This window comes from Prescottella equi, from assembly GCF_020171745.1.
Taxonomy (GTDB): Bacteria; Actinomycetota; Actinomycetes; order Mycobacteriales; family Mycobacteriaceae; genus Prescottella; species Prescottella equi_A.
Genome location: NZ_JAIVAH010000005.1, coordinates 56,299 through 237,594, shown reverse-complemented (window position 1 = coordinate 237,594; position 181,296 = coordinate 56,299). Strand labels below are relative to the sequence as shown.

Genomic DNA, 181,296 nt, shown 5'->3' with positions numbered 1-181,296 from the left:
ATCGGTGACCGCCCCACTTTCGTGTTCCGGGGAGAAGCTCAGAGCTTCTTCAGCGTCTTCATCGCCCGCTCGACCTCCCAGAAGGCGCGCAGCGACTGCAGCTTGCCCTCCGCGTTGACGCGGTAGATGAACACACCCTCGGCGTCGACCTGGTTGCCGGCGATGACCGTGCGGATCGAGCCGATGTTGACGTTCTCGTCACCGCACACCAGCGAGTCGTTCACGATGAACTCGAGCGAATCGGTGTTGGCGATCGTCATGTCGTAGAACTTCGAGATCGCCTCGCGGCCGTGATGGCCCTTGCCCTCGGGATCGAAGCCCGACGGGCCGACCGGGTCCTCGACCCAGCCGTCCTCGGCGAACAGATCGAGCCACTCCTCCTTGCGCTTTCCGCTCGCGGCGGACTGCGACGCCTTCGCGGCGACACGCGCGGGATGCTCGGTTCCGGTGGTCGTCATACTCGGCTCCCTAGTGGATGTACTGATCGGCGAACTTGCGCATCGAGTCCTGCTTGGCCTCGAGCGGCGCGTCGAATCCGAGTCCGTCGAAGATCCACGGGATCACGATGCTGTCGGTGATGCCGGCCTCGGCCATCTCCGCGTAACCGTCCTTGCCGAACCGGTCGATGCACACCGCCTGGATCTCGAAAGGCAGGTCGGCGCGGCCGTATTCGGCGCGCAGCTCGTCGAGCCGGGCCATCGTCGAGACGAGGTCGTCGAACTTCATCATCGCCGACGTCCAGCCGTCACCGATCCGGGCCGCGCGCTTGAGCGCGACCTCGGTGTGGCCGCCCACGTAGAACGGCACCGGCTTGCTCGGTGCCGGGCTCATCTGCAGGCGGTCGAAGTCGAAGAACTCGCCGTGGTACTCGACCATGCCGCCGTCCAGCACCAGCTTGATGATCTCGATCATCTCGTCGACGCGGGCGCCACGCTTCTTGTAGGGGGCGCCGCACCACTCGAACTCCTCGGGCGCCCAACCGATTCCGACGCCGAAGCCGAACCGGTTGCCGGTCAGGTTCGCCACCGAACCCACCTGCCGCGCCAGCAGCAGAGGATTGCGGGAGCCGAGCTTGAGGACGTTGGTGTAGAAGCCGATGGTGCTCGTGACGGCGCCCATCGCGGCCGCCGCGATCAACGGGTCCACCCACGGCGTCTCGGCATTCCACATGCGCGAGCCGTCGGGGGTGTACGGGTAGTCCGCGGCGGCCGTCTCCATGAAGAACAGGGAGTCGGGCAGCGCGATGTTCGCGAAACCACACTCCTCAGCGGTCTGTGCCAGGGCGGTCAACTGGTCCAGCGGGCTCATCGCGATGCCGACTGTGAACTTCATGGTGGGAACCTCTCCTAGTTGGTCGGACGGTCGGCGCCGACCACCCACATCGCGAAGTACTGCGAGCCGCCACCGTAGGCGTGGCCGAACGCCTTTCGGACGCTGTCGACCTGGTGGTCACCGGCGCGCTCCATGACCTGCATCGCCGACTCGGCGTAGCGGATCATGCCGGAGGCGCCGATCGGGTTGGACGAGAGCACGCCACCCGACGCGTTGACCGGCAGTCGCCCGCCGATCGCGGTCTCCCCGGCCTCGGTGAACTTCCAGCCCTCGCCCTCCGGCACGAACCCGAGGTTCTCGAGCCACATCGGCTCGAACCACGAGAACGGCACGTAGATCTCGGCCTCGTCGATCTCGGTGAGCGGGTCGGTGATGCCCGCGGCCTTCCACAGTGCGGCCGAGGCGTCGCGGCCGGCCTGCGGGTTCGCGACGTTGCGGCCGGCGTACGACAGCGGCTCGGTGCGCATCGCGGTCGCGTGGATCCACGCGACCTTGCGGCCACCCGAGACGACCTCCTCCGCAGCGGCCTCGTTGCCGATCACGATCGCGCACGCGCCGTCCGACGACGGGCACGTCTCGTCGAAACGGATGGGGTCCCACAGCATCTGGGAAGCCATCACCGACTCGACGGTGATGTCGGACTGCTTGAGGTGCGCGTACGGGTTCAGCGCGCCGTTCCGGCGATCCTTCACGGCCACCATCGCGCCGATGTGGTCGGGGGCGCCCGAGCGGCGGATGTACGAGCGCACGTGCGGTGCGAAGAAGCCACCGGCACCCGCGCCGACCGGCATCGTGAACGGCACCGGCGTGGACAGTGCCCACATCGCGTTGGACTCGGACTGCTTCTCCCACGACACCGCGAGCACCCGCTTGTGCACGCCGGCCTGCACCAGGCTGGCCGCGACGTTGCCGGTCGAGGCGCCGACCGAGCCGGCGGTGTGCACGCGCAGCAGCGGCTTACCGTGAGCGCCCAGCGCATCCGACATCGCGAGCTCCGGCATCATCGAGCCCTCGAACAGGTCGGGGGCCTTGCCGATGACGATGGCGTCGATGTCGTCCCAGCCCACCTGGGCGTCGGCCATCGCGCGGTCGATCGCCTCGCGGACCATGCCGGCCATCGTGACATCGTGACGCTTGGCGACGTAGTACGTCTGGCCGGTGCCGAGGACGGCGGCGAGTTGCTTGGCCATATCAGTTGCGTCCTTCCATGACGGCGACCAGGTTCTGCTGCAGCACAGGGCCACTGGTGGCGTGGGCGAGGACGCGCTGCGCGTCGCCGCTCATGATCGAGCGGGCCGCGTGGCCGATGCGCTCGAGACCGCCGGAGAACATCGGGTTGCCGGTGAGGGGGCCACCCGACGGGTTGATCGTGGTGGCGTCGGTGAGGCCGATCGCCTCGCGCAGGATGATCTCCTGGTGCGTGAACGGCGCGTGCAGCTCGGCGACGTCGATGTTCGACACGTCGCCGCCGGTTGCGGCGCGCGCTGCCGATGCCGTCGACGGCGACGTCGTCAGGTCGCGCGAACCGATGTTGGGGGAGTCGATCCGGTGCTCGATGCCGGTGATCCATGCCGGGCGCTCGCACAGTTCGCGGGCACGGTCGCCGCGGGCCAGGATGATCGCGGCCGCACCGTCGGTGATCGGCGCACAGTCGTGGGCCCGCAGGGGGTCCGCGACGTACTCGGACGCGAGCAGCGCCTCGATGTCGACGTCACCGGAGATCTGGGCGTCGGGGTTGGACTTCGCGGCGGCGCGGCTGCGCTGAGCGATGGCCGCCATCTCCTCGGCCGTCCACTTGCCGGCGTCCAGGCCGAGACGGGCCTGCAGGCCCGCGACCGAGACCGAGTCCGGCCACAGCGGCGAGACCAGGTACGGATCCATCTGCATCGCGAGGATCTGGCGGAGGTTGCCGGCGGAGGACTTGCCGAAGCCGTACACGAGGGCGGTGTCGACCTCGCCGGTCATGAGCTTGACCCAGGCTTCGTACAGCGCCCATGCCGCGTCCATCTCGACGTGCGACTCGTTGATCGGCGGCACGGCGCCGATCGAGTCGATCGCCGAAATGAACGAGAACGAGCGTCCGGCCAGGTAGTCGGAGGAACCGGAACACCAGAACCCGATGTCGGACTTGGTGATTCCGAGGTCGGAGTACAGCTCCTGGAAACAGGGGACCAGCATCTCGACACCGTTGGTGGTGCCGCTGGTCTCGCGCACATGTGGGGCCTGTGCGAAGCCGACGACTGCAATGTCTGTCATGTTCTCGAGGCTCCTAGAGATGGTGCTTGTAGCTGTCGTAGTCCGCATCCGGCTCACCGCTCGGGCGGAAATGGGAGACGTTGCGGAGCGAGTACCCCCACTCCTCCTTCGGCCGCCACACGGCCTCCACGCGCATGCCCATCCGGACCTCGGCCGCGTCGACCTCGAGGATCAGGTGCAGGAACGGGATGTCGGCGCCGTCGAGCAACACGTAGGCCGCGACGTACGGCGGCTTGATCTGCTGGCCCATGAACGGCACATTGACGATGCAGAACGTGGTGATGGTGCCCTTGTCGGACACCTCGACCTGCTCCTTGGTGGGGGCGCCGTCGGTGGGGTTCGCGCCGCGCGGCGGCACGTAGACCTTGCCGTTCGCGTCGGTGCGGCCGCCGATGATCTTGCCCTCCATGAGGCCGAGGAGGTAGTAGGTCTCCTCGAACGACGCGGTGTGCGTGTAGTGCAGGTCGATCGGGGTGACGATGTCGGTGACCGGATCACCGGCGGAAACGGTTGCGGTGGAGTCGGAATCGCCCTCACCGGGCTCGAAGCACGCGATGTCCTGGATTCGGCCGGTGCGCTCGTCGGCCCAACGGACCCGCACCCGCATCCCGGTGCTCATCGCGTCGGGGGAGCCGGCGTCCACGGCATGCAGGATCGAGGTGTCCGCGCCGTCGAGCTTCACCAGCGCCCACGCGAACGGGTGGGTCAGCGGCTGGCCCTCGATGGGCTCGGACATCCACGACCAGCTGACGACCGTTCCGGTGGCGGAGACGTCGACGAAGTCGGTCATCGGTTCGTGGGTGGTCGGGTCGAATTCCGGTGGCGGCACATGAACTCGGCCGTCGGAACCGCGGGCGCCGATGACCTTTCGGTCACGGAGAGCCGTCACGAACGCTCCGATGGTCGGCCCCACCGATCGGGTGTAGTCGAATTTCAGATTAAGTGGTGCTCTCAGTGGCTGCTCGGCCACTCCGCTCTTTCCAGGGGTCACGGAATCGAGTAGAACAGGTTCTTATTAATGTGGCAAGGGACACATTCGGTCCAGGGAAAACACGGAGGCGCGCGATGAAGCTGGGGTTACAACTCGGGTACTGGGGTGCGCAGCCACCGGCTAATGCGCAGGAACTGGTGAACGAGGCCGACGCCTCCGGATTCGACGCGGTCTTCTCCGCCGAATCGTGGGGTAACGATGCCTTCACGCCCCTCGCGTGGTGGGGATCGAGCACCGAACGGATCCGCTTGGGCACCTCGGTGGCTCAGATGTCGGCGCGCACGCCCACCAACTGCGCCATGCACGCCCTGACGCTCGATCACCTGTCCGGCGGACGGGCGATCCTCGGTCTCGGCGTCTCGGGCCCGCAGGTGGTCGAGGGCTGGTACGGACAGCCGTTCCAGAAGCCGCTCGCCCGTACTCGTGAGTACGTGTCGGTCGTGCGTCAGGTGCTCGCCCGCGAGGCGGCCGTCCGCAACGACGGGCCGCACTACCCGTTGCCCTACACCGGGTCCGGATCGATGGGACTCGGGAAGCCGCTCAAGCCGATCACGCACCCGCTGCGCGCGGACCTGCCGATCTGGCTCGGCGCCGAGGGGCCCAAGAACGTCGCGCTGACCGCGGAGATCGCGGACGGCTGGCTGGCCATCTACTACACGCCCCGACTGGCACCGATGTACAACGAGTGGCTCGACGAGGGCTTCGCCCGCGCGGGCGCGCGACGCAGCCGCGAGGACTTCGAGATCGCCGCGACGTGCCAGGTGATCGTCACCGACGACCGGCAGGCCGAGATCGACAAGCTCCGGCCGATCACGGCGCTCTACGTCGGCGGCATGGGTGCGGCCGAGATGAACTTCCACGCCCAGGTCTACACCCGGATGGGCTACGGCGACGAGGTCAAGGAGATCCAGAAGCTGTTCCTGTCCGGCCGCAAGGCCGAGGCGGCCGCGATCGTGCCGGACCAGATGGTCACCGACACGATGATCATCGGCAACCGGGACGAGGTGCGCACCCAGGTCAAGGAGTGGGAGGACGCCGGAGTCACGATGCTGCTGGTGACGTGCCGCAACGTCGAACACATGCGCGAGCTCGCAGAGGCCGTCGGAACCGTCTGATCCGGCCATGTGAAAAGGCGCGGCCCGTGACGGATCACCGTCACGGGCCGCGCCTTTCGCTGTTGTGCTCCGAGATCAGCGCGGCGCCATGCGGATCGCGCCGTCGAGGCGGATCACCTCGCCGTTGAGCATCGGGTTGGAGACGATGTGTGCGGCGAGCGAGCCGTACTCGGCGGGGTCGCCCAGGCGCGACGGGTGCGGAACCTGCTGGCCGAGCGACGCCTGTGCGGGCTCCGGCAGGCCGGCGAGCAGCGGGGTCTTGAACAGGCCCGGCGCGATGGTTACGACGCGGATCAGCATCGACGCGAGGTCGCGGGCGATCGGCAGCGTCATGCCGACGACGCCGCCCTTGGACGCGGAGTACGCGGCCTGGCCGATCTGACCGTCGAACGCGGCGACGGACGCGGTGTTGATGATGACGCCGCGCTCGCCCTCGATCGGGTCGGTCTTCGCGATGCGCTCGGCGGCGAGGCGGAGCACGTTGAAGGTGCCGACGAGGTTGATGTTGACGACGCGCTGGAACTCCGCGAGCGGGAACGCGCCCTGCTTGCCGACCGTCTTGATCGCGTTGCCGATGCCGGCGCAGTTGACCGTGACCCGCAGCGGGCCGAGGGATTCGGCGAGATCCAGCGCCGCGACCACCGAGGCCTCGTCGGTGACGTCGCCCGCCGCGAAGCGAACGCGGTCGCCGAGTTCCTTCGCGACGACCTCACCGTTCGACGACGGCAGGTCGAGGATGACGACGCTGGCCCCCTGGTCGTGCAGGGCCTTGACGGTGGCCAGGCCGAGGCCGGAGGCGCCGCCCGTCACGAGTGCAACGCTGTCCTTGACGATCATGCGTGTTCCTTTCGGATCTGCTTGTGTTTCAGAGTCGTTCGATGATGGTGGCGTTGGCCATGCCCGCGCCCTCGCACATGGTCTGCAGACCGTAGCGCCCACCGGTGGTTTCGAGGTGGTTCACGAGCGTGGTGAGCAGGCGTGTCCCGGACGAGCCGAGCGCGTGGCCGAGCGCGATGGCGCCGCCCAGCGGGTTGAGTTTGGCGGGATCGGCGCCCAGTTCGTGCGCCCACGCCAGCGGGACCGGCGCGAACGCCTCGTTCACCTCGTACGCGTCGATGTCGTCGATGCCGAGTCCTGCTTTCGCGAGTGCCCTGCGTGTCGCGGGGATCGGAGCCGTGAGCATCATCAGTGGATCGTCGCCGAGTACCGCGAACGAGTGGAAGCGGGCGCGCGGCGTGAGATTCAGTTCGGCCGCGGCCTTCTCGCTCATGATGAGCACCGCGGACGCACCGTCGGTGAGCGGCGACGAGTTGCCGGGGGTGATCTGCCAGGGTGCCTCGGGGAAGCGGGCGGCGAACTCGTCGGTGCGGAACGAGGGCTTCAGCCCGGCGAGTCCGTCGGCGGTGGTGGAGGCACGCACCGTCTCGTCGACGGCGTGCGCGTACTCGGTGCCGTCGGGTCCGGTGACGGTGATCGGGACGATCTCCCGGTCGAAGGCGCCGCTCGCCGCGGCCGCCGCGGCCCGCTGGTGCGACTGTGCGGCGTACGCGTCGAGGCTCTCGCGATCCAGCTTCCACCTCGCGGAGATCAGCTCGGCCGAGATGCCCTGGTGGACCAGGCCTTCCGGGTAGCGGGCGGCGATGCCGGGCCCGGAGGCGTCCTGGCCGATCGGGGAGGTGCCCATCGGGATCCGGCTCATGGATTCGACGCCGCACGCGATGACGATGTCGTAGGCGCCCGCGATCACGCCCTGCGCCGCGAAGTGCGCGGCCTGCTGGCTCGATCCGCATTGCCGGTCGATCGTGGTGGCCGGCACCGACTCGGGGAAGCCTGCCGACAGCAGCGCGGTCCGCGAGATGTTGAGGGCCTGCTCGCCGACCTGCTGGACGCAGCCGCCGATGACGTCGTCGACCCGGACGGGGTCGAGACCGTTGCGCTCGACGATCACGCGCAGCACGTGCGCGAGCAGTTCCACCGGGTGGGTTCCGGACAGGGCGCCACCGGGCTTGCCCTTTCCGGACGCGAGTCGAACCGCGTCGACGATGACTGCCTCGGCCATGGGCCCATCCCTTCCTCGAAACCAGCTTACTTATCGCTCGCTAAGTGGGTACCACGTGAGAACGTGCCAGGTCAACGGTTGGCGAGGTCAGCGCGCGGGCGCGACCATCTTGGACGCGATCGCGGCGTACTTGGCGGCGACCGCCTCCGGGCCCAGTTCGCCCTCGGCGTGGTACCAGCGGGGGATCGCCTGGCACATGCCCAGGATCGCGCGCGTCGCCTCGGCGGGGTCGTCGACGTCGAACGCGCCCGACTCGACGCCGTCCCGCACGATGTCCAGGACGATCGTCTCGATGCCCTTGCGGACCGTGCGGTAGCGCTCGTGGTTCTCGCCGGTCAGGTACCGGGCCTCGCCCTCGATCGCGGCCAGGCGGGCGCGGTCGGTCATCCGCAGGACGATCGCGGACACCACGTTGGTCAGACGCCGACCGGGATCGCCGTCGCCCGCGTCGTCGGCGGCCCGGGCGCGGGCGAGGACGTCGCCCGTGCCCAGTTCGACGAGCGCGACCAGCAGGCCTTCCTTGCTGTCGTAGTGGTAGTACAGCGCGGGCACCGTGACCCCCACTCGGCGCGCGATGTCGCGCACCGACGCACCGTGGAAACCCTTCTCGTAGAACGCATCGAGCGCTGCGGACAGGATCGGCGACAGCTCGAGGGGTTCGAGCCGCTGCCATTCCGGCCGGGACTTCTCACCTGCGGCAGTGCCCATCGGCGGTCCCACCTGTCGATCGTCGGTCAGTGCCCGTCGAGGATACGCGCGTTCGCGCGCAGGCCCCCATAACGGCTGAAGGGTCCCTTCGCGCTGCGAACGCACGAAGGGACCCTTCAGCTGAAAGTGGTGGTGCTACTTACCGGTGAACTTGGGGGCGCGCTTCTCGGCGAACGAGCGCGGGCCCTCCTTGGCGTCGTCGCTCTTGAAGACCGCCATGCCGATCTGGGCCTCGAGCGCGAACGCGTCTTCCTCGTGCATGCCCTCGGTGACGCGGATGGTCTTCAGGATCGCCTGCACGGCGATGGGGCCGTTGGCCGCGATCTGTTCGGCAATCTCGAGCGCCTTGTCGAGCGCTTGGCCGTCGGGGACGACGTGTCCGACGAGGCCCAGTTCCTTGGCCTCGGGGGCGGGCACCGTGCGGCCGGTCAGCAGGATCTCCGCGGCGACGGTGTACGGGATCTGGCGCACCAGGCGCACCGCGGATCCACCGAGCGGGAACAGTCCGAGGCGGGCCTCGGAGACGCCGAACCGAGCGCTCTCGCCCGCGACGCGGATGTCGGTGCCCTGCAGGATCTCGGTGCCGCCGGCGATGGCCGGGCCCTCGACGGCCGCGATGAGCGGCTTGGTGAGGCGACGACCCTTCAGCAGCGCCGGCAGCTTCGTCACGTCCATTCCGCCCGTGAACTTGTCGCCGGGGGCGTTGCGGTTCATCTCCTTGAGATCCATTCCGGCGCAGAACGTGCCGCCCGCGCCGGTGAGGATCGCGACCCGGATGTCGGGGTCGGAGTCGATCCGGTCCCAGGCCTCGACCATGATCTCCATCATTTCGCCCGAGAGGGCGTTGCGGGCCTCGGGACGGTTCATCGTCACGATCAGGACGTGGCCGCGCTTCTCGACCAGGCAGTGGGGCGATTTCGCCGAAACGTCTGTATTTTCCGCGGTTCCGGTGGACACTGGTGACTCCTGATATTCGTGTGAGCTGAGTCTCTAATTGGGTCTTGTCAGCGACAGTAACACGTTCTACTTTGTTGACGTGGCCATTAATATCGCAGACCTTGTAGAACACTCGATCGACCTCAACCCGGACCGCGTCGCCCTGGTGGACGCCGACCGTGAGGTGACCTTCGCGCAACTGGAGGAGAAGGCCAACCGACTGGCCAACTACCTGCGGGATCGGGGCGTCGCGCCCGGCGACAAGGTGGGCATCTACAGCCGCAACACCATCGAGGCCATCGTGTCCATGGTCGCGATCTTCAAGGCCCGCGCCATCATGGTCAACGTCAACTACCGGTACGTCGAGAACGAGTTACAGTACATCTTCGAGAACTCGGACATGGTCGCGCTCATCCACGAGCGCCGCTACAGCGACAAGGTCGCGGGCGTCCTGCCGAACACCCCGCTCGTGAAGACGGCGATCGTCGTCGAGGACGGCACGGATCGCGACTACTCGTCGTACGGCGGTGTCGAATTCGAAGAGGCGCTGTCCCAGGGGTCGCCCGAACGCAACTTCGGTGAGCGCAGCCCCGACGACATCTTCATCCTCTACACCGGCGGCACCACCGGCATGCCCAAGGGCGTCATGTGGCGGCACGAGGACTGGTGGCGCGTGCTCGGCGGCGGCGTCAACTTCGTCACCGGCGAGTACGTCGAGGACGAGTGGGAGCTGGCGAAGGTCGGTGCCGCGCACCCCGCGATGGTCCGCTTCCCGATTCCGCCGATGATCCACGGCGGTTCGCAGTCGGCGGTGTTCCACAGCCTCTTCGGTGGCGGCACGCTCGTCATGCACCCCGAGTTCGACGGCCACGCGGTGTGGCAGGTCATCGACCGCCACAAGATCAATCTCATCTTCATCACGGGCGATGCGATGGCCCGTCCCATGATCGACGCGCTGATCGCCGGAAACCCGGAGACCGGTGAGCCGTACGACCTTTCGTCGCTGTACGTCATCGCCAGCAGCGCGGCGCTGTTCTCGCCGGCGCTCAAGGAGCAGTTCCTCGAGCTGCTCCCGAACCGCCTGCTCACCGACTCGATCGGCTCCTCCGAGACCGGCTTCGGTGGTCTGGCCACCATCACCAAGGGCTTCGAGCACACCGGCGGTCCGCGTGTGAAGATCGACGCCGCCACCGTCGTCATCGACGACGAGGGCATCCCGGTCGTACCCGGTTCCGGACAGGTCGGCATGCTCGCCCGCAGCGGCCACATCCCCGTCGGCTACTACAAGGACGAGGAGAAGACCAAGGCGACCTTCAAGACGCTCAACGGAATTCGGTACTCGATCCCGGGCGACTACGCCACGGTCGAGGAGGACGGCACCGTCACGATGCTCGGCCGCGGATCGGTCTCGATCAACAGCGGCGGCGAGAAGATCTACCCCGAGGAGGTCGAGGGCGCCGTCAAGTCGCACCCCGACGTCTTCGACGTCCTCGTCGTCGGTGTGCCTGACGAGCGTTGGGGCAACCGCGTCGCGGCCGTCGTGGCCCCGCGCCCCGGAACCCGCCCGAGCCTGGACGACATCGTCGAGGCGGCCCGTAAGGAGATCGCCGGCTACAAGGTGCCGCGCAGTCTGTGGCTCGTCGATGCGATTCAGCGCTCGCCCGCCGGCAAGCCGGACTACAAGTGGGCCACCGCGCAGACCCAGTCGCGCGAGGCCGACGATCACTACACCAACGGCAAGGACGCGTGATGCACACCGATCTGGCCGAGAAGTTCGGCATCCAGTACCCGATCTTCGGATTCACCCCCTCCGAGCACGTCGCGGCGGCGATCAGCCGCGCCGGCGGTCTCGGTGTGCTCGGGTGCGTGCGGTTCAACGACCCGGACGAGCTCGAGGCCACCCTCACCTGGATGGACGAGAACACCGACGGCAAGCCGTACGGCGTCGACATCGTGATGCCGGCCAAGGTGCCCACCGAGGGCGGCGCGGTCGACCTCGACAAGCTCATCCCCGCCGAGCACCGCGCGTTCGTCAACCGCACGCTCGACGAACTGGGTGTCCCGCCGCTGTCCGACGACGTCGAGCACGCCACCGGCGTCCTCGGCTGGCTGCACTCGGTGGCCCGTTCGCACGTCGACGTCGCACTGAACCACCGGATCGCGTTGATCGCCAACGCTCTCGGCTCGCCGCCGAAGGACGTCATCGACCTGGCACACGAGAAGGGTGTTCCGGTGGCCGCGCTCGCGGGCGCCGTGGAGCACGCCCGCAGCCACGTCGCGAACGGTGTCGACATCGTGATCGCACAGGGCTACGAGGCCGGCGGGCACACCGGTGAGATCGCCTCGATGGTGCTCGTCCCCGAGATCGTCGACGCGATCGGCGATTCCGCGGGCGTCCTGGCGGCCGGCGGCATCGGCAGCGGACGCCAGGTCGCCGCGGCCCTCGCGCTCGGAGCGTCCGGCGTCTGGATGGGCTCGTACTGGCTCACGACGAGCGAGTACAAGCTCGGCAGTGCGGCCGAAGGGCCGTCGTCGATCCAGCGCGCGCTGCTCGGTGCGACGTCGGCGGACACCGTTCGGTCGCGGATCTACTCGGGTAAGCCGGCCCGCCTGCTCAAGACCAAGTGGACCGACGCCTGGGCCAAGCCCGATGCGCCCCAACCGCTTCCGATGCCGCTGCAGAACATCCTCGTCAGCGAGGCGCATCAGCGCATCTCCGCCGGCAGCGACCCCGAGGTCGTCGCGATGCCGGTCGGCCAGATCGTGGGCCGGATGAACGAGATCCGCCCGGTCGCCGAGATCATGGCCGAACTCGTCGCCGAGTTCGAGTCGACGGTCTCGCGCCTCGATGGACTGAAGGGCTGACCAGAGCCCGACGCGACAGCGCCCCCGGAACGATGTTCCGGGGGCGCTGTCGTTGTGTCAGGAGGCCGGGGTGATCAGGCGTCCGCGGTCTGACGCTCCAGCGTGAGCGCGAGTTCCGGTGTGAGCAGCACGAACTCGTCCTGGCCACGATCGCGTAGCCAGACCGGTTCGGCGCAGTGCCAGCGTTCGGCGCTGAGTGTGCGCGTCACGACCTTGAACGTCGCGGTCCGAGGGAACTCGCTGCACACCCGCACCAGCGTCGGCCGCTGCTTCGGTCCGAGGTCGGACTGCTCGTCGAGGAAGCGGGCGAACGCCGACGGGTCGAAGTCGTCCACGTCGCCGGTCGGGATGACCGCGGCCATCACCCGGTCGCCGACCTCGCTGTCCGGCACGCCGTACACCGACACCTGCGCGAAGCCGGGGTAGCGGAGCAGGATCCGCTCGATCGGTGCGGCGCCGAGGTTCTCGCCGTCCACCCGCAGCCAGCCCGAACTGCGGCCCGCGAAGTACACGAATCCGTCGGCGTCCCGGTACGCCTGGTCGCCGCTCCAGTACATGCCGTCACGCAGACGCTCGGCGTCCGCCTCGGGATTCTTGTAGTAGCCCGCGAACGCGCCCGGCCCCGTCACGTTCACCATCTCGCCCGTCGCCTCCTCGGCGTTGACGAGGCGGCCGTCGGCGTCGAACTCGGCAGGCGGGCAGACGGTTCCGGTGTCGGGATCGCGGATCTCGACGGTGGGCGGCAGCATGCCCAGCGCGCCGACCGGAGCGTCGGGGTGCGCCGAGATGGACACGCCACCCTCGGTGGAGCCGAAGCCGTCGACCACGCGGGTGCCGAAGCGTCGGACGAACTCGCGGGCGACCGGCGCCGAACCCTCGTTCCCGTACATGACGCGCAGCGTGTTGTCGGCGTCGTCGGGCTGTTCCGGGGTGGCGAGGATGAACGACAGCGGCTTGCCGACGTAGTTGGCGTAGGTGACGCCGAAGCGGCGGATGTCGGGCAGGAACCCGGACGCGGAGAACTTGCGGCGCAGGGCGATTGCGCTCCCGCCGCCGAGCGCCACCGACCACGCCGCGATCATGGCGTTGGAGTGGAACATCGGCATCGCCATGTACACGACGTCGTCGGAGGACAGTCCGAATCGTTCCGCCAGCATGATGCCCGGCTCGGTGAACTTCCGATGTGTGCAGCGCACCGCCTTCGGGTCACCGCTGGTGCCCGACGTGAAGATCAGCATCAGTAGGTCGTCGAGGTCCGCGGCCGGCGCGATCTCGGGGCTGCCGACGAACGGCTGGAGAAGTTCGGACCATTCGGGGGAGTCGACGTTGATCACGCGGACCCCGCCGAGATCGATCCCGTCGAGCAGGTGTGCCTGGGTGTTCTCGGTGAACACGATCTGGCAGTCGGAGAGCGTGATGTCCCGCGCGAGGGCGTCACCGCGGCGGGTCGTGTTGAGGCCAGCGAGGACGGTGCCGGAGAAGGCTGCCGCGCCGAGGAGGGACGAGAACTCCGGGGTGTTGTCGAACAGCACGCCGAAGTGGCGCGGACGATCGGCGTCGAGCAGCGAGTCGAGAAGTGCCGCACGGTCGTACATTCCGTGGACGTGGTCCGTCCACGGAATGTACGCATCCTCGAATCGGATTCCGTGCGTGTCGACGTCGCGAAGCTGCGCGAGCAGATCCGCGACGGTGGGGGTCACTGTCATGCCCACATCATGACCTGTGTGACGCCCGTCATGGTATCTCGTTTCACTGTATGGGACTGGCTGCGCGCGTGTCGGTTACGCGGGCGTCGCGGCGAGTTCGGCACCCAGCCGGCGCAGCTGGTCGCTTGCCGAACCGAGCAGGAACTCCTGGCGCTTGGCGGCGAGGAAGTACCGGTGCACCGGGTGGTCCTCGTCGAGTCCGACGCCGCCGTGCACGTGCACGACCGTGTGCGCGACGCGGTGGCCCGCATCCGCGGCCCAGAACTTCGCGGTCTCGATCTCGCCCTCGATGGGCAGGCCCTCGGCGAGGCGGAAGGCCGCCTGCCACAGCGTCAGTCGCACACCCTTGACGTCGATGTACCCGTCGGCGAGACGCTGCGCGACGGCCTGGAAGCTACCGATCGGACGGTCGAACTGGACGCGCTCGCGGGCGTACTCGGCGGTCATCTTCAGCGCCTGGTCGAGCACGCCGAACTGGAAGGCGCTCGAGCCCACGGAACCGCGGTCGACGATCCACTCGACGATCTCCGTACCGCGCTCGACCGATCCGAGGACGCGGTCGTCGGCGACGTGGACGTCGCTCAGTTCGACGATGCCGGTGCAGCCGAAGTCCGTCGTCTGCTGGCGGGTCACCGTGACACCGGCGTCGGCGGCCTCGACGAGGAACACGACGGTGCCCTGGTCGGTGGCGGCCGGGACGAGGAACAGGTCCGCGATCGGTGCGCCGTCGACGACGATCTTGGTGCCGCGCAGCGTCCAACCGTCCGCCGTCTTGTCGGCACGGGTGACCGGTGCCGCGGGGTTGTCGTTGAGTTCCTCGGCCAGAGCCACGGCGAGGATCTTCGCGCCTGCGCCGGCCGGTGCTGCCCAATCGGAACGCTGTGCGTCCGAGCCGAACTCGGCGATCGCACCGGCGGCCATGACGATCGACGACAGGTACGGGACGGGGGCGACGCCGCGGCCCAGCTCGATCAGGATGCTGCTCTGCTCGAGGATGCCGAAGCCGTCACCGCCGACGGACTCGGGCAGGGCGGCGCTGAGCACGCCGGAGGATGCGAGGGTGTCCCAGAGCTTGCGGTCGAAGCGGTCCTCGGCGGAGTCGAGTTCACGCAGGTGCTCGTTGGTGACGATGTCGGCGACGATGCCGCTCGTCAGGCCGGCCAGGTCCTGCTGGGCCTCGGTGAGGGTGAAGTCCATGTTGGTCGTCCTTCCTTATCGCTTCGAAGCCGGCTGGCCGAGGGCGGTCATCGCGATGATGTCGCGCTGGACTTCGTTGGTGCCGCCGCCGAAGGTGAGGATGAGTGCCGAGCGGTGCATGCGCTCGAGGCGGCCGCGGAGCTGGACGCCGGGGGAGTTCTGCCGGATGGTGGCCGACGGACCCATGATCTCCATGAGCAGGCGATACGCCTCGGTCGCGAACTCGGTGCCGAACACCTTGTTGGCGGACGCGGCCTCGGGGCCGGGGGCGTGGTCCTCGGCGGAGGCGATCTCCCAGTTCATGAGCTTCAGGTACTCGGTCTTGGCGTGCACGCGGGCCAGATTCATCTGCACCCACTCCTGGTCGATCACCCGGCGGCCGTCGGCCAGCTTGGTGTTCTGCGCCCACTCGCGCACTTCCTGGAGTGCGGTCATGATCGGTCCCGCGGAGGTGAGCGCGACGCGCTCGTGGTTGAGCTGGTTCGTCACGAGACGCCAGCCGCCGTTCTCCTCGCCCACCAGCGAGCTCTGCGGGACCCGCACGTCCTGGTAGTAGGTGGCGCTGGTGTCCGGGCCGGCCATCGTGTGGACCGGGGTGGACGAGAAGCCCTCGGCGGTGGTCGGCACGATGAGCATGCTGATGCCGCGGTGCTTCTTGGCGTTGGGATCGGTGCGGCACGCCAGCCACACGTAGTCGGCGTACTGGATGAGGCTGGTCCACATCTTCTGGCCGTTGATGACGTAGTCGTCACCGTCCTTGACCGCGGAGGTGCGCAGCGACGCGAGGTCGGTGCCGGCTCCCGGCTCGGAGTAGCCGATCGAGAAGTGCAGTTCGCCGGCCGAGATCTTGGGCAGGAAGAACGCCTTCTGCTCGGGGGTACCGAAATGCATGATGGTCGGCGCGACCGAGTTGATCGTCAGGAACGGCACCGGTGCACCCGCGATCGCGGCCTCGTCGGTGAAGATGAGCTGCTCCATCGGGGAGCGTTCCTGTCCGCCGTACTCCTTGGGCCAGCCCAGGGTGAGCCAGCCGTCCTGGCCCATCTGCTGGACGACCTCGCGGTAGACGTTGCCCTCGCCGTACTCGCCGGTGGTCGCGGCGAGCGCCTCGCGGCGTTCGGGGGTCATCAATTCGGCGAAGTAGCTTCGCAATTCCTCCCGCAGCTGCTGCTGCTGCGGGGTGTAGGTGATATCCACGTGCGTTTCTCCATTCCAGGACAATCGTCGGCGTCGATTTCGACCGATACGACACGGATTTCTGGAATGATCGCGGGCACTGCTGATCGTGTACGAGGCTGTGACAGCGGCCTTTCCGTGACCGGTGCGGACCGTGTGGTCGGCGCCTACAGGAGGGTTGTCCGAATCATTGCACAGCAGTGAAACGGGTTCTAGTCTTATGGCGAAGTCTCGTTGCGTCACAGCCCGACGCGTCGGGCTTCGGTCCAGTCTTTCGAACGAACGTGAAATGAGGAACCGTCATGGAGGTAAGGGTCGACAGGGACCGCTGCGAGGCCAACGGTGTCTGCGTCGGAATCGCTCCCGACATCTTCGATCTGGACGACGACGAGGAGCTGATCATCTCGGCCGCCGTTCCTCCGGCCGACCGGGAAGCGGATGTGCGTTCGGCGATTGCGCAGTGCCCGCGCGCAGCGCTCACCGAGCACTAGAGTCAACCTTGCGGCCAATGTAGAACACGTTCTACATTGGCCGCTGTCGTCGGCAGCCGCGGCGATGAGGTCCGATCGGCACGAGGCCGGTCGACGTCACGGTTACGGGAGTGCGTAGATGAGTGCAGGAAGCAATCGCGAGGTCAGCTTGGAGGGCAAGGTCGCGATCGTGACCGGGTCGGGATCCGGACTCGGACGGGCCGAGGCGATCGGCCTGGCCCAGTCGGGTGCTGCCGTTGTCGTCAACGATCTTTCGGTGAACGACACCGTCGAGTCCACGCTCGACGAGATCCGCACCCTCGGCGGCAAGGTCGAGTTCGTGGCGGGTGACGTCGGCGAACGGTCCACGGCGGACGCCCTCATGGCGGCGGCACAGGGCCTCGGCGGCGTCGACATCGTCGTCAACAACGCGGGCATCGTCCGCGACCGCATGCTCTTCAGCATGTCCGACGAGGAGTGGGACCTCGTCCTCAAAGTGCACCTGCGTGGGCACTTCCTCCTCTCCCGCAACGCGGCCACGTTCTGGCGCGACAAGTCGAAGGCCGACGGTGCCCCCGTCTACGGCCGGTTGATCAACACGTCGTCTGAGGCGGGACTGCTCGGCCCGGCCGGGCAGCCGAACTACGGCGCCGCGAAGGCCGGCATCACCGCGCTGACGCTGTCGGCCGCGCGGGGTCTGTCGCGCTACGGCGTGCGGGCCAACGCCATCTGCCCGCGCGCGCGGACGTCGATGACGGAGTCCGTCTTCGGTGACGCCCCCGAGGGGCAGATCGATCCGCTGTCGCCCGAGCATGTCGCGGCGCTGGTGTCGTACCTGGCGTCCCCGGCCGCCGACGCGGTCAACGGACAGGTCTTCGTCGTCTACGGCCCGATGGTCGCGCTCATGGCGGCGCCGGTCGTCGAGCAGCGCTTCGATGCGGACGCGCAGTGGACGCCCGCTGGTCTCGCCGACGAGATGGGCGCGTACTTCGACGGCCGCGATCCGGAGCGCATGTTCTCGGCCTCGGAGGCACTCAAGTCGCTGGGCTGATCGCGCCCCGCTGTGAACCCGACGATCCCGTAATTCCCCACGTAACGGGGGATTACGGGATTTTCGATACACGAGGTAGGAAAGGCGACAAGATGGGTCGGACGCCGCCGCGTCCACGCGTCGTCGCCGGTGAGTGGTCGCTCGGGGGAGGGGCTTCCGCGAAACGCTGTACTGGTGTCTAGAACGTGTTCCAATTCGGTGATTGCGGCGAGGTCTCGGAACGGTAACCGGCGTTGCGGGGTCTCGGTCGGCGGTGCGCAGTCCTCGCGCCGGGTGCGGGTTGCGAGCGCAACGGTCCGCGCGGTACGCCCGTCGGAAAATTTTGCACGTCTGTGCAGCTGAATGCGGGTGATCGCCCACCTCGATGAGTGTTCGCGTCGACGCGACCTCTGGCTCGTTCGGTAGCGCGCGACCCTTACTTCGTCTGGCCCGGTCGTTGCTTGCGGCCGGATTCGGAACGCGTCCACCGAAATCTTTGACAGGTGAACACGTTCTAGTTAATATGACCTGGGTCACAGAGCGTTTGTCCTGTTCGGACGCCCTGGGGGGCGCGTTGTGCCGCGAGTGCGCGGCCGCGCATCGAACGTCCATGACAAGGATTGGTGAGGAGGGAAACGTGGTCGACCTCCTCGAGGTACCCCTGCGGGCCGCAGGCGGATTCTTTGCGATGTCGGCGGACACGCTGCGGGCGGTCTTCTCGCGCCCGTTCCAGCGGCGCGAGTTCGTCGATCAGGCCTGGTTCGTTGCGCGGGTCTCGATGGTTCCGACGGTGCTCGTCGCGATCCCGTTCACCGTGCTGGTGAGCTTCACGATCAACATTCTCCTGCGCGAGATCGGCGCGGCCGACCTCAGTGGCGCGGGTGCGGCTCTGGGTGCCGTCACGCAGGTCGGTCCCATCGTCACGGTGCTCATCGTGGCCGGTGCCGGCGCGACCGCGATCTGTGCGGATCTCGCGGCCCGCACCATCCGCGAGGAGATCGATGCGATGCGGGTGCTGGGCATCAATCCGATTCACCGCCTCGTCGTGCCGCGCGTGCTCGCGTCCACCGTCGTGGCGCTGCTGCTCAACGGCCTCGTCTGCACCATCGGCATCCTCGGAGGTTTCCTCTTCTCGGTGTACGTCCAGGACGTCAACCCGGGAGCGTTCGTCAACGGCATCACGCTCCTCACCGGTTTCGGTGAACTGATGATCTCGATGCTCAAGGCCGGTCTGTTCGGCATGATCGCCGGTCTGATGGCCGCGTACCTAGGTATGAACGTCCGCGGTGGTGCCAAGAGTGTCGGCGACGCGGTCAACCAGACCGTCGTGTTCTCGTTCATGGCGCTGTTCGTGGTCAATGTGCTCATCACCGCCATCGGCATCAAGTTGACGTCCGGGTGAGTGACAGGGTGGTGAATTAGATGGCTCTCGTGGCATCGGGACGCTTCGTCCGCACTCGGCGGCGTCTCTCACGCGCATCGCGCTCGGTGGACCGGGTCGGCGAGCAGGCGCTGTTCTTCTGGCGCGCGCTCGCGTGGTCCCCGCGCGCCCTCCTGCACTACCGCCGCGAGGTTCTGCGCCTCATCGCCGAGATCAGCATGGGCACAGGCGCACTCGCCGTCATCGGCGGCACCGTGGTCATCGTCGGATTCCTGACGCTGTTCACGGGCGGCACCATCGCGGTCCAGGGCTTCGCCTCGCTCGGCAACATCGGTGTCGAGGCGCTCACGGGCTTTTTCGCGGCCTTCATCAACGTGCGCATCGCCGCACCGGTCATCGCGGGCATCGGCCTGGCCGCCACCATCGGCGCAGGCTCCACCGCGCAGCTCGGTGCCATGCGGGTCTCCGAGGAGATCGACGCACTCGAATCGATGGCTATCCCGTCGATTCCCTACCTGGTCTCGACACGCGTCATGGCCGGCATCATCGCGATCGTCCCGCTGTATTCCCTGGCAGTCATCGCGTCGTTCGTGGCGAGTCGCTTCGCCACTGTCGTGCTCAACGGACAGTCGGGTGGCGTCTACGACCACTACTTCTCGACGTTCCTGATACCGACGGACATTCTCTGGTCGTTCGTGCAGGCGATAGTGATGGGTGTGGCCGTGATGCTCATCCACACCTACTACGGCTTCAACGCCAGCGGCGGTCCCGTCGGCGTCGGTGTCGCGGTCGGCAACGCCGTTCGTGCATCGCTCATCGCCGTCGTGACCGTGACCCTGCTGATCTCGCTGGCGATCTACGGCCAGTCCGGCAACTTCAACCTCTCGGGATAGGCGGAGGAGCGTTGACCGAATCAAGGTGGAAGACGAAGATCGCTGCGGCCGTGATGGTGCTCAGCCTGGTCGCGATCGTAGTGGTGGCCCTGACGATGTTCGTCGGCGGCTTCACGAAGAGCGAGCCGGTCACGGTGATGGCCTCGCGCTCCGGACTGGTCATGGAACCCGACGCCAAGGTCAAGCTCCGAGGTGTCGAGGTCGGCCGGGTGGCCAAGATCGACGAGGTCGACGGCCAGGCTCGGATCCAGCTGAACATGGATCCGTCGCAGATGCACATGATCCCGTCGAATTCGGCCGTCCAGATCGATTCGACCACGGTGTTCGGTGCCAAGTTCGTGAACTTCGTGGTGCCCGAGTACCCGTCGCCCAACTCGCTGCAGCCGGGAACGGTGATCGACGCCGACTCCGTCACGGTGGAGTTCAACACCGTCTTCGAGCACCTCACCGAAGTGTTGAACCAGGTGCAGCCCGAGAAGCTCAACGCCACCCTCGGCGCCATCTCGTCCGCCCTGCGGGGGCGGGGCGAGGAACTCGGCATCCTGCTCGAGCAAAGCGACGAGTACCTGAAGAAGATGAATCCGACTCTGCCGCAGTTGGAGTACGACGTCCGGGCCACCGCCGAGGTGTCGAACATCTATGCCGACACCGCTCAGGATTTGTTGAAGGTGGTCGACAACGCGACCGGCACGAGCGGTTCGATCGTCGAGGAGCAGGCGAATCTCGACCTGTTGCTCATGAACGTCACCGGCCTCGCGAACACCGGCAACTCTGTCCTGCGGGAGAACGAGAACGCCGCGGTCACCGCGCTCGACACGCTCACCCATACGACGACCCTGCTGGCCGAGTACTCGCCCGAGCTGACGTGTTTCATCACCGGACTGAACCAGGCCCGTATCAAGTTCGAGCCGATGGCCGGTGCCGGCAAGTACGGATCGCTCATGCTGAGCACGAACTTCCTGCTCGGTGCGGAGACCTACCGGGCTCCGGACGAGTTGCCGAAGGTTGCGGCTTCGGGCGGCCCGAACTGCTACGGACTTCCCACGTTCGATCCGAAGACGGATGGAAATGCGCCGTTCGTAGTTGCGAACACCGGAGCGACTCCGTACGTCCCGAGCGAGCAGGCCCGCCTGTCGGTGCCGACCATCTTCCGGTTCCTGTTCGACGGTTACACACAGGCGGACCAGTGATATGAGAGCCACAACAGTCAAACTGCTGATCTTCACTACGGTGATGGCCTTGGTCTTCGCGGGTCTGGCGATCGTGTTCAGCCAGTTCCGGTTCAGTAGTTCGGAGGGGTACCACGCCACGTTCGCCGATTCCTCGGGGCTCAAATCCGGCGACAAGGTTCGCATCGCGGGTGTCCCCGTAGGGGCGGTCAAGTCCGTCGGTGTCGACGACGACAACCACGCCGAGGTGAAGTTCGCCGTCGATTCCCAGTTCACGTTGCTGAAGAGCACCAAGGCGACTGTGCGCTACGAGAACCTCGTCGGTGACCGGTACCTCGAGCTCCTCGAGGGGCAGGGCTCGGTGGAGCCGCTCAGCGGGGGCGGATCGATTCCCCTCGAGCAGACCTCGCCGGCCCTGGACCTCGACCTCCTGCTGGGCGGCTTCAAACCGCTGCTGCGTTCGCTCGATCCGAAGCAGGTCAACGATCTCTCGGCCGCGCTTCTGCAGGTGTTTCAGGGGCAGGGCGGAACCCTGGTCTCGCTCCTCGGTAGCACCAGTTCTTTCACGAACACGCTGGCGGATCGCGATCAGCTGATCGGAGAGGTGATCACCAACCTGAATACGGTCCTGGGCACGATCAACGACAAGGGCGATCAGTTCTCGACCACGATCGACCAGTTGCAGCAGCTAGTCAGCGGACTCGCTCAGGATCGTGGCCCGATCGGCGCGGCGATCCCCGAGATCGCCGGGGCCACAGGCTCGCTCGCGAACCTGCTGCAGGGTACGCGACCGGACATCCAGGCGCTGATCGAGCAGACCAATCGCACGGCGAACCAGTTGGTGTTGGGGCAGGACGACATCGACACGGCACTCTCCAGGCTGCCCGGCGACTACAAGAAGCTGATCAGAGTCGGTTCCTATGGTGACTTCTTCCAGTTCTTCCTGTGCCAGAACACCTTCAAGTTCACCGCATCAGATGGCTCGACGGTCGTTCTGCCCACGGCGGAACAGACCACGGGGAGGTGTGCAAAAGTCGAATGAGTCCACATCGTGAAAGAAATCTGGTGCGGGTCGGCATCATCGGCGTCGCGGTCGCGAGCGCGACCGTGCTGGCGACGCTGCAGTACGACCAACTTCAGTTCCTCTCGGGCGGTGCCCGCTACTCGGCAGCCTTCGCAGACGCGGGTGGTCTGGCGGTCGGCGACAACGTCACCGTTGCCGGTGTCAACGTCGGCAAGGTCGAAAAGCTGGAGCTGGACGACCAACAGGTCCTCGTGACCTTCACGGTCTCCGACGGAATCGTCCTCGGTGGCGCCACCGGCGCGGATATCAAGACCAACACCGTTCTGGGGCGGAAGTCGCTCGCGGTGGCACCGGAAGGCTCCGGCACGCTACGGGTCGGCGATACGATCCCGCTCGAGCGGACCAATTCGCCGTACTCGCTCACCGACGCCCTCGGCGACCTCGGCACCACGATCTCCGACCTGGACACCGGCCTGGTGGACGAGTCGCTCGACGCGATCTCCGGTGCGCTGGAGGACACCCCGCCGGAGCTGCGCTCGGCGCTCGACGGCATCACCCGGCTCTCGCGCAGCATCAACGAGCGGGACGAGAGCCTGCTCGAGTTGCTGAAGCGCGCGGAGGGTGTCACCAAGGTGCTCTCCGACCGGAGCGATCAGATCAATGCGCTGATCGTGGATGGGAACGACCTCCTCGGCGAACTCGACCGCCGGCGTGATGCGATCAACGAGTTGATCGTCAACACGTCCGCCGTGTCGCGTCAGCTGTCGGGACTGGTCCAGGAGAACCAGGCCCAGATGGGGCCGACACTGGACAAGTTGAATCAGGCGACCGCAGTGCTCCAGCGCAACAAGCAGAACATCGCCGATGCGCTCGACGGTCTCGGGCCGTACATCGGTGCGCTCGGCGAAACTGTCGCGAGTGGCCCGTACTTCAAGGCGTACGTATCCAACGTCTTGCCGAGCATGTGGTGGAAGACCGCGATCGACGCCGGGCTCGCGCCGGAGCAGCTGCCACAGGACCTGCAGGATCTCATCCCTGAGTCCAAGCCGTACACGAGGGAGCCGGGACAATGATCTACGACTCGACCGGACCCTCGGAATCACCTGCGGCGGAGGGAGAAGACGTGCACGCGCTGCAGGATTCCAATCCCGATCCCGTGGATCGCGACATCGATGTGCAAACGTCGAGGACGCCCACGTGGCGCAAGTGGCTGGTTCCCGGCCTCGTGATCGCGCTCGTCGCGGCAGTGGGACTCGGTGCCGCGGTGCTCCTGCTGCCCGGGTTCGGTAAGAACAAGGTGTACGCCCACTTCGTCTCCACGACCGGTCTGTACGAGGGCGACGACGTCCGTGTCCTCGGCGTCAAGGTCGGGAAGATCGACAAGATCGAGCCCAGCGACAGCGACGCCAAGGTCACGATGTATGTGGACAGCAACGTCCGAATCCCATCGGATGCCAAGGCCGTCATCGTGGCGCAGAACCTGGTGTCGTCCCGATTCGTGCAGTTGACTCCCGTGTTCAGCGGCGGCGAGGAGTTGCCGGACGGCGCAACGATTCCGCTCGAGCGCACCGCGGTGCCCGTCGAATGGGACGAGATCAAGACGGAGCTGACGAAGCTCTCGACCGCCCTCGGGCCCGAGGGTATGGACGATCAGGGATCGCTCGCTCGCTTCATCGACACCGCCGGCGCCAACCTCGAAGGAAACGGCGACGCATTGCGCCGGACCCTTCGGGAGCTCTCGGACACGATGCACACTCTGTCCGAGGGTCGGACGGACCTGTTCTCTACCATCCGTAACCTGCAGGCATTCGTGTCGGCGCTGGCGTCCAGCAATCAGCAGATCGTTCAGTTCGGTGGACGTCTCGCATCGGTGTCGGATCTGCTTGCGACCAGTTCCGACGAACTCGGCACCGCGCTCAGTGATCTCAACCTCGCAGTCGGCGACATCCAGCGATTCGTCGCGGACAACCGTGACGGGCTCTCCGAGTCGGTGCAGCGCCTCGCCGATGCGACGCAGGTTCTTGCGGACAAGCGCCCGGAGATCGAGCGGGTTCTGCACGCCGGGCCGACATCGCTCGCGAACTTCTACCAGATCTACAAGCCGAGGCAAGGCAGTTTGACCGGTGCCCTGGCATTCAGTAACTTCCGCAACCCGGTGGCATTCCTCTGCGGCGCCGTCGAGGCGGCGGCGACGCCGACCGCGGAGCGCAGCGCTGATCTCTGCAAGCAGCAGTTGGGGCCGGTCCTCGAATCGATGACGATGAACTACCCTCCAATCCTTACGAATCCGGGGATCGGCGAGTTCGCGAATCCCGGGGACGTGCAGGCGACGGAGCCGGGGCTCCCGGCAGGCGGTGGAACGACTGCCGCTGCCAAGAGCCCACTCGACCTGGCACCGAGCGCTTCGGTGCCGAAGGATCTGACCGGGCTGATGCAGCCGGGAGGTGGCCAATGACCAGGTTCTCCACCGCGCGACGCGCGGGACTTACCGCGACTGCGCTGGCGGCAACGCTGGTGTTGTCCGGGTGCGAGTGGTCGGGACTGAACTCGGTGCCCCTTCCCGGCGCGCAGGGGCACGGCGAGGGCGCCTACGAGGTCCAGATCCAGATGCCGAATGTGACTACCCTGACGCAGAATTCACCCGTCCGGGTCTCCGACGTCGCTGTTGGTAGCGTCTCGAAGATCGAGGTCCAGGGCTGGCACGCTCTGGTCACTGTGTCGCTCAACGGCGACGTCGACCTTCCGGCCAACGCGACGGCGAGCATCGGGCAGACGAGCCTGCTGGGCTCCCAGCACGTTGAATTGGCACCGCCCGTCGGTATAGCCCCGCAGGGCCGCCTCTCCGATGGTGACCTGATCCCGCTCGACCGGGCCGGCACGTTCCCCACGACCGAGCAGACGCTGTCGTCGCTGTCGGTGGTGCTGAACGGCGGCGGTATCGCGCAGCTCCAGGACATCACCTCCGAGCTCAACAAGGCGCTCGACGGCCGCGAGGACTCGGTGCGGGACCTGCTTCCGCAGTTGGACACGCTCGTCGGGAGTCTCGACAAGCAGCGGAACGAAATCGTCTCGGCGATGGAGGGCGTCAACCGACTCGCGGCTACCGCCGCGAAGCAGACGGACACCATCTCGAAGGCGCTGGAGGGAATCCCACCGGCGCTCGAGGTCCTGGTCGCTCAGCGTCAGGACATCACCAACGCGATGGTGTCGCTCGGTGAGCTCAGTGAAGTCGCGAATCGTTTGATCGAGAAGAGCGGTGAGGATTTCACGACCAACGTTCGTGCGCTCGTCCCCACTCTGGCGGCATTGGCGAACTCGGGGGAGAACCTCACCGGCGTGCTCGGCGTGCTGCTGACCTTCCCGTTCCCGCAGGCGGGCATCAACAACGTCATCCAGGGTGACTACGCGAACCTGGCGATGACGATCGACCTGACGGCACCTCGAATCGAAAAGAACTTCCTGTTCGGTACGACGATGGCGGGCAAGTTGAGTGGGCCGGAGGGCATTCTCGCGAAAGACGCGGGTGTGGCAGGCCAGGCGCAGGATCCGCTCCGCAGCCCATTGCAACCAGCCGCCGCGCCGGCGGAGTCTGCGGCACCGCAGCCGGCTGAGCCCGGCGCTATCCAGATTCCCGGCCTGCCTCAGATCAACATTCCAGGTCTACCGATGGGGGCGCCGGCACCATGATGCTCTCGAAGTTCGTCAAGATTCAGTTGGTGATCTTCTCGATACTGACCGTTATCGGTCTGGTCGTGATGGCTACCCAGTACGTCCGGTTGCAGGACATAGCGGGAATCGGGCGGTACAAGGTGACCGTCGAGTTGCCGTCGACCGGTGGTCTGTACCGCAACGCGAACGTCACCTTCCGTGGCACGACGGTCGGCAAGGTCGAGCAGGTTCGACTGTCCGACAACGGAGTCGAGGCCGTTCTCAACATCGACGGCGGTTACCCTATCCCGGTCGATGTCGATGCCCAGGTGAAGAGCGTGTCTGCCGTCGGCGAGCAGTTCGTGGATCTCATCCCGGCGGAGGGGGCCGACAGCTCCGACCGATTGTCGGGAGGGGACGTGATTCCGGCCGACCGCGCCAGCGTGCCGCAGGACGTGGGCGCGATGCTCGACCAGGCGGACCTGCTGTTGGCCAGCATTTCCGACACCCGGCTCAAGACGGTGATCGACGAAGCGTTCAAGGCGTTCAACGGTTCCGGTCCGGATCTGCAGCGGCTGATCGACTCGGCCCGTTTGTTCGTCGAGGAGGCGAACAAGAACAGCGACGCCACCAAGACGCTCATCGAGCAGGCGGGGCCGCTGCTGGATACCCAGGTGGTGAGCAGTGACGCGATCCGTTCGTGGACTCGGAATCTGGTCACGTTCACGGATCAGCTTCGCGTCAGTGATCCGGATCTGCGCGCGGTGATCGAGAAGGGTCCAGGTGCGGCCCAGGAGGCGAATGCGCTCCTGCAGGATTTGAAGCCGACGCTTCCGCTGCTACTCGCGAATCTCGTGAGTGTGGGTGAGGTGGGCGTGATCTACAACGCGGGTCTGGAGCAGATCCTCGTGCTCTACCCGCCTCTGACCGCGGCGCTCGCAACTTCGGCGGGCCAGGGGCCGCCGGAGGACGGTGCGGTAGTCGACTTCCATCTCCAGCTGAACGACCCACCGCCGTGCACCACAGGCTTCCTGCCGGCCGATCAGTGGCGTAGCCCGGCGGATCTCTCGGTGGTCGACACTCCGGGCGACCTGTTCTGCAAGGTCGATCAGTCCGATCCGAACGCCATCCGTGGTGCTCGCAACTTGCCGTGTATGGAGTTCCCGGGTCGGCGCGCGCCGACGCCTGAGGATTGCCGCAACGGCTATGTGCCCGAGGGCACCAACCCGTGGCGCGGGCCGCCACAGCCGGTGGCATCGGCGAACGACAAGCCGGTCGCAGGTCCGGTCTCGCCGGGTGCCACAACGGCCGCGCGTCGGTACGATCCGGTGACGGGTACATACATCGGCACCGACGGGAGGACTTACTCGCAGCCGAATCTCGGTGGGAACACGGGTGAGTCGTTGGAGGATCTTATGAAGGGCCAGCAAGGGCGATGACGATCGACAAGGCTGCCGAGCGCGAGGTGGGCGGGCGGGCTCGCCGCCGTTCCTCGCGTCCGGCGGGTCCCTCGGGGGCCGAGCCGACTGATTCAGAGGTCAAGGCGCCGACACCGTCGGCAGGTGGTGTGGTGCTCGAGAAGAATTCGAGTTCGGCGTACGCGCAGCCAGCAGCGGCGGATCACGGTGGGGAGGAGGCGGCCCCGCAGGGTACGCAGTTCCCTTCCCCTGCAGAACCGAATCGCGACGGCGAGTTCGTCTCGGTCGAGCCTTCGGCCGGGCGTTCACGGGCGCATGTGGTGCTGGCAGTGCTGGCGGGTGTCGTGATCGTGGCTCTCATCGCGGCGATCACGGTAATGCTGATCGACCGCAAGCAGGCGTCCGACCTCGCGGCGGAGCGAGCCGACTACGTTTCGGTGGCACGGCAGACTGCGATCAACATCAGTACGCTGCGCTCGGATTCGGCGAAGGAGGATCTCGACAAGCTGTTCGAGGGCACCACCGGGCCGCTACGTGAGGATCTCGACGCTCGGCTCAACGACTTTGCCAACGTTGTCTCCAAGCTCAACGTGAGCACGACGGGCGAAGTTGTCGAGGCCGGCCTGGAGAGCGAGGACGGTAACTGCAAGACGTCGCTCGTCGCGGTGAGCGCGAATCAGAAGAACGCAGACGCTGCTCCGGTCGGCAAGTCCTTCCGCCTCCGCGTCGTGATCTGTGACGAGGGCGGCAAGCTGCTCGCATCGAATGTGGAGTTCGTGCCGTGAAAAGCAATGTGACGCAACTGCAGAAGATCCTGACCATCGTCGTGGCGGTCACCATCGTGGCGCTGGCGGGCGTGGCCGGTTGGTTGTATTGGGGCCCCGGTGGGATGCGCGAGACCGACGCGACGGAGCAGGCACGCAGCGAGGTTCTCGACGTCGTCGACGGCAAGGTCGTCGCGATGCTCGCGTACAACCACAACACCGCTCGGGACCAGTTGCACGCGGCTGCGGACGGACTCACCGACGGCTACAAGACCGAGTACCTCAAGCTGGTCGACGAGACGATCGCCCCAGGTGCTCAGGAGAAGGCCATCGACGTCCAGGTGACGTCGTCGGCCAAGTCGGTGGTCGAGGCTGAACCAGACCGTGTGGTGACCCTGCTCTACCTCAACCAGATCACCACGAGTTCCGAGTCGCCCGAGGCCGTCAGCAGCGGCAGCCGTGTGCGCGTCGAGATGGTCAAGGACGGCGATGACTGGCTGATCAACTGGCTGACACCGATCTGACCGAGCTCCCCAAACCCGACAACGGGCTCCCGTGAAAACGCGGGAGCCCGTTGTCGTTGGTGCGGAGTGCTACTCGGCGTAGTCGCCGTCCGCGGGCAGCAGTGCCGATCCGGCGACACCCTGCTGTGAGAGTGCGTCCAGGAACGAGCGGGCCCAGCGGTCCACGTCGTGCGCGAGGACCTGGCGCCGCAGGGCGCGCATGTGGCGTCGGCCGTCCTCCTTGTCCTGGTTCAGTGCTTCCTCCATCTTGTCCTTGACGTCGTCGAGGTCGTGGGGGTTGCACAGGAACGCCTGACGGAGTTCGGCTGCGGCGCCGGTGAATTCGCTCAGCAGCAGGGCGCCGCCGAGATCGCTGCGGCACGCGACGTACTCCTTGGCGACGAGGTTCATGCCGTCGCGCAGCGGCGTCACGAGCATGACGTCCGAGGCGACGAAGAACGCGATCAGTTCGTCGCGGCCGATGGGGCGGTGGATGTAGTGCACCACCGGACGGCCAACCTCGGCGTACTCGCCGTTGATGCGGCTGACGGTCTGCTCGATCGCGCCGCGCATCTGCACGTAGCTCTCGACGCGTTCGCGGCTCGGCGTGGCCAGCTGCACCATCACGGTGTCGGCGGGATCGACGCGTCCCTCCTGGAGGAGCTCGTACAGCGCGTCGAGGCGGACGTCGATGCCCTTGGTGTAGTCGAGGCGGTCGACGCCGAGCATGATGTGTTTCGGGTTGCCGAGTTCCTTGCGAATCTGCTTGGCGCGGTCCCGGATCGACTTGCGGCGCGACAGCTCGTCGAGCTTGCCGGAGTCGATGGAGATCGGGAAGGCGCCGACGCGGACGGTGCGGAAGCCCACCTGCACGACGCCCAGCTTGGAACGGACGCCGACGGTGCCCCGCGAGGTCTGCTGGCCGGCGAGACGGCGGGCCAGGAACATGAAGTTCTGCGCGCCGCCGGGGAGGTGGAAGCCGATGAGATCGGCGCCGAGCAGGCCCTCGACGATCTCGCGCCGCCACGGCATCTGCATGAACAGCTCGACCGGCGGGAACGGAATGTGCAGGAAGAAGCCGATGGTGAGATCGGGCCGCAGCATCCGCAGCATCTTGGGGACCAGCTGGAGCTGGTAGTCCTGGATCCAGACGGTGGCGCCCTCGGCGGCCGCCTTCGAGGTGGCCTCGGCGAAGCGACGATTCACCTCGACGTAGGCGTTCCACCACTCACGCCGGTACTCCGGCTTGACGATGACGTCGTGGTACAGCGGCCACAAGGTGGCGTTGGAGAAGCCCTCGTAGTAGTCGGCGACCTCCTGCGCGCTCAGCGGCACGGGGTAGAGGTCGAGACCGTCCTCGACGATCGGGTCGAGTTCCACGTCGGCCACGCCGGGCCAACCCACCCACGCGCCCTTGTTGCTGCGCAGGATCGGTTCGAGAGCGGTGACGAGCCCGCCGGGGCTGCGCTTCCAGCGGGTCGTGCCGTCGGGGAGTCGCTCGAGATCGACCGGAAGGCGATTGGCGACGACGACGAAGCCTGAGCCTCCGTGGTCGGTGCCGCCTTGCTCGGCGCTCGCTGCGCCCTCGGAACTTGTCGATAATTCCGAAGGCTCAGCCACGGATACCCCTACTCTTTCCTCGGTTTGTGGTGCGTCAGTCGAGCTTGGCGGCCGGCGCGATGCCGAGCATCGAGAGCAGCATGCGGCACTCGTCGGCATCCGTGGCGTATGCGGCGACGACCCGCTGAGCCTGTCGAGCGGTTTCGTCGGCTACGGGTTCGAGGTCCTCGTCCGCGATCTCGTTCTCGGCGGTCGTCTTCGCGGCCATCTTGTTCCTTCCGGCTTGCTGCTACTTGACTAGCAGGTAGTTCCTGACTGCGACTCTATGAGAACCGCCCCGGTCGGCGCCACTCACCGTCGGGTTAGGGTCTACTTACCTACGCTGTTGTCGAGGGCTGGAGGGTTGATGGCAGGTGGTACCGCGGTTCTGCGCCGCACGCTGGCACGGAATCGGGGGCGCCTGCTCGCGGGGACGGCCCTGGTCAGCCTGCATCAGGTCGCCGAGACGGCGGTCCCGATCGCGATCGGCGTGATCGTCGACCGTGCGGTCGAGACCGGGGACGTCACGGCGCTGATCGTGTGGCTGTCCGCGCTCGCCGTTCTCTTTGTCGTGCTCACCTCGGCGTGGCGGTTCGGCGCACGCTTCATCGTGCTGGCCGTCCAGCAGGAGGCGCACCGGTTGCGGGTGGAGGTCGCGGGCCGAATCCTCGACCCGCGCGGCGTGCGGACCGACCTGCGCGCGGGTGAATTGCTGACGGTCTCGACGTCCGACGCCGACAAGGAGGCGTGGATCCTCGACGTCGTGCCCCGCGTCGCGGCGGCGCTGACGGCGATGGTGGCGTCGGCGATCGCGCTGCTGTGGATCGACGTGACGCTCGGTCTGGCGGTGCTCGTCGGTACGCCCGTCATGCTCGGTCTGCTGCAGTTGGCGGCGCCGCTGATCACGCGTCGGGCGTCCGCTCAGCAGGCCACCACCGCGCGGGCCGCCGGAATGGCCACCGATCTGGTCAGTGGCCTGCGGCCGCTGCGCGGGATCGGGGCGGAGGCGACCGCGGCGCGGCGCTACCGCGATGTCAGCCGGGACGCGCTCGCCGCGACGATGCGGGCCGCGAAGGCGACCGGGGTGTTCGTCGGGGTGTCGATGACGGTCAGCGCGCTGCTCGCGGTGTCGGTGGCCGGGTTCGCGGGCTGGTTCGCGCTCGACGGCCGCATCTCGGTCGGTGAGCTGATCACCGTCGTCGGTCTGTCGCAGTTCATCGTGGAACCACTCGGCATGCTGGCCCGGGTGCCCGGCTTCTACGCGAACGCGCGGGCGTCGGCGGATCGGTTGGCACTGGTGCTCGACGCCGAACCGCTGCTGCCGGCCGGCGGCACCGAGCCGTCCGGCGCGAGCGACGTCGAACTGCGGTCGGTTGCCTACCGGTCGTTGACCGACGTCGATCTCACCGTCGCTCCGGGCGAACTGCTGGGCGTCGTCGCGTATCGGCCGGAGGACGCCGAGGCGCTCGCCGACGTCCTGTCCGGGCAGGTTCCCCCCGATCGCTACGACGGGGAGATCCGGGTCGGCGGCGTCGCGCTGGCCGATCTGGGCCTCACGCACGCGCGCAGCACCGTGCTGGTCGAGCCGCACCACACCGACCTGTTCGCCGGGACCGTGCACTCCAACGTCACCGCCGGGGCGCCCGACGCCGACCACGACGCGGTGCGGGACGTGTTGCGGGCGTCGGCCGCCGTCGATGTCGTCGATGCGCATCCGGAGGGTCTCGAGCACGAGGTGACCGATCGGGGCGCGAGCCTGTCCGGTGGTCAGCGGCAGCGCGTCGCGCTCGCCCGGGCGCTCGCGGCGCAGGCGCCGGTGATGGTGCTGCACGACCCGACCACCGCGGTCGACGCCGTCACCGAGCACGCGATCGCCGACGGCATCGCCACCAGCCGGCACGACGGCGCCCGCGCCCACTCGACGATCCTCGTCACCAGCAGTCCCGCGCTGCTGTCGGTGACCGACCGCGTCGTGGTCCTCGTCGACGGCCGCGTCGCCGCCGAGGGCACCCATGCCGGGCTGTCCGCGACCGATGAGAACTACCGGAAGGCGGTGCTGCGATGAGCGCGCCGGAGCAGCAGTTGCTACCCATCGCGTCGGCGTCGGACAGTTGGCGTTGGCTGCGCGACGCGCTCGGCCGCCGCAAGGGGATGGCCGCGCTGACGCTGCTCGTCGGGCTGATCGCGGCCGCCGCCGCGGTGGTGCCGGTGTACGTGTTCGGTGTCCTGGTGGACCGGGTGCGCGAGGGCGCCCCGGCGTCGACGATCGTCGGTGTCGTCGCGGTCATCACGGCCGCCGCGGTCGTCGCCGGCGCGCTCACCGGCCTCGGGTCGTATCTCATTGCGCGGCTCGGGGAGGGCGCGCTCGCCGGTCTGCGTGAGCAGGTGGTGGGACGCGCGCTGCGCCTGCCCATCCCGACGATCGAACGGGTCGGCAAGGGCGATCTGCTCTCCCGCGTCGGCGACGACGTCGCGGTGATCGGCAAGGCCGTCGCGGACGTCGTGCCGAGCCTGGTCTCGTCGCTGCTGCTGGTGGTGCTGAGCATGGCGACGATGGTCGGCATCGACTGGCGACTGGGCCTGGCGGGCATGGTCGCGCTGCCGATGTACATGCTGGCGCTGCGCTGGTACCTGCCGCGGTCCGGCCCGCTGTACGCGCAGGAGCGTGTCGCGATGGGCCGGCGGTCGCAGGCCCTCGTCAGCAGCATGCAGGGCGTGCGCACGGTCCGTGCGTACGGCCTCGAGGAACGACACCTGGGGGACATCGACCGGGCATCGGGCGACGCCCGCGACCTCTCGGTCGGCGTGTTCGGGTTGTTCACCCGGTTCGCCGGACGCGGCAACCGCGCCGAGTTCGTCGGGCTCGCCGTGATTCTCGCGGTGGGCTTCGCGCTGGTGAAGCAGGACATGGTGACCGTGGGCCAGACGACGGCGGCGGCGCTGCTGTTCCATCGTCTGTTCAACCCGATCGGCGCGCTGCTGTACACGTTCGACGAGGTGCAGTCGGCGGGCGCGAGCCTCGCCCGGCTCGTCGGCGTCGTCGGGATCCCGGAGACGGAGGACGCCGCGACGGGCGCCGAACCCGCCGACGCGTCCCTCGAATTGATCGGTGTGCGGCACAGCTACGACGGCGGCCACGAGGTGCTGCACGGCATCGACCTGCACATCGCGCCGGGGGATCGGGTGGCGCTGGTCGGTTCGACGGGCGCCGGCAAGTCGACCCTCGCTGTGCTCGCGGCCGGATCGCTGCCGCCGACGTCGGGGACGGTGCGGATCGGTGGGGTGCCGTTGGGCGAGTTGGGCGCCGAGTCGCTGCGCCGGCACGTCGCGATCGTCAGCCAGGAGGTGCACGTGTTCGCGGGGCCGCTGGTCGAGGACCTGCGGCTCGCCTGCCCGGACGCGTCGGACGCCGAGGTGACCGCCGCGCTCGACACGGTCGGTGCGTCGTCGTGGGTAGACGCGCTCGAGCACGGACTCGACACCGTCGTCGGCGAGGGCGGGCACGCGCTCACGGCGGCGCAGGCGCAGCAACTGGCGCTGGCCCGACTGGTGCTGGCCGATCCCGCCGTGGCGATCCTCGACGAGGCGACCGCCGAGGCCGGCAGCGCCGGGGCCCGCGAACTCGAGCGCGCCGCCGACGCCGCTACCCGGGGCCGGACCACGCTCGTCGTCGCGCACCGGCTCACCCAGGCGGCATCCGCCGACCGGGTCGTGGTGCTCGAGCACGGCCGGATCGTCGAGCAGGGCACTCCCGCCGAATTGGTCTCGGCGGGTGGGCGTTACGCGCAGCTGTGGGCGGCGTGGGAAGGCGCGGCAGATCGGGTCGTCTCTCCCACCTAGCGGTCCTCGGAGAGGTGGTCCAGGAGGTCGTCGAGGGACCCGACCTCGACGACCTCGGTGTCGTCGTCCTTCTCGTCCACGGCGACCTCGTCGACCGCGAGCTCCTCGTCGAGCTGGGCGCGGATCCAGCTGTCGGGGAACTGTTTCGGCGATGCGAAGCACAGTAGGACCGCGTCGTGGAAGACCACTGTGGACTCCAGTGACAGGTCGTCGCGCAGGTCGGTGGTCTCGTGAATCGGCTGGTCACCGACGGCCTCTTCGATCTCCTCGGCGATCGAGTCGACGATCCGGTGCCACTGGTGCGGCGTAACCGTGAGGAGTCGTTCGACGGCGGCCAGCAGCACACCGGTGTCGAGGTCGGACCGGTCGTCGAGTTCGGGGTCGACGTTGACGGTGACGTCGGCTCCGAGGGACCGCATCCGGCCGGTACCGAAGACGAATCCGTCGGCGCTCTGCGGCGCGGTGAGCAGTTCGCTCCGCGCGATCTCGTCCCGCAGTCGGTCGATCGGATCCATCGGGTCACGCCCTTCCGAGGCTGTGGGGGTCAGACGAGCAGACGAGCCCGCAGGGTGTCGATGGTCTGCTGATCGACGCCGAGGCCCTTCCGCACGTAGTTCTCGACACCACCGTACAACCGGTCGACCTGAGCGAATGCGGCGTCGAGCCACGACTTCTCGACGGCGTCGTCGCGACCGAGGTACGTGTTGCTGGCGAGGAAGTCCTGGTAGACGGTGGCCTTCGGGACGCCGAGCAGGCTGAGCAGGACGGCGGTGCCCCAGCCGGTGCGGTCCTTGCCTGCGCTGCAGTGGTAGACGGTGGCGCCGTCGGTGTTGCCGGCGATCGCGGTCAGCAGGTCGCGGAAGGCGACGTCCGCGCCGCGGTAGGTGACCATGAACGGGTAGCCGATGGACTGGCCGATGTCCGACGACCCGTTCACCGCCGCGTCGACCAACGCGCGGCCCAGCGTGAGCGGCACGAACTCGTGGAACGCGATGCCGTGCTCGAACGAGACGACGTCGGCCACCTGATAGCGGACGCCCTCGGGGAGGCGGTCGGGATCGTCCTTGCGCTCCCACATGTTTCGCAGATCGACGTCGAGCGTGACGTTCGCGGCGGTGAGCTTCGCGAGATCGGCGTCGGTGAGGGAGGTGAGCTTGTTGGCCCGGTAGACCAGCCCGGTGCGGACCGTTCTGCCGTCGGACGTCTCGTAGCCGCCGATGTCGCGGAAGTTCTTGGCGCCCTCGAGTCGGATCGCGGTGGGGGCGACAGGGTCGGCGCTTGCGAGCGGTGCGGCGACGATCGGCGCGACCAGGGCGAGTACACCCACAGTCAGCAGTAACAGTCGGTTGAACGCAGTACGTGTGGATCGCATGGGTCCTCGTCGGTGCCGGTCGTGCGAACGGCCCGGTGCCGCCGCGGATTCGCTGGGAGGCTAGCTGCTCACGGCCCGTTCTGTCCGCCGAATGGGCAGGCCCCGCCGTCAGCCGAAGTTGCGGGCGATGATCGTCTCCACCAGCGCGGCGGTCGGGAAGTCGGCCATCACGGCGCCGGTGCGGCCGGTGCCGGTCGCTCGTAGGTAGTCCTCGGCGCGGGCGAGCATCCCCGGTGTGCCGGGAACCCCCTTGGCAACCGTGATCGGCACGGTGCCCGTGGCCATCACCGCGGGGGTGGCGCCGGTGGCGCTCAGGTGGTTGATGAAAAGAGTGTGCGACGCGCCGACGGCCGCCCGCTCGAACTGGGTGCGCGCCTTGTCCCACTTCGCCTCGACCGCGGCAAGATTCGGCAGCTCGAAGTCGTCCTGGATGTCCGTGTGCGGGCCCGCCCACCTCGGTCCGTACGCGGTGGTGGCGGTGAAGTCCTGCAGCACGACGATCTTGCCGCGGATCCCACCGAGCCCCGGGATGCGTCCGTCGTAGCCTGCGGATGGCGTCCACAGGTGTACGGCCAGCAGATCGCGGGTCTCGGGGTTGTCGTGGATGTACCAGTCCAGGGTTGCCTGGTAGGTCCGGGTGTTCTCCTCTTCCGTGTGCTCCCTCTTCAGCCGCATGAGCACGGTCTCGCTCGGATTCGCCTGGAGGAACGCGGCCACGGTCCGCACGACGTCGGTGAAGTTGGCGTGCAGGTACTCGGGGCCGTGATGGATCGGGAACACGTCCCGGAAGTGTCGGGTGCGGATGTCGAGCACACGCACCCCGGACCGGAGCTGAGTGGACAGATCGAAGTCCTGGGTGAGTGTCGGAATCGACGCGTTGTGCGCCATCGAGTCGTGGGTGCCGGGAATCGAGAGCTCCGCAAGATTCGCGCTGTCGGGCACGAGACGCATCCAGTCGGGGGCCGACGCCGTGTCGAGGTCGCCGCGGCCGAAGCTGCCCGCCGCCAGGTCGGCACTGCTGACGCTGGATGCGGCCGATGCGACCGGGAGGTGCGTGGGAAGGGTGAGCAGCAGTGGGCTCGCCGCGAGTGCCCGAAGCACGGTGCGACGTCCTGTGCGAGGTGCGGCGTCGGGCATGGGGCCTCCTTCGGGGGACCGATCCGCCTGGGGAGTGCTGTCCCGCCGGGCGGCGAAGCGCGCCCAGTATCGCAGGGAAGTCGCTGCGGCGGAGCTGGTTTGGGTGCTCGAAATCGGTTGCATCCGTCCGGTGTTCGAGGTGGGGCCGTCACGCGACCGGCATCGATGCCGGATTTGCGATGTTCACCCTTTCTTCACCGGGTGGTCGGAGCGGGCACAACCGTCTCGTGCCCGAGGCCGCCTAGCTTGATTGGTCCAGACCAATTGGCGGTTCGAGTTGGTGCCGCAGCCGAAGACAAGGAACTCTCGTGAAACGCAAGACACTTGTGATTGCCGCAGTGACCGCGGCGCTGGCCGCACCCGGCGTAGCCCAGGCGGGCCCCGTGTGGGGTAGCGCCGGAAGCCTCGGAAGCGAGTGGGGTGGCTCGGTCGGAGAGAACGACGCGGTGCCCGCCGCGCCGGGCGTCAGCGTTCCCGGCGGACGTTACGAGCACCCTGTCGAGCTGAAGTTCGACACCGAGTGGGGGACGACCGTCCGCTACACGCTCGACGGCACGACGCCGACCGCGGACAGCCAGGCCTACGTTCCGGGCCGCGCACTGAAGATCGCCGCAGACACGAACGTGACCGCGGTGGCGTTCCGTGGTGAGAAGGCCAGCACGCCGGTCTCGTTCGGATACCTGATCCGGACGTCGGAGAAGCCGATCGCGCAATTGGTCGTCATGTCGGACGTCCACATCGGCGACTACGAGAACAACACCGAGAAGTACAAGAGCTTCTTCGACACCATCGGGTCGATCTTCCCGAAGCCCGACGCGATCCTGTCCAACGGCGACATGATCAACGACAACTGGAACGGCAAGGGCGCGGACCACGAGATCGTCTCGCGAATCTTCCAGGAGAACCTGGAGCGCAAGGGCATGACCGACACCCAGGTGCTGATGTCGTACGGCAACCACGACGCGTACCTCGACGATGTCCGGGCAGGCTATCCGCGGGAGTGGTTCCCGGATTCGGGCGGCGGCTACTACGAATCGAACGTCAACGGCGTGCCCGTCTTCACCGTGAACACCGAGACCTACAACGGTGACACCGCGCAGCGCGACTGGCTGAAGGGCCGGCTGGCGGCGATCACTGCCGACCCGGCGAACGTCGCCAAGCCCATTCTCGTGCAGGGGCATCGACCCACCACCGGTACCACGATGGACGGTCAGCAGGCGTCCAATCCGCGGCTGGCGGAGGACCTGAAGGCCTACCCTCAGGCCATCGTGTTCTCCGGTCATTCGCACCTGAACAACAACGACGACCGGGCGATCCATCAGCGGGACTTCACGTCGGTGAACGACGGTTCGATGTCGTACATCGAGATCGACCACGGGTACCAGATGGTCACCGAGTCCGGTCTGGCCGACCGATTCGAATCACCCACCGCGCAAGCGTTGTTCGTCGACGTCTACGCGGATCGCACCGAGATCGGTCGGATCAACATGGCCGCCGACGAGCACGACATCTACACCGGCGGGCAGTGGTCGGCCAGCTGGCAGCCGCCGTACGCGAGCGCGGGCACGCTGAGCGGCTCGAGTTGGACGGTCGAGCTGAACGGGGCGACGAGCCAGCAGATCAAGGACAACTTCCGGTACACGTCCGCGGCGCGCAACACGGTGGCTCCGGAGTTCACGACGCCGACCCCGCTGTCGATGGTGGCAGGCGAGGACGGTGCCACGGCCGTCCGGATAGCCCAGGCGCGGGACGACCAGATGGTGCACCACTATCGCGTCGACATCACGAATACGACCACCGGCGCCAAGGTCGTGTCGTCGAAGGTGCTGTCGGACTTCTACTTCATGCCGCGCCCGAACAGCCTCGACATCCCCGTTCCGGACGCGGCGGCAGGCGACACGTACGAGGCCAAGGTCGTTGCGGTCGATGCGTACGGCAACGCCTCACCCGAGGTGACGTCGACGTTCACGCGCTGATCGAGGGCAGATCGCCGGGGTGGCGGGCGATGCGTCCGCCACCCCCATGCAGGCCCGCTCGACGACTCGCGATTCGGATGGGCGATGGCGCCTGTTCGTGAGCAAGCCGGGGGCGTTGGACCGTCCGGGGCGAGTCGAGGTGGTCGAGGCGGAGCCGCTGCGGGTACCGGCGCTTCCGGTCATGCCGCCGCCGGACGTCGGCGACCCGGAGGTGTACGCCTACCGCGAATGCGACCGGCTGATCGCGGAGAATTCCGATCAAGGACTCCTCGATGCGCGTCCCGTCGGACGCTTTCCCTTCACCGAGATCGTCGTGCTCTTCTCCCTGTCGGAACTACCGGCGGTGGTGTGCGCCCGCAGGGTTCGCCTCTTCGGCGGGGATGGGCGACCGGCACTGTGGCGCGGTGCCCCGACCCTCATGGAGCACATCTCCCTGAGCATTCTCGAGTCCGGAGGAGCCGAACGGGTGCGTCGGATCGAACCGGGGATCGACGGCTGGGTATGGGTGTAGATCGTCGACGCTGCATCGGGAATGATCGCCACATGACAAGTGGCGGTGAGGATCTGATCCGGCAGATGCGTCGTCTCGACGGACTGCACGACACGATTGCGTCGGCGTACGTCGGGGCCTGGGAGGTCATGGTCGGCGGCGGCCCCGACCGGTACGTCGTCACCGCTACCGGGGGCGCCGGGGTCGCCAACGCCCTCAGCGGTGACCAGACAGGTGCCGCGGACGACACCGTCGACCTGACCGTCGGTGGCCAGGCCGTCGACTATCCGACCCGGTACGTGCTGAGCCGCGCCGAGGCCGAGGAGGCGGTGCGCGATCTCGGGACCGGTGATCTCCGCGCCGGTCGGTGGGAACGCCAGTCCTGGTAGCGGCCGTTCGTCGGGCTCAGCGCCCCAGGTAGCCGCCGCCGTGCGGGAAGAACTCCTTGCCCGACATCTCGGTTCCGTCGTCGAGGCGCACGCGCTCGATCACCAGGCCCTTGTTCCGTCCGGTGCGGGCGTCGGGGCCGGCGACGATGACCATGCCGTCGCCCTCGTGGATGAAGACGCGACCGGGGGTGCCGCCGTAGTTGCCCGTCGACACCGACGACTGCAGCACGCGAATCCGCTGCCCCTTGAACGTGGTGAACGCGTTGGGGTACGGGTCGGACTGGGCACGCACGAGGCGTTCGATGGCGTCGGCCGGCCACGTCCAGTCGATGCGGCTGTCCTCGTCGGAGCGCTTGTGGAAGAACGTCGCCTGTGTGCGGTCCTGCGGGGTCCATTCGGTGCGGCCGGACTCGATGAGCGCGAGCGCGTCGAGTGTGATGGGGCCGATCATGTCCACGGTGCGGTGGAACAGGTCGGTGACGGTGTCCTTCGGCCCGACCGGCGTCGAACGCTGGAGGACGATGTCGCCGGCGTCGAGTTCCTCGTCCATCAGGTGCGCGGTGAGGCCCACCTCCTCCTCGCCGTTGATGAGCGCCCAGATCAGCGGCGAGAAGCCGGTGTACTTGGGCAGCAGCGAGTCGTGGATGTTGAGGGTGCCGTAGCGCGGGGCGTCGAACACGTCGCGCGGCAGCCACGTGCGCCAATTGTTGGCGACGATGATGTCGGGCTGAGCGGCCTTCAGTGCGGCCTTGAAGTCCTCGTCGGGCTTGTTCGCGATGTGCACCGGCACGCCGTGTTCGGTGGCGAGGTCCGCGACGGAGTCGGCCCACATCTTCTCGTAGGCGTGGTCGCTCTTGGGATGGGTGATCGCGAGCACCACCTCGTGATCCGAGTCGAGAACGGCCTGCAAGGTACGGTGGCCCCAGGTTTGGTAGCCCAGCGTGGCGACTCTCAACACGATCCTCCGGGACGAGTTGGACAGTTTCAGCCGCCGGTCGCGACGACCCAGGAGTTTTAGGTTACCCAACCCTATTTGCCGCAGTGTCACCGCAGTGAGGAAGGCCGCCATGCCCATCGCCACCATCAACGGGATTCCTCTGAACTACCAGGTCAAGGGCGACGGCGATCTGGTCGTCCTGATCATGGGCACGGGAAGCCCCGGCCGGGTGTGGGACCTGCACCAGGTGCCGGCGCTGGTGGCGGCGGGCTATCGCGTGTGCACGTTCGACAACCGCGGCATCGCGCCGTCGGGGGAGAGCGTCGACGGCATCACCATCGAGGCGATGGTCGCAGACACCGCGGGACTGATCGAGCTGCTCGGCGGTCCGGCGCACGTCGTCGGCACGTCGCTCGGTGCGCGCGTCGCGCAGGAACTCGCGCTCGCCCGGCCCGACCTGGTCCGCAAGGCCGTCTTCCTCGCCGGGCACGCCCGGATGGATCAGTTCCAGCGCACCCTCAACGAGGGCGAGCGGGCGCTCGAGGAGTCGGGCGTCGAGTTGCCGGCCAAGTACCGCGCCGCGGTCACCGCGGTCATGAATCTCTCGCCCGCGACGCTCGCCGACCAGCACGCGGCCCGTGACTGGCTCGACGTCTTCGAGTTCTCCGGCGGTAAGACCTCGGCCGGGGTCCGGGCGCAGCTCGCGATGAACCGCGAGTTCGAGCGGGCGCAGGCGTACCGCGCGATCACCCGTCCGTGCCTGTCCGTCGGGTTCGCCGACGACCGGATGATCCCGGCCTACCTGTCGAAGGAGGTGGCCGACGCGATCCCCGGCGCCGTCTACCAGGAGATTCCCGACACCGGGCACTACGGCTACCTCGAGCGCCCCGAGGCCGTGAACAAGGTGGTCCTGGACTTCCTCGCCGGCTGATCTTTCCCCCACGTCTTCCCTCGCGTTTTGCGCACTTATCGCGGTCCGCGGCTTCGCCTCGGCGCGATAAGTGCGCAAAACGCGAGGGGTGGGGGCCGGAAGGGCGTGGCCGGGTGACGACGGAGGGGCGAGTTAGCCTATCCTAAGGGCGCACGAATGCGTCCGACTCGCGCGGTCGCGCCACGACGGACGATCGGATTTGTATGTCTGCGGATCACCTGCCGGCTGCCCCCATGCTCGACGACGCCGTCACCGGTCTGCCCGTCACCGCCGCGCAGTCCGAGATCCTGGTAGCGCAGCAACTCGATCCGCACAGCACCGTCTACAACCTCTCGCTCGTGGTGGAGGCCACCGGTCCGATCGACGTCGAACGGGCCGAGGAGGCGATCCGCCGCACCGTCGCGCACGCCGAGGCGCTGCACGTCCGATTCCGGGTGGGGGAGGACCGGACGATCCGCCAGGTCGCCGCTCCGACGGACGCGTGGCCGTTCGAGGTGGTCGACGTCCGCGACGCCGCCGATCCGGAGGCCGCGGCGCAGGAATGGATGGACCGGGATCTCGCGACCGTCGTCGACGTCACCGGCGACGACGCGCTCTTCGGGCACGCGCTGATCCGCCTCGCCGACGATCACACCCTCTGGTACCAGCGCTACCACCACAGCGTCATCGACGGCTTCGGCATCTCGCTGATCGTCGCCGACATGGTCGCCCGCTACGACGACCCGGACCTCGAGTCGAAGGCCGGCGCATGGGCGCTGCAGGATCTGGTCGACGCAGACCTCGACTACCGGGGCTCGGCCCGCTTCGAGTCCGACCGGGACTACTGGCTCACCGAGATCCTCGAGGCGCCCGAGCCGCCGCAGATCTGCGCGGCCGGCGCCGACGCTTCCGCCACCCCCGAGTCCACGACCGTCACGATCGACGGCGAGATCGCCGACGCGATGTACGGGTTCGCGTCCGCGGCGGGCATCCGACGCACCCGGTTGCCGATGGCGCTGATCCTCGCCTACCTGCACCGCATCTCGGGCCTGCGGGCCCTCACGGTCTCGGTCCCGATGGCGGCCCGGGTCGGCCGCGCGATGCGCCGCACGCCCGGCATGGCGTCGACGATCCTGCCGGTGACGTTCCACGTGGATCCGGCGGCCACCGTCGGCGACCTGGCCCGCGCGATCGACGCGCGACTGGTCGCGACGCTGCGGCACGGCCGATTCCGCGGCGAGGACCTCGCCCGTGAGGTGCGCGCGATCGACCCCGACCGCCGCGTGTTCGGGCCCGGCATCAACTCGATGATGTTCGAGCACGTGCTCGAGTTCGACGGCAACCCCGCCCGCATCCGTGGTTCGGTCACCGGTCCGGTCAGCGATCTCGACTTCTCGATCCAGGGCGGCGAGGACGGCGAGCCGATCCGGATCGACCTGCGCGCCCCTGCCGGCCAGCGTGAGGAGCTGCTGCGTCACGAGGAACGGTTGGCGCACTTCGTGTCCCAGTTCCTGCGCAACCCGATGGCCGCGGTGGGCGAGCTCGAGCCGATGACCGACGAGGAGCGCCACAGGGTGCTGTTCGACTGGAACGACATCGCCGAGCCGCAGCCGTCGCGCACCGTCCCCGAACTGTTCGCCGAGGCCGTCCGGCTCGATCCCGACGCCGAGGCGCTCGTGTCCGGTGACCGCCGGTTGACGTACCGGGAGCTGTCGGAGCGGGTCGCCCAGCTGGCGCACCACCTGCAGGTCCGCGGCCTCGTCCCGGAAGATGTTGTGGCCGTCGGTCTTCCGCGTTCCGCGGAGATGATCGTCGGACTGCTCGCGGTGCTGTGCGCCGGCGGTGCGTTCGTGCCGCTCGATCCGTCGTGGCCGCAGGAACGCCGCGATTCCGTCCTCGCCGACGCCGGGGCCCGACTGGTGCTCACCGGTCCGGGCGGGGTGGACGCCGGAACCGACTCGGTGCAGGTCGATCTCGCTGACTGGGCGCACGGTGACCAGCCGTCCGATCTGCCCGGCGGCGACCTCGACGGCCGCCGTCTCGCCTACGTGATCTTCACGTCGGGCTCCACCGGCCGGCCCAAGGGCGCGATGATCCGACACGAGGCGATCTGCGCGCGGCTGCTGTGGCAGCGCGAGCGGGTGCTCGGATTCGGCGTCGACGACGCGTCGCTGTTCAAGGCGCCGCTGTCCTTCGACATCTCCGTCAACGAGATCCTGCTGCCGCTCGTGTCCGGCGGCCGGCTGATCGTCACCGAGCCCGGCGGCGAGCGCGACCCTCAATACCTGCTCGATCTCATTGCCCGCGAACGGGTCACGTTCGTGTACCTGGTGTCGTCGATGCTCGACGTCCTGCTCGACCTGGCCCGCGGCACCGACCTGCTGGCCGGGCTGCGGCACGTGTGGTGCGGCGGCGAGGTGCTCACGCCGGACCTGTTCGACCGGTTCCGTCGCCAGCTGTCGACGACGCTGTACCACGGCTACGGCCCCGCCGAGGCGACGATCGGTGTCTCGCACGTGATCTACCGCGACGACGCCGCCCGCATCGCGACGTCGATCGGCCGCCCCAACCCCAACACCCAGCTGTACGTGCTGGATTCGCAGCTGCGTCCGGTGCCGGAGGGGATCGGCGGCGAACTGTACGCGGGCGGCTACCTGCTGGGCCGCGGCTACGTGGGCGCACCCGGGCTCACCGCGTCGCGCTTCGTCGCGAATCCGTTCGCCGACGACGGTTCCCGCCTGTATCGCACGGGCGACCTGGCGCGCTGGAGCGCGGACGGCAGCCTCGACTTCCTCGGTCGCGCCGACAACCAGGTCAAGATCCGCGGCATGCGCCTCGAGCTCGAGGACGTCGAGGCCGCGCTCGCGTCCAACCCTGCCGTGCGACACAGCGCCGTGCTGGTCCGCAAGACCCCGGCCGGTGCCAACTACCTTGCCGCGTACGTCGTTCCGGACGGCGACGGCGCACTCGACGCCGACACGCTGCGGGCGTGGGCGTCGGACAAGCTGCCCGAGTACATGGTGCCGTCGGCGTTCGTCGTCCTGGATGCGTTCCCGCTCACCCCGAACGGCAAGCTGGATCGCCGGGCGCTGCCCGAGCCCGACCTGGCCGCGGCGAGTGAGCACGTCGCGCCGCGCACCGAGCTCGAGGCGACCCTGGCCGGGCTCATCGCCGGCGTCCTCGGTGTCGAGCGGGTAGGCGTCACCGACGACTTCTTCGCGCTCGGCGGCGACAGCATCGTCGCCATCGCCCTCGTCAACCAGGCTCGGCGCGAGGGCTTCTCGATCAGCGCGCGTGACATCTTCCAGCTCCGCACCGCGGCGGCGCTGGCCGCCGCCCTCGACGGCCGGGTCACCGATGCCGCCGACACGAACGACGTCGCGCTGGGCGTCGTCGCTCCGACTCCCGTCGTCGCCCGCGTCTGCCCGGCCGGTACCGACGTGCGGACCTTCCACCAGTGGGTGCTGCTGCAGACCCCGGCCGACCTCGACGAGGCCATAGCGACCGCGGCCCTGCAGGCCGTCGTCGCGCGGCACGACGCACTGCGGGCCCGCTGGGACCGCGGCCACGGCACGCTCACCGTTCCCGAGTCCGGTGCCCAGCCCATGATCCTCGTGACCGACGTCGACGTCGACGGCGACCTCGACGCCGCGGTGGTCACGGACCGGCCGGCCGTCGTCGACCTGCTCGATCCCGAGGCCGGGAACGTGTTGCAGGCCGCGCTGTTCCGGCGCCCCGGTGCGCCCGGGCGCCTGCTGCTGGTGGGGCACCACCTGGTGGTGGACGCGGTGTCGTGGCGCATCGTCGTCGAGGACTTCGCGCGCGCCGCGACCGCGCTGCTCGCGGGCACGAGCCCCGACCTGCCCGTGGTCGGCACTTCCTTCCGTCGCTGGGCGGAGCTGCAGGGCGAGCGCGCCCGCGGCGGAGCGTTCGACGACGACCTCGGCCACTGGCGCTCGGTCACGGCCCCCGGTGCGCTCGCGATCGGTGCGCGCGCCGTCGACCCCGCGGTCGATACGTGGGCCACCGCGGAATCGGTGACCGTCGAGACGGGCCCCGACGTTGCCGCGGCACTGCTCACCGACGTCCCGGGCGCCTACCATGCGGGAGCGAACGACGTCCTCGTCGCCGCACTGGCGGTTGCGCTGCGCCGCTGGCGGGGCGGCGACGCGGACATCCTGCTCGACCTCGAGGGCCACGGCCGCGAGGAGGACCTGGTCCGCACGCCCGGCACCGCGCTCGACATCTCCCGCACCGTCGGCTGGTTCACCACCGTCTACCCGGTGCGCCTCGCCGTGCCGGGCGACTCGGTGTCGTCGGCGCTCAAGTCGGTCAAGGAGCAGCTCCGCCTGGTTCCGGACCGCGGATTCGGTTACGGCGCAGTGCGTTACCTAACCGAATCCGGGCGGGAGCTGGAATCCGGCGCCGCCGCGCCGGTGCTGTTCAACTACCTCGGCCGCGTCGCCGCGGGCGCCGGTGTCGGCTGGCTGCCCACCGCGACCGGCGGCGCGAGCGACCCGGCGATGCCGCTCGGGCACGCCCTCACCGTCGACGTGCTCGCCACCGACGGCCCCGACGGGCCCACCCTGCACACCACGCTCACGTGGGCCGGCCGGGTGCTCTCCGGCGCCGAGGCCGACGAGTTCGCCGGGCACTGGGAGGCCGCCCTGCGCGACATCGCAGGGTCCGCGGCGGGCGGCGGGCACACCCCGTCCGACTTCCCGCTGGTGCCGCTGGCGCAGATCGACATCGACCGACTCGCCGCGACCGCGCCGACGATGTCGGACGTTCTGCCGACCACGCCGCTGCAGGACGGTATCTACTTCCACAGCGTCTACGAGCGCGACGGCGCGTCGCCCACCGAACCGGACCCGTACGTGGTGCAGCAGGTGGTGGAACTGAGCGGTGAGGTCGACGCCGTCGCGCTGCACCGCGCACTGCAGGGCGTCGTCGATCGCCACGACGTGCTGCGGGCCGCGCTGCGCCCGCTGTCCGACGGCCGCGTGGTGCAGGTGATCTCGGCGCGCGCCGACGTCCCGATGACGGTGCTGGACCTGTCGACCGATCCGGACCCGACGGCCACCGTCGACCGGATGCTGGCCGAGGACCGCCTGCGCGGCTTCGACTTCGAACGCCCGCCGCTGGTGCGCTACACCCTCGTCCGCGTCGAACCGGCGAAGTTCCTGCTGCTGCAGTCCATCCACCACGTCATCGCCGACGGCTGGTCCGTCCCGGTGATGCTGCGCGAACTGCTGGCGCTGTACAGCCCGGCCGGGACACCGCTCACGCTGCCCGCACCGGCCGCGTATCGGAACTACTTGAGCTGGTTGGCATCCCGCGATCGCGGGACCTCTATCGACGTGTGGCAGCACGCGCTCGCCGGGTCGGGTGAGCCGCCCGCGCTGCCCGGCGTCCCCGCCGCGGGCGAGCGGGGTGTCCGAAGCGTCGTGGTGTCGCTGCCGTCGTCGCAGACGAGTGAACTGAACCGGCTCGGACGCGAGCGCGGCCTGACCACCAGCACTCTCGTGCACGGCGCGTGGGGCCTGCTGCTCGCCCGGCTCACCGGCCGGCGCGACGTGCTGTTCGGGTCCACGGTGTCGGGTCGCGGCGGCGACCTGCCCGGCATCGAATCGATGGTGGGCCTGTTCATCAACACGGTGCCGGCGCGTCTGCGGCTGAACCCGGACGAGACCACTGCGGACGTGCTCGCACGCTGGCAGTCCGAGCAGTCGGCGCTGCTCGAGCACCAGTACGTGGGTCTCGGCGAGCTGCGTCGCGTCACCGGGCTGCAGGAACTGTTCCAGACCCTCGTCGTGGTCGAGAACTATCCCGTAGGCGACACCGCGATCGTCGACCCGTCGGGCACGCTGGCGCTCACCGGCATTCGCTTCGACGAGCACCCGCCGTATCCGCTCACGCTGATCGCGGTGCCGGGCAACGAGCTGCGCCTCGAGGTGAAGTACGACGCGGCCCGGGTCTCGGACGCGGCGGCCGCGCAGATGGCCGACGGCATGCTCGCGATCCTGTCCGGCCTGCCGACGACGGTGGACGGACCGGTCGCGGCGATCGCACTCGCCCGTACCCCCGCTCGCGACAGTGCCGTCCACGCTGTCGAATTCCCGGAGACCACCGTCACCGCACTGCTCGACGAGCAGGCCGCCCGCACGCCGGACGCGACCGCGGTGGTGTTCGAGGGGCGCAGTCTGTCCTACGCGCAGCTGCACGATCTCGCGAACCGTCTGGCGCACGTCCTCGTGGAGCGCGGGGTCCGGCCCGAGACCAAGGTGGCCGTCGCGCTGCCGCGGTCGATCGAACTGATGGTCGCGCTGCTCGCGATCGGCAAGGCGGGCGGCGCCTACGTCCCGCTCGACACCGGCTACCCGGCCGAGCGGCTGGCCTACATGCTCGAGGACTCGGACCCGGTGTGCGTGCTGACGTCCGCCGACGCGGCAGCGGCGTTGCCGGACAACGGAATCGAACGCATCCTCGTCGACGACCTCGACCTGGACGGCTGCCCGGCCGACCCCGTCGCCGTCGACCTGCTCCCGCACCACCCGCTGTACGTCATCTACACGTCCGGTTCGACGGGCCGCCCCAAGGGCGTCGTCGTGCCGCACGCGGGCGTCGTGAACCGGCTGCTGTGGATGCAGACGTTCCGCCCGATCCTGCCCACCGACCGGGTGCTGCAGAAGACGCCGTCGAGCTTCGACGTCTCGGTGCCGGAGTTCTTCGGTCCGCTGCTCGCGGGCGCCGCGCTGGTGCTGGCCCGACCGGACGGGCACCGCGATCCGGAGTACCTGGCGGAGTTGATCGTCGGGGAGCGGATCACCCGCGCCCACTTCGTGCCGTCGATGCTCGAACTGTTCCTCGACGAGCCGAAGGCGAGCGCGTGCACGGGCCTGGGAGTGGTCGCGGCGAGCGGTGAGGCGCTACCGCTACCCGTCGCGCGACGCTTCGCGGCCGTGCTGCCGGGCGCGGTGCTCGACAACCTGTACGGACCCACCGAGGCCGCGGTCGAGGTCAGCTACGCCGCCGCGGTGCAGGCGCTGCCCGCGGACGCGACGACGGTACCGATCGGCCTCGCCGTCGCCAACACCGCTCTCTACGTGCTGGATCCGTACCTGCAGCCGGTCGCCGACGGTTCCGCGGGCGAGCTGTATCTCGCGGGCCCGCAGCTGGCCCGCGGCTACCTCGGACGTCCGGGGACGAGCGCCGACCGGTTCGTCGCCGACCCGTTCGGAGCTCCCGGCGACCGCATGTACCGCACCGGTGATGTGGTCCGACGGACCACCGACGGCGCCGTCGAATACCTGGGCCGCGCCGACGACCAGGTGAAGCTGCGCGGATTCCGGATCGAACTGGGCGAGATCGAGTCCCGGCTCGCCGAGCATCCCGACGTCGCCCGCGCGGCCGCCGTGGTCCGGGAGGACGTCCCCGGCCATCAGCAACTCGTCGGGTACCTGGTCGCCGGCTCCGACGTGGACGTCGACGGCGTCCGCCGGTTCGCGGGGGAGACCCTGCCGGAGTTCATGATTCCCACCGCCTTCGTGGTCGTCGACGCGCTGCCGCTGAGCCCCAGTGGCAAGCTCGATCGCCGCGCGCTGCCGGCCCCGGCGGTCCAGAATCTCACGAGCACTGACGGTTCCACTCCGAGTGGTCGTTCCGAGGTGGTGGCCTCCCTGGTCGCCGAGGTGCTCGGCCGGGACGCGGTGGGCGAGGACGACGACTTCTTCGCCCTCGGCGGCGACAGCATCCTCGCGATCCGTCTCGTCAACCTCGCGCGCCGCGAGGGCCTCTCGATCACTCCGCGGCAGATCTTCGAGCAGCGGACGGCGCGGGCTCTGGCGCGGTTGATCGGTGACGCCGACGCACCCGCGGCCGACGCCGCACCGCAGCGCACGGCCGTCGCCACCACCGGCGACACGGTGCCGATGCCGGTGGTGCACCGGCTGTCGGAGTGGAGCGGCGGCACCGATCGGTTCAACCAGTCCGTGCTGCTGCACACCCCGGCGGGTGCCACCGCCGAGACTCTCGCGGCTGCACTGCAGTCCGTGCTCGACCACCACGACGGACTGCGCCAGCGCCTGACCCGGCACGCGCCGGGCGTGTGGTCGCTGCACATCGCCGAACGCGGCACGGTCGCACCGTCGCTGCGCCGCGTCGACGTCACCGGACTCGACGATGCCCAGCTGCGTGCGGTGATCGGGACCGAATCGTCCGCCGCCGCCGATCGGCTCGCTCCCGAGTCAGGGGCGATGGTCGAGGCCGTCTGGTTCGACGCGGGCGAGCACGATCTCGGACGCCTGCTGCTGGTGGCCCACCACCTCGTGGTCGACGGGGTGTCGTGGCGGGTGCTGCTCGAGGACCTGCCGATGGCGTGGGTCGCGGCGCAGGCCGGCGAGACCGCGGCGCTCGACGCCGTCGGCACGTCGCTGCGCGAGTACGCGGATCTCGTCACCGCGCAGGCACAGCGTCCGGCCCGGCTGCGGGAGCTCGACCACTGGGTCGAGACCACCGCTGCCGGAGCCGAACTGGTACCGACCGCGCAGGGCGACGCGACGATCGGCACCGGCGCGAGCCGGACCGTGCGGCTGTCCGTCACCGACACCGAGGCCGTGCTCACCGCGGTGCCGGCGCTCGCGCACGCCGACGTCACCGACGTCCTGGTGACCGCGCTCCGCGTCGCCGTGACCCGCTGGTTCGCGGCGCAGGGGCGGGCGTCGGACCTGTTGATCGATCTCGAGCGGCACGGCCGCGAGGAACTGGCGGCGGGTGTCGACCTGTCCCGCACCGTCGGCTGGTTCACCAACATCACGCCGGTCCGTCTGCCCGGCGGCACCGACGGCGTCGACGCGCTCAAGTCGATCAAGGAGGCGCTGCGCGCGGCACCCGACGGCGGCATCGGCTACGGCATGCTGCGGTACGCCAACGCGCGCACCGCCGGCCTGCTGGCGGCAGGATCGCCCGCGCAGGTGCTGTTCAACTACCTCGGCCGGATGCCGGCGGGGCTGGTCGGCCCGTGGACCGGAGCGCCGGAAACCGATTCGCTGGCAACCGATCCCGACGCCGACATGGGTGGTCCGTACCGGCTGCTCGTCAACGCACTGTGCGAGGACACCCCGGACGGGCCCGTGCTGAGCGCGGTGTTCGGCTGGTCCGAGCCGGACCTGTCCGCCGCCGACGCCCGCGCCCTCAGTGACGGGTGGGCGGCCGCGCTGAGCGAGCTCGTCGTCCTCGCCGCTGGGCACGAGGGCCCCGCTGCGCTGACCCCGTCCGACGTTCCGTTGGCGGCGCTCACCCAGCAGGAGCTCGACGTCGTCGTCGCGGCCGCACCGGGCTGCATCGAGACGATCTGGCCGCTGTCGCCGCTGCAGGAGGGCCTGTACTTCCAGGCCGGAATCGCCGACGGCGCCGACATCTACACCGCCCAGTTCTCGCTGGACTTCGACCGGCACCTCGACCTGGAGCGACTGGCCGCCGCGATCCGCACGCTGCAGCGCCGCAACCCCACGCTGCGGGCCGGATTCGTCGCCGACGGACTGGCTGCGCCGGTGCAGTTCGTCGGCGCCGGGCTCGACGTCCCGATCACCGAGGTCGATCTGACCGACCTCGACGAGGCCGCCCGCGAGGAGCGGGCCGCGCAGGTGATGCTCGAGGATCGGCTCACTCCGTTCGATCTCACCGCGCCGCCGCTGTGGCGGGCGACGGTGCTGCGCCTCGGCGCGGGCCGCGACCGACTGGTGATCAACCGTCAGTTCCTGTTGTGGGACGGCTGGTCCAACGGCCTGGTCGTCAGCCAGTTGCTCGCGCTGTACGAGACGGGCGGCGACGACACCGGATTCGTCTCGCCCGACGGTGGATTCGACGACTACCTGTCCTGGCTGGCCGGCCGTGACGGCGACGCCGCCCGCGCCGCGTGGCAGCAGTCGCTCTCCGGGCTGGCCGAGCCGACGCTGCTGGCCCGGAGGACCGGAGCGCCCGCCGGGCTGCCCGACCGCCGCGACGCAGTGCTCTCCCGCGACCTCGGTGAGCGGCTGCGCGAGCAGGCCGCCCGCACGGGCATCACGTTCAACGCGATCCTCAACGGCGCGCTCGGGCTGGTCCTGGCCGGTGTCACCGGCCGCAGCGACGTCGTGTTCGGCACGACCGTCGCCGGACGGCCGCCGGAGGTGCCGGGCATCGACTCCGTGGTCGGCATGTTCCTCAACACCGTGCCCGTGCGGATGTCGTTGCGGCCGAACGAGTCCGTCGCGGATCTGCTGCGACGGACGCAGTCCGACCGGCTCGAACTGATGCCGTACGACTACCTCGGCCTCGCCGCGATCCAGCGCACCGGCGAGCACCGCGAACTGTTCGACGTGCTGTACGTGCTGCAGAACTTCGTCGACGAGAACCAGGTGTCGGCGCTGCACGCCGCGCACGACATCAGCGGCGGCGACAGCATCGACCACACGCACTACCCGCTCACCGTCGTCGTCACGCCCGGCGCCGAGACCAAGGTGAAGTTCGAGTTCCACCCGGACCGGGTGGCGGCCGCGGACGCCGAGCGGATGCTCGAATCCTTCGTCGGCCTGCTCGAGCGGTTCGCCGGGGACGTCGACGGGCTCGTCGGCCGGACGACCACGCTCACCGCCGGCGACCGGGTCGCGCTCGACGCCCGACTGCTCGAGACCGCGCACCCGCTGCCGGAGCAGACCATCGCGGACCTGTTCGCCGAGACCGCACAGCGGATCCCGGACGCCACCGCGCTGGTGTTCGGTGACGACACCGTCACCTACGCCGATCTCGACGCCCGGATCAACCGTCTGGCGCGGGTGCTGCTCGCGCACGGCGCCGGACCCGAGAAGATCGTCGCGCTCGCGCTGCCGCGGTCGGTGGAGACCGTCGTCGCGCTGTTCGCGGTGCTGCGCACCGGAGCGGCGTACCTGCCGCTCGAGCTCGACCACCCGGCCGAGCGTCTGGTGGGGATGCTCGACGACGCGCGCCCGGTCACGATGCTGACCATGGCGGCGGTCGCCGAAACCCTATCCGCGGCAACGGTCGACACGATCACCCTCGACGATCCGTCGGCCCTGTTCGACGGCGTCGACGGTACAGAGCTCACCGCAGCCGAGCTCGGTGGTTTCGCGCCCGGCAGCCCGGGCCGCCTGGATCACCCCGCATACGTGATCTACACGTCCGGCTCCACCGGACGCCCCAAGGGCGTTGTGACGCCGTACCGCGGCGTCACGAACATGCAGTTCAACCACCGCGAGGCGGTCTTCGAGCCGGTCGTGCGCGGTGAGGGCGGGCGCACGCTGCGCATCGCGCACACCGTGTCGTTCGCATTCGACATGTCGTGGGAGGAACTGCTGTGGCTCGTGGAGGGCCACGAGGTGCACATCTGCGACGAGGAGCTGCGCCGCGACGCGCAGGCCCTGGTCGCGTACGGCGACCGGTACGAGATCGACGTCGTCAACGTGACGCCCACCTACGCGCGGCATCTCCTCGAGGAGGGCCTGCTCGACGACGGCCCCGGCCGGCACCGTCCTCCGCTGGTCCTGCTCGGCGGCGAGGCAGTCTCCGACCAGGTGTGGGACGCGTTGCGCGACACCGACGGAACCTGTGGCTACAACCTGTACGGCCCCACCGAGTACACGATCAACACGCTCGGCGGCGGCACCACGGACAGCGTCACTCCGACGGTGGGGCGGCCGATCTGGAACACCGTCGCGCACATCCTCGACGGTTGGCTGCGGCCCGTCGCCGACGGCGTCCCGGGCGAGCTGTACATCTCCGGCGTCGGGCTCGCGCGCGGCTACCTCGACCGGTTCGGTCTCACCGCCGAGCGGTTCGTCGCCGACCCGGTCGTCGGTGGGGGCGCACGGATGTACCGGACGGGTGACCTCGTCCGCCGCGCACCCGACGGCAACATCGACTTCCTCGGCCGCACCGACGACCAGGTGAAGATCCGCGGTCACCGCGTGGAGCTGGGCGAGGTGGAGTCGGTTCTCGCCGCACACGATTCGGTGCGGCAGGCTGCGGTGATCGCGGACGCCGGAGCGGGCGGGCTCAAACGTCTGGTCGCGTACGTGGTGCCGACACGTGAGACGGCGGCCGACGAGGTCGCCGGTCATGCCCGGAAGGTGCTGCCCGACTACATGGTTCCGGCCGCGTTCATCGCGGTCGACGAGCTGCCGATGACCGTCAACGGCAAGCTCGACGTGCGGGCGCTGCCGTCCGCCGAATCGGTGCTCGGGCAGGGCAGCGGGGAGTCCCGCGAACCGCGTGACGGCGTCGAGGAGACGCTGTGCCGCCTGTTCGCCGAGGTGCTCGAGCTGGACGCCGACCTCGGGATCGACGACAACTTCTTCGACCTGGGCGGGCACTCGCTGCTCGCGACCCGACTGATCAGCCGGGCGCGTGTGGAGCTCGCCGCCGAACTGACGATGCGGGACCTGTTCGAGGCGCCCACCGTCGCGGAACTCGCGCGACGCATCCGTGGGCGCGACGAGTCGACCCGGCCGGTGCTGGTGGCGGGGGAGCGGCCCGAACGGCTCCCGCTGTCGCCGGCGCAGCAGCGGCTGTGGGTGATCCAGCAGATGGAAAGCGGTTCCGCCGCGTACAACTTCCCGATCGTGCTGCGCCTGCGCGGCCAGCTGGACCCGGAGGCGTTCACCGCGGCCCTCGCCGACGTCGTCGCCCGCCACGAGGTGCTGCGCACGGTGTTCGGCGAGCACGACGGCGAACCGGTCCAGGTGATCCTGGATGCGGCGCGTCCCGACGTCACCGTGGTCGACGCGGCACCGGAAGAGGCGCCCGCACTCGTGGCCGCTGCGGTGGGACGCCCGTTCGACCTCGCCACCGAGATCCCCTTGCGCGCCAAGGTGATCCGGGTCGGGGAGGGTGAACAGGTACTCGCCCTGGTGCTGCACCACATCGCGACCGACGAGTGGTCGGACCGGCCGTTCCTGCGCGACCTCATGGTCGCGTACGCGGCCCGCACCCAGGGCGCGGCACCCGAGTGGGCGCCGCTGCCGGTGCAGTACGCGGACTTCACGCTGTGGCAGCGGGCGCTGCTCGGCGACCCGTCGGACGCCGACTCGCTGCTCACCCGGCAGCTGGACTACTGGCACGGTGTCCTCGACGGCGCGCCGGAGGAACTGGTCCTCCCGGTCGACCGCACCCGCCCGGCGCGGCCCAGCTTCGTCGGTGGCGCAATCGAACTCGACCTGGACGCCGCGACGACCCGGGCCTTGCGGACCGTCGCCCGCGCGTACGGAGCCAGCATGTTCATGGTGCTGCACGCGGCGTCGGCGGCGCTGCTGCAGCGACTGGGCGCCGGCGACGACCTGCCGCTCGGCGCGCCGGTGGCTGGCCGGACCGAGCAGGGTCTCGACGACCTGGTCGGCTTCTTCGTCAACACCGTCGTGCTCCGCACCGACGTCTCGGGCGATCCGACGTTCGCGGAACTGCTGGCGCGGGTGAAGACGCTGGACCTGGCGGCGTTCTCGCACGCGGACGTGCCGTTCGAGTCCGTCGTCGAACGGTTGAACCCGGCGCGCACGCTGGCCCGGAACCCGCTGTTCCAGGTGATGGTCGGCTACCACAGTCGCACCGCGGATCCGGCGCCGTCGTCCGATCTGACGCTGGCACCGGTGTCGATCGAGGAGCGCACCGCCAAGTTCGACCTGGTGTTCAACTGGACCGAGTTCCTGGACGAGGACCGGGTGCAGTTGCGGCTCGAGTACAGCGCCGACCTGTTCGACCGGGACACCGTCGACCGCATGGCCCGCCGCCAGGTGGCCGTGCTCGGTGCCGTCGCGGCGAACCCTGCGGCCCGGGTGTCCGACGTCGACGTCTTCCTGGACGGCGAACGCGAGGCGGTACTGCGGGAGTTCAACGACACGGCCCGACCGGTCGCGGAGTTGACGCTGCCGGAGGCGTTCGACCGGTGGGTGCGGGAGACACCGGGTGCGATCGCGGTCACCGATCGGGACGGCGAGGCCACGTTCGCCGAACTCGACAAGCGTTCGCGGAGCATCGCGGCCGTGCTCGCGACCCGCGGTGTTCGTGCCGAAAGTGTGGTGGGCCTGGCGGTTCCGCGCTCGATCGACATGGTGGCGTCGGTGCTGGGCGTGCTGCGTCTGGGGGCGGCGTACCTGCCCCTGGATCTGACGCATCCGACCGATCGCATCTCGTACATGCTCGAGGACTCGGGTGCCGAGATCCTGCTGTCGACGGAAGCCGAATCGCCGCGGGTGGTGGCGGAGAACCTCGACCGGATCCTGCTCGACGATCCGCGGGTGATCGCCGCGCTCTACGGCCGCGCGGCCGACGAACTGACCACCCCACCCGCGGGACTCGACCACGCGGCGTACGTGATCTACACGTCCGGTTCGACGGGACGACCCAAGGGCGCGGTGCTGCCGCACGAGGGCATCATGAGCCTGGTCGCCACGGCCGAGGATCGGATGAAACTGACCACCGGGTCGGTCGTCATGCAGTTCGCGTCCGTCGGCTTCGACGTCGCGGTGTTCGAGCTGTCGATGGCGCTGTGCACGGGGTCGACGCTGGTGATCATCCCGGAGGAGGCCCGCGTGGCCGGCCCGGAACTCACCGACTTCATGCAGGAGCGGAAGGTGACGCACGCGATCCTGCCGCCGTCGTTGATGGCCGCGCTGCCCCCGGGATGCGCTGTGCCGGAAGGCTGCACCGTACTGGTCGGCACCGAGACGGTGCCGCCGGACCTCATCGGCCGCTGGGCCGAGCGGCTGAACCTGCTGGCCGCGTACGGGCTCACCGAGGCGACCGTCAACAACACGCTGTGGCAGGCGCAGCCGGGGTGGACGCAGGCGGTGCCGATCGGCATCCCCGACCCCAACGAGCAGGCGTTCGTGCTTGACGACCGCCTCCGCCCGGTGCCGCCCGGCATCGCGGGCGAGCTGTACATCGCCGGACGCGGACTGGCCCGCGGCTACCTGGGCCGGCCCGATCTCACGGCGGGTCGCTTCGTCGCCAACCCGTTCGGGCCCGGGCGGATGTACCGCACCGGCGACCGGGCGCGGTGGCGGACCGACGGGAACATCGACTTCCTCGGCCGTGTCGACGACCAGGTGAAGATCCGCGGCTTCCGGATCGAGCTCGGCGAGATCATCGCCGCGCTCGCGAGCCATCCCGCGGTGAGTCAGGCCGCGGTGGTCGCCGACCGGGACGGCGGGATCACCCGCCTCGTCGGCTACGTGTCACCGGAGTTCGAGGACGACGGCGTCACCGCCGCCGTCGTGGACCCGACCGAGGTCCGGGCCCACGCGGCGCAGACGCTGCCGGACTACATGGTGCCGACGCTGGTCGTCGCGCTGGCCGGCGCGCTGCCGCTCACCCCGAACGGCAAGCTGGACCGCAAGGCGCTGCCCGCGCCGGACTGGTCGACGCTCGGCGGTGACGGGGCGCCGCGCGACGAGGTGGAAACCGAACTGTGCGAGGTGGTCTCGGAGGTCCTGCACCTTCCGGCCGTCGGCATCCACGACGGATTCTTCGACCTCGGTGGCCACTCGATGGCGGCGATGAAGCTGGTCGGACGGGTCCGGAGCGTCTTCGAGGTCGACATCACGATCCGCGACGTGTTCGACGCCCCGACGGTGGCCGAGCTGGCCGAGATCGTCCGCAGCGGCGAACGATCGGCGCATCCGGGGATCACGGTCACGGGGGAGACCGGACCGGTGCCGCTCGCGCCGTCGCAGCGGCTGCACTGGCAGCGGCACCGCTCGTCGCGCTCCCGGGCGCAGTCCGATCATGCGCTGGCGCTGCAGTTGCAGGAACCGGTCGACGCCGGACACCTCGCGCTCGCCCTCGACGACGTCGTGGACCGGCACGTGCCGCTGCGGACGGTGTTCGCGCCGGACGGTACCGAGGTGTACACGTCGGACGGGCCGCGTCCGGGTGTCGACGTCATCGACGTCGGCGACGACGATCTGCATCGCCGGGTGTTCGAGCTCGCGCAGTTGCGGATCGACCTCACCGAGGAGGCCCCGCTGCGGGTGCACCTGGTGTCCGACGACGCCGGTCAGCAGGTGCTGCTGCTGACGATGCACTACCTGGCCGTCGACGAATGGTCGGTGGTGCCGCTGCTCGGCGACCTGCTCGCCGCCTACGTGGCTCGTGCCGGTGGGGCGGAACCGGAGTGGACGCCGCTCGCGGTGGAGTATCCGGACTACGCGCGCTGGCAGACACGACGGCTCGGTGACCCCGGCGATCCGGAGAGCCTGCACGCTCGTCAGCTCGCCTACTGGCGGAACCGCTTGGCGGACATGCCGTCCCGTCTGCACCTTCCGGCGTCGGCCGGGGTGCGCGAGGCGCGCCGCGAGCTGGTCCCGATCGAGATCGGCGCCGACCTGCACGAGGGTATCGACCGGATCGCCGCCCGGACCGGCACCAGCATGTTCATGGTGCTGCAGGCGGCGCTCGCGTCCGTGCTGACGAGAAGCGGTGCGGGCAAGGACATTCCGATCGGTTCGCTCGTGGCCGGCCGGGCGGAGGACGTGCTCGCGCCGATGATCGGATGCTTCTTCAACGTCGTGGTGATGCGCACCGACACCAGCGGCGATCCGGACTTCGACGAATTGCTGGCGCGGATCCGGGTCTCGAACCTCGAGGCGCTCGACCATCAGGATGTCGGATTCGCCGATGTCGCAGCCGAAATCGGCTTGCGCGCCGGTCGGCTGCCGCAGGTGCTGCTGGTGCATCACGAGCAGGCCCGGTTCGATGCGCTCGAGGGCGTTCTCGGCGGCTTCCTGCCGGTTCCGGTGGGGATGTCCACGGCGGAGTTGACGCTGAGCTTCTACGAGCCGGTCGGGGACGGTCCGGTGCACGCGTACTTCGAGTTCTCGACGGGAATCCTCGACCAGGACGTCGTCGCGGGCTGGGCGCGGGAGGTGGTGGCACTGCTGCGGTCCGCGCTGTGACGAGGCGCACGCGGCCGCGGGGGTTGGTAGAGTCCCGAAGAAGGTTAGCCTTTGCTATCTTCGGCAACGAAACATTGCGGGACCCGTTCGGGGTCGGTGCCACGAGGACGGACATGAGCGATGACTGAAAGTCAGCGGACGGCGAGCGAGAACTCGCTCGGGTCGGAGGAGACGCTCGACCTGATCGGGATCGGGTTCGGACCGTCGAACCTCGCGCTCGCGATCGCGATCGAGGAGCACAACGCAGACTGCGCGCCGGCCGACCGGATCCGGGCCCGGTTCTTCGAGAAGCAGCAGGCATTCGGCTGGCACCAGGGCATGGTGCTCGACGGTGCGACCATGCAGATCGCGTTCCCCAAGGACCTGGTCACCTTCCGCAACCCGCGCAGCGGCTACACCTTCTTCTCTTACCTGCACGAGCGCGGCCGCCTGGTCGACTTCGTCAACCACCAGACCTTCTTTCCCACCCGGGTGGAGTTCCAGGACTACCTGCAGTGGGCGGCCGCGAAGGTCGACGCCGACGTCGACTACGGCACCACTGTCGCCGCGGTCGAGGGCATCGACGACGAGGGTGTCGTCGAGCGGTTCGAGGTCGTGCTCGCGGACGGCCGCACCGTGCGCGCCCGGAATGTCGTGGTCGGTGCCGGGCTGCGGGAACGCCTGCCCGAGTGGGCGACTCCGTCGTCGCGGTGCTTCCACAACCATCAGTTCCTGTTCCGCATCGCCGAGATGCCGGAGCCGGTGCACCAGCGGTTCGCGGTGGTCGGCGCGGGCCAGAGCGCTGCCGAGGTGGTGCAGTACCTGCACGCCAAGTACCCCCAGGCCGAGGTGCACAGCGTCTTCTCACGGTTCGGGTTCAGCCCGGCCGACGACAGCCCGTATGCCAACCGCATCTTCGATCCGGGCACAGTGGACGAACTGCACGCCGCGCCCGCGGAGGAGCGGGCCCGGCTGCTCGAACTGCATCGCAGCACCAACTACTCCTGCGTCGACATCGAACTGATCAACGAGCTGTACGCCACCGAGTACCAGGAGCGGGTGCGCGGCGAGCGACGCCTGTTCATGCGTCGTGCGTCCGAGGTCAGCGGCGTGCGGGAGGCCGACGAGGGCATCGAGGTGTCGGTGTACAGCACGCTCGACGGGCTCACCGACACGCTGATGTGCGACGCGCTGGTGCTGGCCACCGGATTCGTCCCGACTCCGCTGGGTTCCCTCTTCGGCGACTCGCTGCCCGACATCGGTAACGATCGCGGTGTGGGCCGCGACTATCGACTCGAGGCCGGTCCGGGCGTCCGCGGGGGCATCTACCTGCAGGGTGGTACGGAGAAGACTCACGGACTGACGGCATCACTGCTGTCCAATGTCGCGGTGCGCGCGGGAGAGATTCTCGATTCGATTCTCGCTCACCGAGATATCAGCGGTCGCCTTGCTAGGCTGACTGCAGACAACCCGTACGCGACAAGCGAGGTTAGATGAGCACCAATCCGTTCGACGACGAAGACGGCCGCTTCTACGTGCTGGTCAACGATGAGGACCAGCACTCCCTGTGGCCTACGTTCTCCGAGGTCCCGCAGGGCTGGAGGATCGTTTTCGGTGAGGATTCGCGCCAGGCATGCGTGGAATACGTCGAGAAGAATTGGACCGACATGCGGCCGAAGAGCCTGCGTGAGGCCATGGAGCAGGACCAGAAGAACGCCGCAGAATAAGCTTTCCCGGCCGACTAACCCACTTTCGGAGTGACGGAGTCGGCCGCAGAATTGCTCATCACCACGCTGCGCCGCCCGAACCTCGGGCGGCGCAGCGTCGTGTTTCGGCGCATCCGCGGCGGGCGACGCAGCGTCCGCGCACCCCATTCACCGAGGGTGACGCCGGCAGCCAGCGCGCAGCCGATGCCGAATGCGCCCAACAGCGCCGTCAGCCCGATGATCACCTCGTTGTTCAACATCGCGTACAGGCCGCGGTACAGGGACAGGCCCGGCAGCAGCGGTGTGATGCCCGCGACGGCCACGACGAGCGGCGGCGTCAGCGCCCGGCGCGCCATCAGACCACCCGCGAAACCGATCACGGTCGCGGCGATCGCCGACGAGATCACCGGCCCGATGCCCAGGCTCTGCGCCAGCACGAAGAACAGCAGACCTGCGGCGCCGCCCAGACCGGCCGCGGTGAGCGCCCGCCGCTCGGCGTAGCAGGCGAGTGCGTAGAACATCGAGGCCAGCGCTCCGGCGATCACCTTCACCGGGAGCTGGGTGAGGTCGGGTTGCGCGTCGTTGCTGATCACCGGGAGGTTTGCTCCCAGCGCCGACGCGACCCGCAGCGACAGCGCGACGCCGGCGATGATGCCGCCGGTCATCATCACGACCTCGAAGAATCTGGCGGCCGCGGTGATCGGGGCACCGGTGATCGCGTCCTGCACGGAACCGACCAGTGACAGCCCGGACAGCAGCACGACGACGCCCGCCGCGATGATCTGCGACGGCCTGATCACGACGCCCAACTGTTCCTGGAACATGTAGAGCGCCGTCGCCGGCGCGGCCGCGATCAGGCCGCCCATCATCTGCTGGAAGAAGTACGGCAGCCCGAAGCGGTTGAGTACCCGGTTGACGCGGTCGATCACGACGGTGGTGAGGAACGAGACGACGACGATCAGCGGGCCGCCGCCCAGCAGCACCGCGACCGCCGCGGCCAGTCCGGCCCAGCCGAGCGTCGCGACCCACCGGTTGTAGGGGTGCGGGGCGGAGACGATGGCGTCGAGTGCGGCGTGCGCCTGCGCCGGCGTGATCGCCTCGAGCCGGATGCGACGGGTGAGGCGGTCCGCGGCCGCGAGGCGGGTGAAGTCCATCGACCGGTAGTGCACGATCCGCATCGTGCTCGCCGGGGGAATCAACGGCCCGCGATGCGCCGACACGACGATCGAGTTGTACGTGACGTCCACGTCGCACTGCGCCAGGCCGTATGTCGCGGCAATGAACTTCACCTGCGTCGCGGTGTCGATCGCCGACGTGCCCGACGCCAGCAACACCTCGCCGACGCGGACCGCGAGGTCCAGAACTTCGGCGACCCGCGCGTCGTCGGTGAGATCGATCGGCTGCAGCGGGGTCGGCGCGGCGGTGACCGCGTCGACCGTCGCCCGGCGGTCCTTGACGAGACTGCCGAGCGATGCCGCGAACCTGCGCATGTCAGACGTCGGTGACGAGATCCTTCTCGCTGAGATCGGTGGCCTCCAGTGCCTCTTCGAGAGTGTCGTGCCGGAAGACGGCAGTCACCTGGTCGTGAACCACGCGGAAGGCGGTGGCGACGGTTTTGGTCACGTCCGGTTCGGACGACCAGGTGGCCTGTTCCTCGACGACGACGACGCCGTCGTGCATGAACATCCGGCCGGGAACCAGTGTAGGGGCGGCCGTCGTGGCCCACTCGCGTAGAGCGGTGAGCCCCTGCGCGGCCCCCTCCGAACCGGCCAGTTCGATGTCGTCGCTGGAGACCGCCAGCAGCGTGTCGATATCGGACGAGTTGAGGGCGTCGTGCCACGCCAGGATCGTGGCGATCTCCGAGATACGCATGAGACAACGCTAACGAAAGCGGGCGGCCGTGGCACGGTTACGCGCACCACTGTGGGCTATGGATATGATGGGCGCGCTCCACTGCCTCCTTAGCTCAGTGGTAGAGCACTCGCCTTGTAAGCGAAAGGTCGTCGGTTCAATCCCGACAGGGGGCTCCACGACAAATCCCCTCGCCGTTCACCGGTGAGGGGATTTTCGTTTGTGCGCAATTCTCGTACTCGCGCTCAGAGCGCGAACCCGTTTCCGCTGCCCGCGGCCGCCACGGTGAACGTCGGGATCTTCTCGTCGGCGTCGTGCTTCAGGAGCTGGACCCGCACACCGGATTCGCAGCGGCGCTTTCCGACGATGCGGCCGAAGCACCAGTTTCCGCTGTCGAGCGAGATGAGCGTCTTGCGTCCGCGACGCATCATGGTCGATCTCCTTGGAAGTCGTGCCGGTGTGACAACTCCAGGTTCTCTCTCCGGGGGGTGTGAGTGCCACGTGAGAACTACCCGTTCGACTACCTGTGTTCGATACCCCCGGGCACCCTCGAATCCCCGCGGAAAGCGCTCTGAACTGGAGCTGTCCCGCGGTTTTCTCGCTCACTGAGAATCAGGGCCGATCGGACGAACGCGCCGGTAGAAGTGACACGACAACAACCGACTGTTCGGTCCGTCAACGGCGCAAGCGTCCGGACGGAGTCGGAACATCGATTCAACCTTCGAAGGGAGTGCACGTGAAGTTGATGACGGAACAGCTCGCCGATTTCGCCCAGGGATTCCGGCTCGAGGACATTCCTGGCGATGTGGTCGAGTACGCGAAGCTGATCATCTTCGACACGTTGGTGGCCGGCATCGGCGCCGCACATCTGGAGCGGACGAAGATGGCCCACGAGGTCGTCGAGCGACTCGGTGGGCCGGCCGAGGCGACGGTTCTGGGCTCGAAGGTGAAGGCCCCCGCAGCGACCGCCGCCGCCTTCAACTCCGAGATCATGTACGCCCTCGATGTCGACGACACCTTCTTCAACTCGGCCCACTTCGCGACGATGGTCGTCGCGCCCGCCCTTGCGGAGGCCGAACGGATCGGCGCCGGCGGCGCAGATCTGCTGCGCGCGTCCATCCTCGGCTACGACGTGAACGCTCGACTCAACCTGGGCTGCTCGTTCATGGAGTACGTCGACGGCAACTTCCGGTGGTCGCAGCTGATGGGCAGCGGCTACGCGTCGCTCGGTGCCGTCGTCTCGGCCGGGCTCGTCTCCGGGCTGAGCCGGGACAAGATGGTGCACGCGCTTGCCATCGCCGCAGGAACCGCGCCCACGGCCCGTAACCCGAAGATGTCCGAGCGCATGGACCTGGCCTCGTACAAGGTGTGCCCCAACATGCACATCGTGCAGTCCGGCATGACGGCGCTGCTGCTCGCCGAGGCGGGCTATCGCGGCGAGGTCGACCTCATGGATGTGCAGCCCGGGTTCTTCGAGGCCCAGGGTTTCCTCTCGGTCAAGCGCGACTTCATCCTCGAGGGTATCGGTGAGCACTGGTGGATCATGGACAGTGCGGTCAAGTACTACCCGTCGTGCCGCTACACCAGCGCGCCGATCGACACGCTCGCCGACCTCATGCGTGATGAGGGGCTGACCGCAGACGACATCGAGCACATCGACGTTCGACTGCCCCCGGCTCCCTACAGCCAGCGGGTGTTCAACGATTCCGCGAAGAGCATCGAGCCGGACCATCTCGCTCCGCTCAACGGCTGCCTCAACATTCCGTACCAGCTGGCGCTGACGGCCCTCGGCGTGCGCCCCGGGGCGCGGTGGTACGAGCCGCAATACACGCAGGACCCCGCCGTGTGGGCGATCGCATCGCGCGTGACGACCAGTCCCGATCCCGAAGTCGATCGGGAGTGGCAGAGCATCGTGACGGAGTCGGACATCGGCCGCCCCCGCCGCACCCGAGGTTCGCTGACGATCACCGCGCGCGGCCAGGTGTACGTCACCGACGTCGAGTATGCGCGGGGTGACCCGTGGACGGAGCACACCAAGGCGACGTGGGACAGCCTGCTGGACAAGGCAATCGACTTCTGCGGCGACTACATGCCGGTGGAGCGGATCGAGCAGCTCGCCGAGGCGGTGCGCAAGCTCGACTCGCTCGGGAACGTCGCAACCGACCTGGCTCCGCTGCTGGAGGTCGGGTGACCACGGGTATGTCGTGACGGGCTGAGGGCCCATCCGAGGGTTGATTCGAGAGCGTGGACCCTTCCGCTGATTCGGGCGGGAGGGCCCACGTCGTGCGTTGGATCCCTTGCAGTGCAGACGATTACGAAACTTCTGGCCATTTCCCGTTGTGCGAGAAGGGCGTAGTCGGGCCGGCGGCGGGCCGACCATCCTGTGCGGGAAGTGATCGGTATCACCAGAGTCTTCGGAGGGGCATGCATGACGGGAGCGAGGCTGAACGGTGCCGGCGCGAACCGGGGTACGACAGCTGCCGGGGAGTCGCCGTCGATGGCGGCGAGGATCACGCTCATTATGGCGGTCTTCGACGGCCCGTCGGTGCTGCTGACCGGAGACGACGTGGTCTCGTTGACGGATCTACCGCGATCGACGACGTATCGGATTCTCGATCAACTCGCGCAACTGAATTGGCTCGAGCGAGAGGACGCGCGCTACCGGTTGGGTTGGCGTGTGCTCGCCCTCGGCGGCGACAACGGCCGCGACGAACTGCGCGCGGTCACGGCGCCATTGCTGCACGAGTTGTACCTGCGGACCAGGTTGGTCGCGCACCTGTCGGTTCTCGACGGCACCGATCTGGTCTACCTCGACAAGGTCGGAGGGCGGTGTGCGTCGACGATCCCGACCTGCGTGGGTGGCCGGGTGCCGGCGCACTGGACCGCCGAGGGGCGGGCGATGCTCGCGATGCTCGCACCCGACAGGCTCGCGTCGCTGTATCCGACCCGCGCGTCCGCGGGGATCAGCCTTCCCCGCCTGCAGCGGGACATGTTCAGGATCCGGGCACGTCGCGGACTGGCCATCGATGTCGGAAGTGGATCCAGGGACAGCGTGGTGAGCATGGCGGTGCGATTCCGCGGCGAGGAGTCCGGGCTGGTGGCCAGTGTGTCCCTGCGGGGGCATGTCTCGGCCGCGGTGATCGAGCGCGCGTCCTCCGATGTGGTCGAGGCCGTGTCGTCGGTCGCGCGTGCGCTCTCTCCGGTGGGACCGCGTTCGTGACGGGCACGTCAAGTACGCGTCGTACGGGCGGACCTGGCTCATCGTGCTGAAGGGCAAGCGCGGCATGGCATTCGACCGCTGGCTCGTCAAGTGGACCGGGTTGTCGATCGTCTCACTGCAGTACGCCCTCGCTGGCGGCAACAAGTACACGCCGACGCTGTACATGGCCACCACCGGAGCCAAGACCGGTCAGCCGCGGCCGGTCGCGCTGCCGTACCTCCGCCGGGGGAACGATTACATCGTCATCGGGTCGAACGCCGGCGGGCCGGTCGACCCGGGTTGGGTCTTCAACGTGCGGAAGCATCCGGACATCGAACTGCGCGTCAAGCGTCGGCGGATCGCGGTGACCGGGCGCGTCGCGTCCGAGGAGGAGTGGGCCGACCTGTTTCCGTTCATCGTCGAGAAGAAGCCCAACGTGGCGCACTACCAGAAGCGGGCCACCACCCACGGTCGGCAGATTCCGTTCGTGATCCTCAGCCCCAAGCGGGTGTGACGATCACGCCGCCGGGCAGCGCCGGATTCAGAGGGCGAAGCCGTCGCCCACGGTCTGCTCGGCGACGGTGAACGTCGGGTACTTCTCACCGGCGTCGTGGTTCAGGAGTTGGACCCGCACACCGGATTCGCAGCGGCGCTTTCCGACGATGCGGCCGAAGCACCAGTTTCCGCTGTCGAGCGAAATCAGTGTCTTGCGTCCTCGACGCATCATGAGCCGTTCTCCTCGGAAGGTCGTGTCGGTGTGACAACTCCAGGTTCCCCCTCCGAGGGGTGCGGGGGCCACGTCAGAACTACCTGTTCGGCTACCTGTGTTCGGCCCGGGCGACTACCTGTTCCACGGCCCCGCGCGCAGGTCAGCGAGCCCCACCGCGCTGCTGCGCGGTGGGGCTCGGATCGTGGTGCTCGACGACGCGTCGGCCGGGTAACCGCGTCAGGCGGTCAGGCGGGCGCGGACCACGCTGTCGTGGATGGTCATCTCGTGGTCGTCGTGGGTGACGGTGCGCGACACCGACGCGGCCGTGTCGACCGTCCACTTCTGCGGATCGAGCAGCGCCACAACCTCGTCGGGGGTGAAGAACAGCTCCGGTCGGGGCGGGCGCGGGACGCCGGCGTCCAGGTCCGACGGGTGGTGTCCGACGATCAGCAGCGTGCCGCCGGGCGCGACCAGCTCGGCGAGGCGGGTGTAGAGGACCTCCCGCTCACCCGACGGCAGGTGCACGTACTGCGAGGTCACCAGGTCGTACCGGGTGGTGCCCGGATCCCACTCGAGCAGGTCGGCCGCCTCCCAGGTCACCCGGTCGGCGATGCCGTCGCCGGCCTCGGCCGCGTGCTCGGCGGCCCGCTCGACCGCGACGCTCGACAGGTCCATGGCGTGCACCGTCCAGCCGCGTCGGGCCAGCCAGATGGCGTCGGCGCCCTCGCCGCAGCCCACGTCGAGCGCGGTGCCGGGCGCCAGCTCCGACGCCTCGTTCACCAGGTTGGCGTTGGGGTTGCCGCTCCACAGCCGATGGCTCGAGCGGTAGCGCTCGTCCCAGAACTCCTTGTCCAGCACCTCTGGCAGGTCGGTCATTTCTGGGCTCCCTTCTGGTTCTGCGCCCGGCGTTCCGCCACGGCGCGTTCGGTGTCTTCGGCGATCAGGTCGTTGTTGATGGCGACGGCGGCGGTCGCGGCGCTCGCGGCGGCCGCGAGAACCTGCGCCTTGACGTCGGTGACGTTGCCCGCCACCCACACACCCGGGACCTTCGTCAGCCCCGACCAGTCGGCCGGTACGAACCGGCCGCCGCTCATCGGTTCGAGTTCGGTCTCGAGGCCCAGCGAGGTGAGCGCGTCGACGCGCGCCACGAATCGCGGCGCCACCACCAGCGCCCGGCGGGCCACGACCGTGCCGTCGTCGAGGCGCACCCCGGTGAGGCGGTCGTCGTCGATCGCCAGTGACGCCACCCGGCCGGTGACGACGCGGACGCCGCGGGCCGAAAGCTGTTCGCGCTCCTCGTCGGTCGGCTCCGGGGCGGTGTGCAGAAACAGCGTGACGTCGTCGGTCCACTGCCGGAACATGAGCGCCTGGTGCACGCTCATCGGGCCCGTCCCGAGGACACCGACCGGTGCGTCGTTGATCTCCCAGCCGTGGCAGTACGGGCAGTGCAGGACGTCGCGTCCCCACCGCTCGCGCACGCCGGGGACGTCCGGCAGTTCGTCGACCAACCCGGTGGTCACCAGTACCCGCCGGGCGTCGACGCTGCGGCCGTCGGCGAGGAGGACGGAGAAGCCGTCGCTACTGCGTCGGACGTCGGAGACCCTGCCGTCGACGATCTCGCCGCCGTAGCGGCGGACCTCGTCGGCGCCGATCCGCGTGAGCTCCGCGGGCGCGATGCCGTCCCGGGACAGGAACCCGTGCACGCCCTCGGCCGGGGCGTTGCGCGGTTCGCCGGCGTCGATCACCAGCACGGATCGTCGCGAGCGTGCCAGCATCAGTGCGCCCTCGAGGCCCGCGGCACCGCCGCCGATCACGACGACGTCGTATCCGTTCGAAAGTTGCTCTGTCATGTTCTTCCTCCCCGTCGTTCGTCCGGCCACCACGATGCCGACGGCACCCCGAAACGCGCAACCTTTGTTGCCGAAGTGGCAAGCTGGTGTCATGGACGACGCCGACGACATGGACCGGATCCTCGACGCGGTGGGGCCGCGACTGCGGGCCCTGCGCCAGCAACGGGGCACGACGCTGTCCGACCTCGCGGCCGATACCGGGATCTCGGTGAGCACGCTGTCGCGGCTGGAAGCGGGCCAGCGGAAGCCGAACCTGGAGTTGCTGTTGCCGCTGGCCAGGGCGTACGGCGTGCCGCTCGACGAGCTGGTGGGGGCGCCGGAGACCGGCGATCCGCGGATCCACCTGAAACCGATCACCCGGGGCGGCAAGACGATCGTGCCGCTCACCCGCAGGCCCGGAGGCATTCAGGCGTACAAGCACGTGATCCCGGGGGCACGCGGCCCGCAGGTCCCGGACCTACGGGTGCACGACGGGTACGAGTGGCTCTACGTCCTCAACGGCAGGCTTCGACTGGTCCTCGGCGAACGCGACATCGTGATGCTGCCGGGGGAGGCGGCGGAGTTCGACACCCGCGTGCCGCACTGGTTCGGGTCGGCGGGCGAGGAGCCCGTCGAGTTCCTGGGGTTGTTCGGCCGCCAGGGCGAACGCGCGCACATCCGCGCGCGGCCGGCGCGCGACGAGACGGGGGAGTGAAACCGGGGCCGGCCTCACTTGTCCTGGTGGGCGGCGGGGGCGTCTCCGAACATGGCCGCGATGCGTGACTTGATCTCTTCGGTGCTGATCGATCCGGTGCGGATTCCGCTCGCGGTGGTCTGACGAGAGTTGGAGATGGTGTTCATACGACTGCTTCCGTGCCCTTTCAGGTACTTCGGGCCGTCCAGCGCCTGCGGCACTGGAGTAACCGGCGACGCCGTGTCCGTCGTGGACCATCGGCGCCAAGGCCAGGCTAGCGACGAAAACCCGGCCCGGGCGGGCTCCCCGGAAGTGGTTACCCAACCGGAATGAACGGGCCCGAAAGACGGTCGAATCGTTACGAATCGGGGCCGAACGCGGGACGAAGGCCCCTAGTCTTCGACCATGTCGACGGTGAAGGTTCCGACGCCCGACGGATCGATCGACGCGGTTCTCGAGACACCTCCCGACGCAGGCCCGTGGCCCGGCGTCGTGGTGGTGCACGACGCGCTCGGCGTCGGGCGGGACATCCGCGACATCACCGCCCGCGTCGCCGCGCACGGGTATCTCACGCTCACCCCGGACCTGTACACGCGCGGAGGGCGCACCCGTTGTGTGGTCGGGACGTTCCGGGACCTGATCCGGCGTCGAGGTCGTGCCGTCGACGACCTGCTCGCGGCCCGCGACCTGCTGACGGCCCGCCCCGACTGCACCGGCTCGGTCGGCGTGATCGGCTTCTGCATGGGTGGCGGGTTCGCGCTCGTGCTGGCGCCCGAGGGGTTCGACGCGGCCGCGCCGTTCTACGGTCCGCTGCCGCGGGACATCGAGGACGCGCTCGGCGGGGCGTGTCCGATCGTCGGGAGCTACGGGGCACGCGATCCGATCCTGTGGGGTGCCGGCCGCAGACTCGACGCCACCCTGACCCGACTGGGCGCCCCGCACGACGTGCAGACCTACCCTGGCGTGGGGCACAGCTTCGCGAACCGGATCGTCTCGGGTCGAGCCAACGCGCTGGCGCGGATCGTCGGCATGGGCTACGACCACGACGCGTCGCAGGACGCGTGGCGTCGGGTGTTCGCGTTCTTCGACGAGCGCCTGTCAGGCGGGACCGAGGGATAGATCGGGCCCGCGCCCGCCCTTGAGCCAGCGGCCGGGCAGGCGTCCGGCGAGATCGCCGAGCGGGCCGACGGCCGCACTGAGCACGCCGACGGTCTCCTGCAGCAGGTCGATGCTCGCGCTCATCCGCTGCAGGTTCGGGGCCAGCGCGGTGAGCGTCTCCGACAGCGCGACGATCTGGTCGAGCGGACCGCCCTCCGCGATCAGTCGTTCGAACGCGCCGTCCTCGGCGAGCAGCGTGTCGAGGATGCCGTTCTCGGCCAGGGCCTTGTCGACGATGCCGTCCTTCTTCGTCAAACGTTCGACGGCTCCGTCCTCGGCGGTGAGCCGCTCGAGCGGCCCGTCCTCGGCGGTGAGGCGATCGAGCAGGCCACCCGGCGCGAGCAGGCGTTCGAGGGGGCCGTCCTGCGACAGGATCCGATCCACCGGCCCGTCCTCGGCCAGTACCCGCTCGAGTGGGCCGCCGGGGGCGAGGACTCGTTCGATCGCGCCGCCGGGTTCGAACAGACGCTCGAGCGTGCCGCCGTCGGAGGTGAGACGGTCGACGACGCCACCGGGTGCGAGCAGCCGATCGAGAGGTCCGCCGGGGCGCAGCGCCTGACCCAGCGGCCGGTCGTCGGACGCGAGGGCGGCCAGTTGCTGAACCAGTTGCAGCGGCCCGCGCGGATTGGCGAGGGTGGCGGCGCTGACACTGGTGACCGTGGTGCTCGACAGTGCCAGCCGCGTGGTGGCCAGTGCCGTCTCGGCCACCTCGAGCGCCGCGTCCGTGACGGCGAGGCCCGCCCGGACCGGGAACATGATCGCTGACACCAGGTTCATCCGATAACTGTAACCTGCGCCACACAGTCAATCGGGGCGTTCGGTTCGTCGACGCGCGGGTCAGTTGACGCGGCAGAAGATGCCCTCGCCGGGGCGGGCGGACGGATCCGGCGTGACGTCCGCGCACGGCCTCAGGGAGTCCGCCGGCACCGTCAGGTCGGCCAGTTGCGGGCAGACGTGTTCGATCGCGGCGCGGACCCGGTACTCGCCCGCCGCGGCATCCGCCGCATTCCCTGCCAGGGTGCGCACCTCCTGCCACACCTCGGCGGTCCCCATCGAGGCGATCTGCGAACACGTCTGCCGACCCTGTTCGGCGACGTATCCGCGAATCCGGCGCAGGGGCGTACCCGAGTACAGCGAGCCGTTCAGGTTCGCGAGTCCGCACACCTGGCGTGCGTAGGCGCCGTCGCCGCCGGGTGGAACCGCCTCTGCGAGTTGGCTGTTCCAACTCTCCCGCTTCTGCTGCTCGAGCTGCTCGGGCGTCGGCGACGACTGCTCGGGGTACTGCCGGCGTCGGTCGCCGAACAGGATCGCGGTCGCGGCAACGGCGTCGTCCACCGTGATGTTCGGGAGCCCGGCGTCGATGCAGGTGGCGTCCGGGTCGAGGTCGACATCGGACGGATACCCGGCGAAGTAGGCGACGTCGGTCGGCGGCGGAGTCGTCCGGGTGCCGGCGGTATCGGCGTCGGGATAGCGGTCGGTCGTCGTGGCGCACGCAGCCAGAGCCGTCGCCGCGATGATCGTCGACACCGTCACTGCCAGATTCCGCCGCCCCATCGGCACAGCATCACACGGCGGGCGTCAGTGCAGAACCTTCAGCCCGACCACGCAGCCGACGATCCCGAGGATGAGCAGGATCTTCACGAGCGAGGCGCTCTCGGACCCCGTGGCCATCGCGTACCCGACGGTGAGCGCGGCGCCGATGCCCACCCAGATCGCGTAGGAGGTACCGATGGGCAGGGTGCGCATCGCGTACGCCAGTCCGGCCATGCTGAGCACCAGACCGCCGGCGAAGACGAGCGTCGGGGTGAGGCGGGTGAAGCCTTCGGACTTGCCGAGGGCGGTCGCCCACACGGCTTCGAGAACACCGGAGATTACGAGCACGATCCAGGCCATGACGGTTCCAACTCTCCAAACACCGTCTTGTCGCTGGCCGGGTACGGTGTGCTCGTCCGGATGTCGTGTGACTGGTACCAGGGTACCGAATTGGTGCACCGTTTCCGCCCGTGGTGGCCGGTCTCACCATCCCGAGTGGCATTCACAGGAATCTCCCAGGGAACGTCCAGCCAAGGACCAGGTGGATCGGGGATTCTGGGGGAGTGAGTGAATTGCCGCAGGTCCGGGTGCTGATCGTCGACGACGAGCCGTCGCTCGTCGAGTTGCTGTCCGTGAGTCTCCGCTTCCAGGGGTTCGAGGTGGAGACCGCGACGAACGGCGCGGAGGGCCTCGACCGGGCGCGTGCCTTCCGGCCCGACGCACTGATCCTCGACGTGATGATGCCGGGCATGGACGGTTTCGGGATGCTGCGCCGGCTGCGCGCCGACGGCGTCGATGCGCCGGTGCTCTTCCTCACCGCCCGGGATGCGCTGGAGGACAAGGTGACCGGGCTGACCATCGGCGCCGACGACTACGTCACCAAGCCGTTCAGTCTCGAGGAAGTGGTGGCCCGACTGCGCGTGATCCTGCGCCGTGCCGGTCACTCCGACGACAAGCAGTCCTCCCGTGTCACGTTCGCGGATCTGGAACTCGACGACGACACCCGTGAGGTGTGGAAGGCCGGCGAGCAGGTCTCGTTGTCGCCCACCGAGTTCACGCTGCTCCGGTACTTCATGGTCAATGCCGGCACCGTGCTGAGCAAGCCGCGGATTCTCGACCACGTCTGGAACTACGACTTCGGCGGCGAGGTCGGTGTCGTCGAGTCGTACGTCTCCTACCTGCGCCGCAAGATCGACACCACCGAACCGCGGCTGATCCACACGCTGCGCGGTGTCGGCTACGTGATGCGCGAACCGCGGTAGGCGGACCGATGAGGCGTCTGCGCGCACTGCCGCTGCGGGTCACCCTGGTCGTGGCGCTGCTGCTGTTGGCGGCGGCCGGACTGCTGGCGTCGGGCGTCGCGGTGACGTCCGCGATGGAGTCCTCGCTGATCGACCGCACCGATCGTCAACTGCGCGACGCCGCGCACGGCTGGGCGAAGCCCCGTGATCCGTGGCTGTCGCCGCCGGTGTCCGCGCCCGGGCCGGGCCGGCCGCCGAGTGCGTTCTATGTGCGGTCGACGGAACCCGACGGCACCGTCCGTCTGGAGGTCCGCGACGAGAGCACCAACGCCACACCGGAAATCAGCGACGATCCGGGTCCCGTCACGGTGGGCTCGGTGGGCGGCGAGGACATCCGGTGGCGTGAGCTGACGGTGGCGACCCCGGCCGGGACGACGACCGTCGCCGTGAAGCTCGCCGACATCGATGCGACCGTCGAGCGGTTGGTGGTGCTGCAGATCGCCATCGGTGCCGTGGTGCTCGTCGCGCTCGGCTTCGCCACCTACCTCGTGGTGCGGCGCAGCCTGCGTCCGCTGCGGGAGGTGGAGGAGATCGCCGCCGCCATCGCCGCCGGGGATCTGCATCGCCGGGTGCCGGAGTGGGACCAGCGCACCGAGGTGGGACGCCTGTCCACGGCGCTCAACGGGATGCTCGCGCAGATCCAGACCGCGTTCGCCGCGACCGCGGCGTCGGAGGAGTCGGCCCGCCGATCGGAGGAACGCATGCGCCGCTTCGTGGCCGACGCCAGTCATGAACTGCGGACCCCGCTCGCGACCATCCGCGGATTCGCGGAACTGTATCGGCAGGGCGCGGCGCCGGACCCCGATATGGTGCTGAGCAGGATCGAGGGCCAGGCGCAGCGGATGGGACTGCTCGTCGAGGACCTGCTGCTGCTGGCGCGGATGGACGCGCAGCGGCCGTTCGAGCGAACCCCCGTGGACCTGCTGGCGGTCGCGGCGGACGCCGTGCACGACGCGCGGGCACGCGCCTCGCAGCGACGAATCACATTGGAGGTCTTGCCGGATTCCGCGCCCGCCGAGGTGTTGGGCGACGACGCCCGGCTGCGGCAGGTGGTCGGCAACCTGATCGGGAATGCACTCGATCACACGCCGGCGACGGCCGACGTCACGGTGCGCGTCGGTACCGACGGCGCGGACGCCGTCGTCGAGGTGGCCGACACCGGTCCGGGCCTCGCGGACGACGACGCGGCGCGGGTGTTCGAACGGTTCTACCGCGCCGACGCGTCGCGCACGCGGACGAGCGGCGGCAGCGGTCTCGGACTGTCGATCGTCGCGGCGATCGTCGCCGCACACGGCGGGACCGTCGGCGTCGACAGCGCACCCGGGAAGGGGGCGACCTTCCGGGTGCGCCTGCCGAGGGAGTGACGGGTCAGGCGGGAACGTTCTCGCCGTGGCCCAGTTCGCGCAGCGCCGTCTTGATCTTGGTGGCGGCCTCGTCCATCGATTCGGGCGACGGGTTGGGGTCGGCGCCGCTGATGTCGAAGTTGCCCATGCTGTAGGCCGGGAAGACGTGCATGTGCAGGTGCGGCACCTCGAGCCCCGCGATCAGGAAGCCGGCGCGGGGCGCGTCGAATGCCTGACGGACGGCACGGGCGATCGTGCGAGAGACCGCGGTGCACTTGGCGAACAGTTCGTCGTCGACGTCCTGCCACTGATCCACCTCCTTGCGAGGCACGATCAGGGTGTGGCCCTGGGTAACTGGGGCAATCGTGAGGAACGCGACGACGTCCTCGTCTTCCCACACGAAACGGCCCGGCAGGTCTCCGGCGATGATGGCGCTGAACACAGAAGGCATACCGCGAGGATAGGTGGCGGCGGCGGTCGTCGGTACTCCGGCCGCGGTGCACGTGGGTGATCGCGCGACACGCGTCGTGACCGCGAACTATCACGGAACGGCTCATGCGATCTCGTGATGCGGGTCACACTGATACGCGACTTCCACGTTCGGTCGGGGGATCCGATACCGAGGAGTGCTATGTCGCCACGTTCGTTACGTCCCCGTCGCCTCATCGTTCCCGCCGTGATCGCCGCGGCGGCCGCCGCGATCGCACTACCCGGCCAGGCCGCCGCCGAGTCGTCGCTCGACGTCGTCGACGCCCTGTCGGTGACAACGCTGGTCAACGGGGCGCTGTCCGTCGCGGGCGGATGCCAGAGTCCCGATCGGGACCGCATCGTCGCGTGCACCCGAATGGAGACCCTCACGACCCAGGTTCCCGTGATGTTGGCGTTCAGTCCGCTCACCACCAACATCGTGGTGCTCGGCGCCGGCCTGTACGCCGACGGGACGATGCGCCCGCTGCTGGTGTCCCGATTGCAGGCTGCACTCGCACTGGCGCAACGGTTTCCGCTGTCCCCGATCATCGTGACGGGTGGTGTCCCGCAGTCCGGTGTCACCGAGGCGCAGGCGATGCGGCAGTGGCTCGTCGCGAACGGAATCCCGGCGTTCCGGATCACCGAGGAGGGCGCGTCACGGTCGACCGTCGAGAACGCCGCGAACACGAGTCGGATCCTCGCGGACCGTGGTGCGAGTGGTGCCGTGGTCGTGACCAGTCCCGATCACCTGCAGCGGGCGATGGTCGATTTCCGCGTCGCGGTGGCGGGACGCATCCCGATCGCGGGCGTGGTCGCACCGTTCTGATGTCCGAAAGAGTTCGTATGTACTGTTATTCGTAATCTTGCGGACATCTGAGGTGTTCGGGCGGCGAGTTGCCAGGAAGCTCACAGCTCCGTTGCAGCCCGGCCGCAGGCGCGCTCCCCACGCTGAGGGACATGACGACCGAATCCCGGCTCTCGGTGGGTGCGCAGCGGTCCGAGGTGATCACCGCGGCGCCCGCACTCGACATCGTCGTGCCCGTGTACAACGAGCAGGCGGCGCTCGACGGGTGCGTGCGGCGACTGCGCGGCTATCTCGTTGCCGAAGTGCCGTATACCGCCCGAATCACCATCGCGGACAACGCCAGTAGCGATCGCACGCTCGAGATCGCGCGGGCACTGGCCGACGAGTTCCCCGACGTCCGGGTGCTCCATCTCGACGAGAAGGGGCGCGGGCGTGCGCTGCGCGCGGCGTGGGGTCGATCCGACGCTCGGGTCCTGGTCTACATGGACGTGGACCTATCCACCGGACTGGACGCGCTGATGCCGCTCGTCGCCCCGCTGCTGTCGGGGCACTCGGACGTCGCGATCGGCTCCCGGCTGGCCCGGTCGTCGCGGGTGGTGCGCGGACCGAAGCGCGAATTCATCTCCCGCAGCTACAACCTGATCTTGAAGAGCGCGCTGCATGCCCGGTTCTCGGACGCGCAGTGCGGGTTCAAGGCGGTGCGCGCCGACGTGGCCCACGCTCTGCTGCCGCTCGTCGAGGACGGCGATTGGTTCTTCGACACCGAACTGCTGGTGCTGGCCGAGCGAGCCGGCCTGCGCATCCACGAGGTGCCCGTCGACTGGGTCGACGACCCCGACAGCCGCGTCGACATCGTCGCGACCGCGCTCGCGGACCTGCGTGGTGTCGTGCGGGTGGGGCGCGCGCTGGTGACCGGCGCGCTGCCGCTCGCGGCGCTGCGGGACAGCCTCGGCCGGGGCGAGCTCACGCGGGGGTCGTCGCCGGCGATGCTGGGTCAACTGGTGCGCTTCGCGATCGTCGGGGTCGCCAGCACCGCGGCCTACGCCCTGCTGTATCTCGCGTTCCAGGGGGCCGTCGGGGCACAGTGGGCCAACGCCCTCGCGCTGCTGATCACGGCGGTGGCGAACACCGCGGCCAATCGGGTCTTCACATTCGGGGTCCGCGGGCGCCGCGGTGCCGCGCGGCACCAGATGCAGGGTCTGGTCGTGTTCGGATTCGGCCTCGCCATCACCAGCGGTTCGCTGGCCGTCCTGCACCGGTTCGCGCCGGGTGCCTCGCCGCATCTCGAACTCGCGGTCCTTGTGGCCGCGAATCTCGTTGCCACGCTTACCCGTTTCATCGGCCTGCGCTGGGTGTTCCGGCACGGTGCCGCGGAAGGAGTCACCCGATGAGCGTCACGATCGATCGACCGGTGGCGGCACCGCAACCGGCCGCCGCACCGAAGCGCACCCGCGAGTACTGGGCGCTGGCGGCGTTGCTCGTCGGCACGGCCCTCGCCTACCTGTGGAACCTGAGTGCCTCCGGCTGGGCCAACTCGTTCTACTCGGCGGCGGTGCAGGCGGGATCGGTGTCGTGGAAGGCGTTCTTCTTCGGCTCGTCGGATGCGGCGAACTCGATCACCGTCGACAAGCCGCCGGCGTCGCTGTGGGTGATGGAGCTGTCGGTCCGGGCGTTCGGGCTGAACTCGTGGAGCATCCTGGTCCCGCAGCTGCTGATCGGCGTGGCGTCGGTGGCGCTGTTGTGGGCGACCGTGCGCCGGTACTTCGGCGCCGCGGCCGGGCTGTTGGCAGGACTGGTGCTGGCGCTGACGCCGGTGGCCGTGTTGATGTTCCGGTTCAACAACCCCGATGCGCTGCTGGTGCTGCTGATGATCGCGGCCGTGTGGGCGACGCTGCGTGGTGTCGAGGACGGCCGCACCCGGTGGTTGGTGCTGACCGGGGTGTTCGTCGGGTTCGGCTTCCTCACCAAGCAGCTGCAGGTGATGCTCGTGGTGCCGCCGCTGGCGCTGACGTACCTGATCGCCGGGCCGCCGAAGCTCGGCAAGCGGATCCTCCAGTTGTTCGCGGCCCTCGGCGGGCTGATCGTCTCCGCCGGCTGGTGGTTGCTGACGGTCGAACTGTGGCCGGCCGGCTCGCGGCCGTGGATCGGCGGCTCGCAGGACAACTCCATCCTGGAACTGACGCTGGGCTACAACGGGTTCGGCCGGTTGAACGGCAACGAGCGGGGCAGTGTCGGCGGTGGCGGCATGCGGGGCGGGTCTGCTGCGGACGCGATGCCCGCGGGTGCGCCGGGCGGCTTCCCCGGCGGCGACGGAATGCCCGGTGGCGGCATGTGGGGGAGTACCGGCATCACCCGACTGTTCGAGCCCGCGCAGGGCGGCCAGATCGCATGGCTGCTGCCGGCCGCGTTGATCCTGCTGGTCGCGGGAATCGTGCTGTGCGGTCGCGCCGCCCGCACCGACGTGCGGCGTGCCTCGCTCATCGCGTTCGGTTCGTGGCTGCTCGTCACCGGCCTGGTGTTCAGTTTCATGGCGGGCATCTTCCACGCGTACTACACGGTCGCGCTGGCGCCCGCGGTCGCGGCTCTCGTCGGCGCGGGCGCGGTGACGCTGTGGCGGCGTCGTGACCTGTTGTGGGTCCGGATCGTCGCCGCCGTCACGATCGTGGCGACCGCTGCGACCGCGTGGATCCTGTTGGGGCGCAGCCCGGATTTCGTGCCGTGGCTGCGTTGGGTGGTGGTCGTCGTGGGGGCTCTCGCGGCTGTCGCGATGCTGGTGCCCGCGGTCCTGCGGGCGCGTGCCGCCGTCGTCGTGATCGTGGCGGCTCTCTTCACCGGACTCGCCGGCCCGGTTGCCTACGCGGTGAACACGATCGGCACCGGCCATTCCGGGTCGATCCCGTCGGCCGGCCCGCGCGTCGAGGGCGAGATGGGTCGCGGCGGGCCGGGCGGCATGCGCGGCGCTGGGGAACGTCCTGGCGGCATGCCCATGGCCGATGGGATGCCGATGCCGGGTGGCCGCGGAACCGGAGCCGGCGCGTTCGAGGCGCCAGGCACTCTCGGTGGCATGCCCGGCGGCTTCGGTGGCGGCGCGGGCGGCGGCCTGCTGGACGCCAGCAAACCTGGCGACGAACTCACCGCCCTGCTGCGCGAGCGCGCGGACGACTACACCTGGGTGGCCGCGGCGATCGGATCCAACAGTGCGTCGGGCTACCAGCTGGCGACCGAACGCCCGGTGATGCCGATCGGCGGATTCAACGGCAGCGACCCGTCGCCGACGCTCGAACAGTTCCAGCAGTACGTCGCGGACGGGAAGGTCCACTATTTCGTCGCCGGTGGGATGGGCGGCGGCCGCGGCGGCGAGGGCACCGCGTCGCAGATCTCCGAATGGGTCCAGGCCAACTTCACGTCGACCACCGTCGACGGGGTCACCGTCTACGACCTCACCGCGGAACGGTGACGGGCCTCGGTCGACCGGCCTACCCTCCAAGAAGGGAGGCATCATGACCGATCACGACGTCATCGCACACATCGACGAACTGGTTCGCGAAGAGAAGGAACTCCGTGCTCGAGCGGCGGGCGACGGCCTCGGTGACGAGGACCGGGCCCGGCTCACACTGGTCGAGGAACGCCTCGACCAGTGCTGGGATCTGCTGCGGCAACGACGCGCGCGGGAGGAGTTCGGGGAGGACGCCGATGCGGCGACGCCCCGACCCGTCGACGAGGTGGAGTCCTACAAGCAGTAGCCCGAGTCAGGTCGCGGCGGCCGGCCCGAGTTCCACGGCGATCGCCCCGGCCAGGAGTTCGCGAGCGCGGTCGAGGGTGACGGATCCGCTGAGCCAGCGACTGCTCAGACCCTCGACCAGCGCGGTGAGTCGTTCCGCGGCGTCGGCGGGATCGGTCTCCGGAGTCGCGAGGCCCGCGTCCTGTGCCCTCGTGATGAGCTCCGCGAGTTCGCCGGACCACCGCTGCGTGGTCTCCTGCAGTGACGCGCGCAGATCATCGGCGAACACGGCGCTCGCCCGCAGTTCGTTCCACGCGACGCTGTTCTCCCGGACCGGGGGAGTGTCCCGGATCTCGAGCAGAAGCATCTGCTCGAGCTGTGTCCGTGGATCGTCCGCGTCGAACGCTTCCTCGGTGTACCGCTCGGCACCGAGATCGACGTGTTCGAGGGCGCAGCGGAGGACGCCGGCCCGATCCTGGAAGTGGTAGTAGATGAGGGCCGGGGACACACCGGCCTCGGCCGCGAGTGTCTCGATCCGCAGCCCCCGCACGCCGGTCCGCGCGATCACGCGAACGGCGGCATCCAGAATCCGGTTTCGGCGGTCGGACACGGATCCTCCTGTACGAGTGGGTGTCATCGCTGGTGTGCGGGCTCTTGCTGAGTGGTGCAGTGGATTCCGCCGCCGCCGGCGGCGATGCCGTCGATGTTCAACTGGACGACCTCGCGATCGGGGAACAGCCGTCCCATCGTGTCCCGGGCCGCCCGATCGGCCACGGGGTCGCCGAATTCCGGGCCGATCACCGCGCCGTTGCAGACGTAGAAGTTGATGTATCCGGCCGCGAAGTCGTCCGATTCGAACTCCGGACGCACCGAATCGGGTGCGTTCAGGACGACGACCTCGAGCGGCCGGCCCTTCGCGTCGGTCGCCTGTTCGAGAATCTCGAGGTGTCGGGCGGTGACGTCGTGGTCGAACGACTCGGGATCCGGCTCGAACCCCGCGACCACCACGCCGGGGCGCGCGAAGCGGGCGTAGAAGTCGGTGTGGCCGTCTGTGATGTCCATTCCCGCGATACCCGGGAGCCAGATGATCTTCTCGAGGCCGAGCAGGTAGGCCAGCTCCGCCTCGACGTCTGCCTTCGACCAGCCCGGATTGCGGTTGGCGTTGAGCACGCAGCTCTCGGTGACGATCGCGGTGCCGTCGCCGTCGACCTCGATCGCGCCGCCCTCGAGGACCAGATCGGTGTGCAGTGTCTCGACCCCGGCCCGGGTAGCGACGAACGACGCGACGTCGGCGTCGTGGTCGAAGTCCTGCTTCTCGCCCCACCCGTTGAAGTTGAAGTCGATCCCGGCCATGGTGCCGTCGCCGAGCACGAAGACGGGCCCCGTGTCCCGCATCCAGAGGTCGTCGAGCGGCGCCTCGATCAGTTCGACCGTCGGGCCGACGAGGTCTCGCGCGAGCGCCATCTCGTCGGGGCGCACCAGCATCGACACCGGCTCGAATCGGGCGATCGTCTGCGCGATGGTCGCCAGGTTCCGGCGAACCTCGGGAAGCAGCGCGGCACCCCAGACAGCCTCGCTCGCTCCGAAGGCCATCCAGGTCCGTGCGTGGGGCGCACCCTCGTCGGGCATTCGCCACTGTCGATCGTCGGTGCCGGCGTCGTCTTCGGAGGCACAGCCGGCCAGCAGGAGCCCGCCGGTCACCGTCAGGCCGGCCTTGATGAACTCGCGTCTGCGCATCGGGGTCTTCTCCGTGTCGTGAGGTGTCCGGTGGCGCTGTCACGGCCGAGCGTATTCCTGACTGAATTTTCAGTCAAAGTGGAGCCGGACCGGACGGGCAGGTGGGTGGTCGTGGGCGTTGTCGGCGGGCCGTAGGCTGACACCCGTGCGCGTACTCGTGATCGGCTCCGGAGCCCGTGAACATGCCCTCCTGTTGGCCCTCGCCCGTGACCCGGGCGTCGACAAGCTGATGTGTGCCCCCGGCAATGCCGGCATCGCCCGCATCGCCGAGACCCACGCGGTCGACGTCGCGTCCGGTGACGCCGTCGTCGCGCTGGCGAAGTCGCAGGCCGCCGACCTGGTCGTCATCGGCCCCGAGGTGCCGCTGGTGCTCGGTGTCGCCGACGCCGTCCGCGCCGCGGGCATCGCGTGCTTCGGCCCGTCCGCCGAAGCCGCCCGAATCGAGGGCTCCAAGGCGTTCGCGAAGGACGTCATGGCCGCCGCCGGTGTCCGCACCGCGCACAGCGAGGTCGTCGACAACCCGGCCGACCTCGACGCCGCCCTCGATCGCTTCGGCCCCAACTGGGTCGTCAAGGACGACGGACTGGCCGCCGGCAAGGGCGTCGTCGTCACCACCGACCGCAGCGCCGCGCGCGACCACGCCGCCGAGTGCCTCGAGATCGGGCACCCCGTGCTGCTCGAATCGTTCCTCGACGGCCCCGAGGTGTCCCTGTTCTGCCTGGTCGACGGCGAGACCGTGGTCCCGCTGCTGCCCGCGCAGGACCACAAGCGCGTCGGCGACGGCGACACCGGCCCCAACACCGGTGGCATGGGCGCCTACACGCCGCTGCCGTGGCTGCCGGCCGACGCCGTCACCCAGATCGTCGACGACGTCGTCAAGCCCGTCGCGGTCGAGATGGCCAAGCGCGGTTGCCCGTTCACCGGTCTGCTGTACGCCGGCCTGGCGATGGGCAAGAACGGCCCGGCCGTCGTCGAGTTCAACTGCCGCTTCGGCGACCCGGAGACGCAGGCCGTCCTGGCGCTGCTCGAGTCCCCGCTCGGTGAGGTGCTGAACGCCGCCGCGACCGGCACCCTCGCGTCGATCCCGCCGCTGCAGTGGCGCGACGGCTCGGCGGTCACCGTCGTCCTGGCCGCCGAGAACTACCCGGCCACCCCGCGCTCCGGTGACGTCATCACCGGTTCCGAGGCCGACGGCGTCCTGCACGCCGGTACCGCGGCCCGCGAGGACGGGACCATCGTCTCCGCCGGCGGCCGCGTGCTGAGCGTGGTCGGTGTCGGCGCCGACCTCACCGAGGCCCGCGAGGACGCGTACGCGCGTCTGGCCGAGGTGAAGCTGCCGGGCGGACACTTCCGCAGCGACATCGGCCTGGCCGCGGTCGAGGGCCGGATCTCCATCTGACCTGCCCCTCCACTCTTCGCGACGCCGCGCTCCCGATCGGGGGCGCGGCGTCGCCGTTTCCGGAGAGGCAACGGTCCGGCACCGGATTCGGGCGCCACTGTTCTGCGCGCTAACGTCGAAGACGTGCGTACCGACTCCCAGCGATCGACCATCCCGGCCTTCCACGTCATGGACGTGTGGAAGGCCGCCAACGAGCGGCAGCGCACGCACGGTGACGTGCTGTCCCTCGCGGCCGGGCAGCCGTCGACGCCCGCACCGCAGCCGGTGCTGCGCGCGGCCCGCGAATCGCTGGACAACCACTTGCTCGGCTACACCGAGACGTTCGGGATCGAGCCGCTGCGCCAGGCCATCGCCGACTACCACCACGGCCGCTCCGGCTACGCCGTCCACCCCGACGAGGTGGTCGTGACCACCGGTTCGTCGGGCGCGTTCACGCTGCTGTTCCTCGCCGCGTTCGACGCCGGTGACACCGTCGTGGTCGCACGCCCCGGCTACCCCGCGTACCGGAACACGCTGACGGCGCTGGGCTGCAACGTCATCGAGATCGACTGCGGACCCGAGACCCGGTTCCAGCCGACCGTCGCGATGCTCGAGGAGATGGACACCCCGCCCGCGGGCCTCATCGTCGCGAGCCCCGCCAACCCGACCGGCACCGTCATCGATCCGGCCGAACTGGCCGCGCTGGCCCGCTGGTGCGAGGAGCACGACACGCTGCTGATCTCGGACGAGATCTATCACGGCATCGAGTTCTCGGGTGAGCTTGCCGGGGGCCAGCCGACCGCGTCGGCGTGGGAGACCTCGCGCGAGGCGGTCGTGATCGGCTCGGTGTCGAAGTACTTCTCGATGACCGGGTGGCGGCTGGGCTGGATGCTGGTGCCCGAGCACCTGCGCCGCGCGCTGCAGCGGCTCGCGTCGAACATGACGGTGTGCCCGCCGGCGATCTCGCAGTACGCGGCCGTCGCGGCGTTCTGCGACGAGTCCCGCGCCGAGCTGGACGGCCACGTCCAGCGGTACGCGGCCAACCGGGAACTGCTGCTCACCGGCCTGCCGAAACTGGGTCTCACCGAACTCGCGCCCGCCGACGGCGCGTTCTACGTGTACGCCGACATCGCGCACCTCACCGACGACTCGACGTCGTGGTGTGCGCGGTTGCTCGCCGACACCGGGCTCGCGCTCGCGCCGGGCATCGACTTCGACACCGCGCACGGCGACCACACCGTGCGGATGTCGTTCGCCGGGGCCACCGCGGAGATCCGGGATGCGCTGGTCCGGCTCGAACGGTGGCTGCCCGAGCCGCGATAGCCGCGGTGTTCCGTCAATCCGCCCAGTAGACGGTGGCCGACTGGCACGATGAGGGGATGACCTCTGCCGCCACGCCCAAAGGCGAGAGGCGTCGGCAGTCGCTCGTCACCGCGGCGGCGGACCTCCTGCTCGAGGGCGGATTCGACGCCGTCCGGCATCGTGCCGTCGCGTCGCGCGCCGGGCTTCCGCTCGCGTCGACCACGTACTACTTCGGGTCGCTCGACGAGCTGATCGCGCTGGCCGTCGAGCACAACGGCAATCGGGAACTGGACGCGATGCGGGCGCGCATCGACGAGGTCACCCAGCGCCGACGGGGCGTCGAGGCGACGGTCGACCTGATCGTGGACCTGCTGGTGGGCCCCGAAGACAGCACTGACGCGGGCGACGGCTCCCGGGAGCGGCTGATCGCGCGGTACGAACGGTTCGTCGCGTCCGCCCGGCACCCCGAACTGCGCGAGGTGCAGCTGCGGCTGCGAGCCCAGGTCGACGACCTGCTCACCGAGGTGCTGCGCCGGTCCGGCCGCGAGGTCCGCGAGCCGCAACTGCGCCGGCTGGTGGCCGTCGTCGACGGGGTGGTGGTGGGGGCGCTCAGCGAGGTCGACCCCGATCCGCGGGGGATGGCGCGGGCGATGCTGTCGGACCTGATCGACGACTTCGCGCCGCCCAGCACGCGCTGACGAGGGCGTTCGGGTGCGCCATTAGACTGAGGTCTCGTGAGCCGCATCCCGAACGTCCTTGCCAACCGTTACGCCAGCCCCGCTCTGAAGGAGCTGTGGTCGCCGGAGCACAAGATCGTGCTCGAGCGCCAGCTGTGGTTGGCGGTGCTGCAGGCTCAGGCCGAGCTGGGCATCGACGTCCCGCAGGAGGCCGTCGCCGACTACGCGCGCGTGCTGCACCAGGTGGACCTCGACTCGATCGCCGATCGTGAGCGCGTCACCCGCCACGACGTGAAGGCCCGCATCGAGGAGTTCAACGCCCTCGCCGGCCACGAGCACGTCCACAAGGGCATGACCAGCCGCGACCTCACCGAGAACGTCGAGCAGCTGCAGGTGCTGCGCTCGCTCGAGCACGTCTACGACCACGGCATCGCGATCGCCGCCCGCCTGGCCGAGCGCGCCGCCGAGTACACCGGCATCGTGATGGCCGGCCGCTCCCACAACGTCGCCGCGCAGGCCACCACGCTCGGCAAGCGCTTCGCGTCCGCCGCCGACGAGATGCTGGTCGGGCTCACCCGCGTCCGCGAGCTCATCGACCGCTACCCGCTGCGCGGCATCAAGGGCCCCATGGGCACCGCGCAGGACATGCTCGACCTGCTCGACGGTGACGCCGCCAAGCTCGAGCAGCTCGAGGCCAAGGTCGCCGAGCACCTCGGCTTCGCGCACGTGTTCACCAGCGTCGGCCAGGTGTACCCGCGCTCGCTCGACCACGACGTGCTGTCCGCGCTGGTCCAGGTGGGTGCAGCGTCGTCGTCGATGGCACACACCATCCGCTTGATGGCCGGCCACGAGCTGGTCACCGAGGGCTTCCAGCCCGGCCAGGTGGGCTCGTCGGCGATGCCGCACAAGATGAACACCCGCTCGTGCGAGCGCGTCAACGGCCTGCAGGTGGTGCTGCGCGGCTACGCGTCGATGGCCTCGGAGCTGGCCGGTGCGCAGTGGAACGAGGGCGACGTGTTCTGCTCCGTGGTCCGCCGCGTGGCGCTGCCCGACGCGTTCTTCGCGATCGACGGCCAGATGGAGACGTTCCTGACGGTGCTCGCCGAGTTCGGCGCCTACCCGGCCGTCATCGAGAACGAGCTGACCCGCTACCTGCCGTTCCTCGCCACCACCAAGGTCCTCATGGCCGCGGTGCGCGCGGGTGTCGGACGCGAGACCGCGCACGAGGCCATCAAGGAGCACGCCGTCGCCGTCGCGCTCGCGATGCGCGAGGAGGGCAAGGAGCCCGACCTGCTCGATCGTCTGGCCGCCGACGACCGACTGCCGCTCGATCGCGCCGCGCTCGACGAGGCGCTGGCCGACCGTTCCGCGTTCGTCGGTGCCGCCGGCGCGCAGGTCGACTCGGTGGTCGCCGAGGTGCAGAAGCTCGTCGACGCCAACCCCGACGCCGCCCGCTACACCCCGGGTTCGATTCTGTGACAGCAGGTTCCATCACGGTCGGTGACCTGACCGCGTACCTCGCGCAGCCCGAGGGCGGCAGCGACACCGTCATGCTGCTGCTGCCGATGATCAACGGCATCGACGCGCAGGTTCGGGAGTACGCCGACGACGTCGCCGCATCCGGGGCCACCGCCCTGGTGTGGGATCCGTGGCACGGACCGAGCCTCGACGACACCGCCAAGGAGCGTCTGTTCGAGCTCATGGGCGAACTCGACGACGAGACGTGCCTGGCCGAGATGTCCGCGTTGCTCGACTACGCGCGCGGTGAACTCGGTGCCCGGCGCGTCGGCGTGATCGGCTGGTGCCTGGGCGGGCGGTTCGCGCTGCTGCTCGGCGCGCGCGACGCCGATCTCGCGAATGTCGTTGCGTACCATCCGTCGATCTGGGATCCGGCCGCCGCGAACCACGATCTCGACGCGATCGCGCTGGCCCCGTCGATCGCGGCCCCGGTGATGGTGCTGCACGCCGGTGCCGACACCATCCTGTCGACCGGGAGCTTCCAGGCCCTGCAGGCTGCGCTGCAGTCCCGCGAGGCCGGCGCGACCATCGTGCACGCCTACCCCGGTGCCGCGCACGGCTTCAGTGCCCGTGCGCGCCACGACGATCCGGTGAACAAGGTGGCCTGGGAGATCTCCTGGCCGCAGGCGCTGGCCTTCGCGAAGGCGACGCTGGCCCAGTAGTTCGGCCTCCAACGGGAATCCACGGCACGCTTTCGGATCGAGAGTGTGCAGTGGATTCCCGTTCGGCGTCTCCGGGGGCGTCGGATAATCGGGGTATGACGATCACCGTGCGCCGCTCCGGACCGCAGGACCGCGAGGCGATCCTCGCGCTGATGGCGGCATCGCGCGGCGACGGCCTGTCCGCCGAGGAACGAGCAGAGCGCGGCTTCGTGCAGGGAAGCATGGACGTGGACGTCCTCGCGCGGTTCGAGGCGGGCACCGGCGTCTTCGTCGCGGAGGATGAAGGTGACCTCGCCGGATTCGCGATGACGTCCGAGCCCGGTGCGGTGGCGTCGGGTCCTCCGCGGTTGGCGGTCGACGCGGTGGGGGAGGGACACGGCCGCTTGTTCCTGTACGGGCCGGCGGCCGTGGACCCGCGCTTCCAGGGGCGGGGCGTACTGACCTTGCTGCTGGCCACACTGAGCCGGGCGCTGCGGGATCGGTTCGACCTCGGAGTGGCCTTCGTCGAGGCCGCGAACGCGAAGTCGCTTGCCGTGCATCGGCACTACGGGATGGACGAGGCGGCGACCTTCGTCTTCGACGGCCGGGACTACTTCGTCTTCACGTTCTCCCCGGACGAGTTCGCCTCTGTCGGCGGCAAGTAGCCACCCGGTAGGCCATTCTTCCGCACCCACGCGGGCACCCACACGGAGATCGGCCTGATCCCGCCCCACAGCCTGCCCCTGTGATAGACCACCACCATCGACTACCCCGACAGGAGCGCTCGATGGACACCCCGATTGATGCTGGAGGCACCGAAACCGATGCCGATACCCTGTTCGCCGCCGGCAACGAGCACCATCAGCGCCGTCGATACGACCAGGCAGTCGCGGTTTTCGTTAAAGCACACGCTCTCTACACCCGCCTCGGTCTCGATCGCGAGGCTGCCCTCTGTGAGCGGAACCTCGGCAACGTCGCGGTAGACCTGGGTGATTTCGCGGAGGCGTGTGAGCACTATTGGCGGGCGCTGGGGGTATATGCCCGTCTCGGTCTCGACGACGAGGCCGCCGGCTGCGAGCAGAACCTCGGCAACGTCGCGGCAGAACTGGGCGATTTCGTGCAGGCGTGTGAGCACCACCAGCGGGCGCTGGAGGTGTTCACCCGTCTCGGTCTCGATCGTGAGGCCGCCTCCTGTGAGTTGAACCTCGGCAACGTCGCGGCACGCCTGGGTGATTTCGTGCAGGCGTGTGACTGCTATAGGCGGGCGTTGGGGGTGTTCGCCGGTCTCGGTCTCGATCGCGAGGCCGCCGACTGCGAGTACAACCTTGGCTACGTGGTGAGAGGCTTGGGTGATTTAGTGCAGGCGTGCCGGCACTACCGGCGGGCGCTGGAGGTGTATGCCCGCCTCGGTCTCGACTACGCGGTCGCGGGCTGTGAGCACCAACTCGACAACATCGCGGCAGAACTGGGCGATCTTGTGCAGGCTTGCGAGCATTGTCCGCAGTGTGGGACTTGTTCACGCGACTCGGGGTGAACCAGGATGCGGCGCGGTGCCGGAAGGGTATCGGGACGCCTTATGCCCTGAACTCCAGTTTCGGATGGCCGGGACGGCTCAGTGGTCACCAGGTGCCAGCTTGTCGAGGATCCGGCTCAGCTCGGCGCGATCGTGGGCGTCGAGCGGGGCGAAGAAATCGGCGGCCTGGGCGTCGCGGGCGGCGGACATCTCGTCGAGCAGTTTGCGGCCGGCGTCGGTGAGCAGGACGCACACCGCCCGGCGGTCGGCGCCGTCGGCGACGCGTTCGACGAGGTCACGCGACTGCAGCCGATCGACGACCTCGGTGGCCGAGCGCGGCGCGATGCGCAGGGCCTTCGCGACGTCGCCGAGGCGGGGACGGCCGTCGGCCTCGTGGTCGATGACGCGCAGCGCGCGGAACTCGTGCGGCGACAACCCCCACGGTTCGAGGGCCGAGAACCAGCGTCGGCGCAGCCCCCGCGACGTGGACATCACGAGGTCGCGAAGCTGCTCGGCCGATACGTCCGTCATGGTGACGGAGCCTACCTCACTTGACAGCTACCTCATGTTGAGGCAACCTCAGTAAAGGCTTGCCCCGACATCTGAGAGGGGTGGTGCAATGACAAGCCCTCCATTCGGCGGACCCGGCGGTGGTCGTCCCACGCGTGCCCGCAAGGTCGATCCCGCCGACCGTGCCCAGCTCGAGGAATCGCCCGTCAGCCTGCGTAGGATCGGCGCGCTGTTTGCGCCCTACCGCTGGCAGATCGCGGTCGTCGTCGCGCTCATCGTGGCGTCGTCGGCGATCTCGTTGGCCAATCCGTTCCTCGTCCGTGAGGTCATCGACCGCGCGATCCCGGAGCAGAACGTCAGCCTGCTGGTGTGGGCGGTCGTCGCGATGCTCGCGATCACCGTCGCCAGTTCCGTGTTCGGGGTGGTGCAGACGTGGATCTCGACGACCGTCGGGCAGCGGATCATGCACAACCTGCGCACCCGGGTGTTCACGCACCTGCAGCGGCAGTCGCTGGGGTTCTTCACCCGTACCCGCGGCGGCGAGATCCAGTCGCGGCTCACCAACGACATCGGCGGCATGCAGACCGTGGTGACGTCCACGGCGACGTCGATCGCCTCCAACGTGACGACGGTGATCGGTACCGCGATCGCGATGGCGGTGCTCAGCTGGCGGCTGTCGCTGCTGTCGCTGATCGTGCTGCCGCCGGCCATCTGGCTCACCCGCAGGGTCGCGCTGATGCGGCGCGAGATCACCGCGCAGCGGCAGAAGACGCTGGCGGACATGCAGACTCAGATCGAGGAGAGTCTGTCGATCAGTGGCGTGCAACTCGGCAAGACGCTCGGCGCCGGGCCCGCACTGTCCGAGCGGTTCTCCGAGACGTCGACGCACCTGGTCGATCTCGAGGTCCGCTCGCAGCTGTCCGGGCGGTGGCGGATGGCCACGATGAGCATCATCTTCTCCGCGATCCCCGCGCTGCTGTATCTCGCGGCGGGGCTGCCGGCGACGTCCGGCGGCATGACGATCGGCACCCTGGTGGCGTTCACCGGACTGCAGACGACGTTGTTCCGCCCGCTGATGGGTCTGCTCGACGTCGGTGTGTCCGTGACGAGTTCGCTGGCGCTGTTCAGTCGGATCTTCCAGTACCTGGACCTGCCGGTGGAGATCGACGACCCGGAGAAGCCTGTCCCGATGCCGCGGGAGAGGGTCGACGGTGCGGTGCGGTTCGAGCGCGTCGGCTTCCGCTACGAGAATGCCGACCGCGACGCCCTCACCGATGTCACGATCGACGTGCCGGCGGGTTCGTCGCTTGCGCTGGTCGGCGAAACCGGTTCCGGCAAGACCACTCTGGCGTCGCTCGTCGCGCGCCTGCACGATCCGACGTCGGGTGCGGTGACGATCGACGGCGTGGACCTGCGCGATATCCGGCTCGCGGAGTTGTCCGAACTGGTCGGTGTCGTCTCGCAGGAGACGTACCTGCTGCACGCGACGATTCGGGAGAACCTGCGGCACGCCCGGCCGGAGGCGTCGGACACCGAGATAGAGGCCGCGGCGAAGGCCTCGCAGGTGCACGAGCTGATCTCGTCGCTGCCCGACGGCTACGACACCGTCGTCGGCGCGCGCGGGCACCGGTTCTCCGGCGGTGAGAAGCAGCGCATCGCGATCGCCCGAACCCTGTTGCGGGACCCGCGGATCCTGGTGCTCGACGAGGCCACCAGTGCGCTCGACAACGAGACCGAGCGGGCCGTGCAGGCCGCGCTCGACGTCGTCAGCCGCGGCCGGACCACGATCACGATCGCGCACCGGCTCTCGACGATCCGGGACGCCGACCAGATCGCGGTCCTCGACCACGGCCGGGTCGCCGAGCGCGGCACCCACGAGGAGTTGCGCGCGCTCGGCGGCCGCTACGCGTCGCTACTCGCCCGAGGCCGCGACGCCGGCCCGACGGCCGAAGAAGGTGCCGTCACCGAGCGAGGTGCCGCTGATGTAGCCCCACGAGTGCAGACCCGACGTCGCGCGTCCGGCAGCGAAGAGGCCGGGGATCGCGTCCCCGTCGAGGTCTAGGACCCGGCCGTCGACGGTGGTGCGCAGGCCACCGATGGTGAACACCTCGGCGCCGCCACCGCCGGTTCCGCCGTCGCCGTACTCCGGCGGCGCCATGCCACGCTGGACGTCGATGGCCGCGAACGGCGACTGCAGCGGACGCAGCCAGCGCGCCGACTTGCGGAAGTAGGGATCCTCGCCGTGCTCGGCGAAGCGGTTGTACTCGCCGACCGTGTTCTGCAGTGCGCCCTCGGGCATGCCGATCTCGCGCTCGAGCTCCTCGAGCGTCTCGGCGACGAAATGCGGCTGCACGCCCCACCGTTCGTCGACCGGAACCTCCTCGTACGCCTGCTCGTCGAGGATCACCCACACCTTCAGGTTGTGCTTGAACAGTGCCGCCTGGCCCACCAGGCCGGGGTAGACGTCCTCGTTGATGAACCGCTGGCCGACGCTGTTGACGATCATGCCGCGCACCATCATTCCCGGCACCAGCGAGATGCCCACCTGACCGGCGGACATGTGCTTGACCGCCGCGCCGACGGCCTGCGCCATCACGATGCCGCGGCCGTCGTCACCGCCGTCGCTGTTGACGCCCAGACCCACCAATTGGGGCGCGTGCTGCGCGAGCATCTCCTTGTTGTCGGCGAATCCCCCGGTCGTGACGATCACGCCGCGCCGGGCACGGTAGGTGACGGTGTCGTTGAAGTGCCGGGCGACGACGCCGACGACGCGGCCCTCCTCCACGATCAGGCGCAGCGCGGTGGTGTCGGCATGGATCGCGATGTCGGTCTTGTCGACCGCCTCGCTCAGCACTGCCATGAGCACCTTGCCGCCGAAACCGTCGGAGGTGACCCGGTGCCCGCGCGGGGCCGGCTCGGCGAGTTCGTAGAACGGATAGGAGTTCTCGCCCATCCACATCAGACCGTCGTCGGTGGGCGGCACCCAGGTGGGGGAATCCCACAGCGACGGCTTGAACGGCACACCGTGGTCGACGAGCCACTGGTAGTGCGCGACGCTCTCGCGGCTGTAGAGGCCCACCTTCTCCTGATCGGCGTCCGGGCCGAGCGCGGCGAGGAGGAACTTCTCCATCGCCTCGGCGGTGTCGGTGAAGCCGCACGCCTCCTGGATCGGGGTGCCACCGCCGAGGTACATCTCGCCGCCGGACAGCGCCGACGATCCGCCGCCACCGCTCTGCCGCTCGAGCAGAACCACCTCGGCGCCCGCGGCGTTCGCCTCGAGTGCGGCCGACGCGCCGGCGCAGCCGTAACCGATGACCAGTACATCGGTCTCGTGGTCGTAGGCGGCTATCTCCGCGGCGTCGATCGGGGTGACGGGTACGCGTGCGCTCATCCGGTTCTCCTGTCGTGACACTGACATGACTGTGGTGCCGGTCACAGTAGGATCGCGATGTCGGGCCGAGAAGGTGCCTTTCCGGTGAGCGGGAACGGGGCCGAAACGGGTTTCCAATTCTCCTGGGCTGTAGCGCTATCGAAGGGTCATCCGCAGCGGCAGAGATGCGTGACGACGCACCATGAGGCTCGGCACCCATTCGGCTCCGTCGTCGGCGATCGAGAACGACGTGGTCCGCTCGAGCAGAGTCGTCAGCGCCGCGAGCGCCTCCATCCGGGCCAGCGCCGACCCGACACAGAAGTGGATGCCCTTGCCGAACGCCAGATGGCCCTTGAGGTTCGGTCGGTCCAGACGGACGGTGTCCGGGTCCGCGAATGCTGCCGGGTCGCGGTTCGCTGCGCCCCACAGCAGCAGGAGGTGGCTGCCGGCGGACAGCGGGATGCCGCCGAGGGTGGTGTCGGCGACGACGTGCCGGTGATGCCCGCGGAACGGCGACTCGAGCCGGAGCGCCTCGTCGAGGAAGGCGTCGATCAGCTGCGGGTCGTTCCGGAGCCGGTCCTGCAGTTCCGGATCCGTCGCGAGGATCCGGGCCGCGTTGGCGATCAGGCCGGCCGTCGACTCGCCGCCCGCGCCGACCAACTGCACCAGGATGAGCACGGCGACGTCGTCGGTGAGGTTGCCCTCGTTGCAGGCGTGGGCCAGCACGCTCAGCAGGTCGGTCTGCGGATCCTGCTTTGCGGCAGAGAATTCGGTGTAGAGATAGCCGGTGAGCGCGGCCGCCGAGGACACCAACGTCGGGAGCCGGTCCGTGGTCACGACCCCGCCGAGCATCTCGGTGCTGTCGTACGACCACGACAGCAGTTGCGGAACGTCGCTCTGCGGCAGCCCGATCAAGCTCGCGACGAGAGCGAGTGGCAGTGCGTCGGCCATCTCGCGCGCCCACTCGAAGGTGCCGTCGGCGCGCAGTTCCGCGTCCCAGAGTTCGTCGATGAGCGTCCGCACCGTCGGGCCGAGGGTGCGGATCCGCTTGGCGAGTTGCGCGAGAACGAGTTTGCGGTGCACGGCGTGCGAGGGGTCGTCGGCGGTGGCGAGCACATGGACCGCGCGACCGCCGCCGTCCATGTCGAACGTCACGGGCGGGCCGTCGGCCTGCTGCACCATCACCCCGGTGAGGTTCGACGAGAAGTCCTCGGGACGGCCCAGCGCCTCGGTCACCAGATCCCACGACGACACCAGGTGGAACTCGGTCCCGGGGACCCGGTACACGGGGTCGTGCTCGCGCAGCGTCGCGTACAGCCGGTACGGGTCGTCGAGGTGGACGGGGTCGAAGATGTCGAGGCCGTCCAGTGGCGTCGCGGTCACGGATGCCGTCCCTTCGGCGGTGAAACGTGTTGCGGTGATGCCACCGTCCAGCCTGCGACGACCCGGTGTCAAGGGGTGCCGGTAAACTGAGAAAACACTTTTGACGTGCGTGAACGGGGTGTCTCGAGGCCCTGTTCGGTCGGCGGTGTTGCTGCAGATGGTGACGGTTTCGTGTTGTAGACGAATCTGACTATCTGTCTCACAATGAGACGACTGGGCATCGGTGATCGGAGGGTGGCGTGGCGCGCACGGACGACTGGCTCGCCGGTGGGAGTCGACGGGAACTCGCGGTCGCGCGTATCACCGCCGCTGCGACGGAACTGTTCCTCGAGCGCGGGTTCGATCAGGTCGGTGCGCTCGACATCGCCGAGCGCGCGGGGTGCTCGCGGGCGACGCTCTACCGCTACGTCGGTGGCAAGCCCGCGATCGTCTCGGCGGTGGTGTCCGCGGCCGCAGCGTCGGTCGCGGAAGACGTGGCCCGCGCGGTGGCGCACCTGAACGGCGCCGACCGGATCGTGGAGGCGATCCTGACGTCGGTGGCGGCGGTCCGGGCGAACGCGACGCTCTCGTACTGGTTCGCGCACACCCGCACCGGGGTGGCCGATGGCTATCTCGCGTCTTCCCCGGACCTGGCACGGTTCGCGACCACGCTCACGGGTGTCGCGGCCGACGATGCGGCGGGGAAGTGGATCGTCCGGATGGTCCTCACATTGCTGGCGTGGCCGGGCGCCGACGACGACACGGAACGACACATGGTGCGGCGCTTCGTCGCCCCGGCGTTCGCCACATAACATCGACGAGCATGAGCCACTGCGTGTTCTGCGCCATCGTCGCCGGCAAGGCGGAATCGAGCCTCGTATACGAGGACGAGCACACCATCGCGTTCATGGACATTCGTCCCTTCACGCCGGGCCACCTGCTGGTGGTGCCCAGGGTGCACGCCGCGGACCTCGCCGAGTTGGATCCGGAGGACGGGGCGCGCCTGTTCCGTGTGGGGCAACGGATCGCCGCTGCACTGCGGGGAAGTACGGTGGGTGCAGAGGGAGTGAACTTTTTCCTCGCTGACGGAGTGGTGGCTGGTCAGGAGGTGTTCCACGTGCATCTTCACGTCGTTCCCCGGACGGCGGGTGACGGGTTCGGCCTGCGCGGGCGCCCGACCGTGCCGCCGCGACCGGACCTCGACTATCTCGCGGGATCGATCCGCGGTCGACTGGGCGCTGCCGATGCCTGACGTGACGACGGCCTCGCCTTACCTGCACCAGCGTTTTCCCGAACTGGCGGAATCACTTCCGCATGTGCGCCTGGGGGCGTCTCCGACACCGGTGCGCAAGCTGGACGGCCTCGGTACGCGGGGCAGGATCTGGCTCAAGGACGACAGCCGCTTCGGCTCCGGTGGCTGGGGCGGCAACAAGGTTCGCAAACTCGAGTGGATCATCCCCGACGTCCTCGCGCGCAAGTCGAAGCGCATCATCACCGTCGGCGGGCTCGGAACCAACTGGGGCCTGGCGACCGCGTTGTACGCCAAGCAGTTCGGGATCGACACCGCGCTCGCGCTGATCGACCAGCCGGTCGACGACCACGTTCGCGCACAGCTCGCCCGGTTGCAGCGTTCCGGTGCCGTCCTGCACTTCACCCGGACCAAGGTCCGCACGTTCGCGTGCGCGCCGTGGCTCATGCTCCGGCACATGAAGGGCGGTCGGTTGCCGTACTACCTGCCGCCGGGCGGGTCCTCGCCGCTCGGTGCGCTCGGCTACGTCGAGGCCGCGCTGGAACTGGCCGCACAGGTCGAGGCGGGGGAGATCCCCGAACCGGCACACATCGTCGCCCCGGTCGGATCCGGTGGCACCGTCGCGGGACTGCTTCTGGGACTGCGGCTCGCCGGGCTGCGCACCGGGGTCGTCGCGGTCGTCGTCAACGACACCCTGCCGCTGGGCGAGCGCGAGATCCGCGATCTGGCAGGGAGGGCCGAATCGCTGCTGCGGCAACGTGGCGCCGACCTCGGTGACGTCGACCTACGGTCGGCTCCGCTGACCGTGACGCGCGAATACCTCGGCCCAGGATACGGATACGCCACCGCCGAGGGACGGGCCGCGCAGCGCGTCGGTCACGAGTTCGGCATGCCGCTCGATCCCGTCTACACCGCAAAGGCATTCGCCGGGCTGCTCGAGATCGATGCGCACAGCCCTGACGGGGACGGGCCGATTGTCATGCTCGACACCTTCGGTCCGCGTTCGGACTGACCGATACGGTGGGGCCATGAAGTGGTGGCTGCTGGCGGGTGCGATCGTCTGTGAGGTCGTTGCGACGTTGTCGCTGCGTGCGGCTACCGACCATCCCGCGTGGTACGCGCTGGTGGTGACGGGTTACGTCGCGTCGTTCGGGTTCCTGTCCGCGGTTTTGAGGCGCATGGCAGTCGGGGTCGCGTACGGAATCTGGGGCGCCTGCGGAATCACGATCACGGCGGTGGCGGCCGCGGTCATCTTCGGGGACGCGCTGACCGGCCTCATGGGATTCGGGATCGTCCTCGTCATCGCGGGGGTTCTGGTCGTCGAGCTGGGCGCGCAGGCGGCCGAAGAGGCGCGCGCCGCCGGCGATTCGGAGCTTCGGGAGCCGGTGCAGTGACCTGGATTCTGCTCGTTGCGGCGATCGTCGTCGAGGTCGCGGGAACGTTGTGCCTCAAGGCTTCCGACGGTGGCCGACGTCGGTGGTGGCTGTTGCCGACGGCCGTTGCCTACGTCGCCGCCTTCGGTCTCATCGCCGTCGTACTCGATCGGGGGATGGCGGTCGGCGTCGTGTACGGCATCTGGGTGGCGTGCGGCGTCGCGTTGACCGCGATCCTGGGTCGCGTCATCTTCCGTGACCCGCTCACTCCGCGGATGGGGCTCGGTATCGCGCTCATCATCGCCGGGGTGCTGGCGATCGAGTTGGGTGCGGCGTCGGCCGCGTAGTCGTCGAGCCTTCTGTCTCGGTCAAGATCGGCAAATATGGACTCATGTCCAGAATGGTGTCGACCTCCGGTTCTTCCGCGTGGTAGAACATGTTCCAGTTTGCTACTGGTTCGTGGCGGGTGTGGCCGAGTGACGGGTGCTGTGCCGGCCACGCTCACCGAAGGAATTCGATGCACTGGTACACCGGAAATACCGTTTATGACACCGTCCTGACCTGCGCGTTCGCCTTCGCGGCCTTCGTGATCGTCGGCGGGTTCTTCGCCCAGAGTTCGTACGGCCGCTTCTCGTCCACCAACCTCGGATTCAACCTGAACCCGAAGCTTGGGTGGTGGCTCATGGAGATCCCCGCGACCGTCGTCTTCGCGGTGTTCTACCTGACCGGCCCCAATCGGTTCGAGCCCACGTCGCTGGTTCTCGCCGCGGTGTGGCTGCTGCACTACGCGAATCGCGGCTGGTTCTTCCCGCTGTCGATCCGTCAGGTCCCGGGCAAGCGCAGCACGTTCAACGTGTCGGTGATCGCGATGGGCGTGATCGTGACGTCTATGCACGGCTACCTCAACGGCGCGTTCTTCAGCCACGACTACATGAACCAGTACGACACCGCGTGGCTCACCGACCCGAGGTTCCTGATCGGTCTGGCGGTCTACCTGTGCGGCTTCGCGCTGCTGGTCAACTCCGAATCGATCGTCCGCAACCTACGGGACAAGGCCAACCCCGGCGCGACCGAATACCGCATCCCGATGGGCGGTGGATTCCGATTCGTCTCCAGCCCTGCCTATCTCGGTGAGTTGATCGCGTGGGCGGGCTTCGCACTGTTGACCTGGTCGCTTGCGGGTGTCGTCATCTTCCTCATCACGGCCGGCAACCTGATCCCGCGCGCGATCGCCACGCACAAGTGGTACCGGGACAAGTTCGTCGAGTACCCGAGCGATCGCAAGGCGCTGGTCCCGGGCCTGGTCTGATCCGACGGTTCCCGGATTGGGTTGGATCCCAACGCGCTCGAGCGCCATCGCAATAGCCCCTACTTTGACGCGACGGAACATTGCTGCGGATCGTGGGATCGGGTTTCGTTCGACCCGGACTATCAGACGATGGCGTTGGATTCGTTCGTCCCTCTTCTCCGAGGGGTCTTTTCCCGGCCTGCGACGGGCACCCGTCTTGTCGGCGGCTGGAATCAATTTCATTCGATGGTCTCCCACTTCAGCCCCGAGGTGGATCCGGTCGTGACGGTCAGCAGCTTTGCCGGAGGGTGCGTACGGCCTGGCCAACGACAACGCCAGATCGAAGAACTCGCAGTCGAGGCCTCGAATCCAGCTCTGTCGCAGGAAGTGCGGCCGCCTATGTGTAACCTGATGAGCGTCAACAGTCTTGACTTCGAAAGTGACCGGCAATGAGAGTATGCCGTGCGTCGATCCAGGCGTCCTCGACGTTCGTCATCCGTGACCAGTATCCATTCAGCGGCGGTTCCGGCTGGCGACGATGGTGAATTCGCTGACTGCGTGATGAGCTGGCCACGTCCGTGCTGGAAGGCCTGACGTAGTTCGTTTCCGCGCACCCGAGATCAGTAACGATCGACCTGCATCGGCAAGTGCCCTGGTCGCCCAGAAGGCCTGGGCGACCGGGGCACTCCCGTTTCACGACCAAACACTCGAAGCGTCAGGTAGGCGAATGCCGGTAGTAGTGACATCCTCGGCCGTCACGCGTCTGTCATCCGACGATATTGCCGAACTCGGCTGAAGGAACCTCGTTGGAGAGGAACGTATCGCGATGGAGGCTCTCGCATCGTTCCTTCAGCGCCATGGCCGTCTCGTCGAAGGCACGCTTCACCCACTCGCCGCTTTCTGCCATGATCTGGTGCGCAACCTCACCGAGGAAGGCGTCCGTGGAGTAGTAGCGACAACGATCCTCCGCGAGGTGCTCGATGATCTGGTCGCGTCGGGCGGCATCGCGGCAGTCCGGGGTCGGTATGAGCTCCCACGACAGCAGACGCTCCGGCACGACGGCACACACGTACTCCGTGTATGGATAGGTTCCGCCGCCGCCGGTGTAGTCGGCCAGCGTCATCTCCACGGGCGCACCGATTTCCAGCGTCGAGTTCACCGCTACACACAGGGGGTTCCAGACCGGATAGTTGTCGAGGTCCGTGAGAACCTGCCACACGAGGGCCGCAGGCGCCTCGATCTCGACCGCGATGGATCGGACGAGTGTGGCCGGATCGTAGTCCGGGATCGGCAGTTCAGACATTCAACCTCCAGTAGTGAGTGATCTTGATCATCATCGATCGCCCCGTCCGGGCGATGTCCACGGGTTCGCAAGCGTTGTCATGCAGTGCATTCCGGAGGACCCGGCCCAGGGTCGCAGCACATTCGGCGAGTGTCTGCCGCATCTCGACGGGCTGCATCTCGGTACTCGCCCCGTCGGCCGAGTCGACACCGGTGCCGAATGCACGTTCGGAATCGAGGGTCACACGGTCGTTGGGGCGAATCTCGGGTAGTCGAGATAGCCCTCGACCCCACCGCCGTAGTACGAGTCCGGATCGGGCTCCGTCAGGGGCCACCCGTTCTGCATGCGCTCGACGAGATCGGGATTGGCGATGAACGGCTGCCCGAACGCGCTGAGATCGATCAGGTTCTTCTCCATCAAGTCCTCTGCCAGTTCTTGTGTCATGCCGCCCGCGAGGATGATCGTTCCCGGGTACTCAGCTCGGAACTCGGTGAGAAAATCAATTCCGACGGTGCGTCCGCCGGCCGGACGCTGATCGGCGAGATGCAGGTAGGCGAGGTTCCGGCGGGACAGTTCGGACGCCAGATACAGGTAGGTCTCGGCGGTTTCGGAGTATGAAGGCATGTCGAACAGCTCGCTGAACGGGGAAAGCCTTATCCCGACGCGGGTGGACCCGATCGCCTCACTCACCCGATCGACCGTCTCGAGGAGGAACCGAGCACGCTTCCGAACGGAACCACCGTAGCGATCGGTTCTCGTGTTGGCCGAAGGGTTGAGGAACTGCTCGAAGAGGTACCCGTTGGCGCCGTGCAATTCGACACCGTCGAAAGCGGCGCCCTTCGCGTTGTTCGCGGCGCGGACGAAGTCACGAACCACCCTGTCCACTTCTTCCGTCGACAACGGCCGGGGCGTGCTCACGTCCACGAAACCGATGGTGTCGTCGTCGACGAACGCGAACGTCTTGCACTCGCGGGCAGTTACGGCTCCGGCACTCACGGGTCGCTGCCGATCAGGCTGAAGCGACGTGTGGGACAGTCTGCCGACATGCCACAGTTGGGCGAAGATTCGGCCGCCTTCCTTGTGGACGGCGTCGGTCACCGTTCGCCAGCCGGCAACCTGTTCCCCGGACCAGATTCCCGGAACAAGCGCATAGCCTTGCCCTTCGGGGGAGATCGGCGTGCCTTCGGTGACGATCAACCCTGCGGTTGCGCGCTGGCGGTAGTACTCAGCAGTATGTGCGCCGGCAATGGTGTCGGCGCTGCGAGCGCGCGTCATGGGGGCCATCACTACGCGGTTCCCCAGTACGATGTCGCCGAGCCGGTATTGATCGAATAGCCGAGTCATTCACAGTCTCCTTCTGAAAAGTGGTTCACAGACGAGTGGGGCACCGGTTCTCGATCTCGACGGGCCCCGGATCGGGCGCGGCAGGCGTCCGAGTGCGTAACCTTCGGCGGTGTGGGCGGACTCAGAAGCCCGACATGTCGTACGGGTACTTGTTGGTGGCTCCGCCGTCGACGACCATGACCTGTCCGGTGATGGTTCGGGCGTGGTCGCTCACCAGGAAGGCGAGCGCGCTCGCGACGTCGGAGGGCATCGTCACCCGTTGAAGCGGTATCTGGGTGCGGGTGTTCTCGAGCGCATCGGCGTCGAGGATCGTCGAGATCCGCGGCGTTAGAACGAATCCGGGAGCCACCGCATTGACACGGATACCGGAAGGGCCCAGCTCGATGGCCGCCGAGCGGACCAACGACCCGAGTGCCGCCTTGTACGCGCCGTAGGCGGCGTGTACCGGGGCGCTGCCGATTCCGGACACCGATGAGACGAAGGTGATGGAGCCGTCGCCGCGGATACGCAGCGGAGTGCCGAAGTGCCGAAGCGCGAGGACCGCGTGGCGCAGGACGATGCCCTCCTCCCAAAGCCAGTCGTCGTCGGTGATCTCGAGCAGCGGACCATAGCGTGCCATGCCGATGACATCGACGACGCCGTCGAGCACGCCCGTACGCTCGGCCAACGCGGCCATGCCGGCGTCGTCGGTGGCATCGACCTGGAGGGCAGTGGCCGCCGCACCGATCTCTTCGCACACCTGGGCGGCGCGGTTCCGATCGACGTCGACGACGATCACGGAGGCGCCGAGTTGAGTGAGCGCATGAGAAGTCTGCCGCCCCATTCCCTGTCCGCCACCGAGTACGAGGAATCGGCGTTGCGACAGGTCGAACCGGTTGCGGTAATCGACGATCCGGTCACCGTCGGAGCGGTCGACAGACATGGCAGGGTCCTGAGTCATACGTACTCCGATCTGGGGCGGGGTGCGGCTTCCGGGGCCGGCCGGCTGATCCGGATGCCGATGTCCATGACGGCGCGGGCTTGACAGATACGGGCCACGAACAGTGAATGTCACACCGGCTTCGAAGGCAGCGGGGACTCTCCTGCCGAATCCGTCTTGTCGGGCTCGCAGTCGCCTGTCATGAGCGTTCTTGCGGGCGCAGCACTGCTGTTGCTGTTGGGCATGGTGGCAATCACCACCATGCCCAACAGAGCCGCGCCGCCGACGACGATGGAGGCGGCATAGGGGTTCCCTGTCGCCGCGGTGAGCTTTCCTGCCAGGTAAGGCCCGAGTCCGCCACCGAGCGCCGAACCGAGACCGAATCCGATCGCAGCGCCGGTGTAGCGAACCGCGGCAGGGAAGGCCGACGTGAGTGTCGCGTACACGGGCACAGCAGAGGCTCCAGCCAGGCCGACGAGGAGCATGTGACCAAGCGCGGTGACGATCAGGTTCCCGCCCGTCGCCTTGATGACGTACATGATCGGGAACATGGTCACCAGGATGATGCCCAACGCCAGCATCATGGTCTTCCTCCGGCCGTTCCGATCGATCATGAATCCGGCCGCGAATCCCAAGACGATGGCGAAGGTCGATCCGGCGGTGGCCAGCCAAGCGGTGGTGCCGGTGGGAATCCCGACCTCCTGATGCAGGAACAGCGGCATGTACGCAGGAATCACGTAGCCGATCGCGAGAACCGATGTGCTGATTGCGATCACACGCGAAAGCGTCCCGGGATACCGCTTGACGACCAAACGTAACGGGGCGGACTGGACCTCGTGCTTACCGGCGAGCTTTTCGAACTCAGGCGATTCCTCGAGCCGCGTTCGCAGATGCAGTACGTACATCATGAGCGGCAGAGACATGAGGAGGGGAATGCGCCAGCCCCAGCTGGCCATTGCGTCCTCGGACGACAGGGAGGTGGTGACGGCGACGACCAGCGGCGCGACTGCGGCGCCGAACGCGAATCCCGACGGAGTCATCGCGCTGAGGAAGCCGTAGTTCTTGGTAGACGCATGTTCGGTGACGAACGTGGCCGAACCCATCTGTTCCCCGCCAGCGAAGAATCCCTGCAGCAGACGCGTGAGAACGAGCAGGACAGGAGCCAGAATTCCGACGGCGGAGTGCGTCGGCAACAGCCCCATCAGGATGGTGGCGCCACCCATGCCTGAGATAGTGAGGATCAGTGCGAAGCGTCGACCGTAGCGGTCCCCGATTCGTCCGAAGACGATGCCTCCGATCGGGCGTGCGAGGAATCCGGTGCCGAGGACCGCGAGCGAGCTCAGTATCCCGGTCGTAGGGTCGTCGCTGGGAAAGAACTTGGGAGACAGGTACGCGATGAGAAAGGTGAAAACCATGAAGTCGTAGGCTTCGACGGCGGTTCCGAAGAAGCCGGCCATCGACGCCCTGCGAACCAGGCCGTGTGATGGCGTGTTCTCAGATGAGCTCATTTTGATCCTGTTCGACGTGACGTTCGTGTGATGACCAGGGAAAGTTCGATCCTGCATTCGAGCAGCCGCATCCCATTCGCGAGGTTGCGTGGTCGGTGCCCTTCGTTACGGTCGGGGCCGACTCCTGCGCGCCGGACGAGCGCCTCCAACGCCGATGACCATCATTTCCAGTCTTCTTTGCTGGGCCCACCCGCGGAGGGTCGTCGATGCCGCCGCCGGCGAGGCTTCATTCGTCTCCACCGACTCGGGCGCGCCGATTGCGGAAGAGAGTCAGGATCTGATGTACGGCAAGTAGTTTCACGGTTTGCAGCGAACGTGCAGAGCGGCGTCGCCGCGAGAGCTCGTCCGGGTTTGTGGGTGACTGAATCGAGCTCATGCCCACGGGCCACCGACCGAAGCGCGGTGACCCCCGTCACTGTAGCCAGTGGCCATGGGTGCGTCAACAGGCGCGAGTGGGTGTCACCGTCCTCCGGTTTGCGCGGTGCCGGACGGCCTCGGCGGCACCCCTGGCACGAACACGTCCGTGACGACGGCTCCGAGCGGTTCCACGCTGAAGTGGTGACGACCAGAAGCTCCGACAGGAACCTGAGGTGAGGCCGGAACAATTCGTTCTTCCACGGTAGGTGCCAACCGCCCGCCTGCCGACGCTGACCGCGAATCGCTTTGCCCCTGAGCATGATAATGTTTGCGCCGTATGGGAAACCTTGGCGAGCTCGCTGCATCCGCCGCCGACGTCTGGACCACGCCGCAGGTGGCCGAGTTTCTGGATATCAGTCGTCAGGCGATCAACAAGCGTGTTCAGAGCAGGAAGATGCTCGGCTATCCGGGCGACGGAGTGACCATCTTCCCGGTATGGCAGTTCGACTTGGAGAATGGCCGGGTCCGTTCGGAGGTCCCCGAGTTCCTCGCGGCGTTTGACAAGGACATCGAACCGCACGCCATCGCGCGGTGGTCGATTACGAGAATCGACGGTTCCGGGCGGACGCCGGTCGACCTGCTGCTGAGTCAGGATTCCAAGGAGGATGCGCTCCGTTTGGCGGGCGAGTACGTCGCCGGTCCCGTCGACGAGAGGTCCGCACCGGACGCCGAGTCCAGCCCCGAGCGCGCGGGGAAGGAGATCGCAGAGTGGACGCCGTCTCGTGCGGGGTCGACCGGCGCGCAACACGCGATCCTTCTCGCTGCCGCGGATCTCTTCTCGCGCAAGGGTCCGGCGAAGGTGACGCTGCGGGAGATCGCCGCCGCGGCGGATGTGTCGTACGGCCTGATCTATCGGTTCTATCGAACCAAGGAAAACCTGTTGGTGGCGGTGATGGAGTTGCTGGTCACCTACGGCGGCGAGCGTCTGTCCGAGGAGGACGACGCCTATGCGGCGATCGAGAACTCGTTCGGCGCCGATATCGACGCGGGCCAGTTCGGTCGTATGCTGACGTGGTCGATCTTCGAGGGAACCCGACCCGATCGCCTGCTCGGCGGAGTCCGTTCACGTGGCTATCGTTCACAGATCGACGCACTGTGGGAAAACCCGGTCGAGCCGCAAGTGCGGGCCGAGTTCGATTCGAACGTGCTGGCGTCTCTGATCTCGCTCGTCGGCGCGGTGTGGGATCTCTACGAGCCGTATCTCACCGAGCTCGCCGACAATCCGGATCGCAGCCGAGAAGATGTCCGGCAGGAAGTTACCGACATGCTCAAAGTCCTCATTTACGCGACCCGGCCGAACAGATAGGCGACTCGACGCGGTCGGGGAAGCCGAAAAACACGCGGAAGGCCCGTGAGGGCTCTCTCCCGCGTGTTCACCGGCGAACTGGGACGGTTGATGTCAGGACGGCATCAGCAGGACTCCGCGGTCGAGCTTTCCGTTTCGGGCATCGTCCATGAGGGACTCGAAGTCGTCCAATTCGTAGGTCTTGGTGACGAGTTCGTCGAGGAGGAGCCGGCCGGACCGGTACAGGTCGAGGTACTTGGGGATGTCAGCGCCCGGCCGCGACGAGCCGTAGCGGCAGCCCAGCACCGAGCGGTCCATGTAGAAGGTGGAGGCCGGGACCGACAGTTTGGCCTCCGGGCCGGCGACACCGAGCATGATCAGCTGTCCACCCCAGTCGAGCATCTCCATCGCGGCGCTGGTGATCGCTTCGCCACCCACACAGTCGAAGACGTGATGGGCCCCGCCGTCGGTGAGCTCACGGACAGCGGCGACCGTGTCTCCCGCGGTTGCGTCGATGAAGTGGCTGGCGCCGAAGAGACGCGTCTTCGGCGCCTTGTCGGAGTTGGTGTCGATAGCGATGATTGTTGCCGCGCCCGCGACTCGAGCAGCCTGAATGACGTTGAGGCCGATTCCGCCGGCGCCGATGACGACCACCGAGTCGCCGGGGTTCACTCGGGCCCGGTTCAACACCGCTCCGGCGCCGGTCAGTACTCCGCAGCCGACCAGACATGCGGTCGACAGCGGAATGTCCTTCGGGATCGACACCGCCTGCCCGGCCTGGACGACGATTCGTTCGCTGAAGGTCGAGAGCGTCGCGAAGCTGTGGATCGGGGTGCCGTCGAACTCGAAAGGCGTTGTCGCCTTCCCGAACGACTCGCGGCACATCGTGGGATGTCCGGAAGTGCACGAAGCGCACTGGCCGCATGTCGCCAGCGTTGACAGCACCACGTGGTCGCCGACTGCTGGCATGGTGACGCCCGGCCCGACGGCCTCGACGATTCCTGCACCCTCGTGTCCGAGGATCACCGGGACCGGGAAGGGAATCTTTCCGTTTATCACACTCAGGTCGCTCTGGCACAGGCCGCTCGCGACGATGCGGACCTGGACTTCACCGGGGCCGGGGTCGCGGACGGTGATGCCGTCAACCAGCTTGACGTCGGTGCCGTCGAAGACAATTGCTTTCAACCTCTGACCTCGCTGTTCTAGGAGAATCCACGCGCACACTGCGCGCAAGCGCAGAAGAGTGAAGCGGGAACCGAAGGGTGATGAGGAAAAACCAGGCCGCACTGCGGCTTTCGTCTCAACCTTGGTGATGCTAGGGGCGCAACAGTCCCACCGTCAAGCTTCCTGGAGGCCGGTCGGCGGTGCATGCCGGCTGCGTTGCCTCAGTGGTGCAGGTGTCCCCCTGGAGCGGAGACGTTGCCGTCCAAAGCTGTTCAACCTGTGACGATGATCGAACTCGCACGCTCTTGTTGACGGTCACGTAGCCACTGGCTACAGTGATGGCAGTCACGGTGTGCTGTCGAAGTGATCCGTGGACGTGATCGAGCTCCGGTGGAGTTGTCGTGCTGGCGCGCATCGTCAGTCGCGATCTGTGAAAGCCCTTGTCGTAGAGCAGCTTCTGCACACTTTCCCAAAGCGTCGCTGTTGCAACAGTTCAGGAGGATGAAGTGTCACCTATGGCGTTATCGATGAGGCCGACCGGGTGGTTCCAGCTCGGTTGGTCCGCCGACCTCGAAGTGGGCGACGTCAAACCCCTGCACTACTTCGGTCAAGATCTGGTCGCCTACCGCACCGAGGGCGGCCGCCTGGTGGTTCTGAACGCATACTGCGAGCACCTCGGCGCCCACCTGGGGCATGGCGGCTCGGTTGCCGGCGACGACATCCAGTGCCCGTTCCACGGCTGGCAGTGGAGTCCGGAGGGGCGTAACACCTGCATTCCGTATCAGAAGGCGACGAACCGGGTCCGCAGGATCGGAACCTGGAACACCGCTGAGCGCGACGGAATCATGTACCTCTGGCACGACGCCAACGGCGGAGGCCCGCTCTACGACGTGCCCAGCATCTTCGAGATGTTTCCCGGTTCCGGCTCGGCAAGCGAATACCACGAGTTGGGGGAGGCCGGCCGCTTCGAGACTGTCGAGCTGCCGATCCATCCGCAGTACGCCGCCGAGAACGGCGTCGACTTCGCGCACTTCAAGTACGTGCACCGTGCCGACGAGATCCCGACCGTCGTCAACCGGGAATTCGGTGAGTACGACTTCACGACCGAGCTGGCCATGAACTTCAAGCGTCGCGGGGCCGATGGCGAGATCGAGGTTGTCCCGGGCCGCACCAGGGCCTTGCTGCTGGGCGTGGGGCTGGGCTATTCACACGCCGATGGCGTCGGGTCCATCTGCTCACTGACAGCAGTGACGCCCGTCGACGACGAGCGCTCGGTCCTGCGGTTCTCCACCTGGGCGAGCAAGGAAGACGGCGAGGACGAATCTCGAGTGGCCAAGCGGCAGCGCAACGCGATCGGGCAAGTCAAGGCCGACATCGCAATCTGGGAGCACCAGCGATACACCGAGCCGCCCGGCCTGGCGACTGCCGAGGCCGCCGGTTTCCGTGACATCCGAAAGTGGGCTCGTCGCTTCTACCCCGAGGGGAGCCTCGGCCACGGCGCCGCCGAGCAGACCGCAGGCACGGACGAACTACAGGCGGAAAACACGTAATGAGAACTGCACTGTCACAAGAGCATGAGGCTTGGCGGGCCGAGATCCGCGAGTTCCTCGACGCCGAACTCTCGGAGGAGAACGCATTCAACCCGGAATTCGACGACGCCCCGGACCAGTGGGCGATCGCCGTCGAGTTCAGCAAGAAGGTTGCTGCCAAGGGGTGGATCGGACTGACCTGGCCGAAGGAGTACGGCGGCAAGGGATTGGCGCCGATCGCGAATCAGATCCTCCTGGAGGAGCTGTACGCGGCCGACGCGCCGATGATCAACTCGGTCGGTATCTTCCTCGCCGCGGGAACCATCCTGGTGGGCGGCACCGAGGAACAGAAGAAGCGACTGCTCCCGGATATCGCGAACATGCGGACCCTCTGGGCCGAAGGTCTCACCGAGCCGGAGGCGGGTTCCGACCTCGGCTCCCTCCGGACGAAGGCAGTCAGGGACGGCGACGAATGGATCATCACCGGGGAGAAGGCTTTCACGTCGTGGGGGCCGATGTCCGACGTCCTGTACGTGGCCGCCCGCACGGCGACCGACAATGCCGCGCGTGACGCGATCAGCATCTTCGTCGTCGATCTGAAGGATCCGGGCGTCACCCTGCACCCGATGCGCAACTACGGCGGCGGCGTGCAGTCGAGCACATACCTGGACAAGGTACGGGTGCCGGCGAACGCACTGATCGGCGAAGAGGGCAAGGGCTGGCAGTACATCATGCGCGCCTTCTACGCGTCGGGAACCGTCGAGCCGATCTATGCGATGCAGGAGAGTCGACTGCGTGACTTGCTCACTCACTGCAAGGCGATCCCCGGCAAGCTCGACGATCCGCACGTGCAGGCGGATCTCGCGAAGCTCGCCGAGATGATCCAGACGCAACGACTTCTCGCATACGAGATCATCGGCGACAACGCCGCGGGACGGCAGACGGCATGGGCAGGAGGCGCCCAGCAGGTCATCGCGAAGGAGTACGAGCCCGTCTTCGCTCAGATCTTCGACCGTGTCCTCGGACCGACGAGTCAACTCCGTGGCGAGTCGGCTGACGCGCCGATCAACGGAAAGCCCGAGGCGTGGTATCGGCAGTCGTTCGCGAACCACGCCGGAGGAACGTCCCAGCTCAAGCGGATGGTGCTCGCGACCCGGGGCCTCGGCCTGCCGCGATAGGAGAGATCATGGAACTGACATGGGGCGAGGACTTCGCAGCCCTCACCGATGTAAGCAGGTCGGTCTTCGCGCGCTACTCGCCGCTGGAAGACCGTTCGAACACCGTCGCGTTCGCCGATCAGGTGCGCCAGTTCGCGGAACTGGGCTGGTTGCAACTCGGCGACGCGAACGGAACCGACGAGGACGGAGCGGGCATCGGAACGATCTCGGCAGTCTTCGTCGAGATGGGTCGGGCTCTGGCCGAGACACCGCTGCTGGACCTCACCGTCGCGCGTGACGCCGCGACGCTGGTCGACACCGTGGCCGCCACAGAGCTGGCGAACCGCATCGGTGACGGCGAATCCGTCGTCATCCCGACCTTCCTCACCGGGAATTGGGGTTCGGCGGTCACCGTCGACAGCGGAACGGTGAGCGGTCGAGTGCTGGGAGTCGGCTACGCAGACCAGGCGGACAGCTTCCTGGTGCATGCCGTCGAAGCAGGTGAGAGCCTACTTCTGCAGGTCGACGCGGCTGACGCGAAGGTCGAGCCGATGCCGAATGTCGGCGGATACCCGATGTTCGGCGTGACGCTGGCCGGCGTCACCGTCATCGATGACCGGATCCTCGCTCGCGGGGCTGACGCGGACCGGGCGATCGACCGTGCGTCCCAGCGCGGCGCCGTCCTGCGGGCAGCGCAGGTGTACGGCGCCGGCATGCGCCTGCTCGACATGACCGTGGCCTACGCCAAGCAGCGCCATCAGTTCGGAGGCGCCATCGGACGCTTCCAGGCGGTTCAGTACCTGTGCACCGACATCGCCGTGCACACACACGTCACCTCAGCGCATACCCGCGCTGCGGCAGCCGCGCTGGACGCCGGCGGTGACGGTCGGCCGTACGTCGATCTGATGCGCAATCAAGCGGCGCTCACTGCCCGCGAGATGGTCCACTGCGCGCACGAGGTCCATGCGGGCATCGGCTACATGGTCGAGTCCAATGTCCACCTGTTCACCAATGCCGCCAAGCGCTGGCAGTACGACTTCGGCGACGCCGCTGAGGTCAATCGCTCGATCGTCTCGGCGATCACCCGAATCTACGAGGGAGCGTGACCATGTCGCTGATCGATTACAGGGTCGAGGACGCAGTCGGTGTCATCACTCTGAACCGTCCGGAGAGGCACAATGCCCAGAATGAGCCGATGCTCGAGGAACTCGACGCTGCGTGGCGTGCTGCGGCGATCGATGATGCGGTCAAGGTCATCGTCGTGCGAGCCAACGGCGACAACTTCTCAGCCGGACACGACCTGAAGTCGACGACCTCCGGCTACGAACCGTCGGCAGTCAAGAGCCAGCTGGAGAACGCGTACGGATGGGAAACCGAGTACTACCTCGGCTTCTCGCGTAGGTGGCGCGATGTGCCCAAGCCGTCCATCGCCTCGGTCAAGGGTGCATGCATAGCGGGCGCACTGAACGTCATCTGGCCGTGCGACCTCATCGTCGCCGCCGACAACACGTTCTTCAGCGATCCGGTCGCCAGGTACGGGATCGGCGGAGTCGAATACCACGCGCACACCTGGGAACTCGGCGCTCGCCGGGCGAAGGAGATGCTCTTCACCGCGCGCAGCGTCTCGGCGGAGGAGGCGTTCGCGGCCGGCATGGTCAACCGCGTCGTGCCGGTCGACGAACTCGACGCCCGGACGATGGATCTCGCCCGCGAGATCGCTCAGATGGACGCCTGGGCGCTGCGGCAGGGCAAGCGCGCCGTCAACCAGACCCTGGACATCATGGGTCAGCAGGCGGCACTCCAGTCGGCATTCGACATGCACTGGCTCGGTCACGCGAATTCCATGCTGACCACCGGCTACCCGCTGCTCACTCCGGATCCGCTGCCGGCGGAATCGAAGAAGGACCGTACGTGAACGCGGCCGATCGGATCAGCGACGCGACGTCGATCTGGTCCCTGCTCACCCGCCGTGTCGATGCGACCCCCGACGCTGTCGCACTGATCGACGAGAACGATCGCAGCGAGACGTTCGCCGGTGTGCTCGCAGCCGCTGAGCGTACGGCGGCCGGTCTGCTCGCCAAGGGCATCGAGCCGGGCGCCGTCGTCAGCTGGCAGCTTCCCACCAGCATCGACGCCGTCATTCTGAGCCTGGCGCTGTCGAGGATCGGCGCCGTACAGAACCCGATCATTCCGCTCTACCGTGGGCGCGAGGTCACGGCCATGGTCGAGCAGTGCGCATCGCAGTGGCTCATCACCGTCGGCGAGTTCCGCGGATACGATCACGGTCGGATGGCCGAGGAGGTCCGCGCGGCGGTGACCGCGCCGCTACAGGTCATGGTCCTCGCCGACAGTCTGCCCGAGGGCGATCCGGCCGCACTGGCGCAGGTCGAGTCCGGTGTGGACGAGATCCGTTGGATATACACGACATCCGGAACCACATCGGCTCCGAAGGGTGTCTGCCACACCGACAGCACGCTCGTTGCGGGAGGGCTCGGGATCGCCGAGGCCCTCGCGGTGACCCGTGCCGACACCGGAACGATTCTTTTCCCCTACGCGCACATCGGCGGACCCGACATGCTGATTGCCTCGCTGTCGAGCGGCATGGCGTTGGTCCTGATGGCGGTCTACGAACCAGTGGCTGCGGTCCGGCTGATGCGTCGACACGGCGTCACACTCACCGGCGGCTCGACCCCGCACTACTCCCTCCTCCTCCAACAGCAGAGGAGGACGCCGGGCGTTCCGGTGGTTCCGACCCTGCGGATGCTCACCGGCGGCGGTGCGCCGATGCCGGAGAAGCTGTTCCACGAGGTCTCCACCGAGATCGGCGTACCGATCCTGCACGGATACGGGATGACGGAGTCTCCGATGATCGCGTCGGCCCGTCCGACCGACACCATCGAACAGCTCGCGACGACCTCCGGGCGTCCCGTCCTGAACTGCGAGATCCAGATCCGGTCCGAGTCCGACGAGGTGCTGTCCGTCGGCGACACCGGCCGAGTGTGGGTACGCGGTCCGATTCTGTTCAAGCACTACATCTCCGACGTCGGCGTCGTCCGTCCGTTCGACGCCGACGGATGGTTCTTCACCGGCGACATCGGCAAGCTCGGACGTGAGGGCCACCTCACGCTCGTCGGCCGCGAGAAGGACCTGATCATCCGCAAGGGCGAATCGATCAGCCCGTCCGAGATCGAAGACGTTCTGGGTAAGCACCCCGCAATCGAGGAAGTCGCCGTGATCGGGATCCCGGACGAAGTCCGCGGGGAACGGATCTGCGCGGTGGTACGGATGGTCGACCATCGACAGAACCTCGAACTCGACGAACTGAGGGACTACTGCCGAGTGTCCGGCATCTCTCCCGCGAAGTTCCCCGAGCAGCTCGAGTTCGTCACGGAACTGCCCAAGACCCCGACGATGAAGATCCGCAAACAGAACTTGCGTGAGCGCATTCTCGACCGTCAGGTCGCAGCGCACACCGGTGCCTGACAGCCATCTGCCCGCAGTCGTAGGCAGCGCGGACGATCCGTCCCAGAACTCGACAGTGACGCCTATGCGTTCATGCCCAGGGCATGTACAGGAGTGAGAATGAAGCCCCAAATGCCAGACCGTAAGTTCGTGGAGCGCGCAGTCGCCGACGCCGATGTGAACGTCCTGCGAATGGCTCTGTTCCAGGTAACCCGCGATCCCGACATCGCCGCAGTGCACGCCGAGCGTGTCGCGGGCCTGGTGGCGGACACCGTGGTGTTCTCCGATGACGATACTGATCTGATCCGGTCCAAGGCCGTCGAGTACCTGATGTCCGGCGATCTCGCCGATGTTGATCGGACGCCGTCGGACGATGAGATCACCGATCTCATCCTCATGGCGGAGGCCCGACACTTGGCGTCCGACGATCTGCTCATGCGCCGCCGGATCCTGTCCTTCCCCGAGTGGCCCTTCCAACGGGAGCGGACGGGGGAGAAATGTGTCCCCGCCGGCTACTCGGTCGCGATCATCGGAGCCGGGTTCTCCGGGATCGCCATGGGCGTTCAGCTTGCCCGACTGGACATTCCGTTCACCATCTACGAGCGGCGCTCGGAAATCGGGGGAGTGTGGAGCATCAACACCTACCCCGACGTCCGTGTCGACACGCTCAGCGCGTCGTACGAGTACTCCTTCGAGAAGAAGTACCCGTGGACGGAGTTCTTCGCGAGCCAGTCCGAGGTACGCGCGTATCTCGACCATGTCGCACGCAAGCACGGCGTATACGAGCACATCGTCTTCGACGCGGACGTGACGTCCGCGCGGTTCGACGACGTCGCGAGAACGTGGGCCCTGACGGTGGCGGAGGCGGAGCAGTCGCCGACGACCGTCGTGGCCAACGTCGTCGTGGCCGCGAGCGGAATCTTTGCGACACCGCGCGAATTGCCGGTCGAGGGTGCCGCGGAGTTCGCCGGTCGGATCGTGCACACCACGGAGTGGGACGACTCGATCGACTACGCCGGGAAGAACGTCGCCATCATCGGCAACGGCTCGACCGGTGTCCAGTTGCTGTCGAAGGTTGCGAACGAGGCCGCGTCCGTAACGGTCTATCAGCGGACCCCGCAGTGGATCTCGCCGCGCGCGAAGTACGGCGAAGCGATCTCCGACGAGCTGCAGTGGCTCTTCCAGACGATGCCGTTCTACTGGAACTGGAACAAGTACATCGCCGGCTTCGCATCGAACGACCTTCGAGAGCTCCTCATCGCGGACGAGCAGTGGATCGCCGATGGTGGCGTTGTGAACAAGCGCAACGATGCCATGCGGGAGATGCTGGTCGGGTACATCCGTGACCAGGTGAACGACCGTGAGGACTTGATCGAGAAGCTGGTCCCGGACTATCCCCCGATGACCCGGCGTCCCGTCGTCGACAATCAGTGGTACGCCTCGCTCACCAGAGACAACGTCGAACTGGTGACGACACCCATCGAACGCCTCACCCCCTTCGCCGTGCAGACCTCCGACGGCACCGTGCGCGACGCCGATCTGATCATCGCTGCAGTCGGCTTCCAGACGGAGAAGTTCCTGTGGCCGACCGAGTACGTCGGTGCGGACGGGGCGAACCTGGAGGAGGTGTGGACGGTCCAGGGGGCCCAGGCTCATCTCGGGATGACCGTGCCGGGTTTCCCGAACCTGTTCATGCTCTACGGTCCCAACTCCCAGCCGGTCGCGAGTGGTGCGGGGCTGCCGATCTGGCTGGAGACCTGGTGCGGGTACATCGCCGAGGGGATCCTGGCGATGCTCGACAACGGGTACGCGTCGATGGAGATCCGGCGAGAGGCGTTCGACCACTACAACGAACAGCTGCACAAGGAGGCCTGCCGGCTGATCTACCTCTCGCAGACGAGCACGACGCGGAAGAACTACTACGTGAACCAATGGGGTCGCCTGCAAATCAGCGCTCCGTGGGACGGCGAAGAATACTTCGCGATGTGCGTGCATCCGCGTCTGAGTGATTTCGACTTCGCGAGCGCGGAGTAGGAACGCAGCGACGTACTCGCTCTCGAGCACGCCGTCGCTCGGCGAGGACCTGTAGATCACCGAGAAGCGGGTCTCGTCCCGGTATGGGACGAACCGGCCGTGCACCGTGAAATCAGCACTGGTGCAGGGAGTTCGACGGACGAAAGTCCGATTGAAATTGAGTTCTGACCGCAGTGCTCAGTCCGATTTGTCGTGCGACCGTCGCACGCGCTGAAGGAGGTTTGCCACACATGGGCAATCGAATGCAGGACAAGATCGTCATCGTCACCGGTGCAGCGTCGGGTCTCGGACGAGCCACTGTCGAGCTGATGGTCGCGGAGGGTGCCACCGTCGTCGCCGCCGACGTCAACGCCGAGGCCGGAGCCGCAGCCGCCGCTGCGGCGGGTGCGGACTTCGTGCAGACCGACGTCGCGGACTCGGCTGCGGTGGACCGTCTGGTCAGCGGCGTTGTCGAGCGCTACGGCCGGCTCGACGTGATGGTCAACAACGCGGGGGTGTTCGGCGGCAGCCCGCTGATCGACGCTCCCAACGAGGAAGTCGACCGCATGGTCGGAGTGAACATTCTCGGAGCCTTCTACGGCACCCGGGCAGCCGGTCGAGTGATGGCCGCGCAGGGTTCGGGCGCCATCGTGAACACGGCCTCGAACGGCGGCTCGCTGCCGACCGAGGGTATGGCCTTCTACAGCGGCTCCAAGGCCGCCGTGATCGGGATGTCGAAGGCCTGTGCAATCGAGCTCGCTCCCAAGGGCGTGCGCGTCAACACCCTTTCGCCGGGCACCATGCTGTCCGGGATGGTCCCGCCGGACCCCGAGTTCATCAAGGTGCTTCACGGGATCCAGCCGATCGGCTACGCCGCAGATCCTGCGCAGATGGCGACCGGCATCCTGTATCTCGCATCCGATGAAGCCGACTACGTGACCGGTCACGACCTGGTCGTGGACGGCGGTGCCACGGCCGGACGCCCCGCGATCGAGGGCGCGAAGTAGAGGAAAATCCGCAGAGGCGAGGCGAGCGAGGCAACCACGAGCTCGCTCACCTCGCGGGCACGGCATTCCGTGGTCGTGCCGAGCCGCCGGCCGTGTTGCAGATGTGAGGGAACGGAGCTGCGGCATGAAGTTCACACTGGAGTACCCGAGTGACGTCCCCCATGCGCACCCGAGCCTGTTCTCGGGTGCGTCGCTCGCCCGGATCAGTCGGCGCGCCGAGGTCTGTGGGTTCGACGCGATCTGTCTGGCGGATCATCCCGCGCCGTCGGCGAAGTGGTATCGCAACGGCGGTCACGACACGTTCGAGCCTGTGGTGGCGCTGGCGTTCGCAGCAGCGGCGACGACGTCCTTGACGCTCATGACAAATCTGTTCGTCCTGCCGTTCCGGAACCCGTATCTGGCGGCGAAGCAACTCACTACCCTCGACACCCTCTCCGGAGGCAGGTTGGTCGCAGGCGTAGGGGCCGGCTATCTGCGATCGGAGTTCGCGGCCCTGGGGGTCGACTTCGATCGCCGCGCCGCGCTGTTCGACGAGTCCATCGACGCACTGCGCCGAATCTGGACAGATCCGTCGACCCCGGTCGTCGGCGCCAACTTCGGCGGCACAGGTGAGATGCGGTTGCGCGAGACGGTTCAACGCCCGCATCCGCCGGTGTGGATCGGCGGGAACGGTGCGGCGGCGCGGCGGCGGGTCGCGCGATTCGGTAGCGGGTGGTGCCCGGTCATCGCTGATCCTGTTGTGTCCGAAGCGATCAGGACTCCGGCGATCGACGGCGTCGAGGCGTTCGGAGCCGCGGTCGACGACCTCGGCGATCAGCTCGAGCGAGCGGGTAGAAGCTTGTTAGAGATCGAGATTCAGGTCGAGGCGCCCGCCGTAGACCTCGAGGACGCCGCGTCGGTGGCGCGGTGGCATCGCGACGTCGACCGGCTACGAGATGCCGGCGCCACGTCACTGTGCGTGCACGCGGACGCGAGGTCGTTGGCGGCTTCCGAGGAGTTCATCGACGGATACCGTCAACTCATAGCCCGATGGGCGCGCCCGACGTCCCGAACGGTCGGCCTTGACGGAGATCTCCGCCAGCGATCTGGCCCCACATGGGAAATCACCGTCGATGAAAGGGATTGAGGAATGCGCGCTTTCCGGATAATGGCACCGTTGACTGCACCGACATGGGACGACGCTCCCGAGCCGACTCCGGGCCCGGGGGAGGTGGTGCTTCGGGTGTCCGCCGTCGGACTGTGCCGTTCCGATCTCGACATGCAGGAGATGCCTGCGGCCGCGGTCGAACCGGCTGGGTGGAAGTTCCCGTTCAGTCTCGGTCACGAGATCGCTGGAGAGGTTGCGGTACTGGGTGAGGGCGTCGATCATCTGAGCGTGGGCGAGCCCGTCGTGGTCCTGCCCGCGAGCAGTTGCGGACGGTGCTGGTACTGCCTGCGCGGCGCCCCCAACAACTGCAGCAAGGCAGGCTCCGGCCGTGGGTTCGGCGACGACGGCGGACTGGCCGACTTCGTGCTCGTGAAGAATGCACGTGACATCGTGCCGCTCGGCGGGCTCGACCCGATCCACGCCGCTCCGCTCGGCGATGCGGGCTCCACCGCCTACCACGGGGTCGACCGCATCCGGGGATCGTTGACGCCTGAGTCGACCGTCGTCGTGTTCGGTGCGGGCGGGTTGGGATCCTTTGCCATCCAGTTCCTCCGCGTCGTGAGTCCCGCCTTCGTGGTCTCCGTCGACATGTCGACGGAGAAGCTCGCAATGGCGCGAGAACTCGGTGCCCACGAGACGTTCGAGGGCGTGAACGACTCGACTCTCGATCGGATCCGCGAGCTGACCGACGGCCGAGGGGCCGACGCGCTCCTGGACTTCGTCGGGATCGACCAGACCATCGCGACCGGCATTGCCGCCGTGCGGCCCGGCGGCAAGTATGGTCTGGTCGGTGCGGGCGGCGGGCGTCTCGCGACGCCCGGCGAGTGGTTCCACCTGCTGCCGCGTGACGGCGAGGTATTCACATATCAGGGATCGACCGTGAGCGATCTCGAATCGGTGATGGCGCTGGCTCGGCGTGGAATGATCCAGAGCCCGGTCGAGGTGTTCTCACCCGACGACATCGAGACGGCCTACGGCAAGCTTCGAGACGGCTCACTGCGCGGCCGTGCCGTGATCGATTTCGCTCGTACCTGAATCGGCGGCCGAGCGCGTCGGACGAGCAGGCCGATGACTACCGCCGGAGGATCCGTAATCGTGTTGGCCCGCTTGAGTACTCAGGTGATCCTTGGCGGCTGCAGAGGAGTTCGTCGACGGATGCGGCGAGCTCATGTCCCCGGAACGGGTGTGCCGGCCGTCCTTGTCAGTCGAGCTGCACTGTCCCCGTCGGCGCGGGCTGCGAAACTGTTGACGAAGCGGTAGCCACTGGCTACAGTGACTCTGGTCACGGTGACCCCGCTCGGGTGTCCCCACTCATATCAAAGTCCCGCTGTGCGAGAGGCGCGTGAAGGCGCCAACTTCGCCAGGAAACAATCGCCGGGAAGATCGACATGATCGACGAACAAGGAGCCAATGTGAGTGCACGCAAGTCGAACTGGGGGCGATGGGGCGAATCGGACGAGAAGGGTGCGCTCAATCTGCTGACGCAGGAAACCGTGCTGGCGGCTCTGCGAATCCCTCGGACGGGCAAGCGATACAGCCTCGGCATCCCGATCCAGCGCTCCGGCGTTCCGAACATGGAGTACCGCGGCACTCCACAGCGATTGACGATGACCAATCACAGCGACGAGGCGATGGCACGTGCGAACGGCGGCGTTCCGGGCGTAGGCGCCCATGAGGATCAGCTGATCATGCCCTCGCACACCTCGACTCACATGGACGCGCTGTGCCACGTGTACTCCGAGTACAAGATCTACAACGGCCATCCGCACGACGGGGTCAGCCCGTACTCCGGCGCCGACAAGTGCGGAATCGAGAATGTCGATCCGATCGTCGGTCGCGGTGTGCTCATCGACGTCGCGGCGTCGAAGGGCGTCGACGTTCTACCCGCCGGGCATGTGATCACCCGCGAGGAGCTGGCGCAGGCGCTCGACCAGCAGGGCATCACCCTCGCCCCGGGCGACCTCGTGCTGATCCGCACCGGATGGCTCGCGGATTTCATGCAGTCGCAGGGAGAGCTGCTTCCCCAGCCGGGGATCGGCATCGATGCGGCCACGTACCTCGCCGAATGCGATGTCGCGCTGGTGGGGTCGGACAACTCGGCCGTCGAGGCGATCCCGTTCGATCAGGACGTGTACCTCGGCGGACACATCGTGCTGCTCGTCGACAACGGAATCCATCTCGTCGAGAACCTTCACCTCGAGGAACTGGCGGCGGACAAGTGCCACGAGTTCCTGCTCACCATCGGAGCGCTCGACATCACCGGCGGTACCGCAAGCCCCGTCACCCCGGTCGCTGTCGGCTGATCGCCCCGACCACCCACTGATTCGGATCGAGAGGAATCGCCACAATGACTCAGAATGCAGCTGCCAGTACCTACCGCTCGTCGCACGTCGGCCTCTGTGTGTCGGATCTGGAGCGCGCTCTGCGCTTCTACCGCGACGGTCTCGGATTCACCGAGGTGGCTCACTACGAGCTCGACGAGCAGATCCCCGAGGTTGACGCACCGTGCAGCCTCACCGCGACCATTATCGAGAAGGGCGGGCTGCGGTTCGAGCTGTTGGCGTACAGCAAGCCCGGCGTGATCGGCAAGCCCCACCACCGTCGTAACAATCTCGGACTCACCCATCTGTCGTTCTTCGCGGACGACATCGATGCCGCCGCCGAGGCGATGGTGGAGTTCGGCGGCACGCTCGTGCCCGACACTCGCGTCGGGCTGGACGATCCTCAGGCCGCGCAGTACGTCTTCGTCGCCGATCCCGATGGCAACCGGGTCGAGTTCATGTTCATCCCCGCAGGCACTGCTTGGTGAGCTCGGTCCACGTCGAACGAGACCTCGGCTCCGTCACCACGCACAAAGACTCCCTTTAGGACTCACCCCATGAACGAACGAAATGTCGGTATCTCCGATCCTCATTCCTTTGTCCCCTCCCGCAAGGTCGATCGGCTGGACTTGTTCCGCGAGAAGTATGCGGCCGAGCGCGACAAGCGGCTGACGAAGGACGGCGCCGACCAGTTCCAGGCGATCGACTTCATCGGAAAGTTCTCGGAGTTCGACGCCGATCCGCACATCGACGGTCCGCGCGAGTCGGGTCCGATGTCACTCGATCTGGACGTGCTCGTGGTCGGTGCCGGGTTCATGGGGATGACCGCAGGCATCGAGCTCGAGAAGATCGGGATCTCGAACTACAAGATCCTGGACGTCGCCGGCGATTTCGGTGGAACCTGGTACTGGAACCGGTATCCCGGTGTCCGATGCGACGTCGAGTCGTACATCTACCTGCCGTACCTGGAGGAGACCGGCTACGTTCCCACCGAGCGGTACGTCCGGGGCAGCGAGATCTTCGCCTACTGCCAGTCAGTGGCTCAGAAGTACGGTCTGTACGACCACGCCCTGTTCCAGACGCGTGTCACCGGCATGGAGTGGGACGAGGACGCTGCTCGTTGGATCGTCCGGACCGACAACGGCGACGAGTTCCGGGCGCGCTTCGTCGCCACTCAGAGCGGTCTGTTCATGCGTCCGCATCTGCCCGGCATCCCCGGAATCGAAACCTTCGCTGGTCACAGCTTCCACACGAGCCGCTGGGACTACGAGTACACCGGTGGCGACGACAGCGGAAACCTCGACCGTCTGCGCGGTAAGAAGGTCGCGATCATCGGCACCGGCGCTACCGGCCTGCAGGTGATCCCACAGCTTGCGGAGTACGCCGACGAAGTCGTCGTCTACCAGCGCACGCCCACGCAGGTGATGCCGCGTCAGAACGCACAGACGGACGTCGATTGGTTCAAGTCGCTCGAGCCCGGATGGCAGCGGGAGCGCCGCGCGGCGTTCGACAAGTGCGTGCAGGACCGTGCCACGGTCAGCGACGTCGACGACGGCTGGGTCAAGTTCGCCAAGTACCAGATGGACGCCGTGTACTCGGCCGGCGGGGACAATCCGACCCTCGAGCAGTACGTCGATGCGTTGGAACGCTCGGACTACGAGTGGAACGAGATGCTCCGCGACCGGGTCGACGCCGTCGTCGAGGACAAGTCGAAGGCCGAGAAGCTCAAGACCTACTACCGCACGATGTGCAAGCGTCCGGGCTTCAGCGACGAGTACCTGCTCGCGTTCAACAAGGACTCGGTCGACATCGTCGACACGGCGAGCACTCCGATCGAGCGGATCACCGAGACCGGGATCGTGGCGGACGGTCAGGAACGCGAGTTCGACCTGATCGTCTACGCGACCGGCTTCCAGGGCGGACGCACGTGGACGGACAAGGCGGGCTATGACGTGCTCGGCCGCAACGGAAACCGGCTTTCCAAGAAATTCGCGGATGGCATCAGCACGTTGCACGGATTCCTGTCGAAGGACTTCCCGAATCTGTTCCTGCTCGGCTTCACGCAGACCGCGACCATCACGAACATCGCCCACCTGATCGACGAGCAGGCGGCCCACATGATGTACGTGATCGACCAGTGCGTCTCGTCGGGCGCGCGGACGATCGAGCCGACGGCCGAAGCCGAGGAAGCGTGGGGCAAGGTCATGAGCGATCAGACCGCGACCCGCACCGACTGGCTGCTCACCTGCACTCCCGGTCTCTACAACAACGAAGGAAAGATCGCCGACGCGCGAAACCCGCTGGTGTCCGGTGTCTACGTGCCGGGCTTCCAGTACTTCGAACTGCTCGAGAAATGGCGCGGGGACGGCAGGCTCGAAGGCCTCGTCACTTCGCACTGAGTCCGTGCTGCCGACAAGCATTCATCACTACCAAGGAGACAGAAGATGACGGAGGCACCGGTCAAGATCGGCCAGATGCTCTTCACGATGGTCGACCCCACGCGCGGGCACGAAGTCGCCTACAACCGCTGGTACGAGCGGGATCACATCTACGCGGGCTGCATGATCGGCCCCGGCTGGTTCGCCGGGCGCCGTTGGGTCGCGCCGAAGCACCTCAAGGATCTGCGCTTCCCGGAGACGGGTCCGGTCGCGACCAAGACCGAGGACGGCTCGTACCTCGCGACGTACTGGGTCCACGAGCCCGAGATGGAAGATGCCGAGGCATGGGCCCGCACCCAGGTCGGCGCGCTGTACGCCGCCGGCCGTGGTTTCCCCGAACGTGAGCACGTGCACACCAGCCAGTATCTGCCGGACTCGAACGTCTCGGCGCAGGCAGACGGCGTGCCCCTCGAACTCGCGCTCGACCACAACTACCGCGGACTCGTCACGGTGATGATCGAGCCGGCCGAGGGCGTCGATCGCACTGCCGCCATCGAGACCATCAACGGCGTACCGGTCAAGGCGCTACTGGGCACCGGTGCTGTCGACCTGGTGAGCAGCTGGCGGATGAAGCCCTGGCCCGCCGATCACAACGTGCCGATGAAGATGGGTAACGACGGCGGAACCACCGAGCGCATCATGCAGCTGTGCTTCCTCGAGGGCGATCCGGTCGAGAGCTGGCAGCACATCGTCGACTACGCCGCCGCCGTCGAGGAGTCCGGTGCCGGGCGAGTCACCTTCGCGTCGCCGTTCGTTCCGACCGAGGTCGGAACAGACAAGTACACCGATCAACTCTGGTGATCATCGCGGATGCGCGGGCGCAGTTGTGCCCGCGCATCCGTATCTGCACTCGCGCTCATCATCGGGCGCGGCGAATCCGAGACACGACGAGCCGGTACTCGTCCCGTACATCTGTGAGGTCAGTGAAGAATGCTGAGCGGTGAGAAGATCCTGGTGACAGGAGCGGCCGGGCAGATCGCGTTCCCGATCGCGCGCGAGCTGGGCGCGGACAACGAGGTCTGGGGACTGGCGCGGTTCAGCAAGCCGGAAGACCGGCAGCGGCTCGTCGACGTGGGGATCACCCCGGTGAAGGGCGATGTCGGCAGCGGCGACTTCGCAGACCTCCCAACGGACTTCACTTACGTCGTGCACCTGGCGGCGAATCAAGCTCCGGGCTGGGACTACGACACGGCTCTGCGCGACAACGCCGAAGGCACCGGGCTGCTGCTTCAGCACTGCCGGAATGCGCGCGGCGCGCTGGTGATGTCGACTCATTCCGTCTACCGCCCGCAGGAAGACCCGATGTACGTGTTCACCGAGGAATCGCCGCTCGGCGAGTGCAACAGCACTCACAGCCCCACCTACTCGGTGTCGAAGATCGGCCAAGAGGCGACCGCGCGCCTCGCCGCGCGGGCTTTCGGAGTGCCGGTGACGATTGCGCGTATGAACGCATCGTATGGACCGAACGGCGGCCTGCCCGCCCTGCACGTCGACGCGATCGCCGCCGGACGACAGGTCACCACGCGCTGGGACCCGTGCATGTACAGCCCGATCTTCGAAGACGATATCAACAGCCAGGTCAGCAGCCTGCTCCAAGCGGCGACGGTTCCCGCAACCATCGTCAACTGGGCCGGCGACGAACCGGTCAGCGTCCAGGAGTGGGCGACATACGCCGGCGAGTTGATGGGCGTCGATGCGACCGTCGGCGTGGTTCCGATCGAGGGGACACTGCGGGGTTCGATCGCGGACACGAGTCGGCGCTTGTCCATCACGGGACCGTGCACGGTGGACTGGCGTGAGGGTCTCCGCCGGACAATCGCAGTTCGCCATCCGGACAAGCTCGTCGAGATCGCGCCCTCGTGATCATCGCTTCGTAAACAATTGCGGGAGAATACATGCCGACGAAACTGCACGATTCGCTGCCCGCCGAGCGGGGCGGTAGACCGGCGAGCCCCGAACTGCTGGAACGCCGTGCGAAGTTCGCCGCAACCGAAATCGACACCGCGCTGGGGGTCACGGCGGGTGATACGGACCTCGCCGGCGTACCGTGCCGAACCATCCGCGCCGGAGACCGCGCCACCGTCCTCTACCTTCACGGGGGCGGATACCGAATGGGCAGTCCGGAGGCGTACAACGCCTATGCCGCGGAGCTGGCGGCGGGCGCCGGGGCGACGGTTGTCGTACCGCGGTATCGGCTCGCGCCGGAGAACCCGTTCCCAGCCGGACTGCGCGATGCCCTCGCGGTCTACGAGGAGATCGCGTCGACGACGTCCGGGCCGATCGTCGTCGCCGGAGATTCGGCGGGCGCCGGTCTGGCCGCGGCGGTGGTCGTCGCCGTGGGCGCCGGCTACGTACGCGCTCCCGACGGGTTGATGCTGCTGTCGCCGTGGCTCGACCTGCACTGCTCGTCACCGTTCTACGAGACCGCGACCGACGTCTTCTTTCCGCTGGCGAACGCGGAGTCGGCGCGGGACGACTATCTCCAGGGAGCCCCCGCGGGCGACCCGTTGGTCTCACCGTTGCTGGCCGACCACACCGGCTTCCCGCCCACCTTGATCCAGGTCGGCGGCCACGAGGCGCTGGTCGGCGACGCTCTCGGACTCACGCGGAAGCTCGCGACCGTGAACGTCACATGCACGCTGGAAGTGATTGCGGATCAGGGACATACGTGGCCGTTGATCTACCCCGATCGAGGCGTCTCCATCGCCTCCATCGAGTCGTGTGCCCGGTTCGTCCGGTCGATCGAAGCCGGCAAGGCCACCGAACAGCCCTAGTGCGGCGGTCGCATTACGGGACCCGGGAAGCCATCGGCCGCGAATCGATCACCATATTTCATTTCTCGCACTTTCCTGGTGCGCAACATGACGCGATGGACACCCTTGCCGTCATGGTCTCACTCACACGCCGCATCCGAGATCTCGATCAGTGGCCCGACGGCGTTCGGACGGACAGGGCCGCCGGTTCTGTCGAGCTGCGCCGAATGGACAGGGACGCACCAGGCTCTCTCACCGTGCCGGCCCGAGGCATATCCACAACGCGATTCTCACGAGGTACTTCACCTACGAGTGTAAGGAACATCGATGGCACACAGCGCATCAACTGGCGCCCCCGAGCCCCAGGCCCTTGAACAGGGTTGGTCTCTCCGACTGATCTCGTCTCTGATATCGCTCGTCGTACTTCTCGAAGCACTCACCATGAACGCCAGCATGATCTCGACTGGGCTGCCGGCAATCATGACTCACTTTCACACCGATCAGGGAGGCTGGGTCCAGACCGCCTTCCTCCTGATTGCCGCGGTGATCAGTCCCACCTTGGGAAAGGTCGCCGACATGGTCGGCAAACGTCGCGTCCTGCTCATCTGCGTTTTCGTCGCGGCCGCCGGTTCGTTCGTCTCGGCAGTGGCCCCGAACTTCGCGCTGCTACTCATCGGGCGAGCGATGTCGAGCTTGCTCGTATCGTGCATGTTCCTCACATACTCACTCATTCGCGACGTCTACCCGGCGAAGACGGTCGCCATGTCGGTTGCCCTCGCCACCAGCGGCATGGGCATTGTCAGCATCGCGACGCCATTTCTGACAGGTTGGCTCATCGACGACTACGGATGGCGGTCGCTCTTCTGGTTCTTCACGATCATCCTGATCGTGGCGGGAATCTGCATCAAGCTCTCGACGGACGAGTCGACGTACCGCCTTCGGTCCAAGATCGACCTGATCGGTGCTGCGCTGCTGGGTGGTGCCATCGGAGCCATCCTGGTTGCGGTGAGTTTCGGTGTGGACTGGGGATGGACATCGGGAAAAACGTTGGGCCTGTTGCTCCTCGGCGCCGTTCTGATCGCTCTCTGGATCTACTCCGCGACGGTCATCAGTGAGCCGCTGATCGATCTTCGACTGCTGACCCGTCGGTCAATCGGCCTGACGGCGATCGCCGCAGGTACGGCGTACGGCTCCACGACGGTGAGCTCGACAATCCTTCCGTTGATGTGCATGACATCCGCGTCCTTGGGCCTCGGGTACGGTTTCGGTGTCGACGCCCGAGGCTTCGCGCTCATTCAATCGCCGCTCGGTGTCGCGCAAGTCATCGGCGGTGTTCTCGTCGGTGTGATGATCGGCCGCGGACTCACCCCGCGCATCCTCCTTGCAGTGGGTGCCACGCTGCTGGCCACGGGTGCGTTCGTAGTCCTTTCAGGGATGGACACCAGGTGGATCGTTCTGGTGGGCGCAATCATCACCGGCCTCGGAACTGGTCTGGCCTACAGCTCCATTCCGAACCTCCAGATCCAGACCGTGCCACCGCAACTGCAGGCGTCTACGGCAAGCATCGTCGCAACCAGTCAATCCGTGATGGGTGCAATTCTGCCCGTTGTCGTGTTCATCGTCTTGAATTCGAACGTTGCTCGGGTTGCCGACGGCGTTCCGCTGTACTCGGCGACGGGCATGCACCTGGCATGGATCATGTCTGCCGGTATCGCGATCACCAGCCTCATCGCGGTACTCCTTGTCCCGCGCAACATCGTTCAACTGACGGTTCCGGCGGCGAAGGTTGACGATGTCGACCTCACCGCGGCTGTACGTCCACCAGCGCCCGCTGCAGGCTGACCAAGTCGCACCAACCATAGGTGTCGACGGCCGCTGCGCGTTGGGCACTCGGAAGTCCTACGGGATCATCCGAGGCGGCGACCAGGACGCGCTGCGCGAGACTATCGGCGGCCAGTTCTACGACCTCGCCGACTCGCCAAGTTGGCGGAATCTCAACGGAGACATGAAGTCAGCTATCGGCAAGTCGTGAAGCCGGCAATTGGCATTGCCCTATACCCGGCGTTGGTCAGTACGTAGCTCAGCTGCCCGCGAGCGAGCGTATGGCACACCGAAAGGAGGTCGATCGGTCAGCTTGAACCGGACTGTGTCAACTTGGTGGACAACGAGTGTCGTCAGTCCCGACGCGATCCACGTCGGACTTCTCAGCCCCGGTACAGCCGCCGTATCAGTTTGCGCGCCAGGTTGCCGTAGGGCGGGTAGGCGAAGCGGGGATCAGGGCGGAACGGCTTGACCAGCACAGCCTTCCGGTGGCTGAGGGTCTCGAAACCCCACCGGCCGTGGTATCGGCCCATGCCGCTGTATCCGACGCCGCAGAGTGGGAGCTGGGGTGCCACGACGTGGATGGCGAGATGATTGACCACCGCTGCGCCGGAGCTGATTTCGGAGAGGAACCGGCGACGAGTCCGCGGCGACTTCGTGAAGATATAGGCGGCGAGTGGTTTCGGTCGTGCCGTCACGAATTCGATTGCCTCGTCCAACGAGTCGACAGCGAGTACCGGCAGGATCGGCCCGAAGATCTCCTCCCGCATGATCGGTTCGTCGGGGCTCGGGTCCACCAGAACAGTGGGCTCGACCGTCAGCGAGGCTCGATCGGAACCGCCGCCGTACACAACCCTCGCCCCGGTACCGGCGAGGTACCCGGCCAGTCGGTCGAACTGGCGCTCGTTGACGATGCGCAGGCCCGGCGGGGATCCCTCCGGACGGAATTCCTCGAGGCTGTGGACCAACTGTTGGACCAGTTCGTCCCGGATGGTACGCGCCGCCAAGACGTAGTCGGCCTCGAGACAGGCCTGCCCGGAGGCGAAAACCTTGGTCCAGGCGATCCGGCGGGCGGCGACGGCGAGGTCCGCGTCCTCCATGACGATCACAGGGTCCTTGCCGCCGAGTTCGAGGGTCACCGGCGTCAGGTGCGGCGCGGCCCCGGCCAGGATCTTCCGGCCGATCTCGGTGCCGCCGGTGAAGACCGCATGATCGAAACCCTGTGCGAGCAGGGCCTGCGTGGTGCGACCGTCACCTTCGACGACCGCGACAGCTTCGGTGTCGAGGTACTCGGGGAGCAGGCGGGCCAGCAGACGCGACGAGGCGGGGACGAGTTCCGACGGCTTGACCGCCACACAGTTCCCCGCCGACACGGCATTGATCAGCGGTCCGAGCGTGACCAGCACCGGGACGTTCCACGCTCCGATGACGAGCACGACGCCCAGCGGTTCGTACTGCACCCATCCCAACGCCGGCATTTGTCCCAACGGCAGCAGTTGTGGCCGGTTGCGCATCCATCGTCGCAGGTGTTTGCGGGCGTGCCGGGCCTCGATCTTCAGGTCGAGGATGTCGGTCATCCAGCCTTCGAACGGGTCGCGCCCGAGATCCTCCGCCAGTGCCCGGACGATTTCGTCCTCGCGCTCTTCCAACATGCGCTCGATGCCGCGCAGCTGTTCGATCCGCCACTCGGCGCTTCTGGTGCGCCCGCTCGCGTGCACCTTTCGGAGTCTGTCGACGACTCCGGCGGTTGCGTCTGCGTCCGTGATGTCCGAATCAATTGCGCCGGTGTCTACCTGGTGCGTGGTCATGACTGCCTCAGCTCCATCGTGCGTATGCACAGCTGTCTCACTGCGGCCGACGCGCGACGGGGGTCGGCCGGTTCACGGGTTGTGGAGCGCCCGAACATGCCTGTGATCCAGCGTGGTCGCTGAGCGGGCGACCGTCAACCCCTCGAGGTCAGTCGCCCCGCGCGCGGTCCGCGTGCCCGAGATCCCGGTCCGGGACGACCGCGTCGCGCACCAACTTCTTGAGCGTCACGATGTCGGGAAAACCGCCGTCGCGCTTGCGATCCCACACAACCGTATCGCCGGCGGTGACCACAAAGATCCCGCCGGTACCGGGAATCATTGCCACCTCGCCCAGTTCGGTCCCGAAGGTGTTCAGCAACTCCTGGGCCATCCATCCGGCACGGAGCAGCCAGTTGCACTGTGTGCAGTACGTGATGGTGACGCGGGCGGCGGTGGTCATGCCTCCAGGATCGCAGATTCGCGTCGGACACCGTGCCACTCGGTGACCGGTCGCCCCTCGACGAGGTGCTCGTCGACGAACCGATCGACGCGGTCGGCGGTCAACGAGGCGTACCACGTGTCGTCCGGGTACACCGCGACGACGGGCGACTGCGAGCACGGGAACATGCAGCCGGTCTGGGTGACGAGGACGTCGTCGTCACCCAGGCCGCGGGCCTCGAGCGCGTTGTCCAGGGCCTCTGCGGTTTCCGGTCCGCCGCGCGCCGAGCACCGCGGGCCGCGGCACACCAGCACGTGCCGCGCGAACCCGGGCACCTCGTCCCACGCCGGCGAGGTCAGGGGCGCGGTGGTGGTGCGGGCCGGTGTCGCCGGGGCGGTGATCGCGGCGTCGAGCAGATCGGCGTAGTTCGTGGTGTCGGACAACGGCGGCGCCAGACGCACGTCCGGCGCGTCGGCGCCGCGTTCGCGCAGCCAGTGCCCGATGACCCGGCGGAACCACGCGTCGATCTTGCGGTCCAGTACGGTCTGCGCGCTCACCACCACGATCTCGGTGGCCCCGGACGCGGCCGCCTCGTCGAGGGCGCCGGTGACCGACGTCCCCGATCCGCCGAGCACCGCGGTGAGGAAGGCGGTGTCGGGGTGGCGCTCCGCGAGCACCCGCAGTGCGGCGCTGACCTGGTCGCGCGGGTCGTCGCCGCGATCGGTGGGGGCGGTGACGATCACCCAGCGATTGTGCTGAATGGTGTTCATGAGGAAAGCCTTTCGATTGCGGCACCGGTCGTGCCGCACAGCACCACCATCGGTCGTCCCGTGCGTGGGTGCGGCTGGACGATCGCGTCGATCCCGTAGACGTCGGCGAGTAGTTCTTCGGTGAGGACCTCCTCGGGCGCGCCCTCGGTGACGACACGGCCGCCGTCCAGGACCACGAGGTGGTCGCAGTACATTGCGGCGAGGTTGAGGTCGTGCATCGCCGCGACGGTCGTCAATCCGCGCTCGCGGATCAGGTCGAGCAGTTCGAGCGACGCGGAGACGTCGAGGTGATTGGTCGGTTCGTCGAGCAGGACCACGCAGGGGCACTGCGCGAACGCCCGCGCCAGTTGGGTCTTCTGCTTCTCGCCGCCGGACAGGCTCTGCCACAGGCGGTGTCGTAGTTCGGTGATCCCGGCCATTGCCAGGCTCGCGGTCACCACGTCGGCGGTCCCGACGGCGGCGGGCCGGGCCCAGCCGCCGCGGTGGGGGATCGCGCCGAGTTCGACGATCTGCTCCACCGTCAGTTCCAGTTCGGTGGCCGAATGCTGTTCCACCAGAGCCACGGTCCGCGCGAACTCGCGGCGATTGATGTCGGCGGCGGGTTCGTCGCCGACCATCACGCGTCCGCGGTCGGGGCGGACGAGCCGCGCCATCGCCGACAGCAGCGACGTCTTTCCGGAGCCGTTGGGGCCGATGAGTCCGGTGACCCGTCTCGACGGCGCGTGGCAGGTGACGCCGTCGAGGATCGTGGTGCCGTCCACGGACCACGTGACGTTCTCGGCGCGGATTTCGGGGGAGTGGTGGCTCATGCGCGGGCCCCTCGACGCCGTAGCAGCAGGACGAACACCGGCACGCCGACGACCGCGGTGACGATGCTGATCGGCAGTTCGCGTCCCGGCAGGACGGTGCGCGCCGCGATGTCGGCCCACACCAGCAACACCGCGCCGACCAGAGCCACGACGGGCAGCAGCCGAGCGTGCAACGGGCCGACGAGCATTCGGGCGGCGTGGGGGACGACGAGTCCGACGAACCCGATCACCCCGGCCTGCGCCACGAGGGCCGCGGTGCACAGCGAGGCCACGCCGTAGAGCACCCAGCGGGAGCGCTCGACGTCGGTGCCCAGGCTCGCGGCGGCCCGCTCGCCGAACGCGAAGGAGTCCAGCACTCGCGCGTGCGCGAGCATCACGACGGTGGTGACCGCGACGACCACCGCGATGGTGGCGAGCCCGGACCAGCGGACCCCGGCGACCGAGCCGAGCGTCCACTGCAGCACCCGGTGCGCGGCGTCGCGGTCCCCGAGCAGCACCAGCGCCGACGTCACGGCCGCCGCGAACTGCCCGACCGCGATACCGGCGAGGACGAGACGTCCGGGCAAGAGTGCACCCGAGCGGGATGTCGAGATGAGGAACACCAGCAGCAGACTGCCGAGTGCGGCCACGAACGCGGCCGCCGACACCGCGCTCAGGCCGAGGAAGCCGATCGTCCCGACACCGGCGGTCAGTGCGAGCACAGCGCCCAGCGAGGCGCCGCCGGACATGCCCAGCAGGTAGGGATCGGCCAGCGCATTGCCGGTCAGCGACTGCAACACCGCCCCGCACAGCGCCAGCCCGGCGCCGACCAGCGCTGCGGCGAGGACTCTCGGCAGCCGCAGGTCGACGACGATGTGGGTGGTCAGCAGATCGGTGCCGGGTCCGATGCCGAGGCGTCCGGCGATGGCTTCGACCACGGTGCCGATCGACAGGTCGGCCGCGCCGATCGCGACGCCGGCCGCGCAGCTCAGCACGAGCAACACGGCCAGCGTCGCCGACCAACCGGTGGCCGTCGTCGTGCGAACCCGGGCGGGGACCCGGGTCGTCACGCTCATGCCCGGCCGCCGCCCAGCTGCTCGCTGACGAGGGACGCGCCCTCGATCAGGCGCGGACCGGGCGTGCTCGCCGAGAACGGCACCACGACGAACGCGTTGTCGCGCACCGCCTTCAGGTCCTTCAGCGCGGGATCGTTGCGGAGGTAGTTCTTCTTCTCCTCGGCGGTGTCCCACGACGCGTCGGCCAGGACGATGACGTCCGGGTTCGCGGCCAGCACCGTCTCCCAGCTGCCGTCCAGCCAGGCGCCATTGGAGTTCGCGAACACGTTGGTGCCGCCGACCGCGTCGATGATCAGCTGCGGGCCGCCCGCGTTGCCGCCGACGTACGGGGTGTCGGTGTTGCTGTCGTACCAGAAGATCGTCTTGCCCTTCGCCGGGGCGGCGGACTCGATGCCGGTGAGGGTGCCGCGCATCTGCGCGACGACGGCGTCGGCCTCGGTCTCGCGACCGAACAGGGTGCCGTAGTCGGTGATCTCGGTGGCGATGGAATCCCACGCGACCGGCGGGCGCTTCGACTTGTCCTGGCAGCCGAACGGCGAGACGTACGTGGCGATGCCCAGTTCGTCGAACGATTCCTGTGAGCCGACGGCCTTGTCGTCGAACGCGCTCGAGTAGGACGCGAACACCAGGTCCGGTTTGGTCTCGAGCAGCGCCTCGCGGCTGGGGTAGTCCTTCTCGTCCAGCGCCGGAACCTGCGCGTACGCGGCCTGCCACTGCGGGGCGATGGTGTCGTCGAGGTATGCGGTGCCGGCCATCTGCCCCTCGGCACCGATCGACAGCGCCGACTCGGTGGCGCCCTGGTTGAGGGTGACGGCCCGCTCGGCCGGACCGCCGAGGGTGACGGTGCGCCCGCAGTTCTGCAGGGAGATCGCGGCGGTGTCGGCGTCGTCGTTCGACGATCCTCCACACGCGGTGAGGGTGAGAGCGGCGGCGATCGACACCGCTGCCGTGGAGATGACTCGGCGAGAGATAGGGGTACGCAAAGCGACCCGCCTTCCATGACTCGTGGAAAACGTGCAGGTATGCGTCACGGCCGGTCTCCTGGCTCGGCAGGGATAACCGCCGACTACGCCTTCCCGGATGCATGTGCACCCAGTGGCTGGGGTCGAACCCCTAGTAGTCGACGTACCTGCCCACAGTGGCGAGTACCGCGCCGGCTTCTACCGGACTTCCCGAACACCGTGACGACATCGTGAAGAATAGACGACCGACATCCGGGCTTTGGTCGGCCTTGTCGGGTTGATCCCGTTCAGCTGTCCAGAGCGAAGGTGAATCCGCCAGTGGAATGCCGTGGACGCTCTCGTCGTCGCCGATGCCCGCGAGGGTCGTCAGATGCGACCGGAGTCGTCGACCTCCCAGAAGAGGACGCCGTCCTCGACTCTCGGAACCAGATACGAATGCTCCTCGCCGGTCTCCAGGCTCCGGCGCACGGAATCGACGTACTCGGCCAGTGACGGGAACTGCGGGCCCACCTCGTCGGCGCCCTCCCACCCGAACGCGCGGACGCAGCCGCGGTGTTCACCGGAACGGGTGTCGACGATCCGGTAGTCGCCGGCGCCGTCCTCGGCGAACGGAACGTACGCATCGAGGAACATGTGGGCGATTTCGCCCGCCTGCTGTCCGCGGGCAATTGCGGGCCAGTCGGCATCGAGGTCGTCGGTGTCGTGAAGGGACTCCCGGCACGGTCGATGCGCGGTCACCACCTCGTCGAGCGAGAGGAGCATCAGGTTCGGCAGCGCGGTTCCTGCCGTGTCCTGTCCGTCCGTGTCCTGTCCGTCGTGGAGGGCGTAGAACTCACGCACCTCGTCCGTCCACGTGGTCGTGGCGCGTTCGGCGTCTTCTCGATCCAGAGGGGACCGAGGAGGTCGAATCGATGCGGCGGTCGCCGGAGCGAGTTCTCGGAGCACCGACATGTAGGCCGACCAAGCCTCGGTGAGCGTCATCGCCCGAATCTAGCCGCCGGATCAGTCCGCGCGCGTCTTCTCCGCGCGCGGCATCAGCGCCGACGACACCGTCAGCAGCACCGCGATACCGAGGATGCCGACGAACACGAGGTGGATCGCGCCCGAGAGATCCGCCGGGTCGGGTTCGGCGGCGCCACCGACGCGGGAGTTGACGAGCGCACCGAACACCGCGACGCCGACGGCACTGCCGATCGAGCGCGCGAACATGTTGGTGGACGTGACCACGCCGCGCTCGCTCCAGTCCACGCTGGACTGCGCCGCGATGAGCGTCGGCGTCGCGATCAGGCCCATGCCGGAGCCGATCACGAAGCACGTCGCGCCCACCTGCCACACCGGTGAGCCGTCGGCGAGCAGCAACAGCAGCGCCGACCCGGCGAGCACGAGGGCGCTGCCGATCAGCGCGGTCGTCCGGAACCCGACGCGCAGATACAGCCGTCCGGCCTGCGACGCGGCGATGGGCCAGCCGATCGTGAGGACCGCGAGCGCGAAGCCCGCGACCAGGGCGCCGGTGCCGAGGACGCCCTGCACGAACGTCGGCACGTACGACGTCAGGCCCATCAGGATCGCGCCGACGGACAGCGAGACCAGGCTGCTCGCGACCAGCACCCGGCGGGTGAGCATGTGCAGCGGCAGGATCGGGTCGGCCACCCGGCGTTCGACGACGACGAACGCGACGAGCAGCAGCGCCCCGGCCGCGAACACGCCGATGCCGGCCGGGGAGACCCACTCCCACGCCTGCCCGCCCTCGAGCAGGCCGAGGATCATCAGCGCCGCGCCGCCGGTGAGCAGGATCGCGCCGGGGTAGTCGATGCGACTGCGCCGTGTGACCTTCTCCTCCGCGAAGTTACGCATCAACATCCACGCCGCGATCGCGCACAGCGGCAGGTTGACCAGGAAGATCCACCGCCACGACAGGTACTCGGAGAACACGCCGCCGAGCGTCGGACCGAGCACCGCCGACGCGCCCCACACGCTGGCGATGTAGCCCTGGACCTTGGCGCGCTCGGCGACGGTGTAGATATCGCCGGCGATCGTCAGGCTCATCGGCTGCACCGCGCCGGCGCCCAGGCCCTGGATCGCGCGGAAGATGATCAGCGCCGGCATGCTCCATGCGAGACCGCACAGCAGCGAACCGATCGCGAACACCGCGATGCCGAACAACATGATCGGTTTGCGCCCGAAGACGTCGGCCAGCTTGCCGTAGATCGGCACCGACACGGCCTGCGCCAGCAGATACACCGAGAACAGCCATGGGAACTGGGTGAAGCCGCCGAGGTCGCCGACGATCGTGAGCACCGCGGTCGCGATGATCGTGCTGTCCAGCGCGACCAGTGACGTGCTGAGCATCAGCGACAGCAGAATCGGTCCGCGCTCCGAACGCAGTCCCACCGATGCTCTCGCGGCGGTCTCGGTCGCCATCACTCTCCTGAAGATCGATAGTCAAGTCCGAAACATGGCTAACGATCTCTGGTGGGGTCCTATTCCCGCGGCGTTCCCGCCTCGTTCCCGGCCCCGCCGACCCTCGCGTTTTGCGCACTTATCGCGATTTCGGGGCCCGAAATTGCGCGATAAGTGCGCAAAACGCGGGAGGGAGGGGATCAGTCGTCGTGTTCGGTGAAGTCGCGGTCGTGGTCGGCGGCCTTGCCGTAGCCGGTCTCGCTGACGCCGCGCTTCCAGTACCCGATGACGAGGGTGGCCTTGCGGTCCATGCCGACGTTGTTACGGAGGTGCCGACGCAGATCGAGCACGACGGCGGACTCGGCCGAGACCCAGGCGAACACCTTCTCACCGGGCACGTCGGGGAAGGTGTGGTTCTTGACGGCGTCGGTGAGCAGCGTCGTGGTGCCGGCGGGGGCACCGCCGCGGTGCAGCCAGACGAGCTCCAGTCCGGCCGGGGCGATCAGGTCCTGCTCCTCGGCCGGACCGTCGACCTCGACGAACACGGTGCCGACGGCCGCCTCGGGCAGACGCTCGAGCATGCGGCCGATCGCGGGCAGCGCGGTCTCGTCGCCGACGATCAGGTACCGGTCGGCGACCGGGGCCGTCACTCCACCACCCGCGGCGGCGCCGATCGTGTCGCCGGGCCGCGCCCGCTCGGCCCAGGCACTGGCCAGGCCCTCGTCGCCGTGCCGGACGAAGTCGACGTCCATCTCGGCGGTGGCCGGGTCGAGACGGCGCACCGTGTAGGTGCGGACCCGTCCGCGGACGTCGGGGTCGGGCCACTGCAGGCGCGATCCGTCGTCGTTCACCACGGGCAGGTCGAGGACACCGGTTTCGGGGTTCGGGAAGATCAACTTGATGTTGGGAACGCGAGTCTCGTCCGAGGCGTACGCAGCGACGCCGGCTCCCGAGAAGGTGACGCGACGCATGTTCGGCGTGATGTCGCGCACCGACGCGACCGCGATCGTGGCGGGAAGTTGATCATAAGAAGCCATGTTCTGCAGACAGTAATGGAGCAGACGTGTGTGGTGGGGTGCGCCGATTCGGGGGACCGATAGGGTTGAGGACGTGCGTCCTTCACTCGAGTCCTACACCCACCTGGCCGGCGGCAAGGTCCGCGATCTGTACACGATCGACGACGAGCACCTGCTGCTGGTCGCCAGTGACCGGATCTCGGCCTACGACCACGTGCTCAGCACGCCGATCCCGGACAAGGGCCGCGTGCTCACCGCGATGAGCGTCTTCTTCTTCGAGAAGCTCGGCGGCACCAACCACCTCGCCGGCGATCCGCTCGACGAGCGCATCCCCGAGGAGGTCCTCGGTCGCGCGCTGGTCGTGCGCAAGCTGAACATGCTCCCGGTCGAGTGCGTGGCCCGCGGCTACCTCACCGGTTCGGGCCTGGCGGACTACAACAGCACCGGCGCGGTGTGCGGCGTCGAACTGCCCGAGGGCCTGGTCGAGGCGAGCCAGCTGCCCGACCCGATCTTCACCCCCGCGAGCAAGGCCGACCTCGGCGATCATGACGAGAACATCGACTTCCAGACCGTGATCGACAAGGTCGGTCAGGATCTCGCCGTCAAGCTGCGCGACGACACCCTCGACATCTACTTCCGTGCCGCCAGCTTCGCGCGGGACCGCGGGATCATCCTCGCCGACACCAAGTTCGAGTTCGGTCTCGACGCCGACGGCAACCTGGTGCTCGCCGACGAGGTGCTGACGCCCGACTCGTCGCGCTACTGGCCGGCCGACAGCTACGAGCCCGGCAAGGTGCAGCCCAGCTTCGACAAGCAGTTCGTCCGTAACTGGCTCACCAGCCCCGCCTCCGGGTGGGACCGCGCGTCGGACACGCCGCCACCGGCGCTGCCGCAGGACATCGTCGACGCGACCCGCGCCCGCTACATCGAGGCGTACGAGCGCATCTCGGGCCTGTCGTTCGAGGACTGGGTGGGCTGAGATGACCGCGCTGACTCCGCCTGTAGCCAAGCGGGTGCCCCTCGAACGGACCCATCACGGGGACACGTTCGTCGATCACTACGAGTGGCTGCGGGCCAAGGAGGACCCGGAGGTCATCGAGTACCTCGAGGCGGAGAACGCGTACACCGCGCAGCAGCTCGAGCACCTGGAGCCGTTGCGGGAAAAGGTCTTCCAGGAGATCAAGTCGCGTACGCAGGAGACCGACATGTCGGTTCCGACGCGACTGGGTGACTGGTGGTACTACGCACGCACCATCGAGGGCAAGCAGTACGGCGTCAACTGCCGATGCCCCATCTCCGGACCGGACGACTGGACGCCGCCGGAACTGTCCGCGGACACCGCGATCGAGGGCGAGCAGGTGTTGCTCGACGGCAACGTCGAGGCCGAGGGACACGAGTTCTTCTCCGTCGGCGCGTTCTCGCTGAGCCACGACGGCACGCTGCTGGCGTACTCGGTGGACGTGATCGGCGACGAGCGCTACACACTGCGGTTCAAGAACCTGGTCACCGGTGAACTGCTGGCCGACGAGATCCCGAACACCGCGCCCGGCGCGACGTGGGCGATCGACCACCAGCACATCTTCTACCTGACCGTCGACGAGTCGTGGCGGCCGGACACGGTGTGGCGACACAAGCTCGGCACCGGGCAGGACGAGGACGTCCAGGTCTTCCACGAGCCGGACGATCGCTACTGGGTGGCGGTCGGTTCGACGCGCAGCGAGAAGTACCTGATGATCTGGCTCGGGTCCAAGGTGACCACCGAGGGCTGGATCCTCGAGTCGGCGAACCCCGAGGGCGAGTTCCGGGTGATCCTGCCGCGCCGCGAGGGTGTCGAGTACTCGGCCGAGCACGCCGTGATCGCCGGCGAGGACCGCTTCCTCATCCTGCACAACGACGTGGTCGACGGCGAGAAGGCCGAGAACTTCGTGCTCGCGCAGGCGCCGGTGGACGATCCGAGCGCGATGGAAATCCTTGTGCCGCATCGCCACGACGTTCGACTCGAGGACATCGACACGTTCGCCGATCACCTCGTGCTCAGCTACCGGCGCGACGTGCTCACCCGGCTGGCGATCTGGCCGCTCACCCCCGAGGGCTACGGCGAGCTCACCGAGATGGAGTTCGACGAGGAACTGTTCTCGGTGGGCCTCGGCTCCAACCCGGAATGGGACCAGCCGACGCTGCGGATCGGCTACACGTCGTTCATCACGCCCTCGCGCGTGTACGACTACAAGCTCGCGACCGGCGAACTGCTGCTGCGTAAGTCGCAGCCCGTGCTCGGCGGTTTCGACCCGGCCGACTACGAGCAGCACCGCGAGTGGGCGGTCGCCGACGACGGCACCCGCATCCCGCTCTCGATCGTGCGGCGCAAGGGGATCGGCGGCGACCCGGCCCCGACGCTGCTGTACGGCTACGGGTCGTACGAGGCCAGCATGGACCCGGCGTTCTCGGTGGCGCGGCTGTCGCTGCTCGATCGCGGGATGGTCTTCGCGGTCGCGCACGTCCGCGGCGGCGGCGAGATGGGCCGGCACTGGTACGAGAACGGCAAGACGCTCACCAAGAAGAACACCTTCACCGACTTCGTCGCGTGTGCACGGCATCTCATCGACGAGGGCCGTACGACGCCGGGGCAGCTGGTGGCCGACGGCGGCAGCGCGGGCGGTCTGCTGATGGGTGCGGTCGCGAATCTCGCCCCCGAACTGTTCGCGGGCATCCTCGCGAACGTGCCGTTCGTGGATCCGCTCACCTCGATCCTCGACCCGGATCTGCCGCTGACGGTGATCGAGTGGGACGAGTGGGGCAACCCGCTCGAGGATCCGCAGGTGTACGAGTACATGCGCTCGTACAGCCCGTACGAGAACGTCGAGGCCAAGGACTACCCGGCGATCCTCGCGATCACCAGCATCAACGACACCCGGGTCCTCTACGTCGAGCCCGCGAAGTGGGTGGCGGCCCTGCGCTCGACGAAGACCGGCGACGCGCCGCTGCTGCTCAAGACCGAGATGAGCGCCGGACACGGCGGCGTCAGCGGGCGGTACGAGAAGTGGAAGGAAGTCGCGTTCGAGTACGCGTGGGTGCTCGACACGGCCGGCGCCGTGTAGCGACACGACAACCACCGCGGGGCGGGCACCGGAAGGTGCCCCCCCCCCCCCCCCCCCCGCGGTCGTCTCACACCAGAGCCGGCATCGCCAGGCCGGACAGCACGTGCGCGGTGGGCGCCACCACCGCGCAGCGCGCCGCGGCGTAGTCGAGAGCCTGCCGGTGCTCGGCCTCGGAGAAGTCGGCCAGACCGTCCGCGACGAGGAACATCTCGACGTCCTGCATGAAGCCGTCCAGTGCGGTGGTGAGGCAGCCGATGTGGGCGTACACGCCGGTCACGATCAGCTGATCCCGGCCCAGATCCGACAGCCGCTGCCGCAGATCGGTTTTCGCGAATGCGCTGTAGCGCCACTTGGTGAGCAGGACGTCGTCGGGCTCCGGTGCGAGGTCGGTGATGATCGCGGTCTCTGCGGGGTCGGACGACAGACCCGGGCCCCAGAAGTCGGTGAGCAGCGCCCGGTGCTCGGGCGTCTGGTCGCCCGGCTGCGCGGTGTACATGATCGGCACACCTGCGGCGCGGCACGCGGTGCGGATAGCGTCGACGTTCGCGATCATGGATCGGATCGGGTCGGCGGTGCGGTCGAACGCGCGGATGAAGTACTCCTGCGCGTCGTGGACCAGCAGCACCGCGCGGTCCGGGTCGATGCGCCACGGCGCCCGGTTCTCGGGCAGCCCGGCGGGCATCGGATAGGCGACGGAACGGGGCAGGGACATCGGATACCTAACTGTCGGTGACGGTCTCGGTGAAGGTGGATTCGAGGGCGCGGCGCAGCTCGGTCCGGCTGACCTTGCCGACGCCGGTGACGGGGAACTCGTCGACGAACTGGAAGCCGTCGGGGATCTTGTAGGCGGCCAGGCCGCGCTCACGCAGGAACCCGCGCAGTTCGACGGCGCGGGGCGGGGTGCCCTCGCCCACCACGAACGCGAACGTGCGCTCGCCCAGGTAGGCGTCGGGCTTCGAGACGACCGCGACGTCCCGTACCCCGGGGTGGGCGAGTAGATGGTTCTCCACCTCTTCGGCCGCGACCTTCTCGCCGCCGCGGTTGATCTGGTCCTTCGCACGTCCCTCGACGACCAGGTGCCCGGTCTCGGTGAGCCGCACCCGGTCCCCGGTGCGGTAGAAGCCGTTCGCGGTGAATGACGCCCGATTGTGTTCCGGCGCAGCGTAGTAGCCGCGGATCGTGTAGGGGCCGCGGGTGAGCAGGTTCCCGACGGTGCCGATCGGAACCGGGCTGTCGTCGTCGTCGACCACGAGGACCTCGTCGTCCGGGCTGATCGGCCGGCCCTGCGTGGTGACCACGACGTCGTCGGGGTCGTCGTCGCGGGTGTAGTTGACCAGGCCCTCTGCCATCCCGAACACCTGCTGCAGCCGGCATCCGAGTTCGTCGCGCACCCGTCGGGCCGCCTCGGCACTGAACTTCGCACCGCCCACTTGCAGCAGTTCGAGACTGGACAGGTCGTGCTTGGCGCGCGCCGGCGACGCCATCCAGCCCAGCGCCAGCGGCGGCACGAGCGACGCGATCGTGATCCGCTCCCGTTCGATCAACTCGAACGAGGTCGACGGCGTCGGGTCCGGCGCCATCACCACACGACCGCCCGCGTGCAGTACGCCGAGGATCCCGGGGGAGCTCATCGGGAAGTTGTGCGCGGCAGGCAGGCTCACGAGCATCCGGCTGTCGGGGGCCAGACCGCAGATCTCGGCGGACGCGCGTACCGAGTACAGGTAGTCGGTGTGGGTGCGGGGGATGAGCTTGGAGCGTCCGGTGGTGCCGCCCGAGAGTTGCAGGAACGCCACCGAATCCGGTGTGGGTTCGGCTCGATCGCCCGGCGTCGGTTCGGCGGTCCGCAGTCGGGACAGCGGCACGAATTCTTCTGCCTCACCGGCGACGATCACCACGGGAGGACGCTCGGATCCGGCGACGATCTCGCGCGCCAGTGTCCGGTAGTCGAATCCGGCGTGCCGGTCCGTGATCACGTACGCGGCCGCGTCGGTGAACTCGCAGAAGTAGCCCACCTCGGCGCGGCGGTGCGCGGGCAGCGCGAACACCGGCAGGGCCCCGATCGCGAAGACCGCGAACAACATCTCGACGTACTCGGGCATGTTCGGCAACTGCAGCACGACCCGGTCACCGGGCCGCACGCCCAGGCGGAGCAGTCCCGCGGCGAGGACGTCGGCGTTGTCGCTCAGCTGCCGGTAGGTGAGGGTGCGCTCGACGCCGCCCTCACCGAGCCCGGTGACGGCGATCCGGTCGCCGAACTGCTCGGCGCGGGTGGGCAGGAACCTGGCGAACGTCTCGTCGGTCCAATACCCGGCGTTCCGGTAACGCCGCGCGAGCTCGGCGGGGTACGGATCGGCGGGGACCAGCGGACTGCGCCGCAGGGCGGTGGTCACGGCGTGCTCCTTTCGAATGACGGTCGATGGCATCTGGGCGGCAACGGGAGTCAGGCCCGCAGCGTCGCCCCGCCGTCGACGTAGAGCGCTTGCATCGTGATGTGCCGGGCGCGCTCGGACAGCAGGAACTCGACCGAGTCGGCGATGTCCTCGGCGGCGGCGATGCGGCCCAGTGGGATTCCCACCTTGAAGTCGGCGAGGCTGCCCTCGATGGCGCCGCGGGCGCCGGTGTCGTCGGCGGGGTCGGGCCACAGGGATCGCTGCATGTCGGTGTCGGTGGAACCGGGCGCCACGACGTTCACCCGGATCCCGTGCTGCGCCAATTCGAGTCCGGTGACTCTTGCGATCATGGTCGCCGCGGCCTTCGACGCGCCGTACGCGCCCATCCCGGCCCGCGGGACCCCGGCTGCGTTCGAGCCCACCACGACGATCGCGCCGCGCTCGCGTTCCCGCATCGCGCGTCCGACGGACCGGAGCACGTTGAGCAGGCCGGTGACGTTGACGTCGAACACGCGCTGCCAGGAGTCCGATTCGCTGTCGAGCACGGATCCGGTCTCGAGCACACCCGCGACGTGGGCGAGTCCGACCAGCGGCCCGTGGAGGGACTCGATCGTGGCGACGGCGTCGGCCACGGCGTCGGGATCCCGGATGTCGACGGCGTGGGCGGCCACGCAGGCTGCGCCGACGAGTTCCCCGGTGCGCTCGAGGGCGCCGGCGTCCCGGTCGAGCACCGCGACCCGCCACCCCCGTCGCGCGAGCGTGATCGCGGTGGTGCGGCCGATGCCCCGTCCGGCGCCGGTCACGAGACAGAGGGGTGCGGTCATGCGGTCACTCCGAGCGCGTCGAGGATGGTGGTGAACTTGGTTGCGGTCTCGGCCAACTCGTCCTCCGGGATGGAGTCGGCGACGATGCCGCCGCCGGCGTACGCGGTCAGTCCCGTGCCGTCGGCGTCGATCCGCGCGCAACGGATGGTGACCATCCACTCGCCGTCGCCGCGTTCGTCGCACCAGCCGACCGCACCGGCGTAGAAGCCGCGGTCACCCTCGAGCGTGCTGATCGTCTCGAAGGCGGCTCGGGTGGGGGTGCCACAGATCGCGGGGGTGGGATGCACCGCCAGCGCCAGGTCGAGCGCCGTCATCGACGTGTCGGCGAGCACGCCTCGGATCGGGGTGCCGAGATGCCACAACTGCGGGGTGTGGGTGAGTGTCGGACGCTCCGGGATCTCGAGCTCGGTGCACAGCGGTGCGAGACTGTCCCGGATGGCGTCGACGACGTACCGGTGCTCGTCCAGGTTCTTCGCCGACTCGCCGAGTTCGCGGCCCGACTCCCAGTCAGCGATCGGATCGTCGATGCGTCGCGCCGAGCCGGCGAGCGGGTGGCAGCTGATCGTGCGCCCCTCCTTGCGGATCAGGACCTCGGGACTGGACCCGACCAGCCACTGTCCGGCGCTGTCCGGCCCGGCGGCGGAGAGGTCGACGCAGTAGCCGTTGCCGGCCGGATCGTTCGCGATCAGGTTCTGCAGCAGGGCTTCCGGATCCAGCCGTCCCTGCGAGCGTAGGCGGAGCATCCGGGCGAGAACCACCTTGCGGAGCGGGTCGGAGTCGTCGCGCAGGCGGTACAGCGCCGTCCGGACCCGGGCCACGTGCTCGTCCTCGGCCGGGAGACGCTGTTCGACGCCACAGTCCGGAAGATCGGCGGCCGGCACGCTCCGCCACGGCTTGTCGCTGCGCCACAGCAGCCCGGGTTCCACCAGGGCGGCAGGGGTGTCCGGATCGAACGGCAGGGCGCCGGTGAGGGCGGAGACGTCGCCGGCGCGCAGTGCGTCGGCAGCCTCCTGGGCGTCGTCGAAGTGACGAAGGACACCCTCGGCGCGAATGCTTCCCTGGGGCCGGGAGAGCACGAACGGGCTCGCGACGGTCGACCCGGAACGGGCTGGGGTGATCGCTGCGACGACCGGTGCAGGCATGAGCGCTCACCTTTCGATAGCGGTGACGTGGGAACGAATCGGCGGAGATGCGCCGACCGGATAGACGATATACGGTTAGCCTAACCTTTGGTACTCTTCGATCTTGGTTCGGCTCTCACAGCCGTCGCGTGAAGCGTTACGGCGCAATTGGATTCGCCCGCAGAACAGGAGATGGTCAGTGTCCTCGATCGGCCCGTCGACCTCGGTATTTCCACTGACCCGAGCCCAGGCCGGCGTGTGGTTCGCTCAGCAGCTGGACCCGGACAATCCGATCTTCAACACCGCCGAATGTATCGAACTTCGCGGCGACGTGAGCATCTCGGTGCTCGTCGGAGCGGTGCGCGACGCCGTCGGCGAGGCCGAAGTGCTCACTGCCGCAGTCGAGGTCGCATCCGACGGGTCCGCGTACCTGCGACCCGGTGCGCATCGTCTCGGCCCGGTGGTTGTCCGCGATCTGCGTGATCGCGACGATCCGGAGGCGGTCGCTCGGGCCCTGATGGAGGCCGACCACCGCACGGTCATCGATCCGCGTTCCGAATCCTGTGTGCGCGCCACGGTTTTCCAACTGGACGACCGTATAGTTCTGCTGTACTTGGGTATTCACCACCTGGTGATCGACGCGTACGGATTCGGCCTGCTCATGCGGCGGATCGCGGAACTCTACACCGCGGATGTCCGCGGTGAGGCGCGTCCGGCCTGCAAGTTCACGTCGCTCGCGCCCGTCGTTGCCGAGGAGGCGGCCTACCGCGAGTCGCCGCAGTTCGAGGCCGATCGTGCGTTCTGGACCGACTACCTCGACGACGCGTCGGATGCCGTCACGCTGTCCGCGAGCGGCGCCGGAATCGCCCGCACGTCAAGCGGACTCCGGCTCATCCTCAGCGCGGAGCAGCAGCGGGGACTGTCCGCGGTCGGCAAGGCGGCGCGGGCCAGTTGGGGTGACGTCCTCACCGCGGCCGTCGCGACCTACCTGCGCGGGGCGAGCGGGCGCGGCGACATCGTCGTCGGCTTCCCGGTGATGAACCGTCTGGGTAGCGCGGCGCTCGCCGTCCCGATGTCCGCGGTCAACGTCGTGCCGCTGCGCCTGCACCCGGCGCCGGCGGCGACAGTCGTCGACCTCGTCGGACAGGTGCGGGACGCCGTCGCGCGGTGCCGGGACCACTACCGCTACCGCGGTGAGGACATCCAGAACGATCTGCGTCTGCCCGCCGGATCTCGCGGCGTCGTGGGGCCGTCGGTGAACGTGAAACCGTTCGGCGACCGCCTGCGCTTCGACGACCTGCACGCCGCGGTGCACTCGATCGCCCGCGGCCCGCTGCAGGACCTCATGGTCACCGCCCGACCCCTCGACCATGTCGGCGGGCTCGAGGTGTGGGTGGACGTGGACGCCGAGCGCTACACCGCCGACGAGTTGGCCGTGCACGCCGACCGACTGGCGCACCTGCTGGATTCGGTCGCCGCGCTGGACGATCCCGGCGCCGTGGCGCTCGCCCGGCTGCCGATCCTGACCTCGAACGAGCGGCGGATCCTGCTCGAGCGCGCCGCGGGCAAGACGCTGCCCGTTCCGGCCGGGTCGACCCTGCCCGACCTTCTGCAGGCGCAGGTGGACCGCGACCCGGACGCGCCTGCGGCGAGCAACGGGACGACGTCACTGACGTTCGGGGAGTTGGCGTCCCGGGCGCGGCGGCTCGCCCGGATCCTGATCGCCGCCGGGCTCGGCCCGCACCGCCGGGTCGCGGTTGCGCTGCCACGCGGCGTCGACACGCTCGTCGCGCTGTTCGCGGTTCTCGAGGCCGGTGGCACGTGCGTGCCGATCGACCCCGACCACCCGGCGGACCGGATCGGCCACGTGCTGGCAGAGACCGAGCCGGGATGCGTCGTCACCAGCTTCGATGTGGCGGAACGACTTCGCGGTGTCACGGGCGCGAGCCGTGTCGTCGACATCGCGAACCTGGACCTGGGTCGGGGCGACGACGCACCGCTGACCGCCGCCGAGCGCGGCCACCGCCTGCGCGACCTCGACATCGCGTACGTGATCCACACGTCCGGATCGACCGGACGACCCAAGGGCGTCGAGGTGCCGCACCGCGGCGCCGTGAACCTCTTCCACAGCCATCGGGATCGGGTGTTCTCGCGTGCGTGTGCCGCCGCGGGACGGGACCGGCTGCGGGTGGGGCATGCGTGGTCGTTCGCGTTCGACGCGTCGTGGGGTCCGCACCTGTGGATGCTCGCGGGCCACGAACTGCGGGTGGTGGACGAGGACACGCAACGCGATCCCGAGCGGCTGGCGGCGCAGGCCCGGGCCGAGGGCTGGCACTTCGTGGAGCTTTCGCCGTCGCAGCTCGAGCACATCGTCGACGCCGATCTGCTACCCGCAGACGCCGTCCCCACCCTGGGCTTCGGTGGCGATGCGGTGAGCGAGAACCTGTGGCGTCGCCTGCGTGAGCGGGGCGGCACCGCCTTCAACTTCTACGGCCCCACCGAGGGCACCGTCGACGTGGTGGTCGCCGAGATCTCCGACGCCGACGAACCCGTCATCGGGATCCCGGTCGCGAACCTGTCTGCCTACGTACTCGATTCGGGACTCGATCCGGTGCCGGACGGTGTTCCCGGCGAACTGTACGTGGCCGGTCCGGGTGTAGTGCGCGGCTACCTCGGCGCGGCGGCGGCGACCGCGACCCGCTTCGTCGCGAACCCGTTCAGCGCAGATCCGGCTGGCGACTTCTCTCGGATGTACCGGACCGGGGACATCGTGGCGCGCAGGGCGGACGGACAGATCGTCTACCGCGGCCGCACCGACGACCAGGTCAAGATCCGCGGCTTCCGGGTGGAACTCGGCGAGGTGGAATCCGCGTTGCTGCGGCTGCCCGGCGTGACCCGGGCCGTCGCGACGACGCGCCCCGACACCACCGGATCCGCACGCCTGGTCGCGTATCTCGTCGGCGGTGACGGCGACCCGGTCGGTGCCCGCGAGCGGATCGCGACGTGGCTGCCCGCGTACATGGTGCCGTCGGCGTTCGTCTTCCTCGACGCGCTGCCGTTGACGTCGAACGGCAAGATCGACCGGAAGCGGTTGCCGGAGCCCGACTTCGCGCCCGTGGCCACCATCCGTGAGCCGTCGACCGAACTGGAGCGGGTGCTGTGCGCGCTGATGGCCGACGTCCTCGGCCTGGACGCGGTGGGCGTCGACGACGACTTCTTCCTGCTCGGCGGCCACTCGTTGGCGGCCGCGAAGCTGATCGCGCGGGTCCGCGACGCGGTGGGCGTCGAACTGGCCATCCGCGCCGTGTTCGACAACCCCACCGTGCTGGGACTGGCCGAGCAGTGCGCGGTCGCGGCCGGAGCGGCAGAGCGTCCGCCGGTGCGCGCGGTCGAGCGCGGCCCGGTGTCGCCGCTGTCCGCTGCCCAGCAGCGACTGTGGTTCCAGTTCCGGCTCGAGGGACCGAGTTCCACGTACAACATCCCAGTGGCGTTGCGTCTGCGCGGTGTGCCCGACGCCGCCGCCCTGGGTGTCGCGACCGGCGCGCTGCTGCGTCGCCACGAGGTACTGCGGACCGTGCTCGAGGACGTGGACGGCGTCGGCATGCAGCGGGTGTGTCCCGTCCCCGACGCGCTCCCGTTCGACGTGGAACATTGCGAACCCGATGCGCTGGACGCGGTGCTCGCGGAGGCGGCCCGCCATCCGTTCGACCTCGACCACGAATTCCCGATCCGGTTGCGCCTGTTCGTGACCGGTGCGGAGTCGGTGCTCCTCGTGTTGACCCACCACATCGCGAGCGACGAGCTGTCGACACCCGTGCTGATGCGCGACCTGGGCTCCGCGTACCGCGCGGTGGCCGCGGGGGAGGAACCCCGAGCCGCCGACCTGTCCGTGCAGTACGCGGACTACGCACTGTGGCAGCGGGACCTGCTCGGCACCGACAGTGATCCCGATGCGCTCGCGACCACGCAGCAGGACTTCTGGCGCGCCCGGATGGCCGGCGCGCCGGAGGAGATCGCGCTGCCGACGGACCGCCGTCGTCCCGCGGTCGCGACATTCGCCGGTGGACTCGTCGAACGCTCCGTCACCGTCGAGACCGCGGATGACCTGCGGGCTCTGGCCCGATCGGCGGGCGCGTCGATGTTCATGCTCTCGCACACCGCGGTCGCGGTCGCGCTGGCGGGCAGCGGAGCCGGTGACGACATCGTGGTCGGCACGCCCACCGCGGGACGTCCCGCCACCGAACTCGACCAGCTCGTCGGCTTCTTCGTGAACCTGGTGGTGCTGCGCACCGATCTGTCGGGGGATCCGACGCTGGCCGAAGTGGTCGCCCGGGTCCGTGCCGACGACCTCGAAGCCTATGCCCATCAAGATCTTCCGTTCGACCGGCTGGTGGAGGCGCTGAACCCGGAGCGTTCGGCCTCCCGGCACCCGCTGTTCCAGGTGCTGGTGCAGCACCGGATGCCGCCCGTGGTCACCGAGTTCGCGGAGTTCGAACCGAGCGTCGTCACGATCGACACCGGCGCCGCGATGTTCGACCTCACTGTCGACGTCGTCGAGATGCCGGGCGACGGCCTGCGGGTGCGGATCGAGTACGCGCAGGACCTGTTCGACGCGGCCACCGCCGACGCCTTCGTGGACCGGGTAGTGCGTGCCTTGAAAGCGCTCGCGCGCACACCCGGGGCACGCTTGTCGTCGGTCGACCTGTTGTCGGCCGACGAGCGTGCGCTCCTGAGCGGGGGCGCGCTCACTCCTGCTGCACCCGTGGACTTCCCGACGGCCGCAACAGTGTTCGACGACCGGGCGCAGTGCACGCCGGACGCGATCGCCCTCGCCGACGCGCGCACCGAGCTCACCTTCGCGGAGCTGAGCGGGCGGGTCAACCGGCTCGCGCGCCACCTGGTCGCGCACGGGGTGGGCCCGGAAACGGTGGTGGGCCTGCGGCTTCCCCGCGGCATCGACGCCGTGACCGCGGCGCTCGCGGTGTGGCAGGCGGGCGGCGCCTACCTGCCGATCGACCCGGCCTACCCGGCCGACCGGATCGCGCACATGGTTGCCGACGCGGGGCCCGCCCTGGTCCTGGACGAGGACGCGCTCGCCGCGGTCGACCCGGCGCTGGCGTCGGACCCGCTCGCACCCGGCGAACGGCTCGGGACCCCCACCGCGGACAACGCCGCGTACGTCATCTACACCTCCGGTTCCACGGGTGTGCCCAAGGGCGTCGTGGTCCCGCATCGCGGCGTCGTGAATCTGCTGGCGACGCAGCGTCGTCGGACCTTCGGGTCCGCCGACGACCGGCCGCTGCGGGTACTGCTGACGTACGCGCTGGCGTTCGATTCGGCCATCGACCCGCTGCTGTCCATGCTGTCCGGGCACACACTGCACGTCCTGGACGCGGACCTCGCGGCGGACGCGGCCGGCATCGTCGAGTACGTGCGCCGCCACCACATCGACGCCGTCGACTGTGTGCCGCTGCTGATGGCGGAGCTGCTGCACGAGGGTCTGCTCGATCCCGATGCGTCGCATCGGCCGGGTCTGCTCGCGGTGGGCGGCGAGGCCGTCTCCACTGACCTGTGGTCCGCGCTCGCCGGCGCCGACGGTGTCCGCGCCACCAACATGTACGGACCCACCGAGTGCACCGTCGACGCCACGGTCGGCGACATCGCCGGATCGCGGGTGCATATCGGTGCACCGGTCGACGGCGCCCGCGCCTACGTCCTCGACGCACGGATGCGGTTGGTGCCCAGCGGGGTACCGGGCGAGCTGTACGTGGGCGGGCCGGGGGTCACCCGCGGCTATCTGAACCGTCCCGGCCTCACCACGGGACGCTTCGTCGCCGACCCGTACGGTGCACCCGGGATGCGCCTCTACCGCACCGGTGATCTGGTGCGCTGGACGGCCGACGGGGTGCTCGACTACCTGGGCCGCACCGACGACCAGGTGAAGATCCGCGGCTTCCGCATCGAACTCGGCGAGATCGAATCGGTGCTCGCGTCCCACCCGGCGGTGGCCGCCGCGACCGTGGTGGTGCGCGAGGACGAACCGGGCCGACGCCGTCTCGTCGGATACGTCTCTGTGACGGCCTCCGTCGACGGGGACGGCCTGCGGGCGCACCTGGCATCGCGCCTGCCCGCGCACATGGTGCCCGCCGCGATCGTCGTGCTCGACGCCCTCCCGGTCACGCCGAACGGCAAGGTCGATCGCAAGGCCCTGCCCGCACCGGACTTCACGTCGTCGGGCTCGGCGCAGGATGCCGGCAGCGATCTCGAACGTCGGCTGTGCGCAGTCGTGGCCGACGTGCTGGGACTGGGGGACGTGGGCCCGGGCGACGACTTCTTCTCGCTCGGCGGCGATTCCATCGTCTCGATCCAGCTGGTCTCCCGTGCCCGTGCGGCCGGGATCCGGTTCACCGCCCGCGACGTGTTCGAACACCGCACCGTGGCGGGCCTGGCCGCGGTCGCCGAGACCGACGCCGACGCGGCGCCGGTGGACCCGACGGCCGCACTCGGCTTCGTACCCGCGACCCCGATCGTCCACGACCTCCTCGACCGGGGCGGCCCGTACACCCGGTTCGCGCAGTCCCGGCTGCTGCGCGCGCCGGACGGCCTGACCTTCACGACGCTCACCGCCGGGGTACAGGCGCTGCTCGACACCCACGACGCCCTGCGGGCCTCGTTCGACGATCGCGACCGACTGTTCGAGATCCCGCCGCCCGGTGCGGTGCGCGCCGAGGACGTGCTGTCCCGCATCGACATCCGAGGGCTGGGGGCAGAAGAGCGGAGCGCCGCCGTCCGGTCGGCGACGGACGACGCGTACGGCCGGCTCGACCCGGCGGCCGGCGCGATGATCCGGGTGGTGCTGTTCGACGCCGGCGGGTCGGAGTCGCTGGTGTTGCTGGTGATCCACCATCTCGTGGTCGACGGCGTCTCGTGGCGCATCCTGGTCCCGGACCTGGCCGATGCGTGTGCCGGGGAAGCGCTGCCGTTCGCCGGGACGTCGCTGCGCACGTGGGCCCGCGGACTAGTCGAGACGGCGTCGGAGCGCCGCGGCGAGCTCGCGCTGTGGCGCGCGGCGACCAACCCGTCGGATCGGGCGACGATCGGCCGCCGAGCCGTCGACCCTCTGCGCGACAGGATGTCCGGGACCGCGGCCGTGGAGGTCTCGGTGCCGACGGACGTGACCGAGGCGCTGCTGACGACGGTTCCCGAGCGGTTCAATGCGCGCGTCGACGACGTGCTGCTCACCGCGCTGGCGCTGGCCGTCGCGCGGGTACAGGGCCCGGGCGCGCTGCCGATCGACCTCGAGGGTCACGGCCGCGAGGAACAGGCCGTGCCCGGCGCCGATCTGTCGCGCTCCGTCGGATGGTTCACGACGCTGTACCCCGTCCTGCTCGACATCGCCGGGACGGATCTGCCGGACGCCTTCGGCGGCGGCGAGTCCGCCGGTGCCGCAATCAAGTCCGTCAAGGAGCAGATGCGTCGAACCCCGGACAACGGGATAGGTTTCGGCGTGCTCCGGTACCTCGATCCGGCGTCCGCGGCGACGTTGGCGACGGGACGAGCCCCCGAGATCGGCTTCAACTACCTCGGCCGGCTCACGTTGGGCGAGGGCGCGGGCGGAACCTGGACGAGTGCGCCGGAGTCGGGCACGCTCGGCGGTGCGACCGACGCGGACATGCCCGTCAGCCACGCTATCGAGATCGGCTCCGTCACAGAGGATTCTGTTGACGGCGCCGCTCTCCGTGCCACGTGGGGCTACAGCCCGGACGTGGTCGACGCCGCGACCGTGGAGGAATTGGCAACGGCGTGGGTCGACGCACTGCGGGCGCTGTCCGGGCACGCGACCGGTGTCGTCGCCGGCGGTTTGACGCCGTCCGACCTCACCCTCGCGGACCTGGACCAGTCCGAGATCGACGAGTTCGAAATGGAATTCCTGTAGAGCCGCCGACCGGGCAAGCCCTTGGAACGGGGATTAAGTTCGGTTAGCCTAACCAATCGACTCGAGCGACCGCTCGGAATCTGACGAAGGAACCAGGGGAGATACCGCAATGCAGGTGAAGATGGGCTGGGCCCGCCGTGCCGCCGTGATCGGCGCCGCCGCGCTGCTGAGTGCAGGACTCGTGGCGTGTGGCAGCGACGACGACAAGAGCTCGGACGCCGAGACCACCGCCGCCGCCACGACCCGCACGTTCCAGGCCCAGAACGGCGCGGTGGAGATCCCGAGCGACCCGAAGAGCATCGTCGCCTGTGGTTACGCCGTGCTGCCGCTGATCCAGTCCGGCGCCAACCTCTCCGGCATCTGCGAGTGGAACCGCGAAGAAGACAACATGGACGCCGACACCAAGAAGGCGTACGACGCCCTCGCGAAGGTCGGCCCCGACGGCGCGATCAGCGAACTGAACTACGAAGCGGTCACCGCGGCCAAGCCGGATCTGATCATCCTGGGTGTCCCGGCCCGCGCCCAGGCGCAGGTCGACATGGGCAAGCTGCAGGCGCTGGCGCCCGTGGTCTTCCTCGGTCCCACGACGCCGGCGGACTGGCGCACGCTCGGCGAGCAGTTCGCGGACGCCGCGAACGTCTCCGACTCGTACGGCGCGTTCATCGAGCAGTACAACGAACGGACCCAGGAGATCTCGAAGAAGTACCAGGACAAGCTCGGCAGCCTGAAGTTCGCGGGCGTGTGCAGCGTCTGCGGCACCGAGCCCGGTGAGTTCTACCGCGAGTACAAGTCCTCGTACACCACCAGCCTGTTCGACGACCTGGGCCTGCAGATCCCCAGCCAGCCGGAGAACCCGGAGGACGAGCACGGCGAGTACGTCGCACTCGAGAAGATCTCCGACAAGCTCGGTGACGCCGACGTCATCGTCTACGGCGTCGAGGTCGACGGTTCACCCAGCCCCGAGATGGCCGAACTGATGGCATCGCCGCTGTGGCAGAACCTGCCCGCGGTCAAGGCCGGAAACCTTGTTCCGGTCAAGCACTTCCAGGCGGCGACCCACCAGACCGCGCTGCTCGCGCTCGACTCGATCGACGAGGGCCTCGGCGCACTGCCCGCCGCGAAGCAGTAGTCCCACCCGCGGCTCGATCACGGCCCCCGACAGCGCTACTCGGGGGCCGTGGTCGTATCCGAACCCGTTTCGACCGGAAGTAGATCCCCTGCATGTCCAAGCTCGAAGACGTCGTCCCGCTGTCTCCCCTGCAGCAGGGGCTGCACTACCTCAGCACCGTCGCGGCGCCCACCGACACAGAGCGAGACGCGTTGCGGGTGGATCCGGACGCCTACACCGTGCAGTCGGTGTTGCGCCTGACCGGTGACGTCGACGAGCCGCGGTTGCACGCCTCCGCGCAGGCACTCCTGGACCGGCACGCGGCGCTGCGCACGTGCTTCCGGCCGCGCAAGGACGGGCGGGTCGCCGGCCTCGTCGTCAAGGACATCGACGTGCCCTGGCGCAGTGTGGATCTGCGCGATGCGGTGGACCCGGAACGGGCCCTCGCGGAACTGCTCGACACGGACCTGCGGACGTGGTTCGACCTCACCGCCCCACCCCTGATCCGTTGGGTCCTGATCAGGCTCACGGCCGACGACGTGCGACTGTTGCTCACCGCGCACCACACCGTCGTCGACGGCTGGTCCACCCCGATCCTGGTGCGGGAACTGCTCGAGATCTACGCTGCCGGAGGCAGTGCCGCCGCGCTGCCGGCCGTCCGGCCCTACCGTGACTACCTCGCGTGGCTGGGCCGCCAGGATCACGATGCGGCGCGGGCACTCTGGCGGGAGTCGCTGGACGGGCTGGACGCGCCGACGCTCGTCACCCCACCGGGCACCACGCGCGACGCGCAGGGCACCGCGGCGATCGACGTCGAGATTCCCGCCGGCCTCACCGAACGGTTGACGGGACTGGCGCGCGACGCCGGCGTCACGCTCAACACCGTGCTGCAGACCGGGTGGGGGTTGCTGCTCGCCGGTCTCGTCGGCCGCGACGACGTCGTCTTCGGGGCGACGGTGTCCGGGCGCCCCGCGGACCTGCCGGGCGTGGAGTCGATGGTCGGGCTGTTCATCAACACCGTCCCGGTCCGGGTGCGCCTCGACCCCGCGGCGACCGTCTCCGAACAGCTCCGCCGGGTCCAGACGGAACAGGCCCGCACCCTCGACCACCAGTATCTCGGCCTCGCGGAGGTCCAGCGCGAGACCGGACTGGGCGAACTGTTCGACACGCTGACGATCTTCGAGTCCTACCCCGTGGACCGCGATGCACTCGAACGCGCACAACGTGCGGGCGGTGTCGGGATCGCCGGCGTGGACGCTGTCGACGCGACGAACTATCCGCTGGTGCTCACCGCCGGCGTCGCCGACCGGCTGATCGTCAAACTCGACTACCGCCCTTCGCTGTTCGGTGTGGACGATGTCGTGGTGCTGGGATCCCGCCTGGTCGCGATCCTGGAAGCCCTCGCCGCCGGGCCGCACACACGGATCGCGGCGCTTCCGCTGCTGTCGGAGTCCGAGACCCGCATGCTGGACGCGTGGTCGACGACCCCGGCCGCGCCCCCGACCGGCACGATCACCGACCTGCTCGCCGGACACGATTCCGCGTTGCCCGCGGTGATCTGCGCCGACGAACAGTGCACATTCGGCGAACTGGTCTCGGGCTCGGCGCAGTTGGCGCGGCTGCTGATCGGTCACGGTGTGGGGCCGGACGTCCGGGTGGGCCTGGCCCTGCCGCGGTCGGTGGCGGCGGTGGAGGCGATCGCCGCGGTGCTCGCGGCGGGTGGCGCCTACCTGCCGCTCGACCCCTCGTACCCGGCGGATCGGCTGGCGCACATGGTCGCCGACTCCCGGCCCGCCGTCGTGCTCGCGACCGCCGACGTAGCGGAAGGACTCGGCGCCGTGCTCGCACAGACCCGGGTCCTGCTTCTCGACGATCCGAAGGTGCGCGAGGAGCTGTCGCAGCTGTCCGCGGAGCCCGTCACCGACGCCGACCGGATCGCGCCGCTGCGCCCCGCGAACGCCGCCTACGTCATCTACACGTCAGGTTCGACGGGTGTGCCCAAGGGCGTCGTCGTCACCCGCGCGAACCTGGCGGATCTGCATGCCGCGCAGCGCGAGACGATGATGCCGGTGGTGCCGGACAGCCCGCGCCGGGTGCTGCTCACCTACCCGTTCGCGTTCGACTCCGCCGTCGCGTCGCTCACGTGGCTGTTCGACGGCCACACCTTGCACCTGCTCGCCGACGACCGGCGCACCGACGTCGAGTACATCGTCGACTACGTGCGCACCCATCGCATCGACTACGTCGACTGCGTGCCGGTCCTGATGAACCAGTTGCTCGACGCCGGACTGGTCGAGTCCGGCGAACACGTCCCGGCTCAGCTCACGGTGGGTGGCGAGGCCGTCTCGCGGGCGCTGTGGGACAGGCTCGGTGCCGCGACCGAGCGTGGTGTCACGACGTTCAACTGCTACGGGCCCACCGAGTGCACCGTCGATGCCACCGCAGCCCGGATCGCCGGCGACGTCGTCGTGATCGGCGGCCCCACCCCGGGCACGCGGGTGTACGTCCTCGACCGCTGGCTGCGCCCGACGCCGCCCGGCGTTGCGGGCGAGCTGTACGTGGCCGGCGGCGGCGTGGTGCGCGGCTACCACGACCGACCCGCGCTCACCGGATCCCGTTTCGTCGCGGACCCGTTCGGGGCGGCAGGGGAGCGTATGTACCGCACCGGCGACGTGGTCCGGTGGACCGCCGACGGTGCACTCGAGTTCGCGGGCCGCGCCGACGACCAGGTCAAGGTCCGCGGCTTCCGAGTGGAACTCGGCGAGATCGAATCCGTGCTGGCCGAGGCGCCCGGCGTCGGGGAGGCCGCCGTCGTGGCGCACACCGATGAACGCGGCGTGACGCGGCTGGTCGGCTACGTCACCGGTGACGTCGATCCGGGGGCGGTCCGCACCGCGGTGGGCAAGCGGCTGCCGGATTACATGGTTCCCGCGGTGATCGTCCCGCTGCCCCGGTTCCCGTTGACCGCGAACGGCAAGGTCGACCGGAAGGCGCTGCCGGAACCCGACTTCGGTGTACTCGTCGGCTCGGGCGAGGCCCGCACGGACACCGAGGCGACGCTTGCGGCCGTGGTCGCCGAGGTTCTCGGCCTCGACCGGGTGGGCATCGACGACGACTTCTTCACACTCGGTGGCGACTCGATCGTCTCGATCCAACTCGTCGCCCGGGCCCGCGCCGCGGACCTCCGGATCACCGCGCGTCAGGTGTTCGAGTTGCGGACCGTCGCGGCGCTCGCCGCGGTGCACGACGCCCCGGCGGACGACACGGCTGACGCACGGGTCACCGCGGCGGCCACCGGCGCCGTCCCGCCGACCCCGATCGTGTGGGACACCGTCGCCCACGGCGCACCGCTCGACCGCTTCGCGCAGTCCCGGCTGCTGATCGCCCCCGACACCCTGACCGAGGCCGCCCTGCGCGCGGCCGTGACCGCGTTGCTCACCTCGCATCACATGCTGCGCTCGGTGTTCACCGTGGTCGATGGCACGCCGGAATGGATTGTTCCGGAGCAGGTTCCGGGCACCGGTGATCTGGTGCGCCGGGTGGCGGTGACCGACGAGTCGTGGCCGGAGACGTTCGCGGCCGAACGCGAGAAGGCGTACGCGGCGCTGCGCCCCGACGCGGGTGTGATGCTGCAGGCGGTGTGGTTCGACTTCGGCTCCGGGCGCCCCGGACGGGTGTTCGTCGCGGTGCACCACCTGGTGGTCGACGGGGTGTCCTGGAGAATCCTGGTGCCGGACCTCGCCTCGGCCGTCGAGCAGGCGACCCGCGGTGAGACCGTGACCCTGGCCGACGCCGGGACGTCGTTCCGGGACTGGGCGGTCGGACTCGCGGAGGCCGCGGGATCGGACCGGGTGCTCGGTGCACTGCCGCTGTGGCGGGACATCTCCGGCGCTGACGAACCGGCACTCGGCGCCCGCGCCCTCGATCCGGCGCTCGACACCGTCGCGTCGGCGCGATCCGTCGAGGTTCGGGTGCCCACCGCGCTCACCGAGGGCGTGCTGACGACCGTGCCCGCCGCGTACCGCGCGGGCGTCGCCGACGTGCTCCTCACCGCGCTCGGCCTGGCCATCGCGGCCGAACGCGGCGGCGACCGGGTCCGGGTGCATCTCGAGGGCCACGGCCGCGAGGAACACGTCGTTCCGGGTGCCGACCTCTCCCGCACCGTCGGTTGGTTCACGTCCCTGTACCCGGCGGTCCTCGACCTCACCGGCGTCGACGTCTCCGGCGCCCTGTCCGGCACCGACGCCGCCGGCATCGCGCTGGCGCAGGTCAAGGACGCGCTGCGCCGGATCCCGGACAGCGGCATCGGATTCGGTATGTTGCGCCGTCTCGGTGACAGCGCCGATCTCGCCGACTACCGGGCGCCCGACGTCATGTTCAACTACCTCGGACGCCTCACCCTCGGTGAGGCGTCCGGTGGTGCCTGGTCCGGGGCACCCGAGGCCGGGGCCCTCGGCGGTGCCGTCGATCCGGCGACGCCGCTCGAGCACATCCTCGACGTCAATGCCGTCACCGAGGACGGCGCCGACGGGCCCGAACTTGTCTGCGAGTTCACCGCGGCTGCCGGCATGCTCGACGCCGACACCGTGGCCCGGATCGCCGCACGCTGGGTCGACGCCCTCCGCGCGCTCGCCGAACACACGGCGTCCCACACGACCGCGGTGCGGACCGCCTCGGACCTCACCTACCGCGGTCTGGACTACCCGGAACTGTGCGCGCTCGCAGCCGAACTCGGCTCGGTCGAGGACGTCGTCCCGCTGACTCCGCTGCAGCGTGGGCTGTACTTCCTGGCCGAACTCGACTCCGACAGCGACGTCTACGCGATGCAGACGGTGCTGGATCTGCGCGGCGATCTCGACCGGGAAGCGATGCGCCGCAGCGCCGCCGCGCTGCTCGCCCGGCACGCCACGCTCCGCACCGGATTCCGCACCACCGCGGCCGGCGAGCCGGTGGGTGTGGTGCTCGGTGCACCCGAACTGCCGTGGATCGAGATCGATCTCGCCGACCTGCCGGACGCCGTGGCCCGCGATCGCAGCGCCGAGATGGTGGCCCGCGATCGGGTCACCCGCTTCGACGTCGGCGCAGCCCCGCTGCTGCGGTTCACACTGATCCGCCTCGCACCCGGTCTGCACCGACTCGTGTTCGCCGCGCACCACCTGCTCCTCGACGGTTGGTCGTCGCCGCTGTTGATGCGGGAGTTGTTCGCGCTCTACGGCGCTGGCGCGGACGCCACCGTGCTGCCGCCCGTCCAGCCGTTCACCGACTACCTGGCCTGGCTGTCCGAGCAGGACTCCGAGGCGGCATTGCAGCGGTGGAGCGGCGTTCTCGATGGCGTCACCGAACCGACGCTCGTCGCGCCGGCCGGATCGTCGCTGCGGGCGGATCTGCCCGGCGAACACTCGATCGCGGTGCCCGCGGGACTGGCCGCCGCCCTGCAACGCCGCAGCCGTGACCTCGGGGTCACCGTCAACACCGTCGTGCAGGCCGCGTGGGGACTGCTGCTCGGCCACCGACTCGACCGCGACGACGTCGTGTTCGGCGCCGTCGTGTCCGGGCGGGTGCCGCACGTGGCAGGAATCGAGACGATGATCGGCCTGTTCATCAACACCGTGCCGGTGCGGGTGAGCCTGCGCCCCGGCGAGCGCACCGACGACTTCCTCAGGCGCGCACAGGACCTCCAGAACGGCACCCTGGACGATCAGTACGTGGGCCTCGCCGACATCCAGCGTCGCGTCGGGATCGGTGAGCTGTTCGACACCTTGCTGGTGTTCGAGAGCTACCCGATCGACACCGACGCCCTGGCCCGCGCGCAACGATCCGGCGGGCTCGAGGTGAGCGACGTGCGCGGTCACGACGCCACCAACTTCCCGCTCGTCCTGGTCGCGGCGCTCGACGACGAACTGGCCCTCACCCTCGAGTACCAGCAGTCGCTGTTCACCGGCGCCGACGTCGACGTACTAGGCCAGCGCCTGGTTCGGGTGCTCGAACAGCTCGCGGCACCGGACGCGCCCACCGTCGCCGGCGTCGACCCGCTCTCGGACACCGAACGGGCGCTGCTCGTGGGGGACTGGGCCGCCACCGCCCCGGCACCCACGGCGGGCTGCGGCACCGTCGCGGACCTCCTCGCCGCCCGCGTCGCGGCATCGCCGGGCACCGACGCGGTCGTGTTCGGCGATGCCCGTCTGACGTTCGACGAACTGGGGGCGGCGTCGTCGCGGCTGGCCCGCCTGCTGATCGCGTCCGGCGTCGGCCCCGACACCGTCGTCGGTCTCGCGCTGCCGCGCTCGGAGCGGATGGTGGTGGCGATCGCCGCGGTGATCGCCGCGGGCGGCACGTACGTGCCGATGGACCCGTCGTATCCCGCGGATCGTCTGGCGCACATGGTGGCCGACGCGACCCCGACCGTCGTCCTCACCGACAGCACCGTGCACGCTGTGCTGGAACCGGTGCTGCGCGGAACCGCCGTCACCGTTCTCGACGCACCGGATATCGAAGCGGCGCTTGCCGTTCTGCCGCCGGGCTCCGTCACCGACGCGGGCCGGCTCGCCCCGCTGCGGCCCGGCCACACCGTGTACGTCATCTACACGTCGGGGTCGACGGGTCTTCCGAAGGGTGTCGCCGTCACGCACGCGAACCTGCTCAACCTGTTCGAGAGTCATCGCGCCGACCTGTACCGTCCCACGGTCGCGGCCACCGGGCGCGAATCGATCGGCGTCGGCCACGCGTGGTCGTTCAGCTTCGACGCATCGTGGCAGCCCACACTGTGGCTGCTCGACGGGCACACCGTGCACGTGTTCGACGAGGACACGATGCGCGACCCGGAGGCGATGACCGACTACGTCGTCGACCATGAACTCGACTTCCTCGAGGTCACGCCGTCGTTCCTCGACCGGATGCTCGCGGCCGGGTTGTTCGAACGCGAACATCGTCCCGCCACCGTCGGATTCGGCGGCGCGGCCGTCAACCCGGCGTCGTGGCGCCGGCTGCGGGACCTCACCGACGGCCGGGCGTTCAACCTGTACGGCCCCACCGAGTGCACCGTCGACGCGCTCGTCGGGCAGGTCACCGAGGCCGACGAGCCGTGCCTGGGCCGCGCCGTCCACGGCGGCCGGGCGTACGTCCTGGACCGGATGCTGCGGCCCGTCCAGGCCGGCAGCACCGGCGAGCTGTACATCGCCGGTGCCGGCGTCGCCCGCGGCTACCTCGGCCGGCCCGACCTGACCGGCGCGCGGTTCGTCGCCGATCCGTTCGGTGTCGCGGGGGAGCGGATGTACCGGACCGGTGACACGGTGCGGCGCGGCCTCACCGGAACCCTCGAGTTCCTGGGCCGCGGCGACGACCAGGTGAAGATCCGCGGCTTCCGCGTCGAACTCGGGGAGGTGGAGGCCGCGCTGGCTGCGGTTCGCGGCGTCCGGGACGCGGTCGTCGTCGCGCACACCGACACCCGGGGCGTGACGCGACTCGTCGGCTACGTCACGCCGGACGGGCACCTCGATCCCGCGGTGGCGCGCGCCGTCGTCGCGGAACGCCTGCCCGACTACATGGTCCCCGCGGTCGTTCTGGTGCTGGCGGAGTTCCCCGTCACCGCGAACGGCAAGATCGACCGGAAGTCGCTGCCGGAACCGGATTTCGCGGCGCTGGTGGGCTCCGGTGAGCCGCGCACCGACACCGAGGCGATGCTCGCGGCGGTGGTCGCCGACGTGCTGGGACTCGACCGAATCGGCATCGACGACGACTTCTTCGCGCTCGGCGGCGATTCGATCGTGTCGATCCAACTGGTGTCCCGGTGCCGCGCCGCGGGTCTGACGGTGACCGCACGTCAGGTGTTCGAGCTGCGCTCGGTCGCGGCACTGGCCGCGGTGTGCGAGCAGGCACCGGACCCCGAATTCGACGCGGCGGCGGCGGCACTCGCCGCGATCCCCGCGATCGGCGACGTGCTGCCGACACCGATCGTGTGGGAGGCGGTGAGCTGGGGCACCGACCTCGGCCGCTTCTCGCAGGCGCGGCTGCTGGTGGCACCCGACGGGCTGACTGTGCCGGTGCTCGAGGCCGCGGTCACCGGGCTCCTCACGACGCACCCCATGCTGCGCTCACGATTCACGGTGGTCGACGAGGCCCCGGAGTGGTCGGTGTCCGAACAGGTGCCGGACGCCTCGCGCGTGGTGCGACGGGTCGACGTCTCCGCGTGCCCCGACGAAGAGTGGGGCGCGGTGTTCGCGGCCGAACGCGAGAACACCTACGCGGCACTGCGTCCGGACGCCGGACTGATGGCACAGGTGGTGTGGTTCGACTTCGGTCCCGGCAGGCAGGACCGGGTGTTCGTGGCCGTCAACCACCTGGTGGTCGACGGCGTCTCGTGGCGGATCCTGGTCCCGGACCTCGCGACCGCGGTCGCGCAGGCGCAGCGCGGTGAACCCGTCGCCCTGCCCGACGCCGGAACATCGTTCCGAGCCTGGACCCGCGGACTCGCCGACGCGGCCCGCACCGAGCGGATCGCCGCTTCGGCGTCTGACTGGCTGCGCGTCGCGGAGGTCGACGAACCGTTGCTCGGCACCCGGCCTCTCGACCCGACGCTGGACACGGTGTCCGCGACGCGCTCGGTCAAGCGGGTCCTGCCCGTGCCGGTCACCGAACGCGCCCTGGGCGGCAGTGTCGACGAAATCCTCCTCGCGGCACTCGCGCTCGCGGTCGCGTCGGTCCGCGGCGGCGACGTGGTCCGGGTGGAACTCGAGGGGCACGGCCGCGAGGAGCAGGTGGTGCCCGGCGCGAACGTCACCCGCACCGTCGGCTGGTTCACCTCGATGTACCCGGTGGCATTCGACCTCGGCGGCATCGATGTCGACGACGTGCTCGCGGGCCACGTTCCGGCGGACGAGGCGGCCGAGCGGGTCGGCGCCGCGCTGCGGGCGGTGCCGGACAACGGGATCGGCTTCGGCGTCCTGCGGCGCCTGTCCGACGAGAACCGCTTCGGCGACTACACGCGACCGCAGATCGTCTTCAACTACCTCGGCCGGATGACACTGGGGGAGAGCGACGGCGGGCCGTGGACCGGCGCACCGGAGGGCGTCGCGCTCGGTGGCTCGGTCGATCCGGCGACGCCCCTCGACCACGTCCTGCAGGTGGACGCGGTGGTCGAGGACACCGCGGACGGACCGATCCTGGACTGCGAGTTCGCGGCGTCCGGTGTGCTGGACGACGTCACCCTCGACGCGATCGCGTCCGCCTGGGAGCGGGCTGTGACGGCCCTGCTCGACGCCGCAGTGCCGGCGCTGCGGTGACCCGACAGACCTCAGTAAACAAGGGAGATAGAACATGTCACTCGACCGCGACACGATCCTCGCCGACACGGCGCAGATCCTGGAGGTGGACGTCACCGAGATCGATCCGTCGGTGAGCCTGGTGGACCAGGGCCTCGACTCGGTGCGGCTGATGGCGCTCGTCGAGCGCTGGCGAGACAGCGGTGCCGACGTCGACTTCGTCTCGCTCGCTGCCGAACCCGACCTCGAGCAGTGGATCACGCTGCTCGAGCCGCGGTGACCGGACCGTGGCGCTCCTGGAGAAGCTGACCCTCGACCTCGACCCGCTGCGCACGAGTCGCGAGTTCCGGTACATCTTCACCGCTCGCGTGGTGTCGCTGTTCGGTCTCGGCTTCCTCATCGTCGCGGTGCCGTTGCAGGTGTACGAGATCACCGCGTCCACCGCACACGTCGCGGCCGTGTCGACGGTGTTGGGGCTCACGACGTTCGGTGCCACCTTCGCGGGCGGCATCCTCGCCGACCGGTACGACCGGCGCCGCGTCATCGCCCTCGCCCGTGGCTGCGCGGGCATCGCGTTCGCGGTGCTCGCGGTCAACGCGTTCCTGCCCGATCCGAGGCTGTGGGTGGTGTATCTCGCCGCGATCATCGACGGGATCTGCGGCGGCATCTCGGCGACCGTGCTGATGTCGGTCACCCCGACGCTGCTGCCGCGCAGCAAGATGGCGGCCGCGGGCGCGCTCATGGCGCTCACCGGTGATCTGGGCGCGATGATCGGGCCTGCCCTCGGCGGCGTCGTGATCGCCTCCGGCGGTGTGGGACTCGCGTTCGCGCTGGCGGCGGTCACCACGGCGGTGACGACGTTCTGCATCACCCGACTGCCGGCGTTGCCGCCGCCCCGCGCCGCCGACGAGTCGCCGTTGCGCGCCGTCGTCAGCGGATTCCGGTACGCGGCCGGTCAACGTGTGATCGGCGGCGTGCTGGTGTGCGGATTCGTCACCATGCTGCTGGCCGGTTGGTCGGTTCTGATCCCGGAGTACGCGGCCGAGGTCCTCGGTGTCGGTGCGTCGGTGACCGGTCTGCTGTACGCCGCGCCCGCTGTCGGTGCCGTGCTCGGTGCCCTCACCAGCGGGTGGACCGGGACGGTGCGCTGGTCCGGTCGGGCGGTGTTCGTGGGCATGCTGCTCTCGGCCGCCGGTCTCATCGGGGCCGGCGCGACCGCGGCCGTCGTCGTCACGGTGATCGGTCTGGCGGCCCACGGTTTCGGTGAGGCCGTAGCCGACATCCTGCGCTACGCGATCGTCCAGAAGCACACCGCCGAGGAGTACGGGGCGCGTATTGCCGGCGTGTGGTCGGCACAGGTGACCGCGGGCGCGTCGGTGGGTGCCGTCGTCGCCGGCGTCGTCGCGGCGCTGGTCCCGATCGAGGGCGCGCTCGCGGTCTACGGCGGTACCGGACTGGTGGCCACCGTCGTACTCTTCGTCGTGCTGAAGCGGTTGCGGCGCTTCGACGAACACGCGCACGCCGGCCAGGATGCGTCGGCCGACGCGCCGGTGTGACGGTCTTCGGACAATGAAAGGGCGGTGCCACCCGAACCGGGTGGCACCGCCCTTCTGCTGTGGCGCGGAGGCGTCAGCTGTTCGTGACGAGATCCTGGTCGGCGTCGACCGCCGCAGCACGCTTCTTGGCCAGCGTCTCCTTCGACAGGTAGACGGCGATGGCGGACAGCGCGGTGAGCGCGACGAAGTACCACGCGATGTTGCTCGTGCCGCCGTCGTTACCGAGACCGAACAGCCAGTTGCACATCAGCGGCGCGGTGCCGGCACCGAGGACCGAGCCCATCTGGAAGGTCAGCGAGACGCCCGTGTAGCGGTCGGCGGTGTCGAACTTCTCGGCGAGGAACGCGCCGATCGGGCCGTACATCGACGCCTGGATGATCGGGTTACCGACCAGGAAGCCGACCGCGACAAGCCAGTAGCTACCGGAGTTGAACAGCGCGAACATCGGGAACACCAGGGCAATCGAGACGACCGCGCCGGAGAGCATCACCTTGCGGCGACCGTGGCGGTCCGACAGCCACGCGAAGAACGGAATCGCGAAGATGTGCACGACGCTCGAGAAGGTGAGCATGTACAGCGCGTCCTGGCGCGGCATCGTGCCCTGGGCGGCGATGTGCGGCACCATCCACACGGCCAGCATCGCCTGCATGAACAGCGGTCCGGCGGAGGCGAGAATGCCGTACACGGTCGAAGCGGGATACTTCTTCAGGACGCGCAGGATCGGCGTGCCGGTGTGCACCTCGCCCGCATCCCGGGCCCTCGCGAAGTCGGGCGACTCGGTGACCCGGTAGCGCATGAACAGGCCGACGATCACGAGCACCGCGGACAGCAGGAACGGAACACGCCAGCCCCAACTGAAGAACGCGTCGTCCGGCAGACCCGAGAAGAGGGCCAGTACCAGCGTCGCGAGGACGGACCCGGTGGGGCCGCCGGTGACCGCGATCGACGCGGCGAAGCCGCGCTTGCCCTCGCTGACGTGCTCCGCCGCCATGAGCGTCGCGCCGGCCCACTCACCGCCGACCGCGAGGCCCTGGATCACGCGCAGCGCGACGAGGATCAGCGGTGCGGCCACGCCGATCGTCTCGTAGGTCGGCATCAGGCCGATCGCGACCGACACCAGGCCCATCATCAGCAGCGTGATGACCAGGATGTTCTTGCGGCCGAACTTGTCGCCGAAGTGGCCGAACAGGACACCACCGATGGGCCGCGAGATGTAGCCGGCCAGCAGGATGACGAACGAGAGGGTCGATCCCAGGACCGGATCCATCGAGTCCGGGAAGAACAGCTTCGGGAACACCAGGCCCGCTGCCGCTCCGTAGAGAAGGAAGTCGTAGTACTCGACTGTCGATCCCAGGAAGCTGGAGACGAGGGCACGGCGCGAGTCCTTCGGAGCGGGCTCCGTATACGTCGTGTCTTGGGGTTGCATTGCGCTCCTTCGGCAGGCGACCACGTCGGTCGACGGCTGAAAGCGTCGATTGCGGCGTGTGTCACATCAATCACGCGTTCCGTAGGACGGCACGGTCTCGTTTGCCACCTGCCGGAACGGACACTTCCGACATTCGGCACCGCCCAGTACGCTTCCGTCTCCGGTGTCCGGAGTTCGCTAGGTTGGGGGCCATGACGACTCCGTTGCAGAACCTCGAAATCGACACCCTCGGCGGCGTGCCGACCAGCCTCGGTGAGTACGGCGGCCGCGCGGTCCTCGTGGTCAACGTGGCCTCCAAGTGCGGTCTCACCCCGCAGTACGCGGCGCTCGAAAAGCTGGCGTCGGAGTATGCCGAGCGCGGTCTCACCGTCATCGGCGTCCCGTGCAACCAGTTCATGGGCCAGGAACCGGGCACTCCCGAGGAGATCCAGACCTTCTGCTCCACCACGTACGGCGTCACCTTCCCCCTCACGGAGAAGGTCGACGTCAACGGCGAGAATCGGCATCCGCTGTACGCCGAGCTGACCAAGGCCGCGGACGCCGACGGTGAGGCCGGCGACATCCAGTGGAACTTCGAGAAGTTCCTGATCGCGCCCGACGGCACCGTCGCGAACCGGTTCCGTCCCCGCACCGAACCCGACGCCCCCGAGGTGATCGCGGCGATCGAGGCCGTGTTGCCCCGATAGACCACTCGCCGCCGTCCGGCGTTCACCTGCGGCTGCCACCCTCGGGGACATGACCGGACAGGTGATCGTGTCGGTGTCGGGGATCAGGGACGAGACGGTCCAGGTGGTCGCGGACTTCGCGGCCGAGATGGACCGCCGATCGGTCCCGCTGTCGCTGCTCGTGGCGCCGCGACTCAAGGAAAAATACCGGCTGGTCTCGGACACGGTCACCCAGGACTGGTTGCGCGACCGGCGCGACCGCGGTGACTCGATCGTCCTGCACGGCTACGACCAGGCCGCCACCAAGCGCCGCCGCGCCGAGTTCGCGCTGCTGCCCGAACACGAGGCGCGGCTGCGCCTGCTCGCCGCCGACCGGGTGCTCGAGGAGGTCGGCCTGCGGACGCGGCTGTTCGCGCCGCCCCGCTGGGTCGCCTCCCCGGGCGCGGTCGCGGTGCTGCCGAGCGTCGGCTTCCGGCTACTCGCCGGCATGACCACGGTCCGCGACCTCGCACACGACACCAGCGTGCGCAGCCACGTCATCGGGGTGGGCGACGGGTTCCGCGCCGAGCCGTGGCGGTGCCGGGCAATGGTGCTCGGCGCGTCCCGCGGTGCCCGGCGCGGGCGAGTGGTGCGGCTCGCCGTCTCGGCGAAGCAACTCGGCAAGACCGGGCCGCGTCAGGCCGTGCTCGACGCCGTCGACCTGGCGCTGCACCACGGCGCAGCGGCCACCGTCTACCGGTGGCCGCTCGTCGAGGGTGTGCGCGGGGCGGCCTGACCGCGCCGCGCTCAGGCGTCGGTGATGACCAACTGTTCGGCGAGCATGCGAAGCGCCTGGGCATGCAGCCGGAACAGGGCGACCAGGTCGACGCTGTCGCCGCCGATCTCGTGAGCGATGAACAGGCCGTCGGCGGACGCCATCGCATAGGTGGTCAGTAGGCGCACCGCGTCGTCGCCGAGGTCGGGTGCGAAATCGTGGGCCAGGGCGGCGATCCGCTCGCAGGCCTGTTCACGCACCGCCAGGAACTTCGTCCGCGCACTCGGTTCGATCGGTCTCCGCTCGAGCGCCAGCATGAGTCCCAGACGCAGGAAGTCCGGCGATTCCAACAGTGCCTCGGCCACCTGTATCGCGAGTGTCGTGAGGCGTTCGGCCATCGGTCCGTCGTCGGGGATCGTCCACGCGTCGAGCCACGACCCGAAACTGCGTTCGATGACCGCCGCGATCAGTTCGTCCTTGTCCTGGAAGTGCCAGTAGATGGAACTCGCGGGCAGTCCGCACTTCTTGCTCACCAACGCGATGCTGGTGCCCTCGTAGCCGCGCTCGGATGCCACTTCAACGGCCGCGTCGAGAATGCGCCGCCGTGATTCCTCGCCGTTTGCCCGACGTCGGCGGAGTGGGGTTGCCTCGGCCATGATCGACCTCTCCTGGGTTGTCGTCTCCCGCCATCATCCCCTGCGCCCACCCCGTGGGTCGAAGTGCATTGACGCACACCGTCGAGCGCCTTGCTGTAGTGATCGCTACGGGAAGGGATTCGTGCTCGCTCGTTTGCGTGCACAGAGATCGAGAGGTTTCGACGTGTTCGGTACTTGGTTCTCCTGTCCGGCCTGCACGGATCTGTCGTGACGCCGCCACATCGCATCGACGTCCACCATCACATCGTTCCGCCGGACTATGCGCGGCTGCTGCGTGACAAGGGGATTCGGCCCGGTGGGATCCCGCTCCCCGACTGGGCTGCGCCGATGGCCTCGAAGATCATGGACGCCAACGGGATCGCGGCTGCGGTCCTCTCCGTGTCGACACCGGGAGTGTGGTTCGGGGAGGTGCCGGAGGCGCGTAGGTGGGCGCGCCGGGTGAACGAGCACGCGGCGGCGGTGGTCGAGCGCCGACCCGACCGTTTCGGATTCTTCGCGACACTCACTCTGCCGGACGTCGACGGGGCCCTCGTCGAGGCTGCGTACGCCCTCGACGTGCTCAACGCCGACGGAATAGTGTTGCTCGCCAACAACGCCGGCATCTACCTCGGCGCCCCAGAGTTCGATCGTCTGCTCGGATTCCTCGACGAACGGGCAGCTGTCGTGTTCGTGCACCCCGGGGAACTGCCGGCAGACCCCGTACCCGGAATCCCGACGTTCACAGCAGACTTCCTGCTCGACACCACGCGGGCGGTCACGAATCTGATCCTGTCCGGGGCCTTGGAGAAGTATCCGCGGATCCGATGGGTTCTCGCCCACGCCGGCGGCTTCGTTCCGTACATCTCCCATCGAATCCTGCTCACCGCGCTGCGCGACGAACCCAAGTGGAAACTCGCCGGCCTCGCTCTGCGACGGGAGAAGGCAGTGGCTCAGCGCATGAAGGTCTTTCAGCGCTTCTGGTACGACACCGCGTTGTCCAGTACGGCGGCCGCCTTCCCGAGCCTTCTGGCGGTTGCGGATCCGAGTCGGATCGTCTTCGGTTCGGACTTCCCGTTCGCGCCCGCAGCCGCCGTCAAGTACATGCGCGCCGAGTACGAGGACATGGACCTGCCCGCCGGGCTGCGCGCCGGCATCGACCACCGCAATGCCGAGATTCTCTTCCCTCGGTTCGCGTCGCGCGACACGCACCGACGCGACTCCTCGAACGAAAGACACTGATGTGAGCGAACATCCGACCTACGACGTGGCTGTTGTCGGCTACGGGCCCACCGGTGTGACCGCGGCGAACCTCCTCGGCAGGGCCGGGCTGAAGGTTCTCGTGGTCGAACGTGATCCCGACATCTACGGCCGAGCGCGTGCAATCTCGACCGACGAGGAGGTGCTGCGGATCTGGCAACGGGTCGGCCTCGCCGAACGACTCACCGCGGACATGCTGCCCGGCGGAACGGTCGCCTTCGTGGATGCTGCGGGAAGGCCGATCGCCGAATTGGAGGCGAGACCGCACGGTTCCGGGCACCCGGCGCAGCAGTTCATCTATCAACCGGCGATGGAGCAAGTGCTCCGCGAGGGGGTCGAGCGCTTCCCGAACGTGGAGGTGTTGCTCGAACACGAGTGTCTGCGATTGGTACAGGACGAGACCGGCGTCGAGCTGATGCTCGCGGACCTGCGGACGGACGAATTCCGGCGGATCCGGGCCGCCTACGTCGTCGCGGCGGACGGCGGCTCGAGCCCCATTCGTGGCCAACTCGGAATCGGCTACGAGGGAGAGACCTTCGCGGAGAGATGGGTCGTCATCGACACCGAGGTGCTGAAGGAGTGGCCCGGCCACGACCGCTTGCGATTCCACTGCGATCCGGCTCGCCCCACCGTCGACTGTCCCACGCCACTGGGGCATCATCGGTGGGAATTCCCGGTGGGCGCAGGTGAAGAAGCGCGGGAACTCGTCACGGACGAGGCGATCTGGCGGGTGCTGAACTCTCAGGGCATCACCGCGTCACACGTGCGGATCCTGAGGTCCGTGGTCTACAGCCATCATGTGCGCTTCGCGGATCGGTGGCGGGTGGGACGGATATTCCTCGCCGGGGATGCGGCACACGCGATGCCGCCCTGGATCGGTCAGGGAATGTCCGCCGGAGTACGGGATGCGGCAAACCTGTGCTGGAAGATCGAGGCGGTGCTGTCCGGATCACTGCCTGACTCGATCCTCGATACCTATCAGGTGGAACGGCTTCCGCACGTGCGTGAGGTGACGAAGCGCGCCGTGAAGGTGGGACGGATCATCACCGAGCGTCGACGCGTGGTGGCCGAAGTTCGGAACTTCGCCTTCCGCATCGGGATGCGCTCCCGGCGCTTCCCGGCGCTTCTCCTGAAGACCCGCTGGATCCCGGACGCCTTCACAGCGGACGGGTTGCTGGCTCCGGTGGGTCGGCAGGGGAGGCCCGCTGCGGTCGGTTGGCTGATCCCGCAGCCGTGGGTGTTGGACGCCAAGGGAGTCCGGGGGCGGCTCGACGACGTCCTGGGCGGCAGATGGGCCCTGCTGCAACTGGATTCGGTCGACTCGTCGGCCTGGTCCGCTGCCGGCGTGCCTGCTGTCCGGGTGGCCACGGCCGGTTCGTCGCCCGCAGCGGACACCGTTGTCGATGTCGACGACACACTCGTCCGGTGGATGCGGGCGAAGAACGCCACCGTCCTTGCGGTGCGGCCGGACGGCGTCGTCTATGCCGCTGCCGGTGCGGGCGAACTCCTCGCTCCGCCCCCGGCAGATCTCGCTGCATCGTCCTGACACCCGACTCGACAGGAGGCTCTCCATGGCCCACTCGATCCTGAACGAACGCACCCTGTCCGTCGGCGGCAGGGACATCTTCGTCGCCGAGGCCGGTGAGGGTCCGCCCGTGGTGCTGCTGCACGGTGGCGGGCCCGGCGCATCCGGCGTCGCGAACTACGTCCGCAACATAGACGCGCTCGCCGAGCGTTTCCGCGTGATCGTGCCCGACCTTCCCGGATACGGTCGATCCGCCAAGGGCGTCGATCAGTCGGATCCGTTCGGCTGTCTCGCCGCCGGAATCCGCGGCGTGCTCGACCGACTCGGCATCGAGCGGGCAAGTCTGGTCGGCAACTCGTACGGCGGTGCCTGCGCGTTGCGCCTGGCGCTCGACACGCCGGACCGGGTCGACCGGATGGTGCTCATGGGCCCTGGCGGTATCGGCACCACGCGCCGACTGCCCACCAAGGGGCTCGACGCGTTGCTGTCGTACTACACCGGCGACGGCCCCTCCCACGCGAAGCTCGAGAGCTTCATCCGCGAGTACCTTGTCCACGACGGGTCCGCGGTTCCGGCAGCGGCGATCGACGAGCGGTACCGGGCGAGCATCGACCCGGAGGTCGTCGCCGACCCGCCGCTGCAGCGTCCGTCCGGTCCGGGAGCGCTGCGGACACTGTTGCGGATGGATCTCACCAGGGACCGGCGCCTGCGCCGTCTCGACGTTCCCACGCTGGTGATCTGGGGCGCCGACGACAGGGTCAATCGGCCCAGTGGTGGGCGGATGCTCGCCGGGATCATGCCGAACTGCGACCTCCTCGTCACCGCGCGGACCGGTCACTGGGTGCAGTGGGAACGTGCGGACTTCTTCAACGACGTCACCGCGGCTTTCCTGAACGGACCCGCGCGATGAACGACACCACGACGTCCGTCTTCGGCGCGGTTCACCTCGGCTACGTCGTCATCGAGACCGCGAGGTTCGCCGATTGGCGTCGATTCGGGCAGGACGCGATCGGGCTGCACGTCGAGGACCTTTCGCCGCGGGCGATGCGGTTTCGACTCGACGACCACGACTGCCGGTTCCTGTTGCAGCACGGCGACGCGGAGGACGTGACGGCACTCGGTTGGCAGATGGACGACCACGAGTCGCTCGACCGGGTCGTGGCCCGTGTCCACGATCGCGGCGTACCGGTCGTCGAAGGGACCGACGAGGAGGCCGCGATGCGGGGGGTGGAACGACTACTGCGGTTTCCCGGTCCCAAGGGAATCGACCAGGAGGTCTTCACGAGGGCCCGGATCGCCGCCGCACCGCTCGTCACGGTCGGCAGCGGCTTCGTGACCGATCCCGGAATGGGGCACGTCGCGATCACGTCGACCGAACCGCACCTGATGCGCGGTTACTACGACACTGTCTTCGACGCCAGGCTCTCCGACTACATCGACGAGACCATCAGCGGCGCGAAACTGAAGATTCGATTCCTGCGGGTCGACGCGCGACACCACTCGGTCGCGATCGCGGCGGTACGTGGCCTGCGGGTCGACCCCATCCGTACTCGGATCCAGCACCTCAACATCCAGGTCGCCGAACTCGACGACATGACCTCCTCGTACCAACGGGTCAGGGAGTTGGGATTCGGCTTGGCCCTCGGCGTCGGCCAGCACACCAACGACCGGGAGCTGTCGTACTACGCCGTGAGCCCGTCGGGATTCGAGTGGGAGGTCGGCTGGAACCCCCTCGTCGTCGACGAGTCGACCTGGGAACCCGCGACGCACAGCGGCATCAGCATCTGGGGTCACACCCCGGAGGGACGGACCGTTGTCGGCAAACTGGCTCAGTTCAAGGCCGCGGTGCGATCGGTGCGGCGTCGCGAACCGATCGTGCCGGCGCTGAGCGGGGCCGGCATCCCCGACGACTGATCCGCTGAGCGAGCGGTGAATCGGGCGTCGAGGTGCCCGATGTCAGGACACCTCGACGCTCGACTCCTCCGGGAGCACGCGGAATCGGTTCCGCCCGGGCCCATTTCGGTGAGCCGGCCGTAGTAGACACCGCGGGCCTCCTCGGCCACCACGCCCTGGTGGATCGGGACCGCGACCCGCGGGTGCACCGCGCGCAGCCACGCCATCGGGTGGCGTGACGTCCGTTCATTCCCGCCGTGACGGCCGGCCGTTCACGAAGCCGCGTCGGTTGCGAGCCAAGCGTCCCCGAAGAGCATGATCCCGTCCGCGCTCGGGGTGATCCCGTGCACGTTGTTCCGCCATGTGACGAGGACCTTGCCCGCCCCGATGACTGCCAGCGGTGCCGTGTCGTTGACGAGCGTCTGAACTCTCTCCAGGACGGCGCGTCGATCGTCGTCGGTGGGTGCCGTCTGCAATTGGGTCAGCAACTGGTCCATCTCGGGATTCTTGTAGCCGAGCACGTTCGACGGCGAGCTGCTGTGGAAGTTGACGTACAGCCGCATGAACGGTGATTCCTCGAGCACACTCAGTCCCGAGTGCGCGACGTCGTAGTCGTGCTCGACGAACAGTCGCCGCACCAGGTCGTTGATGCTGGGGGCGTACGAGATCTCGACGGTGAACCCGACGGCCTGCAACATCGACTGGTAGGCGAGCGCGTTGCGCTGGGTTTCGGGAGTGTTCGATCCGACGTAGGTGAGCTTGCCGTCGTAGCCGTCGGCCTTGGCCTCGGCGAGATACCTCTTCGCCGACTCCGGGTCGTAGCCATTCGCGGCGACGTTGCCGTGCCACGTGGACCAGGGCTGGAACATGTCGCTGCCCGGCATGCCGAAGCCGTCCTCGACCCGGTCGTTGTAGATGTCGGGGTTGATCGCGGCAACGATGGCCTTGCGCACCCGCTCGTCGGACGCGGCCCGGCCCTCGCGCTGATTGACAAGCCCGACCGTCCCCAGACTGACGGTGTGGACGTAGCCGATGTCGCCGGCGGCGAGTGCGCTCTGGACGACCTCCGCGCGCCGCACGTAGGCGGCGTCGATGCCGCCACTGTGCAGGGCTTCCAGCTTGGCCTGCTCGCCCTGGATCACCGGGAAACGCAGCTTGTCCAGGCGCGGCCGACCGTTCCAGTACGTGCCACTCGCACCGAGGACCAGTTCCTCCTGGGATGCGAACTTCTCCACGACGAAGGGACCGGCTCCGACAGCGGAGAAGGTGCCGCTCGCCATCGACGACGGCGCGACGACCATGCCCGGGCCGGTGGTGAAGAGAATCGGGAACTCGTTCCACGGCTGGTTCAGCGTGAACACCACCGTGGAGGGATCCGGTGACATCATGTCCGCGACGGAGGCCTTCCACACCTGCGTCTGCAGCCCGTTCTTCTCCACGTACCGCTTGATGCTCCACTGCACGGCGGCCGCATCGACGGGGCTACCGTCGCTGAAGGTCACGCCCGGACGCAGCTTCAACGTCCAGACTGTGTTGTCCCCGTTGGCATCCAGCGACTGCGCCAACTGCGGGAGGTACTTCTTCGCCTCGGTGTCGTAGCGAATCAACAGGTCGTAGATCGCGGCCATCTCGCTACCGCCGGTCGCTCCGCTGTCCTGGCGGGAGGCCGGGTCCAGACTGCTGATGCCGGAGAGCGTGGCGTACGAGAGCGTGCCACCGGAGGTGGGATCACCGCCGTCTGGCTGCTCGCCGACCATACCTGTCGTCACCTGCGACGCGTCGATCGTCGAACCGGACCCGCCGGCGCATCCGGCCAGCAGCATCGTAGCCGTGGCCAAGGCAGTGAACAGGGTTCCGGCTCGGGCGAGGGAAGATCGCCTCATCGTCAACCTTTCTTCATGACAGTTGTGGAGCAACAGGGAATTTCGCGATGTATCGAACTCGATCGGTTCGTGTGGGCATCACATGGTGACGATGGCGCGGCCGAGGACCTGTCCGGCCGCGAGGTCGGTGACAGCACGGTCGATTTCGTCGAGCGTGTAGCGATTGGTGACCAGGGCGTCGAGGTCGAGGAGGCCATCGGTGTGCCAGTCGAGGAAGGTGTCGATGTGGTCCTGTCGGCAGCCGCCGGCGCTGGTGCCGACGAGTCGCTTCTGGCCGCCGATGAGACCGGCGAGGTTGAGTTCGGTGGGGCCCTTGGGCAGTCCCACCAGCACTGCGGTTCCGCCGTGAGGTCCACCGACCCGGCCCGCACGAACACTGTCGACGGCCTGCACCGTGGTGGAAGCGTGACCGACGCAGTCCACGGCGATGTCCACACCCCCGGTCAGCTCCAGGATCGCGGCGGCGGGATTGTCCGTCAGGGATGCGTCAATCGTGTCGGTGGCGCCGAATCGCTTGGCGAAGGCCAGTTTTTCGGCGTCCAGATCGACTGCAACGATGCGGGTGGCGCCCCGGATGGATGCTGCAGCGACAGCGGACAGGCCGACTCCGCCGACACCGAACACCGCGACGGTATCACCGGCCTTCACCGGCGCGGCATGGCAGAGGGCGCCGGCACCCGTGACGACCGCACAGCCCACGATCGAGACCACGTCCTTGCTGGATTCGGGTGCCAGAGGCATGACGTAGAGTTCGTCGACGAGTGCGTGCTCGGCCCAGGTGTAGACGTTGGGCGAGTGAGCCGTGCGACCGTCGGGCAGGTCGATCGAGGCGCGGGCAGGGGCGCGGCCGTCCGTGCGCGGCACCCAGGTGATCATCGCGGCATCGCCGACGGCGATGTGGGTCACGGCCGTTCCGGTGGCGAGCACTGTGCCGAACCCCTCGTGCCCGAACAACATCGGGTCGGGATGGTTGGCGTGCATCCAGTACAGCTGGCTCTGACAGACTCCGGTGGCATGGATCTGGACGAGAACGTCATGAGGGCCGGGGTCGGGCAGCGTCACCTCTCGTACAGCCAGGGGGCCGTCGGTCACGTCCTGGACGACGATGCGAGTGTCGATGGGCATTCGTTTACTCCAAAGAAGTCAGGGGTGGTCAGATTCCGGGCCAGGGTCCGGGCAGTGGCGTGTCGGCGATCCGCAGGGTGACGCGTTTCGTGCGGGTGCATCCGGCCACCGCGTCGTCGCCGTAGGCGCCGCCCAGCCCACTCTGCTTGAAGCCGCCGAACGGCAGCGCCGAGTCGAGAGCGAGGTTGGAATTGCCATGCACGACACCGGATTCGATTCCCTCAGTCATGCGGATCATTCGTCCCAGGTCGCGGGTCCACACGTAGGACGTGAGTCCGAATTCGGTGTTGTTGGCCAGCTCCAGTGCCTGCTCCTCGGTCTCGAAGGTCAACACGCTGAGGACCGGGCCGAAGATCTCCTCACTCGCCACGGCCATGCTCGGGTCGACCTGATCGATCAGGGTCGGGGCGATGTAGTACCCGCGTTGCGGTGTTGCCGGCGCGCCGCCACCGAGCACGACCCGTGCGCCCTCACGGCGTGCGCCGTCGAGGAAGCCGAGGATCTTCTCGTGCTGACCGCAGCTGACCACCGGACCGACCTGAGTTTTCGGATCGAGTGGATCGCCGACCCGCACCCGGCTCATCCGCGCAGCGACTTCGGACACGAAGTCCTCTGCGATCGAGGCGTGGACGAGGAGCCGGCTACCAGCGGCGCAGACCTGCCCTGCATTGTTCAGGATGCCGAGAACCGTTGCACGAGCGGCAGAGTCGAGATCTGCGTCGTCGAACACGATGATCGGCGATTTCCCGCCCATCTCGAGGGTGAGCTTCTTGAACGTGTCGGCGGCCGAGCGGGCGATGTGGCGTCCGGTCGGGACCGACCCGGTGAACGAAACCCCCGCCACGCTCGGGTGAGCGCAGAGTGCGGCGCCGGTGCGACCGTCTCCGACGGCCACCTGGAGGACGCCCTCGGGGATGCCGGCCTGTGCCGCGAGTTCGGCCAGCCGGACCGCGGACCGCGGCGACAGTTCGGACGGCTTGACGATGACCGAGTTCCCGCAGGCGAGCGGCGGGCTGACCCGTGCCATGAACGAATGCGCCGGGGCGTTCCACGGAAGGATCACCACATACGTGCCGAGAGCTTCGAGTCGCGTGTACGAGAGCTGTCCGGGGACGTCGGCGAACTGCTGACCGAAGAGCTTGTCCGCCTTGCCTGCCCAGTATCGGGCGTGGCGGGCTCCGCGGCGGGCCTGCATGCGGGCGTCGGTGAGGACCTTGCCGGTGTCTTCCGTGTCGAGTCGGCCGAGTTCGTCGAAGTCGTCCTCGACCAGTTGGGCCCAACGCCACAGAAGTTCACTGCGTCGCTCACCGGGCAGGGCGGCCCAGGTCCGCTGCGCCGCGGTCGCGCGCTCGACCGCGGCGGCACAGTCGGCCTCGCCTGCGATCGCGATCTCGGCGACCTGCTCTTCGGTAGCCGGATTGATCACCCGCAACACATCACGGGCGGTGGAGATGCTGGTCATCGAACCAACTTTCTGTACATCGACTCTTCGGTCGAATCATGTTGTGGAGCAATAGCTTGTGAATGGCCGTCAGATGATCCGGTCTGCGCGGAGCTCGGCGAGTTCGTTCTCGTCAAGTTTCAGTAGCTGAGTCAGGATCTCGTCGGTGTGCTCGCCGAGGGCCGGGCCGAGAGTGCGGATCGCGCCCGGAGTCGCGCTCATCCGGGGCAGGGGGGCTGCCATCGGTAGCCGTCCGTGTTCGACGTCGTCCACGGTCACGACGGTGCCGCGTTCGAGATATTGCGGGTCCGTGGCGATGTCGGCCACGTTCATCACCGGAGCCGCGGGAACTTCTGCGGCACTGAGTAGTTTCACCGCGTCGTCGGCCGTTTGGCCCGCGACCCAGTCTGCGATGATCGGGTACAGCTCGAGCTGGTTGGACACTCGGGCGGCCCGCGTCGCGAACCGTGGATCGGTTGCCAGCTCGGATCGTCCGATCGCCACGGTGAACCTCCGGAAGAGGGCGTCGGTGCCGGCGTGCAGTGATATGCGACGGCCGTCGGCGGTGTCGAAGTCGCTCGCCGGCACGATGCCGAGGTTGCGGTTGCCGACGCGCTCACGCACCTGCCCTTCGGCGCCGTAGGTCAGCAATGCGTTCTCGCTCGCGCGGAATCCCGCCTCGTACAGGCCGAGATCGATGATCTGTCCGTTGCCGCCGCGTTGGTCGCGGTGATAGAGGGCGGTCACGGTGGCGAACGCGGCCAGATAGGCCGACATGTAGTCGATCACCGAGTAGCCGGAACGCACCGGGTCTCGATCGGGTTCGCCGGTGACGTAGGTGAGGCCGGAGAAGGCGCTGGCGACGCGGTCGAAGGCGCCCCGATCCCGATAGGGGCCGGTCAAGCCGTAGCCGGTGATGCACACGATGACCGCGCGAGGATTGATCTCGGCCATCGCCTCGGGGCTCAATCCCCACGACTCCAGCGTCGGCGGGCGGTAGTTCGTCACCACGACGTCGAAGTGCCCGATCAGGTCGCGAATCAGCTGGCGTCCACGGTCGGTACGTAGGTCGATGGTCACGGACTTCTTGTTCCGGCCCTCCTGGACCCATTGCAGCGACCGCCGCGATTCGCCGGTACTGCCAGCTCGAATGAAGTCGCCGACACCGGGTTCCTCGACCTTGACCACATCGGCGCCGAAGTCGCCGAGACACGTGGCAGTCACGGGGGCGGCCAGCACGGTCGCCATGTCCAGTACCCGGACGCCTTGTAGCGGAAGTTCGGTATCCGTCATCGCCTCACCTACTAACGGTTAGTTATTAACGTTTGGTAGGTCGGGACTGTATCCTGTGAAGTGGGTCACGGCAAGAGGTGGTTCGAGAGCGTTTCGAGGAAGGTTGAGGGCATGACGAATGCGACCGAGGAGGAGGGCTCGGTCCGGCCGCGGCGCCGGAGGGGGACCCGCGAGGAGACCGAGAACGAGTTGATCGACGCGGTTCTGCGTCTACTCGAACGCGACGGCGTGCTCGCCGGGATCACGTTGCGTGAGGTCGCGAAAGAGGCCGGGGTCAATCACGGCCAGATCTATCACTATTTCGGGACGCGCCGGGGTTTGCTGCGTTCGGCGATCACCCGACTGCTCGACGAGAATCGCCCGGATCCGACGACGCACTGGGACCGCCCGTTCGCGGACCGTCGGCGCGCTCTGTGGCAAATGGCGCTCTACCGGAGCGATTTCGCGAAACTCGAGGCTCTGCTCGCTCTCGACGAGGATCCGGACCTGCAGATCTTTCCCGCCCTCGAGGCGACTCGGACGGCGCTCGAACGTGACAAGGAAGGCGGCTTCCTGCCGCCCGATGCGGACGGTGAGGTGATGCACGCGCTCACGGCCGCGACCTATCTCGGGTACGGCGTCTTCCGGGAGACGATGGCACGTGAACTGGGCATCGATGTCGCCGAGCTCGATGCCCGCGCGTCAGCGGTTTTCGATCTGATGTTGGCCGGGCTCCAGCGCGATCAGGACACCTCGACGCTCGACTCCTCGGGAAGCACGCGGAATTCCGTTCCACCCGGGCCCATTTCGGTGAGCCGGCCGTAGTAGATGCCGCGGGCCTCCTTGGCCACCACGCCCTGGTGGATCGGGACCGCGACCCGCGGGTGCACCGCGCGCAGGTAGTCGACGGACTCGGAGATCTTCAGCCACGGCGCCGCGGCCGGGACCGCGAGGACGTCGACCTTCTGCTCCGGGACGAACAGCGAGTCGCCCGGGTGCATCAGCTTGGCCGGGTTCTCGGCGTCGCCGAGCAGGTACGCGGTGTTGTCGATCAGCGGGATCTCCGGATGGATCACCGCGTGCGTGCCGCCGGTGCCGGTCACCTGCACCTCGCCGACGTTGAAGACGTCGCCCGGGTACACCGCCGTCCACGCGTCGCCGAGCAGCGCCGTCGTCTGCGGATCCGCGTACAGCCCGGCGCCGGGGTTCGCGTCGACCAGCGCGGGCAGCCGTGCGGGATCGGCATGATCGGGATGCTGATGGGTGATCAGGATGGCGTCGAGACCCGTGATGCCCTCGAACCCGTGCGAGAAGTTGCCCGGGTCGAACAGGATCTTTGCGCCGTCGAGCTCCACCAGGACACAGGAATGGCCGAAGTGCGTCAGTCGCATGAGACGAGTATGCGGGATCACACTCACGGGTGGGGTGGCGTCGGACCTTCACTCGATGCGGGAGCGACGCGAGCAGCCCGGTAAACTCCTGGATGCCCGGTGCGATCCCGGGCGGAAACCAGCCATAGCGAGGAGCAGCACGTGGCCCGTGTCGTTGTCGATGTCATGCCCAAGGCCGAAATTCTCGACCCGCAGGGGCAGGCCATTGTCGGGGCGCTGTCCCGACTCGGCCATCCCGGTGTGTCGGAGGTCCGCCAGGGTAAGCGATTCGAACTCGAGGTCGACGACACCGTCAGCGACGACGAGCTCGCCACCATCGCCGAGTCGCTGCTGGCGAACACGGTGATCGAGGACTGGAAGGTCACCCGAGTCCAGTGAGTGCACGCATCGGAGTCATCACGTTCCCGGGCACGCTCGACGACGTCGACGCGGCCCGCGCGGTTCGTCTCGCCGGCGGCGAGGCCGTCAGCCTGTGGCACGGCGACGCCGACCTCAAGGGTGTCGACGCGGTCATCGTTCCCGGTGGCTTCTCCTACGGCGACTACCTGCGCTGCGGTGCCATCGCCCGCTTCGCGCCGGTCATGGGCGAGGTCGTCAAGGCCGCCGAGGGTGGCATGCCGGTCCTCGGCATCTGCAACGGCTTCCAGGTCCTGTGCGAGGCCGGTCTGCTGCCGGGCGCGCTGACCCGCAACGCCGGTCTGCACTTCGTGTGCCGCGACCAGTGGCTCAAGGTCGAGTCCAACTCGACGGCATGGTCGTCGCGCTACGAGTCGGGCGCCGAGATCCTGGTCCCGCTCAAGTCCGGCGAGGGCCGCTACCAGGCGTCCGAGCAGGTGCTCGACGAGCTCGAGGGTGATGGCCGCGTGGTGTTCCGCTACGTCGGCGACAACCCGAACGGCTCGCAGCGCGGTATCGCCGGTGTCGCATCGGCCAACGGCCGCGTCGTCGGTCTCATGCCGCACCCGGAGCACGCCACCGAGGCCCTCACCGGCCCGAGCGACGACGGACTGGGCATGTTCTACTCCGTCCTGGAGAGCGTCCTGACGGCCTGATCCGGTACCACGTTCGAGGGACCCACGGGTTCGCGCGGCCGTCGCGGCACTCCCGATTCCGGGAGTCGCTGCGGCGGCCGTGTCGTTTCCGGGGGTCTCCCTACCGATCAGGGCGGGAATCCGCAGCCCACGTGTACCGCACCTGAGGACGCCCGGCACGGCCGTACTCGGTCTCCCGGGTGAGCACGCCGTCGTCGGCGAAGCGCTCGAGATAGCGCCACGCCGTGACGCGGGAGACCCCGACGGTGCCGGCGACTTCCGCGGCCGTCAGCGGCCGGTCGGCGTCGTGCACGCACGCACTGATGAGATCTGCGGTGTGCGGGGCGACGCCCTTCGGCGCGGTCGCGCGTGGGTCCGTGGTTCGCAGTACGGCGATGGCCCGATCGATGTCGTGCTGACTGACGGCCGTTCCGCCCGCGGGCAGGGCGGCGCGGAACTCGCGATAGTGCTCGAGCTTGTCGCGGAGCGCCGCGAACGTGAACGGCTTGAGCAGATACAGCACGACGCCGCGGGCCACCGCGGTCCGCACGACGTCGAGGTCGCGGGCAGAGGTGACGGCGATGATCCCCGGACTGGGACGCAGGCCGCCCAGCGCGACGGCCAGATCGAGACCGCTTGCGTCGGGGAGACCGATGTCGAGCAGGACCAGGTCGATCGGCTCGCCGGAGGACGCGGCCTCGGCAACGGCCCGCATCGCGGCGGCCGCGGTGTGCGCCACCGTGTGAACCTCGAAGCCCTCGACACGTTGCACGTACGCGCGGTGCGCCTCGGCGATCAACGGTTCGTCCTCGACGATCAGCACCCGGATCACCGGTCCCCGACCTCCCCGGAAGCACGACGTCGCGCCACCCCGGGCAGCGGGATCTCGACCACGAGCATGCCTGCGAGTGAGGGTTCGGTGTGCAGACGCCCACCGTGTCGCGCGACGATCTGCGCGACGAGGGCCAGCCCCAGGCCGCGTTGACGCGCGGGCCGCCCGTCCACCGGTTTGGTCGAGTATCCGCGGGTCGTCGCCCGCGTGAGTGCTTCGGGATCCATGCCGGGACCGCTGTCGGCCACCCGGATCACGAGCATCGAATCCTCCTCCGTCACCGTCACCTCCACCCAGGGCTGGGCGTCGTCCTCGGATCGCGCGGCGTCGATCGCGTTGTCGACCAGATTCCCGACCACAGTCACGAGTTCGAGCGGGCTGAGCGCCGTCGCCGGCCCCAACGCGGTGTCCTCGGTGACCGTCAGTTCGACGCCGTGCTGCGCCGCCTCGGTCACCTTCCCCAGCAGCAGCGCCGCGAGTGCGGGCTCGTGTACGGCCGCCGTCAGCCGATCGATCAGGTGCTGCGAGGTCGCGAGTTCGGCGGTCGTGAACGCGACGGCGTCGTCGTTGCGGCCCAGTTCGACCATCGTCACGATCGTATGCAGACGGTTGGCGTACTCGTGGGCCTGCGCGCGCAGCGACTCGGCGACGCTACGCGCGGAATCGAGTTCGCCGAGGGCGCTCTGTAATTCGGTGTGATCTCGGAGCGTCACGACGGTTCCGATCCGCCGGCCCTCCCACAGGACGGGGGCTCGGCCGACCACCAGGATCCGATCGGCCGTCACGTGCACCTCGTCCTGTTCGCCGTCGGCGTCGGGACCGATGCGCCGCAGTGTCTCGGGCAGCTGGTCCGGCGTGATCGGGCCGTCGGGCAGCCAGAGCAGGCGTCGTGCCTCGTCGTTCACGACATCCACCCGGACCCGCCCGTCGCGGTCGCGGCCGAACACGATCAGCCCCTCGCCGATCGACCGGAGCACGGCGTCGTGGTGTTCGTACAGTCGGCGCAACCGGTCGGGGTCGAGTCCCAGCGTCTGCCGGCGCAGTCGTCGGCTCACCAGCGTCGCCCCGACCGTCGCGATCACGACCGCGATCGCGGCGATCCCGAGCAGCGAGGGCAACCCCTGCGCGAACTGTTCACCGACCCGCTCGCGCGTCACCCCCACCGACACCAGGCCCACCAGCTGCCCGTCGGACTCGACCGGGGCGACCGCGCGAATCGACGGCCCGAGTGAACCCGAGTACGTCTCGGTGAACGTCTCACCTGCCAGCGCCCGCTCGATGTGTCCCTCGAAGCGCTGCCCGATCAGTGTCGGATCCGGGTGGGTGTAGCGCGTGCGATCGGGCGCCATGACGACGATGAAGTCCGTGCCGGTGGCCTCTCGGACGCGTTCGACCTCGGGCTGGAGGGCGGCCGTGGGATCGGGGCCGCGGAGGGCGGCGATCGTCGAGTCCGACAACGCCACCGCCTGTGCGACGTCCGTCACCTCGCGCCGCGTCGCGGCATCGGAATCCCGCCGTTCGTTGACGATCGCGAACGCGGACACGGCGCCGATTACCAGCGCCAACACCGCCAACTGCAGGATCAGCAGCTGACGCGCGACGCTCATCGGTCGGCGGGAGGTGCCGAGGGGCACGTCGATCCTCTCGTGAAACTAATGAACACAAACTTCACCGGGGCCTCTGCGGGTACCAGCATTCACAGGCGAGCCGGCGTGACCCCGATCACTCGAAGATCAACGAGCCGACTCGTCGCGTATCCATCCGAATCAAGAGGACTCCGCATGAGCACGAGTGCAGCAGGGACGCTGGGGCCGGCGCAACCCGTCGAGAGCAAGAAGACGCGTGATCGTACGCACTGGCTCTACGTCGGCGTCGTGGTCGCCGTCGTCGCCGGCGTGCTGGTCGGCTGGCTCGCGCCCGACGCAGGCAAGTCGCTCGGCGTGCTCGGCACGATGTTCGTGGACCTGATCAAGATGATGATCAGCCCCGTCATCTTCTGCACCATCGTGCTCGGCATCGGCTCGGTGCGCGCGGCCGCGAGCGTCGGCAAGGTCGGCGGTCTCGCGCTCGCGTACTTCATCGGCATGTCGACGGTCGCGCTCGGCATCGGTCTGGTCGTCGGCAACCTGCTCAACCCCGGAAGTGGCCTCGACATCACGCCCGACACCGTGAGCACCGGTGCGGCACTCGCCGAGAAGGCGCACGCGGCGGGCGGCACGATGGACTTCATCGCGTCGATCATCCCGACGTCGCTGCTGTCGTCGCTCACCGCGGGCAGCGTGCTGCAGACCCTGTTCGTGGCGCTGCTGGTCGGCTTCGGGCTGCAGGCAATGGGCAAGCAGGGCGAGCCCGTGCTCCGCGGCGTCGGCTACGTGCAGAAGCTCGTGTTCAAGGTGCTGTCGATGATCCTGTGGCTCGCGCCGATCGGTGCGTTCGGCGCCATCGCCAGCGTCGTCGGGCAGACCGGTCTCGGGGCAGTGGTCCAGCTCGGCGCCCTCATGCTCGGGTTCTACCTCACCTGCCTGATCTTCGTATTCGGTGTGCTCGGCAGCATCCTGCGGGCGTTCGCCGGTGTCTCGATCTTCAAGCTCGTCCGCTACCTCGCCCGCGAGTACCTGCTGATCTTCGCGACGTCGTCGTCGGAGTCGGCGCTGCCGCGCCTCATCGCGAAGATGGAGCACGTCGGCGTCGAGCGGACCACGGTCGGCGTCGTCGTGCCGACCGGCTACTCGTTCAATCTCGACGGCACCGCGATCTACCTGACGATGGCGTCGATCTTCATCGCCGACGCGATGGGGCAGCCGCTGGCGCTGCCGGAGCAGCTGTCGCTGCTGGTGTTCATGATCATCGCCTCGAAGGGTGCGGCCGGCGTCAGCGGCGCCGGACTGGCCACCCTCGCGGGCGGTCTGCAGAGCCACCGGCCCGAACTGCTCGACGGCGTCGGCCTGATCGTCGGCATCGACCGGTTCATGTCGGAGGCCCGCGCGGTCACCAACTTCTCCGGCAACGCCGTCGCGACCCTGTTGGTCGGAACCTGGACCAAGTCGGTGGACACCGAGCGGGTCCGGGCCGTCCTCGACGGCGAGATTCCGTTCGACGAGTCGACCATGGTCGACGATCACGAGACCGGGCCGTCGGCGGACGAGGCTCCGGCCCGGCCGACGGTCGTGCCCGCCACCGGCTCCGATCGGGAGCTCGCGAGCGCCTGACGTATGCCCGAACCGCATACGCGGAGCAACGGTTTTCGCTAGCGTGCGGCGCATGATCACCACCGTCGTCTGGGGCACCGGCAACGTCGGACGCGCGGCGATCCGCGCGGTGCACGCCAACCCCCGCCTGGAACTGTCCGCGGTCGTCGTCCACGATCCCGCCAAGGTGGGCCGTGACGCGGGCGTTCTCGGCGACGTCGGCGCGGACGTCGGGGTGCCGGCCACCGACGACGCCGACGCGGTTCTCGCGTCCCGGCCCGACGCGGTCGTGTACGCGGCATCCGGCGACATCCGTCCCGACGACGCGCTCGCCGACATCGTGCGGATCCTGCGCACCGGTGCGGTGGTGGTGACGCCGTCGCTGTACGCGCTGTACGACCACCGCAGTGCACCCCCGGAGATCCGGCAACCGGT

The 181,296-nt window shown here is 68.4% G+C and carries 146 protein-coding genes, 1 tRNA gene, 2 pseudogenes and 2 riboswitches (1 of these 151 only partly in view); of the genes and pseudogenes, 87 read left to right on the top strand and 62 right to left on the bottom strand.

Going from position 1 to position 181,296, the window contains the following annotated elements; translation table 11 throughout:
* Positions 1–38 precede the first annotated feature (38 nt).
* Genes LCL87_RS04525 through LCL87_RS04505 form a run of 5 tightly spaced genes read right to left on the bottom strand, consistent with a single transcriptional unit; the run spans position 39 to position 4,579 of the window.
* Entirely contained in the window at positions 39–458 is a 420-nt protein-coding gene (locus tag LCL87_RS04525) for a nuclear transport factor 2 family protein (protein WP_225017115.1), read from the bottom strand.
* A 10-nt stretch (positions 459–468) separates the two neighbouring features.
* On the bottom strand, positions 469–1,332 hold the full coding sequence (locus LCL87_RS04520) for a TIGR03619 family F420-dependent LLM class oxidoreductase (RefSeq protein ID WP_225017112.1): 864 nt from the start codon (positions 1,330–1,332) through the stop codon (positions 469–471).
* A gap of 14 nt (positions 1,333–1,346) precedes the next feature.
* On the bottom strand, positions 1,347–2,522 hold the full coding sequence (locus LCL87_RS04515; RefSeq protein WP_225017110.1) for a thiolase family protein: 1,176 nt from the start codon (positions 2,520–2,522) through the stop codon (positions 1,347–1,349).
* Between the two features lies 1 nt (position 2,523).
* A complete protein-coding gene (locus LCL87_RS04510; RefSeq protein WP_225017108.1) occupies positions 2,524–3,588 on the bottom strand; it encodes a thiolase family protein in 1,065 nt (354 codons plus the stop codon).
* 13 nt (positions 3,589–3,601) lie between these two features.
* Positions 3,602–4,579: a Zn-ribbon domain-containing OB-fold protein gene (locus LCL87_RS04505; protein WP_225017106.1), complete on the bottom strand. Its 978-nt coding sequence runs from the start codon at positions 4,577–4,579 to the stop codon at positions 3,602–3,604.
* A 74-nt stretch (positions 4,580–4,653) separates the two neighbouring features.
* Here LCL87_RS04505 and LCL87_RS04500 point away from each other — a divergent pair, with 74 nt between their 5' ends.
* Complete coding sequence (locus LCL87_RS04500) at positions 4,654–5,694, top strand: LLM class F420-dependent oxidoreductase (protein ID WP_225017105.1); 1,041 nt, start codon at positions 4,654–4,656, stop codon at positions 5,692–5,694.
* Between the two features lie 75 nt (positions 5,695–5,769).
* Here the strand turns inward: LCL87_RS04500 and LCL87_RS04495 are convergent, their stop codons facing one another.
* From LCL87_RS04495 to LCL87_RS04480, 4 genes are all read right to left on the bottom strand, one after another.
* The gene (locus LCL87_RS04495) at positions 5,770–6,531 is read right to left on the bottom strand and encodes a 3-hydroxyacyl-CoA dehydrogenase (RefSeq protein WP_225017103.1); all 762 of its coding nucleotides are present in this window, start codon (positions 6,529–6,531) and stop codon (positions 5,770–5,772) included.
* Between the two features lie 28 nt (positions 6,532–6,559).
* Positions 6,560–7,753 (bottom strand): acetyl-CoA C-acyltransferase, encoded by a 1,194-nt coding sequence (locus LCL87_RS04490; RefSeq protein WP_225017101.1) that lies wholly within the window; start codon positions 7,751–7,753, stop codon positions 6,560–6,562.
* Between the two features lie 87 nt (positions 7,754–7,840).
* Complete coding sequence (locus LCL87_RS04485) at positions 7,841–8,461, bottom strand: TetR/AcrR family transcriptional regulator (protein WP_225017099.1); 621 nt, start codon at positions 8,459–8,461, stop codon at positions 7,841–7,843.
* Positions 8,462–8,596: 135 nt separating this feature from the next.
* Entirely contained in the window at positions 8,597–9,418 is an 822-nt protein-coding gene (locus LCL87_RS04480) for a crotonase/enoyl-CoA hydratase family protein (RefSeq protein ID WP_225017096.1), read from the bottom strand.
* A 79-nt stretch (positions 9,419–9,497) separates the two neighbouring features.
* On the opposite strand from LCL87_RS04480, the gene LCL87_RS04475 reads away from it, so the two are divergent.
* Both LCL87_RS04475 and LCL87_RS04470 read left to right on the top strand, forming a co-directional pair.
* Positions 9,498–11,147: an acyl-CoA synthetase gene (locus LCL87_RS04475; RefSeq protein ID WP_225017094.1), complete on the top strand. Its 1,650-nt coding sequence runs from the start codon at positions 9,498–9,500 to the stop codon at positions 11,145–11,147.
* The gene (locus tag LCL87_RS04470; protein WP_225017092.1) at positions 11,147–12,262 is read left to right on the top strand and encodes an NAD(P)H-dependent flavin oxidoreductase; all 1,116 of its coding nucleotides are present in this window, start codon (positions 11,147–11,149) and stop codon (positions 12,260–12,262) included. Before LCL87_RS04475 ends, LCL87_RS04470 begins: the two co-directional genes overlap by 1 nt.
* A 74-nt stretch (positions 12,263–12,336) precedes the next feature.
* On the opposite strand, the gene LCL87_RS04465 is transcribed toward LCL87_RS04470, so the two are convergent.
* The 3 genes from LCL87_RS04465 to LCL87_RS04455 form a co-directional block, all read right to left on the bottom strand.
* Positions 12,337–13,968, bottom strand: a complete 1,632-nt coding sequence (locus LCL87_RS04465) for a long-chain-fatty-acid--CoA ligase (RefSeq protein ID WP_225017090.1) — start codon at positions 13,966–13,968, stop codon at positions 12,337–12,339.
* 75 nt (positions 13,969–14,043) lie between these two features.
* Positions 14,044–15,165 (bottom strand): acyl-CoA dehydrogenase family protein, encoded by a 1,122-nt coding sequence (locus LCL87_RS04460; RefSeq protein ID WP_225017088.1) that lies wholly within the window; start codon positions 15,163–15,165, stop codon positions 14,044–14,046.
* Between the two features lie 15 nt (positions 15,166–15,180).
* Positions 15,181–16,362, bottom strand: coding sequence for an acyl-CoA dehydrogenase family protein (locus LCL87_RS04455; protein WP_225017087.1), 1,182 nt, complete (start codon positions 16,360–16,362; stop codon positions 15,181–15,183).
* A gap of 281 nt (positions 16,363–16,643) precedes the next feature.
* Between LCL87_RS04455 and LCL87_RS04450 the strand changes: the two genes are divergently transcribed.
* From LCL87_RS04450 to LCL87_RS04395, 12 genes are all read left to right on the top strand, one after another.
* Entirely contained in the window at positions 16,644–16,832 is a 189-nt protein-coding gene (locus LCL87_RS04450; RefSeq protein ID WP_005515523.1) for a ferredoxin, read from the top strand.
* 118 nt (positions 16,833–16,950) lie between these two features.
* Positions 16,951–17,862: a 3-oxoacyl-ACP reductase gene (locus LCL87_RS04445; protein ID WP_225017085.1), complete on the top strand. Its 912-nt coding sequence runs from the start codon at positions 16,951–16,953 to the stop codon at positions 17,860–17,862.
* Between the two features lie 616 nt (positions 17,863–18,478).
* Complete coding sequence (locus LCL87_RS04440; protein WP_022594117.1) at positions 18,479–19,243, top strand: MlaE family ABC transporter permease; 765 nt, start codon at positions 18,479–18,481, stop codon at positions 19,241–19,243.
* 20 nt (positions 19,244–19,263) lie between these two features.
* The gene (locus LCL87_RS04435; protein ID WP_225017083.1) at positions 19,264–20,115 is read left to right on the top strand and encodes an ABC transporter permease; all 852 of its coding nucleotides are present in this window, start codon (positions 19,264–19,266) and stop codon (positions 20,113–20,115) included.
* 11 nt (positions 20,116–20,126) lie between these two features.
* The gene (locus LCL87_RS04430; RefSeq protein WP_225017081.1) at positions 20,127–21,305 is read left to right on the top strand and encodes an MCE family protein; all 1,179 of its coding nucleotides are present in this window, start codon (positions 20,127–20,129) and stop codon (positions 21,303–21,305) included.
* Between the two features lies 1 nt (position 21,306).
* Positions 21,307–22,326: an MCE family protein gene (locus LCL87_RS04425; RefSeq protein WP_225017079.1), complete on the top strand. Its 1,020-nt coding sequence runs from the start codon at positions 21,307–21,309 to the stop codon at positions 22,324–22,326.
* Positions 22,323–23,381, top strand: a complete 1,059-nt coding sequence (locus LCL87_RS04420) for an MCE family protein (RefSeq protein ID WP_225017077.1) — start codon at positions 22,323–22,325, stop codon at positions 23,379–23,381. The genes LCL87_RS04425 and LCL87_RS04420 overlap by 4 nt, the downstream gene beginning before the upstream one ends.
* Positions 23,378–24,763, top strand: a complete 1,386-nt coding sequence (locus LCL87_RS04415; RefSeq protein WP_225017075.1) for an MCE family protein — start codon at positions 23,378–23,380, stop codon at positions 24,761–24,763. The genes LCL87_RS04420 and LCL87_RS04415 overlap by 4 nt, the downstream gene beginning before the upstream one ends.
* Positions 24,760–25,995, top strand: coding sequence for an MCE family protein (locus LCL87_RS04410; RefSeq protein ID WP_225017073.1), 1,236 nt, complete (start codon positions 24,760–24,762; stop codon positions 25,993–25,995). The genes LCL87_RS04415 and LCL87_RS04410 overlap by 4 nt, the downstream gene beginning before the upstream one ends.
* Positions 25,992–27,395, top strand: coding sequence for an MlaD family protein (locus LCL87_RS04405; protein WP_225017071.1), 1,404 nt, complete (start codon positions 25,992–25,994; stop codon positions 27,393–27,395). The genes LCL87_RS04410 and LCL87_RS04405 overlap by 4 nt, the downstream gene beginning before the upstream one ends.
* Positions 27,396–27,523: 128 nt before the next feature.
* The gene (locus LCL87_RS04400; protein WP_225017069.1) at positions 27,524–28,159 is read left to right on the top strand and encodes an Rv1363c family protein; all 636 of its coding nucleotides are present in this window, start codon (positions 27,524–27,526) and stop codon (positions 28,157–28,159) included.
* A complete protein-coding gene (locus LCL87_RS04395; RefSeq protein WP_225017067.1) occupies positions 28,156–28,662 on the top strand; it encodes a mammalian cell entry protein in 507 nt (168 codons plus the stop codon). Before LCL87_RS04400 ends, LCL87_RS04395 begins: the two co-directional genes overlap by 4 nt.
* Before the next feature lie 69 nt (positions 28,663–28,731).
* Here the strand turns inward: LCL87_RS04395 and LCL87_RS04390 are convergent, their stop codons facing one another.
* Positions 28,732–30,261, bottom strand: coding sequence for a trehalose-6-phosphate synthase (locus LCL87_RS04390; protein WP_225017066.1), 1,530 nt, complete (start codon positions 30,259–30,261; stop codon positions 28,732–28,734).
* A 34-nt stretch (positions 30,262–30,295) separates the two neighbouring features.
* Positions 30,296–30,469: a hypothetical protein gene (locus LCL87_RS04385; RefSeq protein ID WP_225017064.1), complete on the bottom strand. Its 174-nt coding sequence runs from the start codon at positions 30,467–30,469 to the stop codon at positions 30,296–30,298.
* Between the two features lie 138 nt (positions 30,470–30,607).
* On the opposite strand from LCL87_RS04385, the gene LCL87_RS04380 reads away from it, so the two are divergent.
* Together LCL87_RS04380 and LCL87_RS04375 are read left to right on the top strand one after the other, a co-directional pair.
* The gene (locus LCL87_RS04380; RefSeq protein WP_225017062.1) at positions 30,608–32,305 is read left to right on the top strand and encodes an ABC transporter ATP-binding protein; all 1,698 of its coding nucleotides are present in this window, start codon (positions 30,608–30,610) and stop codon (positions 32,303–32,305) included.
* A complete protein-coding gene (locus LCL87_RS04375; protein ID WP_225017060.1) occupies positions 32,302–34,080 on the top strand; it encodes an ABC transporter ATP-binding protein in 1,779 nt (592 codons plus the stop codon). The genes LCL87_RS04380 and LCL87_RS04375 overlap by 4 nt, the downstream gene beginning before the upstream one ends.
* Here the strand turns inward: LCL87_RS04375 and LCL87_RS04370 are convergent.
* From LCL87_RS04370 to LCL87_RS04360, 3 genes are all read right to left on the bottom strand, one after another.
* The gene (locus LCL87_RS04370) at positions 34,077–34,595 is read right to left on the bottom strand and encodes a cytochrome C5 (protein ID WP_225017058.1); all 519 of its coding nucleotides are present in this window, start codon (positions 34,593–34,595) and stop codon (positions 34,077–34,079) included. The two genes, LCL87_RS04375 and LCL87_RS04370, sit on opposite strands and share 4 nt — an antisense overlap.
* A 29-nt stretch (positions 34,596–34,624) precedes the next feature.
* Positions 34,625–35,452 (bottom strand): tyrosine-protein phosphatase, encoded by an 828-nt coding sequence (locus tag LCL87_RS04365; protein WP_225017056.1) that lies wholly within the window; start codon positions 35,450–35,452, stop codon positions 34,625–34,627.
* Positions 35,453–35,560: 108 nt separating this feature from the next.
* Positions 35,561–36,589 (bottom strand): phosphatidylinositol-specific phospholipase C, encoded by a 1,029-nt coding sequence (locus LCL87_RS04360; protein WP_225017054.1) that lies wholly within the window; start codon positions 36,587–36,589, stop codon positions 35,561–35,563.
* Between the two features lie 308 nt (positions 36,590–36,897).
* Here LCL87_RS04360 and LCL87_RS04355 point away from each other — a divergent pair, with 308 nt between their 5' ends.
* The 3 genes from LCL87_RS04355 to LCL87_RS04345 all read left to right on the top strand — a co-directional run bounded on the left by LCL87_RS04355 (position 36,898) and on the right by LCL87_RS04345 (position 39,444).
* On the top strand, positions 36,898–38,565 hold the full coding sequence (locus LCL87_RS04355; protein WP_225017053.1) for a metallophosphoesterase: 1,668 nt from the start codon (positions 36,898–36,900) through the stop codon (positions 38,563–38,565).
* A gap of 97 nt (positions 38,566–38,662) precedes the next feature.
* On the top strand, positions 38,663–39,076 hold the full coding sequence (locus LCL87_RS04350; protein ID WP_225017051.1) for a hypothetical protein: 414 nt from the start codon (positions 38,663–38,665) through the stop codon (positions 39,074–39,076).
* 32 nt (positions 39,077–39,108) lie between these two features.
* On the top strand, positions 39,109–39,444 hold the full coding sequence (locus LCL87_RS04345) for a hypothetical protein (protein WP_225017049.1): 336 nt from the start codon (positions 39,109–39,111) through the stop codon (positions 39,442–39,444).
* 16 nt (positions 39,445–39,460) lie between these two features.
* On the opposite strand, the gene LCL87_RS04340 is transcribed toward LCL87_RS04345, so the two are convergent.
* Positions 39,461–40,399, bottom strand: coding sequence for a methionyl-tRNA formyltransferase (locus LCL87_RS04340; RefSeq protein WP_225017047.1), 939 nt, complete (start codon positions 40,397–40,399; stop codon positions 39,461–39,463).
* Positions 40,400–40,511: 112 nt separating this feature from the next.
* Here LCL87_RS04340 and LCL87_RS04335 point away from each other — a divergent pair, with 112 nt between their 5' ends.
* The 4 genes from LCL87_RS04335 (at position 40,512) to LCL87_RS04320 (ending at position 59,940) form a co-directional block, all read left to right on the top strand.
* Positions 40,512–41,312 carry an alpha/beta fold hydrolase gene (locus tag LCL87_RS04335; RefSeq protein WP_225017045.1) on the top strand — a complete coding sequence of 267 codons (801 nt, stop codon included), beginning with the start codon at positions 40,512–40,514 and terminating at the stop codon, positions 41,310–41,312.
* 203 nt (positions 41,313–41,515) lie between these two features.
* Complete coding sequence (locus LCL87_RS04330) at positions 41,516–58,234, top strand: non-ribosomal peptide synthase/polyketide synthase (RefSeq protein ID WP_225017043.1); 16,719 nt, start codon at positions 41,516–41,518, stop codon at positions 58,232–58,234.
* A gap of 120 nt (positions 58,235–58,354) precedes the next feature.
* Entirely contained in the window at positions 58,355–59,710 is a 1,356-nt protein-coding gene (locus LCL87_RS04325; protein WP_225017041.1) for a SidA/IucD/PvdA family monooxygenase, read from the top strand.
* Positions 59,707–59,940: an MbtH family protein gene (locus tag LCL87_RS04320; protein ID WP_005515491.1), complete on the top strand. Its 234-nt coding sequence runs from the start codon at positions 59,707–59,709 to the stop codon at positions 59,938–59,940. The genes LCL87_RS04325 and LCL87_RS04320 overlap by 4 nt, the downstream gene beginning before the upstream one ends.
* A gap of 14 nt (positions 59,941–59,954) precedes the next feature.
* On the opposite strand, the gene LCL87_RS04315 is transcribed toward LCL87_RS04320, so the two are convergent.
* A complete protein-coding gene (locus LCL87_RS04315; protein WP_225017040.1) occupies positions 59,955–61,409 on the bottom strand; it encodes a threonine/serine exporter family protein in 1,455 nt (484 codons plus the stop codon).
* Position 61,410: 1 nt separating this feature from the next.
* Positions 61,411–61,791, bottom strand: a complete 381-nt coding sequence (locus tag LCL87_RS04310) for a nuclear transport factor 2 family protein (protein ID WP_225017038.1) — start codon at positions 61,789–61,791, stop codon at positions 61,411–61,413.
* An 83-nt stretch (positions 61,792–61,874) separates the two neighbouring features.
* Between LCL87_RS04310 and LCL87_RS04305 the strand changes: the two genes are divergently transcribed.
* Positions 61,875–61,949 (top strand) — tRNA-Thr (locus LCL87_RS04305).
* A 66-nt stretch (positions 61,950–62,015) separates the two neighbouring features.
* Here LCL87_RS04305 and LCL87_RS04300 read toward each other — a convergent pair.
* Positions 62,016–62,201 (bottom strand): enoyl-CoA hydratase, encoded by a 186-nt coding sequence (locus LCL87_RS04300; RefSeq protein WP_225017036.1) that lies wholly within the window; start codon positions 62,199–62,201, stop codon positions 62,016–62,018.
* A gap of 314 nt (positions 62,202–62,515) precedes the next feature.
* Between LCL87_RS04300 and LCL87_RS04295 the strand changes: the two genes are divergently transcribed.
* The 3 genes from LCL87_RS04295 (at position 62,516) to LCL87_RS25735 (ending at position 65,483) form a co-directional block, all read left to right on the top strand.
* Positions 62,516–63,961 (top strand): MmgE/PrpD family protein, encoded by a 1,446-nt coding sequence (locus LCL87_RS04295; protein WP_225017122.1) that lies wholly within the window; start codon positions 62,516–62,518, stop codon positions 63,959–63,961.
* A 237-nt stretch (positions 63,962–64,198) separates the two neighbouring features.
* Positions 64,199–64,990 (top strand): IclR family transcriptional regulator domain-containing protein, encoded by a 792-nt coding sequence (locus tag LCL87_RS04290; RefSeq protein WP_225017034.1) that lies wholly within the window; start codon positions 64,199–64,201, stop codon positions 64,988–64,990.
* Complete coding sequence (locus tag LCL87_RS25735; RefSeq protein WP_225017032.1) at positions 64,959–65,483, top strand: nitroreductase/quinone reductase family protein; 525 nt, start codon at positions 64,959–64,961, stop codon at positions 65,481–65,483. The genes LCL87_RS04290 and LCL87_RS25735 overlap by 32 nt, the downstream gene beginning before the upstream one ends.
* Positions 65,484–65,510: 27 nt before the next feature.
* Here LCL87_RS25735 and LCL87_RS04280 read toward each other — a convergent pair whose 3' ends face one another.
* The 3 genes from LCL87_RS04280 to LCL87_RS04270 form a co-directional block, all read right to left on the bottom strand.
* Positions 65,511–65,696 (bottom strand): enoyl-CoA hydratase, encoded by a 186-nt coding sequence (locus tag LCL87_RS04280; protein WP_225017030.1) that lies wholly within the window; start codon positions 65,694–65,696, stop codon positions 65,511–65,513.
* A 219-nt stretch (positions 65,697–65,915) separates the two neighbouring features.
* A complete protein-coding gene (locus LCL87_RS04275) occupies positions 65,916–66,554 on the bottom strand; it encodes a class I SAM-dependent methyltransferase (RefSeq protein WP_225017028.1) in 639 nt (212 codons plus the stop codon).
* Positions 66,551–67,528 (bottom strand): NAD(P)/FAD-dependent oxidoreductase, encoded by a 978-nt coding sequence (locus LCL87_RS04270; protein ID WP_225017026.1) that lies wholly within the window; start codon positions 67,526–67,528, stop codon positions 66,551–66,553. The genes LCL87_RS04275 and LCL87_RS04270 overlap by 4 nt, the downstream gene beginning before the upstream one ends.
* A gap of 91 nt (positions 67,529–67,619) precedes the next feature.
* On the opposite strand from LCL87_RS04270, the gene LCL87_RS04265 reads away from it, so the two are divergent.
* Complete coding sequence (locus LCL87_RS04265; protein WP_225017024.1) at positions 67,620–68,222, top strand: XRE family transcriptional regulator; 603 nt, start codon at positions 67,620–67,622, stop codon at positions 68,220–68,222.
* Positions 68,223–68,236: 14 nt separating this feature from the next.
* Here the strand turns inward: LCL87_RS04265 and LCL87_RS25730 are convergent, their stop codons facing one another.
* A complete protein-coding gene (locus LCL87_RS25730; RefSeq protein ID WP_510850690.1) occupies positions 68,237–68,368 on the bottom strand; it encodes a hypothetical protein in 132 nt (43 codons plus the stop codon).
* A gap of 238 nt (positions 68,369–68,606) precedes the next feature.
* Between LCL87_RS25730 and LCL87_RS04260 the strand changes: the two genes are divergently transcribed.
* Positions 68,607–69,320: a dienelactone hydrolase family protein gene (locus LCL87_RS04260; protein WP_225017023.1), complete on the top strand. Its 714-nt coding sequence runs from the start codon at positions 68,607–68,609 to the stop codon at positions 69,318–69,320.
* Here LCL87_RS04260 and LCL87_RS04255 read toward each other — a convergent pair.
* From LCL87_RS04255 to LCL87_RS04245, 3 genes are read right to left on the bottom strand one after another with little or no spacing between them, the layout of a single operon-like run.
* On the bottom strand, positions 69,300–70,136 hold the full coding sequence (locus LCL87_RS04255) for an ABC transporter (protein WP_225017021.1): 837 nt from the start codon (positions 70,134–70,136) through the stop codon (positions 69,300–69,302). The genes LCL87_RS04260 and LCL87_RS04255 overlap by 21 nt on opposite strands.
* A gap of 60 nt (positions 70,137–70,196) precedes the next feature.
* Positions 70,197–70,913 (bottom strand): DUF732 domain-containing protein, encoded by a 717-nt coding sequence (locus tag LCL87_RS04250; protein WP_225017019.1) that lies wholly within the window; start codon positions 70,911–70,913, stop codon positions 70,197–70,199.
* A gap of 24 nt (positions 70,914–70,937) precedes the next feature.
* Entirely contained in the window at positions 70,938–71,252 is a 315-nt protein-coding gene (locus tag LCL87_RS04245) for a DMT family transporter (protein WP_225017017.1), read from the bottom strand.
* Positions 71,253–71,268: 16 nt separating this feature from the next.
* Positions 71,269–71,329: riboswitch (guanidine-III (ykkC-III) riboswitch) on the bottom strand.
* A 126-nt stretch (positions 71,330–71,455) separates the two neighbouring features.
* On the opposite strand from LCL87_RS04245, the gene LCL87_RS04240 reads away from it, so the two are divergent.
* On the top strand, positions 71,456–72,154 hold the full coding sequence (locus LCL87_RS04240; RefSeq protein ID WP_225017015.1) for a response regulator transcription factor: 699 nt from the start codon (positions 71,456–71,458) through the stop codon (positions 72,152–72,154).
* Between the two features lie 8 nt (positions 72,155–72,162).
* Positions 72,163–73,557 carry a sensor histidine kinase gene (locus LCL87_RS04235; protein WP_225017013.1) on the top strand — a complete coding sequence of 465 codons (1,395 nt, stop codon included), beginning with the start codon at positions 72,163–72,165 and terminating at the stop codon, positions 73,555–73,557.
* A 4-nt stretch (positions 73,558–73,561) separates the two neighbouring features.
* Here the strand turns inward: LCL87_RS04235 and LCL87_RS04230 are convergent, their stop codons facing one another.
* Positions 73,562–73,987 (bottom strand): HIT family protein, encoded by a 426-nt coding sequence (locus LCL87_RS04230; RefSeq protein WP_225017011.1) that lies wholly within the window; start codon positions 73,985–73,987, stop codon positions 73,562–73,564.
* Between the two features lie 180 nt (positions 73,988–74,167).
* Between LCL87_RS04230 and LCL87_RS04225 the strand changes: the two genes are divergently transcribed.
* The 4 genes from LCL87_RS04225 to LCL87_RS04210 all read left to right on the top strand — a co-directional run bounded on the left by LCL87_RS04225 (position 74,168) and on the right by LCL87_RS04210 (position 78,552).
* Positions 74,168–74,830, top strand: coding sequence for a YdcF family protein (locus LCL87_RS04225; protein WP_225017009.1), 663 nt, complete (start codon positions 74,168–74,170; stop codon positions 74,828–74,830).
* Between the two features lie 131 nt (positions 74,831–74,961).
* Entirely contained in the window at positions 74,962–76,200 is a 1,239-nt protein-coding gene (locus LCL87_RS04220; protein WP_225017006.1) for a bifunctional glycosyltransferase family 2/GtrA family protein, read from the top strand.
* A complete protein-coding gene (locus LCL87_RS04215; protein WP_225017005.1) occupies positions 76,197–78,266 on the top strand; it encodes a glycosyltransferase family 39 protein in 2,070 nt (689 codons plus the stop codon). The genes LCL87_RS04220 and LCL87_RS04215 overlap by 4 nt, the downstream gene beginning before the upstream one ends.
* Positions 78,267–78,309: 43 nt before the next feature.
* On the top strand, positions 78,310–78,552 hold the full coding sequence (locus tag LCL87_RS04210) for a DUF2630 family protein (RefSeq protein ID WP_225017003.1): 243 nt from the start codon (positions 78,310–78,312) through the stop codon (positions 78,550–78,552).
* A 6-nt stretch (positions 78,553–78,558) separates the two neighbouring features.
* Here the strand turns inward: LCL87_RS04210 and LCL87_RS04205 are convergent, their stop codons facing one another.
* Together LCL87_RS04205 and LCL87_RS04200 are read right to left on the bottom strand one after the other, a co-directional pair.
* Positions 78,559–79,140, bottom strand: a complete 582-nt coding sequence (locus LCL87_RS04205; RefSeq protein WP_225017001.1) for a TetR/AcrR family transcriptional regulator — start codon at positions 79,138–79,140, stop codon at positions 78,559–78,561.
* Between the two features lie 23 nt (positions 79,141–79,163).
* Positions 79,164–80,267 carry an agmatine deiminase family protein gene (locus LCL87_RS04200; RefSeq protein ID WP_225016999.1) on the bottom strand — a complete coding sequence of 368 codons (1,104 nt, stop codon included), beginning with the start codon at positions 80,265–80,267 and terminating at the stop codon, positions 79,164–79,166.
* Positions 80,268–80,412: 145 nt separating this feature from the next.
* On the opposite strand from LCL87_RS04200, the gene purD reads away from it, so the two are divergent.
* The 7 genes from purD to LCL87_RS04165 all read left to right on the top strand — a co-directional run bounded on the left by purD (position 80,413) and on the right by LCL87_RS04165 (position 87,317).
* Positions 80,413–81,666, top strand: coding sequence for a phosphoribosylamine--glycine ligase (purD, locus tag LCL87_RS04195; protein WP_225016997.1), 1,254 nt, complete (start codon positions 80,413–80,415; stop codon positions 81,664–81,666).
* A 123-nt stretch (positions 81,667–81,789) separates the two neighbouring features.
* On the top strand, positions 81,790–82,968 hold the full coding sequence (locus tag LCL87_RS04190; protein ID WP_225016994.1) for a pyridoxal phosphate-dependent aminotransferase: 1,179 nt from the start codon (positions 81,790–81,792) through the stop codon (positions 82,966–82,968).
* Between the two features lie 56 nt (positions 82,969–83,024).
* Positions 83,025–83,645 carry a TetR family transcriptional regulator C-terminal domain-containing protein gene (locus LCL87_RS04185; RefSeq protein WP_225016992.1) on the top strand — a complete coding sequence of 207 codons (621 nt, stop codon included), beginning with the start codon at positions 83,025–83,027 and terminating at the stop codon, positions 83,643–83,645.
* A gap of 36 nt (positions 83,646–83,681) precedes the next feature.
* The gene (gene purB / locus LCL87_RS04180; RefSeq protein WP_225016985.1) at positions 83,682–85,103 is read left to right on the top strand and encodes an adenylosuccinate lyase; all 1,422 of its coding nucleotides are present in this window, start codon (positions 83,682–83,684) and stop codon (positions 85,101–85,103) included.
* Positions 85,100–85,804 carry a dienelactone hydrolase family protein gene (locus LCL87_RS04175; RefSeq protein ID WP_225016983.1) on the top strand — a complete coding sequence of 235 codons (705 nt, stop codon included), beginning with the start codon at positions 85,100–85,102 and terminating at the stop codon, positions 85,802–85,804. Before purB ends, LCL87_RS04175 begins: the two co-directional genes overlap by 4 nt.
* A 95-nt stretch (positions 85,805–85,899) precedes the next feature.
* Positions 85,900–86,448 (top strand): GNAT family N-acetyltransferase, encoded by a 549-nt coding sequence (locus tag LCL87_RS04170; protein WP_225016980.1) that lies wholly within the window; start codon positions 85,900–85,902, stop codon positions 86,446–86,448.
* 122 nt (positions 86,449–86,570) lie between these two features.
* Positions 86,571–87,317 (top strand): tetratricopeptide repeat protein, encoded by a 747-nt coding sequence (locus LCL87_RS04165; RefSeq protein WP_225016978.1) that lies wholly within the window; start codon positions 86,571–86,573, stop codon positions 87,315–87,317.
* A 78-nt stretch (positions 87,318–87,395) separates the two neighbouring features.
* Here LCL87_RS04165 and LCL87_RS04160 read toward each other — a convergent pair whose 3' ends face one another.
* Entirely contained in the window at positions 87,396–87,827 is a 432-nt protein-coding gene (locus LCL87_RS04160; RefSeq protein ID WP_225016976.1) for a MarR family transcriptional regulator, read from the bottom strand.
* A gap of 88 nt (positions 87,828–87,915) precedes the next feature.
* Here LCL87_RS04160 and LCL87_RS04155 point away from each other — a divergent pair, with 88 nt between their 5' ends.
* Entirely contained in the window at positions 87,916–89,868 is a 1,953-nt protein-coding gene (locus LCL87_RS04155) for an ABC transporter ATP-binding protein (RefSeq protein ID WP_510850689.1), read from the top strand.
* Here LCL87_RS04155 and LCL87_RS04150 read toward each other — a convergent pair.
* Positions 89,788–91,197: pseudogene (locus LCL87_RS04150) on the bottom strand (FAD-dependent oxidoreductase); the annotation flags it as partial. The gene LCL87_RS04155 and the pseudogene LCL87_RS04150 sit on opposite strands and share 81 nt — an antisense overlap.
* A gap of 135 nt (positions 91,198–91,332) precedes the next feature.
* The gene (locus LCL87_RS04145) at positions 91,333–92,559 is read right to left on the bottom strand and encodes a cytochrome P450 (protein ID WP_225016972.1); all 1,227 of its coding nucleotides are present in this window, start codon (positions 92,557–92,559) and stop codon (positions 91,333–91,335) included.
* A gap of 239 nt (positions 92,560–92,798) precedes the next feature.
* Between LCL87_RS04145 and LCL87_RS04140 the strand changes: the two genes are divergently transcribed.
* The 7 genes from LCL87_RS04140 to LCL87_RS04110 all read left to right on the top strand — a co-directional run bounded on the left by LCL87_RS04140 (position 92,799) and on the right by LCL87_RS04110 (position 96,901).
* Entirely contained in the window at positions 92,799–93,350 is a 552-nt protein-coding gene (locus tag LCL87_RS04140; RefSeq protein ID WP_225016970.1) for a helix-turn-helix domain-containing protein, read from the top strand.
* Positions 93,351–93,361: 11 nt separating this feature from the next.
* Complete coding sequence (locus LCL87_RS04135) at positions 93,362–93,790, top strand: HIT family protein (RefSeq protein WP_225016968.1); 429 nt, start codon at positions 93,362–93,364, stop codon at positions 93,788–93,790.
* Positions 93,783–94,799 (top strand): pyridoxal-phosphate dependent enzyme, encoded by a 1,017-nt coding sequence (locus tag LCL87_RS04130; RefSeq protein WP_225016966.1) that lies wholly within the window; start codon positions 93,783–93,785, stop codon positions 94,797–94,799. Before LCL87_RS04135 ends, LCL87_RS04130 begins: the two co-directional genes overlap by 8 nt.
* A 16-nt stretch (positions 94,800–94,815) precedes the next feature.
* Positions 94,816–95,181 carry an SMR family transporter gene (locus LCL87_RS04125; RefSeq protein WP_225016964.1) on the top strand — a complete coding sequence of 122 codons (366 nt, stop codon included), beginning with the start codon at positions 94,816–94,818 and terminating at the stop codon, positions 95,179–95,181.
* A complete protein-coding gene (locus tag LCL87_RS04120; RefSeq protein ID WP_225016963.1) occupies positions 95,178–95,507 on the top strand; it encodes an SMR family transporter in 330 nt (109 codons plus the stop codon). The genes LCL87_RS04125 and LCL87_RS04120 overlap by 4 nt, the downstream gene beginning before the upstream one ends.
* A gap of 170 nt (positions 95,508–95,677) precedes the next feature.
* Positions 95,678–96,469, top strand: coding sequence for a phosphatidylethanolamine N-methyltransferase family domain-containing protein (locus tag LCL87_RS04115; protein WP_225016961.1), 792 nt, complete (start codon positions 95,678–95,680; stop codon positions 96,467–96,469).
* Between the two features lie 21 nt (positions 96,470–96,490).
* Complete coding sequence (locus tag LCL87_RS04110; RefSeq protein WP_225016959.1) at positions 96,491–96,901, top strand: hypothetical protein; 411 nt, start codon at positions 96,491–96,493, stop codon at positions 96,899–96,901.
* A gap of 313 nt (positions 96,902–97,214) precedes the next feature.
* Here the strand turns inward: LCL87_RS04110 and LCL87_RS04105 are convergent, their stop codons facing one another.
* The 4 genes from LCL87_RS04105 to LCL87_RS04090 form a co-directional block, all read right to left on the bottom strand.
* Positions 97,215–97,751, bottom strand: coding sequence for an SRPBCC domain-containing protein (locus LCL87_RS04105; RefSeq protein WP_225016958.1), 537 nt, complete (start codon positions 97,749–97,751; stop codon positions 97,215–97,217).
* 219 nt (positions 97,752–97,970) lie between these two features.
* The gene (locus LCL87_RS04100) at positions 97,971–99,074 is read right to left on the bottom strand and encodes an alkene reductase (protein WP_225016956.1); all 1,104 of its coding nucleotides are present in this window, start codon (positions 99,072–99,074) and stop codon (positions 97,971–97,973) included.
* Between the two features lie 121 nt (positions 99,075–99,195).
* Positions 99,196–99,996, bottom strand: a complete 801-nt coding sequence (locus LCL87_RS04095; RefSeq protein WP_225016954.1) for an SDR family oxidoreductase — start codon at positions 99,994–99,996, stop codon at positions 99,196–99,198.
* A gap of 128 nt (positions 99,997–100,124) precedes the next feature.
* On the bottom strand, positions 100,125–101,450 hold the full coding sequence (locus tag LCL87_RS04090; RefSeq protein ID WP_225016952.1) for an MFS transporter: 1,326 nt from the start codon (positions 101,448–101,450) through the stop codon (positions 100,125–100,127).
* 205 nt (positions 101,451–101,655) lie between these two features.
* On the opposite strand from LCL87_RS04090, the gene LCL87_RS04085 reads away from it, so the two are divergent.
* Positions 101,656–101,796, top strand: coding sequence for a hypothetical protein (locus tag LCL87_RS04085; protein WP_225016950.1), 141 nt, complete (start codon positions 101,656–101,658; stop codon positions 101,794–101,796).
* Between the two features lie 399 nt (positions 101,797–102,195).
* A complete protein-coding gene (locus tag LCL87_RS04080) occupies positions 102,196–103,224 on the top strand; it encodes a TetR/AcrR family transcriptional regulator (protein WP_225017120.1) in 1,029 nt (342 codons plus the stop codon).
* Positions 103,225–103,317: 93 nt separating this feature from the next.
* Here LCL87_RS04080 and LCL87_RS04075 read toward each other — a convergent pair whose 3' ends face one another.
* Positions 103,318–104,388 (bottom strand): Zn-dependent alcohol dehydrogenase, encoded by a 1,071-nt coding sequence (locus tag LCL87_RS04075; RefSeq protein ID WP_225016948.1) that lies wholly within the window; start codon positions 104,386–104,388, stop codon positions 103,318–103,320.
* Between the two features lie 506 nt (positions 104,389–104,894).
* Between LCL87_RS04075 and LCL87_RS04070 the strand changes: the two genes are divergently transcribed.
* From LCL87_RS04070 to LCL87_RS03995, 16 genes are all read left to right on the top strand, one after another.
* Positions 104,895–105,917, top strand: a complete 1,023-nt coding sequence (locus LCL87_RS04070; RefSeq protein ID WP_225016946.1) for a Rieske 2Fe-2S domain-containing protein — start codon at positions 104,895–104,897, stop codon at positions 105,915–105,917.
* On the top strand, positions 105,917–107,074 hold the full coding sequence (locus LCL87_RS04065; protein WP_225016939.1) for an acyl-CoA dehydrogenase family protein: 1,158 nt from the start codon (positions 105,917–105,919) through the stop codon (positions 107,072–107,074). The genes LCL87_RS04070 and LCL87_RS04065 overlap by 1 nt, the downstream gene beginning before the upstream one ends.
* Positions 107,075–107,082: 8 nt before the next feature.
* Entirely contained in the window at positions 107,083–108,159 is a 1,077-nt protein-coding gene (locus LCL87_RS04060; RefSeq protein WP_064059682.1) for an acyl-CoA dehydrogenase family protein, read from the top strand.
* A 2-nt stretch (positions 108,160–108,161) separates the two neighbouring features.
* A complete protein-coding gene (locus LCL87_RS04055) occupies positions 108,162–108,968 on the top strand; it encodes an enoyl-CoA hydratase (protein WP_064078465.1) in 807 nt (268 codons plus the stop codon).
* Entirely contained in the window at positions 108,965–110,536 is a 1,572-nt protein-coding gene (locus tag LCL87_RS04050; protein WP_225016937.1) for an AMP-binding protein, read from the top strand. The genes LCL87_RS04055 and LCL87_RS04050 overlap by 4 nt, the downstream gene beginning before the upstream one ends.
* A 111-nt stretch (positions 110,537–110,647) precedes the next feature.
* Positions 110,648–112,549, top strand: a complete 1,902-nt coding sequence (locus LCL87_RS04045) for a flavin-containing monooxygenase (RefSeq protein ID WP_225016936.1) — start codon at positions 110,648–110,650, stop codon at positions 112,547–112,549.
* 230 nt (positions 112,550–112,779) lie between these two features.
* Positions 112,780–113,535, top strand: a complete 756-nt coding sequence (locus LCL87_RS04040) for an SDR family NAD(P)-dependent oxidoreductase (protein WP_064059684.1) — start codon at positions 112,780–112,782, stop codon at positions 113,533–113,535.
* 124 nt (positions 113,536–113,659) lie between these two features.
* The gene (locus LCL87_RS04035; RefSeq protein WP_225016934.1) at positions 113,660–114,661 is read left to right on the top strand and encodes a TIGR03619 family F420-dependent LLM class oxidoreductase; all 1,002 of its coding nucleotides are present in this window, start codon (positions 113,660–113,662) and stop codon (positions 114,659–114,661) included.
* Positions 114,662–114,691: 30 nt separating this feature from the next.
* Positions 114,692–115,717: an alcohol dehydrogenase catalytic domain-containing protein gene (locus LCL87_RS04030; RefSeq protein WP_225016932.1), complete on the top strand. Its 1,026-nt coding sequence runs from the start codon at positions 114,692–114,694 to the stop codon at positions 115,715–115,717.
* 377 nt (positions 115,718–116,094) lie between these two features.
* Positions 116,095–116,985 carry a cyclase family protein gene (locus LCL87_RS04025; protein ID WP_225016930.1) on the top strand — a complete coding sequence of 297 codons (891 nt, stop codon included), beginning with the start codon at positions 116,095–116,097 and terminating at the stop codon, positions 116,983–116,985.
* A 44-nt stretch (positions 116,986–117,029) separates the two neighbouring features.
* Positions 117,030–117,491, top strand: coding sequence for a VOC family protein (locus LCL87_RS04020; protein ID WP_064059688.1), 462 nt, complete (start codon positions 117,030–117,032; stop codon positions 117,489–117,491).
* Between the two features lie 69 nt (positions 117,492–117,560).
* On the top strand, positions 117,561–119,402 hold the full coding sequence (locus tag LCL87_RS04015; RefSeq protein WP_225016928.1) for a flavin-containing monooxygenase: 1,842 nt from the start codon (positions 117,561–117,563) through the stop codon (positions 119,400–119,402).
* A 45-nt stretch (positions 119,403–119,447) separates the two neighbouring features.
* The gene (locus tag LCL87_RS04010) at positions 119,448–120,242 is read left to right on the top strand and encodes a hypothetical protein (protein ID WP_064059689.1); all 795 of its coding nucleotides are present in this window, start codon (positions 119,448–119,450) and stop codon (positions 120,240–120,242) included.
* 129 nt (positions 120,243–120,371) lie between these two features.
* Positions 120,372–121,304 carry an NAD-dependent epimerase/dehydratase family protein gene (locus LCL87_RS04005; RefSeq protein WP_081263920.1) on the top strand — a complete coding sequence of 311 codons (933 nt, stop codon included), beginning with the start codon at positions 120,372–120,374 and terminating at the stop codon, positions 121,302–121,304.
* A 32-nt stretch (positions 121,305–121,336) separates the two neighbouring features.
* Positions 121,337–122,215 carry an alpha/beta hydrolase fold domain-containing protein gene (locus LCL87_RS04000; protein WP_064059690.1) on the top strand — a complete coding sequence of 293 codons (879 nt, stop codon included), beginning with the start codon at positions 121,337–121,339 and terminating at the stop codon, positions 122,213–122,215.
* Positions 122,216–122,521: 306 nt separating this feature from the next.
* On the top strand, positions 122,522–124,036 hold the full coding sequence (locus LCL87_RS03995; protein WP_225016926.1) for an MFS transporter: 1,515 nt from the start codon (positions 122,522–122,524) through the stop codon (positions 124,034–124,036).
* A 362-nt stretch (positions 124,037–124,398) separates the two neighbouring features.
* Here the strand turns inward: LCL87_RS03995 and LCL87_RS03990 are convergent, their stop codons facing one another.
* From LCL87_RS03990 to LCL87_RS03950, 9 genes are all read right to left on the bottom strand, one after another.
* Positions 124,399–125,823: an aldehyde dehydrogenase family protein gene (locus LCL87_RS03990; protein WP_225016924.1), complete on the bottom strand. Its 1,425-nt coding sequence runs from the start codon at positions 125,821–125,823 to the stop codon at positions 124,399–124,401.
* Positions 125,824–125,971: 148 nt separating this feature from the next.
* Complete coding sequence (locus tag LCL87_RS03985; RefSeq protein WP_225016922.1) at positions 125,972–126,262, bottom strand: SelT/SelW/SelH family protein; 291 nt, start codon at positions 126,260–126,262, stop codon at positions 125,972–125,974.
* The gene (locus LCL87_RS03980) at positions 126,259–127,011 is read right to left on the bottom strand and encodes a (2Fe-2S) ferredoxin domain-containing protein (protein WP_225016920.1); all 753 of its coding nucleotides are present in this window, start codon (positions 127,009–127,011) and stop codon (positions 126,259–126,261) included. Before LCL87_RS03980 ends, LCL87_RS03985 begins: the two co-directional genes overlap by 4 nt.
* Positions 127,008–127,820: an ABC transporter ATP-binding protein gene (locus LCL87_RS03975; protein ID WP_225016918.1), complete on the bottom strand. Its 813-nt coding sequence runs from the start codon at positions 127,818–127,820 to the stop codon at positions 127,008–127,010. The genes LCL87_RS03980 and LCL87_RS03975 overlap by 4 nt, the downstream gene beginning before the upstream one ends.
* Positions 127,817–128,875, bottom strand: a complete 1,059-nt coding sequence (locus LCL87_RS03970) for an iron ABC transporter permease (RefSeq protein ID WP_225016916.1) — start codon at positions 128,873–128,875, stop codon at positions 127,817–127,819. The genes LCL87_RS03975 and LCL87_RS03970 overlap by 4 nt, the downstream gene beginning before the upstream one ends.
* On the bottom strand, positions 128,872–129,858 hold the full coding sequence (locus LCL87_RS03965; protein ID WP_237691715.1) for an ABC transporter substrate-binding protein: 987 nt from the start codon (positions 129,856–129,858) through the stop codon (positions 128,872–128,874). Before LCL87_RS03965 ends, LCL87_RS03970 begins: the two co-directional genes overlap by 4 nt.
* 31 nt (positions 129,859–129,889) lie before the next feature.
* Positions 129,890–130,074, bottom strand: a riboswitch (cobalamin riboswitch).
* A 129-nt stretch (positions 130,075–130,203) separates the two neighbouring features.
* Positions 130,204–130,818, bottom strand: coding sequence for an SMI1/KNR4 family protein (locus LCL87_RS03960; protein ID WP_225016915.1), 615 nt, complete (start codon positions 130,816–130,818; stop codon positions 130,204–130,206).
* Positions 130,819–130,839: 21 nt separating this feature from the next.
* Positions 130,840–132,258 (bottom strand): MDR family MFS transporter, encoded by a 1,419-nt coding sequence (locus LCL87_RS03955; protein ID WP_225016913.1) that lies wholly within the window; start codon positions 132,256–132,258, stop codon positions 130,840–130,842.
* A 179-nt stretch (positions 132,259–132,437) separates the two neighbouring features.
* A complete protein-coding gene (locus LCL87_RS03950) occupies positions 132,438–133,274 on the bottom strand; it encodes a siderophore-interacting protein (RefSeq protein WP_225016911.1) in 837 nt (278 codons plus the stop codon).
* Between the two features lie 73 nt (positions 133,275–133,347).
* Between LCL87_RS03950 and LCL87_RS03945 the strand changes: the two genes are divergently transcribed.
* Both LCL87_RS03945 and LCL87_RS03940 read left to right on the top strand, forming a co-directional pair.
* The gene (locus LCL87_RS03945; RefSeq protein WP_225016909.1) at positions 133,348–134,232 is read left to right on the top strand and encodes a phosphoribosylaminoimidazolesuccinocarboxamide synthase; all 885 of its coding nucleotides are present in this window, start codon (positions 133,348–133,350) and stop codon (positions 134,230–134,232) included.
* A 1-nt stretch (position 134,233) separates the two neighbouring features.
* Positions 134,234–136,351, top strand: coding sequence for a S9 family peptidase (locus tag LCL87_RS03940; protein WP_225016907.1), 2,118 nt, complete (start codon positions 134,234–134,236; stop codon positions 136,349–136,351).
* Between the two features lie 67 nt (positions 136,352–136,418).
* Here LCL87_RS03940 and LCL87_RS03935 read toward each other — a convergent pair whose 3' ends face one another.
* From LCL87_RS03935 to LCL87_RS03920, 4 genes are read right to left on the bottom strand one after another with little or no spacing between them, the layout of a single operon-like run.
* Positions 136,419–137,063 (bottom strand): isochorismatase family protein, encoded by a 645-nt coding sequence (locus tag LCL87_RS03935; protein ID WP_225016905.1) that lies wholly within the window; start codon positions 137,061–137,063, stop codon positions 136,419–136,421.
* 7 nt (positions 137,064–137,070) lie between these two features.
* Complete coding sequence (locus LCL87_RS03930; RefSeq protein ID WP_225016903.1) at positions 137,071–138,741, bottom strand: AMP-binding protein; 1,671 nt, start codon at positions 138,739–138,741, stop codon at positions 137,071–137,073.
* A gap of 50 nt (positions 138,742–138,791) precedes the next feature.
* The gene (locus LCL87_RS03925) at positions 138,792–139,565 is read right to left on the bottom strand and encodes an SDR family NAD(P)-dependent oxidoreductase (protein WP_225016901.1); all 774 of its coding nucleotides are present in this window, start codon (positions 139,563–139,565) and stop codon (positions 138,792–138,794) included.
* The gene (locus LCL87_RS03920; protein WP_225016899.1) at positions 139,562–140,707 is read right to left on the bottom strand and encodes an isochorismate synthase; all 1,146 of its coding nucleotides are present in this window, start codon (positions 140,705–140,707) and stop codon (positions 139,562–139,564) included. The genes LCL87_RS03925 and LCL87_RS03920 overlap by 4 nt, the downstream gene beginning before the upstream one ends.
* Before the next feature lie 178 nt (positions 140,708–140,885).
* Here LCL87_RS03920 and LCL87_RS03915 point away from each other — a divergent pair, with 178 nt between their 5' ends.
* From LCL87_RS03915 to entS, 5 genes are all read left to right on the top strand, one after another.
* A complete protein-coding gene (locus LCL87_RS03915; protein WP_225016897.1) occupies positions 140,886–148,622 on the top strand; it encodes a non-ribosomal peptide synthetase in 7,737 nt (2,578 codons plus the stop codon).
* Positions 148,623–148,731: 109 nt separating this feature from the next.
* Positions 148,732–149,751 carry an ABC transporter substrate-binding protein gene (locus tag LCL87_RS03910; protein ID WP_225016896.1) on the top strand — a complete coding sequence of 340 codons (1,020 nt, stop codon included), beginning with the start codon at positions 148,732–148,734 and terminating at the stop codon, positions 149,749–149,751.
* 92 nt (positions 149,752–149,843) lie between these two features.
* Complete coding sequence (locus LCL87_RS03905) at positions 149,844–159,008, top strand: non-ribosomal peptide synthetase (RefSeq protein WP_225016893.1); 9,165 nt, start codon at positions 149,844–149,846, stop codon at positions 159,006–159,008.
* A 34-nt stretch (positions 159,009–159,042) separates the two neighbouring features.
* Positions 159,043–159,267: a phosphopantetheine-binding protein gene (locus tag LCL87_RS03900; RefSeq protein ID WP_225016891.1), complete on the top strand. Its 225-nt coding sequence runs from the start codon at positions 159,043–159,045 to the stop codon at positions 159,265–159,267.
* Positions 159,268–159,274: 7 nt separating this feature from the next.
* On the top strand, positions 159,275–160,543 hold the full coding sequence (gene entS, locus LCL87_RS03895; RefSeq protein ID WP_225016889.1) for an enterobactin transporter EntS: 1,269 nt from the start codon (positions 159,275–159,277) through the stop codon (positions 160,541–160,543).
* A gap of 73 nt (positions 160,544–160,616) precedes the next feature.
* Here entS and LCL87_RS03890 read toward each other — a convergent pair whose 3' ends face one another.
* Positions 160,617–161,969, bottom strand: coding sequence for an MFS transporter (locus LCL87_RS03890; RefSeq protein ID WP_225016887.1), 1,353 nt, complete (start codon positions 161,967–161,969; stop codon positions 160,617–160,619).
* Positions 161,970–162,160: 191 nt separating this feature from the next.
* Here LCL87_RS03890 and LCL87_RS03885 point away from each other — a divergent pair, with 191 nt between their 5' ends.
* Together LCL87_RS03885 and LCL87_RS03880 are read left to right on the top strand one after the other, a co-directional pair.
* Positions 162,161–162,655 carry a glutathione peroxidase gene (locus LCL87_RS03885; RefSeq protein ID WP_225016885.1) on the top strand — a complete coding sequence of 165 codons (495 nt, stop codon included), beginning with the start codon at positions 162,161–162,163 and terminating at the stop codon, positions 162,653–162,655.
* Between the two features lie 49 nt (positions 162,656–162,704).
* The gene (locus LCL87_RS03880; RefSeq protein ID WP_225016883.1) at positions 162,705–163,409 is read left to right on the top strand and encodes a DUF2334 domain-containing protein; all 705 of its coding nucleotides are present in this window, start codon (positions 162,705–162,707) and stop codon (positions 163,407–163,409) included.
* A gap of 11 nt (positions 163,410–163,420) precedes the next feature.
* Here the strand turns inward: LCL87_RS03880 and LCL87_RS03875 are convergent, their stop codons facing one another.
* Positions 163,421–164,044, bottom strand: a complete 624-nt coding sequence (locus LCL87_RS03875; RefSeq protein WP_225016881.1) for a TetR/AcrR family transcriptional regulator — start codon at positions 164,042–164,044, stop codon at positions 163,421–163,423.
* 207 nt (positions 164,045–164,251) lie between these two features.
* Between LCL87_RS03875 and LCL87_RS03870 the strand changes: the two genes are divergently transcribed.
* The 4 genes from LCL87_RS03870 to LCL87_RS03855 are packed head-to-tail and all read left to right on the top strand — an operon-like array spanning position 164,252 to position 168,719.
* A complete protein-coding gene (locus LCL87_RS03870) occupies positions 164,252–165,262 on the top strand; it encodes an amidohydrolase family protein (RefSeq protein ID WP_225016879.1) in 1,011 nt (336 codons plus the stop codon).
* A gap of 1 nt (position 165,263) precedes the next feature.
* On the top strand, positions 165,264–166,826 hold the full coding sequence (locus tag LCL87_RS03865) for a bifunctional 3-(3-hydroxy-phenyl)propionate/3-hydroxycinnamic acid hydroxylase (RefSeq protein WP_225016877.1): 1,563 nt from the start codon (positions 165,264–165,266) through the stop codon (positions 166,824–166,826).
* Positions 166,827–166,851: 25 nt separating this feature from the next.
* Positions 166,852–167,715, top strand: a complete 864-nt coding sequence (locus LCL87_RS03860) for an alpha/beta fold hydrolase (protein WP_225016875.1) — start codon at positions 166,852–166,854, stop codon at positions 167,713–167,715.
* Positions 167,712–168,719 (top strand): VOC family protein, encoded by a 1,008-nt coding sequence (locus LCL87_RS03855; protein WP_225016873.1) that lies wholly within the window; start codon positions 167,712–167,714, stop codon positions 168,717–168,719. Before LCL87_RS03860 ends, LCL87_RS03855 begins: the two co-directional genes overlap by 4 nt.
* 42 nt (positions 168,720–168,761) lie before the next feature.
* Here LCL87_RS03855 and LCL87_RS03850 read toward each other — a convergent pair.
* The 5 genes and pseudogenes from LCL87_RS03850 to LCL87_RS03830 form a co-directional block, all read right to left on the bottom strand.
* A pseudogene (locus LCL87_RS03850) lies at positions 168,762–168,919 on the bottom strand (MBL fold metallo-hydrolase); the annotation flags it as partial.
* A gap of 51 nt (positions 168,920–168,970) precedes the next feature.
* Positions 168,971–170,581: an ABC transporter substrate-binding protein gene (locus LCL87_RS03845; protein WP_225016871.1), complete on the bottom strand. Its 1,611-nt coding sequence runs from the start codon at positions 170,579–170,581 to the stop codon at positions 168,971–168,973.
* 78 nt (positions 170,582–170,659) lie between these two features.
* The gene (locus tag LCL87_RS03840) at positions 170,660–171,706 is read right to left on the bottom strand and encodes a zinc-binding dehydrogenase (protein WP_225016869.1); all 1,047 of its coding nucleotides are present in this window, start codon (positions 171,704–171,706) and stop codon (positions 170,660–170,662) included.
* Positions 171,707–171,734: 28 nt separating this feature from the next.
* On the bottom strand, positions 171,735–173,168 hold the full coding sequence (locus LCL87_RS03835; RefSeq protein WP_225016867.1) for an aldehyde dehydrogenase family protein: 1,434 nt from the start codon (positions 173,166–173,168) through the stop codon (positions 171,735–171,737).
* 69 nt (positions 173,169–173,237) lie between these two features.
* Positions 173,238–174,440: a CoA transferase gene (locus tag LCL87_RS03830; protein ID WP_225016865.1), complete on the bottom strand. Its 1,203-nt coding sequence runs from the start codon at positions 174,438–174,440 to the stop codon at positions 173,238–173,240.
* A gap of 111 nt (positions 174,441–174,551) precedes the next feature.
* On the opposite strand from LCL87_RS03830, the gene LCL87_RS03825 reads away from it, so the two are divergent.
* Positions 174,552–175,244, top strand: a complete 693-nt coding sequence (locus LCL87_RS03825) for a TetR/AcrR family transcriptional regulator (protein WP_225016863.1) — start codon at positions 174,552–174,554, stop codon at positions 175,242–175,244.
* Here the strand turns inward: LCL87_RS03825 and LCL87_RS03820 are convergent.
* On the bottom strand, positions 175,163–175,810 hold the full coding sequence (locus tag LCL87_RS03820; RefSeq protein ID WP_225016861.1) for an MBL fold metallo-hydrolase: 648 nt from the start codon (positions 175,808–175,810) through the stop codon (positions 175,163–175,165). The genes LCL87_RS03825 and LCL87_RS03820 overlap by 82 nt on opposite strands.
* 141 nt (positions 175,811–175,951) lie before the next feature.
* Here LCL87_RS03820 and purS point away from each other — a divergent pair, with 141 nt between their 5' ends.
* Together purS and purQ are read left to right on the top strand one after the other, a co-directional pair.
* Positions 175,952–176,188 (top strand): phosphoribosylformylglycinamidine synthase subunit PurS, encoded by a 237-nt coding sequence (gene purS / locus LCL87_RS03815; protein ID WP_225016859.1) that lies wholly within the window; start codon positions 175,952–175,954, stop codon positions 176,186–176,188.
* Positions 176,185–176,862: a phosphoribosylformylglycinamidine synthase subunit PurQ gene (purQ, locus tag LCL87_RS03810; protein WP_225016857.1), complete on the top strand. Its 678-nt coding sequence runs from the start codon at positions 176,185–176,187 to the stop codon at positions 176,860–176,862. The genes purS and purQ overlap by 4 nt, the downstream gene beginning before the upstream one ends.
* Positions 176,863–176,962: 100 nt before the next feature.
* On the opposite strand, the gene LCL87_RS03805 is transcribed toward purQ, so the two are convergent.
* Positions 176,963–177,673, bottom strand: a complete 711-nt coding sequence (locus LCL87_RS03805; RefSeq protein ID WP_225016856.1) for a response regulator — start codon at positions 177,671–177,673, stop codon at positions 176,963–176,965.
* Positions 177,670–179,280, bottom strand: a complete 1,611-nt coding sequence (locus LCL87_RS03800; protein ID WP_225017116.1) for a sensor histidine kinase — start codon at positions 179,278–179,280, stop codon at positions 177,670–177,672. The genes LCL87_RS03805 and LCL87_RS03800 overlap by 4 nt, the downstream gene beginning before the upstream one ends.
* A 174-nt stretch (positions 179,281–179,454) precedes the next feature.
* Here LCL87_RS03800 and LCL87_RS03795 point away from each other — a divergent pair, with 174 nt between their 5' ends.
* Positions 179,455–180,882, top strand: a complete 1,428-nt coding sequence (locus LCL87_RS03795) for a cation:dicarboxylate symporter family transporter (RefSeq protein ID WP_225016854.1) — start codon at positions 179,455–179,457, stop codon at positions 180,880–180,882.
* 52 nt (positions 180,883–180,934) lie between these two features.
* Positions 180,935–181,296, top strand: the 5' end (the start) of a protein-coding gene (locus tag LCL87_RS03790; RefSeq protein WP_225016851.1) for a dihydrodipicolinate reductase. It continues 766 nt past the right edge of the window; the window shows 362 of its 1,128 coding nt (coding positions 1–362); the start codon lies at positions 180,935–180,937; its stop codon lies beyond the right edge, outside the window.

Bases quoted from the DNA above. Each gene is read 5' to 3' on its own strand.
- LCL87_RS04525 (WP_225017115.1), bottom strand. From the start codon at position 458: ATGACGACCACCGGAACCGAGCATCCCGCGCGTGTCGCCGCGAAGGCG.
- LCL87_RS04520 (WP_225017112.1), bottom strand. From the start codon at position 1,332: ATGAAGTTCACAGTCGGCATCGCGATGAGCCCGCTGGACCAGTTGACC.
- LCL87_RS04515 (WP_225017110.1), bottom strand. From the start codon at position 2,522: ATGGCCAAGCAACTCGCCGCCGTCCTCGGCACCGGCCAGACGTACTAC.
- LCL87_RS04510 (WP_225017108.1), bottom strand. From the start codon at position 3,588: ATGACAGACATTGCAGTCGTCGGCTTCGCACAGGCCCCACATGTGCGC.
- LCL87_RS04500 (WP_225017105.1), top strand. From the start codon at position 4,654: ATGAAGCTGGGGTTACAACTCGGGTACTGGGGTGCGCAGCCACCGGCT.
- LCL87_RS04495 (WP_225017103.1), bottom strand. From the start codon at position 6,531: ATGATCGTCAAGGACAGCGTTGCACTCGTGACGGGCGGCGCCTCCGGC.
- LCL87_RS04490 (WP_225017101.1), bottom strand. From the start codon at position 7,753: ATGGCCGAGGCAGTCATCGTCGACGCGGTTCGACTCGCGTCCGGAAAG.
- LCL87_RS04485 (WP_225017099.1), bottom strand. From the start codon at position 8,461: ATGGGCACTGCCGCAGGTGAGAAGTCCCGGCCGGAATGGCAGCGGCTC.
- LCL87_RS04470 (WP_225017092.1), top strand. From the start codon at position 11,147: ATGCACACCGATCTGGCCGAGAAGTTCGGCATCCAGTACCCGATCTTC.
- LCL87_RS04465 (WP_225017090.1), bottom strand. From the start codon at position 13,968: ATGACAGTGACCCCCACCGTCGCGGATCTGCTCGCGCAGCTTCGCGAC.
- LCL87_RS04460 (WP_225017088.1), bottom strand. From the start codon at position 15,165: ATGGACTTCACCCTCACCGAGGCCCAGCAGGACCTGGCCGGCCTGACG.
- LCL87_RS04450 (WP_005515523.1), top strand. From the start codon at position 16,644: ATGGAGGTAAGGGTCGACAGGGACCGCTGCGAGGCCAACGGTGTCTGC.
- LCL87_RS04445 (WP_225017085.1), top strand. From the start codon at position 16,951: ATGAGTGCAGGAAGCAATCGCGAGGTCAGCTTGGAGGGCAAGGTCGCG.
- LCL87_RS04435 (WP_225017083.1), top strand. From the start codon at position 19,264: ATGGCTCTCGTGGCATCGGGACGCTTCGTCCGCACTCGGCGGCGTCTC.
- LCL87_RS04425 (WP_225017079.1), top strand. From the start codon at position 21,307: ATGAGAGCCACAACAGTCAAACTGCTGATCTTCACTACGGTGATGGCC.
- LCL87_RS04420 (WP_225017077.1), top strand. From the start codon at position 22,323: ATGAGTCCACATCGTGAAAGAAATCTGGTGCGGGTCGGCATCATCGGC.
- LCL87_RS04415 (WP_225017075.1), top strand. From the start codon at position 23,378: ATGATCTACGACTCGACCGGACCCTCGGAATCACCTGCGGCGGAGGGA.
- LCL87_RS04410 (WP_225017073.1), top strand. From the start codon at position 24,760: ATGACCAGGTTCTCCACCGCGCGACGCGCGGGACTTACCGCGACTGCG.
- LCL87_RS04405 (WP_225017071.1), top strand. From the start codon at position 25,992: ATGATGCTCTCGAAGTTCGTCAAGATTCAGTTGGTGATCTTCTCGATA.
- LCL87_RS04385 (WP_225017064.1), bottom strand. From the start codon at position 30,469: ATGGCCGCGAAGACGACCGCCGAGAACGAGATCGCGGACGAGGACCTC.
- LCL87_RS04380 (WP_225017062.1), top strand. From the start codon at position 30,608: ATGGCAGGTGGTACCGCGGTTCTGCGCCGCACGCTGGCACGGAATCGG.
- LCL87_RS04375 (WP_225017060.1), top strand. From the start codon at position 32,302: ATGAGCGCGCCGGAGCAGCAGTTGCTACCCATCGCGTCGGCGTCGGAC.
- LCL87_RS04370 (WP_225017058.1), bottom strand. From the start codon at position 34,595: ATGGATCCGATCGACCGACTGCGGGACGAGATCGCGCGGAGCGAACTG.
- LCL87_RS04365 (WP_225017056.1), bottom strand. From the start codon at position 35,452: ATGCGATCCACACGTACTGCGTTCAACCGACTGTTACTGCTGACTGTG.
- LCL87_RS04360 (WP_225017054.1), bottom strand. From the start codon at position 36,589: ATGCCCGACGCCGCACCTCGCACAGGACGTCGCACCGTGCTTCGGGCA.
- LCL87_RS04345 (WP_225017049.1), top strand. From the start codon at position 39,109: ATGACAAGTGGCGGTGAGGATCTGATCCGGCAGATGCGTCGTCTCGAC.
- LCL87_RS04335 (WP_225017045.1), top strand. From the start codon at position 40,512: ATGCCCATCGCCACCATCAACGGGATTCCTCTGAACTACCAGGTCAAG.
- LCL87_RS04330 (WP_225017043.1), top strand. From the start codon at position 41,516: ATGTCTGCGGATCACCTGCCGGCTGCCCCCATGCTCGACGACGCCGTC.
- LCL87_RS04325 (WP_225017041.1), top strand. From the start codon at position 58,355: ATGACTGAAAGTCAGCGGACGGCGAGCGAGAACTCGCTCGGGTCGGAG.
- LCL87_RS04320 (WP_005515491.1), top strand. From the start codon at position 59,707: ATGAGCACCAATCCGTTCGACGACGAAGACGGCCGCTTCTACGTGCTG.
- LCL87_RS04315 (WP_225017040.1), bottom strand. From the start codon at position 61,409: ATGCGCAGGTTCGCGGCATCGCTCGGCAGTCTCGTCAAGGACCGCCGG.
- LCL87_RS04310 (WP_225017038.1), bottom strand. From the start codon at position 61,791: ATGCGTATCTCGGAGATCGCCACGATCCTGGCGTGGCACGACGCCCTC.
- LCL87_RS04300 (WP_225017036.1), bottom strand. From the start codon at position 62,201: ATGATGCGTCGCGGACGCAAGACGCTCATCTCGCTCGACAGCGGAAAC.
- LCL87_RS04295 (WP_225017122.1), top strand. From the start codon at position 62,516: ATGACGGAACAGCTCGCCGATTTCGCCCAGGGATTCCGGCTCGAGGAC.
- LCL87_RS04290 (WP_225017034.1), top strand. From the start codon at position 64,199: ATGACGGGAGCGAGGCTGAACGGTGCCGGCGCGAACCGGGGTACGACA.
- LCL87_RS04280 (WP_225017030.1), bottom strand. From the start codon at position 65,696: ATGATGCGTCGAGGACGCAAGACACTGATTTCGCTCGACAGCGGAAAC.
- LCL87_RS04275 (WP_225017028.1), bottom strand. From the start codon at position 66,554: ATGACCGACCTGCCAGAGGTGCTGGACAAGGAGTTCTGGGACGAGCGC.
- LCL87_RS04270 (WP_225017026.1), bottom strand. From the start codon at position 67,528: ATGACAGAGCAACTTTCGAACGGATACGACGTCGTCGTGATCGGCGGC.
- LCL87_RS04265 (WP_225017024.1), top strand. From the start codon at position 67,620: ATGGACGACGCCGACGACATGGACCGGATCCTCGACGCGGTGGGGCCG.
- LCL87_RS25730 (WP_510850690.1), bottom strand. From the start codon at position 68,368: ATGAACACCATCTCCAACTCTCGTCAGACCACCGCGAGCGGAATCCGC.
- LCL87_RS04260 (WP_225017023.1), top strand. From the start codon at position 68,607: ATGTCGACGGTGAAGGTTCCGACGCCCGACGGATCGATCGACGCGGTT.
- LCL87_RS04255 (WP_225017021.1), bottom strand. From the start codon at position 70,136: ATGAACCTGGTGTCAGCGATCATGTTCCCGGTCCGGGCGGGCCTCGCC.
- LCL87_RS04250 (WP_225017019.1), bottom strand. From the start codon at position 70,913: ATGGGGCGGCGGAATCTGGCAGTGACGGTGTCGACGATCATCGCGGCG.
- LCL87_RS04245 (WP_225017017.1), bottom strand. From the start codon at position 71,252: ATGGCCTGGATCGTGCTCGTAATCTCCGGTGTTCTCGAAGCCGTGTGG.
- LCL87_RS04235 (WP_225017013.1), top strand. From the start codon at position 72,163: ATGAGGCGTCTGCGCGCACTGCCGCTGCGGGTCACCCTGGTCGTGGCG.
- LCL87_RS04230 (WP_225017011.1), bottom strand. From the start codon at position 73,987: ATGCCTTCTGTGTTCAGCGCCATCATCGCCGGAGACCTGCCGGGCCGT.
- LCL87_RS04225 (WP_225017009.1), top strand. From the start codon at position 74,168: ATGTCGCCACGTTCGTTACGTCCCCGTCGCCTCATCGTTCCCGCCGTG.
- LCL87_RS04220 (WP_225017006.1), top strand. From the start codon at position 74,962: ATGACGACCGAATCCCGGCTCTCGGTGGGTGCGCAGCGGTCCGAGGTG.
- LCL87_RS04215 (WP_225017005.1), top strand. From the start codon at position 76,197: ATGAGCGTCACGATCGATCGACCGGTGGCGGCACCGCAACCGGCCGCC.
- LCL87_RS04210 (WP_225017003.1), top strand. From the start codon at position 78,310: ATGACCGATCACGACGTCATCGCACACATCGACGAACTGGTTCGCGAA.
- LCL87_RS04200 (WP_225016999.1), bottom strand. From the start codon at position 80,267: ATGCGCAGACGCGAGTTCATCAAGGCCGGCCTGACGGTGACCGGCGGG.
- LCL87_RS04185 (WP_225016992.1), top strand. From the start codon at position 83,025: ATGACCTCTGCCGCCACGCCCAAAGGCGAGAGGCGTCGGCAGTCGCTC.
- LCL87_RS04170 (WP_225016980.1), top strand. From the start codon at position 85,900: ATGACGATCACCGTGCGCCGCTCCGGACCGCAGGACCGCGAGGCGATC.
- LCL87_RS04165 (WP_225016978.1), top strand. From the start codon at position 86,571: ATGGACACCCCGATTGATGCTGGAGGCACCGAAACCGATGCCGATACC.
- LCL87_RS04160 (WP_225016976.1), bottom strand. From the start codon at position 87,827: ATGACGGACGTATCGGCCGAGCAGCTTCGCGACCTCGTGATGTCCACG.
- LCL87_RS04155 (WP_510850689.1), top strand. From the start codon at position 87,916: ATGACAAGCCCTCCATTCGGCGGACCCGGCGGTGGTCGTCCCACGCGT.
- LCL87_RS04135 (WP_225016968.1), top strand. From the start codon at position 93,362: ATGAGCCACTGCGTGTTCTGCGCCATCGTCGCCGGCAAGGCGGAATCG.
- LCL87_RS04130 (WP_225016966.1), top strand. From the start codon at position 93,783: ATGCCTGACGTGACGACGGCCTCGCCTTACCTGCACCAGCGTTTTCCC.
- LCL87_RS04125 (WP_225016964.1), top strand. From the start codon at position 94,816: ATGAAGTGGTGGCTGCTGGCGGGTGCGATCGTCTGTGAGGTCGTTGCG.
- LCL87_RS04115 (WP_225016961.1), top strand. From the start codon at position 95,678: ATGCACTGGTACACCGGAAATACCGTTTATGACACCGTCCTGACCTGC.
- LCL87_RS04105 (WP_225016958.1), bottom strand. From the start codon at position 97,751: ATGTCTGAACTGCCGATCCCGGACTACGATCCGGCCACACTCGTCCGA.
- LCL87_RS04100 (WP_225016956.1), bottom strand. From the start codon at position 99,074: ATGACTCGGCTATTCGATCAATACCGGCTCGGCGACATCGTACTGGGG.
- LCL87_RS04095 (WP_225016954.1), bottom strand. From the start codon at position 99,996: ATGTCTGTCGACCGCTCCGACGGTGACCGGATCGTCGATTACCGCAAC.
- LCL87_RS04090 (WP_225016952.1), bottom strand. From the start codon at position 101,450: ATGGCCGGCTTCTTCGGAACCGCCGTCGAAGCCTACGACTTCATGGTT.
- LCL87_RS04085 (WP_225016950.1), top strand. From the start codon at position 101,656: ATGACCATCATTTCCAGTCTTCTTTGCTGGGCCCACCCGCGGAGGGTC.
- LCL87_RS04080 (WP_225017120.1), top strand. From the start codon at position 102,196: ATGGGAAACCTTGGCGAGCTCGCTGCATCCGCCGCCGACGTCTGGACC.
- LCL87_RS04070 (WP_225016946.1), top strand. From the start codon at position 104,895: ATGAGGCCGACCGGGTGGTTCCAGCTCGGTTGGTCCGCCGACCTCGAA.
- LCL87_RS04065 (WP_225016939.1), top strand. From the start codon at position 105,917: ATGAGAACTGCACTGTCACAAGAGCATGAGGCTTGGCGGGCCGAGATC.
- LCL87_RS04060 (WP_064059682.1), top strand. From the start codon at position 107,083: ATGGAACTGACATGGGGCGAGGACTTCGCAGCCCTCACCGATGTAAGC.
- LCL87_RS04055 (WP_064078465.1), top strand. From the start codon at position 108,162: ATGTCGCTGATCGATTACAGGGTCGAGGACGCAGTCGGTGTCATCACT.
- LCL87_RS04045 (WP_225016936.1), top strand. From the start codon at position 110,648: ATGCCAGACCGTAAGTTCGTGGAGCGCGCAGTCGCCGACGCCGATGTG.
- LCL87_RS04040 (WP_064059684.1), top strand. From the start codon at position 112,780: ATGGGCAATCGAATGCAGGACAAGATCGTCATCGTCACCGGTGCAGCG.
- LCL87_RS04035 (WP_225016934.1), top strand. From the start codon at position 113,660: ATGAAGTTCACACTGGAGTACCCGAGTGACGTCCCCCATGCGCACCCG.
- LCL87_RS04020 (WP_064059688.1), top strand. From the start codon at position 117,030: ATGACTCAGAATGCAGCTGCCAGTACCTACCGCTCGTCGCACGTCGGC.
- LCL87_RS04015 (WP_225016928.1), top strand. From the start codon at position 117,561: ATGAACGAACGAAATGTCGGTATCTCCGATCCTCATTCCTTTGTCCCC.
- LCL87_RS04010 (WP_064059689.1), top strand. From the start codon at position 119,448: ATGACGGAGGCACCGGTCAAGATCGGCCAGATGCTCTTCACGATGGTC.
- LCL87_RS04005 (WP_081263920.1), top strand. From the start codon at position 120,372: ATGCTGAGCGGTGAGAAGATCCTGGTGACAGGAGCGGCCGGGCAGATC.
- LCL87_RS04000 (WP_064059690.1), top strand. From the start codon at position 121,337: ATGCCGACGAAACTGCACGATTCGCTGCCCGCCGAGCGGGGCGGTAGA.
- LCL87_RS03995 (WP_225016926.1), top strand. From the start codon at position 122,522: ATGGCACACAGCGCATCAACTGGCGCCCCCGAGCCCCAGGCCCTTGAA.
- LCL87_RS03990 (WP_225016924.1), bottom strand. From the start codon at position 125,823: ATGACCACGCACCAGGTAGACACCGGCGCAATTGATTCGGACATCACG.
- LCL87_RS03985 (WP_225016922.1), bottom strand. From the start codon at position 126,262: ATGACCACCGCCGCCCGCGTCACCATCACGTACTGCACACAGTGCAAC.
- LCL87_RS03980 (WP_225016920.1), bottom strand. From the start codon at position 127,011: ATGAACACCATTCAGCACAATCGCTGGGTGATCGTCACCGCCCCCACC.
- LCL87_RS03975 (WP_225016918.1), bottom strand. From the start codon at position 127,820: ATGAGCCACCACTCCCCCGAAATCCGCGCCGAGAACGTCACGTGGTCC.
- LCL87_RS03970 (WP_225016916.1), bottom strand. From the start codon at position 128,875: ATGAGCGTGACGACCCGGGTCCCCGCCCGGGTTCGCACGACGACGGCC.
- LCL87_RS03960 (WP_225016915.1), bottom strand. From the start codon at position 130,818: ATGACGCTCACCGAGGCTTGGTCGGCCTACATGTCGGTGCTCCGAGAA.
- LCL87_RS03955 (WP_225016913.1), bottom strand. From the start codon at position 132,258: ATGGCGACCGAGACCGCCGCGAGAGCATCGGTGGGACTGCGTTCGGAG.
- LCL87_RS03950 (WP_225016911.1), bottom strand. From the start codon at position 133,274: ATGGCTTCTTATGATCAACTTCCCGCCACGATCGCGGTCGCGTCGGTG.
- LCL87_RS03940 (WP_225016907.1), top strand. From the start codon at position 134,234: ATGACCGCGCTGACTCCGCCTGTAGCCAAGCGGGTGCCCCTCGAACGG.
- LCL87_RS03935 (WP_225016905.1), bottom strand. From the start codon at position 137,063: ATGTCCCTGCCCCGTTCCGTCGCCTATCCGATGCCCGCCGGGCTGCCC.
- LCL87_RS03925 (WP_225016901.1), bottom strand. From the start codon at position 139,565: ATGACCGCACCCCTCTGTCTCGTGACCGGCGCCGGACGGGGCATCGGC.
- LCL87_RS03920 (WP_225016899.1), bottom strand. From the start codon at position 140,707: ATGCCTGCACCGGTCGTCGCAGCGATCACCCCAGCCCGTTCCGGGTCG.
- LCL87_RS03910 (WP_225016896.1), top strand. From the start codon at position 148,732: ATGCAGGTGAAGATGGGCTGGGCCCGCCGTGCCGCCGTGATCGGCGCC.
- LCL87_RS03905 (WP_225016893.1), top strand. From the start codon at position 149,844: ATGTCCAAGCTCGAAGACGTCGTCCCGCTGTCTCCCCTGCAGCAGGGG.
- LCL87_RS03900 (WP_225016891.1), top strand. From the start codon at position 159,043: ATGTCACTCGACCGCGACACGATCCTCGCCGACACGGCGCAGATCCTG.
- LCL87_RS03890 (WP_225016887.1), bottom strand. From the start codon at position 161,969: ATGCAACCCCAAGACACGACGTATACGGAGCCCGCTCCGAAGGACTCG.
- LCL87_RS03885 (WP_225016885.1), top strand. From the start codon at position 162,161: ATGACGACTCCGTTGCAGAACCTCGAAATCGACACCCTCGGCGGCGTG.
- LCL87_RS03880 (WP_225016883.1), top strand. From the start codon at position 162,705: ATGACCGGACAGGTGATCGTGTCGGTGTCGGGGATCAGGGACGAGACG.
- LCL87_RS03875 (WP_225016881.1), bottom strand. From the start codon at position 164,044: ATGGCCGAGGCAACCCCACTCCGCCGACGTCGGGCAAACGGCGAGGAA.
- LCL87_RS03860 (WP_225016875.1), top strand. From the start codon at position 166,852: ATGGCCCACTCGATCCTGAACGAACGCACCCTGTCCGTCGGCGGCAGG.
- LCL87_RS03855 (WP_225016873.1), top strand. From the start codon at position 167,712: ATGAACGACACCACGACGTCCGTCTTCGGCGCGGTTCACCTCGGCTAC.
- LCL87_RS03845 (WP_225016871.1), bottom strand. From the start codon at position 170,581: ATGAGGCGATCTTCCCTCGCCCGAGCCGGAACCCTGTTCACTGCCTTG.
- LCL87_RS03840 (WP_225016869.1), bottom strand. From the start codon at position 171,706: ATGCCCATCGACACTCGCATCGTCGTCCAGGACGTGACCGACGGCCCC.
- LCL87_RS03835 (WP_225016867.1), bottom strand. From the start codon at position 173,168: ATGACCAGCATCTCCACCGCCCGTGATGTGTTGCGGGTGATCAATCCG.
- LCL87_RS03830 (WP_225016865.1), bottom strand. From the start codon at position 174,440: ATGACGGATACCGAACTTCCGCTACAAGGCGTCCGGGTACTGGACATG.
- LCL87_RS03825 (WP_225016863.1), top strand. From the start codon at position 174,552: ATGACGAATGCGACCGAGGAGGAGGGCTCGGTCCGGCCGCGGCGCCGG.
- LCL87_RS03820 (WP_225016861.1), bottom strand. From the start codon at position 175,810: ATGCGACTGACGCACTTCGGCCATTCCTGTGTCCTGGTGGAGCTCGAC.
- LCL87_RS03800 (WP_225017116.1), bottom strand. From the start codon at position 179,280: ATGAGCGTCGCGCGTCAGCTGCTGATCCTGCAGTTGGCGGTGTTGGCG.
- LCL87_RS03795 (WP_225016854.1), top strand. From the start codon at position 179,455: ATGAGCACGAGTGCAGCAGGGACGCTGGGGCCGGCGCAACCCGTCGAG.